At 69.6% G+C, this 200204-nt stretch carries 194 protein-coding genes, 3 tRNA genes and 1 pseudogene (1 of these 198 only partly in view); 102 read left to right on the top strand and 96 right to left on the bottom strand.

What is annotated here, in order from left to right; genetic code table 11:
- Positions 1-311: 311 nt before the first annotated feature.
- The 4 genes from ACIBX3_RS23435 to ACIBX3_RS23420 form a co-directional block, all read right to left on the bottom strand.
- The gene (locus ACIBX3_RS23435; RefSeq protein ID WP_397120228.1) at positions 312-2294 is read right to left on the bottom strand and encodes an alginate lyase family protein; all 1983 of its coding nucleotides are present in this window, start codon (positions 2292-2294) and stop codon (positions 312-314) included.
- Between the two features lie 756 nt (positions 2295-3050).
- Positions 3051-4406, bottom strand: coding sequence for a hypothetical protein (locus ACIBX3_RS23430; protein ID WP_397120226.1), 1356 nt, complete (start codon positions 4404-4406; stop codon positions 3051-3053).
- Positions 4403-5734 carry a CHAP domain-containing protein gene (locus ACIBX3_RS23425; RefSeq protein WP_397120224.1) on the bottom strand — a complete coding sequence of 444 codons (1332 nt, stop codon included), beginning with the start codon at positions 5732-5734 and terminating at the stop codon, positions 4403-4405. The genes ACIBX3_RS23430 and ACIBX3_RS23425 overlap by 4 nt, the downstream gene beginning before the upstream one ends.
- A gap of 35 nt (positions 5735-5769) precedes the next feature.
- Positions 5770-8832: a BTAD domain-containing putative transcriptional regulator gene (locus ACIBX3_RS23420; protein WP_397120222.1), complete on the bottom strand. Its 3063-nt coding sequence runs from the start codon at positions 8830-8832 to the stop codon at positions 5770-5772.
- Between the two features lie 194 nt (positions 8833-9026).
- Here ACIBX3_RS23420 and ACIBX3_RS23415 point away from each other — a divergent pair, with 194 nt between their 5' ends.
- Positions 9027-9584: a M15 family metallopeptidase gene (locus tag ACIBX3_RS23415; RefSeq protein ID WP_397120220.1), complete on the top strand. Its 558-nt coding sequence runs from the start codon at positions 9027-9029 to the stop codon at positions 9582-9584.
- Between the two features lie 558 nt (positions 9585-10142).
- Complete coding sequence (locus tag ACIBX3_RS23410) at positions 10143-10604, top strand: hypothetical protein (RefSeq protein ID WP_397120218.1); 462 nt, start codon at positions 10143-10145, stop codon at positions 10602-10604.
- A gap of 193 nt (positions 10605-10797) precedes the next feature.
- Here ACIBX3_RS23410 and ACIBX3_RS23405 read toward each other — a convergent pair whose 3' ends face one another.
- The gene (locus ACIBX3_RS23405; RefSeq protein WP_397120216.1) at positions 10798-11265 is read right to left on the bottom strand and encodes a PEP/pyruvate-binding domain-containing protein; all 468 of its coding nucleotides are present in this window, start codon (positions 11263-11265) and stop codon (positions 10798-10800) included.
- Positions 11262-11774: a hypothetical protein gene (locus ACIBX3_RS23400; RefSeq protein ID WP_397120214.1), complete on the bottom strand. Its 513-nt coding sequence runs from the start codon at positions 11772-11774 to the stop codon at positions 11262-11264. The genes ACIBX3_RS23405 and ACIBX3_RS23400 overlap by 4 nt, the downstream gene beginning before the upstream one ends.
- Before the next feature lie 88 nt (positions 11775-11862).
- Here ACIBX3_RS23400 and ACIBX3_RS23395 point away from each other — a divergent pair, with 88 nt between their 5' ends.
- Both ACIBX3_RS23395 and ACIBX3_RS23390 read left to right on the top strand, forming a co-directional pair.
- The gene (locus tag ACIBX3_RS23395) at positions 11863-12201 is read left to right on the top strand and encodes a PadR family transcriptional regulator (protein WP_397120213.1); all 339 of its coding nucleotides are present in this window, start codon (positions 11863-11865) and stop codon (positions 12199-12201) included.
- Entirely contained in the window at positions 12183-12761 is a 579-nt protein-coding gene (locus ACIBX3_RS23390) for a hypothetical protein (RefSeq protein ID WP_397120211.1), read from the top strand. The genes ACIBX3_RS23395 and ACIBX3_RS23390 overlap by 19 nt, the downstream gene beginning before the upstream one ends.
- Positions 12762-12852: 91 nt before the next feature.
- Here the strand turns inward: ACIBX3_RS23390 and ACIBX3_RS23385 are convergent, their stop codons facing one another.
- The 5 genes from ACIBX3_RS23385 to ACIBX3_RS23365 all read right to left on the bottom strand — a co-directional run bounded on the left by ACIBX3_RS23385 (position 12853) and on the right by ACIBX3_RS23365 (position 18119).
- Positions 12853-13617, bottom strand: coding sequence for an MFS transporter (locus ACIBX3_RS23385; RefSeq protein WP_397120209.1), 765 nt, complete (start codon positions 13615-13617; stop codon positions 12853-12855).
- Positions 13618-14049: 432 nt separating this feature from the next.
- Positions 14050-15201, bottom strand: coding sequence for a hypothetical protein (locus ACIBX3_RS23380; RefSeq protein ID WP_397120207.1), 1152 nt, complete (start codon positions 15199-15201; stop codon positions 14050-14052).
- On the bottom strand, positions 15198-16034 hold the full coding sequence (locus ACIBX3_RS23375; protein WP_397120205.1) for a thiopeptide-type bacteriocin biosynthesis protein: 837 nt from the start codon (positions 16032-16034) through the stop codon (positions 15198-15200). The genes ACIBX3_RS23380 and ACIBX3_RS23375 overlap by 4 nt, the downstream gene beginning before the upstream one ends.
- A gap of 16 nt (positions 16035-16050) precedes the next feature.
- Positions 16051-17283 carry a lanthionine synthetase C family protein gene (locus ACIBX3_RS23370; protein WP_397120203.1) on the bottom strand — a complete coding sequence of 411 codons (1233 nt, stop codon included), beginning with the start codon at positions 17281-17283 and terminating at the stop codon, positions 16051-16053.
- Positions 17280-18119 (bottom strand): thiopeptide-type bacteriocin biosynthesis protein, encoded by an 840-nt coding sequence (locus ACIBX3_RS23365; protein ID WP_397120201.1) that lies wholly within the window; start codon positions 18117-18119, stop codon positions 17280-17282. The genes ACIBX3_RS23370 and ACIBX3_RS23365 overlap by 4 nt, the downstream gene beginning before the upstream one ends.
- Before the next feature lie 98 nt (positions 18120-18217).
- Between ACIBX3_RS23365 and ACIBX3_RS23360 the strand changes: the two genes are divergently transcribed.
- The gene (locus tag ACIBX3_RS23360) at positions 18218-18931 is read left to right on the top strand and encodes a tyrosine-type recombinase/integrase (RefSeq protein WP_397120259.1); all 714 of its coding nucleotides are present in this window, start codon (positions 18218-18220) and stop codon (positions 18929-18931) included.
- A 122-nt stretch (positions 18932-19053) separates the two neighbouring features.
- Entirely contained in the window at positions 19054-19305 is a 252-nt protein-coding gene (locus tag ACIBX3_RS23355; protein ID WP_397120199.1) for a CopG family ribbon-helix-helix protein, read from the top strand.
- Positions 19306-19399: 94 nt separating this feature from the next.
- On the opposite strand, the gene ACIBX3_RS23350 is transcribed toward ACIBX3_RS23355, so the two are convergent.
- Positions 19400-19472 (bottom strand) — tRNA-Arg (locus ACIBX3_RS23350).
- A gap of 161 nt (positions 19473-19633) precedes the next feature.
- On the opposite strand from ACIBX3_RS23350, the gene ACIBX3_RS23345 reads away from it, so the two are divergent.
- Genes ACIBX3_RS23345 through ACIBX3_RS23315 form a run of 7 tightly spaced genes read left to right on the top strand, consistent with a single transcriptional unit; the run spans position 19634 to position 24886 of the window.
- A complete protein-coding gene (locus ACIBX3_RS23345) occupies positions 19634-20815 on the top strand; it encodes a sensor histidine kinase (protein WP_397120197.1) in 1182 nt (393 codons plus the stop codon).
- Complete coding sequence (locus tag ACIBX3_RS23340) at positions 20812-21459, top strand: response regulator (protein ID WP_397120195.1); 648 nt, start codon at positions 20812-20814, stop codon at positions 21457-21459. Before ACIBX3_RS23345 ends, ACIBX3_RS23340 begins: the two co-directional genes overlap by 4 nt.
- 18 nt (positions 21460-21477) lie before the next feature.
- Positions 21478-21801 (top strand): hypothetical protein, encoded by a 324-nt coding sequence (locus ACIBX3_RS23335; protein ID WP_397120193.1) that lies wholly within the window; start codon positions 21478-21480, stop codon positions 21799-21801.
- Positions 21798-22370, top strand: coding sequence for a hypothetical protein (locus ACIBX3_RS23330; RefSeq protein WP_397120191.1), 573 nt, complete (start codon positions 21798-21800; stop codon positions 22368-22370). The genes ACIBX3_RS23335 and ACIBX3_RS23330 overlap by 4 nt, the downstream gene beginning before the upstream one ends.
- Before the next feature lies 1 nt (position 22371).
- Positions 22372-23103: a prolipoprotein diacylglyceryl transferase gene (locus tag ACIBX3_RS23325; protein ID WP_397120189.1), complete on the top strand. Its 732-nt coding sequence runs from the start codon at positions 22372-22374 to the stop codon at positions 23101-23103.
- Complete coding sequence (locus ACIBX3_RS23320; protein WP_397120187.1) at positions 23100-24617, top strand: radical SAM protein; 1518 nt, start codon at positions 23100-23102, stop codon at positions 24615-24617. The genes ACIBX3_RS23325 and ACIBX3_RS23320 overlap by 4 nt, the downstream gene beginning before the upstream one ends.
- On the top strand, positions 24614-24886 hold the full coding sequence (locus ACIBX3_RS23315) for a hypothetical protein (RefSeq protein ID WP_397120185.1): 273 nt from the start codon (positions 24614-24616) through the stop codon (positions 24884-24886). Before ACIBX3_RS23320 ends, ACIBX3_RS23315 begins: the two co-directional genes overlap by 4 nt.
- Here ACIBX3_RS23315 and ACIBX3_RS23310 read toward each other — a convergent pair.
- The 4 genes from ACIBX3_RS23310 to ACIBX3_RS23295 form a co-directional block, all read right to left on the bottom strand.
- Complete coding sequence (locus ACIBX3_RS23310; RefSeq protein WP_397120183.1) at positions 24876-25325, bottom strand: hypothetical protein; 450 nt, start codon at positions 25323-25325, stop codon at positions 24876-24878. The genes ACIBX3_RS23315 and ACIBX3_RS23310 overlap by 11 nt on opposite strands.
- Before the next feature lie 174 nt (positions 25326-25499).
- A complete protein-coding gene (locus tag ACIBX3_RS23305; protein ID WP_397120181.1) occupies positions 25500-25958 on the bottom strand; it encodes a MaoC family dehydratase in 459 nt (152 codons plus the stop codon).
- A gap of 10 nt (positions 25959-25968) precedes the next feature.
- A complete protein-coding gene (locus ACIBX3_RS23300; RefSeq protein ID WP_397120179.1) occupies positions 25969-27174 on the bottom strand; it encodes a TolB family protein in 1206 nt (401 codons plus the stop codon).
- The gene (locus ACIBX3_RS23295) at positions 27171-27656 is read right to left on the bottom strand and encodes a SigE family RNA polymerase sigma factor (RefSeq protein WP_397120177.1); all 486 of its coding nucleotides are present in this window, start codon (positions 27654-27656) and stop codon (positions 27171-27173) included. Before ACIBX3_RS23295 ends, ACIBX3_RS23300 begins: the two co-directional genes overlap by 4 nt.
- Positions 27657-27877: 221 nt before the next feature.
- On the opposite strand from ACIBX3_RS23295, the gene ACIBX3_RS23290 reads away from it, so the two are divergent.
- Positions 27878-29059, top strand: a complete 1182-nt coding sequence (locus ACIBX3_RS23290; RefSeq protein ID WP_397120175.1) for an AAA family ATPase — start codon at positions 27878-27880, stop codon at positions 29057-29059.
- Positions 29060-29165: 106 nt separating this feature from the next.
- Here the strand turns inward: ACIBX3_RS23290 and ACIBX3_RS23285 are convergent, their stop codons facing one another.
- Both ACIBX3_RS23285 and ACIBX3_RS23280 read right to left on the bottom strand, forming a co-directional pair.
- Positions 29166-29957 carry a MauE/DoxX family redox-associated membrane protein gene (locus tag ACIBX3_RS23285; RefSeq protein ID WP_397120173.1) on the bottom strand — a complete coding sequence of 264 codons (792 nt, stop codon included), beginning with the start codon at positions 29955-29957 and terminating at the stop codon, positions 29166-29168.
- Positions 29958-29962: 5 nt separating this feature from the next.
- Positions 29963-30910, bottom strand: a complete 948-nt coding sequence (locus tag ACIBX3_RS23280; protein ID WP_397120171.1) for a hypothetical protein — start codon at positions 30908-30910, stop codon at positions 29963-29965.
- A gap of 217 nt (positions 30911-31127) precedes the next feature.
- Here ACIBX3_RS23280 and ACIBX3_RS23275 point away from each other — a divergent pair, with 217 nt between their 5' ends.
- Entirely contained in the window at positions 31128-31625 is a 498-nt protein-coding gene (locus tag ACIBX3_RS23275; RefSeq protein WP_397120169.1) for a SigE family RNA polymerase sigma factor, read from the top strand.
- A gap of 18 nt (positions 31626-31643) precedes the next feature.
- Here ACIBX3_RS23275 and ACIBX3_RS23270 read toward each other — a convergent pair whose 3' ends face one another.
- Positions 31644-32222, bottom strand: coding sequence for a MarR family winged helix-turn-helix transcriptional regulator (locus tag ACIBX3_RS23270; protein WP_397120167.1), 579 nt, complete (start codon positions 32220-32222; stop codon positions 31644-31646).
- Between the two features lie 95 nt (positions 32223-32317).
- On the opposite strand from ACIBX3_RS23270, the gene ACIBX3_RS23265 reads away from it, so the two are divergent.
- Together ACIBX3_RS23265 and ACIBX3_RS23260 are read left to right on the top strand one after the other, a co-directional pair.
- Positions 32318-32881 carry a YceI family protein gene (locus tag ACIBX3_RS23265; RefSeq protein WP_397120165.1) on the top strand — a complete coding sequence of 188 codons (564 nt, stop codon included), beginning with the start codon at positions 32318-32320 and terminating at the stop codon, positions 32879-32881.
- Positions 32882-33041: 160 nt separating this feature from the next.
- Positions 33042-33130, top strand: a tRNA-Ser gene (locus ACIBX3_RS23260).
- A gap of 84 nt (positions 33131-33214) precedes the next feature.
- Here ACIBX3_RS23260 and ACIBX3_RS23255 read toward each other — a convergent pair.
- Entirely contained in the window at positions 33215-33598 is a 384-nt protein-coding gene (locus tag ACIBX3_RS23255; RefSeq protein WP_397120163.1) for a tyrosine-type recombinase/integrase, read from the bottom strand.
- A 541-nt stretch (positions 33599-34139) separates the two neighbouring features.
- On the opposite strand from ACIBX3_RS23255, the gene ACIBX3_RS23250 reads away from it, so the two are divergent.
- Both ACIBX3_RS23250 and ACIBX3_RS23245 read left to right on the top strand, forming a co-directional pair.
- Positions 34140-36377 carry a peptidase M6 gene (locus ACIBX3_RS23250; RefSeq protein ID WP_397120161.1) on the top strand — a complete coding sequence of 746 codons (2238 nt, stop codon included), beginning with the start codon at positions 34140-34142 and terminating at the stop codon, positions 36375-36377.
- Positions 36378-36578: 201 nt separating this feature from the next.
- A complete protein-coding gene (locus ACIBX3_RS23245) occupies positions 36579-37028 on the top strand; it encodes an iron chaperone (protein WP_397120159.1) in 450 nt (149 codons plus the stop codon).
- A gap of 218 nt (positions 37029-37246) precedes the next feature.
- Here the strand turns inward: ACIBX3_RS23245 and ACIBX3_RS23240 are convergent, their stop codons facing one another.
- Positions 37247-38353: a hypothetical protein gene (locus ACIBX3_RS23240; RefSeq protein ID WP_397120157.1), complete on the bottom strand. Its 1107-nt coding sequence runs from the start codon at positions 38351-38353 to the stop codon at positions 37247-37249.
- Between the two features lie 292 nt (positions 38354-38645).
- Positions 38646-39224, bottom strand: coding sequence for a hypothetical protein (locus ACIBX3_RS23235; protein ID WP_397120155.1), 579 nt, complete (start codon positions 39222-39224; stop codon positions 38646-38648).
- Positions 39225-39388: 164 nt separating this feature from the next.
- On the opposite strand from ACIBX3_RS23235, the gene ACIBX3_RS23230 reads away from it, so the two are divergent.
- Together ACIBX3_RS23230 and ACIBX3_RS23225 are read left to right on the top strand one after the other, a co-directional pair.
- Entirely contained in the window at positions 39389-40405 is a 1017-nt protein-coding gene (locus ACIBX3_RS23230) for a LacI family DNA-binding transcriptional regulator (protein WP_397120153.1), read from the top strand.
- Between the two features lie 283 nt (positions 40406-40688).
- Complete coding sequence (locus tag ACIBX3_RS23225; protein ID WP_397120151.1) at positions 40689-42401, top strand: serine/threonine-protein kinase; 1713 nt, start codon at positions 40689-40691, stop codon at positions 42399-42401.
- 300 nt (positions 42402-42701) lie between these two features.
- Here ACIBX3_RS23225 and ACIBX3_RS23220 read toward each other — a convergent pair whose 3' ends face one another.
- The 3 genes from ACIBX3_RS23220 to ACIBX3_RS23210 all read right to left on the bottom strand — a co-directional run bounded on the left by ACIBX3_RS23220 (position 42702) and on the right by ACIBX3_RS23210 (position 45975).
- Positions 42702-43784: an ABC transporter substrate-binding protein gene (locus ACIBX3_RS23220; RefSeq protein WP_397120149.1), complete on the bottom strand. Its 1083-nt coding sequence runs from the start codon at positions 43782-43784 to the stop codon at positions 42702-42704.
- A complete protein-coding gene (locus ACIBX3_RS23215) occupies positions 43781-44314 on the bottom strand; it encodes a SigE family RNA polymerase sigma factor (protein ID WP_397120147.1) in 534 nt (177 codons plus the stop codon). Before ACIBX3_RS23215 ends, ACIBX3_RS23220 begins: the two co-directional genes overlap by 4 nt.
- 302 nt (positions 44315-44616) lie before the next feature.
- Positions 44617-45975 (bottom strand): MFS transporter, encoded by a 1359-nt coding sequence (locus tag ACIBX3_RS23210; protein ID WP_397120145.1) that lies wholly within the window; start codon positions 45973-45975, stop codon positions 44617-44619.
- A gap of 350 nt (positions 45976-46325) precedes the next feature.
- On the opposite strand from ACIBX3_RS23210, the gene ACIBX3_RS23205 reads away from it, so the two are divergent.
- The 4 genes from ACIBX3_RS23205 (at position 46326) to ACIBX3_RS23190 (ending at position 50517) form a co-directional block, all read left to right on the top strand.
- Positions 46326-47183, top strand: coding sequence for a shikimate dehydrogenase (locus ACIBX3_RS23205; protein WP_397120143.1), 858 nt, complete (start codon positions 46326-46328; stop codon positions 47181-47183).
- A gap of 11 nt (positions 47184-47194) precedes the next feature.
- Positions 47195-48928, top strand: coding sequence for a bifunctional sugar phosphate isomerase/epimerase/4-hydroxyphenylpyruvate dioxygenase family protein (locus ACIBX3_RS23200; RefSeq protein ID WP_397120141.1), 1734 nt, complete (start codon positions 47195-47197; stop codon positions 48926-48928).
- Between the two features lie 10 nt (positions 48929-48938).
- On the top strand, positions 48939-49595 hold the full coding sequence (locus tag ACIBX3_RS23195) for a TetR family transcriptional regulator (protein ID WP_397120139.1): 657 nt from the start codon (positions 48939-48941) through the stop codon (positions 49593-49595).
- A gap of 160 nt (positions 49596-49755) precedes the next feature.
- Complete coding sequence (locus ACIBX3_RS23190) at positions 49756-50517, top strand: GNAT family N-acetyltransferase (protein WP_397120137.1); 762 nt, start codon at positions 49756-49758, stop codon at positions 50515-50517.
- A 75-nt stretch (positions 50518-50592) separates the two neighbouring features.
- Here the strand turns inward: ACIBX3_RS23190 and ACIBX3_RS23185 are convergent, their stop codons facing one another.
- The 3 genes from ACIBX3_RS23185 to ACIBX3_RS23175 form a co-directional block, all read right to left on the bottom strand.
- Positions 50593-50961: a VOC family protein gene (locus ACIBX3_RS23185; RefSeq protein WP_397120135.1), complete on the bottom strand. Its 369-nt coding sequence runs from the start codon at positions 50959-50961 to the stop codon at positions 50593-50595.
- Complete coding sequence (locus ACIBX3_RS23180) at positions 50961-51341, bottom strand: VOC family protein (RefSeq protein ID WP_397120133.1); 381 nt, start codon at positions 51339-51341, stop codon at positions 50961-50963. Before ACIBX3_RS23180 ends, ACIBX3_RS23185 begins: the two co-directional genes overlap by 1 nt.
- Before the next feature lie 123 nt (positions 51342-51464).
- Complete coding sequence (locus ACIBX3_RS23175) at positions 51465-52469, bottom strand: S1 family peptidase (protein ID WP_397120131.1); 1005 nt, start codon at positions 52467-52469, stop codon at positions 51465-51467.
- Positions 52470-52793: 324 nt separating this feature from the next.
- Between ACIBX3_RS23175 and ACIBX3_RS23170 the strand changes: the two genes are divergently transcribed.
- The gene (locus ACIBX3_RS23170) at positions 52794-53276 is read left to right on the top strand and encodes a hypothetical protein (protein ID WP_397120129.1); all 483 of its coding nucleotides are present in this window, start codon (positions 52794-52796) and stop codon (positions 53274-53276) included.
- Here ACIBX3_RS23170 and ACIBX3_RS23165 read toward each other — a convergent pair.
- A complete protein-coding gene (locus ACIBX3_RS23165; protein WP_397120127.1) occupies positions 53270-54424 on the bottom strand; it encodes an MFS transporter in 1155 nt (384 codons plus the stop codon). The genes ACIBX3_RS23170 and ACIBX3_RS23165 overlap by 7 nt on opposite strands.
- Positions 54425-54576: 152 nt before the next feature.
- On the opposite strand from ACIBX3_RS23165, the gene ACIBX3_RS23160 reads away from it, so the two are divergent.
- Positions 54577-55857 carry a TIGR04013 family B12-binding domain/radical SAM domain-containing protein gene (locus ACIBX3_RS23160; RefSeq protein ID WP_397120125.1) on the top strand — a complete coding sequence of 427 codons (1281 nt, stop codon included), beginning with the start codon at positions 54577-54579 and terminating at the stop codon, positions 55855-55857.
- Here ACIBX3_RS23160 and ACIBX3_RS23155 read toward each other — a convergent pair.
- Positions 55854-56087 (bottom strand): hypothetical protein, encoded by a 234-nt coding sequence (locus ACIBX3_RS23155; RefSeq protein ID WP_397120123.1) that lies wholly within the window; start codon positions 56085-56087, stop codon positions 55854-55856. The genes ACIBX3_RS23160 and ACIBX3_RS23155 overlap by 4 nt on opposite strands.
- A gap of 46 nt (positions 56088-56133) precedes the next feature.
- On the bottom strand, positions 56134-56643 hold the full coding sequence (locus tag ACIBX3_RS23150; protein ID WP_397120121.1) for a VOC family protein: 510 nt from the start codon (positions 56641-56643) through the stop codon (positions 56134-56136).
- Between the two features lie 62 nt (positions 56644-56705).
- Here ACIBX3_RS23150 and ACIBX3_RS23145 point away from each other — a divergent pair, with 62 nt between their 5' ends.
- From ACIBX3_RS23145 to ACIBX3_RS23125, 5 genes are all read left to right on the top strand, one after another.
- Complete coding sequence (locus tag ACIBX3_RS23145) at positions 56706-57170, top strand: MarR family winged helix-turn-helix transcriptional regulator (protein ID WP_397120119.1); 465 nt, start codon at positions 56706-56708, stop codon at positions 57168-57170.
- A gap of 60 nt (positions 57171-57230) precedes the next feature.
- Positions 57231-57419 carry a hypothetical protein gene (locus ACIBX3_RS23140; RefSeq protein WP_127938349.1) on the top strand — a complete coding sequence of 63 codons (189 nt, stop codon included), beginning with the start codon at positions 57231-57233 and terminating at the stop codon, positions 57417-57419.
- Positions 57420-57449: 30 nt separating this feature from the next.
- Complete coding sequence (gene xylA / locus ACIBX3_RS23135) at positions 57450-58595, top strand: xylose isomerase (protein ID WP_397120117.1); 1146 nt, start codon at positions 57450-57452, stop codon at positions 58593-58595.
- The gene (locus ACIBX3_RS23130; RefSeq protein ID WP_397120115.1) at positions 58592-60037 is read left to right on the top strand and encodes a xylulokinase; all 1446 of its coding nucleotides are present in this window, start codon (positions 58592-58594) and stop codon (positions 60035-60037) included. Before xylA (ACIBX3_RS23135) ends, ACIBX3_RS23130 begins: the two co-directional genes overlap by 4 nt.
- 93 nt (positions 60038-60130) lie before the next feature.
- Positions 60131-61015: a DUF72 domain-containing protein gene (locus ACIBX3_RS23125; protein WP_397120113.1), complete on the top strand. Its 885-nt coding sequence runs from the start codon at positions 60131-60133 to the stop codon at positions 61013-61015.
- Positions 61016-61099: 84 nt separating this feature from the next.
- Here ACIBX3_RS23125 and ACIBX3_RS23120 read toward each other — a convergent pair whose 3' ends face one another.
- Complete coding sequence (locus ACIBX3_RS23120; protein ID WP_397120111.1) at positions 61100-62404, bottom strand: hypothetical protein; 1305 nt, start codon at positions 62402-62404, stop codon at positions 61100-61102.
- A 205-nt stretch (positions 62405-62609) separates the two neighbouring features.
- On the opposite strand from ACIBX3_RS23120, the gene ACIBX3_RS23115 reads away from it, so the two are divergent.
- From ACIBX3_RS23115 to ACIBX3_RS23105, 3 genes are all read left to right on the top strand, one after another.
- Positions 62610-63287: a DUF998 domain-containing protein gene (locus tag ACIBX3_RS23115; RefSeq protein WP_397120109.1), complete on the top strand. Its 678-nt coding sequence runs from the start codon at positions 62610-62612 to the stop codon at positions 63285-63287.
- 97 nt (positions 63288-63384) lie between these two features.
- Positions 63385-65793: a nitrate- and nitrite sensing domain-containing protein gene (locus tag ACIBX3_RS23110; RefSeq protein WP_397120107.1), complete on the top strand. Its 2409-nt coding sequence runs from the start codon at positions 63385-63387 to the stop codon at positions 65791-65793.
- The gene (locus tag ACIBX3_RS23105; RefSeq protein WP_397120105.1) at positions 65790-66164 is read left to right on the top strand and encodes a DUF742 domain-containing protein; all 375 of its coding nucleotides are present in this window, start codon (positions 65790-65792) and stop codon (positions 66162-66164) included. The genes ACIBX3_RS23110 and ACIBX3_RS23105 overlap by 4 nt, the downstream gene beginning before the upstream one ends.
- Before the next feature lie 60 nt (positions 66165-66224).
- On the opposite strand, the gene ACIBX3_RS23100 is transcribed toward ACIBX3_RS23105, so the two are convergent.
- The 6 genes from ACIBX3_RS23100 to ACIBX3_RS23075 form a co-directional block, all read right to left on the bottom strand.
- Entirely contained in the window at positions 66225-66797 is a 573-nt protein-coding gene (locus tag ACIBX3_RS23100) for a GTP-binding protein (protein WP_397120103.1), read from the bottom strand.
- Complete coding sequence (locus ACIBX3_RS23095) at positions 66778-67140, bottom strand: DUF742 domain-containing protein (RefSeq protein WP_397120101.1); 363 nt, start codon at positions 67138-67140, stop codon at positions 66778-66780. Before ACIBX3_RS23095 ends, ACIBX3_RS23100 begins: the two co-directional genes overlap by 20 nt.
- Positions 67137-67544, bottom strand: a complete 408-nt coding sequence (locus ACIBX3_RS23090; protein ID WP_397120099.1) for a roadblock/LC7 domain-containing protein — start codon at positions 67542-67544, stop codon at positions 67137-67139. The genes ACIBX3_RS23095 and ACIBX3_RS23090 overlap by 4 nt, the downstream gene beginning before the upstream one ends.
- A gap of 13 nt (positions 67545-67557) precedes the next feature.
- Positions 67558-69684 (bottom strand): nitrate- and nitrite sensing domain-containing protein, encoded by a 2127-nt coding sequence (locus tag ACIBX3_RS23085; protein WP_397120097.1) that lies wholly within the window; start codon positions 69682-69684, stop codon positions 67558-67560.
- A 170-nt stretch (positions 69685-69854) separates the two neighbouring features.
- On the bottom strand, positions 69855-70745 hold the full coding sequence (locus ACIBX3_RS23080; protein ID WP_397120095.1) for a PrsW family glutamic-type intramembrane protease: 891 nt from the start codon (positions 70743-70745) through the stop codon (positions 69855-69857).
- Positions 70742-72388, bottom strand: coding sequence for an FAD-dependent oxidoreductase (locus tag ACIBX3_RS23075; RefSeq protein WP_397120093.1), 1647 nt, complete (start codon positions 72386-72388; stop codon positions 70742-70744). Before ACIBX3_RS23075 ends, ACIBX3_RS23080 begins: the two co-directional genes overlap by 4 nt.
- Positions 72389-72518: 130 nt before the next feature.
- Here ACIBX3_RS23075 and ACIBX3_RS23070 point away from each other — a divergent pair, with 130 nt between their 5' ends.
- The 3 genes from ACIBX3_RS23070 to ACIBX3_RS23060 all read left to right on the top strand — a co-directional run bounded on the left by ACIBX3_RS23070 (position 72519) and on the right by ACIBX3_RS23060 (position 75062).
- Positions 72519-72719: a hypothetical protein gene (locus tag ACIBX3_RS23070; RefSeq protein ID WP_397120091.1), complete on the top strand. Its 201-nt coding sequence runs from the start codon at positions 72519-72521 to the stop codon at positions 72717-72719.
- A 10-nt stretch (positions 72720-72729) separates the two neighbouring features.
- On the top strand, positions 72730-74229 hold the full coding sequence (locus ACIBX3_RS23065) for an SPFH domain-containing protein (protein WP_397120089.1): 1500 nt from the start codon (positions 72730-72732) through the stop codon (positions 74227-74229).
- Positions 74230-74378: 149 nt separating this feature from the next.
- Entirely contained in the window at positions 74379-75062 is a 684-nt protein-coding gene (locus ACIBX3_RS23060; protein WP_397120087.1) for a hypothetical protein, read from the top strand.
- 15 nt (positions 75063-75077) lie between these two features.
- Here the strand turns inward: ACIBX3_RS23060 and ACIBX3_RS23055 are convergent, their stop codons facing one another.
- Together ACIBX3_RS23055 and wecB are read right to left on the bottom strand one after the other, a co-directional pair.
- On the bottom strand, positions 75078-77114 hold the full coding sequence (locus ACIBX3_RS23055; RefSeq protein WP_397120085.1) for a glycosyltransferase: 2037 nt from the start codon (positions 77112-77114) through the stop codon (positions 75078-75080).
- Between the two features lie 144 nt (positions 77115-77258).
- Positions 77259-78389, bottom strand: coding sequence for a non-hydrolyzing UDP-N-acetylglucosamine 2-epimerase (gene wecB / locus ACIBX3_RS23050; RefSeq protein ID WP_397120083.1), 1131 nt, complete (start codon positions 78387-78389; stop codon positions 77259-77261).
- A gap of 56 nt (positions 78390-78445) precedes the next feature.
- Between wecB and ACIBX3_RS23045 the strand changes: the two genes are divergently transcribed.
- From ACIBX3_RS23045 to ACIBX3_RS23025, 5 genes are all read left to right on the top strand, one after another.
- Positions 78446-80119, top strand: coding sequence for a glycosyltransferase family 4 protein (locus ACIBX3_RS23045; protein WP_397120081.1), 1674 nt, complete (start codon positions 78446-78448; stop codon positions 80117-80119).
- A gap of 115 nt (positions 80120-80234) precedes the next feature.
- Entirely contained in the window at positions 80235-81497 is a 1263-nt protein-coding gene (locus tag ACIBX3_RS23040) for a nucleotide sugar dehydrogenase (protein WP_397120079.1), read from the top strand.
- Between the two features lie 19 nt (positions 81498-81516).
- Complete coding sequence (locus tag ACIBX3_RS23035; RefSeq protein ID WP_397120077.1) at positions 81517-82605, top strand: glycosyltransferase; 1089 nt, start codon at positions 81517-81519, stop codon at positions 82603-82605.
- Between the two features lie 20 nt (positions 82606-82625).
- Complete coding sequence (locus tag ACIBX3_RS23030) at positions 82626-84419, top strand: DUF4434 domain-containing protein (protein ID WP_397120075.1); 1794 nt, start codon at positions 82626-82628, stop codon at positions 84417-84419.
- 44 nt (positions 84420-84463) lie between these two features.
- On the top strand, positions 84464-85129 hold the full coding sequence (locus ACIBX3_RS23025) for an NUDIX hydrolase (RefSeq protein ID WP_397120073.1): 666 nt from the start codon (positions 84464-84466) through the stop codon (positions 85127-85129).
- A 6-nt stretch (positions 85130-85135) separates the two neighbouring features.
- Here ACIBX3_RS23025 and ACIBX3_RS23020 read toward each other — a convergent pair whose 3' ends face one another.
- Positions 85136-85795, bottom strand: coding sequence for an SDR family NAD(P)-dependent oxidoreductase (locus ACIBX3_RS23020; RefSeq protein WP_397120071.1), 660 nt, complete (start codon positions 85793-85795; stop codon positions 85136-85138).
- Here ACIBX3_RS23020 and ACIBX3_RS23015 point away from each other — a divergent pair.
- Entirely contained in the window at positions 85794-85958 is a 165-nt protein-coding gene (locus tag ACIBX3_RS23015; protein ID WP_397120069.1) for a hypothetical protein, read from the top strand. The two genes, ACIBX3_RS23020 and ACIBX3_RS23015, sit on opposite strands and share 2 nt — an antisense overlap.
- Positions 85959-85961: 3 nt before the next feature.
- Here ACIBX3_RS23015 and ACIBX3_RS23010 read toward each other — a convergent pair whose 3' ends face one another.
- Entirely contained in the window at positions 85962-86618 is a 657-nt protein-coding gene (locus ACIBX3_RS23010) for a GNAT family N-acetyltransferase (RefSeq protein ID WP_397120067.1), read from the bottom strand.
- Between the two features lie 108 nt (positions 86619-86726).
- On the opposite strand from ACIBX3_RS23010, the gene ACIBX3_RS23005 reads away from it, so the two are divergent.
- Complete coding sequence (locus tag ACIBX3_RS23005; RefSeq protein ID WP_397120065.1) at positions 86727-87638, top strand: glycerophosphodiester phosphodiesterase family protein; 912 nt, start codon at positions 86727-86729, stop codon at positions 87636-87638.
- Here ACIBX3_RS23005 and corA read toward each other — a convergent pair.
- Entirely contained in the window at positions 87635-88702 is a 1068-nt protein-coding gene (corA, locus tag ACIBX3_RS23000; protein ID WP_397120063.1) for a magnesium/cobalt transporter CorA, read from the bottom strand. The two genes, ACIBX3_RS23005 and corA, sit on opposite strands and share 4 nt — an antisense overlap.
- 400 nt (positions 88703-89102) lie before the next feature.
- Here corA and purD point away from each other — a divergent pair, with 400 nt between their 5' ends.
- From purD to ACIBX3_RS22980, 4 genes are all read left to right on the top strand, one after another.
- Entirely contained in the window at positions 89103-90317 is a 1215-nt protein-coding gene (purD, locus tag ACIBX3_RS22995) for a phosphoribosylamine--glycine ligase (protein WP_397120061.1), read from the top strand.
- On the top strand, positions 90314-91150 hold the full coding sequence (locus ACIBX3_RS22990) for a phosphoribosylaminoimidazolesuccinocarboxamide synthase (RefSeq protein ID WP_397120059.1): 837 nt from the start codon (positions 90314-90316) through the stop codon (positions 91148-91150). Before purD ends, ACIBX3_RS22990 begins: the two co-directional genes overlap by 4 nt.
- 78 nt (positions 91151-91228) lie before the next feature.
- The gene (gene murA / locus ACIBX3_RS22985; protein WP_397120057.1) at positions 91229-92494 is read left to right on the top strand and encodes a UDP-N-acetylglucosamine 1-carboxyvinyltransferase; all 1266 of its coding nucleotides are present in this window, start codon (positions 91229-91231) and stop codon (positions 92492-92494) included.
- A 201-nt stretch (positions 92495-92695) separates the two neighbouring features.
- The gene (locus ACIBX3_RS22980) at positions 92696-93985 is read left to right on the top strand and encodes a GTP cyclohydrolase IIa (protein ID WP_397120055.1); all 1290 of its coding nucleotides are present in this window, start codon (positions 92696-92698) and stop codon (positions 93983-93985) included.
- Between the two features lie 708 nt (positions 93986-94693).
- Here ACIBX3_RS22980 and ACIBX3_RS22975 read toward each other — a convergent pair.
- Complete coding sequence (locus ACIBX3_RS22975; protein WP_397120053.1) at positions 94694-95128, bottom strand: rhodanese-like domain-containing protein; 435 nt, start codon at positions 95126-95128, stop codon at positions 94694-94696.
- Positions 95129-95281: 153 nt separating this feature from the next.
- Here ACIBX3_RS22975 and ACIBX3_RS22970 point away from each other — a divergent pair, with 153 nt between their 5' ends.
- Positions 95282-96220 carry an EamA family transporter gene (locus ACIBX3_RS22970; RefSeq protein WP_397120051.1) on the top strand — a complete coding sequence of 313 codons (939 nt, stop codon included), beginning with the start codon at positions 95282-95284 and terminating at the stop codon, positions 96218-96220.
- On the opposite strand, the gene hisC is transcribed toward ACIBX3_RS22970, so the two are convergent.
- From hisC to fbaA, 4 genes are all read right to left on the bottom strand, one after another.
- A complete protein-coding gene (gene hisC, locus ACIBX3_RS22965) occupies positions 96217-97275 on the bottom strand; it encodes a histidinol-phosphate transaminase (protein WP_397120049.1) in 1059 nt (352 codons plus the stop codon). The genes ACIBX3_RS22970 and hisC overlap by 4 nt on opposite strands.
- Positions 97276-97445: 170 nt before the next feature.
- Complete coding sequence (locus tag ACIBX3_RS22960; protein WP_397120047.1) at positions 97446-98729, bottom strand: adenylosuccinate synthase; 1284 nt, start codon at positions 98727-98729, stop codon at positions 97446-97448.
- A 99-nt stretch (positions 98730-98828) separates the two neighbouring features.
- Positions 98829-99239, bottom strand: coding sequence for a DUF3151 domain-containing protein (locus tag ACIBX3_RS22955; protein WP_397120045.1), 411 nt, complete (start codon positions 99237-99239; stop codon positions 98829-98831).
- Between the two features lie 121 nt (positions 99240-99360).
- Positions 99361-100386: a class II fructose-bisphosphate aldolase gene (gene fbaA / locus ACIBX3_RS22950; RefSeq protein WP_397120043.1), complete on the bottom strand. Its 1026-nt coding sequence runs from the start codon at positions 100384-100386 to the stop codon at positions 99361-99363.
- Positions 100387-100514: 128 nt separating this feature from the next.
- Here fbaA and ACIBX3_RS22945 point away from each other — a divergent pair, with 128 nt between their 5' ends.
- Entirely contained in the window at positions 100515-101216 is a 702-nt protein-coding gene (locus ACIBX3_RS22945) for a DedA family protein (RefSeq protein WP_397120041.1), read from the top strand.
- A gap of 64 nt (positions 101217-101280) precedes the next feature.
- The gene (locus ACIBX3_RS22940) at positions 101281-101703 is read left to right on the top strand and encodes a hypothetical protein (RefSeq protein ID WP_397120039.1); all 423 of its coding nucleotides are present in this window, start codon (positions 101281-101283) and stop codon (positions 101701-101703) included.
- Here the strand turns inward: ACIBX3_RS22940 and pyrE are convergent.
- Positions 101700-102233 (bottom strand): orotate phosphoribosyltransferase, encoded by a 534-nt coding sequence (gene pyrE / locus ACIBX3_RS22935; RefSeq protein ID WP_397120037.1) that lies wholly within the window; start codon positions 102231-102233, stop codon positions 101700-101702. The two genes, ACIBX3_RS22940 and pyrE, sit on opposite strands and share 4 nt — an antisense overlap.
- Positions 102230-102886, bottom strand: coding sequence for a hypothetical protein (locus tag ACIBX3_RS22930; RefSeq protein WP_397120035.1), 657 nt, complete (start codon positions 102884-102886; stop codon positions 102230-102232). The genes pyrE and ACIBX3_RS22930 overlap by 4 nt, the downstream gene beginning before the upstream one ends.
- A gap of 125 nt (positions 102887-103011) precedes the next feature.
- On the opposite strand from ACIBX3_RS22930, the gene ACIBX3_RS22925 reads away from it, so the two are divergent.
- Both ACIBX3_RS22925 and ACIBX3_RS22920 read left to right on the top strand, forming a co-directional pair.
- Positions 103012-105336, top strand: a complete 2325-nt coding sequence (locus ACIBX3_RS22925; RefSeq protein WP_397120033.1) for a sigma-70 family RNA polymerase sigma factor — start codon at positions 103012-103014, stop codon at positions 105334-105336.
- Between the two features lie 181 nt (positions 105337-105517).
- A complete protein-coding gene (locus ACIBX3_RS22920; protein WP_397120032.1) occupies positions 105518-106765 on the top strand; it encodes an NYN domain-containing protein in 1248 nt (415 codons plus the stop codon).
- Between the two features lie 245 nt (positions 106766-107010).
- Here the strand turns inward: ACIBX3_RS22920 and ACIBX3_RS22915 are convergent, their stop codons facing one another.
- The 3 genes from ACIBX3_RS22915 to ACIBX3_RS22905 all read right to left on the bottom strand — a co-directional run bounded on the left by ACIBX3_RS22915 (position 107011) and on the right by ACIBX3_RS22905 (position 112170).
- Positions 107011-107640 (bottom strand): two-component system response regulator, encoded by a 630-nt coding sequence (locus ACIBX3_RS22915; RefSeq protein WP_397120030.1) that lies wholly within the window; start codon positions 107638-107640, stop codon positions 107011-107013.
- A 3-nt stretch (positions 107641-107643) separates the two neighbouring features.
- Entirely contained in the window at positions 107644-111822 is a 4179-nt protein-coding gene (locus ACIBX3_RS22910) for a HAMP domain-containing protein (protein WP_397120029.1), read from the bottom strand.
- A gap of 81 nt (positions 111823-111903) precedes the next feature.
- Positions 111904-112170, bottom strand: a complete 267-nt coding sequence (locus tag ACIBX3_RS22905) for a hypothetical protein (protein ID WP_397120027.1) — start codon at positions 112168-112170, stop codon at positions 111904-111906.
- Positions 112171-112284: 114 nt separating this feature from the next.
- Here ACIBX3_RS22905 and ACIBX3_RS22900 point away from each other — a divergent pair, with 114 nt between their 5' ends.
- A complete protein-coding gene (locus tag ACIBX3_RS22900) occupies positions 112285-113487 on the top strand; it encodes a PP2C family protein-serine/threonine phosphatase (protein WP_397120025.1) in 1203 nt (400 codons plus the stop codon).
- Positions 113488-113627: 140 nt separating this feature from the next.
- Here ACIBX3_RS22900 and ACIBX3_RS22895 read toward each other — a convergent pair whose 3' ends face one another.
- The 3 genes from ACIBX3_RS22895 to rho form a co-directional block, all read right to left on the bottom strand.
- A complete protein-coding gene (locus ACIBX3_RS22895; protein ID WP_397120024.1) occupies positions 113628-115394 on the bottom strand; it encodes a S9 family peptidase in 1767 nt (588 codons plus the stop codon).
- Between the two features lie 144 nt (positions 115395-115538).
- Positions 115539-116594, bottom strand: a complete 1056-nt coding sequence (locus ACIBX3_RS22890) for a putative RNA methyltransferase (RefSeq protein WP_397120022.1) — start codon at positions 116592-116594, stop codon at positions 115539-115541.
- 117 nt (positions 116595-116711) lie between these two features.
- Positions 116712-117815: a transcription termination factor Rho gene (gene rho / locus ACIBX3_RS22885; RefSeq protein ID WP_397120020.1), complete on the bottom strand. Its 1104-nt coding sequence runs from the start codon at positions 117813-117815 to the stop codon at positions 116712-116714.
- A gap of 399 nt (positions 117816-118214) precedes the next feature.
- On the opposite strand from rho, the gene ACIBX3_RS22880 reads away from it, so the two are divergent.
- The 3 genes from ACIBX3_RS22880 to ACIBX3_RS22870 all read left to right on the top strand — a co-directional run bounded on the left by ACIBX3_RS22880 (position 118215) and on the right by ACIBX3_RS22870 (position 119666).
- Positions 118215-118355: a hypothetical protein gene (locus ACIBX3_RS22880; RefSeq protein ID WP_397120018.1), complete on the top strand. Its 141-nt coding sequence runs from the start codon at positions 118215-118217 to the stop codon at positions 118353-118355.
- Positions 118356-118365: 10 nt separating this feature from the next.
- Entirely contained in the window at positions 118366-119109 is a 744-nt protein-coding gene (locus ACIBX3_RS22875) for an MBL fold metallo-hydrolase (RefSeq protein ID WP_397120016.1), read from the top strand.
- 80 nt (positions 119110-119189) lie between these two features.
- On the top strand, positions 119190-119666 hold the full coding sequence (locus ACIBX3_RS22870; RefSeq protein ID WP_397120014.1) for an NUDIX domain-containing protein: 477 nt from the start codon (positions 119190-119192) through the stop codon (positions 119664-119666).
- On the opposite strand, the gene ACIBX3_RS22865 is transcribed toward ACIBX3_RS22870, so the two are convergent.
- A complete protein-coding gene (locus tag ACIBX3_RS22865) occupies positions 119631-121532 on the bottom strand; it encodes a nitrate- and nitrite sensing domain-containing protein (RefSeq protein WP_397120012.1) in 1902 nt (633 codons plus the stop codon). The genes ACIBX3_RS22870 and ACIBX3_RS22865 overlap by 36 nt on opposite strands.
- 62 nt (positions 121533-121594) lie before the next feature.
- Here ACIBX3_RS22865 and ACIBX3_RS22860 point away from each other — a divergent pair, with 62 nt between their 5' ends.
- Positions 121595-122014: a hypothetical protein gene (locus ACIBX3_RS22860; RefSeq protein ID WP_397120010.1), complete on the top strand. Its 420-nt coding sequence runs from the start codon at positions 121595-121597 to the stop codon at positions 122012-122014.
- On the opposite strand, the gene ACIBX3_RS22855 is transcribed toward ACIBX3_RS22860, so the two are convergent.
- From ACIBX3_RS22855 to xylA (ACIBX3_RS22815), 9 genes are all read right to left on the bottom strand, one after another.
- Positions 122015-122389, bottom strand: a complete 375-nt coding sequence (locus ACIBX3_RS22855) for a hypothetical protein (protein ID WP_397120008.1) — start codon at positions 122387-122389, stop codon at positions 122015-122017.
- 174 nt (positions 122390-122563) lie between these two features.
- Positions 122564-123535 (bottom strand): ketopantoate reductase family protein, encoded by a 972-nt coding sequence (locus tag ACIBX3_RS22850; protein WP_397120006.1) that lies wholly within the window; start codon positions 123533-123535, stop codon positions 122564-122566.
- Positions 123536-123554: 19 nt separating this feature from the next.
- Positions 123555-124283, bottom strand: a complete 729-nt coding sequence (locus ACIBX3_RS22845; RefSeq protein WP_397120004.1) for a glycosyltransferase family 2 protein — start codon at positions 124281-124283, stop codon at positions 123555-123557.
- Positions 124284-124343: 60 nt separating this feature from the next.
- Complete coding sequence (locus tag ACIBX3_RS22840; RefSeq protein ID WP_397120002.1) at positions 124344-124871, bottom strand: AAA family ATPase; 528 nt, start codon at positions 124869-124871, stop codon at positions 124344-124346.
- Positions 124868-126469 (bottom strand): lysine--tRNA ligase, encoded by a 1602-nt coding sequence (gene lysS / locus ACIBX3_RS22835; protein WP_397120000.1) that lies wholly within the window; start codon positions 126467-126469, stop codon positions 124868-124870. Before lysS ends, ACIBX3_RS22840 begins: the two co-directional genes overlap by 4 nt.
- Positions 126470-126530: 61 nt before the next feature.
- On the bottom strand, positions 126531-127388 hold the full coding sequence (locus ACIBX3_RS22830; protein WP_397119998.1) for a hypothetical protein: 858 nt from the start codon (positions 127386-127388) through the stop codon (positions 126531-126533).
- Between the two features lie 85 nt (positions 127389-127473).
- Positions 127474-128574, bottom strand: a complete 1101-nt coding sequence (locus ACIBX3_RS22825; protein WP_397119996.1) for a Gfo/Idh/MocA family protein — start codon at positions 128572-128574, stop codon at positions 127474-127476.
- The gene (locus tag ACIBX3_RS22820; protein WP_397119994.1) at positions 128571-129314 is read right to left on the bottom strand and encodes a sugar phosphate isomerase/epimerase family protein; all 744 of its coding nucleotides are present in this window, start codon (positions 129312-129314) and stop codon (positions 128571-128573) included. The genes ACIBX3_RS22825 and ACIBX3_RS22820 overlap by 4 nt, the downstream gene beginning before the upstream one ends.
- Entirely contained in the window at positions 129311-130462 is a 1152-nt protein-coding gene (xylA, locus tag ACIBX3_RS22815) for a xylose isomerase (RefSeq protein ID WP_397119992.1), read from the bottom strand. Before xylA (ACIBX3_RS22815) ends, ACIBX3_RS22820 begins: the two co-directional genes overlap by 4 nt.
- 115 nt (positions 130463-130577) lie before the next feature.
- On the opposite strand from xylA (ACIBX3_RS22815), the gene ACIBX3_RS22810 reads away from it, so the two are divergent.
- Both ACIBX3_RS22810 and ACIBX3_RS22805 read left to right on the top strand, forming a co-directional pair.
- A complete protein-coding gene (locus tag ACIBX3_RS22810) occupies positions 130578-131690 on the top strand; it encodes an ROK family protein (RefSeq protein ID WP_397119990.1) in 1113 nt (370 codons plus the stop codon).
- 19 nt (positions 131691-131709) lie between these two features.
- The gene (locus ACIBX3_RS22805) at positions 131710-132147 is read left to right on the top strand and encodes a GNAT family N-acetyltransferase (protein ID WP_397119988.1); all 438 of its coding nucleotides are present in this window, start codon (positions 131710-131712) and stop codon (positions 132145-132147) included.
- Here ACIBX3_RS22805 and ACIBX3_RS22800 read toward each other — a convergent pair.
- The 3 genes and pseudogenes from ACIBX3_RS22800 to ACIBX3_RS22790 all read right to left on the bottom strand — a co-directional run bounded on the left by ACIBX3_RS22800 (position 132141) and on the right by ACIBX3_RS22790 (position 134579).
- The gene (locus tag ACIBX3_RS22800) at positions 132141-132656 is read right to left on the bottom strand and encodes a DinB family protein (RefSeq protein WP_397119986.1); all 516 of its coding nucleotides are present in this window, start codon (positions 132654-132656) and stop codon (positions 132141-132143) included. The genes ACIBX3_RS22805 and ACIBX3_RS22800 overlap by 7 nt on opposite strands.
- A gap of 77 nt (positions 132657-132733) precedes the next feature.
- A pseudogene (locus ACIBX3_RS22795) lies at positions 132734-132808 on the bottom strand (hypothetical protein); the annotation flags it as partial.
- Positions 132809-132854: 46 nt separating this feature from the next.
- Entirely contained in the window at positions 132855-134579 is a 1725-nt protein-coding gene (locus ACIBX3_RS22790) for a PQQ-dependent sugar dehydrogenase (RefSeq protein WP_397119984.1), read from the bottom strand.
- 127 nt (positions 134580-134706) lie between these two features.
- Between ACIBX3_RS22790 and ACIBX3_RS22785 the strand changes: the two genes are divergently transcribed.
- Both ACIBX3_RS22785 and ACIBX3_RS22780 read left to right on the top strand, forming a co-directional pair.
- Positions 134707-135363 (top strand): class I SAM-dependent DNA methyltransferase, encoded by a 657-nt coding sequence (locus ACIBX3_RS22785; protein ID WP_397119982.1) that lies wholly within the window; start codon positions 134707-134709, stop codon positions 135361-135363.
- Between the two features lie 82 nt (positions 135364-135445).
- Positions 135446-136189, top strand: coding sequence for an endonuclease/exonuclease/phosphatase family protein (locus ACIBX3_RS22780; RefSeq protein WP_397119980.1), 744 nt, complete (start codon positions 135446-135448; stop codon positions 136187-136189).
- A 29-nt stretch (positions 136190-136218) separates the two neighbouring features.
- Here ACIBX3_RS22780 and ACIBX3_RS22775 read toward each other — a convergent pair whose 3' ends face one another.
- Positions 136219-137247 (bottom strand): WXG100 family type VII secretion target, encoded by a 1029-nt coding sequence (locus ACIBX3_RS22775; RefSeq protein ID WP_397119978.1) that lies wholly within the window; start codon positions 137245-137247, stop codon positions 136219-136221.
- Between the two features lie 601 nt (positions 137248-137848).
- Between ACIBX3_RS22775 and ACIBX3_RS22770 the strand changes: the two genes are divergently transcribed.
- Positions 137849-138442 carry a TetR/AcrR family transcriptional regulator gene (locus tag ACIBX3_RS22770; RefSeq protein ID WP_397119976.1) on the top strand — a complete coding sequence of 198 codons (594 nt, stop codon included), beginning with the start codon at positions 137849-137851 and terminating at the stop codon, positions 138440-138442.
- A 174-nt stretch (positions 138443-138616) separates the two neighbouring features.
- Here the strand turns inward: ACIBX3_RS22770 and ACIBX3_RS22765 are convergent, their stop codons facing one another.
- Positions 138617-141424 (bottom strand): BTAD domain-containing putative transcriptional regulator, encoded by a 2808-nt coding sequence (locus tag ACIBX3_RS22765; protein ID WP_397119974.1) that lies wholly within the window; start codon positions 141422-141424, stop codon positions 138617-138619.
- 256 nt (positions 141425-141680) lie between these two features.
- On the opposite strand from ACIBX3_RS22765, the gene ACIBX3_RS22760 reads away from it, so the two are divergent.
- Both ACIBX3_RS22760 and ACIBX3_RS22755 read left to right on the top strand, forming a co-directional pair.
- Positions 141681-142244 (top strand): dihydrofolate reductase family protein, encoded by a 564-nt coding sequence (locus ACIBX3_RS22760; RefSeq protein ID WP_397119972.1) that lies wholly within the window; start codon positions 141681-141683, stop codon positions 142242-142244.
- Between the two features lie 263 nt (positions 142245-142507).
- Positions 142508-142861, top strand: coding sequence for a hypothetical protein (locus tag ACIBX3_RS22755; RefSeq protein ID WP_397119970.1), 354 nt, complete (start codon positions 142508-142510; stop codon positions 142859-142861).
- A 276-nt stretch (positions 142862-143137) separates the two neighbouring features.
- Here ACIBX3_RS22755 and ACIBX3_RS22750 read toward each other — a convergent pair whose 3' ends face one another.
- A complete protein-coding gene (locus ACIBX3_RS22750) occupies positions 143138-143515 on the bottom strand; it encodes a hypothetical protein (RefSeq protein WP_397119968.1) in 378 nt (125 codons plus the stop codon).
- 18 nt (positions 143516-143533) lie between these two features.
- Between ACIBX3_RS22750 and ACIBX3_RS22745 the strand changes: the two genes are divergently transcribed.
- Both ACIBX3_RS22745 and ACIBX3_RS22740 read left to right on the top strand, forming a co-directional pair.
- Positions 143534-143704 (top strand): hypothetical protein, encoded by a 171-nt coding sequence (locus tag ACIBX3_RS22745; RefSeq protein ID WP_397119966.1) that lies wholly within the window; start codon positions 143534-143536, stop codon positions 143702-143704.
- A 118-nt stretch (positions 143705-143822) separates the two neighbouring features.
- Positions 143823-144131 carry a putative quinol monooxygenase gene (locus ACIBX3_RS22740; protein WP_397119964.1) on the top strand — a complete coding sequence of 103 codons (309 nt, stop codon included), beginning with the start codon at positions 143823-143825 and terminating at the stop codon, positions 144129-144131.
- Positions 144132-144197: 66 nt separating this feature from the next.
- Here the strand turns inward: ACIBX3_RS22740 and ACIBX3_RS22735 are convergent, their stop codons facing one another.
- The 4 genes from ACIBX3_RS22735 to ACIBX3_RS22720 form a co-directional block, all read right to left on the bottom strand.
- Complete coding sequence (locus ACIBX3_RS22735; protein ID WP_397119962.1) at positions 144198-145991, bottom strand: PEP-utilizing enzyme; 1794 nt, start codon at positions 145989-145991, stop codon at positions 144198-144200.
- 22 nt (positions 145992-146013) lie between these two features.
- Positions 146014-146808, bottom strand: a complete 795-nt coding sequence (locus ACIBX3_RS22730) for an SDR family NAD(P)-dependent oxidoreductase (RefSeq protein WP_397119960.1) — start codon at positions 146806-146808, stop codon at positions 146014-146016.
- Between the two features lie 52 nt (positions 146809-146860).
- Positions 146861-148120 (bottom strand): aromatic ring-hydroxylating dioxygenase subunit alpha, encoded by a 1260-nt coding sequence (locus tag ACIBX3_RS22725; RefSeq protein ID WP_397119958.1) that lies wholly within the window; start codon positions 148118-148120, stop codon positions 146861-146863.
- A 209-nt stretch (positions 148121-148329) separates the two neighbouring features.
- Complete coding sequence (locus ACIBX3_RS22720) at positions 148330-148608, bottom strand: VOC family protein (protein ID WP_397119956.1); 279 nt, start codon at positions 148606-148608, stop codon at positions 148330-148332.
- 151 nt (positions 148609-148759) lie between these two features.
- Between ACIBX3_RS22720 and ACIBX3_RS22715 the strand changes: the two genes are divergently transcribed.
- Genes ACIBX3_RS22715 through ACIBX3_RS22700 form a run of 4 tightly spaced genes read left to right on the top strand, consistent with a single transcriptional unit; the run spans position 148760 to position 151722 of the window.
- Entirely contained in the window at positions 148760-150163 is a 1404-nt protein-coding gene (locus ACIBX3_RS22715; protein WP_397119954.1) for an SRPBCC family protein, read from the top strand.
- A complete protein-coding gene (locus tag ACIBX3_RS22710) occupies positions 150148-150474 on the top strand; it encodes a 2Fe-2S iron-sulfur cluster-binding protein (RefSeq protein WP_397119952.1) in 327 nt (108 codons plus the stop codon). Before ACIBX3_RS22715 ends, ACIBX3_RS22710 begins: the two co-directional genes overlap by 16 nt.
- Before the next feature lie 2 nt (positions 150475-150476).
- Positions 150477-150695 (top strand): hypothetical protein, encoded by a 219-nt coding sequence (locus ACIBX3_RS22705; RefSeq protein WP_397119950.1) that lies wholly within the window; start codon positions 150477-150479, stop codon positions 150693-150695.
- Between the two features lie 19 nt (positions 150696-150714).
- On the top strand, positions 150715-151722 hold the full coding sequence (locus ACIBX3_RS22700) for an NADP-dependent oxidoreductase (protein WP_397119948.1): 1008 nt from the start codon (positions 150715-150717) through the stop codon (positions 151720-151722).
- Here the strand turns inward: ACIBX3_RS22700 and ACIBX3_RS22695 are convergent.
- Positions 151712-152329: a histidine phosphatase family protein gene (locus ACIBX3_RS22695; RefSeq protein WP_397119946.1), complete on the bottom strand. Its 618-nt coding sequence runs from the start codon at positions 152327-152329 to the stop codon at positions 151712-151714. The two genes, ACIBX3_RS22700 and ACIBX3_RS22695, sit on opposite strands and share 11 nt — an antisense overlap.
- A 27-nt stretch (positions 152330-152356) precedes the next feature.
- The gene (locus tag ACIBX3_RS22690) at positions 152357-153907 is read right to left on the bottom strand and encodes an AMP-binding protein (RefSeq protein WP_397119944.1); all 1551 of its coding nucleotides are present in this window, start codon (positions 153905-153907) and stop codon (positions 152357-152359) included.
- Positions 153908-154019: 112 nt separating this feature from the next.
- On the opposite strand from ACIBX3_RS22690, the gene ACIBX3_RS22685 reads away from it, so the two are divergent.
- The 4 genes from ACIBX3_RS22685 to ACIBX3_RS22670 all read left to right on the top strand — a co-directional run bounded on the left by ACIBX3_RS22685 (position 154020) and on the right by ACIBX3_RS22670 (position 158562).
- A complete protein-coding gene (locus ACIBX3_RS22685) occupies positions 154020-154994 on the top strand; it encodes a TIGR03621 family F420-dependent LLM class oxidoreductase (RefSeq protein ID WP_397119942.1) in 975 nt (324 codons plus the stop codon).
- 131 nt (positions 154995-155125) lie between these two features.
- On the top strand, positions 155126-156133 hold the full coding sequence (locus ACIBX3_RS22680) for a thiamine pyrophosphate-dependent dehydrogenase E1 component subunit alpha (protein ID WP_397119940.1): 1008 nt from the start codon (positions 155126-155128) through the stop codon (positions 156131-156133).
- Between the two features lie 40 nt (positions 156134-156173).
- Entirely contained in the window at positions 156174-157166 is a 993-nt protein-coding gene (locus ACIBX3_RS22675; RefSeq protein WP_397119938.1) for an alpha-ketoacid dehydrogenase subunit beta, read from the top strand.
- A 1-nt stretch (position 157167) separates the two neighbouring features.
- Complete coding sequence (locus ACIBX3_RS22670; protein WP_397119936.1) at positions 157168-158562, top strand: 2-oxo acid dehydrogenase subunit E2; 1395 nt, start codon at positions 157168-157170, stop codon at positions 158560-158562.
- Here ACIBX3_RS22670 and ACIBX3_RS22665 read toward each other — a convergent pair.
- Positions 158556-159185, bottom strand: coding sequence for a TetR/AcrR family transcriptional regulator (locus ACIBX3_RS22665; RefSeq protein WP_397119934.1), 630 nt, complete (start codon positions 159183-159185; stop codon positions 158556-158558). The genes ACIBX3_RS22670 and ACIBX3_RS22665 overlap by 7 nt on opposite strands.
- Positions 159186-159327: 142 nt before the next feature.
- On the opposite strand from ACIBX3_RS22665, the gene ACIBX3_RS22660 reads away from it, so the two are divergent.
- On the top strand, positions 159328-159987 hold the full coding sequence (locus tag ACIBX3_RS22660) for a TetR/AcrR family transcriptional regulator (protein ID WP_397119932.1): 660 nt from the start codon (positions 159328-159330) through the stop codon (positions 159985-159987).
- Between the two features lie 10 nt (positions 159988-159997).
- Here the strand turns inward: ACIBX3_RS22660 and ACIBX3_RS22655 are convergent, their stop codons facing one another.
- From ACIBX3_RS22655 to ACIBX3_RS22645, 3 genes are read right to left on the bottom strand one after another with little or no spacing between them, the layout of a single operon-like run.
- Positions 159998-161095, bottom strand: a complete 1098-nt coding sequence (locus ACIBX3_RS22655) for an acyl-CoA dehydrogenase family protein (protein ID WP_397119930.1) — start codon at positions 161093-161095, stop codon at positions 159998-160000.
- Positions 161092-163674 (bottom strand): putative PEP-binding protein, encoded by a 2583-nt coding sequence (locus ACIBX3_RS22650; protein ID WP_397119928.1) that lies wholly within the window; start codon positions 163672-163674, stop codon positions 161092-161094. The genes ACIBX3_RS22655 and ACIBX3_RS22650 overlap by 4 nt, the downstream gene beginning before the upstream one ends.
- Positions 163671-164291: a hypothetical protein gene (locus ACIBX3_RS22645; protein WP_397119926.1), complete on the bottom strand. Its 621-nt coding sequence runs from the start codon at positions 164289-164291 to the stop codon at positions 163671-163673. The genes ACIBX3_RS22650 and ACIBX3_RS22645 overlap by 4 nt, the downstream gene beginning before the upstream one ends.
- A gap of 252 nt (positions 164292-164543) precedes the next feature.
- On the opposite strand from ACIBX3_RS22645, the gene ACIBX3_RS22640 reads away from it, so the two are divergent.
- Genes ACIBX3_RS22640 through ACIBX3_RS22620 form a run of 5 tightly spaced genes read left to right on the top strand, consistent with a single transcriptional unit; the run spans position 164544 to position 169030 of the window.
- The gene (locus ACIBX3_RS22640; RefSeq protein ID WP_397119924.1) at positions 164544-164978 is read left to right on the top strand and encodes a Zn-ribbon domain-containing OB-fold protein; all 435 of its coding nucleotides are present in this window, start codon (positions 164544-164546) and stop codon (positions 164976-164978) included.
- On the top strand, positions 164975-166129 hold the full coding sequence (locus tag ACIBX3_RS22635) for a thiolase family protein (protein WP_397119922.1): 1155 nt from the start codon (positions 164975-164977) through the stop codon (positions 166127-166129). The genes ACIBX3_RS22640 and ACIBX3_RS22635 overlap by 4 nt, the downstream gene beginning before the upstream one ends.
- A 13-nt stretch (positions 166130-166142) precedes the next feature.
- The gene (locus tag ACIBX3_RS22630) at positions 166143-167390 is read left to right on the top strand and encodes an acyl-CoA dehydrogenase family protein (protein WP_397119920.1); all 1248 of its coding nucleotides are present in this window, start codon (positions 166143-166145) and stop codon (positions 167388-167390) included.
- Between the two features lie 34 nt (positions 167391-167424).
- The gene (locus ACIBX3_RS22625; protein ID WP_397119918.1) at positions 167425-168189 is read left to right on the top strand and encodes an SDR family NAD(P)-dependent oxidoreductase; all 765 of its coding nucleotides are present in this window, start codon (positions 167425-167427) and stop codon (positions 168187-168189) included.
- 10 nt (positions 168190-168199) lie between these two features.
- Entirely contained in the window at positions 168200-169030 is an 831-nt protein-coding gene (locus tag ACIBX3_RS22620; protein ID WP_397119916.1) for a ThuA domain-containing protein, read from the top strand.
- Between the two features lie 13 nt (positions 169031-169043).
- Here the strand turns inward: ACIBX3_RS22620 and ACIBX3_RS22615 are convergent, their stop codons facing one another.
- Entirely contained in the window at positions 169044-170246 is a 1203-nt protein-coding gene (locus ACIBX3_RS22615; protein WP_397119914.1) for an acyl-CoA dehydrogenase family protein, read from the bottom strand.
- Positions 170247-170361: 115 nt separating this feature from the next.
- Between ACIBX3_RS22615 and ACIBX3_RS22610 the strand changes: the two genes are divergently transcribed.
- Positions 170362-171015, top strand: a complete 654-nt coding sequence (locus ACIBX3_RS22610; RefSeq protein ID WP_397119912.1) for a TetR/AcrR family transcriptional regulator — start codon at positions 170362-170364, stop codon at positions 171013-171015.
- Positions 171016-171912: 897 nt separating this feature from the next.
- Here ACIBX3_RS22610 and ACIBX3_RS22605 read toward each other — a convergent pair.
- Together ACIBX3_RS22605 and ACIBX3_RS22600 are read right to left on the bottom strand one after the other, a co-directional pair.
- Positions 171913-171986: transfer RNA gene (locus tag ACIBX3_RS22605), tRNA-Pro, on the bottom strand.
- A gap of 66 nt (positions 171987-172052) precedes the next feature.
- Positions 172053-172916, bottom strand: coding sequence for a metallophosphoesterase (locus ACIBX3_RS22600; RefSeq protein ID WP_397120257.1), 864 nt, complete (start codon positions 172914-172916; stop codon positions 172053-172055).
- A gap of 89 nt (positions 172917-173005) precedes the next feature.
- On the opposite strand from ACIBX3_RS22600, the gene ACIBX3_RS22595 reads away from it, so the two are divergent.
- Positions 173006-173473 (top strand): GatB/YqeY domain-containing protein, encoded by a 468-nt coding sequence (locus tag ACIBX3_RS22595; protein ID WP_397119910.1) that lies wholly within the window; start codon positions 173006-173008, stop codon positions 173471-173473.
- 95 nt (positions 173474-173568) lie between these two features.
- Here ACIBX3_RS22595 and ACIBX3_RS22590 read toward each other — a convergent pair whose 3' ends face one another.
- A complete protein-coding gene (locus ACIBX3_RS22590) occupies positions 173569-175833 on the bottom strand; it encodes a transglycosylase domain-containing protein (protein WP_397119908.1) in 2265 nt (754 codons plus the stop codon).
- Between the two features lie 242 nt (positions 175834-176075).
- Here ACIBX3_RS22590 and ACIBX3_RS22585 point away from each other — a divergent pair, with 242 nt between their 5' ends.
- Positions 176076-176372, top strand: a complete 297-nt coding sequence (locus ACIBX3_RS22585; protein WP_020542548.1) for a WhiB family transcriptional regulator — start codon at positions 176076-176078, stop codon at positions 176370-176372.
- A gap of 49 nt (positions 176373-176421) precedes the next feature.
- On the opposite strand, the gene ACIBX3_RS22580 is transcribed toward ACIBX3_RS22585, so the two are convergent.
- Positions 176422-177549: an ArsA family ATPase gene (locus ACIBX3_RS22580; RefSeq protein ID WP_397119906.1), complete on the bottom strand. Its 1128-nt coding sequence runs from the start codon at positions 177547-177549 to the stop codon at positions 176422-176424.
- The gene (locus ACIBX3_RS22575; RefSeq protein WP_397119904.1) at positions 177546-178547 is read right to left on the bottom strand and encodes an ArsA-related P-loop ATPase; all 1002 of its coding nucleotides are present in this window, start codon (positions 178545-178547) and stop codon (positions 177546-177548) included. Before ACIBX3_RS22575 ends, ACIBX3_RS22580 begins: the two co-directional genes overlap by 4 nt.
- A gap of 77 nt (positions 178548-178624) precedes the next feature.
- Between ACIBX3_RS22575 and ACIBX3_RS22570 the strand changes: the two genes are divergently transcribed.
- From ACIBX3_RS22570 to ACIBX3_RS22555, 4 genes are read left to right on the top strand one after another with little or no spacing between them, the layout of a single operon-like run.
- Complete coding sequence (locus ACIBX3_RS22570) at positions 178625-178780, top strand: DUF4177 domain-containing protein (protein WP_185069889.1); 156 nt, start codon at positions 178625-178627, stop codon at positions 178778-178780.
- Positions 178777-179235: a RidA family protein gene (locus tag ACIBX3_RS22565; protein WP_397119902.1), complete on the top strand. Its 459-nt coding sequence runs from the start codon at positions 178777-178779 to the stop codon at positions 179233-179235. The genes ACIBX3_RS22570 and ACIBX3_RS22565 overlap by 4 nt, the downstream gene beginning before the upstream one ends.
- A gap of 56 nt (positions 179236-179291) precedes the next feature.
- Positions 179292-180095 carry an NUDIX hydrolase gene (locus tag ACIBX3_RS22560; protein WP_397120255.1) on the top strand — a complete coding sequence of 268 codons (804 nt, stop codon included), beginning with the start codon at positions 179292-179294 and terminating at the stop codon, positions 180093-180095.
- Between the two features lie 55 nt (positions 180096-180150).
- The gene (locus ACIBX3_RS22555) at positions 180151-180942 is read left to right on the top strand and encodes an MBL fold metallo-hydrolase (protein ID WP_397119900.1); all 792 of its coding nucleotides are present in this window, start codon (positions 180151-180153) and stop codon (positions 180940-180942) included.
- On the opposite strand, the gene ACIBX3_RS22550 is transcribed toward ACIBX3_RS22555, so the two are convergent.
- Both ACIBX3_RS22550 and ACIBX3_RS22545 read right to left on the bottom strand, forming a co-directional pair.
- Positions 180924-181604, bottom strand: a complete 681-nt coding sequence (locus ACIBX3_RS22550; protein ID WP_397119898.1) for a Crp/Fnr family transcriptional regulator — start codon at positions 181602-181604, stop codon at positions 180924-180926. The two genes, ACIBX3_RS22555 and ACIBX3_RS22550, sit on opposite strands and share 19 nt — an antisense overlap.
- 119 nt (positions 181605-181723) lie before the next feature.
- The gene (locus tag ACIBX3_RS22545; RefSeq protein ID WP_397119896.1) at positions 181724-182215 is read right to left on the bottom strand and encodes a hypothetical protein; all 492 of its coding nucleotides are present in this window, start codon (positions 182213-182215) and stop codon (positions 181724-181726) included.
- A 124-nt stretch (positions 182216-182339) separates the two neighbouring features.
- Here ACIBX3_RS22545 and nth point away from each other — a divergent pair, with 124 nt between their 5' ends.
- Both nth and ACIBX3_RS22535 read left to right on the top strand, forming a co-directional pair.
- On the top strand, positions 182340-183062 hold the full coding sequence (gene nth / locus ACIBX3_RS22540; protein WP_397119894.1) for an endonuclease III: 723 nt from the start codon (positions 182340-182342) through the stop codon (positions 183060-183062).
- A 140-nt stretch (positions 183063-183202) separates the two neighbouring features.
- Positions 183203-183844: an NUDIX hydrolase gene (locus ACIBX3_RS22535; RefSeq protein ID WP_397119892.1), complete on the top strand. Its 642-nt coding sequence runs from the start codon at positions 183203-183205 to the stop codon at positions 183842-183844.
- On the opposite strand, the gene ACIBX3_RS22530 is transcribed toward ACIBX3_RS22535, so the two are convergent.
- Positions 183833-184396: a HEAT repeat domain-containing protein gene (locus ACIBX3_RS22530; protein WP_397119890.1), complete on the bottom strand. Its 564-nt coding sequence runs from the start codon at positions 184394-184396 to the stop codon at positions 183833-183835. The genes ACIBX3_RS22535 and ACIBX3_RS22530 overlap by 12 nt on opposite strands.
- Positions 184397-184427: 31 nt before the next feature.
- Between ACIBX3_RS22530 and ACIBX3_RS22525 the strand changes: the two genes are divergently transcribed.
- On the top strand, positions 184428-185615 hold the full coding sequence (locus ACIBX3_RS22525; RefSeq protein ID WP_397119888.1) for a MarP family serine protease: 1188 nt from the start codon (positions 184428-184430) through the stop codon (positions 185613-185615).
- Positions 185616-185621: 6 nt separating this feature from the next.
- On the opposite strand, the gene ACIBX3_RS22520 is transcribed toward ACIBX3_RS22525, so the two are convergent.
- From ACIBX3_RS22520 to acs, 4 genes are all read right to left on the bottom strand, one after another.
- Positions 185622-186065, bottom strand: coding sequence for a DUF309 domain-containing protein (locus tag ACIBX3_RS22520; RefSeq protein WP_397119886.1), 444 nt, complete (start codon positions 186063-186065; stop codon positions 185622-185624).
- Complete coding sequence (locus tag ACIBX3_RS22515; protein ID WP_397119884.1) at positions 186062-186982, bottom strand: alpha/beta fold hydrolase; 921 nt, start codon at positions 186980-186982, stop codon at positions 186062-186064. Before ACIBX3_RS22515 ends, ACIBX3_RS22520 begins: the two co-directional genes overlap by 4 nt.
- On the bottom strand, positions 186972-187412 hold the full coding sequence (locus ACIBX3_RS22510) for a phage holin family protein (RefSeq protein WP_397119882.1): 441 nt from the start codon (positions 187410-187412) through the stop codon (positions 186972-186974). The genes ACIBX3_RS22515 and ACIBX3_RS22510 overlap by 11 nt, the downstream gene beginning before the upstream one ends.
- 276 nt (positions 187413-187688) lie before the next feature.
- Complete coding sequence (gene acs, locus ACIBX3_RS22505; protein ID WP_397119880.1) at positions 187689-189662, bottom strand: acetate--CoA ligase; 1974 nt, start codon at positions 189660-189662, stop codon at positions 187689-187691.
- A gap of 287 nt (positions 189663-189949) precedes the next feature.
- Between acs and ACIBX3_RS22500 the strand changes: the two genes are divergently transcribed.
- The 10 genes from ACIBX3_RS22500 to ACIBX3_RS22455 all read left to right on the top strand — a co-directional run bounded on the left by ACIBX3_RS22500 (position 189950) and on the right by ACIBX3_RS22455 (position 199660).
- The gene (locus ACIBX3_RS22500; protein ID WP_397119878.1) at positions 189950-190729 is read left to right on the top strand and encodes an oxidoreductase; all 780 of its coding nucleotides are present in this window, start codon (positions 189950-189952) and stop codon (positions 190727-190729) included.
- Positions 190730-190884: 155 nt separating this feature from the next.
- Positions 190885-191238, top strand: a complete 354-nt coding sequence (locus ACIBX3_RS22495) for a hypothetical protein (RefSeq protein WP_397119876.1) — start codon at positions 190885-190887, stop codon at positions 191236-191238.
- A gap of 303 nt (positions 191239-191541) precedes the next feature.
- Positions 191542-192585, top strand: coding sequence for a septum site-determining protein Ssd (gene ssd / locus ACIBX3_RS22490; protein WP_397119874.1), 1044 nt, complete (start codon positions 191542-191544; stop codon positions 192583-192585).
- 40 nt (positions 192586-192625) lie between these two features.
- Positions 192626-193840 carry a TadA family conjugal transfer-associated ATPase gene (locus ACIBX3_RS22485; protein WP_397119872.1) on the top strand — a complete coding sequence of 405 codons (1215 nt, stop codon included), beginning with the start codon at positions 192626-192628 and terminating at the stop codon, positions 193838-193840.
- Positions 193841-193911: 71 nt separating this feature from the next.
- Entirely contained in the window at positions 193912-194622 is a 711-nt protein-coding gene (locus tag ACIBX3_RS22480; protein WP_397119870.1) for a type II secretion system F family protein, read from the top strand.
- 56 nt (positions 194623-194678) lie between these two features.
- A complete protein-coding gene (locus ACIBX3_RS22475; RefSeq protein WP_397119868.1) occupies positions 194679-195533 on the top strand; it encodes a type II secretion system F family protein in 855 nt (284 codons plus the stop codon).
- Between the two features lie 257 nt (positions 195534-195790).
- Entirely contained in the window at positions 195791-196075 is a 285-nt protein-coding gene (locus tag ACIBX3_RS22470; RefSeq protein WP_397119867.1) for a DUF4244 domain-containing protein, read from the top strand.
- Positions 196072-196452 (top strand): TadE family type IV pilus minor pilin, encoded by a 381-nt coding sequence (locus ACIBX3_RS22465; RefSeq protein WP_397119865.1) that lies wholly within the window; start codon positions 196072-196074, stop codon positions 196450-196452. Before ACIBX3_RS22470 ends, ACIBX3_RS22465 begins: the two co-directional genes overlap by 4 nt.
- A 165-nt stretch (positions 196453-196617) precedes the next feature.
- Complete coding sequence (locus ACIBX3_RS22460; RefSeq protein WP_397120253.1) at positions 196618-196992, top strand: Rv3654c family TadE-like protein; 375 nt, start codon at positions 196618-196620, stop codon at positions 196990-196992.
- 556 nt (positions 196993-197548) lie between these two features.
- The gene (locus tag ACIBX3_RS22455) at positions 197549-199660 is read left to right on the top strand and encodes a hypothetical protein (protein WP_397119863.1); all 2112 of its coding nucleotides are present in this window, start codon (positions 197549-197551) and stop codon (positions 199658-199660) included.
- A gap of 185 nt (positions 199661-199845) precedes the next feature.
- Here the strand turns inward: ACIBX3_RS22455 and ACIBX3_RS22450 are convergent, their stop codons facing one another.
- Positions 199846-200204: the 3' end of a DEAD/DEAH box helicase gene (locus tag ACIBX3_RS22450; protein WP_397119861.1), read on the bottom strand. 2008 nt of this gene lie beyond the right edge of the window; 359 of the gene's 2367 nt are visible here — the last part of the coding sequence; its start codon lies beyond the right edge, outside the window; the stop codon is at positions 199846-199848.

Genomic DNA, 200204 nt, shown 5'->3' with positions numbered 1-200204 from the left:
CTGAACGCCTTCGCCATCACCTTCGAAGGCCGCCTGACCCCGGCCACCCGATAGACCCAGTCAAGATTGAGATACACCGATCACTGGACAGACCCCCGTTACGCGGTCGGCGACCACACAAAGTGACCACGGATCTTCCCACACCGGCGAATACAGATCACTCGATCAACGGTCTCTGCCAGTACTGACCCCCCGGTTCGGTGCTGAGGGCGAGCTGAATCGGCCATGGTGGAGTCAGGCATAGAGGGCCGGGCCATGCTGGAGGACCTCGGAAGGTATCCGGGGTCCTCCAGCGGCTGTCGGTTGTTCGGTCAGCTGACGGTGGCGGGTTGGGCGGACAGAAGGGTTTGGGTCCAGCCTTCGGCGCCGACGGCGCTCTGGCTGCTGAGGTCGTCGCCCTGGCCGTCGTAGGGATTCTGGTCAGCGTAGCGGAAGAGCGAGCCATTACTCCCGTGGCCGTAATACACGCCCCCGCCGGGCGACAGGAGATGGTCGAAGACCTGCCAGGTGGTGTCGCGAAGCTCGTACCTCTTCCAGGAGCCAGGGCCGTCGATCCGGTAAGAGATCAGCTTGCCGCCGGCCGTCGTGCCGAGGATCCAGTTGGGGCCGGTCGCGGTCAGGGTCTTGAGGGCGAAGCCGTCGCCGATGACGGAGCCGCCGCTGATGTTGTCGATCGTGGGCTTGATCGCATTGACGGTGTAGCGGCGCAGGGTCCCGCCGGCGATACCGAACAGGTGGCCGTTGCCGTCGTAGGCGAGAAGGTCGTGAGTGAAGCCGCTGCCGAGCAAGACAGGCGGCTCGAAGATGAGGCTGTCGCGATTGGTCCGGATATCGACCCGGTAGAGCCGTCCCTCCTTATCGGTGACCAGGAGAGTATTGAAGTCCAGCGTCGCCATCGCCTTGGGAATGAAACCCAGAGTGGTCGTGGACACAAAAGCGCCACGCGTACGCTGTCCGGTAGCGGCGTCAATGGAGGTGTAGGTCAACTTCCCGTCCGGCATCGCCCCGTAAACCGAGGCGCTCTCCACGGAGGAGCGAGCGGGGTTCTGCGCGTGGGTGAGGGTCTCCCAGCCCAGGAAGTGCGACGCCCCGGCGGGCCTTTTCTGCTCGACCCACTGCTTGGCGTACGGCATATCGTAGCCGAGCCCGTGGTGCAGGGCGTTATAGCCGACCTCGAAGTGGTCCCCCAGATCGCGCTTGAGCTTCCCACCGCAGAGCCACGACGGAACCGTCCCGCCCAGTTGCAGTTTGGCGTGGAAGTCCATCGCGTACCGCAGCCGATGCTTGGCCTTGGCGTACAGGTCGAGGCCTTGGATGCGGGCGGTCTCGGCGACGTGGGAGATGGCCGCGATACCCCATCCGGTGTGCCAGAAATCGCGGCAGGTCTCCTGGGCCAGGCCGTCCACGAACGTGGTCTGCCCCTTCCAGTAGTCGATGATCTCGGCCTTGGTGTTGTACGTGCTGCCCGGCGGCGCCTTGGGCAGCGAGCCGTCCGTCTTCAGGTAGATGTAGGCAGGCAGCCTTCCGCGCCAGGTCTCGACAGCCTCATTGAAAGATTTACGATCATCAAGGTGTACGGCGATGCCGATGGCGGCATCCGTCATGATCAGTTCCCAGTTGCCGTTGCTGTCCGGCCGCCCTTTGAGCAGGGCCGGGAGGTACACGGTACGCAGTTTTCCGGCGAAGCGGGCGGCCTGGCTCCAGCTGCCGTAGGTGTGCTTGATGAGCTCGGCGGCGCGGGAGAAGTTGGCCCCCGCCCAGCCGGTCTGCAGCGGTGCGTTGTCCCCGGTGTGCTTGGTGATCACAGCTGACCAGGCGTCCATGATCTGGATCGCCTTCTTCGCATAGCGGTCGTCCTTGGTGAGGTACCACTGCAGGGCGTGCGTGTAGGCCGCCATGGCGTCCTTGCGCTCGTCGGAACATCCGTTGTCGGGAATGGAATTCCCGCCGCAGTTCACGTCGGCGCGGGGCTTGGCCGTGTAGGACAGCGAGGCGTAGGAGCTGCTTTGCAGTTTCCTCCAGGCGGCTCGCCACGGCTCCTTGTCCAGGTTGGCTCGTACGAAGTCGAGCTGAGCCCGGCTGACCAGGACGCCAGGATGTTTGAACACAGCAGCCTGCGCGGGTTGCGGGACCGCTAACGCGGCGGCCACAAGAATTGCGGCAGCAACAGGACGAGCGAGACGCACGGGATTCCTTCCAAGAGGAGCTGGCTGGACAGAGAACGGCGTAGCCAGGGCTTTACGGGTAGTCGGAGTCAGACGCTCGGAGCAGGCTTTCCAGCGGGTGGCTGGCATCCGCGGCCCCTGACACCGGGGCGCGGCCGAAGCGCCAAGGCCGACCGTGCCGATTTCAGGAGAACCGACCCGGTTCGTTCCTCACCTTGCTCGTGCGCCTCTGCGGATGCGGAGCGATGGTAGTTCAGCCTGGTATGTCGGCAGTATGTCGTCGATTTCGCGCAGCGCGTGGAGTTCGCCGCGCTGCGAACGGCTGCGGCCGCCACCGGGCTCAGGTAGCGGGCATGATCGTTGCCATTAACCCCAGTCCCCTGGATGTGTCATCAAACTGCTCATTCTCGGCGGCACCTACCACGTCGGCCGCGCCGTCGTCGAAGCCTGCGTCGGGCACCGCTGCTCCTGGCCCGCGCACGTCGTGCTCGTCGACGGCGGCCGCTAAGCGTGGCGGCGAGCTCGCAGTTCTGGAGGCGTACGGCGAGCGGGCGCTGCCGGCCCCGAGTCGGGATGATCCTCGGCTCGTATGAGGACGTCGGCCGTATCCCGTAGTGGCTGGGCGGCCTGGAGCGAGGCGGCCGTGTGCTCGCGCGCGGCCCCGACCGGATCCTCCTGGCTACCTGACCGACCAACTGATCCGGTATTGGGTCCATAAGAGCGTCCAGGCGCCGGTAGCCGACATCCGCGCCTGGATGGATCAGTGGAAAACTGCACCGAAGCCGTTCGGGTGGGCCAAGACGGCAGAGAGAATTTCAGGCCGATGACATTGGGAGGGCGGCCTGTGATGGACCCCGGTCGGCGCCGGGGCCCATCATGCGTTTCTCAGGTGACAGTTCCTGGTTGGGCGGAAAGGAGGGTTTGGGTCCAGCCTTCGGTGTCGATGGGGGTCTGGCTGCTGAGGTCGTCGTCTCTGCCGTCGTAGGGGTTGGCGTCGACGTAGCCGTGCAGGGATCCCTCGGGGCGGTGGCCGTAGTAGACGCCGCCGCCCGGTGAGAGCAGGTGGTCGAAGACTTGCCAGGTGGCGTCGCGCAGTTGGTAGCGCTGCCAGGAGCCGGCGCCGTTGATCTTGTAGGAGATCAGTTGTCCGGCGGTGGTGGTGCCGAGAATCCAGTCCGGCCCTGTCGTCGTGAGTGTCTTCAAAGCGAAGCCGCTGCCGATGAGGGTGTTGCTGGTGATGTCGGCCAGGGTTGGCTTCGTTTTGGTGAGGTTGTAGCGGCGTAGCACGCCGTCGGCGATGCCGTACAGGTGGCTCTTGCCGTCGTAGGCCAGCAGGTCGTGGGTCCAGCCGGTGCCGAGCAATATCGGTGGGTCAAACGTGACGGTGCCACGGTTGGAGATGATGTCGACCCGATACAGCTTGCCGCCGGAGTCGTCCTGGGTGATCAGCAAAGTGTTGTAGTCAAGCGTGGCCATGGCCTTGGGCTTGAACCCCAGGGGGACGGTCGAGAGCTCGGCGCCACGGGTACGCTTCGCGGTTGCCGCGTCGATCTCCGTATACGTCAGCAGCCCGCTCGGCAGCACCCCGTACACCGGAGCGGGCCCCTTCGGCCCGCTGACATAGGGCCAGATGGCGTTGACGATGAGCTGCGCGTCACCGGCCTGGACCTGGTAGCGGTCGGGATAGGCGGATCCCTGGACGCTCTGGCACACGTCGCCGATCTGCGCGGTCCGCCAGCTGTTGTTCGGGTATTCCCGGATCATCTTGTTGAGGAAGGCGTTGGTGGCCCACGTCGGGTCGAGCCGCTGGGACCTGCTTCCCCAGGTGGCGCGCTGCTGGAAAAGTCCCAGGCTGTCGTGGTCGACTTCCTCGCTGATGTTCTGGATGCTGGTCTCCACGATGATCGTGGTCACCGCGATGACGGCCGCCCGCGGCTCCAGCCCGCGGTCGTGCACGGCCTTGATCACCATGCGGGCGCAGGATACGCGGTATGCGGACATGTAGCCGCGCATCTTGTCGTCGAGGGTCTGGTTGAGCTGGGTGGCCAGGGCCGCGTCGGTCGATGTCGTGCCGCCGGGATCGCACGCGGCGAGTTGGTAGGCGGCGGTGACGTCAGACGCGTCTACCTCCGGCTGCGGATCGAGGGCCGCGGCCGAGGGGGAGGCGATGGCGCACAAGGAGATCACGGCCGTGGCCGCAACGGCAGCGTGCGACAGGAACGCGTAGAGTCGCCCGTTCACGAGCTGGTCACGGTGTTGGGCTGGGCGGACAGGAGGGTTTGGGTCCAGCCTTCGGTGTCGATGGGGGTCTGGCCGCTGAGGTCGTCGCCCTGGCCGTCGTAGGGGTTGGCGTCGAGGTAGGCGTGAAGGGATCCTTCGGGGCGGTGGCCGTAGTAGAGGCCGGCGCCGGGGGACAGCAGGTGGTCGAAGACCTGCCAGGTGGTGTCGCGCAGCTGGTAGCGGTCCCAGGAGCCTGCGCCGTTGATGTGGTAGCTGATGAGGGCGCCGCCGGCGGTGGTGCCGAGGATCCACTTCGTGCCGGTGGCGGTGAGGGTTTTCAGGGTGAAGCCCTCGCCGATGAGGGTGTTGTTGGTGATGCCGGCTGCGGTGAGGGTGTCGGTGGCGTTGAGGGTGTAGCGGCGCAGGGCGCCGTCGGCGATGCCGTATAGGTAGGTGCTATCGAAAGCCAGCAGGTCGTGGGTCCAGCCGGTGCCGAGCAGGATCGGCGGGTTGTGGACGAGGGTGTCTCCGCTGTTGGAGATCACGTTGATGCGGTAGAGCTTGCCGGTGGTGTCGGTGATGAGGACGGTGTTGAAGTCGAGGGTGGCCAGGGCTTTGGGCGTGAAGGGCAGCGGGGCGCCGTGGATGGCGCCGTGGGTGCGCTTGCCGGTAGCGGCGTCGAGGGCGGTGTAGGTGAGGCTCCCATCCGACAACACCCCATAGATCGACACCCGGCCACTCGGCCGATTCGTCGCGCCGACGGGCTCGCTGTAGCCGACGATGTCGGAACTGGAGCGGGAGCGGGAGTGGGCTCTGGTGTGGCCGCCGTCGGTGTTGCCCTCGATCGTATAGACCGTGCTGGAGTTCGCTGAGGTCACGAGGCCAACGTGGTCGATGCCGCCGCCGTCCCAGTCGAACACGATCGCGTCGCCAGGCTGGGGCGTGTAGCCGCTGCCACGGCTGTGCCACGTGCCGTACGCCTCGCCGTACTCCCTGAAGGATCGCGCCCACCCGGTGAGGATCCCCCCACTGGTCTCCGGCACGTCGGCGTAGGTGACACCAGCCTTCTTCCAGACGTACTTGGCGAAGTCGGCGCACCATTCGCTCTTCGCCCACTTGATGCCGTCGGTTGTCGGGCACCCTGAGGTGTCCTTCCAACCGCCCCGGAAGTACCCGGTGTAGAAGTTGCACTCCGAGGAGGTCTGGTAGTTGCGGCTTGAGTTGTTGAGTTCGTCCTGCGCCGCGGAGACGATGGACGAACGCGCCACCGCCAAGGCCGGCGCCGACGAGGTGGCGACCATGCCGAGAGCAAGCATGAGCACCCCTAGGAGGCCCTTGAGAATCTTCATGATCGGAGCATCGAGAGGCGCGCTGCAGGTTCGCTCTAAACCCTTTCCAGACCTGTGGGCTGAGGACGTCGGAGCGGGGGCAGGCACGCGGCGGCAGGGTGCGTGAGCTCGACGAACTCTCTGGCCTCGTGTTCGGAGAAGATTTCCAGCGCGGTGGCGAGCATCGCCTCGGCGGCGCTGTCGCCGCGCGCCGCCATGACGGCTGCCAGGTCGCGTCTGGCCCGAGCTGCCGGGAGCGCGGTGCCGAGCTTCTGCGAGATGGCGATGGACTCGATCAGATGGGCTTCTGCCAGGTCCAGCTCACCCTCAGCCAGGTGGAACTCGCCGATGGTACGCAGCACCAGAGCCTCGCCGTACCGGTCGAGATGGTTTCTGCACACTTCAAGAGCATCGACCAGCGAAGGCAGGCAGGCGGCGCCGCGGCCCTGCCGGATCTCCACCTTGGCCCACGACTGGACCGCGAAAGCGATCATCAGCTGTTCGCCGGAGGCCCGCAGCATGGCGAGGGCCTCGGTGCTGTCCCGCCCGGCCTGCGCGTAGTCGCCGAGAGCACGGTGGACCAGGCTTCTGGTCCGCACGGTCAGTGCCTCTCCGCGCCCGCTGTCCGCGCGCCGGTACGCTGCGAGAGCCTGGTCGAGCAGCGGCCACGTGGCGTCGTACTCGCCGAGCTCCAGGTGGATGGTAGCGGAGAGACGGCAGGTCGCGCCGATGCCGATGTCGTCACTCAGCAGGCGGAACAGCTCCGCCGACCTGGACAGCAGGCCCAAGCCCTCGCGCAGGCGGCACTGCTCCCGGCAGGCGCCGCCCAGACCGGCCAGGGCGACGGCCTCGCCCCTGCGGTCTCCGGCTTCGATGAAGATGGTGAGGGCCTGCGACAGGTGCTCACGCACCTGGGCGAAGTGATCGAGGCTGTAGTGGATCTGGCCCAGCCCGGCCAGCAGGGCCGCCTCGCCGAGCCGGTTGCCCGCGCGACGGGTCGCAGTCAGCGCCGCAGCGTGGCTGCTATGCCATTCGGCCAGCCGGTTGGCGGAGAAGACGCGGGAGAAGGAGAGCGCCGTGGCCAGGTCGCAGGCGGCCACGTCGAGGTCGAGACTGGCGGCACGCTCGACCGCCACGATCAAGGCCGGTGTCTCGGCTTCCAGCCATGCCTCGGGGTCGGCCATGACTCGCTTGGCGACTTGGTCGTCCACGGGATGGGCGGAGGCGTAGTGACGGCGCAGCTCGACCTCGCCGGACGGCACCCGGGAGCCGACCTCGATGATCAACTGGAGCCAGCTGCCCAGCGTACGGGTGATGGCCGCATCTCGCTCGGCAGCGGTGTCGCAGACTTCGGAGCATTCGGCGGCGAAGACCCGCAGCAGATCGTGCAGCCGGAAGCGGGGCTGACCGACCGCGTCGATCGTGACGTGATCGACGAGCTGTGCGTCGATGAGCCGTTCGACGACGTCGTCGGCGTCATCGGCGGGGATGTCCAGCAGCGGGGCGACGATCCACGAGGGGAAATCGGGGGTACCGAGCAGACCGAGCCGGCGGAACGCTGTCTGGGCCTGCTGGTCCAGTAGTCGGTAGCTGAGCCCGACGCTGGCCCGGACGGCCACGTCCCCGGCCACGAGTTCGTCCAGCCTCCGGTGCTCTACGCCCAGGCGTCCTGCCATGGTGGCCAGCGTCCAGTGCCGCCGGGTAGCCAGCCGGGCTCCGGCAGTCCGTACGGCCAGCGGAAGCAGACCGCACAGCCGGACGACCTCAGCGGCGGCGCCCGGCTCCGCGGCCAGTCGATCCTCACCGAGGATGGAACCGAGGAGCGCGAGCGCGCCTTCTGTGTCCAGTACATCCAGGTCGGTCAGGTTGGCGCCGGCGAGCCCAGCCAGCCGTCCCCGCGAGGTGATCAGGACCGCGCATCCGGTCCCGCCGGGCAGCAGCGGGCGGATCTGCTGCTCGCTGCGAGCGTCATCGAGGACCAGCAGGACCCGGCGCCGCTCGAGCAGGCTGCGGTAGAGATCGGCCCGATCTTGCGCGGACTCAGGCTGAGCGGCGTAGGGGATACCGAGTGCGCGCAGGAATCTGCTGAGCACCTCTTCTGCCGTCGCCGGGCTGTCGGTGGTGCCCCGTAGGTCGGCGAAAAGCTGGCCGTCCGGATACCGATGGCTCGCCTGGCGCGCCAGGTGCACCGCGACGGCACTCTTGCCCACTCCGCCCTTCCCGGAGATGACAAGCACCGGCGGCGCGGTGTGGTTCATGTCAAGCAGAGGCGTGAGGTCGGCGATGAGGGCTGCCCGGCCCACCAAGTCCGGTACGTCCGCCGGAAGTTGGGCGGGGATGAGCTGCCCATGTTCCACCGAGGCCGACTGGGCCAGCGGGACGAAGCCCAGCAAGGCGACATCCTCACGGAGGATCGCCTGATGCAACGCGCGCAGATCTGGACCGGGATCGATTCCGAGCTCCTCGGCCAGCGCCTTGCGGCCGTCCTCATAGGCTGCCAGCGCTTCGGAGGATCGGCCCAGCCGGTAGAGCGCCGTCATCAGGTGGCCACGCATCCGCTCGCGGGCCGGGTGCGCGGCCACCAGCGAGGCGAGCTCCACCACTACCTCGCTCTGCCGGCCCAGCTGCAGCTCGACGGCGATCCGCTCGTCAACGACGGTCAGCCGCAGTTCGGTCAACCGGGCCGCATCGGCACTGAGCGCCTCCCCAACCCCATCCAGAGCGGGACCGCGCCACACTCTTTCTGCGGCGCGCAGCGACCGCGCCGCATCCTCGTGCCTCGCCTCCGCCACAGCGCGGCGGCCGTCGTCGGCGAGCCGCTCGAACGCCTGGACATCGAGGACCCCGCGGTCGAGTCTCACGAGGTATCCGGGAGGCCGGGTCTCGATCAGATCGCCGCCCAGCGTCCGGCGCAGGGCAGACACGTAGGTCTGGACCAGTCCGCGAGCGGTGTCAGGAGCATGAGCGCCCCAGACCAGATGCACCAGCCGATCGATCGAGACCACCTGTCCTGCCCGCAGCAGCAACGCGGCCAGTAACGCGCGTGGTTTGGGACCGCCCAGCGCCACCCGATGATCACCGTTCCATACCTCGACCGGTCCGAGCAGGCGAAATTCCACTGCTACCTCGCATGAGGGCACTTGCAGAGAACTTAGAGCGAGCCGCCTCATGATCATACAAATGAAGACTCAGCGGAAGGGCCCCCACGCGAATGACAAATGAACCGATCGTGTTGATGTCTGATCATCGGGTCTCGGCCATCCCCGCGATGGAATGCGGCGAACCGCTCTTCGACCTGCGCAGGGTGCCGGCTGTGCTCGTGGACGATCGCCAAGCCGACCCGGCCGGAGCCTACGCGCACCTTCGCGTCGGCCTAGTCGACCGATTGCTGATCGCGCAGGGCAAGCTTCCCGCCGGGATCCGGTTGCTCATCGTGGAAGGCTACCGGCCGCTCGCGCTGCAGGAGCACTACTTCTCCCGGTACGCCGCTCGACTGCGTCGGGCCAATCCCATGTGGACAGAGGAATTCGTGCACATCCAGGCCAGCCGCTCCCTGGCGCCGCCGGAAGTGGCCCCGCACGTGTGCGGAGCCGCCGTCGATCTCACGCTGGCCGCCGCCGACGGCACCGAGGTAAACATGGGTACGCCGGTCAACGCCGGGCCGGAGGAAAGCGGCGGCGCGTGCTACACGCACCATCCAGAGATCTCCCCTGAAGCCTGGGCCAACCGGCGTCTGCTCGGCGACGCCATGAGCGCGGCAGGGTTCGTGAACTACCCGACCGAGTGGTGGCACTGGTCCTATGGTGACCGGTACTGGGCCCTCATGACGGGTGCGCCTGCAGCTCGTTACGGACCCTCTCGGATGAGGTGATCATCGAGGTGACCGCGCCCCATCCCTATAGAGAACGTCCGCATTTGGAGGATAAGTCGGATACGAAGACCTTGATCAGCCGCGCGCCGGCGCAAGGCTGATAACACCGGTGTGCCCGCAGTTTCCGTCGGTGTCGCGGACGCGACGGCTTTCCGCCGGGTGGTCGCGGACGGGTGAGGCAGCTGAGGTGGCAGTAGCCGGTATCCATCGACCCCTCCCTGATCGGAGAGTCACCTGCCCCACCGACAGCTGGCCATTCGACGAGTCACTATCTGGGACGGCGAGTGCTCGCCTTCGGCGCCAGGCTCATCTCCTTGGCCAGCCCCGCGAGGGACTCACCCGGATGCTCGACCTCCATGCGGTGTGAGGTCGGTGGGCTCGAAGCGGGGCACCACGTGGAGGTGGAAGTGGAGGACGCTCTGCTGGGCCTCTTGCCGCTGGCGGGATCGCGCGACATACCGAAGACATACCGGCGGTCTCTAGCGTGGCTGGGGCTGTCACCGGCCTGGTCGGCTGCCAGCGACAGTCCAGAAGTCGATCATATTGGGGATCCAACTCGTGAAGTTCAGAAGCCTGCCCAAGACGTTCGGTGCGACTGCGGTTGGCGCGCTGATCGCGGCCACTTGCATCGTTGCCAACCCGAGCGCGGCAGCCGCGGAGAGCTTTAACTATTCCGTGCCCACCAAGGCCACCAACGTGACCACGTTCAAGGAGTACGTGGCAGCCAGCGGCGCGCGGCTCCAACTCCGCAAGGGCTTGTATAACGGATCGTGGTACCGATGGGGCCGCGTATCCAACCCGACCAGCGGCCTCAACAAGGACTATGACCTGCGCTTCTGGCGGACCGACCGCAGCGGCTGCCCGGACGCCGGCACCTCCAAAGTGGACATCGACGGTACGACGTACACGGGCGCGCTGAAGGTCACGACTTCCTCCTCCCCTTACTGCATCTACGTCGCCACCTGGGGCCCGAAGGGTTCGTCGGTCGGCGGAGCGAGGATTGAATGGAACGGGAGATGACCTGATGCATCTGAGATGCCATCTCATGATCACCGACTGATCATGGGATGCCTTTCTCGTTGGGGCTGGGGATTGGGTACGGGAAGGACTGGTACTAGGGCCGCTGGTTCAAATCGTGTCAGGGGGCCCAAACGAGGCTGGTCCCAGCCGGTGACCTGAACGCCCGGGCGAGCGCGATTTCGGCTCGGGCGGGTCACTCCCGCGCGAACGACATACCGGGAACATACTCGGACCTCATAGTCTCGCGGCCGTCCCAGAAGTCACACGAGATTACGGAGAAGACCATGCGCTGGACCAGCACCGCCATACCATCACCAGTGCCTCCATCTGTGCGCCGGTAGGCGCTGACCCGCTCGGCGCGAGCCGAGGCGCGGCACCGCCGGACCGCATCCGCGACGTCGGCGGCTGCCACGTTCAGGAACGTCTCGTACAAGCCGGCGAAGGAGGCATCGGGCAGGTCCTCGGCCACCGCCGAGGACCGCACCGCGAACCGGCCGCCCCCGAGCCGGCCGATCTCCGCTTCCTCCAGGTCGCTGCCGACCGGGACGACGAACCCCTCCGGCACCGCAAAGCCGGCCCTGGCCAACACGGCCAGCGTCGCGGCCTTACCACCCACCCGAGCCGGCCCCTGCTCGGCCGCTTCGATCAGGTCGATAATCACGACGTCGCCTTCCGCTGCGTCCGTGCGGGGCGCCTGCGCCAGATCGCGCGGGCGCTCAAGGGCAGTCCCACCAGGCTCGGCAGCACCCCATGGCTCCAGCCGGGCAGCCGCTCCCACAGGGGCAGGTGCGGGCCGTTGTCCAGGTAGAAGCCGGTCAGCAGGGCGATGTAGGACGCTCCCATGCCGGCGATGTGCAGGTACGGCCGACGGCGCCGCAACGTGTAGCCGACCAGCGCGACGGCCAGGGCCAGCGTGCCGACGGCGAACAGGTGGGCGTTCTCCCGCCAGCGGATCACCGACAAGACCGCCATCGACACCCACACCACCACCAAGCCCCACAGGTAGATCCGGCCGAACCGGAGGTGCCGGGCGCGGCCCTTGCGGGCCAGAGCCGCGACGGCGCCGCACCCGACGCAGGTCAGGCCGGCCGTCACATGGACGGCCAGAGCGGCGAAGAACAACAGCCCCGCGTCCGGCACCGGGATGCCCAAGACGTCGATCTCGTCCATGGCCCGCTCCTATACGTAGCATTGCTATATGTAGGGAAGCTACTCCGATGGTTGCCGCGAGGGAAGGCCCGATATAGCGTTACTACCTATGAGGGCAGAAGCGCTCAAAGGCCACCTGGATGGCCTGCTGCTGGCCGCGCTGGAGGCCGGGCCGCTGCACGGCTACGCCGTCAAAGAAGCGCTGCGCGACTCCACCGACGGCCGCATCGACCTGCCCACCGGCACTGTCTATCCAGCGCTGCACCGCCTGGAACGCGCCGGGCTGATCGACGGCAGCTGGTCGGTGGTGAGCGGCCGACGCCGCCGTACCTATGAACTCACCACCGCAGGGCGCAAAGCGCTCGGCGGCGAACGCGACAACTGGCAGGAATTCGCGACCGCCGTCACCGCCGCCCTGAGAACACGGCCATGGCCGGCCACGAGCTGATCACCGCGCAGCTCGCCATCCTGGCTAACCGGCTTCCGGCACAGGCCGTAGAGGAACTGGCCGACGGGCTACAGCAAGCGTACGAGGCCCAGCTCGCCGAACTGCCCGACCCTGAGGCGGCCGCACACGCGGCGATCGCCGACTTCGGCGACGCTGACACCATCACCGCCGCGTTCTTCCGCGAGTCCCCGTGGCGGCAAATCGCGATGACCCTGCTGGCCACCGGCCCCTTTATGGGCGTGGTCTGGGGGCTGACCCTGCTGTCTGTGCAGGTGTGGGACTGGCCGATTCCCCCGGCCGTGCGGATCGTTTACGGCACGGCCCTGATCGCCGTCGCCCTCACCCTGCTGACGGTCACGCGGGAAAAGCGCGCCTACCGGCAGACCCGAACCGCGACGCTGGCCGCCGCAGCCAGCCTCGTCGCCCTGGACGCGGGCATGCTCGCCGCCGTGATGACCGTGCCGTCGATCGCGGTGTGGCCGCTGCTTCTGGCCGTACCGGCAAGCCTGATCCGCATCATCGCCACCCTCCGAGCCCTACCCGCCACCCTCACCCGCTGAGCGACCGCTACACCCGGGGACAACGGCGGCACGCTGATGCTGGTCCGCACATCGAGGACCCTTGCAAGACCTGTCGATACCCGCAACACCTCTACAGGACGATCCCAACACGACCTGCCGCAACACAGCGGTTTTCCGGGGAACGACGTACCCCGGCTGCCCAACACGCCGACGTCAAGGTGCTCACTACAGTCAGCACCCACAGCCAGCGGCGGCTCCGGAAAGCCGACCAGCCCTCGACCAGATCGGCCAGGAATCGCCGCCGTTCCCGTCGCGGAGAGGGCGGCAGGCGCAGAGTGAGGAACACCGCGGCGGAGGCAAGGAAGGTGGCGCCGTCCCAGGCGAGGATGACGCCGGGACTGCTGAAGGCGATCACCAGCCCGGCCAGCCCTGGCCCCAAGATGGCCACGGCGTTGTTGGCGATCTGGAGCAAGGCATTGGCCTGGACTAGCATTGGCCCCGGCGAGACGAACTGCGGGACCAGACCCTTGACGGCTGGCTGGAAGAACGCTCCGGCGGCGCCAACAATCATCTCCAGCCCGACCAGCGACCAGACCGACGCCACACCCCTCAACACCAGCACACCGGCAACGAGCTGGCACACCCCGCAGACGACCTGGCAAGCCACGATGATGGACAGGCGCGGCAGCCGATCGGCCAGCACCCCCGCAGCCGGAGTGACCGCGATGAACACCAACAGGCCGCCCATCAGTACCAACCCGAGCGCGGCAGCACCGCCCCCGGACTCGATGATGGCGAACGCCAGGCCCAGCGGCGCGACTGTGGTGCCGATCGTCGAGGAGAGCCTCGCCAGCGCGTACCGGCGATAGTCCCGATTCGTCCGCAGGAGCTCCACGGGGGCTCTTACGCGTTCACGCATCATGACTAAGGAGTGCCCCTCCTCCAGCTTCGCCGCTGCTCATCTGCTGAGTGGAACCTGCTTGATCTATATCTCTCCGTTGAGATCGAGTTGCCGGTGCTCGCCCGCTGGGGCGAGCCGCTGAAGGGATGGAAGTCGGCTCACTGAGGTATCGAAGCAGCTTCGCCACCCACGGCCAGCGCGGCGAGCTGCCAGGCGGCACCCAGCCGTAGTAGCCGCCATCAGGGGGTGTGGGGAGGGCGTTCATGGTGAGTACCTTCGCTGCCGGATGTCCCGGGGAGGGGCAGGACCGCGGCCGTGGGACAGGCGCTCCAGCATCGCCGTCCCACGGCCGCGCCGCCCGGTTCGGGCTTGTGCCGGGCGGCTGCCATGGCTGGAGCGGGGGGCCAGTCACGGCAGGAATGGTTTCTAGGTCGACGCATGCCCGTTGACAGCCGTCGTGAGGGAGCCAAGGCCGCGCTCGATCACCGTCTCGCTTGTTCTCACGGCTGCGAGGAGGTCGGACATCAGCGGGTCCGGGATGGTGCCGAATCCCAACCCGGCCTCCTGCACTGCTGCCGTGAGTTCATGCTGCTCGGCAAGGCCGAGCATCGCGCTGCCCTGCTTGTGCGCCAGGACTTCCCGCGCGGCATACCCGTCCGCCGTGGCGAGAATGTCGCTGATCAGGCAGGTGAACGCGCGGTCAGCCAAGGATCGGTCGGTGTCTGCGGCCACGTCGAGGAGGGTCAGGCCGAGGCGCGTACGGAACACCAGAAGCCCCGGCGTCCGATCGAGCTCCAGATACTGGCGTTGGACCTCGGCGAACGTGCCGCTGGCAGGCAGTCCGGCCGCGCGGCTGCACAGCAGGTCCAGGCAACCGGCCACCAGGTGTTCCCACGGTTGGTCGGGTGCACTGTCGGCGACGAGCTTGAGGGCGGTGTCGGTGTGCCCGGCGAGGCAGTGCGCGATGATGGTGGCCTGTCGGCCGTCGAGGAGCCGTTGGCCGACGCCGCGGTGCTGCTGTGCGTGGGCGACCGCCTGGTCCCATTGGCCCGCGCTGATGAGTGCCCGGATGCCCTCGGCGAGGAAGACGCCCCACAGCCATTTGCGAACCGTGTGGAGATCGTCATCAGTGCGAGTGAGGCCGTCGAACGCGAACGGGATGCGCTGGCCATCGATGTCGGCTGAGCCGCCGGTACTGACGGCGTGAAAGAGGTCGTGCAGCAGGTGGTAGCCGCGGGCGCCGTCGTGTTCGCGGATGGCCAGCCGGGCGAGGTTGACGAGCGGCTCCAGGGCGTGGCGGGCCTCGGGGGCGTCCAGTGGCCAGGCAGGCAGGTAGGCGGCGAAGTGACGCCAGCACAGGGATCGCGCCATAGCCGGGACGCCGCAGTCGCTTGCGATCAGTGCGGCCTTGTTCAACGCCTCGGCGGCAATCGTAAGGTGGCCCGCCTCCATGCCGTGGGAGACGGCGTCGCCGAGGTCGCGCAGCTCGGCGACGCGGGCCCGGAGGGGCAGGCACGCCAGCCGGGGGCGTGCGATCAGGGGGAAGCGCTGCGCGGCCTGCTGCAGCAAGGCGTTCATGCTCTCTCGCTCCTTGTTTCCTCGGCCTCGGAGGCGGTGGGGTCGCATCCGAATGCGACCTGCTTGGCGGTGTGGGACAGGACGGCCTGGACGGTGTAGGACAGGCCGAGCCGGTTCCACGCGAAGACGATGTGGTGGGCGAGGATCGCGCGTAGGCCGCGGTGCAGCAGCCCGCCGGCTGCCAGGTCAGCCAATTCGGAACCGGTGGCGGCGAACGCTGCTGCCCATTCGGCAGCGAAGGCCAGTGATGCGCCGTCGCGCATGAGCGGGCCGGCGTCCACGCTCATCAACCGCCGCAGGCCAGCCTCCAGTTGTGGCCGTCGCTCCCGAGGGATCGGTTCGGGCAGGTCGCGGTGCTCGGCTACCCGCGCCCACACGTCGCCCTGCTCGTACCAGTCCAGCCCGGCTGAGCGCATCAGGACGGTGCACAGCAGGATCGACAGTTCGCGACGGGGCTCGACGCCGGGCGAGGAGGCAAGGTAGGTGAGCAGGTGCCGGCTGTCGAGATGGAAGAGGTCGTGCGCGCACGCCATCGCCCTGGCGCCGCCGAAGGCGTACGGCTCGGGCTCGTAGATGACCTCGGTCGCGGTGTCGATGTGGCCCTGCCGGACGAGGTCATTCAGATGGCCGCGCAAGTGCGCCTGCGTCCGGTCGTTGCTGGGCACGTAGCGGACGCGCCAGCAGGGCGTCTTACGCATGAAGAACCAGGCGGTGATGAGCCGTTCGTCTTCGGCCGACGCCAGCAGCGGAGCGAGATGGGTCACGGCGGTGTGCTCGGCCTTGGCCCAGTCGGGAAAGACGACGTTGACTTGCCGCCACGGGCGGGGATCCATGCGGGTTGCCTCCAGATCAGGCCAAGAGCAGGATGGTGTCCCAGCTCGACACCACGGTGCCGGCGCCGAGGGCGTGCAGGGCGAGCGCGGCCCCTGCGACACCTTCAAGGAGCCCAACCTGCGGAGCGGAGTGGGGGATCCGCGGGACGAGCCGGGCGGCGAGTCTGGGGAGTTCGTCGCCGAGGTCGGGGGTTCGTGCGTCGGCGGCCATCCGCCATGCGGAATGGAGCAGCCCGGCCATACCGTGACACAGGCCGCACTTCGGGAGCCGATCGAGCTGCACCGGATCGCGCAGGGCGGCCAGCATCGCCTCCTCGGCGGACTCCTGCCGCCTCTCGTCTCCGAGCGCCATGCCGGCCAGTTGCTGGGCGCGGGCCGTGCCGCTGATCCCGTAGCACCACGACGGCCGGGGGCGCTGCGACGGGTCGATGCGCTGCTCGCGCGCCTGCTCGATAGTTACCATGCCTGGCCACCACGCGCCCGCGTCGTCCTGCTGCCGCCATGTGTCGGTCCAGGCGCAGATCCGTTCGATCGCCTCTTTCACGCCGGCCACGCCGACGTTGCGCAACACGGCCAAGGACAGCAAGGCCAGGGCCGAGGCGATGCCGTGGGACATGCCAAGGTTGCCGTGCCCGTGCGGATAGTCCGAGATGGGTTCGCCGTTGGGGGCGACGGTCGTCCACCATGGCGGCAGCTCGCCGCGTGCGGGCAGTGGTTCGGTCAGGCGCACCAGGTAGGACAGCACGTCGGCGGTGATCGGGTGGTCTGGATGACGGCTGAGGTGGTAGGCGCCCAGGCCGGTCAGCCCGCGGATCAGGTCGAACTCTCTCATCTCGGGCTGCTCGCCGCGGTCGATGCGCGCGTGCGCGTCGGTCAGGCGGGTGCGGGTGATCGCCGTGACCGCGTCGTCCAGGCGTTCCAGCGTGCCCCGGTAGCGGCGTGACGTGCCTGCGGCCGCGTGCGTGGTGAAGGCCAGCGCGGGAGCTCCGAAGAACAGGTTCGCGTTCGGTGCCGCCGTCAACGCGCCGGAGGCGGCCACTTCCAGCCAGGAGTGCGCCATACGGGGATCACCGCGCCCGGACCGGGCGCGCTCGATATGGAGCAGGGCGATACCCGCCGCTCCGGCCCACAGCGATTGAGGCCAGACCAGGCCGTTGCCCGGCGGTTCGGCAGCCCACGGCTGCGGGTCGGCCAGCGCCGTGGCGATCGAGTCCGCCACAGCCAGCGCGTTCGGGCGCGGTTCGTTCACGGCCTGCTCCTCCTGGGGCGTGCGGTCCAGCTCAAGGCGGCGGCGCGGGCCAAGTGCAGGCACGCCCGCTCGCTGTCCAGCGAGGGGCTGGCCATGCGGGCGTGGTGCAGGTGCAGCAGATCAGGCAGCACGACGGCCGGGGGAAGCGTGCCCGCCTCCTCCAGCGCTCGGCGGTAGGTGACCAACGTCTGCCGCCGCCGCGCCCAGCCGGAAACGATCTGCTCGCCCGCCAGGTGCGCGGCCAAGGCTTCATGATCGTCCGGGCTGGCCAGGCGTACGGCCTGGTCGTAGATGGCGCGTTCGGGCGGGGAGGCGTCGGCGCGGGTGTGCTTGATCAGCCACCGCATCGCCGTGGCGCGGTCGCCGAGGAAGGCGGCGGCGATGTCGACCAGGCTGGCGCCGGTCATGGCATGCAGGTTGGGCCCTCCCCGTGTGGTGGTCGCGGTCAACTGGACGAGGGCCGTGGCCGAGTCGGCAGCGAAGTACGCCTCGGCCGCATCCATGGCGGCCCGGCCGCCGAAGCGGGCGGTCTCCGGGAAGTAGGTGTCCCACTGCACGCGCGCCGTCAGCCCGGCCCGACACACCTGCTCGCTCCACGCAGTGACCTCGGCAGCGGCGTCGGCGAACGCGCCGTCAGGCACGGTGAGGCGGATGCGGAGATGGTGGTCGGGGTCGTGGTAGCGCAGGAACCACCACCGCGCTTCGCTGCCGACCGCGTCCGCCAGGCGTGGCAGGTAGCGGGTGACGATGGCGTCGTGCCGGTCAGGGTGGCCGTACAGCTTGAGCGACAGCCGCCCATGCTGGCCGGGCAGGTGACCGTGGTCGCGGGAGGTCACCTCGTGCGCGAGCCGGGGCGGCTCTGCGGGCCTGCGGGGCGCGGTCAGCGGGACTCAACGATGCGTGCAAGGACGAGCTGGTCTCGCGCAACGTGGCCATGCTGGTCGAGCCGCCGTCAGGAAAGAGCAGGCGCGGGACGGCGCTGACGAGCGAGGAGGCCGACAGGCTGTTCGCGGCGGCGCATAGCCACCGGTGGGGCGTGCTGTGGCTGACGATCCTCGGCCTCGGCCTGCGCCGCGGTGAGGCGCTCTCGCTGCGCTGGGAGGACATCGACCTGGACAACGCCGTGATCAAGGTCGGCCCTTCGCTGCAGCGCCTGCGGGGCGAGCTCGACCAGGAGACCGGACGCCGGCGCGGCCGGCTGGCCGTGGTCCGCGCGAAGACGGAGGGGTCGGACGCGAAGCTGGCGGTTCCCCGGGCCGTGGTCACGCTGCTGCGGCAGCACAAGGTTGACCAGGCCGCCGAGCGGCTGGCGGCGAAGGTGTGGGCGGACCCGGGGCTGGTGTTCACCACATCGGTGGGGACGCCGATCGAGCCGCGGAACGCCAACCGGGCATGGAACGCACTATGCGACGAGGTGAGCATCACGCGGCCGGACGGCAAGCGGGTGAGGATTCACGACCTCCGGCACACCGCGGCGACCTGGCTGCACGGAGAGGGCGTGGACATGAAGACCATCCAGGGAACACTCCGGCACAGCCGGCTCGCCACGACCTCGGAGATCTATACGCACCTCACCGAGGAGGTGCAGCGCCGGGCTGCGGACTCGATGGACGGGGCGCTGTCCCGGTTCGGTCGCCTCGCCCAATGACCTCAGGCGCTGCTGACCTGCGGGGATGTAGGGATGTGCAGGGATTGAGGCATTAGCTCTGTACGTATAGGCGCGTAGGTGGAACAGGTAAACCCTGCACAGCCCTACACACCCCCTCTGAAGTGCAGAAACACGGAGAGACTCCTGCACGCCAGAGCGATGTAGTCAGATGTAGTCACCCGTATTACAATGTAGTCGTGTCGAACAAGCCGACGACTGTCCGGCTGACGGATGAGCAGAAGGCAGGGCTCGACGCCATTGGCGAGCGAGAGGACCGGAGCCGATCGTGGCTCATCTCGAAGGCCGTGGACGAGTACATCGCGCGGCATCTACCAAGCGAAGAGACAACTACGGACGGAGGTGAACCTGAGTGAACGAACCGGTGCTGCTACAGCCGTTGCTACAGCACACCCCTAGAAACGACTCAGGGAGTCCCTTTAGATCAAGGAACTCCCAGGTCAAAATATGCGCGGCCGGAGGTACTCGAAACCCCAACCTTCTGATCCGTAGTCAGATGCTCTATCCATTGAGCTACGGCCGCTCGCTGCCTAAGCAAGCATAGCGGGTTCTGGGGAGTGCCTCGAACCGGTTACCGCAATCATGACCTCCCTGGGTCGGCGGGAACCAGGGGGTGGATACATCGAAGGGTGTATCCACAGGCAGGTCCCTCGCAGGAGGGAGGCAGGGTTCCGAGATGGTGGGATGGGAGGTATGAAGCGGGCGGCGTTGTGGGCCGGGGTGGCCTTTGCGGTGGGTGTGGTGCTGATCGCGGGCCGGGCCCATCTCGAGCGCGGGGTCCCTGCGTGGGTGCTCGTCGTGCCGTTGGCGATCACCTGTGCGGGGGTCGTGGTGCGGCAGCGGGCCCCCTTGCTCTCACTGGGGCTCGGGGTGGTGGCGGTGACCATCGACGGGTTCGTCGGGCCGTCCCTGGGGACCGTGCTCGTGTTCACCGACAATCTGTACGCCGCCGCGCTCTACGGACCGGCTCGGTTCGCTCGGGTGTTGCTCGGCGTCACCGCCATGTTGGCGGTCGCCGGTGGGGCCGTGGCCGGGTTCCTCGGGGACTGGCGGATGCTGGCCGTCACAGGGGTGCAGGTGGGGCTGGTCCTGGTCACGCCGGTGACGACGGCGTTGGTGCTGCGGGAGCAGCGTGATCGGGCCGTGGCCGAGCGGGTGCGGGCCGAGCAGGTGGCGCGGCTGGCGGAGCTCGATCGACAGGCGGCCATCGCGGCCGAGCGGACGCGGATGGCTCGGGAGCTGCACGACATGATCGCCAATCACTTCAGCGCAATCGCCATCCAGTCCACGGCTGCGCTCTCTCGCAAGGATCTCGATCCGGGGACGGTACGGAAGGTCATGGAGTCCGTACGGGAGAACAGTGTGAAGGGGCTGGCAGAGATGAGAGCCATGATCGGGTTGTTGCGGCAGGAAGGGGATGACACCGAAGCCACTCGGCCACGGTTGGCCGATGCGGAGACGCTGGTGGAGCGGGTCAGGCGGGCCGGGCTGGTCGCGCGGCTGAAGGTCGAGGGGGAGCCTCAGGAGGTGCCCGCCTCTGTTGATCTCGCGGGGTATCGGATTCTGCAGGAGGCGCTGACCAACGCGCTCAAGCATGGGGGCTCGCCGGTCGACGTGGTGGTCTCGTACGAGGCCCGGCGTGTGGTGATGACCGTTGAGAATGCCTTGGGCGGCAGCGGGGCGCGGTTGCCCGGGGCTGGGGCCGGGTTGATCGGTATGCGAGAGCGGGTGTCCCTGGTCGGTGGTTACCTCGAGGCCGGGCGGCACGGCCCCCGGGAGGCTCGGTGGCGGGTGCTGGCCGTGCTGCCGACTTCCGATGGTCAGAGCGCTGCGGAGTTCATGTCCGCGGCTGCTTCCGGGGAATGAGAGGTGGGACGGTGACCATCAGGGTGCTGGTGGCCGACGATCACGCGGCGGTCAGGGCCGGGATCGTGTTGATTCTCGACGGTGTGGCGGACATGGAGGTCGTCGGGGAGGCGGGTGACGGGGAGCAGGCTGTGGCCATGGCTCGGGAGCTGCGGCCCGATGTGGTGTTGATGGACGTACGAATGCCGCGCCTCGACGGCATCTCCGCCACCAGGGAGCTGGCAGGGGTCAGCGATGTGCTGATCCTGACGACGTTCGACGTCGACGAGTACGTGTTCGGCGCCCTCCGGGCGGGTGCGGTCGGTTTCCTGCTGAAGAACACGGACGCCGACTCGCTGGTCGAGGCGGTGCGGCTGGTGGCGCGAGGGGACGGGCTGATCTCGCCGGGCGTCACGCGGAAGCTGATCGCCGCCTTCGCCGAGCAGGCGCCGTCGCGCAGGGAGCCGGCGGCTGGTCCGGAGGGCCTGACACCTCGGGAGCGTGAGGTGCTGGCCTGCATCGGGCGGGGCCTGTCGAACGCCGAAATCGCCAGGGAGCTGGACATGGCGGAGGCCACGACGAAGACGCATGTCAGCCGCGTACTCAACAAGCTGGGACTGAAGAGTCGGGTCCAGGCGGCGATTTACTACTCAGAGGGCACTTAGAGCCGTAATGTGTGCGGCGTGAGCATGCCGCCGCCTCCGCCGCCCTCCCCGCCGCCTCGTCGGACGGGAGTGATCGTCGGGCTGGCGTTCGCTGGACTCTTCGGGTATTTCATCGCCAACCTAGCCATCGGCGTCATCGCGCTGAACTTCGAGTCGACGGTGGCGATCGGGGTGGCGGCCGGGGTGCTGGCGCTGCTGGGCATCGGCGCGGGGGTGGTGTTCGTGTTGCTGCGGAAGTCCTGGTCGATCGGGCTGGGGCTGGGATTGCTGATCGGGTGGTCGCTCACGTCGATCATCTCGGCCGGGTACTGCACCGGACTCAATCCGGGGCTGTACACATGAACATGCCCCCACCGGACGGGCCGCCCCCACCCCCACCCCCATCCGATGGCCCGCCCCCACCACACGGGCAGCAGCCTCCGTACGGGCAGCAGCCTCCCTACGGGCAGCAGCCTCCCTACGGGCAGCAGCCTCCGTACGGGCAGCAGCCCCCGTACGGGCAGCAGCCCCCGTACGGGCAGCAGCCCCCGTACGGGCAGCAGCCCCCGTACGGGCAGCAGCCCCCGTACGGGCCGCCCCCGTACGGGCCACCGCCCCCGCTCAACGGTGGCTCCTCAGGCGTGGTCGTCGGGCTCACGTTCGCCGGCATTGCGCTCTACAGCGTCGTCAACGGCCTCATCGGCTTCTTCATGTTCGTCGCCGCCATGGAAAACACCAGCGGCAACAACGTCTACGTGGTGGTCGGCGCGGCGGTGCTCGCCCTCCTCGGCCTCGGCGCCGGCGTCGGCCTGCTGTTCATACGCCGCCCCTGGACCAAGGGCCTGGGGCTCGGGCTCATGATCGGGTGGGCGCTGTGGTCGATCCTGACCGCCGGCTTCTGCACCGGCCTGAACCCGGGACTGTACGCCTGACATGCCCCTCCACGAGATCTTCGTCGGCCTGGGCGTCTTCGTGGCCTCCGTCGTCTTCGTACGGGAGGCGCGCAGGCGCGGCGCGCTCAACGAGCAGTCGCTGGTAGCCGTCACCGGTGCCCTGGTCGGCGGGGCGATCGGGATGCGGCTGGCCGGCTGGCTGGAGACGCTCGACCTCAAGGACCTCTGGCTGTACGGCTCCCGCAGCATCCTCGGCGGCCTCACCGGCGCGTACGTCGGCGTGCTCGTGGCCAAGAAGATCATCGGCTACAGGGAGCGCACCGGCGACCTGTTCGCCCCGGCCGTGGCGCTCGGCATGGCCGTGGGCCGGATCGGCTGCCACCTCACCGAGGCCCCGGGCCGCCCAACCGACCTGCCGTGGGGCGTGCACGCCCCGGCGACCACCCCCGAGTGCCCCGGCTGCATGGCCGGACAGGCCATGCATCCGTCGTTCATCTACGAGATCATCTTCCAGCTCGCCGCGTTCGCCGTGCTCATGTGGGCTCGCAGGCGGCTCACGCAGCCGGGCGAGCTGTTCACGCTCTACCTCGCCGGGTACGCCGCCTTCCGCTTCCTCGTCGAGTTCACCAGGGCGAACGAGACGCTCTGGCTCGGCCTGACCGGCCCTCAATGGTTCCTGACTGCTGGACTGCCGCTGCTCGCGCTCAGGCTCGCGTACGGCTGGCGGCGCGGCTACTACGATCCCCTCTTCCCGCGGAAGGTCATGACATGAGCACAGGGATGGGTCTGCGGGGCGACCGCATCCTCAGGTACGTCAACGCGTTCTGCCCGGAATGCCATGGCCGCGACCTGGAGCGGGTCGAGCGGCTGAGCGGTTACCTGGTCGAACGCGACGGCAAGGTGTGGCTGGAACGCGGCTGCCGCGAACACGGATTCATCCGTACTTTGTACGACGAAGATCCAGAAATCCTCAAATACTTGGAGGAGTGGACCGCTCCCACCAAGCAGCACATCCCGGATATGACCGGCAACTTCGCCCCGATCCCTCTCGCCTACCTCAACGGCCTCCCCGAGATGCAGACCCAGCACACCTGCATCCTTCTGGAGGACATCGCCGAGACCTGCAACCTGCGCTGCCCCACCTGCTTCGCCGACAGCTCCCCGACGCTGGCCGGCGTCGTCCCCGTCCCCGACGTCCTCGCGAACGTGGACCAGCGCCTGGAAAGGGAGAACGGCAAGCTCGACGTCCTCATGCTGAGCGGCGGCGAGCCCACCCTCCACCCCGAGCTCAAGACGCTCCTCGCCGAGCTCGTCCGGCGCCCGATCACGCGCATCCTGATCAACACCAACGGCGTCCTCGTCGCCAGGGACGACTCCCTGCTCGACCTCCTCACCGAGTACAAGGAGCGGGTGGAGGTCTACCTCCAGTACGACGGGTCGTCGGCCCACGCCTCACAACACCACCGCGGCGGCGACCTGCGTCGCCTCAAGGCCCAGGCCATAGAGCGCCTGTCGGCGCGCGAGATCTTCACCACCCTGGTCATGACCGCGGCCCTGGACGTCAACGACGGCGAGATCGGCGACGTCGTACGCCTCGCGCTCGACACCCCGTTCGTCGGCGGCGTCTCCCTGCAACCCCAGTTCGGCTCGGGCAGGTCGGGCGCCATCGACCCCATGAACAGGCTCACCCACACCGGCGTGCTCAAGCGCCTCGGCCCGCAGACCGGCGGCCTGGTGACCTGGCGCGACCTCACCGCCCTGCCCTGCTCCCACCCGCACTGCTGCTCGGTCGGTTACATGATCCGCGACGACGCACAGCAGTGGCGCTCGCTCACCGCGCTGATCGGCCACGACCGGCTCAAGGAGAACCTGGGCCTGGTCTCCAATCGCATCGCCGACTCCGAGATCCCGCGCGAGCTGCGGCTGGCCGTCCAGGAATCGCTGCTCGGCCTGCTGTCCGAGCAGTCGTCACTGTCGCACCCCCAGATCGGCGACCTGTGGCGCGACATCTGCGAGAACTGCGACCTCGGCGTCGCCACCCTCCTCACCCTCGCCTCCTCGGCGCTGCCGGGCAGGCGCAAGAAGCTGCGCAGGATGCTGGGGGAGCGGGTGGTGCGGATCACGGTCAAGCCGTTCATGGACATCTCGACCATGATCGAGGAGCGGCTCACGCAGTGCTGCGTGCACGTGGGCACCCGAGCCGAGCAGGACCAGTGCGCGCCGTTCTGCGCGGTGCAGGCCTGGCCGCAGCTCTCTCGGCAACGGCTGTCGGCGGTGGCGTCGTGACGGCGGGCGATCCGCGATCCGGCGCCGGCCCGGCGAAGGGCCAGCCGTACGATCCGCTCCGGTTGTGCGTGTACGCGACCGTCGCGCTGCTGGCCTGGCTGCTCGGGCCGTGGGCGGTGCTCGGGTTCGCGGTGCTGGGGTTCGCCGGGTACTGGAAGGCGCGGCGAGCCGGGCTGACCCGGAGCAAGTGCCTGCTCAGGGACACCCGGCTCGTGCTGGCCTACCTCGGGCTGCTCGCCGTCGTGGCGGTTGTGGCGATCATCCTGTGACGGCCGCGAGGTTCAGGAGCGTGTATTCCTTGCCACCCCCGTACGACCTGGGAATGCATCGCTTCTTCTCGCACGACTGGCGGATCTGCACGTCCTGATCCCAGTAGGGCGTCAAAGAGGGGGCGGACGAACCGTTGCCCGCCAGCACCGGCACGCCAACCGTGCCGAGGATCCGTTGGCCGAGCCCGGCCATCGTCCCCGTGGCCATGTCGTACACGACCGCGAGCGGGACCCCCGGCTTGTTCTTGTCCGGTTCGATCACGGCGGCGAGCGCGAACCGCTCACCGTGCGGCGAGTGCGGCGCGTAGATCCGCAGCTCCGGGGGCAGAGTCCTCAGCCCGGACCCATCCACGCGCTGCACGATCATCCGGCCCTTCACCTCGCCGACGCACCAGTGGGACACGCACCGCATGAACTGCGCCCCTTTGGGCAACCGCACGTCGTAGGACTGACCGGTCTCCAGGTGCGAGATCGGCCGCGTCCTCGGAATTGCCGGACAGCACGTAGCCGTACCGGAGGAGCGCGTAGCCCCGGGCTCGGACGAACTGGTCGAAGTCTTCCACGAACCCAGGGATCGACGAGAGCGCGTCAGTGTTGCACGTGAAACGTGGATTTATTGGGCGGGCACGTAAAGGCTGAGCGTCTCGGCCACGCAGGCGGGCCGCTTCTCGCCCTCGATCTCGATGGTCACCTTGAGGTTGGACAGGTAACCGGCCGGGGTGCCCTTGACGTCCATGAGCTCGGCCACGGCCCTGATCCGCGCGCCGACCGGCACGGGCCTGGGGAAGCGGACCTTGTTGAGTCCGTAATTGACCCCCATCGCGATGCCTTCGACCTTGACCATCGTGAACATGAACGAGGGCAGCAGCGACAGGGTCAGGTAGCCGTGCGCGATCGTGCCGCCGAACGGTCCCTCCTTGGCCCGCTCCACGTCCACGTGGATCCACTGGTGGTCATCGGTGGCGTCGGCGAAGGTGTTGACTTGTTCCTGGGTGACGGTGCGCCACTCGGTCGGCCCGAACGTCTCGCCGACGGCCGCTTTGAGCTCCTGAACATTCGCGAAGGTCCGCATGGTGCGAACGCTATTGCGGAGGTGGTACGGCTGCCAAGTTGAGCATCCGGAAGGTACCCCGCCCGCCTTCCCAGTAGATGATCGTGGGCTGCCCGGCGGACACGGCAGTCCACCTGCCGTCGGCGGCAGCGGCCGTCCGGCCGGTCGCGATGTCGTAGATCCCGCCGTTGCTCACCACGAACCGGTTGAGGATCGGCGCCATCGCCTGCCGCCCCCAAGAACCGCGATCGTCGAGGCGCCGCATGTTGCTGCCGTCGATTCGCTGCAGGAAAGCGCCCGTCTCGTCGTGTCCGAAGCACCAGAACGGCCCGCAGCGCAGGTCCCGCGTCCCGGGCCGTGTGACGACCTTGATCGTGGACCCGATCGTCAGATCGACGACCTTGCTCTGGCCGCGGACGCTGACGTCCGGTCCCACGGGCGCGTCGCTGGCCCACGGCCATCTCAGGAGGCGCAAGCCGCGACTGGCGGGGACCCGCTCGGAGGCGCCGCCGGAGACGGGGATGCCCCACACGTCGCCGCGGCGTTCCGACCAGAAGACCCGGTCCCCGTTGACCGCCATCGAGTCGATGTCGGCCCGGGGGCCGCTGAGCGTGGTGAGCAGCCTCGCCTTGCCGCCCGACAGCGGGGCCGTCCAGATCTCCCGCACCGACACGCCGCGCTTGGTGCCGAAGGACATCCAGGCGACGTTCTTGCCGTCGGCGGTCACGGTCGGCGGGACGGCGGTGGGCTCAATGGGGACCGTGGTCACCACGCGGGCCCGCTTGGTGGCGGTGTCGTACACCTCGATCCTGGTTCCCTCCCCAGACGACGCGAGGAGCAGCACCTCCGTAGCGCCGATGCCGGTGATCGGCTGATACATCATGCCTTCGGCGTTCGTGGTGGGCACGGTGAGGACCGCCGTGGGCCAGAGCTTCGCCGCCGGCACCGCCTTCCCGGGCTGCGGATCGAGGGTGGTCGTCTTCGTGACCTCGGGAAAGGGGGCCGTCGGGGTGGTGGTCGTGGCCACGTCGCCCTCGCCCCCGCTGGAGAAGACGCTCCGGACCCCGGCGCCCCCTACCGCCACGATCACCACGGCGGCCGCGGCCGCCAGCGTGCGCACGCGCCGCCTGGTCCGTTGGCCCCTGAGAGTTTCGACGCCGGCGAGCAGGTCGCCCTCGTCGGGAGCGCGCTCGGCCGCCGCGCGCAGCGCGCCCGTCAGCTCGTCCTCGGTCCTCATGTCCGTCCCCTTTCGAGTACCGATGGCTTGACGCGCAGTGCGTTGAGCGCATGGAAGGCTTGGCTTCGCACGGTTCCGCGGGAGATGCCGAGGATGTCGGCGATCTCCTGGTCCGACAGGTCCTCGTAGTAGCGCAGCACCAGGACGACCCGCTGCCTTCGCGGCAGCGTGGCCAGCTCCTTCCACAGCTCGCCGAAGGTGTGATCGTCGGTGTAGGAACCCTCGGGTACGTCGTCCGTCACGTGCTCCCTGCGCCGCCTGCGCCACCAGCTGACGTGCTGGCGGGCCATGATCGTGCGTACGTAGGACTCGGGATTGTCCTTGTTGCGGACCCTGCGCCAGGCGCCGCTCAGCTTGAGCAACGACTCCTGCACCAGGTCGGCCGCATCGTCGGCGTTGCCGGTGAGCACGTAGCCGTACCTGAGCAGGGCTTTGCCCCGCACGCGGACGAACTCCTCGAACTCCACAACACGGAGACGCACGGGAGGGTCCGTACTGTTGCAAAGATCTTTTACTCGAAACCATCGCATAGGTGTTCGAGTCCGCGCTACAGTCTTAGGTACCGCAATCGAACAAGGGTTCGGCCTGGTGAGAGGGGGTGTGTCCGATGACGGTGCTCGCGCCCGCCCCTGCTCGGACACGCCGTAGCACTTTCTTCCCAAATCTAAGACGGCCGCTATATCCGGCAATAAAGTCCGAGAGCGTGGACCCTGTGCGAAACCCCTACGCCCCCGGCGCCGGACAGCGTCCCCCGGAGCTCGCCGGGCGCGATCGAGAGCTGCAGCAGTTCGAGGTCGTGCTCGAGCGCGTGGCCCGTGGCCGCCCTGAGCGGAGCATGGTCGTCACCGGCCTGCGGGGCGTCGGCAAGACCGTCCTGCTCAACACGTTCAAGTCCATGGCCATGCAGCGGCTGTGGGGCACGGGCAAGATCGAGGCACGGCCCGACCAGTCGATCAGGCGGCCCGTGGCCGCCGCCCTCCACATGGCGATCCGCGAGCTGGCCCCGCGGCACCGCGCGCCCGAGCGCATCGAGGAGTTCCTCGGCGTGCTCAAGGCGTTCGCGATGCGCGATCCGGCGGCGGCCAAGGGCACTTCGCACTGGTCGCCCGGGATCGAGGTGCCCGCCAGCCGCGGGCGCGCCGACTCGGGCGATCTGGAGATCGACCTCACCGAGCTGTTCGTCGACGCCGCCGGCGTGGCCACCGACCTGGCCGTCGGCATCGCGCTGTTCATCGACGAGATGCAGGACGTGCCGGCCGCCGACGTCTCGGCGCTCTGCGCCGCCTGCCATGAGCTGTCGCAGTCAGGCGGGCCGCTGATCGTCGTGGGTGCCGGGCTGCCGCACCTGCCGAGCGTCCTGTCGGCCAGCAAGAGCTATTCCGAGCGGCTCTTCCGCTACGCGCGCATCGACAAGCTCGACCGGGACGCGGCCGATCTGGCGCTGATCCTGCCGGCGCGCGAGGAGGAGGTCGAGTTCACCCCGGAGGCACTCGACGCGCTCTACGAGGCCGCCGACGGCTATCCCTACTTCGTGCAGGCGTACGGCAAGGTCGCCTGGGATCTGGCGCCACGCAGTCCGATCACGATCGAGGACGTCAAGGTTTCGGCGCCCGAGGCCGAGGAGGAGCTCGCGGTCGGGTTCTTCGGCAGCCGCTACGAGCGGGCGACCCCGGCCGAGCGCGACTACATGCACGCCATGGCGCAGATCGGCGACGAGCCGGTCGGGACCGCCGACGTGGCCGACGCCCTCGGGCGCAAGCCGTCCAGCCTCTCGCCCGCCCGTGACAGCCTCATCAAGAAAGGGCTCATCTACAGCGCCGAACGCGGGCAGATCGCGTTCACGGTGCCGCACTTCGGAAAGTTCCTGCGCGCCCAGCCGGTCTGAGCCCGGGCGCACCTAGACCTCTATTGGGCTGTCTAGTGGGGAAGCTAGACAGCCCAATAGAGCCATACGGTCGCGCCTGTCGAGAGAAATCTAAGGCTTTCTAGCGTCAGACCGATACTGGCGTATATTCCGGCAGAGATCCGCTGTCCTCCGCGCTGACCACGGCCATCCGCACCGCCGGGCGACGTCCGCTCAGATAGACCGCGAACACCACGTCGTCCCGGTCGTGGTTGCGGAAGGCGAAGAAGCGCCAGCACAGCTCGCGCCAGCTGTCGTACGGCTCGGCCGAGGCCAGCTCGTCCTGGTGGGCCCGCCAGGTGCCGCTCGCCCGGAGCCTGGACAGGGTGACCGACTCGGCGGGGCCGCGGCGCTGCTCGCACGGGGCGCGGAACCGTACCCGATCGATCATCTCCTCGATCTCCGGCGACAGCGCGGCGATCACCGCAACCCCTGCGGCCATCAGCCACGACGGCCGCGTCATCGCCACCCATCCGGCCACCGGCGCCCACACCGACACCCCGGCCATCCCGGTCAGCACCACGGTCCGGCCGATCGAACGCAGCCCGACCGGCGCCGAGCTCACCTCGCCGAAGCACCCGCAGCCCGCGTCGGGGCGCCGCCTGCGCAGCTCCAGCAGCACGTACGTGGACAACGCGAAGAACCCGACCGTGCCCCACCGGAAGATCGGATGCGTGGTGAGCAGCAACCCGATCGCCAGCACCAGCTCGCTGGCCGCGCAGACCAGCAGCGCGGGCGCCAGCATGCGGCCGGACACCAGCACGGCGGGACCCAGCCTGGACAACGCCCCCGGCTCACCTCCGGCCCGCACCGTGCTCACCTTGGCCACCGTGCCCATGACGAGCAGCACGATCAGGATCGGCAGTTGCGATTCCAGCACGCGTGTCACCCCAATCCGATCTGAGCGTTGAAGCAGCCTTTCACCAAATCGCCGCCGAGCTCCACATAGGAGAACGGCGACAGCTCGGCGATCCGCCCGCGCGGCGAGGTGTCGCACTCGACGCAGCGGTCGCAGAACCGCCCGGCCACGCAACCGCAGGCCACCACCGGCACGTTGGCGGAGCGGCTCGAGCAGACGTTCCTGATCTGGAGGAGGGAGCCGATGGCGAGGTACGGCAGTCCCGCGCAGGACGTGCCGGTGTCGGGGCAGCCGGTGTCAGAACGTTCCAGCATGGGGTAGGCCGCGCCCCGCTCTTCCTCGTCGAACGTGTCCGACCACGTCGCGGTGCCCGAGATGCGGGACTGCAGGCCGGCGTACGCGGGCGGAGGGGGTGGCACGGCGCGGGCCGGGTACGGCGGCTGTGAGGTCGCCGGCAGCAGCGCGAGCCCGGCGCCGTCGCGCCTGATGCCGATCGCGTCGAACAGGTAGCCGGGCTCGAACTTGGGATGCCGCACCTGCAGCCGCCCCGTCGCCCGGTAGGGGATGACGATCGTCCGGTGGCCCCGGTGCGGCCCGCAGTCGAGCTCGACCGTCAGGTCCTTGCGCCCGCTGATCGACAGGATCGTCCCCGTGATGCGCGTGGTGTCCGCCCAGAGCCGCTCCACGACGCGCCCTTCGCGGCGGGTCCGCATCATGACCATGGCGCCCAGGGGCAGATCGGCGGGGGAGGCGTCGGCGCCGTGCCAGGCGGTCGCCCACGGCGCGATGACCAGCCGCTCCTCCGCGCCGTCCGGGGTCTCGATGATGACGAGATGCGGGCTGATGTCAAGGATCTCGCCGGCGACCGCGGTTATGGGTTCGCCATTGTCCGGGTCAGGACCCGGAACGCCGGACTCGCGGCCGAGCGCGGCCGCGGCGAGCACCCGGCGGCGCTCAACGCTCGGATGGCCCATCCGCCCCTCCCTCGCTCGGATACTAGGTTCACACGACTTGGGACTGCTCACGCCCGCGTGGCGCAGAGGAGAGCAAAATACGCATCCCCGGGGAAGGGAGTTGACATCCGTCGGCGGACAAACCGCCACCGACCTTGACCTTCCTTTATCGTCGGCGGGTCGAAACCTGAATTGCGGTTCAGCCCTAATAGGGCATCAGGCTGCGATTCTGGCCACGATGCAGACCACCGGATGGGAAGAAGAGTTCCGCGAGTACGTCAGAACCCGCGGTCCTGCGCTGCTGCGCGCCGCTCACCAGCTCACCGGGCATCCGCTGGACGCGGAGGACCTGCTGCAGAACGCGCTGACCAAGACGTACCTGGCGTGGGAGCGCATCGAGGACCGGCGCGCGCTGGACGGGTATGTGCGGCGGGCGATGGTGAACATCAACATCTCGCAGTGGCGGCGGCGCAAGCTGGAGGAGTATCCCTCGGACGAATTGCCCGAGATGATCGTGGTGGACGAGCCGGTCACCTGCGGGGACGTTCACGAGCAACTGGAGCAGGCGCTGGAGGAACTGCCTGAGCGGATGCGAGCGGCGATCGTGCTGCGCTATTACGAGGACATGACCGAGCCGGAGATCGCCAGGACGCTTGGGATCAGCGTCGGGACGGTGAAGAGCACGGTGTCGCGGGGGATGGCCAAGCTCCGGACCGCCTTGGGGCTGGGGAGGTAGGCCGAGACGGCCTGGGTGTCAGACCGAGGCCGCGGAGCCGGAGGCGGATGCATTGAGGGCGTCGGGGACGTCGCTGGTGTCGCGTTCGCCACACGAAACGGGGGATGCCTGGGACGCCTTGCCAGGCTCCATGGCCCCTACGGTGGCGCAGGGCCGCACCACATTCCTGATCTTGCGCAGGGTGCTCAAGAACGCCTCGAGCTCCTCGGCGTCCAGCAATCCGGTAAAGGTGTCGTCGATGTCCTGGAGATGCTGGGGCAGCACGGATTCCAGTCGCTCGCGCCCGGCGTCGGTGAGCGCGGCGTAGGAGGCTCGCCGATCGCTGGCACACGCCCGCCTCGTCACCAACCCCTCACGTTCGAGCCGGTCGACGACGCGCGTCACGCCGCTGGTGGACAGCCCGGTCTGCGCCGCGAGATCGCTCATCCGCAGCGACTGCCGGGGGGAACGGGCCAGCCTCAGTACGGTCTCGAAATCGATCTCCGACAACCTCGCCGCGGCCATCGCGGGGTGGAACCCGGCCATGAGGCCGGCATACACCTCGGCCAGCAGTCCGACGGCCGTCAGCCGGGGGTCGTCAAAGTTCTTCACGCTCATACCTTAGCCGACGATAGTTGACGTGTGGAATATTCCTCGTGTAGACATTTGTTGCCGAAGACATCCGCACCGCAACCTCTCTGAGGAGAACCCCGATGACCACCCGTACCTGGGAGTCCCTGACCCTCCCCGCCGCCGGCACCTACAACCTGGACGTCGCCCACACCACCATCGGTTTCGTGGTCAAGCACATGATGGTCAGCAAGGTCCGCGGCAGCTTCGGCAGCTTCAGTGGCTCGGTCACGATCGCCGAGAACCCCCTCGAGTCCAGCGCCGAGCTGACGATCCAGACGGAGAGCATCAGCACCGGCGTCGCCGACCGCGACGGTCACCTGCGCAGCGACGACTTCCTCGCCGTCGAGAAGTTCCCGGCGATCACCTTCAAGAGCACCCGCGTGGTCGGCCACTCCGGCGACGAGTTCACCGTCGTCGGCGACCTCACCATCCGTGACGTCACCAGGGAGGTCGAGCTCACCGTCGAGTACGGCGGCGCGGGCACGAACCCGTGGGGTGCCGCGGTGTGGGGCTTCTCGATCAGCGCCGAGATCGACCGCGAGGAGTTCGGCCTGACCTGGAACCAGGCACTGGAGACCGGCGGCGTACTGGTGGGCAAGAAGATCAAGATCGAGGTCGAGGGCGAGGCCAACCCGGCCGCCTGAGGTTATCCACAGCCCTGAAGCCCGTCCACGCTCTGGGCGGGCTTCATCCACAGTCAGTTACCCACAGGCTGTTGATAACTCTTGGTGCAGGCGGCGAGCGGAATCGCTTTGCCGCCTCGCCAGAAGGCCGGTACGCTGTGCTGAGCCGCAAGGGCTTCCAGGAGGATTCGCCTAGTCAGGTCTATGGCGCCGCACTGCTAATGCGGTTTGGTGGCAACACCATCCGGGGTTCAAATCCCCGATCCTCCGCAGGTAGAAGGCCCTCTCCCAGATCTTGGGGAGAGGGCCTTTTGATCTTCGAGGGCGCCATAGTTGCAGGCTTTGTTGCAACGGCTAGGGATTTCCCCAGAGAGCGGAGGCGAGTCGCTTCCCCGCGTCGCGCATCAGCGGTGTGGATACGTGGGTGTAGCGCTCGGTGGTGGTCACTCGGGTGTGGCCGAGAACCTGCTGAACGACCCGGATGTTCACACCCTGCTCGATGAGGAGCGTCGCGGCGGTGTGCCGAGCGTCGTGGACTCGGACGTTGCGGACGCCGGCCTGCTTGAGGATGGCCTTCCAGTGCTTCCAGTCCTCCGTCCGCTCGATGGGCGTGCCGTGCTTGGTCGCGAACACCAAGTCATGGTGCTCCCATCGGTCTCCCGCCTTGTATGCCGGTTGCGCTTGGCGTACGGCGGGACCGCGTTCGCGGCACTCGACCAGGCCCGCCGCGAGATCCATCCACAGCTCTGCTCTTCGGGAAGACCGCGGGCTCACCAGGAGCGGACGCAGCATAGGGACACGTGGGAGATCGGCCGTTGGTCCCGTCGTCTGCCTGCCTTCCATCACGTCGCCTCGCGGTGCAGGACATCACGACCTGGCCCGACACGCAGTCTTCCGAGCCGGGCGACCCGCAGCGGGCACTGCTCGACAGCGGTGCAGGACATCACGACCTGGTCCGACACGCAGTCTTCCGAGCCGGGCGACCCGCAGCGGGCACTGCTCGACAGGGGTACGGACGTGGGCACTCTGATCAAGGACGCGGTGGCGAGCAAGGACGTTGCGGCCCTGCCGTCGAGGCGTCCGGAGCGCCGCCGACATCACCCTGATGTCGGCATGCTAGATGGCACCGTCGTGCCTCCTTCCCAACGAGAACGCTTCCGGGTCGTAGCGTTCCGCCTCGGCAGGTTCGTCTAGGAAGGTGTTCTTTGTGATATTAAACTCCGGACGCCGCTCATCCAGACGATTGTCGGCCAAGACCCTGTCGGTGCTCTGTACCCTCGTGCTCGGCTTGCTGAACATGTCGCAGACCAGCCAGGCCACCACCATGGTGTGGGACCCTCCCGCGCTGCAGCCGATCGACCCGCAGCGCGTGCGGGACCAGCAGGACATGACGTGGCAGGACTACAAACCGATCCCCGGGGTGAGCTGGGCGACCAACGGCGCGATCCCGACCGACCGCGCGCTCCGGGTGGCGCTCGTCGCGGTCGACTTCCCCGACCAGCCGTTCGTCATCACCAAGCCGAAGCAGTCAGACCCGTTCGGCAACCCGCAGATCGACCCCGTCACCCGGGACAAGGTCGCGCAGTTCTACGCCGACTTCTTCAACACGCCGAGCCCGGTGAACCACTACCAGACCATCAACGGGTACTGGATGGAGCAGAGCGGCGGCAGGGTCGGCATTTCCTCGGTGACCGCCTTCGGGCCGTACCGGATGCCGAAGAACTCCTCCCAGTACGGCCTCAACGACATCGGCCAGGAACGCCAGCAGGGCTGCCCCGGGCAGACCACGGTGACCGGGAACCAAGCCGGCGTGACCACCATCGCGGTGGAGTCGACCAAGTTCCTCAAGGTCGGCGATCTCATCACGATCGCGGGCGTCTCCCCGTCCGGGCAGAGGGTCGTCACCGCCATTCCGGACGACACCCACCTCACGCTCGACGCGACGGTGACGGTCACCGACAAGGCCGGCATCAACAACTGTGCCGGGACTCGCCTGGAGACCGACGCCGACAAGCTCTGGCACGAAGACGCGGGCTGCACCCGCAACTGCGGCTATGACGTGGTCCTGCGGATCTACGCCGGCTACGACGAGACGTCGGTGTGGCAGGAGTTCGGCGAGATGAAGTTCAACTCGCCGGAGGACGTGCCGAGGGAGATATGGGGCAACCCGAACCCGGCGCTGCCCAACTCGGTTCCCAGCCGGTACGTCCCCTGGACTTCCTGGCTTGCCGGATCGCAGCTATGGGGCCAGTCGACGGTCCGGCAGGGTGAGAGCTCCGGCACGATCACGCACGAGCTGAGCCACTTCTTCTTCAGCATCGGCGACAACAACAACAATCCGTATGTGAAGCCGTACCACCGGGCGGGGTCGGGGCCGTGGGACATGATGGACCGGGGCTCGTTCAACGGCCCGGGCGGTCCGCACAACCGCTGGCGGGTTCCCGCGCAGCAGGGCGCCTCGATGGGGGCCGAGCAGACGCTGAGGAACAAGATCGGAATGGGCTTCGTCCCCTACTCCTCGGTGCTGCGCCTCAACCGTGACGGCCTCGCCGAGTCCGGCCTCGCGGTCGTGGACGTGATCGCCAGGGCGGTGAACGCCGGCCCGCTGCCGAAGGGCACCCGGGCGGGCGTCCAGGTTCTGCTGGACGGCGCCGCGCCGGTCGACCGTTCGCCTGCCTGTGACGTCAATACCGACCCGCTGTGCGACGGCGGCGGCCCCTCCGGCGGGTGGGGCAACTACACTCTCGAGACGGTTCAGCGGATCGGGTACGGCTCGTTCCAGCCGGACAACGGCGTGCTGATCGCCAAGAACAAGTCCTACGAGCCCGGAGGCGACGGCAAGGAAGGCGCGACCTGCGGCTACAACTGCTTCACGTGGGTGGTGGACGCGCATCCCGAAGACATCGACATGCTGGACTACAAACGGCCTGACGGCACCAAGGTGATGCGCACCATCGGCGACTACCGGCAGCTCAACGACGCGCTGTTCCACGCCGGAACGAACTCGGGCTCGAAGAACGAGTACGTCGACGCCGCGAACGGCCTGCACTTCTACATCGTGGACAAGTACAAGGACACCAAGGGCCTCCTGCACTACGTCATCGGCGTGCAGAACCCGGCGGGCGCCGGACCGCATCAGCGCGGCGTGGCGGTGGCCAAGGGGAGACCAGGCGGCAAGGCCCCAGCACATGCCACCAACTGCTCGTTCAGGTTGACCAACACCGGCAAGGAGGCGGCCACCGATCCGGCGCTGCACCCGCAGGACGAGCGAACGCACCTGCGCAACGACATCTACCGGCTGTCGACCTCGGCTACGGGCGCGGGCTGGGTGGCGCAGCTACCCAGCAACCTGACCACGGTCGCGTTCGGCCGGTCGGTCGACGTCCCGGTCTATGTGACCCGTACACCGCGCAGCACCCACTCCGCCACGGTCAAGCTGACCGCGACCTCGGTGAGCGATCCGGGGAAGACGACCACCTCCACCTGCACGGTGAAGACCCAGGACACCGACCACTGATCAGGTGACTCTTTCCGCAGTCTGGACCGGTCGTTCGGGAGACCGCTCCAGACTGCGTCCTGGCGGGCGGCCTCCGAGGTGGTGAGCAGGACGAGCAGCAACCGTGCAGCTCCTCAACACCATCGCATCGTCAGCGCATAGCGAATGTATTGACCCGGACGGACAGTCTTGTCTCACACCAAGACGACGAAGGAGAACACGATGGGCAGCGCCGCAACCAGCACGTATGAGGGATTCACGGCCGAGGAGCGGGCCGCGATGAAGGACCACGCCAAAGAGCTGAGGACGGCGGCACGCCGCAGTCCGGCGGACAAGGCGGCGGAGGCTGAGCGGGACGTGCTCGCGAAGATCGCCGAGATGCAGGACTCGGACCGGATCCTGGCCGAGCGTGTCCATGCCGTCATCACGGCCTGCGCCCCGGCCCTCGCGCCGAAGCTCTGGTACGGGATGCCCGCGTACGCGCTGGACGGCAAAATCGTGTGTCACTTCCAGAGCGCGGCGAAGTTCAAGACGCGCTACGCGACGCTCGGGTTCAGCGACCAGGCGAAGCTGGACGAGGGCACGATGTGGGCGGCCGCTTTCGCTCTGACCGAGGTGACGGCCGAGGTGGAGGAGCGGATCAGCGCGCTCGTGAAGCAGGCGGTGAGCTGAGGGGGGCCACAATGTGCGTTGATCATGAGCGTGTCCATACGGATCCGAGGGCACGGCGGCGCCTGAGCGCCTGCCGGACTTGGCCGGTGAGGCGGCGGCGACTCGCCGGTCGATCGACTCTTCGTCCTGCCGGGATCCGTCCTTGGCATCAGCGGATCATCCGCTACCCGATGACGCCGGAGACCCGACATGCCGCTGCGCTCTGAAGTCGTCGCAACTCATGCTTCTTCGGCGCGAGGGACGTGCGCGACTTTCTTTTCCTGAGACGAGGGCTCTCCAGGGTCATGAACGCCTTCCAGGACCACCTGGCCTTGTCTGTCAACAAACTTCGTGAACAATTCCTGCGAATAGCCAAAAATGATGGCCCACGCGACTATTTGGGCTGACGTATCGAGCGCGCTTAGCCCTGGGATGAACCATCCACGCATGAGAAGCAGGCCGAGTACAGCGGTGAGCGCCCCTGTGGGAAGCTTCAATATGGCCAGTGCCACCGGAACCGGAAAAGCGGTAGATGTGCCTTTGATCTTCCGCAGTCGAGTGGTTGCCGCAAGTCCGGCTGCCAGCAGTCCGGCAATTTCGACGACGATGTAGTCGCCCCAGCTGGCCGTTTCTCGGATTTTCTGCTCAAGCTCATTCTTTTCGATTTCTTGCTGGGTATTAGTAGGGCAGACGATGTTAAATTTTAGACCACCTAGGGAGGGGGGAGTAAAGCACAGTGGTACCGCCTCTGCGAAGATCGCTGTAACGATGATAAGTGCAAGTGCAAGTGCGAATAGGGATGCCGTCATGATTCGTACGATGCGCAGGAAGTTCAGGGCTCGTACCTTTTCCCGTATTGCGGTCTCTTGCGCTGCGGACACTACCTCGACCGTTGTGACCAAATCGTCAGTTGTCAGTTCCGAGCTCTCCCTGGCTGCTCTTTCTGCTATCTTCTCAATGCTGATTCGTCCGTCATCCGCTGTGCTGAGATGTTCTCTGATGGTCGGGAGAACGATTGGTAGATACGGTTTCAGCCTGTCTGGTGGCAGGGCTCTCAGCCAGAGAATGCGCGCCGTATTGAAGTGAATCTGTGCGGCGATCGTGCGAGATCCATGCGAGCGCCCGCGATGTGTATGGAAGTCAAGGATTTCGTCCGCCCTTTTGAGTGCTTCCTTTGCTCCTTTGATGAGTTCGTCGGAGCCAGTGTTGTATTGTGCCATGGTGTCAATGATGCATCTGAGCTCGCACACGTTGGCGCGAATCTCCTCGCACACCGCACAAGAGCTTCGATTGCGATTCCATTCGTCAAATCGAGCGTCAAAAAACTTCTTGATCGGGAATGACATGTGAATCGCTCTCCTGCTGGTGGATGTGATCTACCGGATACGGAATATCACGGTGCGGCAGCTGTGGTGCGCATGGCGCGCCATATGAGCGGATTTCTTGGAGTAATAAGGCCGCCTCCCGCGCGCTCATCGCGGGCATTTGGCGCTTTTCTGGCGTCACTCACCTGCAGAGGGTGCTGAGCAGGTCGAGGTTGTCGACGAAACAGTTTCAGGCGCCGCGCACGGCAGAGTGCCCTGTCACGGGCGGGCATGCTGGAGGGAGGCTCCAAATCGTTTCCCCGGCTGCGATGAGTCAATCCCTCCAGTGGAACCAGGCATCGAAAACGCTGTACGGCGGGCTGCCCAGGACCGTTTCCACCCGAAGCTCGGCCTCTAACGGCAAACTGAGGACCTGAGAATCGAGCAAGGCGATATCGTGCCGATCGAGAACCTGGCCGATCTGCCGATACTCCTCCGTCCATCCTGGAGGGGCGGCATCGGCGACTCGCGACAGATCCGGCAGGCCGTGACCACCGCCACCGCCAGGCCCCGAAGATCGGATGTCGGGCTCGAAGAGTGCTGCCAGTGGTGCGAGCCGGCACAGGGCCAGGGACAACCCCTCGACATGCGTCCAGCCGTTCTCGGAACGGCGCATCGATCCGTCGCGCTTGGTGATGAAGACCTCGACGTAGGACGCATATCCGGAGCCATAATGCTGGAACTCGGCATGATGGACGATCGACGTCGGCATTCGGTCGAGATCAGCGACGACCCACCGGAGGAAACCCTCCACAGAGACGGCCCCGCCGGCCCATGCTCCCGCCATGCTTGCCGGCGCATCATGCACGGCGCTGAGAAGAGCTATCGGATCGGTTGCCGGCTTCCTGTTCACTGGTTCGCTCCGTGTCTGGCTGCCGCGTACGTCTGCCCACCTGTATTGAAGCGCGCATCGGCGAGTTGGATCGCGCGCTGAACGGTCAGGATGTGATCGAAAATCGAATGCTCCCCGGCTGGTGAAACTTTAAGGTGGGATGCCGGGCGTTAGAGAGGGAATTGATGTCGATCGGTTCTGGGCGTACCACGCTGGCCTCCGTCGCCGCGTCGGCCGGCGTGTCCGTGGCCACCGTGTCGAAGGTGCTCAACGGCCGCCGCGACGTCGCGCCGGCCACCCGTTCGCTGGTGGAATCTCTCCTGCGGGAACACGGCTACGTCCCGCGCTCGTCACGCCGGGAGCGAGCGGAGGCGTCGGCCACGGTCGAGATGTGGGTGGACGAGCTGTGCGCCTACTCCACCGAGATCATCAAGGGTACGATCGAGGCCGGATCCGAGTCGGGCGTGGCGGTCGTCGTCACCAACTCGCCAACCGTGACCGGCAGCGCCACCTCCTGGGCTCGCGACCTGGTCGCCGCCGGGCGTCGAGCGATGATCACTCTCACCAGCGGGCCGACCTCGATCCAGCTCGCCGCGTTGTCCAAGGCCCGCCTCCCAGTGGTCGTCATCGACCCGCTGAACCTGCCGGAGACCTCCGCGACGAGCGTCGGCTCCACCAACTTCGCCGGCGGTCTGGCCGCCGCGAAGCATCTGCTGGGCCTCGGCCACCGTCGCATCGCCTACCTCGGCGGCCCGGCGACTTCAAGCACCAACCAAGCACGCATGCATGGCTACCGCGCCGCCATGGAAGCAGCGGGTGTGCCCGTACTTCCCGAATACGTCCGCGCTGAGGGTTTCTGCTACCCGCACGGGGTGAAAGCAGGAGCCGCCCTGCTCGACCTGCACCCCGCGCCAACGGCCATCTTCGCCGCCGGTGACGAGAGTGCCCTCGGCGCCATACAGGCCGCCAGGGCCCGTGGCCTGCGCATTCCCGAAGACCTCAGCGTCGTCGGCTTCGACGACACCGAACTCGCCACCATGACCTCGCCGCAGCTGACCACCGTACGTCAGCCGCTGCGCGAAATGGGCGCCGTTGCCCTGCGCACCTCGCTGCGCCTGGCCGCCGGAGAGAAGGTCGAATACCGCCACGTCGAGCTCGCCACTGAACTCGTCGTACGGGGGTCGACCTTGGCCGCTGTCTGACTTCACCGCGACGGGAGCATCGGCGGGAGTTCTGCACGGCGTTGAGCGTGCATGGAAACGAAGGCCTATTCAAGATCATGCAGATCCGGCTCCGGCATGCGGACCAACGGGATGGTGTCAGTGTCAGGCAGGGGGCTCGTGGAGTAGATCACCACTCACGCCATTCGTCTGTGATCTCAAATCGCTTGATTCCGCTCCCGTTGACCGGTGGATAGGCGGGGCGCCATCGGCATAATGACCATCGAACAGTCATGATCGTGGATATCCGAGAAGTGGCGGATATATGGCCTTCGAGGTACTGCAACCCGATGATCCCCTGCAGGTAGGGCCCTACCGGATTGAGGCGCGATTGGGCGCCGGCGGAATGGGCCGCGTCTATCTGGGGCGTTCGCGGACCGGGCGCGCGGTGGCGGTGAAGGTCATCCACCCGGCCGTCGCCGTCGACCAGGACTTCCTGCACCGCTTCGCCCGTGAGGTCGCCTTGGCGCGTACGGTCAGCGGCTTCTTCACGGCGGGCGTGGTCGACGCCGACCCGCTGGGCTCACCACCGTGGCTGGCGACGGCGTACGTGCCGGGACTGTCGCTGGACGCGGCCGTCGCCGAGCACGGCCCGTGGCGCGAGCCGGCGGTCCTGGCCCTGGGCGCGGGCCTGGCGGAGGCGCTGGAGTCCATCCACGCGGCCGGCGTCGTGCACCGCGACCTCAAACCCTCGAACGTGCTGCTCGCCGCCGACGGCCCCCGGGTCATCGACTTCGGCATCTCCATGGCCATCGAGGGCAGCCGGCTGACTCAGACCGGCATGGCGGTGGGCACCCCCGGCTTCATGTCCCCGGAACAGCTGACCGGCGCGCCCGTCGGGCCGCCCAGCGACATTTTCTGCCTGGGCGCCGTGCTGGCCTTCGCCGCGACGGGGACGGGCCCCTTCGGCACGGGCTCGTGGCAGGGCCTGTGGTACCGCACCGTGCACGAGGAGCCGGACCTGGCGGCCCTTTCCCCCGCGCTGCGCGCTGTGGTGGCCAGGTGCATGGCCAAGGGGCCGGAGGAACGGCCGAGCGCCACTGCCTTGCTGGACGAGCTGACGGAGAGTGTCGCCCGCGGGACCACGATCGTCGAGCTGTTCACGGAGGTGACCTGGTTACCGGAGAAGGTCGCGGAGGCCATCCCCAGCGCCGCTCCGCAGCCCGCGCAGGAGCCGCCCAAGCCCGAGCCTGAGCCGCCCGGGCCGGCACCGCCCGAGCCGGCACCGCCCGAGCCGGCACCACCCGCCGCTTCTCCGGCCCAGCCCACAGAGGTCATCGAACGCCCGGACGGCGGCGGCACACTCGCCGCTACACCGCCCGCGCCCTTCCCCCGACCCGCGGCGGCAGCCACCGACGGCCACGGACAGCGCGCTTTCTACTCTCTCGTGCTCGGCCTCCTGGTGCTCCTGATCGTCTCCGTCATCCTCGTCAACAAGTCCGCGACGCCCAACACGTCGTCGCCAACGTCTGTCGCCGCGCCGACCCCCGACAAGACCTCCGTCCACTCCGGGCGATTCACCTCGCGCATCTCGTACTGCGATCTGTTCAAGGGCCAGCAGATACTGAAGCTCACCCAGAAGAAGACCAGATTCGGCTGTAGGTGGGCGAAATCGGGCGTGAAGCTGACCGTGGAGCCCCTACTGCCCGACGGAACCCTCAAGGCTCCCTCCCCCTGGTTCCCCAGCGTGGCGGCGGCCAAGGACCGGTATCGCCGGGAACGGGAGAGCGCCCTGAACAGGTGGGCCCCGCGCTCTCATACCCTGCCCGAGGACGTGATAGCGGGCGAAGCCGCCTTCGTCTACAGCGATGGCGGCGGGTGGGATGCCCCCTCCAAGGCGACCGTGGTGTTCCGTACGAGCAACTTGGTGCTCATGGTCACCTACACCGACCCCGACGCCGGCGTTTCCGACGTCCGGAACATAGCCGTCGACGTCACCAAGGCGATCGCCTCCTCGCTCAACAAGCGCACGAATTAGCCGTACGTAAGGACCGCAACATCAAGTACAACCGCGGCTCCCTCTACATGGTGGTCGAGCAGCTCCGGAAGGCGGGGTTCATCCAGGAGCAGGAGACCGTCCGCGACACCCAGCGCCTGGAGCGCACCATCTACGGCATCACCGACGCCCGGCCGCGCCGAGGTCTGCGACTGGATGCGGGAGCTGGTCGGCCAGGTGCGGGAGGAGTACCCGCACTTCGGGGTGGCCCTCTCGCTGCTGATCGTCCTGGACCCCGAGGAGTCGGTCGAGCTGCTCGGGCAGCGGCTGGCGACGCTGGGCTCACCCGCCCTTCACAACGGCGCTCCCGAGGTCTGCCGGGCGGTCGAGGAACTTGTAGGCGTGGGCCAGGTCGGCGACCCGCTGAAGTTCTGTCAGGTCCAGCTTGGCGGGATAGGAGCCGAACGCAACGCCTGCCGCCCATGCCTTGAAGATCTTCGTGTAGAGGGGCAACGCGTCGCGTACCTGCTGAGGATCGCTCGCGATCAGGCGCTGGGCCTTGGCCAGCGCGCGCTGGAAGGCCGCCAGTGTGCGAGGGTTTGCCCGGATCCACTTGTCGGTGGCCGTCATACCCGCGGTGTACAGGTTCGCGAGCTCCTGAGTCATCGCGTCATCCACAATCCGGATGCGCTTGGTCTCGCGGCCTACGGTGACGAACGGTTCGGCCAGGAGGGCGGCGTCGACGTGCCCCTTATTCATCGCGTCGAGCATCTCGGGATCGGTCGTCTCCACCACTACGACGTCGTTCAACGTCAGCCCCGCACGCTTCAGCACGGCTGTCAGCGCCAACTGCCGGAGCCCTCCGAGGTTCGGGATCGCGACCCTCTTGCGCTTGAGATCGGTCACTGTCCGGATCTTCGACTTGGTGTTCACGGCCATCGCGAAGCTTCCCTGCGCGGCCTGGTGCAGGCTGGAGACGATCTTGAACTTCTCCATGCCCCGCTCGTTCACCCTGAAGACTGTGGCGTAGTCGGTCTGGGCCAGGTCCAGCGCGCCGCTAATGACCGAGGGCACCGCGGCCGGTTCGCCGGAGATGAATACCGGCTTCACCGTCAGCCCTTCCTCCTTGAAATAGCCCTTGGTCAGGGCCACGAACACGGGCGCGGACTCCACACTCGGCACCACGCCGACCTTGATGGTGGACTGCTCAGGCGGGCTCGACAGGCGGGCGGCGGCGCGCGGCTCCGCGGGCAGCGCCCGTACCCCGATGGTGGCGGCGAGCACGGTGACGACGACCACCACGGCGGCGGCGAGCGCCATGAAGTTGCGCCGCCTGCGCTGATGGATCTCGATCGCCCTGGCGCCCAGGTCGCGCTCCGGCATGTCGTCCGCGATTCGGCCGAGCTGCTCTCCGAGCCAGGTCATCGGCGTGCCTCCTCACTATGGGCTGAGTCGTCCAGACCGGGCAGTCTCGGGGCCAGCTCGGGCGCCACCGCACGCAGGCGGGCCAGGGCGTGGTGCGCCTGGCTCTTCACGGTGCCGACGGAGCATCCCAGCAGGTCGGCGACGTCACGCTCTGTCCGGTCCTCGTAGAAGCGCAGGACGAGCACCGCGCGCTGCTTGGGTGTCAGCCGCATGAGCGCCTGGCGCAGGACGATCCGCAGGACGGCGGAGTCCTCGGGCGAGTAGGCACGGTCGGGCGGCTCGGCGGTCGGCACCTCGCCGGAACCGCGGCGCCGCCGCCATGAGATGTACTGGTTCACCATGGTCTTGCGCGCATAAGCGTCAAGGTTGTCGATGTGGCGTAACTTCGACCACCGCCCGATCATGCGGACCAGCACACTCTGCAAGAGGTCCTCTGCGAGGTGAACCTCTCCGGTGAGCAGGTAGGCCAGGCGCATCAACGGGCGTTGGTGAGTATCCACGAACGCCTGGAAACTGGCATCGCGATCCAACGTCTCTCCTCATGTCGGTACCCTCCAGACGCTGTGGGCGTGGCGAAAGGTTGGCACTCCTGAGGAGCGGCGTACGGAAGTGACGGGCACCCCCCAACCGCCCTGCGGCCGTCGGTGTAGGGGAGCACGGCGGTGGCAAGCATGAGCACCGCGGACGGCACCCGCCTCAAGCCGATGCAGTACTACCCGATCCTCCGCAGAGGAAAGGCACTCTCCCGGATCTTGGGGAGAGGGCCTTCGCCGCGGAACGGCTGAAGATCGCTTCAGGTGCCCACGTCATGCCGGCGGGCTCGCCGGACCCGTCAGGTGTGGACGGAGGTGCGCGTCTCAGGCTGTCCCAGGTGCTCGGTAGGGATCTGGTAGGTCTCGCGGGCGGTGGCGACGGCGATCGCGCTGATGGCGCACAGGATGGCGGTGAAGATGCCGACGCCGACCCAGCCCTGCAGACCGAGCCAGCCCTCGGGGGAGACGATTCCGGCTGCGGAGGCGACGGCGAACCCGGCGATGGCGAAGCCGATCTGGGTGCCGATCGCCATGCCGGAGAGCCGGACCTTGGTGGTGAACATCTCGCCGTACAGGGAGGGCCAGATGCCGTTGGCGGCCCCGTACACGACGCCGAGGGTCAGGATTCCGGTGATGAAGATCAGCGGGTAGTTCGCGGAGTTGATCGCGGCCAGGTAGACGAAGATCATGATCGGGCTTCCGATGGCTCCGATGAGGAAGACGGGTTTGCGGCCGATCCGGTCCGACAGGATGGCCCACAGGGGCAGGGCGATCAGTGCGACGGTGTTGGCGCTCACGCTCACCCAGAGCATGACCGCCTTGTCCAGGCCGATCTCGTCCGAGGTGGCGTAGTTGAGCGCCCACACGGTGAAGATGGTGCTGACGGTGGCGATGAGCGCGGCGCAGACCACGCGCACGACGCTGGTCCAGTGGTCGCGCATGAGCAGGGCCAGAGGCATGCGCGGGACGGTGCCCGCGGCGACCTCCCGCTCGAAGGCCGGCGTTTCCTCCAGTTTGCGGCGGATGACGTATCCGACGAGGGCCACGACCACGCTGAGCAGGAACGGCACGCGCCAGCCCCAGGTGAGCATCTGCTCCTCGGGGAGGGCCGCGATCGGGATGAAGACCAGGGTGGCCAGGATCTGGCCGAACTGGGTGCCGTTGAGGGTGAAGCTTGTGTAGTAGCCGCGCCGGCCGGCCGGGGCGTGCTCCAGGGTCATCGAGTTGGCGCTGGCCTGCTCGCCGGCCGCCGACAGGCCCTGCAGGATCCGCATCAAAACCAGCAGAACGGGGGCGAGACCGCCGATCTGGTCGCGGGTGGGCAGGCAGCCGATGAGGAAGGTGGACACGCCCATCAGGATGAGCGTGAACACCATGATGTTGCGGCGGCCGAATCTGTCGCCGAAGTGGCCGAGGACGAACGCGCCGACCGGCCGGGCGGCGTAGGCGACCCCGAAGGTGGCCAGTGACTGGAGGGTCGCGGTCGAGGGGTCGGAGGCGTCGAAGAAGACCTTGGAGAAGATCAGGGCGGCAGCGCTGCCGTAGATGAAGAAGTCGTAGTACTCAAGCGCGCTCCCGATCCAGGCGGCGAGGGCCGCCTTGCCTGGCTTTCCTTCGGGGAGGGCATCCGCTGGGACGGGGGGTGTCTGATCGGCCACGTGTCGCTCCTTCGATACCCGGCGGGCCAGGTCGGTCGCCCTCAGGCACTCTGCCCGGTGGGAGACGGATAGGTTGGTTACGAACCAGATAGTTAATTCGCACGGGTGTCGTCATGCTGCAGTGAGGCCCGGCGCATGTCAATAGCGGTGGAGGGGTTTCCTTGCGGTCGGATGACAGCTATAACTAACTCACTAGTTTGTTCATTGTGGCTGTTGTGGGAAGACCTGCCCGCGGTGTGATCACGACCTGCGAGGAGCTGATCCGAATTGACGCACCAACCAGTGTCCAACGGCTCCGGCCTGGGCCTGCCCAGGTCGAGTGAGCCCCGTCTCCCTCGCAGGGAACGCGGATGACGTCCTCTTACCTCATCGGACTGATCGGGGCGGGCATCGGCCCGTCCCTCAGCCCGGCACTCCACGAACGCGAGGCCGACCACCACGGCCTGCGCTACCTCTACCGATTGATCGACATCACCGAGGCCGGTCTCGCGCCGGAGGCGGCAGGCGAACTGGTCCGTACGGCGCGGCGGCTCGGCTTCGACGGGCTCAACATCACCCATCCGTGCAAGCAGACGGTCATCCCACACCTCGACGAGCTCTCCCCCGACGCCGCCGTCCTGGGGGCGGTGAACACGGTCACGTTCGACGGCGACCGGGCCATCGGGCACAACACCGACTGGATCGGGTTCGCCGAGTCGTTCGCGCGGGGCCTGCCTGATGCGGTGACCCACCGGATCGTGCAGTTGGGAGCCGGCGGCGCGGGAGCCGCCATCGCGCACGCGCTGCTCACGCTCGGCGCCGATCGGCTGACCATCGCCGACACCGACCCGGTCAAGGCGCGCTCGCTCACGGAAGAGCTGACCGCCAGGTTCGGCTCCGGTCGCGCGGCCGTCGCGGACACGGACGGCGTGGCCTCGTCGCTCGCCGAGGCGGACGGCCTCGTGCATGCGACCCCGACCGGCATGGCCCACCATCCGGGGCTTCCGCTGCCCGCGGACCTCCTGCACCCGGGGCTGTGGGTGGCCGACATCGTCTACCGCCCGCTGGAGACCGAACTGCTTCGCGCAGCCCGGGCAGTCGGCTGCCGGACCCTGGACGGCGGCGGCATGGTGGTGCATCAGGCCGCACACGCCTTCCGCCTCTTCACGGGAGTGGAGCCGGACGCCGAGCGGATGCTCGGCCATCTGACCGAAATCATCGCTTTCTGAGGGGATCAGCTGTGCGGAAGTCCATCGCCACGGTGTCGGTGAGCGGGTCGCTGGCAGAGAAGCTCGATGCGATCGCCGCCGCCGGATTCGACGGAGTCGAGATCTTCGAGAACGACCTGATCTCGTCTCCGCTGGCACCCGAGGAGGTGCGCTCGCGGGTGGCGGATCTCGGCCTGACCATCGACCTCTACCAGCCCTTGCGTGACTTCGAGGCGGTCGGCCCCGAGGCGCTCGCGGGCAACCTGCGCCGGGCCGAGCGCAAGTTCGCCCTCATGGAACGGCTCGGCGCGCCCATGCTGCTCGTCTGCTCCAGCGTCTCGCCTGACGCCATCGACGATGACGAACTCGCCGCTGAGCACCTGCGGCTGCTCGCGTCGCGGGCCGCCGAGCACGGCATCAAGATCGCCTATGAGGCGCTGGCCTGGGGGCGGCACGTCGACGAGTACCTGCACTCCTGGCGGATCGTCCGGATGGCCGATCACCCGAACCTGGGCGTTTGCCTGGACAGCTTTCACATCCTGTCGCGAGGCTCCGATCCCGGCGGCATCGAGGCGATACCTGGAGAGAAGATCTTCTACCTGCAGCTCGCCGACGCGCCCCGCCTGGCGATGGACGTCCTGCAGTGGAGCCGTCACTACCGCTGCTTTCCAGGGCAGGGCGATTTCGACGTGGCAGGACTGGTCGAGCACACCCTGCGCGCCGGATACGGCGGCCCGCTGTCGCTGGAGGTGTTCAACGACATCTTCCGGCAGGCATCCGCAAGCCGTACCGCTCGCGACGCGATGCGTTCACTGATCCTCTTGGAGGGAGGCGTTCCTTCGACGGCGGGACCGGTCGGATTCGCCTTCGCCGAGCTGACCGTACCCTCGCCGGATCGGCTCTCCGGGCTCCTCACCGCATTGGGCTTCGCCCGTACCGGACGACACGCCACCAAGCCGGTCGAGCTGTGGGAACAGAACGGGGCCAGGATCCTGCTCAACTCGGCCCATGAGGGCACCTCCCTGGCCGCGCTCGGCCTGGAGATCCCCGACCCGGAGGGCGCCGTCGAACGCGCGGCGCGCCTGCTCGCCCCCGTTCTGCCCCGGCGCCGCGGCCCCGGCGAGGCCAAGCTCGACGCGGTGGCCGCACCCGACGGAACCGAGCTGTTCTTCTGCCGCACGGCCGAGCCCTCCTGGCGGTCCGACTTCACCCCAGAGCAGGTGCCCGGGGGTGACATCACGCACCTGGACCACGTCGCGCTCACCCAGCCACGCCACCACTTCGACGAGGCGGCCCTGTTCTACCGGGGAGTCCTCGGGCTACGCCCGCACCAGAGCGTGGAGTTCGCCGACCCGTACGGGCTGGTCCGCAGCCGGGCCATGTCAGGGCCGGACGACGCCGTCCGGATGGTGCTCAACATCGCCAGCGTGAGCGCCCGGGGCACACCCTGGCAGCACGTCGCTCTCGCCTGCCGCGACATCATGGCCACGGCCCGCCGCCTGCACGGCTTGACCCTGCCGATCCCCGGCAACTACTACGACGACCTGGAGGCCCGCTACGACCTCGGCGTCGACCGGCTCCGGACGCTGCGCGAACTCGGCCTGCTGTACGACCGGGACGACCGTGGAGAGTTCCTGCACCTGTACACCGCGACGTTCGGCAGGGTCTTCTTCGAGGTGGTCCAGCGCATCGGCGACTACGAGGGGTACGGCATGGTCAACAGCCCGGTCCGGCTCGCGGCCCAGCATGCCAGACCGTACGCATAAGATGCGGTCCATGCACCCGGCAACCCAGCCCGCAGGAGAGCGGCAGCGCGACGCCGATCGGACCAGGGCGGAGATCCTGGAGGTCGCGACGCGGGAGTTCGCGCGGCGGGGGTACGCCGGGGCCAGAGTAGATGAGATCGCCGCGCTGACCCGCACCACCAAACGGATGATCTACTACTACTTCGGCAGCAAAGAGCAGCTCTACACGGCCGTCCTCGAGGCCGCGTACACGGAGGTGCGGGCGGTCGAGCGAACCGTCGACGTCGAACATCTGGCCCCTGTCGAGGCGATACGCACCTTGGCCGAGCTGACCTTCGACCACCACGACGCGCACCGGGACTTCATCAAGCTCGTCAGCATCGAGAACATCCATCACGCCGAGCACATCCGCAAGTCCCCCGTGCTGGCCACCCTGGGCACGCCGGTGATCGGAATCATCTCCCGCATCCTGGAGGCGGGACGGGCCTCGGGCGACTTCGTCACGGAGGCGGACGCCGTCGACGTCCACATGATGATCAGTGCCTTCTGCTTCTTCCGCATCGCCAACCAGCACACCTTCGGAGTGCTGTTCGGACGCGATATCGCCGCAGAGGGTGACCGAGCCCGGCTGCGGGCCATGGTCGGCGAGATGGTGGTGGCCTACCTGCGTGGAGCGGGCGCTCGGTAAGCCCCCTCGGTCGAAAGATTCCGTCAGGCACATCGGATGGAAGACGGCGACGGCGGCGTACTCGGCCTGCTCGCACACATCGGAGCCAAATCGGTTGTCCGTGGATCGGCCGGAGCCTAGGTTGTGCTGATTGACGATTGCAGGGGGGAAGGGACCTTACTTGCTGGAAGCCGACGTACACGCCTATCTCAGGTCGGTGGCCGGGTCTGGCGCGCGGAGGGTCGGGTCGTTCACGGTCCGGTTCGATGAGCATGATGACGCGCTCCCGTTCAACTACGCCATACCCGACGACGACAGCGCGCCCACGGCCCAGGAGGTCGCCGAGCTGGTCGCGGTGTTCCGGGAGCGGGGCAGGACGCCCCGGCTGGAGTACGTGCCGGCGGCCGCGCCGAAGGTGGAGGGTGCGCTGCTGGCGGCGGGCTTCACTCAGGAAGACCGCTATCCGTTGTTGGTGTGCTCGCCGGACGACGTGGTGGACGCGCCTGTGGACGACGGCGTGCTCAAGGTCGTGCTCGTGCGTGAGGATCCCGAGCTGTGGCAGGTCGCGCGGGTGATGAACGAGGCGTTCGAGGCGCCGGAGGCCACCGAGCACGATGTCGCGCGGCTGCGGAGGATGGTGGACGGGGGCGGGCTGGTGGCTGCCGCCGTCGACACGGCGACGGGCGACGTGGCCGGCGGTGGGCAGATCGGCAGTCCGTATCGGGGGGTGGCCGAGGTGGCCGGCATCGCGGTGCGTTCCTCGTACCGGCGGCGAGGTGTCGGGGGTGCGATCACGGCGCTGCTGACCCGGGCGGGGGCGAGCGCCGGGGTCACGACGGCGTTTCTGACTCCTGCCGATGACAGGGCCGCGCAGGTGTACGCCCGCGTTGGGTATCGGAAGATGGGCGAGGCGCTCTTCATCTCGCTCCGCCAGAAGACATGACGACGAAGGTGTGTGGTCCGGCCTGTTCCGCCCGGACCACACACCGTCCTTCCCCGCGGCAGGACCCCCTCCGGGCTACTGCTGCAGGATGGAAAGGACGTTTCCCGCCGGGTCGGTGAACCAGGCGACCGGTGGGCCGGCCTCGCGGACGATGCCTTTCTCGTCCGACTTGATCTGCGGGTAGCGCTCGAAACGCACGCCGCGGGCCACCAGCTCGTCCACGGCCTTCTCGATGTCCTCCACCGGGAAGTTGAGAATCGTGAACGTGGCAGGCGTGTGGTTGTCCTTGGGATAGACGAGGATCTCTGTGCCGCCCGCTATGTGGAGGGTCAGCATGCCGTGGTCCTCCGTGACGTGCAGGCCCAGGGTCTCGCCGTAGAACTTCTTCGCCGCCGCGATGTCGTTCACCGAGAAACCGCTGAACGCTCTCGTCGTTCCGAACATCACTGCATCCCCTTCCGGTGCTCCTCGCTGAGCTGGATGATCTGGACGTAGTTGCCGTCCGGGTCGATCGCGGTGGCGAACAGGCTGCCGTCTCGGTCCTCGAGCTGCGCCAGCCAGGTCACACCCGCCTGCTCCATGCGGGTCACCACGGCACGGGCGTCCTCCACGTCGAAGTTCAGTATCACCCTGCCGGGCTCGGGGTTCTTGTCTGCCACGTCTTCCCGCGTGTCGATGAACAGGAAGCACTCGCCGAACTTGAGGATCCGGTAGCCGTTGACGGCGACGTCGTCCTCGGGGTCGAGCGTGGCGGCGTACCAGGCGCGCAGGCGCTCGGGGTCGGTGCTGGCCAGCAGCAGGCTGCCTAGGACAGGGCGCTTCATCGGCTGACTCCTCTGTCGTCGTACGTGCTCACGACAGGACAGACCCGCCGGCCGCCCGAAACTCATCGGTGAAACGGCCGCGCAGCGTGCCCGGGTCTGGTGGGCACGCTGCGCGGGTTTCGGTCAGCCTGTTCGGAGCGTGAGACCGTAAGCGCTCAAGGCCTCATTGACCGGCTGGTGGTACGTCGTGCCGCCGATGGAGCAGTTGCCGGAGCCGCCGGAGGTCATGCCCTGGGCCTGGCTGCCGGAGATGAACGAGCCGCCGGAGTCGCCCGGCTGGGCGCAGGCGCTGGTCCTGGTCAGGCCGGTGACCGTGCCCTGCGCGTAGCGGACCGTGGCGTTGTGCTGCTGGATGGTGCCGCAGCGCCAGCCGGTGGTCGAGCCGGAGCGGCAGATGGACGCGCCGACCGAGGCCTGGGTGGAGCCGCGGACGGTCACGAGCGCGCCGCCGGAGCCGCGTACGTACGGCGTGGCGTTGTTGCCGGGAGCGGCCACCCACGCGTAGTCGTTGCCCGGGAAGGACGAGCCCTGGAAGGTGCCCGTGGGGTTGGTCGTCCTGGACCCGGCCCGGCCGCAGTGCCCGGCGGTGGTGAAGCCGGGTGTGGTGCCCCTGGTGACGGCGAAGCCGACGCTGCAGCGGCTTCCGCCGATGTAGAACGGCGAGCCGCCGATGATGTCGATGAACGTCGTCGGCTGTTCGGCCGTCGCCGCCACGGTGACCAGGCTCCGATCGACGCCGGCGGCCGCGACGAGGGCTTCGGCGGCCTCCACGGTCGGCGCCTGCACGGAGACGGTGTTGGTCTTCACGTCGACGTACCACAGCGTCGCGGCGGTCCTGGCCCGGCGCGGGGCCGCGTCGAGCCGCTGCATGACCGCGTTGAGGTCGGCCAGCGTGCGCTTGGCGACGACCGGCTGCGCGCCCCGTGCCTCGATGGCGGGGGCGGCGTTGGCGTCGGTGGTGGCGACCATGAGCTTGGAGGCGTCGTCGTTCAGCCAGGCGCCGGCGAACGACCCGCCGAGCTGGGTGCTCAGTGCGGATTCGGTGGCCGCGGCGCGTTCCTCGTTGGCCAGCCGGGCGACGACTTGCGCCTCGGAGAGGCCGAGGTCGCGCTCGAGGGCGTCGATCATGGACGGGGGAGCTGGGGAGGCGGATTGAGGTGCAGGATCAGCTGCTGCGGAGCTGAGGGGGGTTGCCAGGCTGACGGCTAAGATGACGCCGCCTACCAGCGCACAGCGCTTACTCAACATGTGCACTCCTCGGGTGGGGGTGCTGTCAAGTTAACGGCTGGTACGAGCGCCGTCAGGTATCAAAGCGTCCCTATTTCGGTGTTATGGGTGGGTTTTGGTCATAGTCTCGAAGCGTACATATCCGGCCTTAATGGTGCCTGTGAGTGATTGCCGGGTAAGGTCCCGATGCTGGAGGTGTTATCTGTGCGTAATGGTGTTCGTCATATGCTCGGCGCCGGCGCAGGACTGCTGGCCACGCCGCTGATCGCAGCCGGTCTGTCGTACGGCTCCGTCGAGCGTTACAGCCTCATGCCGAAGATCGCCATCGACTGGATCGCGATGCCCATGTTCGTCGGCACCTTCGTCGTCATCGGTGTTCTGGTCGGGTCGAGGCTGTCACCGTTCGCCTCCTTGCTGCCCGGCCTCGTCTTCGCCGGGCTCGGCGGGGCGGTGCTGGTGCGCATCGGACTGGGTGGCGACCACAGGCTGGGGTGGGAGCTCGTGCCGCAGGAATACATCGAGCTTTATGCGAGCCTGCTGAACACCTGGTCGCTTCCGGTCGGATGTGTGTTGCTCGTCGCCTCGTTCTTCCCGTCCCGGTGGCGGGGCAAGGCGATGGTGCCTGACGAGCCTCCGCAGCCGGAGGAGCAGGAGACGGCGGCCCCCGCGCCGCCGCCCCTGCCCAAGCGGATCCCGTCCCGCTACTGAACGCGTGACGGAGCCGGCGGCCGGATCACCAGGAGGGCGATCAGCACGTACGGCGCCACCAGGACGGCGAACGCGGCACCGTGCGACAGGCCCGACGAGGCCGCGCCGTAGGCGGTGTAGACGACCAAGGTGACCACGTTCATGCCCAGGCCGGCCACCGACGTCACGGTCGCCCGGGCCGGACCGGTGATCCGCTCCTGGAGGCGTGCGTCGGCCACCACCCCGGCGAGCTGGAACGCTCCGAACGCCACCGCGATCAGCGCGAACCCCGCCGGATGCCCGCTCATCGCCCCCGCGGCCATGGCGAGCGCCGCGCCCCCGATCGTCAGGGCGTATGCGCGGGCCGACATCCCCTTGGCCAACCCGGCCAGCAGGCCGCCGGCCGTGACGCCGATCCAGACGACGAGGACCAGGAGCGGGACCGTGGTCGTGGCCACGCCGGTCTCGACGCCGAGAAAGGGGACGTACTCCTCCAGGGCCCCCCAGATCGCCGTCACGAAGGAGACCAAGAGCACCCCGTGGAGCACACCCCGGTCGGTGCGGGCCTCCGTGATGCCGGCCCGCAGCACCGCCAGATAGCTGCCCTCCGTGGCGGAGCCGGGTGTTCGGTGCTCGGGCAGCGTAAGGGCCAAGGCGGCGCCGAGGACGCAGGCCAGCACGCTGGCCACCCCCACGGCGAGGTATCCGCCGGCTGTGAACACGGGCATGGCGAGCCCGATCGAAGCCGCCGCCGCGACGACGCCGGCGGACTCGGCCCGGCCCATGACGGTGGCGTACCGGTGCTCCTGGCCGAGGCGTTCCAGCTCCTCATAGGCCAGGGCTTCGTAGGCGCCGGAGACGAGGGCGCCCTGCGCGCCCCACAACACGAAGCCCGCGGCGAACGCCCAGTAGGAAGGGAACAGAGTCCACAGGGCGAAGCCGGCGCCGGCCAGTAACGGACCGAGGCACAGGAGCAGGCGCCTGGACACGGCGTCGGCCCAGGCCCCGGACGGAACCTCCAGCACCATGCCCGTCACCGACCAGATGACGAACAAGGACGAGATCTCGGTTACGGACAACCCGGTGTCGAGAAACAGCAGCGAATACACCGGGTAGAGCAGGATGAATTCGCCTACGAACGCGTAGGCGTAAAGTTTCGTGACGAGCATGAGGCCTTCCAGGGGGACGAACGGGGACTCCGAGTGCTCGTCGCCTCGGAGGTCCGCGCGCCCCGCGCCGGCCTCTGGTCAGTCATCAATGTCGCCAGTGCATGGCCCGAGTCTAGCCGTCCGCCGGCTTCCCTGACCTGTCGTAGAGTCCAATGGTGGCTCAGGTCAGTGTGGTGGTCCGATACCGCAAGGCGGTGACGTACGGCGTGCACGCGCTGCTCGCCGCCCTGGAGACGGCGAAGGTCGAGCACGAGCTGCGGCTCGGCACGACCCCCGAGGAGACCGCCGGGCACATCGCCGCCACCGAGGACGACCGGGTGCTGGTGCTGTGGTCGTTCTACTCGCCGGACGCCGAGGCCATGGCCGCCGAGCTGGCGACGGTGAAGGAGCTGAGCGGCGGCCGGGGGCTGCACATCGCGGGCGGGGTGCACGCCACGGCCGAGCCGCAGCAGGTCCTCGACGCGGGCTGGGACCTGGCGGGGATCGGCGAGGGGGAGTCGACGATCATCTCGCTGGTCCGGGCGCTCCAGGAGGACGCGCCGCTCACCACCGTCCCCGGGCTGGCGATCAAGGACGCGGACGGGGTCGCGCTGCGCACCAGGCCGGCGCCGCAACTGCCGCTGGACGCGTTCCCGTCCTTCGTCGGCAGGAACGGGCCGATCGAGATCACCCGCGGGTGCCGGTACACATGCCGCTTCTGCCAGACACCCTTCATGTTCGGCGGCCAGTTCCGGCATCGGTCGGTCGCCGGCGTGCGCGAGCACGTGCGCGGCATGGTCGAGCGAGGGCTGCGTGACATCAGGTTCATCACGCCGACCTCGCTCTCGTACGGCTCCCCCGGCCCCGGCCCCGATCTCGGCGCGGTGGAGGAGCTGCTGGCCGGGGTCAAGGAGGAGCTGCCGCCGCGCGGGCGGGTGTTCTTCGGCAGCTTCCCGTCGGAGGTGCGCCCCGAGCACGTCACGCCGGAGGCGATGCGGCTGCTCAAGCGGTACGTCGCCAACGACAATCTGATCATCGGCGCCCAGTCGGGATCGGACCGGGTGCTGGCGGCCTCGGGGCGCGGGCACGACACCTCACCGGTGCGCGACGCGGTCAGGATCGCCATCGAGCACGGCTTCCGGCCCAACGTCGACTTCATCTTCGGGATGCCCGGCGAGGACGAGGCGGATCAGGCCGCCTCACTCCGGCTCGCCGCCGACCTGGCCGACCTCGGGGCGCGCATCCACACGCACACGTTCATGCCGCTGCCGGGCACGCCGTGGCGGGACGCCGAGCCGGCGTTCATCCCGCTCACGACCATGCAGGAGCTCGACCGGCTGGCGCAGCGCGGCGACGCCTACGGGCACTGGCGCAAGCAGGCCGAGCACGCCGTACGCCTGGCCGAGACCGCCAAGGCCTACCCTCGACGGGCCAGGCGCAGGCGGGCGACCTAGTCGTCGTCCTCGTCCATGGCGTGCAGGACGCGCTCGAACGCGTCGCTGACCGGCCGCAGCGCCTCGGAGAACGCGTTGACCAGCGGACCGAAGATCTCGGTCACCTCGGTCATGAGGTCGGGACTCTTGCTTTCGGGAGGCGCCCAGCGCATGGCGTCGGCGCTCAGCGTCTCCCACTCGTCGACGACGCCGTCGATGGCGTCGAGCACGTGATCAGGATCGCTTGGCATGGCCGTTCTCCGCGGCGGAAGAAGGAATCGATACTGCCACGGTACTTCAGGCGGGGATCGACACGCCCACGCCGCCTCGCGTTTCGGCGCCGAACCGCTCCTTGTCGGCCCTGAGGTCCAGCGGCCGGATGCCGGAGCGGGCGGCGAGGATCTCTTCGGTCAGCAGCGAGGCCGGCACCAGCCACGACACCTCGAACTCCAGCCCGTCGGGGTCCTTGGCGTACAGCGCCTTGGTGGTGGCGTGGTCGGACGCGCCGACCAGCGCGCCGAGCTCGCTCAGCTTGGCGGCGATCCGCTCCAGCTCGGAGAGGGTGTCGACCTCCCAGGCCAGGTGGTAGAGCCCCACGGAGGTGCGGCCGGCCGGCGACGGGGCGGCGTCCGCGCCGATCTGGAACAGGCCCAGGTCGTGGTCGTTCGTCGAGCCCGGCGCCTGGAGGAAGGCGGCGCCGGACATGCCCATCACGACCTCGAAGCCGAGGGCCTCGCGGTAGAAGGCGACGCTGCGGTTGACGTCGCGGACGTACAGGACCGCGTGGTTGAGCCGCTGGATCGGCATGGTGATCCCCTTTCAGCAGAATCCCGGCCCTAAGTATATGAGAGTTCAAGTAAGTTGAGAGCGTGACCCGATGGCTGGATGAGGACGAGCAGCGGACCTGGCGGAAGTTCCTGGCGGCGACCCAGTTGATCAACGAGGCCCTCGACCGCCAGCTCCAGCGAGACGCGAACATGCCGCACGCCTACTACGTGATCCTCGTGCGCCTGTCCGAGGCGCCGGGACGGACCATGCGGATGAGCGAGCTGGCCGCCAGGGCGCAGAGCTCCCAGAGCCGCCTCTCGCACGCCGTGGCGCGCCTGGAGGAGCGCGGCTGGGTCCGGCGGGAGCGCTGCCCGGCCGACCGTCGCGGCAACCTCGCCGTGCTCACCGACGAGGGCTTCGCGGTGCTCGCCGCCGCCGCTCACGGGCACGTCGAGGAGGTGCGGCGGACGCTGTTCGACGTGCTCGAATCCGAGCAGGTACGCGAGCTGGACGAGATCTGTTCCGCCATCATTTACGCGGCCGACGCGAACACGCTGGAGGGCTAGCGAGCGAAGTGTCGTGCGGAAGCCGTAGCGTTCTCCGCGTACCCGATCGAGGAGATGCCGATGCACGACACCGAAGAGGCGCTGTTCAGGGCGGTCCATGGCATTGCGGGCCGCTTCGCCGGCCAGCCCGTGCCCGTGGTCATGGACGCGCTGCTGCGCGACCTGCCCAAGGCTCCCGGCCTCGAGGTGGCGGAGATACGCAAGATCGCCGAGGAGATCAGCGTGGGGCGCGACCCCTCGGGGTTGTGAAGAACTGATCACAAGGGGAGCATCGGGTACATGTACGAGCCAACCCCTGATGATCGATTCACGTTCGGTCTGTGGACGGTCGGCTGGCAGGCACGCGATCCGTTCGGAGACGCGACCCGTGCTCCCCTTGATCCCGTTGAGAGCGTGCACCGGCTGGCCGAGCTGGGGGCCTATGGCGTCACCTTCCACGACGACGACCTGCTCGCCGTCGAGCCCGATCGTGACAGGGCGATCGCGGCGTTTCGGAAAGCGCTTGCCGAAACTGGGCTGAAAGTGCCCATGGCCACCACCAACCTGTTCACCCATCCCGTCTTCCGCGACGGGGCGTTCACCAGCAACGATCGTGACGTGCGGCGATACGCCCTGCGCAAGGTGATGCGCAACCTCGACCTGGCCGCCTCGCTGGGCGCCACCACTTACGTGTGCTGGGGCGGGCGCGAGGGCGCCGAGTCCGACGCGGCCAAGGATGTGCGGGCCGCGCTCGGGCGCTACAAGGAGGCCGTCGACCTGCTGTGCGGTTACGTCCGCGAGCGCGGCTACGACATCCGCTTCGCCATCGAGCCCAAGCCCAACGAGCCGCGCGGCGACATCCTGCTGCCGACGATCGGGCACGCGCTGGCGTTCATCAGCCAGCTCGAATTCCCCGACATGGTGGGACTCAACCCCGAGGTCGGCCACGAGCAGATGGCCGGGCTCAACTTCGTCCACGGCATCGCGCAGGCGCTGTGGCAGGGCAAGCTGTTCCACATCGACCTCAACGGCCAGCACGGGCCGCGCTTCGACCAGGACCTGGTGTTCGGGCACGGGGACGTGATGAGCGCGTTCTTCCTGGTGGACCTGCTGGAGCACGGCGGCTACGACGGGCCTCGGCACTTCGACTACAAGCCGCCGCGTACGGAGGACCCCTCCGACGTGTGGGTGTCGGCCGCCGCCAATATGCGGACATACCTGATTCTTCGCGAGAAGGCACGAAATTTCAGGGCTGATCCGGAGGTGCGGGAGGCGCTGCGGGCCTCCCGCGTCGAGGAGCTCGGCCTGCCCACGCTCAACCGCGGCGAGACGCTGGCCGACCTGGCGGGGGACGACTTCGATCCCGACGCGGCGGCGCGGCGCGGATACCATTTCACGCATCTCAACCAGCTTGCGCTGGAGCACTTGTTAGGAGTTCGTGGGTGACGCTGGTCGCGGGGGTCGATTCGTCGACGCAGAGTTGCAAGGTCGTCATTCGTGACGCGGAGACGGGCGCGCTGGTGCGCGAGGGCCGGGCCCGGCACCCGGACGGCACGGAGGTGCACCCGTCGCACTGGTGGACGGCGTTGCTGCAGGCCGTCGAGGAGGCCGGCGGGCTGGACGGCGTGGCGGCCATCAGCGTCGCGGGGCAGCAGCACGGCATGGTCTGCCTGGACGAGTCCGGAAATGTCGTACGCGATGCCCTGCTCTGGAACGACACCCGCTCCGCCCAGGCCGCCGCCGACCTGATCGCGGAGCTGGGCGGGGCCCAGGCGTGGGCCGAGGCCGTGGGTTCGGTGCCCGTGGCGTCGTTCACCGTGACCAAGCTGCGGTGGCTGGCCGAGCACGAGCCGGACAACGCCCGGCGTACCGCGGCGGTGTGCCTGCCGCACGACTGGCTGACGTGGCGGCTGGCGGGCGCGCTGGCGTCGGGGGTCCCGTTCTCCCCGGCCGCCTGGCAGGACGCCCCGGCGCCGCCGCTCGACCACCTCACCACCGACCGGGGGGACGCCTCGGGGACCGGCTACTGGTCACCGTCGACCGGCTCTTACCGTACGGACCTGCTGAAGGCCGCCTTCGGCTCGGTGCCGTCGCTGCCGCGGGTGCTGGGGCCGGCGGACGAGGCCGCCGGTGCGGTCGCGCCGGGTGCGGGTGTGGCCGCCGGACGGGTGCTGATCGCCCCCGGCACCGGTGACAACATGGCCGCCGCGCTCGGCGTGGGCGCTCGCTCGGGCGATGTCGTGGTGTCGCTGGGCACGTCGGGGACGGTGTTCGCGGTCGCGGAGTCGCCCAGCGCCGACCCTTCGGGCGCGGTGGCCGGCTTCGCCGACGCCACGGGGCGGTTCCTGCCGCTGGTGTGCACGCTCAACGCCGCCAGGGTGATGGACGCCGCCGCCCGCATCGTCGGGGCCGGCCTCGACGAACTGAGCGACCTCGCGCTCCAGGCGCCTCCGGGGGCGGACGGGCTGACGCTGGTGCCGTACCTGGAGGGCGAGCGCACCCCCAACCGTCCGACCGCGACCGGTTCGATCCACGGGCTGACCCTGGCCACCTCCACGCCCGCCCATCTGGCGCGGGCGGCCATCGAGGGGATGTTGTGCGGCATGGCCGACGCCCTGGACGCGCTGGGCCTGCGGCCGGAGCGGGTGCTGCTGATCGGCGGTGCCGCCCGCTCGCAGGCCGTACGCCGCATCGCTCCCACGATCTTCGGTGTCCCGATCACGGTGCCGCCGCCGGCCGAGTACGTCGCCAACGGGGCCGCGTACCAAGCGGCCACGCTCCTGACGACGCCGGACTGGCGCTCGGAGGACACGGCCACGTACGAGGGCGAGGCGATCCCGGAGATCCGCGACCGCTACGCCCGCGCCACCGCCCACATCCTGGACTGACACGCCCCTCGTCCCCGAGGAGCACTCCTTCTCCTCGGGGATCAAGGCGCCACGTCAGGTCTCGGCGGGGAGGGCCCGGGTACGTGTGAGGACATGGGCCGCATCCTGGTGGGGACCGCTTCGTGGACCGACAAGACGCTGCTGGCGTCAGGGTGGTATCCCGACGATGTCACGTCCGCCGAGGAGAGATTGCGCTACTACGCGAGCCGGTTTCCCGTGGTGGAGGTGGATTCGTCCTATTACTCGCCGCCCGCGGAAAGCACGGTCTCGTTGTGGCGTGACCGGACGCCTTCCGGGTTCACCTTCGACCTGAAGGCGTTCTCTCTGCTGACCCAGCACCCGACCAGGCCGGCGGCGTTGTACAAGGATCTGCGTGAGCGGCTCGGGGAGACGAAGACGAATCTCTACCTGCGTGACCTGGACCCGCACGTGGTCGAACAGGTGTGGGACCGGTTCCTGGCGGCGTTGGCGCCGCTGCACGGCTCGGGACGGCTGGGCGCGATCCTGTTCCAGTTTCCGCGCTGGTTTCCCATCGGCAAGCGCAACAAGCAGTACATCCTCGAGTGCAAGGCGCGCTGCGCCCCTCTGCGGATCTGCGTCGAGTTCCGCAACCACACCTGGATGAGCGAGGAGAACCGGAGCGAGACCCTGGATTTCCTCACCTCGTACGGGTTGCCGTACGTGAGTGTGGACATGCCGCAGGGGTATCCGGACTCCGTCCCGCCCGTGCTCGCCGCCACCGCCGGCCTGGCCGTGGTGCGGTTCCACGGCCATTCGGCGAAATGGACCAGCAAGGACATCCACGAGCGATTCGGCTATCTCTACCCGGAGGAGGAACTGCGGGAGTGGGCGCCCAAGCTGCGGTCCCTCGCCGAGGACGCCGACGCGACCCACGTTCTCATGAACAACTGCTACCGCGACTACGCGCAGATCAACGCCGCGCAGCTGGCTCGCCTGATCCCGCCGGATCAGCGATAGGCCACGCGGCCGCACCGTCACGTCGCCGTCGAGGGCGCCATAGCCGTCGGCCGCGTCACAACATACTGAAGTGGCGGGTTGAACTCATGAATTCTTCAGGGCGAGCACGCGGTCGCACACCTGGCGGAACACGACGAGTGCCGGGCGCGCCAGCAAGTACGCGCCGGCGGTCAGCCCGAAGATCAGGTGGATCACCTGGGCCGCGTCGAGGGCCGGCGTCTCGACGAACGGGTACCACAGCGCGCTGAACTCGGGGGTGTAGTAGCACAGCGGCGCTTCGTACCTCGGCCCCTCGACCAGGCAACCGGCCGGCGTGGCGGCACTGTCGCCGAACACCACTCCGCTCACCCCCACCCAGACCGACAGCCCGAGAGCCGCCAAGGTCAGCACATTGGGCAGGAGGCTTTCGTAGGGACGGTGCATGCGCACCGCCAGCACCAGGCAGGCGGGGAGGGAGGCGAACAGCAGATACCGCGGCCCCCAGAAATGCGCCCCGCTCCAGGCCCAGTAATTGGCATAGAGCAGGATCAGGCCCACGGTGAAGGCCATCCACATGCCGTAGAGCGCGCCCAGGTCGGCACGTGCTCGCAGGTCCTTCAGTCTTTCCCGGACCGGCAGGAAGAAGGCGGGCGCGAAGAAGACGAGTCCCTTGCCGAACGACAGGAGAAGAGACAGCAGCCCGAAGACGAGCGGATAGCTGAAGCCGGGCAGCCCCGAATACGGCATGATCGTTTGGGCGCCCTGGTTTCCGCTCTCATAGCCCGTGGCGAGCGGGCTGCCGCGCCGGATCCATGCCTCGGCCATCACGAGGGCCACGGCCGCGAAGACCGCCAGCAGGCACCAGGCCCGGCGGGTGTCCCACGCTCGTCTGATGGCCAGAAACCCCAAGCCGAGCAAGGAGGCCGGCGTGTTGGCCACGCCCGTGACGATCGCCACCCACCCGCCGCGACGCTCGGTGACCACGGCGATGGTGCCGACCGCCACCAGCACCGCGCTGAACACCTCGCCGTAGTAGAGGGTGAGGTGCTTGGCGAACATCGAGGCGAAGACCAGCAACAGCAGGAATGTACGCAGGACCTCGCGGGGCATCCTGTCGCGCAACATCCAGGCGAACGCCAGCAACCCCAGCGCGAAGACGACGCCGTTGTAGTGCCCGACCCACGCCTCCCGAGCGTTCACCAACTGGCCGGCCAGCCACAGCGGGGCGGAGAACAACGGACCGATCAGCGAATACTTGCCCTCGGGCGCCTCGCCGGTGGTCAGCAACTCGGTGAGGTTGAGGTAGCGCGCCCAGCCGTCACCCCACAGGCCGTGCGGACGAAGAACCGCGATCGCGATCAGTCCCGCCACCATCAGCCCGATTTCTAACCGGGCGATTGCCTTTCCCATTGCCCACCCACCCGTAGCCCGGTCCGGACGATCAATCCTTGATCGACAGTCCTATCGCACAGCAAGCCGGTCCGCGAAACGCAAGGAACCTGTCGAAAACATGGCGATACCCCCTGCGGACTCCGGGAAAGTCAGGGTTTGGTCAGGGGCGGCTAAGGGATCGGGCCGGATGCAGGGGAGAGGGCGGCGGCGGGAGAGTGGTGCCATGACCGCAGCAAAGAGGCTCTACCCCCTGATCGCCTGTGGCTCGATCCTGTTCGCGGTGGTGGCGGTGCTGGTCGGGCAGCTCGACCCCGACCCGTATCTGGACCCCGTGAACGTGACCATCAGCGAGTACGCCGTGTCCGACCGCGGGGGCGTCACGGAGATCGCGATGGCGGTGCTCGGGATCGGGTCGCTGGCGTTGCTGGCGGGGCTGCGCGCGGCAGGGGCGCCGGTGCGCGGGATGCCGGAGCGGTTGCTGATGGTGTGGTCGGGGGCGCTCGTGGTGGCCGCGGTCATCCCGACCACACCCATCGGTCAGGACCTCGATCTGGCGGCCCAGATCCACCGGTACGTGTCCGTGGCGGCGTTCGTGAGCCTCCCGGCCGCCGGGGCCTTGCTGGTGCCCAGGCTGGCCGCCAGCGCCGCCTGGAAGCCCGTGGCGCGGGCCGTGGAATGGGTGGCGCTGGCCGGGGGGTTCGGGCTGCTGGCGATCACGTACGTGGCCCTGCCGGGCGAGCGGGTGATGATCGGGCTTGTGGAGCGGTTGCTGCTGGGCGCCGAGGTGGCGTTGCTCGGTGTGCTGGCGGCCTGGCTGGCGTGGTTGGTGTGGCGTCAGGATGCTGGCGTGGCGTCACAGGCCGGTGGCAGGGCGCTACAGGGTGCCCAAGTTCGGGCCTAAATTTCCCGACATATCACCTATTTATCGCAAGTCGATCTTAAACCCAGGCGTTTCGATGCTATTCTCTCCCGCGATCTTCTATCCGGGAGCAGGTGTCATGGCATCGGGCAGATCCATCCGATTCAAGATCTCGACGCTGCTCGTCATCCCCTTGATCTCCCTGATCGCGCTCTGGGGCTTCGCCGCGAGCACCACGTCGGGAGAGGCGCTCAACCTGCTCAAGGTCGAGACGATCTGGACGAGCGTCATCAACAACACCGACGGCCTCGTCGGCAACCTGCAGATCGAGCGGCAGGCCTCCGCCGAGCGGATCGCGGGCAACATCACGGACGCGAATGCCCTGACGGAGGCGCGCGCCAAGGTCGATGCGAACAGGAAGAACCTGACCGCGCAGGCGCTGTCCGAGGACACGCAGTCCGCGCTCACGACGGACATGAAGAACCAGCTCCAGGCTGTGTTCGCGGCGATCGAGCGGCTCCCGGACATCAGGCGGAAGGTGGACGAGCGCCGGCTGACCCCCAGCTCCCTCGTCACGGAGTACGCCAAGATCTCCGACGAGGTGCACCTGCTCTACTCCCGGCTGACGATCAGCACCGACGTCCAGCTCTCGGCCCAGGCGAATGGCCTGATCGCCGCCGACGAGGTACGTGAGCTGCTCAGCCGCGAGCACGCCCTGATCATCGCCGCGAACGGCCGGGTGAACATGCAGGACGTCCACCTGCTGGCCGGCATCGACGGCGCCAGGACGCTCCTGTTCCCGAAGGCCCTGGCCAACCTCGACACCGAGCTGCGGGCGCCGTTCGAGAAGATCTACTACTCCCCCAGGTACGTCACCATGGAGAACCTGGTGGAGACCTACATCGGCGGCCAGCCGCTGGACATCCAGCTCTGGCGGGGCGTCGCCGACCAGGTGCAGAAGGAATACCGCCAGGCCGTCTGGGACACCGGCGACAAGCTGCTGGCCAGGATGGAGCCCGCGGGCATCGCGATCGTGGTGCGGGCGGCCGTCGCCGGCGCGCTCGGCCTGATCGCGGTGGTCTTCTCGGTGTTCATCTCGATCCGGGTCGGCCGGCGGATCACCCGCGAGCTGGCGGCGCTGCGCCGTACCGCGCTGGACCTGGCCGAGGTCAGGCTGCCCGACGTCGTGGCCAAGCTGCGCAAGGGCGAGAGCGTGGACATCGAGACCGAGGCGCCGCCCATCAGGGTGAGCCGCAACGCCACCAGCGAGATCAGCGACCTGGCGGCGGCGTTCGACAGCGTGCAGAGCACGGCCGTGGACGCGGCGGTCGAGCAGGCCAAGCTGCGCGAGGGCCTGTCCGAGGCGCTGCGCAACCTGGCCAGGCGCAGCCAGTCGCTGCTCCAGCGCCAGCTCAAGCTGCTCGACGAGATGCAGCGCCAGACGGAGGAGCCGGAGGCGCTGGAGCGCCTGTTCAGGCTTGACCACCTGACCACCCGCATGCGCCGCCACGCCGAGGGCCTGGTGCTGCTCTCGGGCGGCGCGGGGGGCCGCAGGTGGCGCGGCGCCATCCCGATGGAGGACGTGCTGAGCGGCGCGGCGGCCCAGGTGGAGGAGTACACCCGGGTACGCGTCTACCCGATGACCGAGGTCGGCGTCTCCGGCGCGGCCGTCGCCGACCTCATGCACCTGTTCGCCGAGCTGATCGAGAACGCCGCCGCCTTCTCCTCGCCCAGCAACGAGGTCTCGGTACGCGGCGAGATCGTGGGCAGGGGCTTCGCCGTCGAGATCGAGGACCGCGGCCTCGGCATGGACGAGGTCACCCGCCGGGCCATCAACGAGCGCCTGGCCAGCCCGCCGGAGTTCGACGCCGCCCAGACCGAGCGGCTCGGGTTCGCGGTGGTCGGCATGCTCGCGGCCAGGCATGGCATCAAGGTGACGCTCAAGCCGTCACCGTACGGGGGCACCACCGCCATCGTGCTCGTGCCGGGACCGCTGGTCGAGCCGATCGCGGCCCCCGCGCAGCCGGTGGAGTTCGAGCCCGTCTCCGTTTCGGTCGTCCGGCCGGAGACCACGAACGGGCACGGCGACCTGCCGCGCCGGGTCCGCGCCGGCAGGCGCGGCGCGGGACACGCGCTTCCGCAGCAGGCGCAGCCGGCGGAGGAGGAGATGGGGCTGCCGCCCGGCGACGGGCTGACGAGCCTCCCGCAGCGCGACCGGCCCACCGGCCTGCCGGAGCGCGACCGGCCCACCGGCCTCCCGCAGCGCGACCGGCCCACGAGCCTTCCCCACCGCGAGCGGACCGCGAGCCTGCCGCATCGTGAGAGGCCCGCAGACCAGCAGCACGAGCCGGACGAGCAGCAGACGGGCCTGCCCCGTCGCCAGCGGCAGGCGGGGCTGCCTCAGCGGCTCAAGCAGGCGCCGCCCCCCGCGGCGCCCGCCCCCGAGCAGCGCTCGCCGGAGGAGGCCAGGGCCCTGCTGTCCTCGCTCCAGTCCGGCTGGCAGCGCGGGCGGCAGGACAGCGACCAGGATGGGGGATCTCAGCCGTGAGCCGCGAGCAAGAGTGGGTCGACGAGGAGGCTGGGCCAGTCGTACGGCCGTACGCGGTCGCACGCGGACGCACCCGGTCCACGTCCTCGGCGCTCGACCTGCTGGCGAACGTCACCTCGACGGGGTCGCCCGTCCCCGCCAACGCCGAGCTCAGCGCGCAGCACCGGCGGGTGATCGGCTGCCTGGCCGCCCAGTCCAGGGCCGTCGCCGAGGTCGCCTCGGACGTGGGCCTGCCGGTCGGCGTGGTCAGGGTGCTGCTGGGCGACCTGCTGGAGTACGGCCTGATCTCGGTGCGCCCGCAGCGCGACAAGGGGTCCACGCCGTCGGAGAGCCTGCTCCGAGAGGTCATCAACGGCCTCAGAGCACTCTAGGCCAGGCCCGAGGAGGGGCCCTGGCCCGTGTGCCGAGGGCTCTGGATCCCGATCTGGATCCTAATTAGCCGACGTCAATGTCCTGAGGGAATGCTCGACCAAGGTGATCATCACTTCCTTGGCCGACGTGCGCCGCCGCACGTCGCAGAGCATCACCGGGACGTCGTCGTCCAGGTCGAGCGCGATGCGCACGTCTTCCACGCTGTGCTGCTGGGCGCCCTCGAAGCAGTTGACCGCCACCACGAACGGCGTACCGCGCTGCTCGAAGTAGTCCAACGACGGGAAGCAGTCGGTCAGCCGCCGGGTGTCGGCGATCACGACCGCGCCGAGCGCGCCGTGGGACAGCTCGTCCCACATGAACCAGAACCGTTCCTGCCCGGGCGTCCCGAACAGGTAGACCACCAGCCCTTCGCGAATGGTGATGCGGCCGAAGTCCATCGCCACGGTCGTGGTCGTCTTGGCCTCAACGCCGTCGAGGTCGTCGACGCCCACTCCGCGGTCGGAGAGCACCTCTTCCGTGCGCAGCGGCCTGATCTCGCTGATCGAGCCGACCAGGGTGGTCTTGCCGACGCCGAACCCTCCCGCGATGAGGATCTTCAACGCGACGGGGTCCTCAGAGAGCACGGAGTCCATTGATCACTTCCTTGAGAATGCGCTCATTCGTCCGTGTCCCTCCGGCCGAGGGCGAGGTCACGGAGATGAGACCGTGGTCACGCATGTCGCCGAGCAGTACTCGGACGACGCCGACGGGCAGGTCGAGTTCAACGGCCAGGTCGGCCACCGAGATCGGACTGCGAGCAGCCCGCAGGATGAGTTGATGCTCGGGACCGAGTTCGCCAGGCGCATCGCCGATGGCGCGCACGGTCGCGACGAGGTCGAACGCGTCCCCGGAGGAACGCGTGCGACCGCGGATGAGGGCGTAGGGCCGGACGAAGGGCCCGGCCTCCTCATCGAACCACTGCGGGCTATCGCTCATGACGCTCCAGCGCGCGGGTTGGTGGTGATGTGCTGGCCCACCCGCTTGACCAGCATCGCCATCTCGTAGGCGATGTGGCCGACGTCCACGTTCGCATCGGCGATCACGGCCAGGCAGGTGCCCTGTCCCGCCGCGGTGACGAACAGGAACGCCGACTCCATCTCCACAATGGTCTGGCGCACGTCGCCGCCGCCGAAATGGCGCCCGGTGCCGCGGGCCAGGCTCTGGAAACCGGCCGCCACCGCTGACAAGTGCTCGGCGTCCTCGCGGGACAATCCCTTGCTGTAGCCGATCGCCAGGCCGTCGGTCGACAAGATGACCGACTGGCGCACGGCGGCGACCCTGGAGGTCAGGTCGTCCAGCAACCAGTTCAGCTCACCGGTGTTGGTGGTCGGCACACTCATGCATCCCCCTTAATCATGGCCCCTCCTCAGAGGCTTCTTCTCGGGCGCGTTGGGTTCCCCGCTGGAAGGCGGAGAACAAGTCGCGTACCTCGTCGGGAGAGCGTTCGGCCTGCTTGTCCGGCTCGGCGGCCTCCTGAGGCTCAGGAGCCTCCGACGGCCCCGAAGAGGCCCCCTTGAGCCGCGACGACAGGTTGGCCTGGCGCACTCGCCTGGGCAGCCCGGCGTGCGTGCCCGAGGTGACCACGGCGAGCGCCTTCTTCCGCGTACGGCTCGGCAGCGCGGCCATCTCGTCCCCGCTGCCGTCGGCCGTCAGCGCCGTCTGCTCGGTCACCAGCGAGCGCGGCACGAGCACGATGGCGGTCGTGCCGCCGAGGGGCGAGCGCCGCAGCAGAACCTTGATCCCGTGCCGCTCGGCCAGCCTGGCCACCACGAACAGGCCGAGCCTGTCGCTGTCGGCCAGGTCGAACTGGGGCGGTTCAGCCAGGATCCGGTTGAACGCGGCGTACTCGCCGGCCGGCAGGCCCAGCCCCTTGTCCTCGATCTCGATGGCGTAGCCGTTGCTGACCTGATCGCCGCGCACCTGGACCGTGGTGTCCGGTGGCGAGTAGATGGTGGCGTTCTCGACCAGTTCGGCGACCAGGTGGGTGAGGTCGGCGGCGGCGCCCCCGTCGAACGCGCTGACCGGCATCGTCGTGACGTTGACCCGGGTGTAGTCCTCGACCTCGGCGACCGCGGCCCGCACGATGTCGATCACGGCCACGGGCTTGCGCCACGCCCGCGCCGGCGCGGAGCCGGACAGGACCATCAGGCTCTCCGCGTGCCGCCGCATGCGCGTGGTCAGGTGGTCCAGGCGGAAGAGCTCCTCCAGCCGGTCGGGGTCGTGCGTACGCCGCTGCATGCCGTCCAGCAGCGCGAGCTGGCGGTGCAGCAGGCCCTGCTTGCGCCGGGCGAGGTTGAGGAAGACCTGGCCGACCCCGCGTCGCAGCGCGGCCTGGCCGACCGCCGCCGTCACGGCGGTGCGCTGCACGGAACCGAAGGCCCTGGCCACGTCGGTGATCTCAGCGGAACCGCTCACCTTGATCGCCTTGGCCTCCTTCCGCACGTCGACGTCCTCGCCCTTGCGCAGCCGCTCGACGAGGTCGGGCAGCCGCTTCTCCGACAGCTCCACCGCGGCCGATCGCAGCCCGGCGAGCTCTCCGGCCAAACGGCGACCGAACCGTACTGAGATGATGATCGACGCGAGCACCGCGATCAAGCCGACGCCGCCGGCTATCGCGATCTTCGCGACCGTCGCCGTGGCGGCCTCGGACGTCCGCGCGGCCAGCACCTCGGACGCGTCCAGGCCGTGTTTGTCGAGTTGGGTGGCGAGTTTGTCGATCGTCTCGTTCCAGCCGGCGGCGTCGCGGGGTGGGGCGCCGGTCCTGATGATCCGCGCCTCGGCGGTGGCGAAGGTCTGGAACGGCTCGGAGGCGAAGACCTGCTCGTACGCCCGGCGCAGCGTCACGTCGAGGCCCGCGAGCCCGCGCGCGTGCAGGAACCTCCTGGAGGCCGCGTACTCGGTGAAGGCCGCCGTCTCGGGCTCGGTGAGCCGCTGGTCGGCCAGCGCCCCGATGACGAGGGCGTGCTCCCTGGCGATGTACTCCCTGGCCATGCCCATGGCCTGCAGGGAGGAAGCCTGCTGGAGGATGGCGAGGTCGGAGACGGTGACCAGGTGGTCGTAGAGCAAGAAGATCGAGTCGAGGATGCGGTTGTACTCGTTCAGCCCGGTCAGGCGGGAGCTGAGGCCGTTGTCGATGTCGGCCCTGATCGATCCCAGCCGGTCGAGCCCGCCCATGAGGGTGCCGAGCGGGACGCGCAGGTCGTCGCCGACCGCGCTGCCCGCCTCCGCGACGGCCTGCCGGAACTCGCCGACGGACCGGTCGGTGCGGGCGCGCTGGCCGCCGAGCACCTCGTTGAGCTTACGCGTGCTGAGAGCCTCCGAGGAGCGCACCCGCTCGGACTGGAGTTGCAGGCCCAGATCGGTGGAGCTGACGCCGATGGTCCGGTACAACGTATTGGCGCGGAGCAGTGACTGGGCGTCGCCCATGGTGAGGTTGAGGACGAAACCCCAGAGCGCGCTCAGAGACAGGAGGGGTAGCAACAGTAATAAGAAGATCTTGAACCGAATAGACCGGTTTCGCGAGCCCATGTCCCAACCTCGAGTCGAGGGCATTTCCACACCTTGTGTAAATACACCTCCGGAAGATCGCACAGGAGACTAGCATCGATTATGCGTCCGGCGCAGTGGGAGCAAGGTGTTCATTACCGTGATTATTGGGACAAGATCCCTCTTTCGCGGCGTCCAGCACGGACGGCGACGCCCAGCCAAGCCAGCGCGACCAGCGAGATCGCGAGGAGCCCCGCCCAGTTCACCAGGGTGTACACATGCACCTGCCACTCGGTCACGTGCGGCACCCGGCCGATCCGCAGGAGCTCGAACTGCCACGCCCGCCCGGTCAGCACGAGCGTGATCGCGATCGCGATGGCGCTCATCGAGTCCCACAGGGCGTGCAGCAGCGAGACGCCGAGGTAGGTCAGCACGACAGACCGCTTGAGCCGGCCGCCCGCCGCGAACAGCGCCCCGCCGGCGATCGCCGTCCACAGGCCGTGCCCGACGGGCGTCAGGACGCCGCGCAGCACCTCGGTCTCGACGAGCTGGGTGAGCGCCAGGCCGTCGGCGGTGAAGAGCGCGTTGAAGGCGTACCCGGCGCTCTCGAAGGCGGCGAAGCCGAAGCCGACGGTGGCGCCGAGTATGACGCCGTCCATGGTCGAGCGGGCGGTCATGCGGCGGGTGACGAACATCAGGGCGGCCAGCTTCACGCCCTCCTCGATCAGGCCGACCAGCACGTACATGAGGATCGACGGCCGGACGAGCCAGCTCTCCAGCAGTGAGGCGCCGAGCACGCCCAGTACGCCGCCCACCACGAACGCCATGAACATCAGCTCGACCGTGACGCGCGGCGTGCTCATGCCGGGCTCGGTCGCCGGACGCCGTTTCGTGCCCCGCTCATACGCCCACACCACGAACGTCACCGGCACCAGGAAGCTGCCGAACAGCACCACCGTCGGGACGAGGTTGGAGTTTCTGGTCCAGCCCGTCACGACCACCGTGGCCAGCCACAGGACGAGCCCGATCAGGAAGACGCGCGGCCAGACGATCATCGCGTCAGCTCCTCCACGGCGCGGAAGGCGGCCGTGACAGCGGCGTCGGCGCGGGGGGCGGGCACCGAGTCGGAGCCGGCGATCGCGATCCTGCCGAACCGCCGGCGCGCCACGTCCGCGGGGAACGGCCCGTCGGGGTAGAACGCGTGCCACGGCCGGCAGTACTCGGGAGCGTTGCCGTGACCCCACCGGTTGACCGTGATCGCCTCGATGTCCCCGGCCGGGTCGAAGCCGAAGGGCCCGAGCAGCCGGGTCAGCTGGTCGCGGATGGTGTGCTCCAGCCGCTCGTAGGGCGTCCTGATGAGCTCGCGCCGGCCTGCCACCGATCCCTCCACGGGCCCCAGCTCCGAGCGGCACGGCGTGGCCAGCAAGTGCACCGCGGCCGGCCGGCCGGGGCGGTCGGGGACCTCGAGCTCGGTCAGGCACCAGTACGCGCCGGTCCACCGCACCCGCCGCACACCAGCCTGCCGCCAGGCGTCCCAGCCGCGCACCCGTACGGTGGCGTGCAACAGCGGCACCCGGACCGCCGCGCGCAGCGCCTGCCGCTGGCCGGGCGGCAGATCGGGCACGAGGTACGGGACGACCGCGCTCCAGCAGGCCAGGATCACCGACCCGGCCTCGACGCTCAAGACCTGGTGGCCGTCGAAGTAGGCCACGGTCGCCGCGGCGGCCCCGTCGCGTACCGACACGACCGGGCTGGACAGCCGGAACCGTGCCCGTGCCCCGGGCCGGTCCAGGGCGTCGGGGGCCAGCCGCCGCACCATCGCCCGCACCAGCCCCTGATTCCCCTCGGGAAAGTGGTAGACGTCGGGTTCCGCGATCCCCCACTGCTTCTTCACGGTGGGCGAGTTGAACCGCGACGGCTTGTCCGCGTCGAGCCCGAGCCCCCCGAACCCCGGATAGCCGATGCCCCAGGCGTCGATCGCGCCAAGCGCCCGGGTGTCGTAGCCCCACTCCGGGCCCGGCATGCTCCGGCAGAACCGCTCGACGTCGTGGTGCGCCCCGCACACCTCCAGCAGGAAGGCGGAGTACGTCAGCCCGGCCAGCCGCTCCTGCTTGTCCTCGGCCGACAGCCCGGGGAACCAGTCGGGCGGGTCCCGGCGCAGCATGCGCAGGTCCTCCCTGGCGCGGCCGTTGACGGGCAGCCGGTCCACCCACCCGGAGGTGAGCCCGACCAGCGTGTCCGCGCCGAAGGTCTCCGCGTCGCACATCACGGCGTCGACCGGCCCGGAGTCCGCGTGCACCCGCCCGCTCTGCCGGTGGAACATCGCCCGCCGCGCCTGCCCGCCGATCTCGTCGTGGTTGTCGAGGACGAGCACGCGCGCGCCGGGCTCGCGCCGCAGCCACTCGTAGGCCGCGCTCACGCCGCTGAGCCCGCCGCCCACCACGACGAGGTCGTAACTCTCTCCGGTGGGCTCGGGCGGGTCCGCGTACTGCCAGAAGCGACCGTCCCTGAGCGCGTGCGGCACGCTGAGCGCCTCCGGGGCGCCGCCCCGGAACCCGGCCGGGCCGGACGGCGTCGAAGCCTTCTGAGCCGTCTCGGTCATCCCCGCGGACACAAGGGCGCTCACAGCGATGCCGTCGAAGAAGTCGCGACGGGAAATAGGCCGGTTCATCCCGAGGTCACGTGGGCTCAAGCTCATGGCGCGATCATCAGCAGCCGGGCCGAATGCCGCGCCGGGACGCGCAGCGCCTGGAGAACATTTTGCGCGGCCTATTACCGCGAATGCCTGTTTGGAGTACCGTCCGGAATATCACGACGGGGGGAGTCCGGTGATCGGCAGGCAGGGCAGGGTCACGGGGAAGATCGGCCCAGAGCTCGTCGGCGAGGTCATGATCCCGATCCGGGGAGGCGTCGAGGCTTTCTACGCGCATCCCAGCGTGGCCGACGAGGAGATCGCCGTCGGATCCATCGTCGTGGTCGTGGAGTACTTCCCTCCGCGCACCGTCTACGTGGCCAAAGCACTCGTCTAGGGAGGCCTCGATGTCCCCCGAGCTCTACATCGCCGTCGGCGGCATCGTCGTTGCAGTCATCGTCGTCATCCTGTTGTTCAAGGCCGTCTGGCGGGTCGCCGAGCCCAACGAAGCCTTGATCATCTCTGGTCTGGGCGCGCGCCGGCGCGGCGAGGGCCCGGACAGCCTCGGCTTCAAGATCGTCACCGGCAAGGGCACGGCGGTGCTGCCCGGGTTCCAGGCCGCCAGGCGCCTGCGGCTCGACACCAGGGCCGCCAACCTCCAGGTCTCCTGCGTCACCCAGCAGGGCATCCCCGTGCACATCCGCGGCGTGGTGATCTACAAGGTCGGGGACGACCTGATCTCGATCGCGAACGCCGCGCGCCGCTTCCTCGACCAGCAGGACTTCATGACCAGCGCGATCCACGAGCTGTTCACCGGCCACCTGCGCTCGATCATCGGCAACCTCACCATCGAGGACCTCATACTCAACCGCGAGCGCCTGACCAGCGAGACCAGGGCATCGGCCGCCGACGAGATGAGCAAGCTCGGCATGATCGTGGACTCGCTGCAGATCCAGGAGATCGAGGACGAGACCGGCTACATCATCAACCTCGGCAAGCCGCACGCCGCCAAGGTCGCCTCCACGGCCCGCATCGCGCAGGCCCAGCGCGATCAGGAGGCCACGGAGGCCGAGCAGGTCGCCGCCGCCAACATGGCCGCCGCCCGGCGCGACGCCCGGATCAAGGAGGCCTCCTACCAGGCCGAGATCGACCAGGCGCAAGCCACCGCCCGGCAGGCGGGGCCGCTCTCGGAGGCCACCGCCCGTCAGGAGGTCGTGGTCCAGGAGACCAGGGCCGCCGAGCTGGAAGCGCAGCTGGCCGAGCAGCGGCTGCAGTCGCAGGTACGCAAGCCCGCCGACGCGAAGGCGTACGAGACCGTCACGCTCTCGCAGGCCGACCGCGACGCCCGCATCGCCCAGGCCGAGGCCGAGGCCAGGGAGACCGAGTTGCGCGCGACCGCGCAGGCCTCCCAGGTCAAGAAGGCCGCCGCGGCCGAGGCGGAGTCCGTGCGGCTGCGCGGCGAGGCCGCCGGCGCGGCCACGAAGATCACCGGTGAGGCCGAGGCCGCGGCCAAGCAGGCACGCGGTCTCGCCGACGCCGCGGCGGCCAAGGCTCTGGGCCTGGCCGAGGCCGAGGCGTCCCAGGCCAAGGGCCTGGCGGAGGCGCAGGCGATCAGGGCGCGGGCCCAGGCGCTCAAGGAGAACCAGGAGGCCGTCATCGCTCAGCAGCTCGCCGAGCGCTGGCCGGAGATCGTCGAGGCGGGCGCGAAGGCGTTCGGCAACGTGGATCACATGGTGGTGCTGAACGGCGCCCAGGGCATCGAGGAAATGCTCGCCAAGGCGCTCACCCTGGGCGGCACCGGACTGGGGTTGGCCAGGGCTCTGCTCAATGGCGCAAATCCGAATGGCGCAAGCACGAATGGCAGCGAACCGGAAAACATTCTTAAAGCCGCTGAATCCCGCGAATAGCGACGTTACCCGGATGCGTGAGCTGCGGTTCCTCTAGCGTTTCGCGAGGGCTCGCCCTCGCGAAAATTCCTCTGGCATTTTGCGGTGCAGAGGGCGAAACGCGGGGCTTGTCCCTCGCGTGAATGCCGCCAGAGTGAATTGGAGAGCGCATGCTTAAGGCCATTTCTGGCATATGTCTGGGCATGATGGCCGTCGCCGGATGCTCGTCCGGCGAGGCCTCCACCCCGGCGCCCGCCGCCGCCTCGAAGCCGCCGTCGACGTCCGCCGACGCGGCCAGGCTCCGCGCCGCGCTGCTGCCCGTGCCCGAGGGCATGCACATCTCGTACGGCCCCGAGCTGGGCGCCTTCGGCTCGCTCAAGTCCACCCAGCAGGGGCTGGCCGCGGTGCGTCAGGCCAGGCTGGAGCGGCCGGAGTGCGCCGGCGCCGCCCAGCTCGACGTCGCCAAGCCGGACATCGCCAAGGCGCCCGCCGCGGTGATCGCCTTCGCCGCCGACCGCGGCTCGATCACCCAGGCCGTGGTGTCGCTTCCGTCGGCCGCCTTCCCCGCCCCCCTGCCGAAGCAGTGCGCCTCGTACTCGGCGGACGTCGGCGGCGCCAAGGTCGCCTACAAGACGCGCACCCTGCCCATGCCGGTCAAGGGCGACCAGTCGCGCGCCTACCTCACCACGGCCACGGGCGGCGAGAAGAACGACCACGCCCAGATCGGCTCGGTCATGATCAGGCGCGGGAGCCTGATCATGAGCATGCTCGTGGTCGGCCGGCAGGTGAAGCCGGACGGCCTGTACGACCTCGCCAAGCTGGCCGACCAGAACCTGTCCCGCGTCACCAGGTGAGCGGGCTCCGGGAGGTCAGATCAGGACGTGCGCGTCCGGCCTGCCCACGAAGGAGAACTGCGCGTTGCGGGTCAGCTTGATGTGATCCGCCTGCCAGGTGTGCATCGAGGCGTCGGCGCTGCGCCAGTAGACGAAGTTGAAGCGGTCCGCCGAGTAGATCTTGACGGAGTCCTCCTTCAGCCGCCGCACCAGTTCGGTGTCCTCGCCACGGGTGATGTCCGCGAACCCGTACGAGCGGAACATGTCCGCCTTGCCGAGGAACGTGCCGCCCTGGACCAGGAAGGAGTAGCGGTGCTCCAGTCCGGGCAGCCGGAGCATCGTGGTGTTGAGGCCCTCGAAGTACGCGTAGTGCGCACCCTTGCCGACCAGCTCCGCGTCCGAGTAGTCGAACGCCCTGACCAGGTCCGACAGGTAGTGGTCGCCGTACAGGTTGTCGTCGTCCATCTTGGCGATCAGGTCGCCTTCGGCGGCCGCGATGCCCAGATTCATGCAGGCGCCGAGCGACAGCGAGGCGTCGGCGGGCAGGACTGTGACGTCCGTGATGCCGGCCATGCGGGCCTTGTCCGCCACCACCACGGGGTCGATGTCGAGGCCGTGCAGCACCATGATCAGCTGGAGCGGGCGGTGGATCTGCCGGGCGACCGACGAGATCGCGTGCTCGATCTGGGAAGCGCGGTTGGTCGGCAGCACGACCGAGATCGAGCGCGTCCTGGGCGTCACCTGGTGCCCGAGGTCCTGGAGGATCTGGTCCACGCGGTGTGAGAACAGGTGCTTGTCGAACACCTCGCGCATGGCCAGGTGCCCCATCCTGGCCCGCAGCTCGGGGCTGTTGATCAGGTGCAGGACCTGGTTGTACGACTCGACCGGCTCACGCGCGATGGGAATGAGGTCGCCGAACGTCTCCTCGACGGCCCGCGACCACCCGGAGACCACGGGCGTCGAGCACGCGGACAGTTCGAAGACCCGCCGCGCGCACATGGTCGGCGAGTCGAGCACCGAGTTGACGTTGAGGAAGACCTTGTACATCCGGTACGCGGCCAGCATCTGGTCATAGGGGAGCTCGCCCACGATGTGCGGGCGGTACTTCTCCGGCCAGGCGTACTTCTCGTCCACCTCGCCGTTGCGCGCGAAGATGTGCAGTCCCAGCTCGCGCACTGGGTCGAGGACGGTCTCCATCTGCTCGCGGCGTTCGGGGTGCTTGTCGCGGAAGTACATCCCGGCGAAGACCACGTCGTGCAGCCGGCCCTGGCGCTGCTGGATCGGGTTGTGGACACGCGGCTGGGCGGCGAACTGGAGCACGTCCACCCGGTCATGTCCCAAAATTTCCCGATATTTCGGCAGCATGTCACCGTCGCAGGTGAACACGTAGTCGAACAGCTTCGCCGTGTCGATGAAGAAGTCGAAGTTCGGCGGGTCCTCCTTGTTCCAGAAGACCGTCGGGATGCCCTCCGCCTTGCACCAGGCCACCAGGTCGCGCAGCGGCTCCTTGGGGGCGTTGGTGCCGGTCATCTGGTAGCGCCAGCGGCCCTGGTTGCCGTGCCAGGCCGACTCGCAGAACAACAGGTCGGGCCGCTTCTCCGCGAAGATCTCCGGCCAGTCCTTGAGCCCGAACTCGATCTGGTCCCACTCGTAGCGGAAGGCCATCCTGGAGAAGTCGTCCAGGATCACCGCGACCTTCAGGTCCGGCCTGTTCACCGGCCCCTTCGGCCACTTCACCGTCGGCACCTCGGCCGGCGGCGGCCGGTTGCCGGCCGTCTCGATGACCTCGGTGACCGGCGTCGGGGGCTTGGGGGCCCGCTCCTTGGACCGCACCGCCTCCATGATCTTCCCCGGGCTCTTCGAGCCCAGGGCCTCACCCAGCTTGTACGTCCGCTTCGCCTGCGTGGCCTCCAGCTTCCACGTGGCGTACGCGGCCTTGGCCTCGGCGATCTCCAGCCGCCGCCGCAGCTCCCTGAGCTCCGCCTCGTACCGCTCGACGAGCTTGCGCTCCTCGGGCAGCCAGTTGACGGGCCCGAGGCGCTGGTACGCGGGGGGCTCAGGGGTTTCTGCCATGGTCATGCGCCTATCGCTTGGGGAGGAACCGACAAGAGACCTGCTCATCAGACTGCCGCCCCACTGTCGTGCCTGGTCGAGGCCGTAGCGGCAGTCCATTTAGCAGGTTTCTCATCGGACGTCATGTTACGTCGGGAGCGAAGGCTATTCGGGGCGTTTGGCCTGTGAAGCGGGCGCCAGGTTGTCACCGCGGAGCCACGCCTCGATCACCGTGGCGATGCGCGGCCCGCTCTTGCCGTCCCACAACACCGGCAGCTCCCCGGCCGGCGTGGCGGCGCCGTCGGCCAGCGCCTTCTCCGCGGCCGCCGGCAGGAGGGCGGGCGTGACCAGGCGGTTCGTGCCGTGCGTGATCGTGATCGGGCGCTCGGTGTTGGGCCGCAGCGTCAGGCAGGGGACGCCCAGCACGGTCGTCTCCTCCTGCACGCCGCCGGAGTCCGTGACGACCAGCGCGGCGCCCCGTACGAGTGAGAGGAACTCCACATAGCCCAGCGGCTCGACGACCTTGATCGTCTCCCCGTCCACCAGCCCGGCCTCGGCCAGCCGCACCTTGCCGCGCGGGTGTACCGGCACCACGATCGGGACCTGCCGCGAGACCTCCAGCACGGCGTCGACCAGCTCCTTGGCGGCCTCCGCGGTGTCCACGTTGGCGGGACGGTGCAGGGTCGCCACGGCATACCGATCGGGTATGCCCAGCCGCGCCACCACGGGCGCAGGGTCCAGCGACGGCAGCGCCGAGAACAAGCTGTCGATCATGGGATTGCCCACCAGGTGCACCTTGGCCGGCGGCACGCCCTCGGAGGCCAGATAGGCCAGGGCCTCGGGGGAGGTGGCGAAGAGCAGGTCGGCCAGCGCGTCGGTGACGACCCGGTTGACCTCCTCCGGCATGCCCCTGTCGAACGAGCGCAGCCCCGCCTCCACGTGCGCGGTGGGCACGCCCAGCTTGGCGCAGACGAGGATCGCGGCCAGCGTCGAGTTCACGTCGCCGTACACCACGACCAGGTCGGGCTCCTGCCCCTGGACGACCTCCTCCAGGCCGACGAGCAGGGCCGCGGTCTGCTTGGCGTGGGTGCCCGAGCCGACCGCCAGGTTCGCCACCGGCTCCGGCAGGCCGAGGTCGGCGAAGAAGACGTCGGACATCAACGCGTCGTAGTGCTGACCAGTGTGGATGATGCCCTGCCGCACGCCGAGTTCACCGAGTGCCCGGACCACCGGGGCCGCTTTCACGAAATTGGGACGAGCACCCAAAACGTGCAGGACCAGGGGGTTCTCCCTCATTGACCTCGCCTTTCATAGCGGAAGGGAAAAAACGCTGCCTATGGTACGGTCACCGCGTGGCATCCGACGCCAGTCGTCAAGACTCCTCAAAGGTTTCCGCGAAGTCCGCCCGTGCCGGCGTCGGTGGACTTCTCAAGGGCTTCGTCCAGCACCCGATCATCGTCTCCCGCGTCGTCGTGACGAAGGTCAGATCCGACCCCGTCCGGGTGGCCCAGGCGGCCGCCGACGCGCTCCCGCCCCGGCTGCGCCCCATCGTGGGCAGCGTGGCGTGGCCGGCCGCGCGCCGGGCCCGGCGCATGGTGCGCAAGTTCGGCATGCGCGTGGTCAAGGGGCCGTGGAACGACGCCAAGGAGCACTGGAACGCCGGCCGGGTCACCGAGGCCGCCGTCGTGCTCGAGTCCCACACCAAATACCCGTTCGTCAAGCGCAGGGCCGCCTACTACCGGGGCGAGCTGGCCGCGATCAGCCCTGACCCGATCCCGCCCGGCCCCAAGGTGGCCATACTCAACCGGGCCGACAACCGGGTCCTGCACGTGGTCACGAACGCGCTGCCGTACACGCAGGCCGGATACACCGTCCGGACCCACCGCATCGTCACCTCCCAGAAGGCCGCGGGGATCGACCCGCACGTGGTCACCAGCTGGGGCTGGCCGATGCTGCAGGGGCACGCGGACGCCGCGCCGTTCGAGGAGATCGACGGCATCCCCTACTACCGGCTGCTCCCGGACAGGCACGGCGACATGCCGTTCGAGACGCAGGGGCGCATCATCAGGGGCGCCGACCGGGTCACCAAGCTCGTGACCGAGCTGCGTCCGCAGATCCTGCACGCCGCCACCGACCACCGCAACGGCTCGATCGCGCACGCGGTGCGCGATCGGACGGGCACCCCGTTCGTCTACGAGGTACGCGGCTTCCTGGAGGAGACCTGGGCCTCCCGCGACCCGATCAGGGTCGGCAGCGAGCGGCACGTGCTCCAGCGCCAGCGCGAGGCGTTCCTGATGCGCGAGGCGGACGCCGTGGTCACGCTGGCCGAGACGATGGCCGCCGAGATCGTCGAGCGCGGCGTGCCCAGGGAGAAGATCCACCTGGCCCCCAACGCCGTGGACGACACGCTGCTGAGCGCGCACTACGACGGCGCCTCGTTCCGCAGCGCGTACGGCATCGCGGACGGCGAGATCGTCGTCGGCTCGGTGTCCAGCATCGTGGCCTATGAGGGATTCGCCACTCTGCTGCGGGCCGCCGCGCTGCTGCGCGACGCCGGCACGCCGGTGCGGGTGCTCATCGTGGGCGACGGCACCGAGCGCGACAACCTGCTGGAGCTGGTCGGCGAGCTGGGCCTGACCGACGCCATCCTGCCCGGCAGGGTAGGTCCCGAGGAGGCGCTGCAGGCGCAAGACGCCATCGACATCTTCGCCTGCCCCCGCGAGGATCTGCGCGTATGCCGACTTGTTACGCCATTGAAACCCGTCGAGGCGATGGCGCTCGGCAAGCCCGTGGTGCTCAGCGATCTGCCCGCCCTGTCCGAGCTCGTCGGCTCCGACGGCGCCGGGATGCTGGTGCAGCCGGGCGATCCCGAGGCGCTCGCCAAGGCCATCGGCGGGCTCCGGGACGACCCCGCCAAGCGCGCCGAGATGGGCGAGGCGGGCCGGGCCGAGGTGGCCGCGAAGCGCACCTGGAGTCGCGTGGCGGAGACTTATCAAGCCCTTTACCGGTCTTTGGCTGAAAGATGACCTTCAAGTTGGCTGTCTGTTGTGACGGGTTCCGTCACATTAGGCGTGAGCTAGGTGGACTTGAGATAACCTTTGCGACCATGAAGTGTTGTTTCCGGCTCCCAAAGGCACAGCTGTGACAGAAATAGACTTGGCTGTCATCGGCCTGGGCTACGTCGGCATGCCGCTCGCCAAGGAGGCGGTGGCCGCCGGCATGCGAGTCGTCGGCGTGGACGTCGACCCCGTCAAGGTCGACGCACTCAACGCCGGTCAGTCGTACATCGATGACCTGACCGACGCCGACCTCGAGCACATGCTGGCTCACGGGTTCACCGCCACGCTCGACGAGACCGTGCTGGCCCGGAGCAACACGATCGTCATCTGCGTGCCCACACCGCTGGACGAGGACCACCGCCCGGACCTGTCCGCCGTGGAGGGCGCGACCAAGACCGTCGCCCGCAATCTGAGCAGGGGCACGCTCGTCGTGCTCGAGTCCACCACCTGGCCCGGCACCACCGACGAGGTGGCCAGGCCGTTGCTGGAGGGCTCGGGGCTGGTCGCCGGCGAGGACTTCCACCTGGCCTTCTCGCCCGAGCGCATCGACCCGGGCAACCCCAAGTTCGGCCTGCGTAACACGCCCAAGGTCGTCGGCGGCTTCACCGCGACCTGCCGGGACCGGGCGACCGCGTTCTACGGTCAGTTCATCGAGCAGGTGGTGCCGGTCAGCGGCACCCGCGAGGCCGAGATGGCCAAGCTGCTGGAGAACACCTACCGGCACGTCAACATCGCCCTCGTCAACGAGATGGCGATCTTCTGCGACGAGCTCGGCATCGACCTGTGGGAGTCGATCGAGGCCGCCGCCACCAAGCCGTTCGGCTTCCAGAAGTTCCTGCCCGGGCCGGGCGTCGGCGGGCACTGCATCCCCGTCGACCCGTCGTATCTGTCGTACACCGTGCGCAAGCTCGGTTACCCGTTCAGGTTCGTGGAGCTGGCGCAGGAAATCAACGAGCGGATGCCGTCCTACGTGGTGGCCCGCGTCCAGCGGTTGCTGAACAGATATAAGAAGCCCGTGAACGGCGCCAGAGTGGTTATGCTCGGCGTCACCTACAAACCGGATATCGCCGACGAGCGGGAAACCCCGGCGCTCCCGGTGGCGCGTGCGCTGCTGGAGCTGGGTGCCGATCTCTCGTTCGCGGACCCGTACGTCAAGGAGTGGTCTGTAGACGGCACGCAGGTGCCGCGTGAGGAGGATCTGGCCGAGGCCGTGGTCAACGCAGACGTGACGCTGCTTTTGCAGCAACATGCCGCGTTCGACCTCGACATGGTCGAGGCGAAGGCCAGGCTCGTGCTCGACACCCGCGGCGTGCTCGCCGAGGGTGAACGCGTCGAGCGGCTGTAGCGACGGAGGGCTGCGCGCAGTGCACGTGCTCGTCATGACGGTGGTGCATAACCCCGAGGATGCTCGGATTCTGCATCGGCAGATCCGTGCCATCGTGGATGCCGGTCATGAGGTCACGTATGCCGCCGCCTTCACCGCCTTCGGCGTCGTCCCGCGTCCCTGGGTCACCGGGGTGGACCTGCCGAGGGCCGCGCAGCGCAAGCGGATCCCGGCGGTGTGGGCCGCCCGCAGGCTGTTCAAGCGCATGCGTGACAAGGTCGACCTCGTTCTGGTGCACGACCCCGAGCTGCTGTTCGCGGTGTGGGGCGTGCGCAACAGGCCGCCGGTGGTGTGGGACGTGCACGAGGACACGCCGGCCACGCTCTCGCTAAAGCCCTGGCTGCCCTCGCCGCTGCGGCCGCCCGTGCGGTTCCTGGCCAGGCTGATGGAGGGCACGGCCGAGCGCCACCTGCACCTGATGCTGGCCGAGACGGCGTACGCGGGCCGGTTCAAGCACGCCCACCCGATCGTGCCCAACGAGACGTGGGTGCCCGACTCCGTGACGCCTCCCGGCGACGACCGGGTGGTCTACCTCGGCTGGCTGTCCAAGGCCCGCGGGGTGATCGAGGCGGTCGAGGTGGCCAAGCTGCTGCAGCCGTACCGTGTGGCCGTGGAGCTGATCGGGTACGCCGACCCGCAGAGCCGTCCCGTCCTCAACCAGGCCGTCACCGAGGGCCTGCTGGAGTGGCGCGACTTCATGCCCAACGACGAGGCGCTCAAGCGGCTCGACGGGGCGCTGGCCGGGTTGTCGCTGCTGCACGACGAGCCGAACTACCGGCACTCGATGCCCACGAAGATCGTCGAGTACATGGCGCACGGCATCCCCGTCATCACCACTCCGTCGCCGCGGGCCGTGGAGCTCGTCGAGCGCTACGACAGCGGCGTCGTGGTGCCCTGGCAGGACCCCAAGGCCGTCGCCCAGGCTGTGCTGATGCTGCGGGACGACGTACGCGAGCGACGGGCGCAGGGCGCGCGCGGCTACGCGGCGGCCCGCGCCAACCATCACTGGCCCAACTCGGCCAAGCGGTTCGTCGCGCAGCTGGAGTCCTGGGCCGGGGTCAAGCGATAACGGGCGGCAGGTCTCTCGAGGTGCGCTGGCTCTTCCTGGTCGTGGGCGCGGCCATCCTGGCAGTCGTCGCCGCCGTGGTCATCGTCATCCAGCCCGCGTCCGACGAGCCGGCCCCCACACCCAGCAAGACGGCCGCGGCCAAACCGACTCCGACCGAGCCGACGCCGAAGACGAGCGAGTTCACCGACGACTGCGGAACCTTCGCGACCAAGGAGAAGGCCCCGTACGCCATCACCGGCTACTGGATCATGCCCAAGTCGAATCCGTGCACGTGGCGGAAACAGCTGAAGGAGATTCACGACGCCGGCGGCGACACGATCATCAGGATCGGCTACGGCCTGCAGTTCCGCACGGTCTCCCCGAGCGGCGAGATCCAGACCAGGCAGGGCGAGCTCGACTCGCTCTACAAGGCGTGCAGGGAGGACGGCCGGACCTGCCACGAAGCCGCCGAGCACGACCTGATGAAGGCCAACCCCGACAACAGGATAGGCCGCACTTACGTCTATCGGACCGACGAGTCGTTCGGCCCCGACCTCTTCCGCTGCCCGCAGATGGAGCGCAGCATCAAGGCGGGCAACCGCACCTACTTCCGGATCATCACCCAGCCGGACGGTTCGGACGACTCCACCTGCGACTTCTCCAGCAAGGGCGCCTCCTACGACCTGATCCTCGTGGCCGGCTCAGCCGAGGACAGCCTGAGCGAGCTGCTCGACCTGGGCGACCAGTTCGGCATGCGGATCTTCCCCTCGCTGCCGCTGGCCCCGCGTGATCCCAACGTGAAGATCAGAGCCAGCAAGCACCACCTCGGCACCCTCACCACGCTGACCCGGCGCATCCTGCAGGACTACGGCGCCCGCTTCGCGGAACGGGACTCGCTCGGCGGCGTCTACCAGCCGTTCGAGGTCCAGATGTCGGCCACGCTGGCCACGAACCCGACGCTGGAGGTGTACGCCGACCAGCACACGATCGTCGCGCAGGAGCTGGGCAAGCCCATCCTGATCAGTCCGTACATGGACGCGCGCAAGCGGGTCGCGTTCGGCCAGACGCCCAAGCAGGTGGCCGAGGGGTTCAAGGCGCTGGCCAAGACCGGAGTCGGCATCATCGCCCCGCAGGACAGCCGGGGCACCGGCAAGGTGGGGCTGTTCTGGCCGGACGAGCGCGACAGCGAGGTGGACGAGCGGCTGCGGCCCGCGGTCGGGGAGGCCACGTACGGGACCGCGTACCACGGGTCCACGCGCGACTACTACCGCGAGATGTCGATCGCCCGCGAGGAGATGTTACAGGCCGGCCATCAGGTGCAGCTGTGGGCCAACGTGGAGGCGTTCGAGCCGTCCGGCGACGAGCCGTGCGCCCCGCAGGGCACGCGGGGCAAGACCGACAAGAAACGCCTGGACCAGGCGGTCACCATGGCCGGACGCTACGTGCAGAAGGTCGTCTCCTACATGTGGAGCGACTTCATGACCTGCGGCAAGCCCACCCTGGAAGAGGAGATCACCTCCGACTGGCAACGCCCGATCGCGGTCGACGCCATCAGGCGATCCCGTGACATCCAGGACGGGATCGAGGTCCGCGGCTACCACCTCAAGGACGGCACGATCACCGTCCAGTGGTCCGGCGGCACGAAGGACCTGGCGGTGCCCGCGGTGGGCCGGCTCGACGAGAACCCGACGGAGGAACTGCCCGAGGGCATGTCCACGGCCTGGGTGCCCTTCGACTGGGCCCAGGTGCCGGCCGGGGAGTGGGTCAGGATCACGGTCAAGAGCCCGTCCGGGAAGAAGGCCACCGAGCCCTTGCACGTGCGCATCGCGACCTGACGGCCGTTCGCTAGGCGTACGAAGGTGCGTGTAACGTGCCGTCCATGGTCCCGAGCGTCCCGGTCAGCGTCGACCTGGTCGTCCTCACCGTCCGCAACAACGCGCTGAGCGCCCTGGTGTGGCGTCGCGACAATCCGCCGTTCCTGCGGCGCTGGTCGCTGCCCGGCGGCTTCATCCAGCTCGACGAGGATCTCCCGGCCGCCGCACACCGCATCCTCGGGGAGCGGGCCGGGCTCCCCGGCGCCCCGGTCCACCTGGAGCAGCTCCAGACGTACGGCTACCCCGACCGCGACCCCCGCCAGCGCGTCGTCAGCGTCGCCTACCTCGGCCTCGCCCCTGACCTGCCGGCCTCGGAGAAGGCCCACATGAGCTGGCGGCCGGTCGACTCCCTCGAGGTCATGGCCTTCGACCACCGCCGGATCATGCTCGACGGCGTGGAGCGGGCCCGCGCGAAGCTGGAGTACACCTCGCTGGGAGCGGCCTTCTGCCCGCCGGAGTTCACGGTGGCGGACCTGCGCCGCGTGTACGAGATCGTCTGGGGCCGCTCGCTGGATCCCCGGAACTTCCACCGGAAGGTCACCAAGGCGGAGGGCTTCCTGGTGGAGACGGGCGCCACGACGACCAGGGACGGCGGCCGCCCGGCCAAGCTCTACCGCCGCGGCCCCGCCGAGCTCCTCCACCCCCCGATGCTCCGCTCGCTCAAGGAGTGATCTCGTTCACCGCGGCGTGGGCAGCACGGACAGTTCGCTGACGTACGCGTCCGCGGGAGCAGACAGCGCCCAGACGACCATCTGGGCGAGCGTCTCCGGCCGGATGCAGCGATCCGGATCGTACGGACGGCCGAAGGTGCTTCTGACCCCGCGCAGCAGCTCGGTCGCCGTCGCGGCCGGATAGACCGTGGTGACGCGCACGCCATGGGCGGCCTCCTCCTCGCGCAGCGAGTCCGCCAGCTCGCGCAGCGCCGCCTTGCTCCCGACGAACGCCGACCACCGGGCGACCCCGGTCATCCCGGGCGAGGCGTTGACGAAGATCACATGGCCTCGGGACCGCCGCAGCGCGGGCAGCGTCAGACGCACCAGCTCGGCGGCCGACGTCACGTTCACCGCCAGCGTGCGCTCCCACGTGTCCGGGTCGCCGTCGGCGACGGCCGCGATGGGGGAGATGCCCGCACAATGGATCAGCGCGTGCACGTCGCCCAGCTCCCCCAGGGCGGCGGCGAGCGTCCCCGGCTCGGCGAGGTCCGCCTCGATCCCGTGCACGTCCAGCCGCCCGACGTCGCGCCCGACGGCGGTCACCTGATGTCCTGCCCGCACCAGCCCGCGGACCAGCGCCGTCCCGATCCCGCCCGTGGCACCGGTCACCAGCACATGTCCCATGGATCGGCTCCCCTCCTCGACGCCCGGTGAGATCATCGCACTGGCGGCGTCTACGTCGCAGACTGACGTGCGAGCGGGGTCCTTCGTCTGGCTGGACCGCAAGGCGGTGCGCAGTCCCGTACCGAGCATCAGCACCGCGGTGCTGGACCCCTCCGACGAGTGAACGCTAGTGAGAACGCGCCAGGAGCGCGGCCGTCATCGGGGTGTGCAGGGTCCAGCCCAGTGTCTCGTACAGGGCCTGGCCTTCCGCCGTGGCCACGAGGATGCCCGTCCGAGCACCCAGAGACGCGGCGCGCGCCGACAGCGTGCGCATGATGACGGTGCCGAGGCCGCGGCGGCGGTGGTCGGCAGCCGTCTCCACCTGGTCGATCACCGCGGCGGACCCGGCCAGGGCGAACTGCCCCCGGGCCGCGACCTCGCCGGCCGCCGTCAGCAGGCGGGCGGCCGTGACGCCGGCGCGGGTGGTGACGGCCAGGGTGTAGCCCGGCGGGGCCTCGGGCGGCGCGGTGCGGGCCAGCGGGGCGGTCATCATGAACTCGCGGTCCTTGACCGTCCAGGGCGCGGGGAGCAGCGGGGCGACGGCGTAGGCGGGGGCACAGAGCTTCAGCCAGGTGCCCGGGGTGGTGAGCGTGGCGGTCAGGTGGCGGAGGATCCCCGGGGTGGGGACGGCCACGACGTGGCGGGACACGTGACCGGGGAGGCCGACGTCCACGCGCAGGCCCCAGGGCTCGCGTACCGGCTTGGACGTGTTGCGGGAGATGACCCAGCCATCGACCCATGCCCGGACTGTTGCGGAGTAGGCCGTTTCGAGAACCTCCGTCATGCAGAACAGCCTATTGTCCGCCGGTCTCCGCACGACCGGGCGTAGCAGGATAAAAAGGACACGGCGTGGCACTCCCTAGTCGTGCCCCTCGGCAGGTAGGGTCCGGTTGTGCGCGTTGAGATTCATGGTCACCGAGGTGCGCGGGGCCTATGGCCGGAGAACACCCTGCCGGGTATGAGCCGCACGATGGAGCTCGGCGTTCACGCGCTCGAGCTCGACGTGGCACTCACCGCCGATCGGCGTCTCGTGCTCACGCACGATCTCACCGTCTCCGCGGTGACCAGCGCTGACACGCGGCCGCTGCGCGCCGGCGATCCGCTCTACCCGTACGTCGGCAAGCCGATCAACACGCTCACGCTGGCCCAGCTGCGCATGCTCGATGTGGGCGTGCGGTGGCCGCGGCACCTCGACGACCCCTTCGCGCTGACCCAGGCCGCCATGCCGGAGACCAGGATGCCGACGCTGGGCGCGGTGCTGGGGCTGGTGAACGCCTACGACGCGGAGGGCGTACGCCTGCACGTCGAGCTGAAGTCCGATCCCACCAGGCCCGAGCTGACGCCGGACCCGGAGATGTTCACCGAGCTCGTCGTCGACGAGCTGGACCGGCACGGCCGGCTGGGCAACGCGGCCATCCTGAGCTTCGACTGGCGGATCATCCGGCACGCCGCCGGGATCGCGCCGGGCACGCGGCGGTTCGCGCTGATCGAGCTGGACACCCTGCACTGGCACGAGGGCGGTCTGGGCCACGACATTCCCGCCGCGGCCCGCGCGGCCGGGGCCACCACGCTCTCCCCCGAACACGTCATGGTGGACGAGGCGCTGATGGCGCAGGCGGCCGCGGCGGGGCTGGACGTGGCGGTCTGGACGGTCAACGAGACCGGGCTGGCGGCCGAAATGCTGGATCTCGGGGTGGCCGGGATCGTGACCGACTATCCCGATCGTATGCGGAAGTTGTGGCGGGAGCGGGGCCTGGAGCCGCCCGAGCCCGTCGGCCCGCTCAAGCCGGTGGGAGTGGCCTAGAGCCAGCCGTTCCTGCGGAAGCCGCGGTGCAGGAGCACGCAGGCGCTGATCATGACGGCCAGCACCGCCGGGTAGCCCCAGACCTGCTTGGTCTCCGGCATGAAGTCGAAGTTCATGCCGTAGATGCCCGCGATCATCGTCGGGACGGCCAGGATGGCCACCCATGAAGAGATCTTGCGCATGTCCTCGTTGGCCAGCGCGTTCGAGCGGGCGAGTGCGGCCTGCAGGATCGAGCTGCACAGCTCGTTGGAGGACTCCACCTGCTCGCACACCCGGGACAGGTGGTCGCCGACGTCGCGGAAGTACTCACGCATCTCCGACGGGATCACGCGGCGCTGCGGCAGCGCGGACAGCGGCGCCTGGAGCGGGGTCACCGCCCGCTTCATCTCCAGCATCTCCCGCTTGAGCTGGTAGATCCGGTTGATGTCGCGGGAGCTGACGTCGGCGAACACGGTGGCCTCGACCTCTTCGAGCTCCAGCTGCATGAGGTCCGCGACCTGGAGGTACTGGTCGACGACGTGGTCGGAGATGGCGTGCAGAACGCCGGAGGGACCGCGGTTCAGAAGCTTGGGCTTGTCCTCCAGGCGCTCGCGGACCACGGTGAGCGGGCAGTGCTCGCCGTGCCGCACCGTCACCACGAAGTCCACGCCGAGGAACACCATGATCTCGCCGGTGGCGATGATCTCGCTGTTGCCGCTCAGCAGGTCGTGGTCGAGGTAGGCGACTGTCTTGAGCACCATGAACAACGAGTCGCCGTAGCGCTCGACCTTGGGGCGCTGGTGGGCCTTGACGGCGTCCTCGACGGCCAGCGGGTGCAGGCCGAACACCTCGGAGAGCCACTCCACCTCGGGGGCCTCCGGCTCGTGCAGGCCCACCCAGACGAACGCCTTGGCGCCGTCGTTGGCGCCGTTGTGCTCACGTACGAGGCCGAGGGCTTCGGCTATGCCCGTCGCCGGGACCTTCTTGCCCTGGACGTAGGCGCCGAACTCGACGATGGAGTCGACCGGTGGCACGCAGACCTCACGCGCCGGCTTGACGATTTGGTGTGCGGCGCGCCGCTGCACGGGGTGACGGTTGATGCGACGGAAAAGCGTGGACGAGCGCATGGCAGTCCCTTTCCGCCCGACCTGGCACGCTCCACGCGCGAAAGAAGGTCACCTCAATCAACGAACATGCGTGGAGGCACGATCAGGCTGCCGAATTGGAGTGGTCGGGAGTACACGGGGTGTACGTGTGGAAGCACGTACTGCTGGGATCACCAGGATTCATCCCGGACCACCTCCAATCACAAGAGACGCCGCAAAGCCGCCTCAACCTACCACAGGCGGGTGAACCTATCCGACGATACCGGCCCGAGAGCTCACCGCTGAGGTAGAACTCGACAAAGATTGTTGCCTATTCCGGCATTTGGTGTCCTGGAGACCTGCGCCTTCGCCTGGTGGCGGGCCTGCGACAATGGACCGCGTGCGCGTTCTAGTCATTGGTTCCGGAGGGCGTGAGCACGCCCTGTGTCGTTCGCTCAAACTCGATCCCCAGGTCGCCGAGCTCCATTGTGCCCCCGGCAACCCGGGCATCGAGGAGGTCTCCGCCGTCCATCCCGTCGACCCCCTCGACCCCGGGCAGGTGGCCGAGCTGGCCACGCGGCTGCGGGTCGATCTCGTGGTGGTCGGTCCCGAGGCGCCGCTCGTGGCCGGCGTGTCCGACGCCGTGCGCGAGGCGGGCATCGCCTGCTTCGGGCCCTCCAGCGAGGCGGCGATGATCGAGGGCTCCAAGGCGTTCGCCAAGGAGGTCATGAAGGCGGCCGACGTGCCGACCGCGCGGGCCAGGGCGTGCACCTCCGAGGAGGAGGCCGCGGCGGCGCTGGACGAGTTCGGGGCACCGTACGTCGTCAAGGACGACGGCCTGGCGGCCGGCAAGGGCGTGGTGGTCACCGAGGACCGCGAGCAGGCGCTCGCGCACGCGCGGGCCTGCTCGCGGGTGGTGATCGAGGAATACCTGGACGGCCCCGAGGTGTCGCTGTTCGCGTTGTGCGACGGGAGCACGGCCGTGCCGCTGCAGCCCGCGCAGGACTTCAAGCGGGCCTACGACGGCGACGCGGGGCCCAACACGGGCGGCATGGGCGCCTACACGCCGCTCCCGTGGGCGCCCGAGGGGCTCACCGAGCAGACCATGCGGGAGGTCGTGCACCCGACGATCGCGGAGCTGTCGCGGCGCGGGCTGCCGTACCAAGGGGTGCTCTACGTGGGGCTTGCCCTGACCGCGAAGGGGCCGAAGGTGGTCGAGTTCAACGCCCGCTTCGGCGACCCGGAGACGCAGGTGATCCTGGACCGGCTGGAGACGCCGCTGGGCGGGCTGCTGATGGCGGCCGCGACCGGCGAGCTGGGCCTCGACCCCGTCTTCAAGGAGGGCTCGGCCGTGACGGTGGTGATCGCGGCGGAGAACTACCCGGAGGCTCCGGTCAAGGGCGACGTGATCACGGGACTCCAGGAGACCGAGCACGCGTACGTGCTGCACGCCGGGACGAAGTGGGCCGGCGACGACATCGTCTCCAACGGCGGCCGGGTGCTGAGCGTGGTGGGCAACGGGCCCGACCAGGAGACCGCCCGCCGCAACGCCTACGACCTGGTCGAGCGGATCGGGTTGCGCGGCTCGCACTACAGGACGGACATCGCCCGATGAAGCACGTGCACTCCGGCAAGGTACGCGATCTCTACGAGACCGACGACGGCCTGCTGCTGATGGTCGCCTCCGACCGGATCTCGGCCTTCGACTACGTGCTGGAGACCCTCATCCCGGACAAGGGGGCCGTGCTCACGCAGCTGTCGCTGTGGTGGTTCGACCAGCTCAAGGACATCGTGCCCAACCACGTGGTGGCGCGGGGCGACGACGCCCGCAGCGTGCTGTGCCGGCCGCTGCGGATGGTGCAGGTCGAGTGCGTGGCCCGGGGTTACCTGGCGGGCGGCGGGCTGAGCGAATACCGCGCCGGCGGCACGGTCTCCGGCGTGCCCCTGCCGGAAGGGCTCGACGACGGCTCCCGGCTGCCGGAGCCGATCTTCACGCCCTCCACCAAGGCGCCCGTGGGACAGCATGACGAGCCGATCTCGTACGAGCAGGTCGTGGCCGAGGTCGGCGCCGAGACCGCCGAGGAGTTGCGGCGGATCACCCTGGCGGTCTACACGCGCGGCGCCGAGATCGCCCGCGAGCGCGGCATCATCCTGGCCGACACCAAGATCGAGCTGGGCTGGGACGCCGACGGCGTGCTGACGCTCGGCGACGAGGTCCTGACGCCGGACTCGTCGCGGTTCTGGCCGGCCGACCAGTGGCAGCCCGGCCGGGCCCAACCCTCTTTTGACAAGCAATTTGTACGAGATTGGCTACTGTCGTCCGAATCCGGATGGGACAAAGCCTCAGGAAACCCCCCACCTCCGCTTCCCGACCATGTGGTCGAGCTCACCAGGCAGCGATACCTAGAAGCGTATGAGCGGCTCACGGGGTCTCGCTTTAGCGGATGATTCGGCTGGGTCATGTGGTGTTAGCGACTACTGTTGGCCCGATCGAGCCTCACCGTTGATTTTCAAGGAGCCGCAGGAATGGTCCGTTACCGCGTGCGCGGTGGCAACGCACTGCGTGGAACCGCGTTCATCCAGGGCGCGAAGAACGCCGTGCTGCCCATGATCGGTGCGGCTCTGCTCGCCGCGAAGGGCCGCACCGTCCTGCGCAACGTGCCGATCATCGAGGACGTCCGCCGCGCCGTCGAGCTGGCCGAGGCCGTGGGGGCGTACGTCGAGCTGCACGAGTCCGAGCGCACGCTGGTCATCGACGCCTCCCGGGTGGACAGCCCCGTCTTGCCCGCCGAGATCGCCAGGCGCTTCCGCGGATCGGTGCTGTTCACCCCAGCGCTGCTGCACCGGCTCGGCGAGGCCATCGTGGAGGGGGTCGGCGGCTGCAATCTCGGCAGCCGCAACCTCGACTTCCACTATCTCGGCTACAAGAGGCTGGGCGCGATCGTGGACGAGGGCGAGAGCATCATCCACGTCAAGGCGTCCGGGCTGACCGGCGCGACCCTCTACCTCGACACCCCGTCCCACACCGGCACCGAGAACCTCATCATGGCCGCCGCCCTGGCCAAGGGCACGACCGTGATCGAGAACGCCGCGCTGGAGCCCGAGGTGCTCGACGTCATCGACATGCTCACCAAAATGGGCGCGCGCATCAGCGGCGGCGGCACGGGCTTCATCACGGTGGAGGGCGTGGAGGAGCTGCACGCCGTCGAGCACACGGTGATGCCCGACCGGCTGGACGCGGGCGTGTTCGCGATGGCGGCGGCGATCACGGGCGGCGAGGTGAGCCTGGTCGGCACCGGGCTCGACCTGGGCGTCGTGCGCTACAAGCTGGAGCAGATGGGCGTCGAGTTCGCCCGGCAGGGCGCGGTCCTGCACGTGCGGTGCGAGGGCCCGCTGCGGCCGATCAACATCATCACCGACACCTATCCGGGCTTCGCCACGGACCTGCAGTCCCCGATGATGACCGTCGCGGCGCTGGCCGACGGCACCAGCTACATCCACGAGCGCATCTTCGACGGCAGGTTCGCCCTGGCCGGGGAGCTCAACAAGATGGGCGCCAACGTCGAGGTCGAGGGCAACCGGGCCATCGTGCGCGGCCGCACGCCGCTGACCGGGACCCGGGTGACGGCGCACGACCTCCGCTCCGGCATCGCGCTGGTGCTCGCCGGGCTCGCCGCCGAGGGCGAGACCCAGATCGACTCGGGATACCTGATCGACCGCGGTCACGCACATCTCGCGGCGAGAATGCGTGCGCTCGGCGCGGACATTACACGAGAGATTTCCGAAAGCTAAAAACCGCGAGAAAAACCGCGTTGAGCTGCTAGGACATCTTGTCGGGCGGTCAACCTGAAGGGCTTTCCGGAAAAGTCGGGCGTGACATTACGGCCCCCGCGAGCGATCGTTCCAAAAGAGAGCACTGCAACGGACGGCAGGATGGGACGAACATTGGTCGAGAGGGCCGAAGAAACTCCCCGAGTGTCACGCCCGGGCGCTATGACACCGGACCTCACCATTGGCGTGGTCGGGCCCCACGATCTCGTGGAGCGAGTCATGCTGATGGGTCACGCCGCCGCACCGCTGCCGTGTCGCCTGGTCGCGGCCGCTTACCGCGATGAGCAGGAGGCGCCCGACAAGGTGACGCGGCTCGGTCCCGGTGTCGACGCATGTCTGTTCGCCAGCCCGGTCCCTTATGACCTGGCGAGGCGTTCCGGTGTGCTGACGATGCCCGCGACGTACGTCCAACTCGGAGGAGCAGCACTGGTGGCGGCGTTGGCCAAGGCCGCGCTCGACACCCGCATGGACCCCCAGAGGGTCAGCATTGACGTGGTCAGCAGGGCAGATGTCGAGGAGGCGTACACCGACCTCGGCATCCCCGCCACCGATGTGCACAGCCGCGACGAGCCGGGCGCCACCGGCACGATCGCGGCCTACCACGAACGCCTGGCCCGGCAGGGCGCGACCACGGGAGCCCTGACGTGCCTGCCCGCGGTGGCCGAGCGTCTGCACGCGGCGGGCGTGCCGGTCATCAGGATCCGGCCGACCTCCGCGGCGGTGCGCACGGCGCTGCACACGGCCGCGCTGCTCGGCGCGCACCACCGGCTGGAGGAGTCGCAGCTGACCGTGGTGCTGGTGGAGGTGCCGACGCTGCGGGAGCCCGTACGCCGCGCCGCGCCCCGCTACTGGCGCGACGAGCTGCGGCTTTCCCTGCACCGGTTGCTGGTCCAGGAGGCGAACCGGATCAACGCCACCGTCTGGCCGATCGACGATCACAGCTACCTGGTCACCGCGACCAGGGGGTCGATCGCGGCGGCCACGGACGGGTTCAGGGTGTTGCCGTTCGCGGCCAGGATCAGGGACGAGCTGGGGCTGGCGGTCGAGGTAGGCGTGGGGATGGGCCGGACGACGCACGACGCGGAGTCGCACGCGCGGGCCGCGCTCGCGCGTACGCAGGCCGGCAAGCAGGCACAGGGATTCGCGGTGGACCGCGAGGGGCGGGCGCTCGTCCCGGCCCCGCGGATGCCGCCGACGGGTTCGACGGCACTCAAACCGAAGGGGGTGGAGGTGCTGGCCAGGCTGGCGGCCAAGCTCGAGGGAGGCGACACGGTGGTCGACGCGGAGGGTGCGGGCAAGATGCTCGGGGTCACGCCTCGCACGGCCCGGCGGTTGTTGCGCACGCTGGTTGACGAGGGACTCGCGTGGCCGCTTCCGCCCAACCGCACCCCACAACCTGGCCGCCCGCGCCAGTTGTACCGGCTCATCGTGGAGAAGCTCGGTCCACGTTAGCCGGGGTTCTTTGATCGCACGGGTCCGCCGTCCCCTTCCCCTCTGTGGGCGGCGGGCCCGTTCTGTGGGCGGCGGGCCCGTCCCAGCCACGTCTGTAGACGGCGTACCCGTCAAACCACCATCTGTTACGGCAGGCCGACGGCACGCCACCCGCCGTACGCCGGCTGACGGAGCGGCGAGCCTGGGGCGGAGAGCGGCAGCTTGCGTGACCAGCGGAGCCCCGTGCGAGCGCGACCATTCAACGCAGTGCGGCGAGCCTGGGGCGGAGAGCGGCAGCTTGCGTGACCAGCGGAGCCCCGTGCGAGCGCGACCATGAGCAGGGCCCTCCAGGGAGACGGCCTCTGACCCTTCACCGGCGGGCCGTCGTCACGGCGCCTTGTGGGCTGGTTACGGGCTTCATGACCTGGGAGTTGACGTCTTGTGTCAGGTTTGCGAACTTATGCATTGACTCTTGAGAACTTATTGGTTGACCCGCGTAGATGCGGGTATGTTCTCCGACGCCCCCGATCGACAGGATTCGGACGGGGGCACCAACCTTTTCTGACACCCGACTACGCATCGAGTTGCGAGAGCTTTACCCCGTTTCTGCCCGCTCGTGTGGTTGGCGGGGCGCCGTGGTACAGCCTCCGGAGTTTTCGGCTCATCAGGCGGCTCAGAAGGGTGCTGCGCGAGGCTGTAGGGACACTGGGAGCGATTCCACGCGCGGGGTCAACACCCGCATGCGATTCCGCGTACCGGCGCCGTGAGGGCGTCCACGGGATGGCGGGTGACGCCGGAGGCGGTCGCGACCGGGAAGCCCTCCCTGACCCAGTACTCGAAGCCGCCGATCATCTCCTTGACCCGGTAGCCGAGCTTGGCGAACTCCAGCGCCGCCCGGGTGGCGCCGTTGCAGCCCGGTCCCCAGCAGTACGTCACGACCAGGGCGTCGCCCGGGATCAGCTCGGGCGCCCGGGCGGCGATCTCGGCGGTCGGGAGGTGCACGGCGCCGTCGACGTGGCCCTGGTCCCAGCTCTCCCGGCTGCGCGAGTCGACGACCACGAGCCCGGTGACGGCCGTGGCCAGGTCGGCGGCCACGTCCGAGACGTCGGTCTCGAAGGACAGGCGGGCGGCGAAATGGGCGATGGCGGCGGCGTTGGCGGACATGGGTTCTCCTTCCCTGCTGGTGGAAGGATCCTGCCAGCCGCCTGGCACGGCCGACAGTGGCGCGAATGCCGCCTATCGCTAATATCCCGCCACGAGTCCGAAGTCTGATACTCGCGGGCGTTTTGTCGCACCCGGCCGGTAAGGTCATGAGCCATGAGTGCAAACACCCCTGACCGTCGTGCTTCTCTCGTGGTCTGGGGCGCGTTGGCGATCGTCTACGTGGTGTGGGGCTCGACGTACCTCGGCATCAAGATCGCCATCGAGACCATGCCCCCGATGCTCAGCGGCGCGCTTCGGTTCCTCACGGCCGCGTTGCTGCTCGGCGGCTTCCTGCTGGTCAAGAAGGGCACGGCGGCGTTCAGGATGTCGCCGCGCCAGTTCGGCGGCGCCGCGCTTATCGGCGTGCTGCTGCTGACCGGCGGCAACGGCATGGTCGCGGTGGCCGAACAGCACATCTCCACCGGCCTGGCCGCGCTGCTCGTGGCCTCGGTGCCGCTGTGGCTCGTGGTGTTCAGGATCGTGGCCAGGGACCGGCCCGCGCTGCTGACGCTGGCGGGGGTGCTGGTCGGGTTCGGCGGGGTCGCGGCGCTGTCGCTCAACGGCGGCGGCGAGGCGGCCAGCACGACCGGGATCGTGGTGATCCTGCTGGCCTCGCTGTCGTGGTCGATCGGCTCGTTCCTGTCGGCGCGGATCCCGATGCCGGCCAACGTGTGGGCGGCCAGCACGGTCGAGATGCTGGTCGGCGGGGCGGGCCTGGTCGTGACCGGCCTGTCGCTCGGCGAGCGGCTGGACCTGGCCGCGGTCTCGGGGCGCTCGTGGGCGGCGCTGGTGTACCTGGTCCTGGTCGGCTCTCTGGTGGGCTTCACCGCCTACACGTGGCTGCTGGGCAACGCGCCGATCTCGCTCGTCTCGACGTACGCGTACGTCAACCCGGTCGTCGCCGTCATCCTCGGCGTGCTCGTGGTGAACGAGAACGTGACGACGCAGGTCGTGGCCGGCGGCGCGGTGATCCTGCTGGGCGTCGCCCTGGTGGTGTCCACCGAGCGACGCGCCAAAGCCAGGACGCCCGCCCCCGAAGAGGTCAAGGTCTAACGGGGGAACCTCTGGGCGGCGGCCAGGAACGCGTCGTTCGCCTCCGGGTCGCCGATGGACACGCGGGCGCCCTCCCCGGCGAACGGACGCACCGCCACTCCCTCCACCGCGCAGGCGGCGGCGAAGTCGAGGGTGCGCTCGCCGAGCCGCAGCCAGACGAAGTTGGCCTCGCTGTGGGGCACCGTCCACCCCTGGGCGATGAGCGCCTCGCTGACGCGGGTGCGCTCCTTGACCACCCGGTCCACCCGCTCCAGCAGCTCGTCCTCGGCCCGCAGCGAGGCGACGGCCGCGACCTGGGCGAGATGGTTGACGGCGAACGGGACGATCGTCTTGCGCACGGCCGCCGCCACCGGCTCATGCGCGATCATGTAGCCGACCCGCAGCCCGGCCAGCCCGAACGCCTTCGAGAACGTGCGCATGACGCACACGTTGGGCCGGTCGCGGTAGAGGGTGAGGCCGTCGGGGACGTCCTCGTCGCGTACGTACTCGCGATACGCCTCGTCCAGCACCACCAGCACGTTCTCGGGCACCCGGTCGAGGAACGCCTCCAGCTCGCGGCGCCGGATCGCCGTGCTGGTCGGGTTGTTCGGGTTGCACACGATGACCAGGCGGGTGTCGTCGGTGATCGCCTCGGCCATGGCGTCCAGGTCGTGGTCCTCGCCCGCCAGCGGCACCCGCACGGACGTCACCCCGGCCAGGTCCGACAGCAGCGGGTACGCCTCGAACGACCGCCACGCGTACACGACCTCGGCCCCCGGCTCGCCGATCGCCTCCAGCAGCTGCTGCTGCACCGTGACCGAGCCGGGACCGAGCGCGACGTGGTCGAACGGCACGTCGTGCCGCTCCGCCACGGCCTCGGTCAGCTTGATCGCCCCGGGGTCCGGGTAGCGGTTGATCTGGCGCGCCCCCTCCGCTATCGCCTCCACCACGGACGGCAGCGGGTCGTAGGGGGATTCGTTGGACGAGAGCTTGTATGACCGCCCGCCGGGCGCGGCGACGCTCTTGCCCGGCTTGTAGGGGGCCATGGTGTCCAGGATCTGGCGGAAACGAGGCATGGCCTTACCTTAAGAGGCGCGGCGGGGTGTGACATCCCTGGCCCAGGCACATATGCCCGCTGCCGCGCCGACCGATATCGCTGTCGGCGGCAAGAACATCGCCGACAGCGGTATCGATGACGCTGTCCCCCCTCCAGCGGGTGAACGGGATCGCCGCGCCCTCGACGCTGTCAGACGAGCGAGCGGATCACCACGGTCTGGTCGCGGCCCGGGCCCACGCCGATGGCGGAGATCGGGGCGCCGCTCATCTCCTCCAGCGTCCGCACGTACGCCTGCGCGTTCGGCGGCAGGTCGTCGAACGACTTGGCGCTGGTGATGTCCTCCTGCCAGCCGGGGAACTCCTCGTAGATCGGCGTGGCGTGGTGGAAGTCGGTCTGCGTCATGGGGATCTCGTCGTGCCGCACCCCGTCCACGTCGTAGGCCACGCACACCGGGATCCGCTCCAGCCCGGACAGCACGTCCAGCTTGGTGAGGAAGTAGTCGGTGATCCCGTTGACGCGGGTCGCGTACCGGGCGATGACCGCGTCGAACCAGCCGCAGCGGCGGTTGCGGCCGGTGGTGACGCCGTACTCGCCGCCGGTCTGGCGCAGCCACTCGCCCATCTGGTCGGTCAGCTCCGTCGGGAAGGGACCGGACCCGACCCGGGTCGTGTACGCCTTCAGGATGCCGATGATCTTGGTGAGGCGGTTCGGCGGGATGCCGGCCCCGGCGCACGCGCCGCCCGACGTGGGCGACGACGACGTGACGAACGGGTACGTGCCGTGGTCGATGTCGAGCAGCGTCCCCTGCCCGCCCTCCAGCAGCACGAACTTGCCCTCGTCCAGCGCCTTGGAAAGCACCAGCGAGGTGTCGGCGATGTGCGGCTTGAGCCGCTCGGCGTAGGCGAGGTACTCCTCGAGCACCGCCTCCGGCTCGATCCCGCGCCGGTTGTAGACCTTGGTCAGCACCTGGTTCTTCTCGGTCAGCGCGACCTCGATCTTCTTCGCCAGGATGCCGGGGTCGAGCAGGTCCTGCACGCGCACGCCCATGCGGGCGATCTTGTCCCCGTACGCGGGCCCGATCCCGCGCCCGGTGGTGCCGATCCTGGCCTTGCCGAGGTAGCGCTCGGTGACCTTGTCCAGCGCCTTGTGGTGGGGCATGATCAGGTGCGCGTTGGAGGAGATCAGCAGCCGCTCGGCGGAGATCCCCCGCGCGGCCAGGCCATCGATCTCGCTGAGCAGCACGCCGGGGTCGATGACCACGCCGTTGCCGATCACCGGCACGACCTCCGGGGAGAGGATCCCGGTGGGGAGTAGGTGGAGGGCATACTTCTGGTCGCCGATGACGACCGTGTGCCCCGCGTTGTTGCCACCCTGATAGCGGACGACGTAGTCGACGTCGCCACCGAGCAAGTCGGTGGCCTTGCCCTTGCCCTCATCGCCCCACTGGGCACCAACGAGAACGGCAGCCGGCATGGTTCAGTCTCCCGAGCACAAAACGAAAACCCCTGGCGCAAGCGCGACAGGGGCTCTTGCGTAGAGAGACTACCCGAACGTGCCCAAACACCCCAAGAGCTAACCCTGGGTCAGCGCGTCGTAACCATTTTCCGAGCTGTCCTTCAAGAACTGCAGGCAGCGTTCGGCCTCGTCCTTCTCGCCGATCGACTGGGCCGCCCGCGACAGCGCGTACAGGCAGCGCAGGAAGCCGCGGTTGGGCTCATGCTCCCACGGGATGGGCCCGTGACCCTTCCAGCCGCTGCGGCGGAGGTGGTCGAGCCCGCGGTGGTAGCCCGTGCGCGCGAACGCGTAGGAGGTGACGGCGTGCCCCTGGGCGAAGTACTCCTCCGCCAGCGTGGCCCACGCCGCCGGGTAGGCGGGGAAACGGGCGGCCACGTCGGAGGCCTTGACGCCGGATTCCAGCGCCTCTCTGGCCTCGGGCTGGTCCGGCAGATGAGTCGGGGGCGGCCCGGCGAGAAGGTTATCCATAGGACAAGTCATACCCGCCGGGCCGCGGTGGTGGCTACTGAGAGAAACCTGCGAATGGACCGCCGCTACGGTCTCGACCGGCTACGGCATCGGAGCGGCAGGCCGATGGGCAGGTTTCCTGTCAGGCGGAGCGCTTCGTGCCGGCGCTCTTGAGGTGCTCGCAGGCCTCGGCCACGCGGGCCGCCATCCCCGCCTCGGCGGCCTTGCCGTACGCGCGCGGGTCGTAGGTCTTCTTGTTGCCGACGTCGCCGTCCACCTTGAGCACGCCGTCGTAGTTCCTGAACATGTGGTCGGCGATCGGCCTGGTGAAGGCGTATTGCGTGTCGGTGTCGACGTTCATCTTGACGACGCCGTACGAGATGGCCTCGTGGATCTCCTCGAGCAGCGAGCCCGAACCGCCGTGGAAGACCAGGTCGAACGGCTTGTCCTGGTCGTACTTGGCGCCGACCGCGTCCTGGATCTCCTTCAGCACGCTCGGCCGCAGCTTGACGTGGCCCGGCTTGTAGACGCCGTGCACGTTGCCGAACGTGGCGGCCAGCATGTAGCGGCCCTTGTCGCCGACGCCCACGGCCTCGGCGGTGGCCAGCGCGTCCTCGGCCGTCGTGTAGAGCTTCTCGTTGATCTCGCCGACGACGCCGTCCTCCTCGCCGCCGACGACCCCGATCTCCATCTCCATGATGATCCGGGCCCGCGCGCACTTGTCCAGGAGCTCCTTGGCGATCTCCAGGTTCTCCTCCAGCGGCACGGCCGAGCCGTCCCACATGTGCGACTGGAAGAGCGGGTCGAGCCCCTTGGAGACCCGCTCCAGGGAGATGTCGATCAACGGCCGCATGAAGCCGTCGAGCTTGTCCTTCGGGCAGTGGTCGGTGTGCAGCGCGACCGTGACCGGGTATTTCGCGGCCACGATCCGGGCATACTCGGCCAGTGCCGTCGCGCCGGTGACCATGTCCTTGACGGTCGCCCCGGACAGGAACTCGGCACCACCGGTCGACACCTGAACGATGCCGTCGCTCTCCGCCTCCGCGAAGCCGCGCAGGGCGGCGTGCAACGTCTGGGACGAGGTCACGTTGATCGCCGGGTAGGCGAATCCGCCGGCCTTGGCCCGGTCGAGCATCTCAGCGTAGACCTCTGGAGTCGCAATAGGCATGATTCATCTCCCTGAGAAGTAACGGCTTCGCGCCAGGGCCCAGTATCCCGGCTCACTACCCGCTGTGGTAGAGAGAACTCGTGGGCGATGGTCACGTCGTGCATCCCCGGTCCGGGTAGGCTCTCCGCGTGGACTGGCTTTTGAATCTCCTCGACCCGACGTGGTGGCTCACGATTCTTGGCGCCTTCGCCACGGTCGGCGTCCTGGCCATCATCTTCGCCGAAACGGGTCTGCTGCTCGGGTTCTTCTTGCCCGGTGACTCACTGCTGGTGGCCGCGGGGATTTTCAGCTCTGCCTCGGTGGCCGCGGGAATGGGCATCGAGCCGCTCTCCCTCCCCGTCCTGCTGCTCGGCACCCCGCTGTGCGCGATCGCGGGCGCCCAGCTCGGGCATTTCCTGGGTGCGCGATTCGGCCGGAGGCTTTTCGACAAGCCGGATTCGCGGTTGTTCAAGCGGGAGCATGTGCTCAGGGCCGAGGAGTTCTTCGAGAAGTTCGGCCCGGCCAAGGCGGTCATTCTGGCCAGGTTCGTGCCGATCGTCCGCACGTTCATGAATCCCGTCGCGGGCGTGCTGGAGATGTCGCCCAAGCGGTTCTTCATGTGGAACATCGTCGGCGGCGTCGTCTGGACCGAGAGCCTGCTCCTGCTCGGCCATTTTCTCGGCGGGCAGGTCGACCCCAAGCAGATCGACAAGTACATCCTGCCGGGCGTCTTCCTCATCGTCCTGATCTCGCTGATTCCGATCTTCGTCGAGGTCGTCAAGAAGCGCCGGGAGTCCAAGAAGCTCCCCGCGCCCAGCGGCAAGCATCACCGCGTGGCCGATCGGCCCTGACTACCGGTAAGAGCGCCATACCACCGGTACGCTCCCACTTGTGGGACGCCACAGGTCAGATCCGATGGGCCTCGCCCGCCTGGCGCTCGCCGTACTGGCGGCGGGGGCTGTGGTGACGCTCCTGGTCATCGGCGGTCGCGCACTGATCGGCACGCTGAACACGCCGTCTCAGGCCGATCGCGAGCGCGCCTCCGCCCTGGCCACCGCCGACACCACCGCGGCCACCGACGACGCCAGTGCCCAGCCGCCGACCGTGCGCATCGAGTGCCTGGCCGAGACCTGCCCCACCGTCACGGTACGGGTGCCGGGCGGCGACGTGCTCCAGCACCGCGAGATGAGCAAGGGCGAGGAGGTCAACTACTTCGAGCCCGAGCTGGACGTGGTCCTCAGCGACGCGGGCACGGTCCGCGTCACCGAGAACGGCAAGCCCCGGGAGCAGGGCGAGCAGGGCGCGAAGCAGGCGTTCACCGTGCGGGCCCCCGGCTAGAGCCCCAGCTCCTGCGGCGTGAAGGCGGTGCGGTAGTCGAGCCCCTCGCCGGTGATCCGCTCCTTAGCGCCCCGGTCCACGATCGTGGCCACCGCCACGACCTCGGCCCCGGCCTCCCGCAGCGCCTCCACGGCGGTCAGCACCGAGGCGCCGGTCGTCGAGGTGTCCTCGAGCGCGAGCACCCGCCGCCCCTTCACCTCGGGCCCCTCGATCCTGCGCTGCAGGCCGTGCTCCTTCATCGCCTTGCGCACCACGAACGCGTCCAGCACGCGCCCGCGCGCCGCCGCCGCGTGCAGCATCGCGGCCGCTATGGGATCGGCCCCCAGCGTGAGGCCGCCCACCGCGTCGTAGTCGAGATCCTCGGTCAGGTCGAGCATCACCTTGCCGACGAGGGGGGCGGCCACGCCGTCGAGCGTGATCCGTCGCAGGTCGAGATAGAAGTCCGCCTCCATGCCCGAGGAGAGGGTGACCTTGCCGTGGACGATGGCCTTCTTCTTGATCTCGGCCAGCAGGTTGTCGCGATCTGTCATGCGTCCAAGCTTAGGCTCCTGATCAGGGCGAGGGCCTGCCCGTACGCTCTGGGCAACGGCCGCACCCACACCCGGGGGCGGCGGCCGTAGAGGATCTCGGCGTCGCGCAGCCGCGCCACCTTGTCCGCCAGCCGGTCGTCCTCCCGCGTGACCGCCCCCACCCGCACGGGCGTGAGCAGCGCGAGCGTCTCGTCCCCCGGGAAGGCCTTGCGCAGCGCCGTCGCCAGGTTGAGCACCACGGCCAGCCGTTCGGCCAGCTCCTCCGTCTTCCCGTACGGCTCCGCCACCACCAGGCACATGCCCGCGGCCGACCCCCGGTAGAGCTGCGCCAGCCGGGTACGCAGGTACGCCACCGTGACCAGCCCTGTCAGCGGATCCTCGCAGGCCAGCTCGCTCAGAGGGGTGAGGCTCTCCTCCGCCCACCCGGCCGCGAACGCGCGCAGTGCGTCGAACGGCGGCTCGCCCAGACCCGACACGGCGAAGAGCGCCGCCAGGTCGTTCATGCCCTCCGCGATGCCCACTCCGGCGGACGCTCGCGCCTCGCCCAGAGCCCGGCAGGCGTCCGCGAGGTCGCCGCTTCCGTACACGGCCCTGATCGTGCTTTCCACCTCGGGCGTCCACCAGTAATCGGCCAGAGACCAGCCCTCCGCCATGCTTCTGTCCCTCCACCGCGACGGCGTGTCGTCCTCCATGTCGGTAAAGACGGCGTCGCGGTTTAGTCATGACGGGGAATGCGGAATGATTGCGCGGGGCAACCCTGCGTAATCGTGAGGTCACTATGAGTGTCGAATTGCCGCAAAGCGATGCGGATCTGCTGCAGGCCGCCAAGGCGGGCAACGCCGCCGCCTACGGGCAGCTCTACGAGCGCCATGTCGTCGCGGCCCGTGCGCTGGCCCGGCAGCTCGTCAGGGGCACGGAGGTCGAGGACGTGGTCGCCGAGGCGTTCACGAAGATCCTCGACCTGGTGGGACGGGGCGGGGGTCCCGAGTCCGGCTTCCGCACCTACCTGCTGACCGTGGTGCGGCGCACGGTCTACGACCGTTCCAGGATCGAGAGCCGGCAGCTGACCACGGGCGAGATCGAGGACTACGACCCGGGGGTGCCCTTCGTCGACCCCGCGCTCGTCGGGCTGGAGAAGTCGCTGATCGCCAGGGCCTACCTGTCGCTGCCCGAGCGGTGGCGGGCGGTGCTCTGGCACACCGAGGTGGAGCGGAGCAAGCCGGCCGAGGTGGCGCCGCTGCTGGGGCTGTCGGCCAACGGAGTGGCGGCGCTGGCGTACCGGGCGCGGGAGGGGTTGCGGCAGGCGTACCTGCAGATGCACCTGGGCACCCGGCCGCAGCATGAGTGCCGTCCCGCGCTCGGCAAGATGGGCGCATACGTCAGAGGCGGGCTGGCCCGGCGCGACACCAAGGCCGTCGACGACCACGTGAACGGCTGCGAGGAGTGCCACGGGGTCCTGCTGGAGCTGAGCGACGTCAACCGCGGCCTGCGGGTCATGGTCGGGCCGCTGATCGCCGGGCCGATCTTCGGCGGCTACGCGGCCGGTCTGGCCAAGCCGGGGCTCGTCGGCGGCGGCGCGGTCCTGCGGGCGTTCGAGTGGTTCCGGCAGGCGGGCAAGCCCCAGCAGGCCGCGATGGCGGGCGGCATGGCCGCGGCGGTCGCCGCGGCCGCGCTCGTGCTGGGCTTGGAGGAGGAACCGGTCAAGAAGCCCGCGCCCACGCTGATCGCCCAGCCGTCCGCGACCGTGCGGCCGGCGCGGCCCGAGCCGAGGGAGGCGCCGGCGCGGGTCGTGCCCCCGGTCAAGACCGAGCGGAAACCGGTCAAGCCCCGGCTGCGCGCGACGGTCGATCCCCTCGGCGCGCTCGTCCGCGGCCGGCCGGGCATCATCGGCATCCGGCTGCGCAACTACGGGGAGGTGGCCACCGGGAACCTGGCCGTGTTCGTCGACCTGCCGGTGGGCGTGACGCTGATTCCGCCGGCCAGGCTCCACCAGGCCGCCGCCCTCCACGGGCCCGTGGGCACGGTGGACGGATGGTCCTGCCGCCCGGCCCGCGGGGGCGCCCGCTGTGTCAGAGGGCCGCTCCACGCCGGGCAGGGCACGGCGGTGTTCCTGCGGGTGCTGGTGGCCGAGAAGGCGCCCGAGGGGGTGGGGCCCGCCGTACGCGTCGAGGCGGGCTCTGTGCGGGTCAACGCGCGGGCCCAGGAGGGCGTGCGTGCGAAGGGCACGCCGGCCAGGTTCGCCACCGACGGCAAGGTGACCGTCAGGGCGATCGGCAACTCGCTGCTGACCTGCCCCGAGACGCGGACGGGCTGCACGCAGGCCCAGCTGCGGCAGGGCGACCAGCGCGACAACGACCTGTGGCCGATGACCGCGCTCGACCGTGACGACGTGCCGGACACCACCGCCTCCAGCGCGGCCCACCTGTCCGTGCCCAAGGGCAGCCAGGTGGTGTGGGCCGGGCTCTACTGGTCGGCGAGCGGCGATCGCGCCGGGTCGATCAAGCTGCGGCCGCCGGGGCGGCGGGCGTACGTGCCGGTGCGACCTTCCCACGTGGCCGTCCGCGACCTGCCCGCGGGACCCGTCTACCAGGCGTTCGCCGACGTCAGCAGATTGGCCGCGGGCGTACGCAGGAGCGGCACGTGGTGGGCGGCCGACGGGCCGCTGCGCGAGGGGGTGGCGCGGCACGCCGGATGGAGCCTGGTGCTGATCGTCACCGACCCCGCGGAGCCGTACAGCCAGGCCGTCGTGATCGACACGGCCACCGTGATCGGCGGCTCGGCCCGGCGCGTACGCATCCCGCTCGCAGGGCTGACCCCCGAGGCCGCCCCCGCCAGGCTGGAGATGGTGACGTGGGAAGGGGACGCCGACCTGGCAGGCGACAAGGTCTCGCTCGGCTCCGGCGCGCTCACCCCAGCGGGCGGCGAACGCGATCTCGCGAACGTCTTCGACGGCTCAGCCGGCGGCGTGGCGGAGATGACGTTCGGCGTGGACGTCGATACGGTCGGCGCGGAACTCGGAGTGGACCCCGGGCTGACGATCGCCACGGACAAGGACGTCGTCCTGTTCGGAGTGGCCGCGTTGAGCGTACGTGCGCGATCGTGACCGTGAACGGGACAAACTGGTACGGTCTGCCTGAAAGGTTTGGCGCCTCAGCGGGTGGCAGTCGAATCGTCGGGGATTAACCCTCGCGCGATCACTTGCTTTCATTACCCTGAGAGAGGGCCGCCTAGTCCGGTCTCTGACGGTGCAGAGCCAGCAAGGTCGGACCACCAGGAAAGGGGCGGTGTCAGTGGATCGCTGTGCGCTGTTCGTAGACGCTGGCTATCTGCTGGCCGACGGAGCGATGGCCGTGCACGGCACGCGCCATCGTGAAGCGGTTGCCTGGGACTACCCCGGGCTGCTCCAGCTGATGACCAGCCTGTCGCGCGAGCGCACCGGCCTGCCGCTGCTGCGGTGCTACTGGTACGAAGCGACGGTCGAGGGCCGCCGCACGCCGGAGCACGACGCGCTGGCCGACATCCCGGGCCTCAAGCTCAGGCTGTCGCGCATCCGGCCGGGCCGACGCGAAGGCGTCGACGCCCAGGTCCACCGCGACCTGATGACTCTCGCCCGCAACAACGCCATCTGCGACGCGGTGATCGTGAGCGGGGACGAGGACCTGGCGCAGGTCGTGTGCGACGCGCAGGACCTCGGCGTCAGGGTGAGCGTCATCCACATCGCGGCCGAAGGCGGCTGGGCCGTCTCGCGGTCGCTGCGGCAGGAGTGCGACGACCTGGTCGAGCTGGGCGGCGTCCACCTGCGGCAGTACGTCTCCCTGGTGACCGGCGTCACCGAGTCGTCCAACGGGCACCACCACCAGCAGCAGCTCAGCAACGGACAGTCCGCGCACTCGCTGCCGCCCTCCCTGCCCCAGTCGTCGCTGCCCCCGTCCACCGGCAGCCACGCCGCCGGCTCGTCCTCCTCCAACAGCCAGCCGTCGTCGAACGGGCCGGTGTCGTCGGGGCGCGGGCGTTCGTCGTCGTCCACGCCGCCCTCGCTGCCCGCGTACGGCGGCTACCAGGACGAGCAGCCGCCGTCCACGCCGCAGCGCTCGGCTCCGGCGACGGGGCCCATCCCGGCCCAGCCCCAGCCCCAGGCGCAACACCAGGCCCCGTCGCAGTCGCCCAGCACCGGTCAGTTCGCCTCGCCGGCCAGTGGGGGGACGTACCAGCCTGCGCAGCTCGGGCCGTACACCGGGCCGCAGCCCGCGCCCGTCGCGCCGCCGTCCGCCGCGACGGCGGGCGCCACCACGCTGTCCGACGCCGTCAAGGCCGCCCACCGGGAAGGGCACGACTTCGGCGATTCGGTCGCCCGGGACGCGCCGGCGTTGTGGCTGGAGGCCGTGCTGGCGCGCAAACCGCGCATGCCGTCCGATCTGGAGGCTCGCCTGCTGCAGGGCTCGTCCTTGCCGATCGACTTCCTGCTGCACGACGAGGTCCGTCACGCGCTACGGCGCGGCTTCTGGGACGCCCTCGAACGCGCTCGCCACTGACCCTTCCCGCGTCACACCCCCCGCTCAGAACCTCCGCCCGCTTCCCGGGCCCGTGCTCCCCCCGCGCGCTTCTCGGCCGACGCCTCTTTCCGGCCGCACCCTTCCGCCTCGCCGGCGGCATTCCTTCGCCCCGATCACGCCGCTCGTCGCGTGTCCGCGTCGTTCCACGCCGGCCGGCGTGCCTCAGCACCCCTGCCCGTTGGGGCGCCCTGAGGAGGCGCCCGGCCGGGCAGTGGCGGGGGCGGTCAGGACAGAGCGTCGAAGCCGGCGCGCAAATGCGTCACCCGGTCCGTGAGGTCCGACAGCGGGGAGGCCAGCGCAGGGTCCTGGGACTTGCGGACCATTTCCCGCATCCGGGCCAGCTCGTCCTCCACCGCGGTCAGCCGCCGGGACAACTCCGGCAGCACGGAGGCGTGATCGCCGGTCCCGGGCGGCAGCTCGCCGGTGAGCCGCTCGCGCAGCATGGACGCCTGCTCGGCCAGGCGTTTGTTCATGTTGTACAGCTCGCTGAACACCGACACCTTCGCCCGCAGCACCCACGGATCGAACGGTTTGGTCAGATAGTCCACCGCGCCCGCCGCGTACCCGCGGAAGGCGTAGTCCGGCGCACTGTCCACGACGGTCAGGAAGATGATCGGGATGTTCCTGGTCCGCTCCCGCCGTTTGATGTGCGCGGCCGTCTCGAACCCGTCCATGCCCGGCATCCGCACGTCGAGCAGGATGAGCGCGAACTCGGTGTTGAGCAGCGCCTTGAGCGCCTCTTCGCCCGACCGGGCGCGCACCGGCACCAGGTCGAGCGAGCTGAGGATGGCCTCAAGAGCGATGAGGTTCTCCTCCCGGTCATCGACCAGCAGGATCTTCGCACGATCCGCCATCAATCACGACCCTTCGGCTGATGTGTCGGACGTGGCGCCCCGGCCGCGGCTGAGCCAGCCGCGGAGGCGTTCGAGCAGCCGGTCCACATCGACCGGCTTGGGGACGTAGTCGGACGCGCCCGAGGCGATGCTCTTCTCCCGATCGCCCCGCATGACCTTGGCGGTCAGCGCGATGATCGGCAGGTCGGCGAACTGCGGCATGCGCCGGATGGCCGAGGTCGTGGCCCAGCCGTCCATCTCCGGCATCATGATGTCCATCAGTACGAGAGCGACGTCCTCATTGCGTTCGAGCTGCTCGATCCCCTCTCTGCCGTTCTCAGCGTAGACGACTGTGGAGCCGTGGCGCTCCAGCACGCTGGTCAGCGCGAAAACGTTGCGGATGTCGTCGTCCACGATGAGGATCTTCGTGCCGTTGAGCGGGTCGTCGCCCTGCCACTGGGTGGGCGTCTCGATCGGCGGCTCGACCAGCTCGGGCATCGGCAGGTCCAGCGGCAGCGGCGGCTCGGGCACCGTGGCGGTGGCCGACTCGTCCATCGGCGGCGTCATCAGCTGCCGGCGTGCCACGCCGCCATCGGTGGCGGCCAGCGGCCCGGTGTACGACGCCGGCAGGTAGAGCGTGAACGTGCTGCCCTTGCCCAGCTCGCTGTCCACGTGGATCTCGCCGCCCAGCAGCCTGGCGATGTCCCTGCAGATCGCCAGGCCCAGGCCGGTGCCGCCGTATTTCCTGCTCGTGGTGCCATCGGCCTGCCGGAACGCCTCGAAGATGACGTCCCGCTTGTCCGGCGCGATCCCGATGCCGGTGTCGATCACCTGGAAGGCCAGCAGATCACGAGCGTCGTGCAGGGTGTCGTCGTCGAAGTCGACCCCCGGCGGCGCTATCGAGACACGCAGCTTGACCTCGCCCCGCGGCGTGAACTTCACCGCGTTGGAGAGCAGGTTGCGCAGCACCTGCTGCAGGCGCTGCTCGTCGGCGCGCAGCTCGTTCGGCACGGCGGAGTCGACCTCCACACTGAACGCCAGGCCCTTGTCCTGCGCCAGCGGCGTGAACGCCGCCTCCAGCAGGTCGACCATCTTCGGCAGCGACACCTGGATCGGGTGGATGTCCATCCGGCCCGCCTCGACCTTCGACAGGTCGAGCATGTCGTTGATCAGCTGGAGGAGCGCCGACCCCGCGCTGTGGATCGTCCGGGCGAACTCGACCTGCTGCGAGGTCAGGTTGCCCTCCGCGTTCTCGGTGAGCAGCTTGGCCAGCACCAGCAGGCTGTTGAGCGGTGTGCGGAGCTCGTGCGACATGTTCGCGAGGAACTCGGACTTGTAGCGCGAGGAGACGGCCAGCTGCTCGGCGCGCTCCTCCAGGGTGCGCCGGGCCTGCTCGATCTGGAAGTTCTGGATCTCGATCGCGCGGTTCTGCTTGGCCAGCAGCGCCGCCTTGTCCTCCAGCTCGGCGTTGGACCTGCGCAGCTCCTCCTGCTGGCGCTGCAGCTCGTCAGAGCGCTCCTGGAGCTCCCTGGTGAGCCGCTGGGACTCGGTCAGCAGGTCCTCGGTGCGGGAGTTGGCGATGATCGTGTTCATCGTGACGCCGATGGTCTCGACGAGCTGCCGCAGGAAGTCCAGGTGCACGTCGCCGAACGGTGTGAACGAGGCCAGCTCCAGCACGCCCAGCACGCGGTTCTCGAACAGGATCGGCAGCACCACGATCTGCGCGGGCGTGGACTGGCTGAGCCCGCTCTCGATGGTGATGAACTGCGGCGGCACGTCGTCGAGCACGATGTGCCGGCCCTCGGCCGCCGCCTGGCCGACGATGCCCTGGCCGATGGCGAAGCGCTGGCGCGGCCCGCGGCCGGGGCGTACGCCGTAGCCGCCGATCAGCACCAGCTCGTGGTCGCCCTCGGGGTCGATGCCGTAGAAGGCGCCGTAGCGGGCCGACACCAGCGGCGTCAGCTCGCTCATCGTCAGCTTGGCCACCTCGAACAGGTCGCGGTGGCCCTGCATGAGCCTGGAGATGCGGGCCAGGTTGGACTTGAGCCAGTCCTGCTCCTGGTTGGCCTGGGTGGTCTCGCGGAGGTTGGCCACCATCGAGTTGATGTTGTCCTTCAGCTCCGCCAGCTCGCCCTGCGCCTCGACGGCGATCGAGCGCGTCAGGTCGCCGCGCGCCACGGCGCTGGTCACGGTGGCGATGGCGCGCACCTGGGTGGTGAGGTTGCCGGCCAGCTCGTTGACGCTCTCGGTGAGCCGCTTCCAGGTGCCCTCGACGCCCTCGACCCGCGCCTGGCCGCCGAGCTGGCCCTCCGAGCCCACCTCGCGGGCGACTCGGGTGACCTCGGAGGCGAACGACGACAGCTGGTCCACCATCCGGTTGATGGTGGTCTTCAGCGCGAGGATCTCACCCTGGGCGTCCACGTCGATCTTGCGCATGAGGTCGCCGTTGGCGACCGCCGTGGTGACCTCGGCGATGTTACGCACCTGGTAGGTGAGGTTGTTGGCCATGAAGTTGACGTTGTCGGTGAGGTCCTTCCACACACCCGACACGCCCTGCACCCGTGCCTGGCCGCCCAGTTTGCCCTCGGTGCCCACCTCGCGGGCCACGCGGGTGACCTCGTCGGCGAAGGACGACAGCTGGTCCACCATCGTGTTGAGGGTGTCCTTGAGCTGCAACATCTCGCCCTGGGCATCGACGGTGATCTTCTTCGACAGGTTGCCCTGCGCCACCGCGGACGAGACGGCCGCGATCTGCCGCACCTGCGAGGTGAGGTTGTTGGCCATCGAGTTGACGTTGTCCGTCAGGTCCTTCCAGACCCCGGACACGCCGCGCACCTGCGCCTGGCCGCCGAGCTGGCCCTCGGTGCCCACCTCGCGGGCGACTCGGGTCACCTCCGAGGCGAACGACGACAGCTGCTCGACCATCGTGTTCATGGTCGACTTGAGCTCCAGGATCTCGCCCTGGGCGTCCACGTCGATCTTGCGGGTGAGGTCGCCGTTGGCCACGGCCGTGGTCACCTGGGCGATGTTACGCACCTGGTAGGTGAGGTTGTTGGCCATGGAGTTGACGTTGTCGGTGAGGTCCTTCCAGACGCCCGACACGCCCTTCACCTCGGCGCGGCCGCCCAGTTTGCCCTCGGTGCCGACCTCGCGGGCGACTCGGGTGACCTCGTCGGCGAAGGAGGACAGCTGGTCCACCATCGTGTTGAGGGTGTCCTTGAGCTGGAGGATCTCACCCTGCGCGTCAACGGTGATCTTCTTCGACAGGTTGCCCTGGGCCACCGCCGTCGCCACCGTCGCGATGCTGCGCACCTGCGAGGTGAGGTTGTTGGCCATGAAGTTGACGTTGTCGGTGAGGTCCTTCCAGACCCCGGACACGCCGGTGACCTGCGCCTGGCCGCCGAGCTGTCCCTCGGTGCCGACCTCGCGGGCGACTCGGGTGACCTCCTCGGCGAAGCCGGAGAGCTGGTCCACCATCGTGTTGACGGTGTTCTTCAGCTCGAACATCTCGCCCACGGCGTCGACCGTCACCTTGCGGCTCAGGTCGCCCTTGGCCACCGCCGTGGTCACGACCGCGATGTCGCGCACCTGCGCGGCCACGCGCGAGGACATCGTGTTGACGGCCTCGGTCAGGTCCCGCCAGCTCCCCGACATGCCGCGCAGGTTGGCGCTGCCGCCCAGCCTGCCCTCGGTGCCGGCCTCGCGGGCCACCCTGGTGACCTCGGAGTTGAACAGCGCGAGCTGGTCGACCATGCCGTTGATGGCCTTGCCCAGGCGGCGCACCTCGCCGCGGGCAGACCGGTCGAGGTCGATGCGCCGCGACAGATCTCCCTTGGCGACCGCGTCGATCACGTCGGCCGCGCCGCTCACCGGGCTCACCAGGGCGTCGATCAGCTGGTTGACCGACTCGACGCTCTCGGCCCACGCGCCGACGCCGGGTCCGGGCGTCAGACGCTCGCCGAACCGGCCTTCCTTGACCACTTCCTTGCGGACGCGTACCAGCTCGTTGGCGAGATGCTCGCGCCGGTCGGCCACCTCGTTGAGCAGCAGCCGGACCTCGCTCATGATGCCCGGGGGCGCGTGAGGCACTCGACGCCGGAAGTCGCCGTCACGCCAAGCGAAGAGGGTCTCCAGGATGGGTACGAGATCCGATTCGGTGTACGTCCTCTCTTCTGGGCTTGGCGCGGCTTTGGCCGTGGTCATGGGGCCTCCTTCACTCGCTGCGGGCCTCGGCGAGTGATTCAAGTCTGTCACGATGAGTAGCTCGTAGTCCTGTCCTTGGATTTACCCCAAGTCAGCGAGAAGTGTGGTAGTCACGGTGGGATGACTGCTTCTCCCCATGCGCTGCTCGCCGCGACGTTCGCGCCCGGCGAGACCGCTGTGACGTCTGCGATGAGGTTCACGCGCGAAGTGATGACCGCGTGGGCCACCGGTGGCGTGCTCCATACCGCCGAGCAGGTCGCGGGAGATTTGGCCGAGCAGGTCGCCGACGAGCCGTTTGAGGTGATTTGGAAGCATTTTGGGGATGCTGTACAGGTCGAGTTCCGGCAACGAAGCGTCTCCCCGAGTGATCCAAAGGCTCCTTCCGCGAACGTCGAAGAGTGGGGAGTCACCTTTGCGGGCGATTCCCGTGTCCACTGGGCTAGGCTCACGCTACCTGGCTCCGTGGACAGGGTGGCGGCCGAATGGCTGGAAGAGAGCGCCCGAGGACCACATTGGCTGGGGTTCCTGGCTGACGCGAGTGACCTGCTCGCCGGCACTCTAGACCCCGACATGGTGCCGGCGCTCGTCGCCCAGGTCGTGGTGCCGAGGCTGGCGAGCTGGTGCGCGGTCTACACCTCCGACGGCGCCGCGGGCCCCCTCCGGCTGTCCTACCTCTGGCACGCGGACGAGGCGCGGATCGACGGGCTGCGCGAGCAGCTCGCGGACATGGACATCTCGGCCGCCGGCACCAGGGTCACCTCCACCGTGCATATGGCGGATTCGCAGATCCTCGCCGTGCCGCTCACGGCGCGCGGCCGCGGCCTCGGCATGATGTGCCTGGGCCGGCCCGACCGCTTCCCCGACGATGTCATCCAGTTCGCCGACGACATCGGCAGGCGTGCCGCGCTGGCCATGGACAACGCCAGGCTGTATGCCCAGCAGGCGGCCGCCAACCGCGCGTTGCAGCGCAGCCTGCTGCCGCCCAACGAGCCCGAGGTCCCCGGCCTCGACTACGGCGTCATCTACGAGCCCGCCGGCGAGGCCAACGAGGTCGGCGGCGACTTCTACGACCTGTTCAAGGCCGGCGACGACTCGTGGCGGTTCGCGATCGGCGACGTCTGCGGCACCGGCCCGGAGGCCGCGGCCGTGACCGGCCTCGCCCGGCACACGCTGCGGCTGCTGGCACGCGAGGGATACGGCGTGGCGGCCGTCCTCGGCCGGCTCAACCAGGCGATCCTGGAGGAAGGGGAGCGGGCCAGGTTCCTCACGCTGCTGCACGGGGACATCACGCCCGTGGACAGCGGCCTGGAGATCCGCCTGGTGTCGGCCGGCCACCCGGAGGCGCTGCGGCTCAAGCCGAACGGCAAGGTCGAGGCCGTGACCACGCCGCAGTCGCTGCTCGGGGTCTTCCACGAGGTCGTGTTCGAAGCCGACACCGTCCACCTCGAGCACGGCGACGTGCTGCTGGCCGTCACGGACGGGGTGACCGAGCGGCGCTCCGGCGGGCGCCTGCTCGACGACGACGGCGGCCTGGCCAAGCTGCTGGCCGAATGCGCCGGGCTGTCGGCCAGGGCGGTGGCCGAGCGCATCCGAAGGGGCGCGGCCGAGTTCGCCTCCGAGCCGAGCGCCGACGACCTGGCCATCGTGGTCCTGCGCGCCCGCTGACGGCCGGTCGGCCGCCGGCGGGTGTACGTTGTGGTGATCGATGACGCCTCCCCGTGACGGCCGGTTCGCGCGATGGTGACAGCGGGAGGCGCCGACAATCAAGCCCCCGAGTCAGCCAACTCTTTACAGAGTGTCAGAAGTCAGCATGAATCCACGTGCTTCCTGGCGAATTCCAGCTGCAGCGCGATCTGCGCGATCCGCTCGGACACCACCTGCGACCCGCGGGTGGCGTCGTACATGTACACCTCGTGCTCCCGCCCGTGTTCGGCGAGCTTGGCCACGTACTTCTCGACCTGCCGCAGCGGGCAGCGCGTGTCGTTCTCCCCGGCGAGGATCAGCAGCGGGCTCTTCACCTGGTCGACGTACGTGATCGGCGAACTGGCGGCGTACCGCTCGGGCTGCTCGTCGGGTGAGCCGCCGAACAACGCGCGGTGGTAGGCGCGCAGGCTCTCGGCCTCGTCCTCGTACGACGTCTGGTGGCAGGCGATCGGGACCGCCGCGATGCCGGCCGCCCACAGGTCGGGCTGGGTGCCGAGGCCGAGCAGCGTGAGATAGCCGCCCCACGCCGAGCCGGCCAGCACCAGCCGGTCCGGGTCGGCGATGCCGCGCTCGACCACGCAGGTGCGTACGGCCGCCACGTCGGCCAGCTCGATGTGCCCCACGTCGCCGTGCAGCGCGTCGCGCCAGGCCGAGCCGTAGCCGGTCGAACCGCGGTAGTTGACCCGTACCACCGCGAAACCCGCGTCCACCCAGGCCGCGACCTCGGGTGAGAAGGCGTCCCGGTCGTGGGCCGTCGGCCCGTGGTGCAGCAGGAAGACGGTGGGGAAGGGCGTGGTGCCGGTCTCCGGCTTGGAGATCAGCGCGTGGATGCGGCCACCCTCGCCCTCGACGTCGACGTCCTCCGCGGGCACGCTCGGCGGGGCGGCCGGGCCACCGGGGTTGACCACGACCTGGCCGCCGCTTGAGCGGATGACCGGCGGGTGGGAGGCGCTGGACCAGGAGTACTCGACGTGGCCGCCGGGCCGGGGCGCCGCCTCGTCGATCACGCCGTGCGGCGTGTCGATGAGGGTCAGGCCGCCGCCGGCGAGGTCGTAGCGGTGCAGATGGCTGCGGGCCCGGTCGTCGCGCCGGATCAGCAGGCCGCGGGCGTCGTCGTACCACTCGGCGTCCAGGTCGCCGGCGTCCTTCAGCCAGATCTCGCGTTGCTCGCCGGTCACCGGGTCCCAGACCAGGGGCTCGTGGCGCTGGCGGCGCTCGTGCAGGGCGAGCAGGCGGCGGTCGCCCACAACCGGGGCGAAGCGGAGCCCGACCACGCCCTTGCCCGGCCCGTCGTACAGCTCGCTGACCGTGTCGCCGTTGGCGCGGACGACGCGGAGCGCGGGGTGGCGGAAGTCGCCGTACTCACCGTGGTTGATCGCGATGAGGGAGCCGTCGAGCGACATGTCGGCCACCCACGCGGCCTCGGTGTGCCTGTAGAGGAGCCGCTGCGGCTCGCCCGCGCGTACGAGGTGGATCCGGAACGTGCCCTCGCTGGCCAGGCTGATCGCCGCGAGGCCTGTCGTGGACAGCGCGATGCCGCCGGGCTGGCCCGGCGGCAGGCCCTCGGCGACCGGCTCGTCGGTGCCGCCGGTGAACGGCTGGCGCCACCACACGCCGAACTCGTCGCCGTCCGTGTCGGCGAACCAGTAGATCCACTGGCCGGTCGGGTCGATGGCGGCGAACGCCGTGCCCTTGGGACGGTCGGTGACCTGCCGGATGGCGCCCGTCACGCGGTCCCAGGCGTAGACCTCCCACTTTCCGGTGGCGTTGGAGCGGTAGATGGAGCGGTTCGGGGCCTGACGCGCCCAGGAGGGCAGCGTCATGCGCGAGGCCCGGAACCTGGCCTGCCAGCGTTCCTCCGCCTTCATCCGCCGCGCCCCCTCCCGTTGATGCCCCGCGCCTCCCGGCTCGGGATGCCGTCCAGTATTGCGCCTGTGCCGGAGAAATACTTAGGGAATGTGGGGGAATTTCGGACTAAATGCCCCATCAGTAACACCAGTCACACATGTCCGTCAAGGAACAGGTCTTGATCGGACTGCGGGCTCGAAGATAGACAGTTGAAAGGCCGCGTGCGTCACGACTTTCTCTCGACTTTTCGCCTCACTTGTGGCGACATTTCGGGAGATATATCGCGCGATCCGCTCATCGAGGTCGGCCGGGTCGGTGTGCCACGCACTCGGGCCCATCCCGACCACCTGCGCGATGTCGCCGGGGCCCAGCTCCATGTCGAACTCGATCGAGCGCCGCCCGGTCTCCGCGAAGCCCTCCATGCTCCGCGCGACCCTGCGGTCCTTCTCCTCGTCGACGGAGAGCAGTCCCAGCTCCTCGACCAGCGGGCTCAGGTGTTTCCGCGCCGGCGTGACGACCACCACGACGCCGTCCGGCCGCAGGATCCTCCTGAATTCGGGCCCGTTCCTGGGCGCGAAAACGTCGATCACCACGTCGGCCACCCCATCCTTGATGGGAAGCGGCCGCCAGACGTCGGCCACGAATGCTCCCGCCCTCGGATGCACCCGCGCCGCCCGGCGTACAGCGTGTTTCGACACATCGAACGCCATCCCGATGCCATCGCTCACGGCATTGAGCACGGTCGCCAGGTAGTGCCCGGTTCCCGCGCCTGCGTCGACGATCACCGGCGCGGTCCTGCCCGCCGTGCGGCGACCTTCGACGTCGTCCCGGCCAGACACAGGACCGCCTGCTGGTCCCACGCCGTAACCGGCCTCCATTCCCGCCCCACGGTACGCCCTCAACTCCCCGCCGTCATTCGTTTCTGTAGAGGACTCGCGTTCTAGTGGAACGGCCTGGCTTTCGGCGTGCTTTCGTACGGTCTCGGCCACGGCGTCGGCGAGCGGGGCATAGTGTCCGGCGTCGAGAAATTCGGCCCTGGCGGCCACCATCGCCGCGCTGTCGGCCGTACCCGGGGGTCTGTTGCCGACGAGCAGGCTGACGTACCCCTGTCGGGCGACGTCGAAGGCGTGCCCGCCGGCGCACCGCAGCGCGCCTTCGCCCAGGCGCAGGTCGGCGCGGCAGACCGGGCATATGAGGTATTCGACGATGTCAGCCAGCATGCGGCCCATTCTGGTCCACGGCCACACCGGTGCCGGCACCCCTGTCGCTGACCGTTTCACGCCCTTTCGCCCGTGCTGAGAGACGGGCCCGAAGGGCCGGTGGGTGGCGGCAGAAGGTCAGGTCCTCGCCTCGAGGAGGAAGGCGGCGTTGGAAGGGGTGGAGCGGAGCTTGCCGACCAGGAGCTCGAGTCCTTGCTGCTTCTCCATCGCGGTCAGCATCCGCCGCAGCCGCCAGACCACCTGCTTCTCCTCGGCATGCAGCAGGATCTCCTCCCGCCGCGTCCCCGAGGTGTCCAGGTCCACGGCCGGGAACAGCCGCCGCTCGGCCAGCTCGCGGACGAGGTGCAGCTCCATGTTCCCCGTCCCCTTGAACTCCTCGTACAGGTTGTTGTCCATCCGCGACCCCGTGTCCACCAGCGCGGTGGCGAGGATGGTGAGGGAGCCGCCGCCCTCGACGTTGCGGGCGGCGCCGAAGAAGCGCTTGGGCGGGTAGAGAGCGCTGACGGCGATGCCGCCGGTGAGGATGCGGTCGCCGCCGGGCGCCAGGTTGTTGTACGCGCGACCCAGCCGCGTCAGCGAGTCCAGCAGCACGACCACGTCGCGTCCGCCCTCGACGAGGCGCTTGGCGCGTTCGATGGCCAGCTCCGCGATGGCGGCGTGGTCGCGGTCGGGGTGGTCGAAGGTGGAGGAGAAGACCTCGCCGTCGATGGTGGCGCGAATCTCGGTGACCTCCTCGGGCCGCTCGCCCACCAGCACGACCATGAGGTGTACCTCGGGGTGGTTGCGGGAGATCGCGGCGGCCAGCGCCTGGAGGATCATGGTCTTGCCGGCCTTGGGCGGGGCGACGATGAGGCCGCGCTGGCCCTTGCCGATGGGGGCGAACAAGTCGATGACGCGCGTGCTGAGCGACTCGGTCTCAAGGGTGAGCCGTTCGGTCGGATGGACGGGCGTCAGGTCGGCGAAGCTGGGCCGCTCGCGCCACCGCGTGGAGCCGTTGACGGACTCGACGCGGGCGAGCTTGTTCCCGGCGAACGAGGCGACGACGTGGTCGCCGGGCCGCAGGTCGAACTGCTTGATCTTGTCGGGTGGCAACCGGACGTCGCCCGGTCCGGGAAGGTGCGCGGCCCGGATGAACGCGGATTTGTCGCGTACGTCCAGGAGGCCGCTCACCTGCCGGATGGGCACGTCGGAGCGCTGTTCGGGAATGGTGTGCACAGACATGATGGGTCCCTCTGGGGGTATGCGCCGTCCCAGGAAGGTCGGCGGGTGATGAAGGAAGCCGGGCCTCGATCAAAGGTCGGGGCGGGGCTGAGATGAAGATCAGCGGAGCTGTAGCTCAACGCTGGTGGGAACATACCACACGTTCCGACCCATGAAACGCCTAGCCCTCTTGGGCTATTCCCGGGCGGTTCTCGGGTCTTCCCTCACGATCTCGCGACACGGCGCGTGACAATGTTCTTCTTAACGCCGCGCTGCGAGGAAAATTACCGCAGCCGGTGTTTCAGAGGGCACAGAAACCCCACCGCGGCCGCGGCATCGTGTCATCAAGCCACCTGCAGGATCCCTGCAACTCGGTGGGGGTTCCATAGGACCAAGAGAAACTCCTTGGGGGAGAGCACCATGAAGACCGTCAACTGCCCGCGGTGTCACCACGAGCTCGACGAGGGCCCGATCATGTACCGGTGCGCGAACTGCTGCCGCGCTGTCTACGCCGCCGACCTCGAGAACGAGTACGTCCCGCGCGAGCCGGTCGCCGCCTAGTCTGAGGCGTGTGCCGCATCAACCGATAACCGTGTCCGGCGTCGAGGTGACACCGCTCTGCGACGCCGTGGGCCCGATGGGGGCGGCGATCCGCCGCCCGCTCGCCGAGATGTTCCCCGGTTCGGGGCTCCAGGACGAGCCGTGGGTCCTGCACTTCCACTGCTATCTGCTGCGTACCGCGGCGGGCCGGCTCACGCTGGTCGACACCGGCATCGGCGGCGCCGACTCCCCGGCGTCCAGCTGGGCGCCGGTTCCCGGCACGCTGGCCGGCGAACTGGCCGCGGCGGGCGTCACGCCCGCCGAGATCGACACCGTCGTCCTCACCCACCTGCACAGCGACCATGCCAGTGGCGTGGTGACCGACGACGGCAGGCCGGCGTTCGAGAACGCGCGTCACGTGCTCCAGCAGGCCGAGCTGGACGCCGCCCAGGGCCCGTCGCTCGACCGGCTCATCGCCCCGATCAAGGGGCAGCTGCAGGTCGTCGAGGGCCAGGCCGAGATCGCGCCCGGCATCCACGTGCACCTCGCGGCCGGGCACACGCCGGGCCACCAGATCGTCCGAGCCGGCGACGTGGCCATGACCGGCGACCTCGTCCTCCATCCCGTCCAGCTCGACGACCCGGGCGTGCGCTACCTCTACGACGACGACCAGGAGGCGGCCGCCCGCACCCGCGCCGAGGTGCTCGGCGGGCTCAAGGCCGAGCGGGCGATTCTCGCCACCGCTCACTTCAGCGAGCCGTTCCTGCGTCTTTGAGCAAGGTCTTCTCATGAGACTCGCGTCGTGACCAAGGTGAAGAAGCAGGCGTCGCCGCGGGTTCTGCCATAGTTGCCTGAGTGAGCGATTTCTGGGCCACGGTCAACCGGGTGATCACAGGGGCGGCGGCGTACATCACGGACGAGCGGGGGCGGGTCCTGCTCGTCGATCCCAACTACCGCGAGCACTGGTCCTTCCCCGGCGGCATCATCGACGCGGGGGAGCATCCCGCGCAGGCGTGCGCCAGGGAGGTGGCCGAGGAGGTCGGGCTCGTGGTGGAGGTCGGCAGGCTGCTCACGGTGGCCTGGGTCGAAGGGGTGCCGAACGTGCCCTATCCGCTGGTCAACTTCATGTTCGACTGCGGGGAGGTGGCCTCCGGCACGCTCATCACGCTGCAGACGGAGGAGCTGGACGACTACGGGTTCTTCACCGTCGAGGAGGCCGGGCGGCTGCTGGCGGGCCACGCCTATCAGCGACTGCTGGCCGCCAGGGCCGCCAGGGAATCCGGCGGGATGGCGTACCTACCGCCGGCTGAGGACCGGCTGGTCGGCCAGTAGCGAGGACGGCAGGGCCGCCATCGCGGTCAGGCCGCCGTACGGCGAGGGCGTCAGGGTGACCTTGATGCCGTGCCTGGCCGCCAGCCTGCTGACCACGAAGAGGCCGAGCCGGTCGCTCTGCGCCAGGTCGAACTCCGGCACCTTCGCCAGCCGGTCGTTCAGCTCGTCCAGCTCCACGCGCGGCAGGCCGAGCCCCCGGTCCTCGACCTCGGCCATCAGACCGTGCGGCGTGGTCGAGGTCCGCACGTCCACCTTGGTCTGGGGCGGGGAGAAAAGGGTGGCGTTCTCGATCAGCTCGGCCATCAGGTGGGCCACGTCCGTGACCGCCGACCCGTGCACCGCGAGCGGCGGCGTCTGGAGCACGTCCACCCGCTCGTACTCCTCCACCTCGGCCACGGCGGCACGCAGCACGTCGAGGACCGGCACCGGGTTGCGCCAGCCGCGCCCCGGGGTGTGGCCGGACAGGATGATCAGGCTCTCGGCGTGCCGTCGCATGCGGGTCGTGAGGTGGTCGAGCTTGAACAGGTCGGACAACATGTCGGGCTCCTCGGCGGCCCGCTCCATGCTGTCGAGCTGGAGCAGCTGCCGGTGCAGCAGCGACTGGTTGCGCCTGGCCAGGTTGACGAAGACCTGGCTGACGCCGTTCCGCAACCTGGCCTGATCCACCGCGGCCTCGACGGCCGTGGACTGCACCTGGTTGAACGCCTGGATGATGTCGTCCACCTCGGCGCTGTGCGTCCTGACCTCCAGCGGCGCGACCTCGGCAGGCGTGGGGCTGGAGGTGTCCGTACGCAGCCGCTTGACCAGTCTGGGCAGCCGTACCTCGGCCAGCTCGGTGGCGACGTCGCGGAGCCCGGCCAGCTCGCGCACCAGGCGCTTGCGGAAGCGGAGCGACAGGATGATCGAGGCGACGACCGCGACGAGGCCCACGCCGCCCGCCACGCCGATCTTGATGAGCATGCCGGCGGCCACCGGGATGATCCGCTCCGTGATGCCGGTGACGGCCGCGGCCTGGTTACGCTCGACCGCCAGCCACAGGTTCTCGCCGTCGATGGTCCAGGTGGCCGCCGTCGCGGGCAGCCCGTTCGTGGCCGCCTGCCCCTTGATGGCGTCCTCGGCGCGCAGGAACTCCTTGTGGACGAGCGAGGAGGCCAGTTGCTCGTACGGCCCGCGCAGGTCGCCGTCCAGGTGCGAGAGCGCCTGCGAGTACAGCAGCCGCCGGGTGGCGACCATCCCCGTGAACGCCTCCCGTTCCCTCGGCTCCACCCGGCCCTTCCCCAGCACCACGGCGATCAACGCCCGCTCCCTGGACAGCACGTCCTTGGCCTCGCCCAGCATGGTCACGGCCTTGGCCTGCTGGTAGAGCGCCATGTCGGGCACCAGGACCATGGCGTCGTACATGCGGAAGGACGCGTCCACGATCTGGCTGTAGGCGTCGATGACGTCGAGTGGCGCGGCGGTCCTGCCGTCCACGTCGCGCCGGATCTCCGTGAGCTGGTCGAGCTTGGCGTTCAGCGCGGTGAGCTGCGCGGTCATCTCGGGCGACAGATCACGCACCGACTTGACCAGGGTGCGGAACGTGGCCACGGACCGGTCGGTCTCGCCGCGCTGCTTGGCGAGCGCGTCCGCGCCCTGGCCGCTGGCCAGGAGCTCGGCGGAGGTCAGCCGCTCCTGCTGCAGCTTGATGTTGACCTGCTCGGACGGGATGGCCAGGTTGGAGGCCACATCATTGATCGCGAGCAGGCGCACGCCGTCGCCGCCCGTCAGGCCTGCCGCGAACGCCCACAGCCCGACGAGGGACAGCAGCGGGACGAGCAGCAGGACGAGCAGCTTCACAGCGATGGGGCGGCCACGCTTGGGGGGCATGCGACCTCCGGGTGCATGATGAGATCGCCTCGCAGATTACACCCCTCTTTGGAAGGATTTCTGTGCGTCTTCCGCGTTCCCTTTCCGGCTGGACCATCGCGGTCTTCGGATTCCTCGCCTTCGCGCTCGGCCTGCTCGGGTTGATCTCGCCCGTTACGTTGCTGGTCATGCTGGGTTTCGAGGTGCTCGACGTACGGCCCGCCGGGGACTACACGCTGGTCTACATGGCCGCCTCGTCCATGGCGGCGGTGAACATGGGCGTGTACTACATGTTCGCGGCGGCGGCGGACTACACGCCGTTCTTCCGCTGGACCGTGCCGTTCCGGATGGTCACGTTCGCGGTCTTCACCACGCTGGTGGTGACGGGGGCGGCGCCGGCGAAGTTCTTCGGCGTCGGGCTCTGGGAGGGGCTCGGAGCGCTGATCACGGGATTCGCGCTCTGGCGCGAGGGCAAGCTCATGCCCTCGCGCCAGACGGCCTGATCACGGATTGTCGGGGCCGCGGGCCACGAGGCGGTCGCCGGAGGTGGAGGTGGAGGCGGAGGTGGAGGTGCGCTCGCGCTCCAGTTGCCGTTCCAGATCGCGCTTCTCGTCCTCCAGCCTGGCCGCCCGGCTGGAGGCCTCCGCCCTGGCGCTACGCAGTCTGCGGCGCTGCCTGGCCGTCCGGCGCGAACCCGAGCCCAGCATCCAGAGGCCCAGCACCAGGACGACCGCGGTGGCGGCCCCGGCGAGGAACATCTCCAGGTGGTTGAGCTCGAAGGTGTATCCGAAGAGGATGTACCTGCTGGTTTCCTCGGTGAGGACCAGGGCTACGGCGCCGACGGCGAGCAGGACCAGGAGCAATCCCAAGAGAATCATCCAACTCACCCCTTGTCGGTGTTTATTGGGCCGAGCCAGGCTCGGCGTGCTGTGACGGGTGTCCTCGTTTTGCTGCGGATCCATCCCAGCGGCGCTTCAACTGCCCAAGTGACGTCGGGGTATGCGTGATGATCGGTGGCCGTTCCGGTGTGGTGATCGAGAGCACGCTGGAGATCAGCGGGATTCGGCTGCGCAACGCTCGTCGATGAGCGCGAGCAGCGTCTCCAGCGGCATCGAGGCGGGCGGGAGCTGCTCGCGGGCGTGCCTGTTCGCCTCGCGCCGCAGCACCTCGTTGACGGGGGTGGGCACGCCGTGCAGGCGGCCGAGCAGGACGATCTCGCCGTTGAGGTAGTCGGCCTCGATGGAGCCGCTGGCCCTGGCCAGGCTCTGCCACGACGAGCCGCCGCCGCGGGCGACGCCCTCGACGGGGCGGGCGTCCACCTGGTGGCCGCGTACGCGCGCTTCTTCCTCAGGGGTGTTGTACGCGATGCCGGCCCGGTCCAGCACGGCCCTGGCCTCGGCCCTGGCCCGCTCCACCACCGTCGCCATGCCGTCCGGGTGACCGACCAGGGCTTCGACGGCGTTGCCCAGGTTGCCGATCAGCTTGCCGTGCTTCCAGCGCATCACGTCGGGGTCGGCGCGTGCCACCAGCCCGCGCTTGCCGAGGTCGGTGACGATCTGCGCGGCCAGGTCGTCCACACCCTGGGGATAACGTCCGACGTGCAGCATCCCGGAGTACGGGTGCCCGTACGCGGCCACCACGCCGGGCTCCAGATGCAGGGCGGGCAGCCACACGCACACGCCGTAGACGCGCGGGAACCGCCGCAGGACCATGCGCTCGTTGTCGACGCCGTTCTGGGCGCACACCACGGGCAGACTGTCCGGCCAGCCGGCCAGGGCGGCGATCGTGTCCTGGGACTTGGTGGCCAGGATCAGCACGTCGTCGTCACGCGGAGGCACGGGGCCGTCGGCGGCGGGGATGTCGAGGGTTTCGACCGCCTCCGGGGTGATCAGGCGGAGGCCGTCACTCTTCAGCGTCTCGTAGTGCGCGCCTCTCGCGATGAGGAGGACGTCGTGCCCGCCTTGGTGGAGGCGGGCGCCGATCGTTCCGCCGACTGCCCCTGCTCCGATCACTATGTAGCGCATTGTCCGAGGATGTCATCCCCTATTTGGCGAGCGCCACCTGAGTCTGCGGCGTCGTGGCGGGCCCGTGCGCACGCTCGCGCACGATCGTCTTGAGCACGCGCCAGCCGTCGCGCACGGCGTTGAGGTTGCTCGTGCCGTGGATGCGGCAGCGCTCGTGACTGGGGACCTCGCTGATGAGGAGGCCGGCCTGAGCGGCGCGGATGTTCATCAGCGTCTCGATCTCGAAACCGTCGCAATCGAGGTCCAGGGCCTCCAGGTGGCGCGCCCAGAAGGCGTTGTAGCCGTAGCAGAGGTCGGTGTAGCGCGTTCCAAAAAGTACGTTGGTCAGCCCGGTGAGGACCTTGTTGCCGAGTGAGCGCCACGGGCTGAGGTCGTCGGAGCCGCCGCCGGGCGTGTACCTGGAGCCCTTGGCGAAGTCGGCGCCGGCGAGCAGCGTGTCGACGAAGGCCCGGATCTCGCGGCCGTCGGTGGAGCCGTCGGCGTCGATCATCACGATGATGTCGCCCGTGGCGGCCTGGAAGCCCTCGATGAGCGCGTTGCCCTTGCCTCGTCTGGTCTGTACGACGACCCGCAGGTCGGGACGCAGTCTCCGCGCGACGGCGACGGTGTCGTCGGCCGAGTTGCCGTCGACGAGGATCACCTCGTCGATCCAGTCGGGCAGTGTGGCGAAGACATGGGGGAGGTTATCGGCCTCGTTCATCGCGGGAACGATGACACTTACGCAGGCGGCGGAGGACTGCTCGTTCATGGTGTCAAGGTCCTCCTGCACACATGCAGCACACTTGACAGTTCCTTGAATCGTCGCAGGTCATCCGGCCCTGGACTCTTCCGCCCTGGCGATGATCTCGTCCACGGTCAGGTCGGGGGTCTGCCGGGAGGTGTCCAGCCACAGCCCGAGGCGGGGGGTCTCGCGGCGCAGCGCCTCGTCCAGCCGCGCCACCGTCCAGTCCCCGTAGCCGGTCTTGGCGCGCTCCTGCTCCCGGCGCTCCACCGTCGCCGCGTCGGGGGCGAGCACGACGACGTGGAGGGGGCGGGTGCGGATCCACTTGGTGAAGAGCTCCAGGTCCGGGCCGAGCACGACGTCCTGAACGATCGCGGTGAAGCCGGCCTCGGCGTACAGGTCCGCGACGTTCGCCGCGATCCGGTAACGGAGGTGGAGCTGGCGGACCGCCTCGCCGGTCTCCTCCGGCGTCATGTCGGCGCGGCCGGAGACCACCATGCGGCGGAACGCGTCGCCGCGTACGTGGGCGGCCCGCGGCAGCCGCTCGGCCAGGGCCTGGGCCACGGTGGACTTGCCCGAGGCCGAGATGCCGGTGATCAGTACGACGCCCTTCACGCGCCTACCAGCTTTCTCACCCGGTCGGCGCCCACGGCCAGCAGGAGCGTGGGCAGCCTCGGGCCCGTGTCGCGGCCGACGAGCAGCCGGTAGAGGAGGGCGAAGAAGTCCCGCTGGGCCGCCTTGAGCTCCGGGGTGGGCGCGGCGTCGGCCGTCAGCCCGGCCTGGCGCTTCGGCACGCCGTACACGAGCGTGGTCAGCCCGTCGAGCGACCAGTCGTCGAGGCCGTCGGCCAGCAGTCGCAGCGCCTCGCGCTCGCCCGGGCCGAGCGAGTCGAGCAGCTCTTCGTCGGGCGACTCGCGCACGCGCGTGCGCTGGTCGGCGGGCAGATGAGTGTCCACCCAGCGCTGCGCCCGGTCCAGGCGCGGGCGGGCCGCGTCGAGGTCGCCGATGCCGTCGAGGTCGCGCAGGATGCGCAGGGTCTGCTCGGCGTGGCCGGTCGTGATGTCCACGATGGAGGCCAGCGTCCGGTAGGGGACGGGACGCGGGGTGACCGGCAGCGGGCCCTCGGCAGTCCTGACCGCGCGGTCGTACGCGGCCCGCTCGGCGGGCTGGCCCTGGTCCGCGTCGATCTTGCGGCTCAGGGCGTCCCACTCGTCGTAGAGCCGGTGGATCTCCTGGTCAAAGGCGATCTTGAAGGACTGGGCAGGCCGGCGACGGGCGTACAGCCAGCGCAGCACCGGCGCCTCCATGATCTCCAGCGCGTCGGCCGGGGTCGGCACGTCGCCCTTGGAGCTGCTCATCTTGGCCATGCCGGTGATGCCGACGAACGCGTACATGGGGCCGATGGGCTGCTGCCCGCCGAACACATCGGTCACGATCCTGCCGCCGACGGTCCACGCCGAGCCCGGGGAGTGATGGTCGACGCCGGACGGCTCGAAGATCACGCCCTCGTACGCCCACCGCATCGGCCAGTCGACCTTCCACACCAGCTTGCCGTGGTCGTGCTCGGCCAGGCGCACGGTCTCGCCGAAGCCGCACTCGCAGGTGTAGGCCAGCTCGGTGGTCTCGTCGTCGTACGCCGTGACCGTCGTGAGGTCGCGCCCGCACAGGTCGCAGTACGGCTTGTACGGGAAGTAGTCCTCCACCTGCTTGGCCCGGTGCCGCGACAGCACTGCGTCGATCTTCGCCCGCTCGCGCACGGCCAGCAGGATCCGCTCGCGGTAGACGCCCGAGGTGTACTGCTCGGTCTGGCTGATCTCCCGGCAGCGCACGCCCAGCTCGGCCATGGCCTCGATCATGGGAGCCTTGAAGTGCTCGGCCCAGTTGGCGTGCGTGCTGCCCGGAGGGGCGGGCACCGCGGTCAGCGGCTTGCCGATGTGCTCGGCCCACGACGGGTCGACGCCCGCGGGAACCCTGCGGAAGCGGTCGTAGTCGTCCCAGGACAGCAGGTGCACGCACTCGACGCCGCGCCGCCGGATCTCGTCGGCGACCAGGTGGGGGGTCATGATCTCGCGCAGGTTGCCCAGGTGGATCGGTCCCGACGGGCTCAGGCCCGAGGCGCAGACCACGGGTTTTCCTGGCGCGCGCCTCTCCGCCTCGGAGATCACTTCGTCCGCGAACCTGGAGACCCAGTCGGTCTCGGAACTTTCCACCATCGCGCCATTCTCGCGGCTCGGCCTGGTTCAGGCGAACCGATTGGGGTGACGCGTCCAGGGGCTATTCGCCGAGCTCGTTGTCGAGCCGGGTGCTCATGGCCGCCATGGCCGGGTGGAAATCCTTGCCGCACTCGAGGTCGTCGAGCGCCGTCTTGATCTCGCGCTTCAGTATCGCCTGCTTCTCGCCTTCGGTGAGGCCTGTCGGGAAGTTCCCCGTCCCGGTCTCCGGGTCGAAAGCGGGGATCGTCTTGTCCTCTTTGCGCGCCAGCTCGTGCAGTTCCTTGGAGAACAGCAGAAAACCCCAGTCCCGCATGGCCGTGGGCGTGGTGGCGCCGATCCGGTAGCCCTTGGTCGTCATGCAGTCGGCCATGGCCGCTGCCTGCTCGACGAGCTCCGGGTCGCCGTCGAGCGCCCGCTTCTTGCGCGTTTCGAGGTCCTTGTCGTGTCTTCGCGACCACTCCTCGGGCGACCTCACGTCCTCGCCGGTGATCTGCTTGATGGCTTGGACGTGGCACTTCTCGCCCTGGATCGCGTAGGCCTTGCGCTGGGCGGGCGAGAGGTCCTTCACGATCTTGTAGTTGGGGTTCCGCGGCTGGTCTCCCTGCGCCCCGTCGCGCGGGTGGACGAGAACGGACACGATGCCGAAGCCGTGCTCGGCGCGGTAGGCCTTCATGACCGCGTAGTCGGTGGAGGCTCGCATCTTGTCCTCCTCCGTCATGGGGGGCTCGGGAGGGGTCCACGCGACGTACTTGAAGCCCTTCTCCTTCATGCAGTCGGCTTTGGCGCCGTCTATCTCCCGGTACACGTCCCGGGCGTGGGACGGCGAGGGCGCCGGCGGCGCGGGGGTGGTGGCTGAGGTGCTCCCGCACGCGGCGGCGACGACGGACAGCGCCGCCAGAGCCAATGATCTCTTGGGCATGGCCCAGAACCATACTCCGTTGAACGGATTATGGTCAATCGGTGACACGGCGGCGCCGGCCGTGTCCGGCGCCGCCGTCAGGAGGTCACAGCGTGCCGGAGTACGGATCCCATTCGGCGGGCAGCGGCTCCGGACTGGCCAGAGTGGAGGCGATCGGGCGGAACTCCGCGTGCTCGCCCGAGTCCGCGATGGCGGCCATGAGCTCCAGCACGTGGTACGCCAGCTCGCCCGACGCCCGGTGCGGCGTCCCGGCGCGAAGTGACCTGGCCATGTCCAGGACACCGATGCCGCGCTCCGCCGTGGTGCCGGACACCGGCAGCTCCCGCCAGTCCGTGTCGTGGAGGCCTCGGACCAGCAGCGGCCCGTGGAAGGTGTTGGGGTCGGGGAGTGAAAGGGCGCCCTCGGTCCCGATGATCTCGATCATCCTGCGGTTGACGGCCGAGTCGAAGCTGAACGTGGCCGCCGCCGTGGCCGTCCCGGGGAAGTCCAGCAGGGCGTTGACGTGGGTCGGCACGTCCACCGGGAAGATCTTCCCCTCCTTGGGCCCCGAGCCGACGACGCGCTGCTCGCGGGCCCTGCGGGTGCTCGCCGCCACGCGGGCGACCGGGCCGAGCAGGGACACCAGGGCGGTCAGGTAGTAGGGGCCGAGGTCGAAGAGGGGACCGCCGCCGGGCTGGTAGAAGAACTCGGGGTTGGGATGCCAGGACTCCGGGCCGAGGCTCTGCGTGGCGGCCGTGACGGCGACCGGCTCGCCGATCAGGCCCGAACGCAGGGCGTGCAGGGCGGACTGGAGCCCGGCGCCGAGGAAGGTGTCGGGAGCGCCGCCGACCCGCAGGCCGAGGTTGGCAGCCTCGGTCATGATCTTCGCGCCCTCGTCGGTGTCCATGGCGAGGGGCTTCTCGCCGTACACGTGCTTGCCGGCGCGCAGCGACTCCAGCGCGACGGCCGCGTGCGCGGACGGGATGGTGAGGTTGACGACGATCTCGACCTCGGGCAGGTCGAGCACCGCCCCGAGGGGGCCCGAGACGGGCACGCCGTGCTGGGCCGCGACGGCGGCGGCCCGCTCGGTGTCGAGGTCCGCGATGGCGATCACGCGCACGTCGGGGAAGGCGATGAGGTTGCGGAGGTATTGGCCACTGATGTTCCCGGCGCCGGCCAGGGCGACGCCGACGGGGCCGTTGCTCAAGAGGCCTCCAAGGAGGTGAGGTAAGCGTGGCTGTCCGCGAGGGCGGCGAAGATGTCGGTCGCGCACTCGTCAAGCTCGACGACCCGCCAGGCGTCCGGGGCGGCGGCGAGGATCTCGGGGACGGGCATGACGCCCTGGCCCACCGCGGTGTGCGGCTCGCCCTTGACCACCGGCCCGTCCTTGACGTGCAGCGCCAGTGTGCGCTCCGCGAGGCGGCCGAGCAGGGCGGGCACGTCGGCGCCGCCCACCGCCGCCCAGTAGGTGTCGATCTCCAGGAACACCTCGGGGGCGAGCAGGTCGGTCAGCACTTCGAGGGCGTGCCGGCCGTCGATCCGCGGCTCGATCTCCCACCAGTGGTTGTGGTAGCCGATGCGCATGCCGTGCCCGGCGGCCTGCTCGGCGAAACCGTTGAGCAAGTCCGCCGTGCGCTGGAGGCCGTCGCGCGTGGTGAACTCCTCGTGCGCGATGCCGCCCGGAATGATCACCAGGTCGGCGCCGACCGTGGCGATCGCGTCGAAGACCTCCGCGGGCTCCCCGCTGAGCAGCGCGTACGCGTGCGTACCCGACACGCTCAGCCCCAGGTCGTCGATCACCTGGCGGAAACCCTTGGGGTCGGTCGTGGGATCGAAGGGCTCCACGGCCCGGTAGCCGATCTCCGCGATGCGCCGCAGCACGGCGTCGCGGTCGGCGGCCAGCGGCTCTCTGACGGTGTAGAGCTGGACGCTGATCGGTTCCCTCATCCACGTACCCCCATGAGGTGCTCGAGCGCGAGCTGGTTGAGACGGGTGAAGTGGAAGCCGCGCAGGGCGGCCGCCTCGACGTCGAAGTCGTCCTTGGCCAGGTCCTGCCAGGTCTCGCCGGCGGCCAGGGTGGGCTGGGCCAGCTCGTCCACGCGGGAGTTGCGCAGGGCCTCCTGCACCTCGGGGTCCTGGCGGAACTTCGCGGCCTTGTCCTTGAGGATCAGGTAGGTGCGCATGTTGGCGGCGGCCGAGTCCCACACGTCCTGCGGGTCCTCGGTCCGCAGCGGCTTGTAGTCGAAGTGGCGGGGGCCGTCGTAGCCGTGGGTCTCCAGCAGGTCGACCAGGAAGAAGGCGCTCTTGAGGTCGCCGTGGCCGAAGATCAGGTCCTGGTCGTACTTCGGGCCGTGCTGGCCGTTGAGGTCGATGTGGAAGAGCTTGCCGTGCCACAGGGCCTGGGCGATGCCGTGGACGAAGTTGAGCCCGGCCATCTGTTCGTGGCCGACCTCCGGGTTGAGGCCCACCATCTCGGGGTGCTCCAGCTCGTTGATCAGACCCAGGGCGTGGCCGATCGTCGGGAGGAGGATGTCGCCGCGGGGCTCATTCGGCTTGGGCTCGAGGGCGAAGCGGATGTCGTAGCCCTTGTCGATCACGTACTGGCAGAGGAGGTCCAGGCCCTCCTTGTAGCGGTCGAGCGCGGCCTTGACGTCCTTGGCGGCGTCGGACTCGGCGCCCTCGCGGCCGCCCCAGCACACGTACGTCTTCGCGCCGAGCGAGGCGGCCAGGTCGAGGTTGCGCATGACCTTGCGCAGGGCGTAGCGGCGGACGTCGCGGTCGTTGCTGGTGAACGCGCCGTCCTTGAAGACCGGGTGGGTGAACAGGTTCGTGGTGGCCATCGGCACCTTCATGCCGGTCTCGTCCAGGGCCTTCCTGAACGCGGCGATGGCCTTCTCCCTGTCGGGCTCGACGGCGAGCAGGTCGTCGTCGTGGAACGTGACGCCGTGCGCGCCCAGCTCCGACAGCCGGTGGACGGTCTCGACCGGGTCGAGCGCCGGCCGGGAGGCGTCGCCGAACGGGTCGCGGGCCTGCCATCCCACGGTCCACAGGCCGAAGGTGAAGCGGTCGTCTGGGGTCGGGGTGAATGCGGACATTTGCCAGCGCTCCTTTATATGGAACTTCATGCGAGTTGGGTTCTTTAGTCCATAATCTGTACATAATCCTGAGGAGGTGGACAGGGTGCCGTCAAGAGGTGTCCGGCATGATTCCATGCGCGCCCGTAACCTGGCCGTAGTACTCGATGCCATCCACCGAACAGGACCTCACACCCGGGCCGCGCTGGCCGAGATGACCGGGCTGACCAAGACCACCGTGTCCAGCCTGGTCGCCGACCTGCTGGAAGCCGGGGCGGTGACCGAGAGCGGCGCCGTGCGGGGCGGCGAGCGTGGACGTCCCGGAGTGGCGGTGAGCCTGAGCGGCCACCGGGTGGCCACGCTCGGGCTGGAGATCAACATCGACTACCTGGCCGCCTGCGTCGTCGACCTCACCCGCACCGTACGGCTGCGCGGCACCCGGCCGGCCGACAACCGCAACTCCAACCCGGCCGACATCCTGCAGCGGCTGCGCGACCTCGTGAAGGAGACCACCGCCGAGGCCGAGGAGTCCGGGCTGCGGATCATCGGCGCCGCCCTCGCCGTGCCGGGGACCGTGGAGGGCGGGGTGCTGCGCAGCGCGCCGCATCTCGGCTGGCGCGACGTTCGTGTGGCGGACCTGATCGACCTGCCGTTCGCGATCGACAACGAGGCCAACCTGGCCGCGCTGGGCGAGCTCTGGTTCGGCTCCCGCGCCTCGGACTTCCTGTACGTGTCCGGCGAGATCGGCATCGGGGCCGGGCTCGTCGTCGGCGGGACGGTGTTCCGGGGCACGTTCGGGCTGGCAGGGGAGCTCGGCCATGTGGTCGTCGTGCCCGACGGGCCCGCGTGCCGGTGCGGCGGGCGGGGCTGCCTGGAGGTGTACGCCGGCCAGGACGCGCTCCTCGGGCCCCTGGACTCGGTCGCCGCCCTGGCCGAGCGGCTGGAGTCGGGCGACCGGCGGGCGCTGGAGGCGTGCGCGCGGGCCGGGCACGCGCTGGGCGTGGCGCTCACCTCGGCGGTCCACCTGCTGGACCCCGGCAGGATCGTGCTCGGCGGGATCTTCGCGCCGCTCTTCCCCTGGCTCGAAGGGCCGGTGGCGGAAGGGCTCGGGGCCCGGCTCGGGCAGATGCGCGGCACGCCGCCCGCCCTGGTGGTGTCGGGGATCGGCGCGGACGCGGCGGTGCTGGGCGCGGCCGGGCTGATCATCCAGCGGATCATCGCCGACCCCGCCCAGTTGCTCAGCCTCTGACAGTTCGTACCATGTCGGCATGCTGATCGAGGAGCGGACGGCCGACGACGGGGAACTGGCCGAGCTGCTGGAGGCGGCGTTCGCGGAGCTGGTGGCCCGCTACGGGCTCGAGGGGCGGTCGCAGGTGCAGGCCGGGGCCAGGTTTCTCGTGGCGTCCGTGGACGGCCGGGCCGTCGGCTGCGGCGCCGTCCAACCCGTCGACGCCGTCACCGGGGAGCTCAAGCGGATGTACGTGGCCCCCGGCCACCGCGGCCGCGGGATCGCCAAGGCGCTGCTGTCGGCGCTGGAGGAGCTGGCTGCCGGAATGGGCTACCGGCGGCTGCGGCTGGCGACCGGTGTGCGGCAGCCCGAGGCCATCGCGATGTACGAGCGGTACGCGTACACGCTCACCGAGCCGTACGGCAAGTACGTGGATGCGCCGCTCACCCGTTGCTACCAGAAAACGCTGGCTCAGTAGTAACCCTTCTGGCCGTCCAGGAGCTCCCTGATGACGTCGGCGTGGCCGGCGTGCCTGGCGGTCTCCTCGACCATGTGGATCAGCATCCAGCGCAGGGTGCCGCCGGCGGAGCGGTAGTCGGGGTGCTTGCCCACGTCGTCCAGCGAATGGGCGGCGATGATCTCGTTGGACACCTGGCACTGGCGCTCGTACTCGTCGAGCAGCCGAGCCAGAGAGGCGCCCTCCACCCTCATGTCGGCGTCCTCGACAGTCTCGTCGAACGCCGGATTGCCGGCCGCATCGCGACCCAGGAACAGGACCTCGAACCAGCAGTGCTCGGTCCAGCGCACATGGGAGACCAGGCCCGCCATGGTCATGAGCGGCGAGCCGGGCAGGACGGGCCGGTGGGCGTCCTCCTCCGACAGTCCTTCGCACTTCCACTGGATGATCGCGCGCTGCATGTCGAGCCAGCCGACGAGCTGGGTGCGCTCGTCCGCGACGAGGGGAGGGCGTACACGGGGAATGGTCATACGGCCGGACGCTACTTCACCGGCCGTCGGCGTCGCACCGCGTTTTCGCGGCGCTCAGCGGTCGTGCCCGAGCCGGCTCAGGCCGCGCAGGCGGTCCCGTTGGCCGGCACGCGCAGGCGCAGCAGGTAGTCGTCGACCGCCTGCCGGGTGCAGGCCGTGCGCTGGTAGACGCCGTGCCCGGCGCCCTCGTACGTCGGCTCAGGGGCTGGTGCATTGGTAGCCGGAGGGCACCTGGCCGTTGCCGTTGGGGCGGCTGGCCTGGAAGCCGAACGTGGTGCTCTGGCCGGGCGCCAGCGTGCCGTTGTGCCCGGCGCCCCTGGCCGTGGCGGTCTGGCCGCTGACGGTCACCGTGGCGTTCCACGACCCGGTGACGGCATGGCCGCTGGGCAGCGTGAACGTGACCGTCCAGCCGTTGGCCGCGGAGGTGTCGTTGTTGGTGACGGTGACGGGCTGGATCACGTAGCCGTTCCCCCACTGCGTCTGCGTGGTCGCCGTCGCCGCGCATCCGCCGGTGGTCCCGCCCGCGGTGGTGGTGACCGTGACCGTGTCGGACACCGGGGAGAGGTTGTTCGCCGCGTCGCGGGCGCGTACCTGGTAGCGGTACGTGGTGCTCGCGGTCAGCCCCGTGTCGGTGTACGACGTGGTCGCCGAGGTGCCCACCTGCGTGAAGGCGCCGCCGGACGCGCCCGGCGCGCGCAGCACGTCGTAGCCGGTCACGCCGGTGTCGTCGGTCGAGGCCGCCCACGCCAGCGTGGTGCCGGCGGCGGTCGTGCCAGACGCGGCCAGATTGCCCGGCGCGGTCGGCGGCGTGGTGTCGTTCCCGCCCGTGGTGGCCGGCGGGACGCGGATGATGCGGTCGTCCTGGGCCACCGGCGTACCGCGGCCGTCCCGGTTGCTGGTCCCCACCCAGAGCCAGCCGTCCGGCCCGACCGCGACCGCGCGCAGCCGCCCGTAAGCACCCTGGAGTTCGGCGACCGGGGTCCCGGCCCCGCCGTTCGCGTTCAGGGGCACCGCCCAGAGCCGCTGACCGCGCAACGCCGCCGCGAAGAGCGTGTTGTTGGCGTACGCCAGCCCGCTCGGCGACGCCTGGGCGGTCGTCCAGGTGACGATCGGGTTGCGGAAGGAGGTGTTGCCACAGGTGCCCTCGCACGTGGGCCAGCCGTAGTTGCCGCCCGCGACGATCTGGTTGACCTCGTCCCAGGTGTTCTGGCCGAACTCGGTGGCGTACATCCTGCCCTGGGAGTCCCACGCGAGACCCTGCACGTTGCGGTGGCCGTAGCTGTAGACCCGGGATCCCGCGAACGGGTTGTCCGACGGGATCCCGCCGGTGGGCGTCATGCGCAGGATCTTCCCTGCCGGGCTGTTGAGGTTCTGGGCGTTGGCGGTGTTGGCGGCGTCGCCGGTGGCCACGTACAGCATGCCGTCCGGCCCGAACGCGATCCGGCCGCCGTCGTGAATGGTGGCGCTCGGCACCCCGGAGAAGATCACCGTCTGTGTCTGCGGGGCGCTCGGCTGGAACCTGACCAGCCGGTTGTCCCCGCTGGTGCTGGTGAAGTAGGCGTACACCCAGCCGTCCCGCGCCGCGATGCCGAGCAGACCGCTTTCACCCGAGGCGCTCACCCCGCTGATGGTGGCCACCTGGGTGGGCGTCTGGCCCGGACGTACCTGGAGGATCCGTCCCGTGTTCCGCTCGGAGACCAGCGCGCTGCCGTCCGGCAGGAACGTCAGACCCCACGGAACCTGCAGGCCGGTGACGGACACCTCCGCCCTGGAGAAGTCGAACCCGCCGGTCACCTGGGCGCGGGCTTCGGGAGCGCTGATGACGAGTGCGAGCAGAGCCAAGATCAGGGCCGGGATGACGCGGGCGCGCATGACGGACTCCTCGTCCGGATCGCCGTGTGCCGACCCCAGCACCGTAGGCATGGGGAGGGCCTGACCTCAATCTTCGTGATCAGCAGGACATACCTACCTGCGAAGACAGTGTCGTATGTGCTGAAACTTTCAATATCACGCAAAAACCGCGCCCCATCATGTCCTAGCATGGCGGCTCGTGATCGAACCGGACTACCTCACCGCCACCCGCACCGGCTACGACGCCGCCGTCGTCCCCTACGCCGAACTCGTTCGCGAGAAATTCTTCGCGAATCCGCTCCACCACGCGATGATCTCGGTCTTCGCCGAGCTGGTCCGGACCGGCGGCGACGGCCTGGTGGCGGACGTGGGATGCGGCCCCGGTCACATCACCGCCCATCTCCACTCCCTCGGCGTCACGGCCTTCGGCGTCGACCTGTCGCCCGAGATGATCGCGCTGGCCCGCGAGACCCATCCCGAGCTGCGCTTCGAGGTCGGGCTGATGAACGCGCTCGACGTGGAGGACGCCTCCCTGGCCGGGGTGCTCGCCAACTACTCGATCATCCACACGCCGCCCGAGCGTCTCCCGGAAACCCTCGCCGAGTTCCACCGCGTGCTCGCACCCGGTGGGCACCTGCTCCTCGCGTTCCAGGCGTACGACGGTTCCGGCGAGCTGGCGGAGGCGTTCGACCACAAGGTGTCCCTGGCCTACCGATATTCGCCGGACGGAGTGGTGGAGCTCCTGCGCGAGGCGGGGCTCACCGAGGTGGCGCGCCTGGTGATCGCCCCGGGCGAAGACCCCATGCGCGGCTTCCCCCAGGCCCACCTGCTCACCCGCCGCCCGGACGAGGGCTGACCGCCTCGGACGGGAAGAGGGGACGGGCGCGATGAGGATAAGCGCCCATTTTCTCGCTCTTGCCTCGATAGTGTTGTTGACCATGGCTGCTGAGGCGAGCATGAGGTTCGGCCCGGTCCGCGAGCTGGCCGGGCAGGTGGACGATGCGGGCACCGCCGTGAAACAGGGACGCGACGCCCTGGCGGGCGGGCCGGGCGCCGTCACGTACGTGCCGGTGCCCGGCGTGCCGGGATCCAACGCGTTCGGCAACACGTCCAAGGCGACGACGGCGGGGTCCGCGCACGCGGAGGTGCAAGCGGCCGCCGGCTCCCTCGCGGAGGTGCTCATCGGCGTGCTGGGCTCCGACGCCGACCGGCTGCGCAAGGTCGTCAAGGCGTTCAAGGAGCTCGACGACGAAATCGCCGACCGGCTCTTCGCGGGCGCCGGCCGGGGCTTCGACGTCTACAGCGCCCACGTCCACAGCCACGGACTGCACGAGTACGACGACTTCGTCCGGACCGGACAGATCGACAAACTCCACGATGCGATGAACACCGGGCCGTCGCTCCTGGGCGGCGACCTCAACGTCGTCACCAACAACGGCGACAATCCGAAGAACAACTCCTCGGGCGACGCCGTCAACGCCTTCACCCAGGAGGGCTACACGGTCTACTCGGGCGCGGTCAACGACAACGGCGACATCGTCGGCACCTCGCCGTCCGGCACCCGCATCGACCACGTGGCAGGCTCGGGCGCGTTCACCATGGACCAGCAGCCGACCCTGGCGGACGGGGCCACCTCCGACCACGACGGCCAGGTCGTCGACGTGCAGGTGCCGGACTGGTAAGACGTGCGGGTGCGCGGCTGGTGGACCGCTCACCGCGGCTTGATCTGGACCTCCGTCCTGGCGGCGGAGCGGCCCTCGCCGTCATCGATCTCGCGATCGCCCCCGCCGGGCTGGTTCGCGGGCAACGTGATCTCGCCGCCGTCGGCGTCGAGCTTGACGCGGTCGCTGCCTTCCGTGCCCGAGATGACGTCGCCTTCCCGGACGAGTACGGCGTTTCCGAACGACGCGTTCATGACGTCGCCGATGATGGGCCAATCGTCGTTGGCGTGGTACTTCTTGCTCGCCTCTTCGTACCTGACGTCCCAGTTGTCGCCCGTACGGCTTTCGAGCTCCTCCTCGAGGTCCGCGATGTCGTGCGCGAAGACCTCCTGCACCGTGGCGATGTCGGCGTTCTGGCCGGTGATCGCCTGCGCGATGTCGTCGATGTCCTCGGAGTCGGTGCCGGCCGAGTCGCCCGGGGAGTTGCCCGCGCCCTGGCCGATGTTGAGGTTGACCAGGCGTACTGTGCGGGGCTTCCACTGCTCGCTGATCAGATCGAACTGCTGACGGTAGAAATCCAGGTCCTGTCGCTTCTCCTCGAGCACCGTGTCCACGCGCGAGCGGATTTCGTTCGCCACGCTGATCGCGCCGTTGACCAGGCTCGTCTGGCCGGCGTCCTTCGGCTGGAACGTCACTCCCTGGGCGTCCGTGGTCGACGGCACCGCGTTGAGCTTCCCGCGCTCCTCGTCGAGGAGTCCCTGCTGCACCCGGAGCGTCGTGGCCGTCAGGTCGAGCACCTGCGCGACGTTGTCCGCCCACGCGCCGGCTCGCTCGACGTCGTCTGTCAGCCGCTTGCGGTAGCGGTTGAACGCGTCCGCGGTGTCCCCCGTCCAGTGCTCATTGGAGAACACGTTCCGGGCCGCGTCGTTGATCTTCCCCTCCGCGCCGCGCAACTTCGAGCCGAGGCTCCGCCAGGTGCCGGCCAGCAGCTCCAGCCGCGCCGGGTCTGCTCGCAGATCCCACACGTCGGAGGTCGCGATGGGGGCTTGGCTCGTCTCACTCTTCGGCTCGGGTGCCATGAACGTCACCTTTACATCAAGGCCTCACAAGTCGCAAGATCGTATGTTCGGGCGAGAGCGCACCCGGCCTGCGCGCTCCCCTGTGATCCGTCTCCACCTCGGGCGGATGCCTCGATGGGTGGCTCCGGTCACTGAGAGATACGCGGGACAGGGAAGGGAGGTTCATGGCAGCGCGCAAGATTTGCTCGGCTCCCGCCGGCGGCTCCTCGCCCGCCCCCGCACCGTCGCAGGCATCCTGCAGCTGCTGTTCGCGCTCGCCTTTCTGATCGTCCCGATCGGCGGCGTCTTCTACGGCGCCGACGTCCAGGCCGCGGCCGAGGCCGAGCTCGTCAGGCAGGGCCTGTCGCCCACCGCCCTGACCGAGAAGGGCGTCCGCTTCGACGAGAGCGGCAGCGCGTCTTCGACGCGATCGAAGCGAGCGGCGCCTATCCCGCTGGCACCTGGCCCTGTCCGACGGCCGCATGTTCTTCACACCGCTGGCGTCGTCGGCGATCATAGTCCTGCTCCTGCTGCCGTCCGCCCGCGCTTACTTCCGCAAGTGACCCGCCTGGCGCCATGTCAAGACGGACCGTCCCGTCTCGGGTGCGCTAAGCTGTTTCCCATGCCGAAGCAGCCCGATCCCACGCGCCGCAGCGAGAGTTCCCGGCAGGCCATCCTCGCCGCCACCCGCGAACTGCTCTCCGACGTGGATTACGCCAAGCTGTCGATCGAGGCCATCGCCGCCCGGGCCGGAGTGGGCAAGCAAACGATCTACCGCTGGTGGCCCTCCAAGGGCGCGGTCGTCTTCGACGCCTTCCTGGCGCTCAGCGAGTCCGGCACGGAGCAGGGCATCGCGCTGCCGGACACAGGCGACATCGAGGCTGATCTCAAGGTCGTCATGCGGGCGACGGTGGCCGAGTTCGCCGATCCGGTGTTCGAGGCGCCGATCCGAGCGCTCAACATCGAGATCATCAACGATCCCGGCCTCGCCGCCCAATACCACGAGAAGCTGGCCCACCCCCTCGACGAGGCCAAGAAGACCCGGCTGCGCAGTGCGCAGCGGGCCGGCCAGATCGCCGCCGACGCCGACCTCGACCTGGCGCTCGAACTGCTGTACGCGCCCCTCTACCAGCGCTGGCTGCACCGCTCGGGACCCCTCACCCCCGAATACGCCGACGCCCTCGTCGACCTCGTACTCAAAGCACTGCGCCCATGAATCGGCGATCTCCCTGTTCATCTGATCACGGTCATGCGGTCGAGCCGTCCATCAGCATGTGCCGCGCGCGACTTCGGCCCCACCCTTGAGATCTGACGCTCCTGGCCCGTTCCTCCATGGTTGCCGAACCGCCGCCGGCGGGGGGCAGGTCAGCGTGGAGCGTCGTTCGCCGAGTCAGCGACCTCGGTGGAAGGCGTCGGCGGCCGGCCTGTCGATGATCGCCAGCTGGGTGTGGATCTGCTCGGCGGCGGAGGAGCCGAGGCCGGCGAGGAGGGCGTGGGCGTGGCGCCAGTGCTCGTGGGCGGCCGTGTGGTCGCCGGCGAGGTGGTGGCAGGCGCCGAGGTGGGCGAGGGTGCTGGCCTCGGCGTACGGGTCGCTGAACTCCTGGAACAGGTTCAGGGCCTGGCGGTAGCAGGGGACGGCCTCGGCGGGGTCGCCGAGTTGGAGGTGGGTTTCGGCGAGGCATGACCACGTGTGGGCCTCGTAGGGGCGGTTGCCGAGCTTCTGGTGCAGGATCAGGGCCTGTTCGCACAGGTCGAGGGCCTGGGCGCGGTTTCCCAGGCGGCCGTGGTGCCAGCCGAGTTCGGTGAGCGCGATGGCTTGGCCGACCTGGTCGCCCAGTTGCTCGAAGAGATCGTGGGCGCGGCGGGCGGCGTCGAGCGCGTCGGCCTCCCGGCCCTGGAGGGCGTACACGATGTCGCGGTGGTAGTGCGTCCACGCCTGGCCGGCGGGGTCGTCGCGTGATCGTTCCAGGGCGGCGTCGAGGTTGCGGTGGGCGTCGTCGAAGCGGCCCAGGTCGGCCAGCGCGAAGGCCATGTTGCGATACGCGCGGGCTTCTTCCACCGGGTCGCCCAGTCGCTGGGCGGCGGCCACGGCGGCGCTCTGGGCCTCGGCCCGGTCGTGCCAGAAGCCCTGCCCGTGCAGGAAGACGAACAACGCCCGCGCCAGCAGGCAGACCTGCGAGTCGAGGCCCAGGTCGGCGGCGAGGTTCAGGACGGCGAGCAGGGCCGGGCGCTCGGCCGCGAACCAGGCCATCGCCTCGTCGCGTCCGGCGAGGCCGGTTACGCAGACGCCCGGGCCCGGCGCGGAGGGGGCGATGGTCTCGACGTCTCCCTCCATGTCCCCGCCGAGCAGCCGCTGGGCGGCGTACGCGGTATGGACGTAGTGGTCCACGATGCGGTGCAGCGCGGCGTCCCGGTCCGCGTCGCGGGCCTCGCAGAGTTCGAAGGCGTACGCGCGCAGCAGGTCATGGCAGGAGTAGCGGCCCGGGGCGTGCTCGGTGAGCAGGTTGGCGCGGGACAGCTCGGCCAGCGGCGCCCGTACGCGTGAGGCCGGGACGCCCGCCAGGCTGGCGGCGGCGTCGATCGTGCTGCCGGGACCGGGATGCAGCCCGGCGACCAGCCGGAACAGCCGCGCCGCCGCGTCGCCGAGCGTCTCGTACGACCAGGAGAAGATCGCCCGTACGTCGACGGCACGGTCCAGCGCGCCGAGGGCGTCCCGGAGGTCGCCGGCGAGCGCGCCGAGCGGATGCGTGGGATGGATCGCGGCGCGGGCGGCGACGATCGCCAGCGCCAGCGGCAGGCCGGCGCAGCGGCGGACGATCTGTTCGGCGGCGGCGGGCTCGGCGGTGATCCGGTCCTGGCCGAGCCGGCGGGCCAGCAGCCGTCCGGCCTCGTCAGGGGGCAGCAGGTCGAGGGTGAGCGGGTGCGCGCCGTACGTCATGACCAGCCCGGCGAGGTGATCCCGGCTGGTGACCACCACCAGGCAGCCGGGTGTCCCGGGCAGCAGCGGGACGATCTGCTCGGCGTCGCGGGCGTTGTCCAGCAGCACCAGCATGCGCCGCCCGGCCATCAGGCTGCGGTAGAGCCCGGCCTGCGCGGCCAGGTCGTCCGGGACGCGATGCGGCGGCACCTGCAGCGCGTCGAGGAGCTCGCGGATGGCCGCCGCCGGTCGTACGGCCTCTCCTGACGGGTCGTATCCGCGCAGGGCGACGTACAGCTGGCCGTCCGGGAAGCGGTCGGCGACCCGGTGCGCCCAGTGCACGGCGAGCGTGGTCTTCCCGACGCCGGCCGTGCCGGCGATCACCGCGATCAGCGACGACCGGGACCTCGACTCGTGGGGCGGGCCGAGCAGCGCGTCCAGCGCCGCCAGCTCGGCCTCCCGTCCGGCGAACCCGTCGACGGCGGCGGGCAACTGCCTGGGCACCGCACGTCCGCCAGGCGGAGCACCGCCGGCCGGCACCGCAGGTCCGCCGGGAGGAGTGCCGCCGGCCAGCAGGTCGGCGTGGACCTGCCGCAGCTCGGGACTGGGATCGGCGCCGAGTTCCTCGGCGAGGCGCCGCCGGATCGTCTCATACCGCTCCAGTGCCTCGGCGGGGCGGCCGGCCGATTCCAGGACCCGCAGCAGCCGAGCCCAGAGGGGCTCCCGCAGCGGGTGCCGCTCCGTCAACTCGGCCAACCCGGTCGGGTCGGGATGCGATCCACTCGCCAGGTCCAGATCGATCCGCCGCTCCAGCGCGGCAAGGTACCGCTCCTGCAGTGCCGGGGCCACGGACTGCTCCAGCCAGTCCGATCCGATCTCCTCGAAGGGAGTGCCGCGCCACAGCGCCAGCGCGGCGGCCAGCCGGGACCGCTCTGCCGCCGGATCCGGTGCCGCCGCGGCCTCGTCGAGCAGGCGGCCGAAGCGCAGCGCGTCCACGTGGTCCGGCTCGGCCGCCAGCAGGTAGCCGCCCGGCCGGGCCGCGATCAACTCGGCGGCTCCCAGGGCGCGGCGCAGCCGCTTGACGTTCGTACGGACATTGGCCCGCGGGTCGCCGCGCGGATCCGTACCCCACACCGCGCTCGCCAGCCTGCCGGTCGGGACGATACGGCCCGCCGACATCGCCAGCACGGCCAGTAACGCGCGCAGCCGCCCGGCCGGCAGCTCGACCGGCCGCCCGGCCACCGAAACACGCAGCGGCCCGAGCAGTTCGACGGTCAGCACGCGGTTCGCACCCCTTCCCTGGACCGGCGGCGAGTTTCACCGGACTGACACCACTTTGCCACCGCGGGTCCGCCAAACTGGCGATCATCCCGCACAGGCACGATCCACCGATGGGCGCATGGGCGATCTGCTCTTCATATGAGTATGCCGCTGGGCGGGTTCGCCGGCCCGCCGCTCGGATCAGCCCCATGACCATGGGGGACGACCAGCCGTTTTCCCTTGAAATCAATATGGATCCAGACCACAGGAGCTCGAAGTGTCTCTATCAGTGCTCGACATGTCGGTGTCACTCGACGGGTACATCGCCGATCCCGACGATTTCCTCGGCGGTGACGACGGTGAGCGGCTGCACAAGTGGGCCGACGCGAAGGGGGAGTCCGGCCAGCCGGCCGGGCAATTGCTGGACGAAATGAGAGCGGCCGGTGCGGTCCTCGCGGGACGGCGGACTGCCGAGCTCATGGACCACTGGGGTGGTGATCACAACGGCCTCCCGATCTTCGTGCCCAGTCACCGGCCGCCCGGCCCGGCCGCCCGTTGGGGCTATCCGTTGGTGACGTACGTGACCGATGGGATCGAAAGCGCGATGGCGCAGGCGAAGGCCGCCGCCGGGGACCGGGACGTGCAGGTGCGTGGCGCGTACACCGGGCAACGGGCGCTCGAGGCCGGGGTGCTGGACGAGGTGCGGATCCATCTGATCCCGGTGCTGCTCGGTCGTGGCCGTCGGCTGTTCGACGTCTTGCCGTCGGAGATCGAGTTGGAGATCGTCCGGGTGATCGACACGCCGGAGGCGACCCACATCCGCTACCGCGTCCGTCGCTGAGCGGGGAACGTCACCGTGCCCGAGCAGCCCTCCGCAGGCCGCGGACCAACACTGATAAATCACCTCATTTCATTTCATGAGATCTCAAGTAGGGCCACGTGAGCGTTAGGGTCAGGCAAACACCGCGAAAGCCTCGTTTGCCTGACACTCATTCCGGAAACAAAATGCACGGATGGCGCATTAGTCGCCATCCAGCAATATTTTTCAACCAGTCCGGAAAATATTGAGAACAGGGGCAATCGAAACCTTTGGGGGGAAATTCAATGCCCAAGTTCAAGACTGCTATCGCGGCTCTCGCAGTAAGCACCATTATGACCGGTGCCGCCGTCGCGCTGGCCGCCTCGGCCGCCAACGCCACGCCCAGCACCACCTACGTGGCCGGGGGCGTGCCGCCACAGCCGGTCAAGCCCGTCAAGCCCGTCGAAGTGGTGGAGCGTCCCGTCGTCAAACACCACGTCAAGCCCCAGCACCACCACGAGCGCCACAAGCAGAAGATCCGCCTCTGGATCCACAACAACAACAACCAGCACCAGAACCAGGCCGAGGACCAGGACCAGGATCAGGACCAGGACCAGGACCAGTTCAAGTTCCCGGACTTCACGTCGAATACTGACTGACACGTAGTCCCATGAAGCGCTCGCAGGAGCGCCTTGAAACGGTCGAGTGGCGATCACACGACCTCATCATGGTCGTGGTGAAAGCGGCAGAGCGCCTGTGTCCCGCAGAGGGGTCACCTATTCCGGCGATGCGATGGGCCGACGCGGAACACAGGCACTCCGATCCTCGCGCACGGCCGCAGGTTCGCCGGGATGGCGGAGTCCGCCCAGCCACTTGCCCGCATAACCCCAGTTCGGTGCGCAAGGGCATGAAATGCAGGCACTACGGGCCGCGTTCTAGGCCTCCCACGAGGCCGGCAGCCGCAGCGACTCCTCCGACACTCCGTCCGGTTCCGGATGCAGCAGGCTGAGCCGCTGCCCGCCCCCGGCCACCTCGAACGTCTCGTACCGCAATGCCAGTTCCCCGACCACGGGATGCCGGAACCGCTTGACGCCATGGGTACGTTCCTTGACCACCCGGCCGGCCCACAGGAGGCGGAAGTGCTCGCTGCGTACCGACAGCTCCCCGATCAGGGAGCTGATCCCGGCCGACTCCGCCGGCTCCTCACGGCGCAGTCCGCCCACCCGCCTGCGCGGCCAGGTCGGCAGCCCCACGTCCTGCGGCGCCGCCTCGCCCCTGCGGGCCCGCAGGAACGCGCCCAATTCCCTGTTCATGCCACCAGTCTGCCGGTGGTGTGCGCCTGTCGTGACCCCCAGCAGACCGCGCTGACCGCGGCCGACGGCAACCGCTTCCTCGCCTGCCGGGCCGAGCCCGTCGAGCCGAACGGGCGGGGCATGGTGATCCTGCCCGACCCCCGCGGGCCGCACCCGTACTGCCGTGACCTGGCCGTGCGCTTCGCCTAGGCCGGCTTCCGGACGATCGCGGGTAACTGACACCATCGACTCGGCCGCCCAGTAACTGTTGACCGTCTAAAGTAACTCGTGGTCTAATCACGGCACGCGTGCTCTGAGGAGGTGGCAAGTGGGCGAAGAGATCGTCATCGCCGGGTGGATCGACTGGGAACCTGCGCACCGGGACGAGGCTCTTGTGCACCTGCGCGAGGCCGGGCGCCACAGCCGGATGGAGCCCGGGTGCCTCGACTACGCGATGACGGCCGATCCCGATGACGAGAGGCGGATCCGGGTCTACGAGCGGTGGGCCTCCGCCGAGGCCCTCGAGGAGCACCTGGCGACACCGCACATCAAGGCGTTCCGCGAGGCCGCCGCCGGGCTCGTCCGACACGGGCGCTCGCTGCACCGACTGGTGATCCAATCAAGTGCTCTCATGTGACGTGAGGAAGGCGGTGCGCGACGCCTGAGAGGCTGCCGTCGCGCACCGCCTGCCCGGGGCCGTCGATCATCCCAGTACGGTCACCATGCCCGCATCCCCGTCGACCATGACCTCGACGCCGTCCCGGAGGCGGCGGGTGCCGTCGCCGACGGAGACCACGCACGGGATGCCCAACTCACGGGAAACAACCACGGCGTGGCTGTTGAGAGCGCCGACATCCGCGACCACCGCCCCGGCGACCAGGAACAGCGGCGTCCAGGCCGCATCCGTTATGGGCGCCACCAGCACCTCGCCCGGCTCCAGCGCGGCGCAGTCGGCCGGGTCCGTGACCACGCGGGCCCGGCCGGTGAAGATGCCTCCGCTGCCGCCGATGCCGCTGAGCTCGTCGCCCTTGACCGCGGGCGGCGGGAGGTGGGTGTCGCGACGGGGCCACGTCTCGGCGCGCGGCTCGTCCGCGATGAGGAACGGCGGTTCGAGGGCGTACAGCTCCGCGTACGCGCGCAGACGCTCCGCGATGACCGGGGCGAAGGGCCCGGGGTCGGCGAGATAGTCGTCTAGCTCGTCGGCGACGAGCATCATGACGTCCTCCGGCCGCTCGTAGAGGCCCGCCTCGACGCCGCGGCGGCCGAGTTCGCGCACGGCCAGGCGGATCTCGTTGATGGCGGTGACGCAGTTGGCCTTGGTGCGTTCGCGGGCCGTCACCCAGACGTCGACGGCGCGCATCGCCATCTCGAACGTGGCCAGCGTCCCCTCGTCGGCGGCCAGCGCCTCGCGGATCCGGTCCGCTGTCTTCCGGCGGCGCGCGGCGAGCCGGGCGTGCCGGTTCGCGGGGCTCTCAGAGTCGGGGCTGTGGCGAAGCCGGTCGACAAGGGCGAGCACCTGCACGGGCGCCACCTCCCAGGACTGGGCGTGGATGTCCCACTCGTTGGGGCCGCGGTCGCCGTGCTCGGCGAGGAACTCCTCGAACGCGTCACGGAAGCCCTTCAGCTCACCGCCGGCCTCCGGCAACGCCTCGGCGACAGCCGCGGAGCCCTGGTCGAACAGGGCCGTGAGCTCCGGCGACGCGATCACGCGGCGGGACAGGTCCCACATGCCGCTCGCCGGGGAGGCCGAGTCGACCTTGCCCAGGCCGCTGATGAGGGCGAGCAGGTCGTCGGTGCGGCCGAGCCCCGAGCAGAGCTGGCCCAGAATGCCGGGGCCGACACTGGCCGGCAATGACGACACCACGTGCCGGTAGAAGGTGGTCTCGATCTCGTCGAGCAGCGTGTACGCCCGCTTCGCCAGGTCGGCGTCCGACAGGGTGGTGAGGTCGGGACGTTCGCGGCGCAGGGCGAGCAGCCGCCGCCGGTCCTCGTCCGCCTCCGGAAAGCCGTCGGCGCCGAGCATCCGTTGCACCGAGGCCCCGGCCTTGGCCGAGCACTCCTCGTCGACGTCGTCCGGGTGGGCGACGTAGGCGGGGATGTCGGGGCGCCGGCCGACGAAGGCGCGGTCGGTCTGCTCCACCGGCACGCCCATGCGCAGGGAGAACAGCCTGATGTGGGAGAGGTTGAGGTAGAAGTAGCCGCCGAACATGCCCACGAAGGGCGGGCGCGTCGCGGGCCACTCGTCCTCGCCGTAGACGCCGACGTCGGCGAATCCGCGCCGCCAGCCACGCAGCCCGTGCTCGAACACGAGGGTCCACCCGAGAGGGCTGGCCGGGTCCGGCAGCGTCTCGCCCGCGTTGGCACGCGTGTAGTGCGGGAGCCGCTCGCTGCGCTCCCAGTCGGCGATCCACTGTCGCCCGATGCCGTTGGCCTCGCTCACCCTGGCTCCCCTCAAGGGACCGACGCCGTCCGGCGGCCCCTGCTCGCTGATGGTCATGTCATGTCCCGCTTGAGAGTGGTCACCAGGAGGAAGTGCCGCCGTCGACGTTCATGAGGGCACCCGTGATGCCGCCGCCGGCCTCGCTCACCAGCAGGGAAGCCATGGCGGCGACCTCCTCGACGGTGTTGAGCCGCTTGATCGGGGCGTCCTGCGCGTACGCGTTGAGGAACTGCTCATAGGTGATGCCGGTGCTCTGCGCCACCATGGGGCCGAGCTCGCGCATCGCGTCCGTCTCGACGGCGCCCGGGCAGATGGCGTTGCAGGTGATGCCGCTGGTGGCGTACTCGAACGCGGTCGCCTTGGTGAAGCCGTTGATGGCGTGCTTGTTCGTCACGTAGTGGGAGATCATCGCCTTGTTGGCCTGCTTCCCCTCGACGGAGGACAGGTTGATGATCCGGCCCCAGCCACGCTCCAGCATGCTGGGCAGCGCGCGCCGGGTGCCCCAGAAGTAGGCGTTGAGGTTGAAGTCGAGCGCGTGCTGCCAGGCGTCGTCGGACAGCTCGTGGACCATCGCGAACCCGCGCGAGCCGCCGGCGTTGTTCACCAGGATGTCGACGTGGCCGAAGCGCTCGATGGTCCAGTCGATGAGCCCTTCGACGTCGCCTTGCAGCGCGGAGTCACAGGGATGGAAGGCGGCCCGGTCGTCCGCGCCGAGCTCTCCGAGCTCGGCCAGGGCCTCCTTGCCCTTGCCCTCGGAGCGGCCGCTGAGCACGACCGTGGCGCCGGAGGCGAGGAACGCCGTCGCGATGCCGAATCCGATGCTGCGCGTGCTGCCGGTGACAACGGCCACGCGGCCGTCGAGGGACGTGGTCATGCTGTGCTCCTTGCGCGTCGTGCCGGGGGGTGAAGGGCAGGTGCGGGGTTCTTCATTCGCCGCGCTGGTCGCGCAGCAGGGCCACGTGCTGCCTGATGGCGCGGTGGAGGTGCTGGACGCCGGGCTCGTTCCGGCCGAACAGCAGGTCGGTGCCGTCCAGGGCGGTCAGGCCCCGGTCGACGGCGTACTGGGCGGCGTAGTCCTCGTCGCGTACGACCTCGAAGAACCAGTCGCGCGTCCGGTCGGCGGCGCGCCGCTCTTCCTCGTCCGCCGGGGGACGGCGCAGGCCGATGATCTGCTGCGTGACGGACTCCGTCCGGGTACGGCCGGGCAGGACGATCGAGATGGCGACATGCTGGCGGTAGCCGCCGGCGATGGCCATGGCGGGGAAGATGAAGTAGTTCGGCCCGACGCCCTTGGCCGGGTCGCGCAGCTCGATGGGCTTGAGCGCCTCGTCGGTGATGCCGCGCAGGGCCGCGGCGTTGCGCTGGTGGGGGCCCCAGCGGTCGAAGGCGGTCATGTTCGACAGATTGGTCTTGAACACGGTCCCGCGGTGCAGGGACGCGAAGTGGTACGTCTCGAGGTAGCCGTCGAGGGTGACCTTCCAGTTGGGCCCGGGCAGCTCCATGGTGGAGTGGTGGTGCAGGTCCGCGAGGCCGAGCCCCTCCAGCAGCGGCGTGAGATCGCCCAGCCAGGTGTCGAGGTCGAGGCTGGTGCCGGGGCGGAGCCCGACGAACACGATGCCGGCCCGCTCCTCGGCCGGCAGGGGGATGAGCGACCGCGCGCCGCGGTCCACCTCGCCGAACGTCTTCTCGCCGTAGATCCCACGCAGGCAGCCGGACAGGTCGTAGCTCCACGAGTGGTACGGGCACGTGAGGCGGGACGCCGTGCCCGTGCCGAGCTCGGTAACCGGCGAGCCGCGGTGGCGGCACGCGTTGACCATGGCGTGGACCACGCCGTCGCGATCGCGTGTGATCAGGACGGGGACGCCGATCACGTCCATCGCCTTGTACGTGCCGGGCCGCGGCAGCTCGCACGACATGGCGACCGGCAGCGGCACCTGCCGGTGCACGGCCCGCAGTTCCTCCTGCCAGAGCGTGTCGTCCAGGTAGTCGCGCACCGGCATGCGCATGATGTCCGCGGCCTGGTCGGTCGTCTTGTCCTCGTAGTGTGTGAGGAGCCGCGCCAGCAGGGCGTTGGCGTCGCGGCGCACGAGCTGGGCCCGCTCGCCACCGTCCGTGGCGGCGGCGCGCAGGTCGAGGCCGGGGACGTAGTCCGGAGTGAGCGCCGGGGCGACCTCGTCAACGGACAAGGGCGGAAGCGTCTCGAAATCTCTTGTCTGGGTCACAGAGCCCCCTTGCCTAGGGCGTCATCCGCTGCGCCCTCTGCCGGCACCGGATGACTGTGTCCCAAAGCACAGCAGACTTAATGTAGTTGGTCAATAGAAAGTACCCTGCTCGTGGTAGCCCGTTCTGCTCGCCCCAGCTGCGTTGATCAGTCGGCCGTGGTGTTTTCCGGCCTCTAGTTAGTGGTGATTGTCGACAGAAACCGCTTGGTGTTCAGGAGTCGCGGAGATCGACGATCTCCAGCACGTTGCCCTCGGGGTCGGCGCAGAAGACGAGGCGGCGCCACGACCGTCGCGCCGCCGAGGCCGGCCGGCCCGTTGATCGACGCCGGAACGGCCGACCGGCGGATCTCCCGGCAGCCGAGCGCCTCGGTGTAGAACCGTACGAGCCCGTCGAGATCCGCTACGACGATGCCCACTTCGAGCGGCCGGGCCATCACGGCCTCCTGGTCCACGCTGCCCTCCAGATGCAGAGGTAACTCAAGAACGATCTCAGTAAGTGACGCCATGTCGAGCAGCAGCTCCGCATGCCGGGCGTCATGTGATTGCGCCCGGCTTGCCTAGTAACTATAGTCAATACCTAGTTACTCGATTGCAGGGGGAACCGTGACCGTAACCCCGTCGGCAGGCTCGGCCCGCTGTCCAGGGCCCAGCGTCCAGGACTACCTCGACCGCGACAGCCGCCCGGTGCCCGAAGAGCTCCGCTACAACGCCAATGACTTCGCCGGTGACGAGGACATCGACATCGAGCGCTTCATATCCCCCGAGTGGGCCAAGCGGGAGATGGAGAAGGTCTGGCGGCGGGTCTGGCAGTTCGCCTGTCTCGAGGAGGAGATCCCGGAGGTCGGCGACCACGAGGTCTACGAGGTCGGCAACGAGTCGCTCATCGTGGTGCGCACCGCGCCCGGCGAGATCCGCGCCTTCGTCAACGTGTGCCTGCACCGCGGGCGCAAGCTGCGCACGCACGGAGGGCAAGTGCCCGAGTTCCGCTGCGCCTTCCACGGATTCACCTGGAACCTCGACGGCTCGCTGAAGAACGTGCCGTGCGCCTGGGACTTCCCGCACGTGGATCCGGAGAAGTTCTCCCTCCCCGAGGCGCGGGTGGCCACCTGGCGCGGCTTCGTCTTCGTCAACATGGATCCGTATTGCGAGCCGTTCGAGGACTACATCGGCACGTTCGACACCTACTACATCTGGCCGCTGGAACGCCGGTACAAGTCGCTGCACGTCGCCAAGGTGCTCCCGTGCAACTGGAAGATCGCCCAGGACGCGTTCATCGAGTCGTTCCACGTCATCGCCACCCACCCGCAGCTGCTGCCCTGGCTCGGCGACGCCAACTCGCAGTACGACGCCACGCTCGACCAGCCGCACTGGAACCGGATGATCAACCCCCAGGGCGTGCCGAGCCCGCACATCGCCGGCAGCGTCACCGAAGAGGAGGTCCTGGAGGCCTTCTACTACTCGCGGGCCTTCTACTCCTCGACGCAGGGTCGCGACCTGGCCATGCCCGACGGCGAGCTGCCGGAGATTCCGCCCGGCGGAACGGCCCGCCAGGTGCTCGCCGACCAGATGCGCCGGCAGCTGTCGTCGTTGTCGGGAGGCGACTACTCGCAGGTCACCGACTCCGACCTGCTCGACGCCGTCAACTACCTGCTCTTCCCCAACTTCAACCCGTGGGGCGGGGTCAAGTCGAACATCGTCTACCGCTTCCGCCCCAACGGACTCGACCCGGACTCCTGTATCGCCGAGATCATGTTCATGTCGGCGCTGCCCAAGGACGGCCCGCGGCCCAAACCGGCCGCCATCCGATGGATGGACGACGGCATGCTCTTCGCGGACCTGCCCGAGCTGGGCCTCGTCGGCCCGGTCTTCGACCAGGACTGCGAGAACCTGCCGTACGTACAGGAGGGCCTCAAGGCGAGCCGCAAGCCGGGCCTCACGCTGAGCCACTACCAGGAGAGCCGCATCCGGCACTTCAACCGCGCTCTCGACCAGTGGATGTCACGCTGAAGCCGGCGGTCCTCGTGCAGCCCTCGGGCGTCGAGCTGGCCGTCGGGGAAGAGGAGACGTTGTTCCAGGCGGCCGAGCGGGCCGGCTACCGCTGGCCGACGATCTGCGGCGGGCTGGGGACCTGCCGGACCTGCTTCGTCCAGGTGCAGGAGGGCGTCGAGCACTGCTCCCAGATGGAGGCGCTGGAGCGGGAAGGGATCCAGTCTTTGCGGCAGCCGCTCGACGGAAGCGTCCGGCTGGCGTGCCGGCTCCGGGTGACGGGGCCGGTGACGGTGACCAAGCGCGGCGTGCGCCGCCGGATCGAGGAGTGATCGTGGCCAAGCAGTTCGTGCACCCGGTGTCCAAGCACGTCTACAGCCTCACCGAGGAGGGGCTCGTCGAGGTCAGGGACCCCGAGACCGGCCGGCTGGGGCTGTTCGACGAGAACGCCCGCTGGATCTCCGGCGAACTGCGGTACGCCGACGTCCAGGCGACGGGCTGGGTGGGGCGGCTCGCCCGCGTCCGCTCGCGCAAGACCGAGACGGACCCCTAGTCCTGGTGCGAGGAGAACGATGAGCGGGACGATGCGTGCCGTCTGCCTGCTGCGCCGCCCGGCGGGCGAGCCGGCGCCGGGTGACTTCGAGCTGCGCGATCTGCCGCTCGTCCCGCTCGCTCCCGGCCAGGTGCTGGTCCGCAACCACTACATGAGCGTGGACCCGAACATGCGCGGCCGGCTGGAGCCGACCGAGAAGCACTACACGCACAACCTCACCCCCGGCGAGCCCCTCGACGGCCGGGCCCTCGGTGAGGTCGTGGAGAGCCGCGCCCCGCACGTGCCCGTGGGCGCGTTCGTCCGCCACCAGCTCGGCTGGCGCGACCTGTCGGTGGTCGACGCCGCCGCCGCCGTCCCCGTCGATCCCGCGCTCGCCCCGCTGCCGGCGTGGCTGGGGCTGCTCGGCCAGACCGGCTTCACCGCGTACGTCGGGCTGCTGCGCATCGGCGAGCTCCGCGAGGGCGACACGGTCCTCGTCTCCGCGGCGGGCGGGGCCGTCGGGTCGGCGGCCGGGCAGTTCGCCCGGCTCATGGGCGCCGGCCGGGTCATCGGCACCGCCGGCGGGCCCGCCAAGTGCCGCCGCCTGGTGGCGGAGCTCGGTTACGACGGGGCCATCGACTACCGGGCCGAGGACGTCCGTACGGGACTGGAGCGCGAGGCGCCGGGCGGGGTCGACCTGTACTTCGACAACGTGGGCGGGCGCCAGCTCGCCGACGCCCTGCACGCGCTCACCGTGGAGGGCCGCGTGGTGCTCTGCGGGATGATGTCGCAGTACGGCGAGAACGGCGCCGCGCCGTCGCTCCACCACCTGATCCAGGCCGTGCTCAAGAGGCTCACGCTGCGCGGCTTCATCGTCCGCGACCACGAGGACCTGCGCACCGAGTTCGAGCGGCGCGTGTCCGGATGGCTGGCGGCGGGACAGGTCGCCAGCGTGGAGACCGTCGTGGACGGCCTGGACCACGCCGTCGACGCGTTCCTCGCCATGCTGCGCGGCGCCAACACCGGCAAGATGCTGGTCAGACTGTAGGGGCCGCCACAGCGTCGGCGCGCCGGGCCACGAGGTGGGCGGTCTCGTTCACGGACTTGACCACCACGATGCCCGAGGCCATCCTCTCCACCCGGCAGATCGACGTGTAGCCGGGATGGAACCAGAAGACCCGCGGCATGCCGATGACCATCGCCAGGTAGGCGTTGGTGAGGCCGCCGTGCGTGAAGGCGGCGATCCGCTCTCCCGGGTGGGCGTCGAGCAGCCGCGTCATGACGCCCGCCGCCCGCGCCTGGAAGCCCGGCAGGTCGAGCTCGGGCACGAAATCGTCGAAACGGCCCTCGGCCAGCGCGATGGCCTGCGGGTGCGACGCGGGCAGCTGCTCGGGCGGCGTGTAGACCTTGACCGGCACGTCGTGGTCCCATTCCCGCAGGTCGGGTTCGACGCTCGCGCGCAGGCCGAGCCGCCCCTCGGCGGGGGCGGCGGTCTCGGCGGCCCGGCGGAACGGGCTGGTGTACAGCGCGTCGATCTCCTCGCCGGCCAGCCAGTCCGCGAGGAGCTCGGCCTGCCGAGCCCCCTCCTCCGACAACCCGGGATCGACGATGCCCGCCACGGGTAGCCCATGCCGTATCAGCAGCAGTTCGGTCATGTCCTGCCTTCCATGAAAACGCGGCACTCAGCCCGCGATCGTTCTCTCGGAGTCCCAGTAGCGGCGGCGCAGCGCGCGCTTGTCGAGCTTGTCCATCGCGTTGCGTGCCAGCTCAGGCACGAACTCGTAGGACTTGGGGCACTTGTAGGCGGCGATCTGCGAGCGGCAGAACGCGTCCAGCTCACCCGGGTCGGGCGGTGCGCCGCGCGCCACGACCAGCGCGTGCAGCGACTCGCCGAAGTCGGGGTCGGGCACGCCGATCACGGCGACCTGACCGACGCCCGCGTGCCGCAGGAGCACGGCCTCGCTCTCGGCCGGATAGAGGTTGACACCGCCGGACACCACCATGTCCGCGGCCCGGTCGGTGATGAAGAGGTAGCCGTCGGCGTCCACGTAGCCCACGTCGCCCAGCGTGAACACCCCCGGGGCCAGGTACGCCGCCCGCGTCTTCTCCGGGTCGGCGTGGTAGCGGACCCCACGCTCGTCCGGGCTCCGGAAGGCCAGCAGGCCGACCTCCCCGGCGGGCAGCGGCGTGCCGGAATCGTCCACGACGAGGGCCTCGAACGGCTGTCTGGCGCGGCCCACCGAACCAGGGCGCTCCAGCCACTCGGGGCTGGAGATGCGGGCCACCGTGCCGACCTCGCTCGCGCCGTACGACTCCACGAGGACCGGGCCGAACCAGTCGATCATCGCGCGCTTGACGGCGGGCGGGCAGGCGGAGCCGGTGTGGGCGACCTGCCGGAGGCTGGAGACGTCGTACCGCGCCCGCAACGGCTCCGGCAGGGCCAGCAGGCGCTGGAAGTGCGTGGGAACCATGAGCGAGGAGGCGGCGCGGTGCTCGGCGACGAGCCGCAGGAACGACTCCGCGTCGAAGCGCTCCATCACGATCACGGGCTCGCCCGCGATCAGGTGGCGCAGGCAGCTCAGCGGGCCGTTGTGGGAGAGCGGGCCGGCCACCAGGTGCGGGCCCGGCGGGAACGCCGCGGAGCGGGCGATGGCGTCGACGTACTCGGCCGCGGTGGCCGGCACCTGGTCGGTCCAGCGGACTTCGGTGCCTCGGGCACGGCCGGTGGTGCCCGAGGTGTAGACCAGCGGAGGGCGAGCGGGCCGCGCCTCCGCGGCCCATGTCGCGGTGCCCCGTCCCGCCGCGGAGGCCAGCCAGCCCTTCCAGGTGACCTCGCCGTCGGCGGCGTCCGTGCCGTGGACGACGACGGCGCGCAGGCGGGCTCTCCGGCCCGCCTCGCGGGTCGCCGCCGCTCCGGCGGGACCGGTGATCGCGGCCACCACCCGCGCGTCGGTGAACTGGCGGGCCATCTCGCTCCCGGTCAGCTGCCGGGTGACGGCGACGGTGCCCACTCCAGCCGCGATGCCGGCCAGGTGGGCGACGAGCGTGGGGATCGCGTTGTCGCCGACGATCGCGACCCGTTCCTCCGGTGCGGGCGCCAGCTCCAGCAGCCGCCGGGCCGCCCGGGTCACCTGATCGGCGCACTCGGTCCAGGAGAGCCGGGAGGAACCGTCGAGCAGCGCCATGCCGTCCGGTTCCGCGCGGCGGCGCAACATGATCGCCGGTATGGCCACTCCGCATCACCTCGACGGGTCGGGTTTGGTTCGAACTAACTGTAGCTAGTATCAAGAAACTGCGCCATACTCCGTCCATGCGAGATGACCCGGTCGACGAGGCGGTGCCCCGATGAGCGTGACGAACCGTCCCTTCAGGTTCTCCTGCCAGGCCTACCGGTCGACGTCCGCGCGGGAGTGGCGCGAGCTCGCCCGGAAGATCGAGGATCTCGGCTACGCGAGCCTCCAGGTGCCGGACCACTACATCGGGCCTGGGCCGGCGCTCGGTCCGACCGGCCATTCGGCGCAGGTGCTCGCGGCCGTCCCTGCGCTCGCGATGGCCGCGGAGGCGACCTCGACGCTGCACGTCGGCACCCGGGTGATGTGCACCGGCTACCGCAACCCGGTCGTGCTGGCGAAGGAGGCCGCCACGCTCCAGCTCCTCTCGGAGGGCCGGTTCCAGCTGGGGCTTGGGGCGGGCTGGCTCGCCGCGGAGTACGCCGCGATGGGCATCGCCTTCCCTCCGGCGCGGGAGCGCATCGGTCTGCTCGCGGAGACGCTCGACCTGGTACGGCAGAGCTTCGCCGGCGGCCCGGTCGACGTGCGCGGCACCTACGTCGACGTCACGGGCTTCTCCGCGGTGCCGGTGGCGGACCCGCCACCGCCGGTCATGGTCGGCGGCGGGTCCAGGAGGGTGCTCGAACTGGCCGGAGCCCGGGCCGACATCGTGAGCGTCAACTTCAGCAACGCCTCGGGCGTCCTCGGCCCGGAGGCCCTGGCGTCGTCCACCCCCGAGCGGACCAGACGCAAGATCGACTGGGTGCGGGCCGGAGCCGGTGAGCGCTTCGACGACCTGGAGATCGAGATCGGCGTCTACTTCGCCGCCGTCGACTCCGGGACGGGTGGCGGTGCCGGGCAGTTGTCGGCGCGTACGGGGCTGGACGACGAGCAGCTCTCCGCGTTCCCGCATGCCCTCGTGGGCTCGGCCGACACGATCTGCGAGGAGCTGGAGCGCCGCCGCGCGGAGTACGGGTTCTCCCACATCACGGTCGGCGAGGCGGTCGTGGACGACTTCGCGCCGGTGGTGGCGCGGCTCTCGGGCCGCTAGCGGCGGCACTTACTGCATTCGGACTTAACTTACTGCCGTCGGGCCTGGACGCGAGTAACTAGAGACAGATACAACTAAGTACGTGCACCTGGCCCTTCGGGCGCGGTGAGGCTCCAGGAAGGGGCGAGGCAGTGACACATGCGACGGTCGGCTCCGTGGCCGCGGACGACGTTCCGTTCCCGCCTGACGTGATCCGCGACCTGCACGAGCGCATGGTGCGGATCCGGCTCTTCGAGACCGAGGCGGGCAGGCTCATGGAGGCCGGCCGGCTGCCCGGTTTCCTGCACCTCTACCCCGGCCAGGAAGCCGTCGCCGCCGGAGTGATGAGCGTCCTCACCGACGCCGACCAGATCACCTCGACGCACCGCGGCCACGGTCACGCGGTCGCCAAGGGCGCCGACCTGCGCCGGATGTACGCCGAGCTGTTCGGCCGCGTGACCGGCTATTGCCGCGGTCGCGGCGGAAGCATGCACATCAACGATCTGTCCATCGGGATGCTCGGCGCCAACGGCATCGTGGGCGCGGGCATCCCGATCGCGGTGGGCGCCGCCTTCGCCGGCGTCTACCGCGGCGACGGCACCGTGGCCGTCGCCTTCTTCGGCGACGGTGCCAGCAACATCGGCAGCTTCCACGAGGCGGCCAACCTCGCCGCCGTGCTGCGCCTGCCCGTGATCCTGGTCTGCGAGAACAACGGCTACGCCGAGTTCACCCCCCAGGAGCGGCACATGCTGCTCACCGACGTCGCCGACCGCGCGAGCGCGTACGGCATGCCGAGCGCGGTGGTGGACGGCATGGACGCGCTCGCGGTCCGCGCCGCCGCCACCGAGGCCGTCGAGCGGGCCCGCGCGGGCGGCGGGCCCACCCTGCTGGAGGCCAAGACCTACCGCTACTACGACCACCAGGGCGTCAAGGGCCTGCGCATCCAGTACCGGACGCAGGAGGAGGTCGACGCCTGGAAGGCGAGAGACCCCATCACCCTGATCGAGGAGCGCGCCGCGGCGGCGCGCGTCGCGAGCCGCGAGGAGCTGGAGGCGGTGTGGGAGCGCACCCGAGCGGAGATCGCCGAAGCGATCGCCTACGCCGAGCAGAGCCCCGATCCGGATCCCGGGGACCTCCTCGCCGACGTCTACACGAGGTGACCGTGAACCCCACTCTCCCACGAGCACAGGACATCCCCAGATGAGCGCTCGCGAACTGACCTACGTCAAGGCCTTCAACGAGGGGCTGCGGCAGGTGATGCGGGCCGACGACGACGTGTTCGTCGCCGGCGAGGACGTCGCGGGCTACGGCGGCGTGTTCCACATGTTCGACGGCCTGCTGGACGAGTTCGGGCCGCGCCGGGTCGTCGACACGCCGATCTCCGAGTCGGCCCTGGTCGGGATGGGCGTGGGCGCCGCCGTGCGCGGGCTGCGCCCGGTCGTCGACCTCATGTTCATGGACTTCCTCGGCGTCTGCATGGACCAGGTCGTGAACCAGGCGGCCAAGATGAAGTTCATGTTCGGGGGCGAGCTGTCGGTGCCGCTGACCATCACCACCGCCTCCGGAGCGGGGCTCGGCGCGGCCGCCCAGCACAGCCAGAGCCTCGAAGCGTGGCTCGCCCACGTGCCGGGCCTCAAGGTCGTGATGCCGGCGACGCCGTACGACGCCAAAGGGCTCACCGTCGCGGCCGTCCGGGACGACAACCCCGTGGTCATCATGCTGAACAAGCTGCTCCTCGGCGCCAAGGGCCCGGTGCCGGAGGAGACCTACGCGGTGCCCCTCGGCACGGCCGCGACCGTCCGTCCCGGCTCCGACGTGACCGTGATCGCGCTGGGCCGCATGGTCACGGAGGCGCTGGCCGCCGCCGAGGAACTCGCCGCCGACGGGATCGATGCCGAGGTCATCGACCCCCGGACCGTCCAGCCGCTCGACAGCGAGACCCTCGTCGCCTCGGTACGGCGGACGAACCGCGTCATGGTGGTGCACGAGGCGGTCACCTTCTCCGGCATCGGCGCCGAGATCGCCGCCCAGATCCAGGACGAGGCGTTCGACTACCTGGACGCTCCCGTGCTGCGCGTGGGCGCGCCGTTCTCGCCCGTGCCGTTCAGCCCCGTGCTGGAGAAGCAGTACGTGCCGGACCGGGCGCGGATCGCCGCCGGTTGCCGCCGCCTCATCGAGCGCCGGGCGGCCTGAGATGGCCGTCGAGATCCTTCTGCCGAAGCTCGGCCTGACGATGCAGGAGGGCACGATCGAGGAGTGGGTCGCCGCGCCGGGAGCACCGGTGCGGCACGGCGACGTCCTCATGCGCCTGGCCACCGACAAGGTGGACGTGGAGGTGGAGGCCGAGGCCGAGGGCGTGTTCCACCCGGCGGTCCCCGCCGGAGCCACCCTCCCGCCGGGTGCGGTGATCGGCTGGCTGCTGGCCCCTGGCGAGCCACCACCCGGCTCAAACGGCACCGCCGCCGACCCCACAGCGTCCACCGCCGACGCGGCCGGTGCGCCTGCCGCCGGGGGCCGGTTGCTGATCTCGCCCAACGCCCGCCGGGTGGCGCGAGAGCTGCAGGTGGACCCGGCCCTGGTGCGCGGCACCGGACCGGGGGGCAGGATCGTCTCCGAGGACATCGAGGACTTCCTCGCGGCCCACATCGAGGAAGCTCCGGAAGACGTGCCGAGGGAGCCCGCCCTCAGCTCACCCTCGGCCGGGGCGGTGTCCCCGCCTGCGCTCAACGGGGCCGGGGTGACGTCCTCACCGCTGGTGCGGCGGTACGCGGAGAGCCAGGGAGTGGACCTGGCGGCCGTTCGAGGGTCTGGCACGGGCGGCCGGATCCGGCGCGCCGACATCGACGCCGCCCTCGCCCCCGGCGACGACATCGGCGACCCACCGCACGCGGACGCGGACGGGCTGGTGCCGTTCACCGGGATGCGGGGGGTCATCGCCCGGCGGATGCACGCCAGCCTCCAGGAGACCGCTCAGCTGACTCTCGGGTACGAGGTCCGCATGGACGCGGTCGTACACGTACGGGAGCAGCTCAAGCAGGAGCTGGCCGGGACGGACCTGCCGGTGCCGAGCCTCAACGACTTCGTGGTGCGGGCCGCGGCGCTGGCCCTGCGGGCGCATCCGATGCTCAACGCCACGGTCGGCGACGACGGCGTCCGGCCGCACACCGCGATCCACGTCGGGCTGGCCGTGGCCGTACCGGGCGGCCTGGTGGTCCCGGTCATCCGCGACGCGGCCGACCGCTCGCTGACCGGCCTGGCCGCCGAGACCCGTGCGCTGGCTCAGGCGGCCCGCGACGGAAAGCTCACCCTGGACCGATTGGAGGGCGGCACCTTCTCGGTGACGACGCTCGGCGTGTACGGGGTGGACTTCTTCACCCCGATTCTCAACCCCGGCAACGTCGCCATCCTCGGCGTGGGCAGGCTGCGGGACGGCGTGGAGTGGGAGGGCGAGGTGCCGCGCCGGACGCGGGTGCTGACGCTGTCGCTCACCTTCGACCACCGGGCGGTGGACGGCGCGCCGGCGGCGGAGTATGTGAAGACGGTGTCCGGACTGCTCGCGGCCCCGCTGCGGCTGCTGGCCGGTTACTGATCGCCGTCGGGGCTCGGGGTCGTGGATTCCAGCCCGGCGACCCGGTTGGCCTGGCTGATGACCTCGTCGAGGAAGTCGCGCCGCCCGAGTCCCCGGAACGTGTTGTCCTGCTCCAGCCAGGAGACGGACGCCGCTTCGAGCAGGGCGACCATCGAGGTCGCCACGACGGCCGCCTTGGCGGTGCCGATCCGGCCGCGGCGGCGGACCGCGCGCTGGAAGAGCGTGATCAGGTGGACCCGCACCTCCATGCGGAGCGTCTCGGTCTCGAGGCTGGCTCCCACCGACGAGACGAAGAAGACCGACGACCCCGCGTGGCGTTCCTCGAGCCAGGTCAGCAGGCTGACGAGCAGGTCTCCGGGTGTGCTGTCCTCCGACAGGTTCTGCGACAGCCGGCGTACCTCGGAGACGAACTCCGCGCTGAACAGCCGCATGCACTCCAGCAGGATGTCGTCCTTGGAGGGGAAGTGGTAGTAGACCGCCGCAGGGGTCATGCCGGCCTGGTCGGCGATGTCGGCCACGGTCACGACGTCGGGAGACTGCACGGCGAACAACTGCGTCGCGGCATCGACGATGGCGTGGCGGCGGGAGGGGCGATGAGCGGCGCGTCTGTGACTGGCTACCATCGGGGTTTCGGCGGACCGTCGCCTCGGCAACGGAAGATTGCCGTGCCTCCTTACACATGTATCGTTACCAATTATCCAGCGGGCATGACCTGCCCGCCATTGTGCCGGAGCCGCCGTGCGGTCACACCGGAGGTGAGATTCTTTGGCGCAGAACACCGGCGTTCCGGAGCAGGTGGGTGAGCCGCAGCGGCGGTCCGCGCACCGCCCGTCCCGGCGGCAGGAAATCGTGGACGCCGCGGTGCGGGTCTTCGGGCACAAGGGCTTCGCCGACGCCAGCATCCAGGACATCGCGGCCGAGGCCGGGGTCGCCCCCACGGCGGTCTACTACCACTACGCGGGCAAGGAAGAGCTGTTCGACCTCTCGCTGCGCCAGGTGCTCGACCAGATCAGCGCGGTGGTCGTGGGCGCCCGGCCGGACGGCGCCCCCGCCGGCATGGACTCGCTGGCCCAGGTCATCGAGGCCGTCTGGGAGTGGATCGAGAGCCATCCCGACGAGGCGCGGATGTTCTGGCTCCACACGTCGGGCGCGACGAGCCAGGCGCGGATCATCCGGCAGCAGTTCGAGCAGCGTCACGCCCAGCGGGCGTTTGACTACATGAGCACGTCGCAGCTGCCGCCGCGGACGCGCCGTTCCGCCGCCGCCCGTCACGCCGCCCACACGCTCGCCGTGCGCAGCTTCATCAGCACGCTCATCTACGTCTCCGTGCTGCGCCTGGAGGGCGGGCCGCTCGCGGGGATGCCGTCGGACGCGCTGAAGAAGGCCGTCGTCGAGGTGACTCCCCGCTTCATCATGCTCGACTGATCCGCGTGCGTCACCACGCGAGCAGGGTGGCCAGGCGCTCCTTGTGGTGCGCCGAGCCGCCGAGCAGCGCGGCGTCGGCGCGGGCCCGTCGTAGGTAGAGGTGTGCGTCGTGCTCCCAGGTGAATCCCATGCCGCCGTGGAGCTGGAGGCATTCTGCCGCGACGAAGGCGAAGGCGTCGGCGCACCACACCGCCGCGACGGCGGCTTCGGCCGGCTCGGCGACCGACCCGGCCCGGACGGCCCGCGCCACCGCCGAACGCGCGGTCTCCACCCGCAGCAACAGATCCGCGCAGGTGTGCTTGACGGCCTGGAAGCTCCCCACGGCGCGGCCGAACTGGCGGCGTTCGCGCACGTACTGGACGGTCATGTCGAGGCATGCCTGAGCCCCGCCGAGCTGCTCGGCCGCCAGGGCGACCAGCGCCACGTCGAAGGCCTGCGCGAGCACCCGCTCGCCGGTGCCGCCCGTGGTCAGCGGTTGCGCCCGGACGCCGGTGAACGTGACGGCCGCCTGCGGGCGCGACGGGTCGAGGGTCCGCATGGACCGCACGTCCACGCCTTCGGCGGCCGGCTCCACCAGTGCGAGGTCCACGCCCTCGGGCCCGGAGGCCGCGACCACCAGCCCCGTCGCGGTGGCTCCATCGAGGACGAACGGCGCCCGGCCTTCCAACCCGGCCAAGGTCCAGGCCGCCGGCGGCCTGCCGGGTCGCCACGCACCGTCGGCGTCGGCGCACACCAGCGCGTGGATCTCGCCCGCCGCCACCCGCCTCAGCGCCTTCTCGCCGGCCGCGCCGCAGCGGGCAAGCACCTGCCCGGCCAGCACCGAGGAGGACAGGAAGGGCACCGGCGCGAGAACTCGCCCCAGCTCCTCGCACACGGCGGCGATCTCCGCCAGGCCCCCTCCACCGCCCGCGGACTCGGGGAGCCCGACGCCCGCGATGCCGATCTGCCGGGCGAGCACCTCCCACAGCGCCTCGTCGTGGCCGGGTCCCGCTTCCTCCGCCAAGCGGCGCGCCGGCAGGGTGCCTCCAGCGTCGTCGCAGACCTGACGTACGGTGTCGCGGAGGTCGGCGAGGCCGGCCTCGTCGATCTCGGGCGCCTCGACGGTCATGACCGGCCTCCCCGCGACTCACCGGACTCACCGGACTCACCGGATTCTTCGGACTCTTCGGATGCGCAGGCGTGGGCGGCGGCGAGCCGGGCCACCGGCACGCGTTGCGGAGAGCAGGACACGTAGTCGAGCTTCAGCCGCTCGCACAGCGCCACCGACTCCGGATCACCACCCTGCTCGCCGCACAGGCCGAGCTTGATGCCGGGCCGGACGGCCCGCGCCCGCTCGGCCGCGATCTCCACCAGGGCGCCGACTCCGTCGGGATCGAGCGTGGCGAACGGGCTCGTCGTGCACAGGCCCAGCTCCGCGTAGGGCACGAGCACCCGGCGTTCGATGTCGTCGCGGGAGAACCCGTATGTGAGCTGCGTCAGGTCGTTGGTGCCGAACGAAAGGAACTCGGCGTGCTCGGCCAGGCGGCCCGCCAGCAGGGCAGCGCGGGGAGTCTCCACCATGCTGCCCAGCCGGTAGGGGACGGTGACGCCGGTGCGCGCCGCGATCTCGTCGGCCGCCGCGCGGACCTGCCGGGCGGCCAGCGCCAGCTCTTCCGGGAGGCTGACGAGCGGCACCATGACCTCCAGTCGCGGGCGGATGCCGTCGCGGGCCAGCTCGGCCCAGGCGGAGAAGAGCGCGTCGGCCTGGGTCGGGTACAGCCGCTCGTGCAGGACCGCCAGGCGTACGCCTCGCACGCCGAGCATCGGGTTGATCTCGCGCAGCGCGGCCGCCCGCTCTTCCTGCTCCTTGCTCCCGGCCTCGCCCGGCGCGGGCAGGAACTCGTGCATGGGCGCGTCGAGCAGCCGTACGGTGACCGGGCGGTCGCCGACGACGGCGAGCAGTTCGAGGAAGTCCTCGTGTTGTGCCTTGGCCAGCTCGGCGAGCGCCGCCTGCCGCCCGGCCTCGTCACCGGCCAGGATCACCTCGCGGATCAGGCCGAGGCGTGGGCCGAGGAACTGGTGTTCCGTACGGCACAGGCCGATGCCCTCCGCGCCGAGTTCGAACGCCTTCTCCGCGTCGGGCGCGTTGTCCGCGTTGGCGCGCACGCCGAGGCGGCGGGCGTCGTCGGCCCAGCCGAGCAACGCGGTCAGCTCGGCGGGGGGCCGGGCCGCACGCACCCCTGCCGCGCCCAGGTAGACCATGCCGGTCCGGCCGTCCAGAGAGACGACGTCGCCCTCCTCGATCACGAGGTCGCCCACGGTGGCGGTGCCCGCCGCGGAGTCGACCGTGAGTGCCGAGGCGCCGCAAACTGCGGGACGGCCGGCGCCCCGCGCCACCACCGCGGCGTGCGAGGCGAGTCCCCCGTTGGTGGTCAGCACCGCGGAGGCGGCGACGATGCCGGGCACGTCGGCGGGTGTCGTCTCGGCGATCATGAGGACGACCGGCGTGCCGCCCGCCGCGAGCTCCACGGCCCGCGCGCTCGACAGCACCACCTGGCCGCTCGCGGCTCCAGGAGAGGCGGGCAGGCCGCGGACCAGCATCCGTTCGTCGCCGGTCAGCCGCAGCTGGGGATGGAGCAGCTCCTGCACGTGTCCCGGGTCAACGCTGCGCACGGCGGCGCGCGGGCTCATCGCGCCCGCGCCGACGAGGTCGTGCGCGAGGCGGACGGTGACGTGCGCGTTGGGCCGCCGCTCGATCTGCGCGGACAGCAGTGCCGGCTCGCCGTCGCGGATCTCGTACTCCACGGTGGCCATGCCGCGGCCGTGCCGTTCGAGCGTCATGAGTGCGTGTTCGAGCAGGGCGCCGCTGCCGCCGGGGAGAGCCTCCAGCGGCTCACCCTCGTGTGGCGTCCCGGCGCTGTGCCGTACACCGCGGAAGAACCTGCCCGTGGGACGGAACCCTCCTGTCTCAGGGTCGCGGCTGCCGGCGGTGCCGTGGCCGGATCGCTCCCAGGGGCCGATGCGCAGCGCCTGGACGTGCAGCGCGAGGCCGAGATCGTCCGGCAGGAGTTGCGTGCGGCGCGCCCGGCGGGCCCGGGGTGTCGCCCAGCGGGCGAGCATCGCCGTGGCCGCGAGCGACAGCTGCTCGGCCGGGTCGGCGGGGAATGACCGCTCCCCGTGCTCGGCGATCGCGGCGAGGAGCGCCTCGGCCCGTTCGCGCCGGTCGGTGTGGTCGAGCAGGACCTCCTCCAGCTCCTCGGCCGGCACGCCCAGGGCGTGCTCGCCGAGCGAGCGCAGCGTGGTGGCCCAGGCGTCGAACAGGTCGCGGTCCCGGCCGATGGCCGCGGTGAGCTGGGGCAGGTTGGCGAGCGAGAGGCCGAGGCAGGCCACATCAGGAGGCAGCCCGGCGACCGGCACGGGTGCGCTCGCGACCAGGCGCAGCAGAATCGGCCGGTCTTCGCCGCCCACGCGGCGGCCGGTGAGCGACTCGACCAGCTCGACCGCCCGCCGGGCCACGGCCGGCTCGCACAGGCTCTCCGCCTCGGGCAGCGGGACGGTCAGGCCGGGCACGACCGGCAGTCCCAGGGCCATCAGGTCGTCCATCTGGATGCCGTGCCTGCCGAGGGACGAGGCGCCGAGGCCGCGGGCCCGGCCCTGACCGTAGGGGACGAACGCCTCCTTTGTCGCGGACGCCGCCGGGCCGCTCAACCGGCTCCCCCGACCGCGAGCCGCTCCCTGGCGGTGTCCTCGGCCCGGTCGATCCCCAGTGCCAGGATCAGCTCCTGGTGCAGGTGCATCCAGACCGTGTGGTACGAGTCGCACATCGGCGAGGTGAACCAGGCGGGGTTGCCGTCGTCCAGGCGGTCGAGCGCCGCTTGCAGCAGGACGGGGAACCGCGCGAGGCGGGGGACCGCCTTGCCGAGGCGGCGCAGGATGGGGGCGACGGCCTCGTGCACGTCGTCGAGGTCGTCGCGTACCCCCGCGTCGTACTCCAGGTCCTGGTGGTCGTTCGCGGAGCCGTCCGGGCGACGCTGCCAGGCCGTGCAGATGTCGCGCAGACGGGCGTTGATCGGGAGGAACGCCTCGTAGAGTGCGCTCACCTGCGCCTCCGTGCCGGAGCCCGCGGGCAGGCGCAGCACCTGCCGCACCGCCGCCTCGGCGCCCGGGCCGGGCAGCACGACGGAACCCTTCACCAGCGCGAGCCCGTCGTCGACGAGCGCCTTCAGCTCGGGAGTCGGCGAACCGATCCACATGCCCCGGACGACGAGGTCCACGAGTGCCTGGCTGGTCGGGTGCACGTCCGTCGCCGCCTGTGGTCTGGTCATTCCTACCTCCTGGCCGATGCACGTAGTTTACGAAGACCGTGTCAAGAAACAAGAGGTTTACACGGGAATCTGTGGCGACTCCGGCACGGTCGGCCCAGGTCGGCTCCGGATCGATCATTCCGGCCTGACCTGGACACTCGGCACGTCGACTCTTGATCTGCAAAGTGGCCGCCCGCGACGTCTCGACGACCGGGGCTCGCTGCCCTATCGTCAAGTTACTGAACTTGATGCAAAGAAACTGGGGGTGGGGTCGTGACGCCACAGGTCGTGGACCGCTCGCTCTTCGCCGAGATCTGGCCCCCCTGCCTCGCGGGCTCCCGCTGCGCGGAGTGCGGGACGACGGCCTTCCCGCACCAGGCCGGCTGCCCCCGCTGCGGCTCGGCCACGAGCACGGTTCCCCTGCCGCGCCGCGGGACGGTGTGGAGCTGGACCGTCCAGTGCTACCAGCCGAAGCCGCCCTACCGGGCGCCCGCCGAGGGCTTCTCGCCGTACGCGGTCGGCTACGTCGACCTCGGCGACGTGCTCGTGGAGTCGCGGCTCGAGGTGCCCCACGACCTGTTGCGCATCGGCCTGCCCGTCAGGCTGGCCCTCGTGCCCGCGTGGCAGGAGGAGGACGGCACCGAGACGGTCACCTACGCCTTCGTCCCCGACCTGTCCGTCCTCGGCCTGGAGGAGGCCGCCTCGTGACCGGGCGCGACGACGTGTACGTGGTCGGCGCGGGCATCCACCCCTTCGGCCGGCACGCGGGCATGAGCGGGCTCGACATGGCCGAGCACGCCACCCGCGCCGCGCTGGCGGACTGCGGCCTGAGCTGGCCCGACGTCGGCTTCGCCGCCGGCGGCAGCCGGAGCTCCGGGCGGGCCGACGCGCTGGTCGCCCGGCTCGGCCTCACCGGCGTCCCGTTCGTCACGGTGCGCAACGGTTGTGCGACCGGCGGGGTCGCCCTCGCCACCGCCGCTGCCGCGCTGCGTACCGGAGAGGCGGGCATCGCCGTCACCGTGGGCTTCGACAAGCACGAACGCGGCGCCTTCGACTCCTCCCCGGCGAACTACGGGCTGCCCGACTGGTACGGCCGGACCGGCATGATGGTGACGACCCAGTACTTCGCACTACGGACCCGGAGATACCTCCACGACCACGGGCTGAGCGAGCGGGCCCTCGCGATGGTCGCCGCCCGCGCCTACCGCAACGGCGCCGCCAACCCGCTGGCCTGGCGGCGCAAGCCGTTCAGCGAGGAGGAGGTCCTCGCGGCCGACCCCGTGAACCCGCCGCTGACCAAGTACATGTTCTGCTCCCCGGGGGAGGGCGCGGTCGCGCTCGTCCTCGCCCGCGGCGACCGCGCCGCGGACCTGTGCGAAAGCCCGGTGCGCCTCGCGTCCGTCGCCGTCCGGACCCGCAGGTTCGGCTCGTTCGAGGTCTTCTCGCCGTGGCTGCCGCCTCACCCGGGAGAAAGCTCCAGCCGCGACGCGGCGGCGGCCGCCTTCGCCGCGTCGGGGCTGGCGCCTCGCGACGTCCAGGTCGCGCAGATCCAGGACACCGACTGCGGTTCCGAGCTCATCCACCTCGCCGAGACCGGGCTGTGCGGCGACGGCGAGCAGGAGGAGCTGCTGGCGAGCGGGGCGACCGACGCCGACGGCCGCATCCCGGTGAACACCGACGGCGGATGCATCGCCGCGGGGGAGCCGGTCGGCGCCTCCGGTCTGCGGCAGGTGCACGAGGTGGTCCGCCAGCTCCAGGGCCGCGCACCGGGCACGCAGGTGCCGGGGGCTCCCCGCGTCGGCTTCACCCACGTCTACGGCGCGCCGGGCGTCAGCGCCTGCGCCGTCCTGACCCGCTGAGCGAGGAGCGTTGATGACGGATCTTCCCGACCTGGCGCAGTGGCGCCGGCAGGCCCGCGACTGGCTCGTCTCCGTGCTGCCGCGCAAGGACACGGCCCGCCGCGCCTGGGGCGAGGGCCACCCCGACTTCTCCGTGATCCGCAACCTGGCCGAGGACGAGGAGAGCACCCTGCTCGCGGCCGCGCGCGGCTACCAACGGCTGCGGTACGACGCCGGCTACCAGGCGATGACGCTGCCCGAGGAGTACGGCGGGCGCGGCCTGCCCTCCGCGTACGCGCTGGCCTTCGCCGAGGAGGAGGCCGCCTTCGAGACGCCGGCCTCGACCGAGCTGATCAGCGTGACCGTCGGCCTCGTCGGGCACGCCGTCTCGATGTTCGGCACGGACGGGCAGAGGAGCGCGTACGGCCGGGCGTTCCTCCGCACCGACCTGCTCGCCTGCCAGCTGTTCAGCGAGCCCGGCGCCGGATCGGACCTGGCCGCGCTGTCCTGCGGGGCGGTACGCGACGGCGACGGCTGGATCGTCGACGGGCAGAAGGTGTGGACCTCGGGAGCCCAGTTCGCCGACTACGGCCTGCTCCTCGCCCGGACCGACCCCGACGTGGTCAAGCAGGCCGGGATCACGGCGTTCCTGGTGCCTATGGACGCGCCCGGCATCGAGATCCGGCCGATCCGCCAGATCACCGGAGGCGCCGCCTTCAGCGAGGTCTTCTTCACCTCCGTCCGCGTGCCCGACGAGCTGAGGCTGGGCGAGCCGTCCGAAGGATGGAAGGTCGCCAACGGGACGCTGGCGTTCGAGCGCACCAACTCCGGCGCGGGCACCCGGCGCAAGGGCGGGACCTTCGAGGACGTGCTGGAGCTCGCCCGGTCGCTGGGCCGTACCGGGGATCCGATCGTGCGGCAGCGGCTCGCGGACCTCTACATCCGCACCGTGCTGCGCAGGGCGACCGCCGACCGGGTGGCGCGCAGCACCGCGGCCGGACGGCCGCCGGGGCCCGCCGCGTCACTGGGCAAGCTCATGGGCTCCGAACTGCTCACCCTCACAGGGGACGTGGCCGCCGAGATCCTCGGCGGGCGCATCGCCGCGGACACAGGGGAGTGGGGGACGTTCGCCTGGGTGGAGCACCTGCTCGGGGCGCCCGGATACCGCATCGCGGGCGGAACGGACCAGATCCAGCGCAACGTCATCGCCGAGCGGGTGCTCGGGCTGCCTCCGGAGCCGCGCGTCGACCGCGTGCCGTTCTCGCAGCTCCCCCGATCGTGAAGTGTCCTTCGGCAAGAGAAAGAGCAGGTGACTCGTGGAAACGGGACTGACAGGCCGCAAGGCGCTGGTGACCGGCGCCAGCCGCGGCATCGGCCGCGCCATCGCGGCGAGCCTCGCAGGCGAGGGGTGCGCCCTGGCGCTCTGCGCCCGCGGCGAGGAAGGGCTGCGGCAGGCGGCCAAGGAACTGAGCGAGACCGGGGCGCGCGTCTACGCCGAGCCGGTCGACGTCGCCGACGCGGGCGCGCTGGAAGGGTTCGTCCGGCGCTCCGCGCAGGAACTCGGCGGGCTCGACATCGTGGTGTCCAACGTCTCGGCCGGCGCCTCCAAGAGCCCCGAGCAGTGGGAGAACAGCTTCCGCGGCGACCTCATGGCGTTCGTCCGGCTCGTCGAGGCGGCCCTGCCGTACCTGGAGGAGTCCGACGCGGCCTCGGTCGTGGCGATCGGGACCACCAACGCCGTCGACACGGCCCGCCCGGCGTCGCCCAACGCGTATTCGGCGGTCAAGGCGGCCGTCCTCTACCACGCCTCCGCGCTGGCCCACGCGCTCGCGCCCAAGGGCATCAGGGTCAACACGGTGTCGCCGGGACCGATCGAGTTCGCCGGAGGGGCGTGGAGCCAGATCCGCGAACACCGCCCCGAGGTGTACGAGGAGGTGCTCGGCAAGCTGCCCATCGGCCGGTACGGGCGGCCCGAGGACGTGGCCGCCGCGGTGACCTTCCTCGCCAGCCCGCTGGCCGGGTTCTGCGCAGGGGTGAACCTGGTCGTGGACGGCGGCCTCGTCACCCGCGTACAGACCTGAGCACGGCGCCATGACGGGACCGGCCGGACGGCTCGACGCGGTGCTGGTGTGCGGCGGGCGCTGGCACGACTTCGACTACGCGCGGCTGGAGCTGCTGCGGCGGCTCGGCCGCTACCCCCACGTACGTACGCGGGTGTTCGAGGACTACGCCCGCCCGTCGGCCCTTGACGGCGCGGACCTCCTCGTCACCTACACCTGCGACCGCCGCCCGGCCCCGGGACTCGAGCAGTCGGCGCTCGTCGACTTCGTCGCGCGCGGCGGGCGGTGGCTGGCGCTGCACGGCACCAACTCCGCCATCGACCCGCCCGCCCCCGGGGGGCCGCGGATGTTCCGCACCCCCCGCGCGCTCGGCCCTGTGGCGGAGGTGCTCGGCAGTCAGTTCCTCGCGCATCCGCCCATCGCGCCGTACCGGGTGGAGGTGACCCGGCCTGACCACCCGATCGTGGCCGGGATCGAGCCGTTCGAGGTCACCGACGAGCTGTACGTCTGCGAGCTGCACGGGCCGCTGGAGGTGCTGCTCCACGCGCGCTGGCGAGGCCTCTGCCGTGGGTTCGAGGAGGGCGAGGTCGCCGACGACGAGCCGCGGCCGGTGCTCTACCTGCGCCCGTACGGCCGGGGCAGCGTCTGTTACTTCACCCTCGGCCACTGCCGGGGCCGGTACGACGTGCAGGACCTCGGGATCGACGACCTCGGCCGGGAGGACCGGGGGAGCTGGCTCGTGCCGGAGTTCACCACGATCCTCGACCGCTGCGTCGCCTGGGTGGTGAGCGGCGCCCTCGCCCCGGACCCCGGGCTGTCCCGTGCCCCTGATCCGGTGAGCCCGTCGGGCCGGCGCATGTGATCCGGGGCTGCGCCTAATGCGTGGTGGCGCGGTCCCTGGACGCGCGGACGGCGCGACGGGCGATGGCCCACCGGTGGGTCTCGGACGGCCCGTCGTAGATGCGGAACGCGCGCACCTCCCGCAGCAGCCGCGACAGCGGCAGGTCCGACGAGATGCCGAGCGCGCCGCACACCTGCAGGGAGCGATCGACCACCCGGTTGACCGCCTCGGCGACGAACGTCTTGGTGATGGAGGTGTGCTGGGCGGCCGATCGTCCCTGGTCGAGCTCCCAGCAGGCCCGCCACAGCAGCGCCCGGCTCGCCTCTATGTCGATCTCGGAGTCGGCCAGCATCTGCTGCACCATGCCCAGCTCGGCCAGCGGCCCGCCGAACGCCTGCCGGCTTCCGGCCCGCTCCAGCGCGAGGTCCTGGGCGCGACGGGCCACGCCGAGCCAGCGCATGCAGTGCGTCATCCGGGCCGGCCCCAGCCGCACCTGGGCGTAGTCGAAGCCCTTGTCCACCTCGCCCAGCACCTGGTCGTCGGCGACCTCGCAGCCGTCGAACAGCAGCTCGCTGTGCCCGCCGAACAGGCCCTCGTCGAGGGTCTCGATGTTCCGCACGATCTTCATGCCGGGGTTGTCCGCGTCGACGAGGAACATCGTGGCCCCGCCCGCGTCCCCGGCCACACCGCTGGTGCGGGCCATGCAGATGGCGAAGGAGGCGCCGTCGGCGCCGCTGATGAACCACTTGCGGCCGTCGATGCGCCACCCGCCCGGGATCCGGGTGGCGGAGGTGGCCAGCGCGCGCGGGTCGGAGCCGGCGCCCGGCGCGGGCTCGGTCATCGCGAAGCAGGACCGGATCTCCCCGGCGGCCAGCGGACGCAGGTAGCGCTCCTGCTGCTCCGGCGTCGCGACCACGTGCAGCAGGTGCATGTTGCCCTCGTCGGGAGCCGCGCAGTTGAGCGCGAGCGGCCCCAGCAGCGAGTAGCCGGCCTCCTCGAAGACCACGGCCTGCCCGCGCAGGTCCAGTCCGTGGCCACCCCATCGGTGCGGCACGTGCGGGGCGAACACCCCGGCCTCGCGCGCGGCCTGCTGCAGCCGCCGCCTCAGCGGCTCGGGGCCGTCGTGCACCGACCCACCGCACGCCCGCTCCTCGGGGAGCACGACAGTCCGTACGAACTCGGCGGTACGCCGGGCGAGGTCGGCGACCTCATCGGGGACGTCGAAGCTGATGGACACGACGGCTCCTCATTCCTCGGAGCTAATAAGTGTTAGCCATCAGATGCTATGAGCAGTACGTATGTCAATGTCTACCTGCGGATTCTTCGGACGAACAGCTGCTAGCCTGATCGCCATGGCAGCCCCTGGTTCCTTCGAGCGACCGCACCGGCCGGGCGAGCACGAGGCCGCGCTGCCGGACGACCGCCGCTCCGCCATCCGGCTCGCCGCGCTGCTGTTGTTCGCCACGCGGGGCTACCTCGCGACGACCATGGCCGACATCGGCGCCGCCGTCGGAGTGCGCGGACCGAGCCTGTACAAACACGTCGCGTCCAAGCAGGAGCTGCTCGCCGAGATCATGACCGGCACCATGGCGCGGCTGCTCGCCGGCTTCCAGGACGCGATCAGCAGCACCGACGACGTGCGCGAGCAACTCCGCAGGGCGGTGGAGGCGCACGTGCGCTACCACGCCCAGCACCGGTTCGAGGCGTTCGTCGGCAACCGGGAGATCGCCAATCTGGCCCAGCCCGCCCGGGACCTGGTGCTGCGCCACCGCAGCGACTACGAGCGCGGGCTCCGGCGGCTCATCGAACGCGGCGCGGCTGAAGGCGTCTTCACCGTGCGATCGGCCCAGCTCGCGTCCTACTCGATCCTCGACATGGGCATCGGCGTCGCCGCCTGGTACCGCGAGGGCGGCGAATTCTCCGTCGACCAGCTCGCCTACCAGTACGGCGACCTGGCCCTGCGGATGGTCGGTGCGGCGCCCCAGCGCCATCAGTCCCCAGCGTGACGGCGGGTACCACGGTCAAATGACGGTCGAACGATCAAGGAGGTGATCGGGAAGCATGGGCTACTCGCGGAAGCGGACCGGGAAGGACACCTACGTCATTCATCGGCATCTGATTCCCGAGTTCGGTGGGGTCCGGTGATGTCAGTGCCTCACGGCGCACCTGAATCAGCAATTATCGTATGGAATCAGGGCTGCCGGTTCGCTTCACCCATAGCTGAGATGGATTTGTCCAGCCGCAGCTCCACTCGGTCCACCACGCGCGCTGCTGTCCATGACGACCGTAATCGCTGCAGTTACTGTTGGCAGCCGCTACGTTGGGGGCCAAGAAACTGCAGCAGTACGTGTACGGGACGTCGAAAAGAGCTCCTGTACTGGAGGTTGTGGCTGCTGAGCCCGGCGCAGAGAATGCACCGAGCGTCGCTACCAGGGCGGCAATGCCCAATGCGGCGCTCTTAAGCTTCCGAGACGGGAATACGGAGGCCAATGAACACAACCCCTTTCGGCTTGATTCGACCTGTGTAAGCCGAGTATCCCTCGCACTTTAGGTGAATGACAGTATGGAATCTGCCAGAATGCACATCATCTCTGCCAAAGCTCTCAGGGCCCACTATCTGTGGTCATCTCCTCGTCGGGCAGGCGTAGCCATACCGGGCCGGGAGTGCCACAGCAAGCCGTCGTTCGCGTGAAGCTCGGCGGCGAACTGGAGATGCCTGGATCGAGTCGGGGTTCGTGTTCACAACCGAGCACGGCACACCTGCGCTTCGTTGCTGGCCGCGCTCGATGTGCGTCCGCGGGTCGCTATGCAGACCCTCGCGCGCAGTGACATTGCTGCACTTTGCTGCTGCACAAAGATCAAAAGGCCACTCCCGATCTCTCGGAAGTGGCCTTTGAGCTGGGTCGGGGTGGCGGGATTTGAACCCACGGCCTCTTCGTCCCGAACGAAGCGCGCTGCCAAGCTGCGCTACACCCCGGTGCACGCCCGGTCTTGCGCGTGCTTGGAAAAGTCTAGCCCACTCCCAAGGTGCTTGTGACCGCCTTTATCGGCGGGGCACCAGGGTGAGGAGCGAGGCCTCGGGGAAGCAGGCGAAACGGACGGGGGCGTACGGGGAGGTGCCGAGGCCGGCGGACACGTGCAGCCAGGCGTTGTCGTGGCGGCTCAGGCCCTTCACCCGGGCGCGGTCGATGCCGCAGTTCGTCACCAGGGCGCCGTAGAACGGGATGCAGAGCTGGCCGCCGTGCGTGTGGCCGGCCAGCAGGAACTGGTAGCCGTCGGCGGCGAAGAGGCTCATGTTGCGGGGCTCCGGCGAGTGCATGACGCCCAGGCGGAGGTCGGCGTCCTCAGGGGCGGGGCCGGCCACCAGGTCGTAGCGGTCTCGGGAGATGTGGGAGTCGTGGATGCCCGCCACCGCCACGTCCAGGTCGCCCACCTTGATGCGGGCCGTGGTGTTGTTCATGTCGAGCCAGCCCTCGGCGGCCATGCCCGCGCCCAGCTCCTCCCACGGCAGCGTGGGGACGTGCTGGCGGCGCTCGTTCCTGGAGGTGCGCCAGAGGTAGCGGGCCGGGTTCTTCGGCTGCGGGGCGTACAGGTCGTTGGAGCCGTAGACGAACAGGCCCGGGCGGGACAGCAGGGGCTCCAGGGCGTGCAGGAGCGAGGGCACGGCCTCCGGGTGCGCGATCGAGTCGCCGGTGTTGACGACCAGGTCCGGCTTCAGCGCGCCCAGCGAGCGGACCCAGTTGATCAGCATCGTGCGACGCGGCGTCAGGTGCAGGTCCGACAGGTGGAGGATGCGCACGGGACGCTGGCCGCGCTCGAGCACGGGTACGTCGAAGCGGCGCAGCCTGAACCAGTTGCGCTCCACCACGGAGGCATAACCAAGCCCGGCCAGGCCGAGACCGAGCATGGACAGGGGCACTGCGACGGCTTTCCTCACCCCCTCATGATGCCCGACATCCGGCGCGAGGTGTTCGCGCAGACGGCAAGATGGACCGCATGAGCGCATTGAAGGACAAGCTGAAGGCCGATTTGACGGCCTCGCTGAAGAGCCGGGACGAGGTACGTCTCCGGACGATTCGCATGGCACTGGCCGCGGTGAACGTCGAGGAGGTCTCCGGCAAGGCGGCCAGGGAGCTGAGCGACGACGAGATCATCAAAGTTCTGACCAAGGAGGCCAAGAAGCGGCGGGAGGCGGCCGAGGCGTTCGGCAACGCGGGGCGTGCCGAGCAGGCCCAGGCGGAGCTGGACGAGCAGCGGGTGCTGGAGGAGTACCTACCGGCGCAGCTGTCCGACGAGGAACTGGTGGGGCTCGTGGACGCCGCCATCGCCGAGATCGGCGCGTCCGGGCCGCAGGCGATGGGGCAGGTCATGAAGGTCGTCAACCCGAAGGTCGCGGGGAGGGCCGAGGGGGGCCGGGTGGCTGCCACGGTGCGCGCCCGCCTCGCCGCCGCCTCGGGTTCCTAACCGACAGGTGCCCGATCACTCTTGCCGTGGGCGAATGGTCCTGTGCGTCGCCGGGCCGGTGCCTCCTCCGCTCCCTTCCGGGGGCGGAGGAGGACTCAGCCGCCGGGAATGATGGGCCCGCCGTCGCCGTCGCCGCGGCCGAAGCCGTCCTCCGGCCGGCCCCGGTCCCCATCCGGCGGCCCGTCGCCGTTGCCGGGCGGGTCGAAGATGTCGAACGGGTCCCTGTCCCCGCCCGGCCCCTCCTCGTTCTTCTTCTTCTTGGGCTTGGGCGCGCAGTGCTCGGTGCACCCGCCGAACCGCGACCGGTCCACCTGCGTGAAGTCGACCGGCTCGACGCCTTTCAGCGCGCCGAGCATGGCGTCCTTCCAGATCCGCCCCGAGATGGACGCGCCGTACACGTAGCCGTAATGCCGCCCGCCGATCGTGATGTTGATCAGCTTGTGGCCGGAGGCGCCGCGCGGGTCGCCCAGGCTGACCGCCGAGGCCAGGTTCGGCGTGTAGCCGGCGAACCAGGCCGACATGTAGTTGTCGGTGGTGCCGGTCTTGCCGGCCGCGTCCCGCCCGATGCCGCCGACCTCCTGCATCGTGCCCTTGGTGAAGACGCCGGACAGGATGCCGTTGACGGCGTCGGCGACCTCCTCCTCCAGGACCTGCGAGCACTTGGGCTTGTACTGCTTGGCGCGGCCGTTCCTGTCCTTGATCTCGGTGATGGCCAGCGGCTTGCAGTATTTGCCGCGCGCCCCGAACACCGCGTACGAGCTGGCGATCGTGATCGGGTCGACCTCGTTGACCCCCAGCGTGAACGTCTCCACCTCGGACAACTTCTGCCCGTCGGCTCGCTTGACCCCGAGTTTCTTGGCCATCTTGACCACGCTGCAGAGCCCGACCCTCTCCTGCAGCTTGAGGAAGAACGTGTTCACCGAGCCCCAGGTGCCGCTCTCCAGGGTCTTGAAGCCGCCGCCCCCTTCGCTGGAGTTGCGCACCTCATGCCTCGGGTCCCCGACGTTCTGGCTCTTGCAGTTCTTGAACGAGCTGTAGCCGCCGGCCCGGTAGCCGGCGGGGGCGGGGAAGCCGTCGCCGTACTTCAGGCCCTCCTCGAGGGCCGTGGCCAGCGTGTAGACCTTCGCGGTCGAGCCCTGCTGGAAACCGGTGCCGCCACCGTGCGCCGCGTCGGCCACGATGTTGTAGCTCATCTCGTTCTTCTTCTTGCTCCCGCCGAACTTCCGTGAGGCGGCCATGGCCTTGATCTCGCCGGTGCCGGGAACGACCATGGCCTGCGCGGCCACGGGCTTGTCCTTGGTGGTGACGTACTTCTTGATCGCCTTCTCGGCGGCCGCCTGCATCTTGGGGTCGATCGTGGTCTTGATCGTCAGACCGCCCCGCTGGAGCAGCTTGCGGCGCTCGTCCGAATTCTTGCCGAACTCGTCGTTGTTGAGGATTTCGTACTGGACGTAGAGGCAGAAGTACGGGTATTTGCTGGCCTCGCAGCCGCCGGGGAACTTGACGTCCTTGTATCCCAGCTTCTTCGCCTTGGCCTCGGCGGCCTCCTGTGGCGTGATCTTCTGGAGCTGGGCCATCCGGTCGAGCACGATGTTGCGCCGCTGCAGCAGCCGCTCCCGGGACTCGGGGCCGACGTTGGGATCGGTCCTGGCGGGGTTCTGCACGGCGCCGGCCAGCGTGGCGGCCTCGACGAGGGTCAGCTTGGAGGCGGGTTTGTCGAAGAAGCGCTTGGCCGCCGCCTGGATGCCGTGGGCGCCCGCGCCGAAGTAGGCGATGTTCAGATATTTCTCGAGAATCTGGTCCTTGGCGTATTTCCGCTCGATCGCCATCGCGTAGCGCAGCTCGGCCAGCTTGCGGGAGACCGTCGGGGCGATGGCCGCCGCCTGATCCTCCGCCGTCTCAGCCTTGTTGACCAGCACCTGCTTGACGTACTGCTGAGTGATCGACGAGCCGCCTTGCGTCACACCGCCGGTCGTGAAGTTTTTGATGAGGGCTCTGGTCGTTCCCTCTACATCGATCGGTCCGTGTTGGTAGAAACGGAAGTCCTCGATCGCGATCAATGCCGTGCGCATGATCGGGGCGACCTGATCGAGCCGGACGGACTGGCGGTTCTCGTAGTAGAAGCGCCCGATTTCCTTGCCGTCGGCGTCCTGCAGGATCGTGCGCTCGGGAAGAGGGGGTTCGTCGAGTTCTTCGGGCTTGAGGTCGAGAGCCTCGACCGCGCTCTTCGCCGACACTCCAGCCCCGCCGACCGCGGGCAGGGCCACTGCAGCCGCGAGCACTCCCGCGGCCGTCCCTGCGATGATCAGACGCAGTAGGGCCAGGATGGGGTTGGAGCGATCTTTGCGCTGCGCTTGCACGCTACCAAGAGTACGTCGAAAGACCGACCTTATCGGTAGCCGGACCCCATTTCGCCTTGACTGGAGGGGGTAACTAGTCATTCCCGGTCAAGACTGCCGCGAGAATTTGGTCCTCTGGGGTCTGTCGGCCCGAACGGGTAGTTGCGTACGTTCTCCTCTGCGGCAACTGAATACGGAGGCTCGGCGCCCGCGCCCGTCGGCCCCAAATGACGACTGACCACCTAAGGGGAGTGGGGTCGAAAATGTGGATCACGGATTGGACCTCCCGTGCCGCCTGTAAGGGTGCGGATCCGGATGCCCTGTTCGTGCAGGGCGCCGCGCAGAACAGGGCGAAGCTCATCTGCCGGGGTTGCCCGGTCCGTACTGAATGCCTCGCCGATGCGCTGGACAATCGCATCGAGTTCGGGGTGTGGGGCGGTATGACCGAACGGGAACGTCGCGCGCTGCTTCGACGGCGCCCTGACGTGGACTCGTGGCGAGAGCTGCTCGAGTCGGCGAAGGAAGAGTACGAACGGACTAATGAGCTGATCGCGGGCTGATCCAGGCCTGGCGAGCCGAGTACGGCCGGCACGTCCGTCGGCCGTACTTCTATGAGCTCGCCAGCAGCTCCCCGATCTGCCGCAACCCGGCCAGATCGTGAACGTCCTCGGACATGGCGCGGACCTGCGCCACGGGCACCGTGGGGTGGGCCGAGACGAAGTGTTCCCGCTCGCGATTCTCGCGGGCGGTGAGTTGCATCCTGCCGGCGTGCAGCCGCAGCACGGCGGCGGTCAGCTCATGTTCGCCCTTGGACTCCAGGTCCTCGGCCGCGGCGGCGCTACGAGCCGCTGAGAGCGCGACGGCGGGGGACATGTGCACGCGATTGACCACCAGGCCGGCGAGTGGCATGCGTTCTTCGGCGAGCCGCTCGACGAAGTACGAGGCCTCGCGCATCGCGTCGCGCTCGGGCGCGGCCACCACGACGAAGGCCGTGCCGGGGGCCTGCAGCAGCCGGTACGTCATCTCGGCCCGCTGCCGGAACCCGCCGAACACGGCGTCGAGCGCGGACACGAACGTCTGCAGATCCTTGATCACCTGTGCGCCGAGCAGCTTGGTCATGGCCCCGGCCATGAGCCCGAACCCGGCGTTGAGCAGCCGGAACGCGCTGCGCCCTCCAGCCTTGGCCGGAGCGGTCAGCAGCCGGATGAACCGGCCGTCCAGGAAGCGCCCGAGCCGCTCGGGAGCGTCGAGGAAGTCCAGGGCGGACCGCGACGGCGGCGTGTCCACGATGATCAGGTCCCACTCGTCGGAGCGGCGGAGCTGGCCCAGCTTCTCCATGGCCATGTATTCCTGCGTGCCGGAGAAGCTGGAGGAGAGGGACTGGTAGAAGGGGTTCGACAGGATCTGCCGGGCCCGCTCGGGGTCGGCGTGCGCCTCGATGATCTCGTCGAACGTGCGCTTCATGTCGAGCATCATGGCGAACAACTGCCCGCCGTCCGGACCGTCCTGGACGAGGCGCGGGGTGTTGTCCAGCTCGCTGAGCCCCATTGACTGGGCCAGTCGCCGCGCGGGGTCCACGGTCAGCACGACCGCGCACCTGCCGCGCTCGGCCGCGCGCAGCCCGAGCGCCGCGGCGGTCGTGGTCTTGCCCACGCCGCCGGCGCCGCAGCAGACGATGATCCGGGTGTGGGGGTCGTCGAGTATCGCGTCGACGTCCAGCCTGGTGGGCTTCTTCACGCTGCTCCCTGGGTGCGGATGCTCTCTGCCAGCTCGTACAGTCCGGCCAGGTCAACGCCGTCGGCCAGCAGCGGCAGCTCGTAGCTGGGCAGCCCGGCCTCGGCCAGCGACCCGCGCTCGGCCCGCTCCAGCTCCGTGCGGCGCGCGTGCTCGGTCACCTCGCCGGCGAGCGCCTCGGCCAGCGCCGTGGCCTCCGCGCCGTCGGCGACCCCGGCCGCCTTGAGCCCGAGGACGAGCTCTCCGGCGTCGAATCGGCCCTTGACAGCCGTGTCAAGAGCGGCTTGGGGGAGCAGCGATTCGCGGACCATGTTGACGAAAACGCCCCCTGTCGGAAGCCCTACCGAGCGCAGCTCCGCGATGCCGTCGAGCGTCTCCTGGACCGGCATCTCCTCCAGCAGCGTCACGAAGTGCACCGCCGTCTCAGGAGATTTCACGACACCGCTGACCAGCTCGGAGTGGTTCTTGATCGGCCCCACCTTGGCCAGCCCGGCGACCTCCTGGGTCACGTTCAGGAAGCGCGTGATGCGCCCGGTGGGCGGCGCGTCCAGAACCACCGCGTCGTAGACGCGGCGGCCGTTCTTGGCCCGCCTGCGCACCGCCTCGGTGGTCTTGCCGGTGACCAGCACGTCGCGGAAGCCGGGGGCCACGGTGGTGGCGAAGTCGACGATGCCCATCTTGGTCAGGGCCCGGCCGGCGCGGCGCATCCCGTAGAACATCTCCATGTACTCGAGCATGGCCTCTTCGGGGTCGATCGCCAGGGCGTACACGTCACCGCCTGACGGCGCCACGGCGATCCTGCGCTCCTCGTACGGCAGCGGCGGCAGATCGAAGATCTGCGCGATGCCCTGCCTGCCCTCCACCTCGACCAGTAACACCTTGCGGCCGCCCGAGGCCAGGGCAAGAGCGAGCGCGGCGGCCACGGTCGTCTTGCCGGTGCCGCCCTTTCCGGTGACGACGTGCAGTCGCACGCCGGCCCAATCGGTGTCCGGAGAATCCACTATTCGAGGCTACCGAACGGTCACTTGACGCAAGCCGGTGCCCACCGTTTGAGATTGCTCACACTAATGTTGCCCCCATGAAGAAATGGGAGTACCTCACCGCCCCCTTGCTCATCCACAACACCAAGATGATCCTTGACAACTTCGGCTCCGACGGCTGGGAGCTGGTCCAGATCGTTCAGGGCGCCACCCCCGAGCAGCTGGTCGCCTACTTCAAGCGGGAGAAGCAGTGACCCCCGAGGAGCGGCTGGCGGAGCTCGGCCTGACGCTGCCCGAGGTGCCGAAGCCGGTGGCGGCGTACGTGCCCGCCGTGCGTACGGGCAACCTCGTCTACACCTCCGGCCAGGTGCCGCTGGTCGAGGGCAAGCTGGCGGGGACCGGCAAGCTGGGCGCCGACCTGACCACCGAGGAGGGCGCCGGGCTGGCCCGCATCTGCGCGCTCAACGCCCTGGCCGCGCTCAAGTCCGAGGTCGGCGACCTGCTGCGGGTCGTGCGGATCGTGAAGGTCGTCGTGTTCGTGGCCAGCGACCCGGCGTTCACCGATCAGCCGAAGGTCGGCAACGGCGCCAGCGAGCTGCTCGCCGAGGTGCTGGGCGAGGCGGGCAAGCACGCGCGCAGCGCGGTGGGCGTGGCCTCGCTGCCGCTCGACGCGCCCGTGGAGGTGGAGCTGATCGCCGAGGTCGCCTGAGCGGGGATATGTCACCATGACCGAGTGATGTTCTAGAAGGAGGTCATGTGACCGGATTGCCGCTTCCAGCCGAGCTCGCCGCGCGGGCCAGGGACGTTCTCGCCGGACGGGTCGAGCCGGTGGCCCCGCGGGACGCCGCCACGGTGGTGATCCTGCGGGACGGAGCTCGAGGGCCCGAGGTCTACCTGCTGCGGCGGAAGTCCACCATGGCCTTCGCGGCGGGCGCGTACGTCTTCCCCGGCGGGTCGGTGGACGCCCGTGACACCGACCAGGCCGTGGCCTGGGCCGGGCCGTCCCCCGCGGAGTGGGGCACGGCGTTCAAGGCGAGCGAGCGGCTCGCGCGCGGCCTGGTGTGCGCGGCCGTACGCGAGACGTTCGAGGAGACCGGCGTGCTGCTGGCCGGACCGGGACCCGGCTCCGTGGTGGCGGACACGACGGGCGACGACTGGGAGGCCGACCGGCTGGCGCTGATCGACCGGAGCCTGGCCTTCGCCGACTTCCTCGCCAGGCGCGGTCTGGTGCTCCGCTCCGACCTGCTCAAGCCCTGGGCGCACTGGATCACGCCGGAGATCGAGCCGCGGCGCTTCGACACGCGCTTCTTCGCCGCCGTGCTCCCGGACGGCCAGCGCACCAGAGACGTCGGCGGGGAGGCCGACCAGGTCGTGTGGACACCCCCCGCCGACGCCGTAGAGCTGGCGCACCAGGGGGAGATCTTCCTGATGCCGCCCACCTACAACACGCTGACCGAACTGTCGGCGCTCGGCTCCGTGACGGACATCCTCGCAGCTCACCGGGAAATCGAGACCGTCATGCCGAGGGCTGTGGAGATCGAGGGCGAGATGCGGTTGGTGATGACATGAGCGAGCGCGGCGAACACAGCCGGTCGGCGGTCATGGGGCCGGCGAAGGAGGCGGCATGAGCGGTCTGCACATTCCGATCGGCACGCCCGACGGATCCCGTACCGAGCACGCCGAGAACCTGCTCGCCCCCAACCCCTCGATCATGACGCTCGACGGCACCAACACGTGGGTGATCGGCGCGGGCGAGGAGGTGGTCGTCGTCGACCCGGGGCCGGACGACGACCGTCACCTGTGCCGCGTACGCGACCACCTCGCCGATCGCCGCGTCACCCAGATCCTGCTGACTCACGGCCACATCGACCACAGCGGCGGCGCGAAGGGCTTCGCCGCGATGGTGAACGCCCCCGTACGCGCCCTGGACCCGCGCCACAGGCTCGGCGACGAGGGCTTGGAGGACGGTGACGTGGTGCGGGTGGCCGGCCTGGAGATCCACGTGTACGGCACGCCCGGCCACTCCTTCGACTCGCTGTGCTTCTGGCTGCCGCAGGACCACGCCATGCTGACCGGCGACACGGTGCTCGGCAGGGGCACCACGATCGTCGCCGGCGACGGCGGCCTGGCCGACTACCTCCGCAGCCTCGACCGGCTCAGGGCGGCGGCGGAGAGCCTGGAGGCGCGGGCGCTGCTCCCGGGGCACGGCCCGGTGCTGCCCGACCCGATCGGCGCGCTGGACGGCTACATCGCGCACCGGCGTCAGCGGCTGGACCAGATCAGGGCGGCGCAGGCGCAGGGCGCGCGCACGCCGCGCGAGATCGTCCGCATCGTGTACGCGGACGTCGACAAGTCACTCTGGGCGGCCGCCGAGATCTCGGTGAAAGCCCAGCTGGACTATCTGGAGCGGTTGTAGAGCCGGTCCATGTCGAGGATGACCACGGCCTTGGCCTCGATCCGCAGCCAGCCGCGCTGAGCGAAGTCGGCCAGCGCCTTGTTGACCGTCTCACGCGAGGCGCCGACGAGCTGGGCCAGCTCCTCCTGGGTGAGGTCGTGGTGCACCCGCAGGCCGTCCTCGGTCTTGGTGCCGAACCGCTCGGCCAGGTCGAGCAACTGTTTGGCCACGCGTCCCGGCACGTCGGTGAAGACCAGGTCGGCCAGCACGTCGTTGGTGCGGCGCAGGCGCTGCGCGAGCGCGCGCAGCAGGTGCAGAGCCACCTCGGGACGGCCGGTCAGCCAGGGGCGCAGGTCGTCGTGGCCGAGCCCGGCCAGGCGGACCTCGGTCAGCGCCGTCGCCGTGGCCGTGCGCGGCCTCGGATCGAACAGCGACAACTCGCCGAACATCTCGCTCGGACCCAGCACGCTCAGCAGGTTTTCCCTGCCGTCCGGCGAGGTGCGGGAGAGTTTGATCTTGCCCTCCAGCACGACGTAGAGCCGGTCGCCGGTCTCGTTCTCGTGGAAGAGCGTCTGCCCCTTGGAGAGCTGGACCTCAGTGATACTCGTACGCAGCGCGGCTGCGCTCTCGCGGTCCAGCGCGGCGAACAGGGGGGCCTTGCCCAGCACATCGTCGGTGTTCACTCTGCCTCCTCTGCTGCCATTGTGACTCACCCCACTCAAGGCGGCACACACAGGTTATGGGAATGGCCGAGTGGTTTGGGCAGACGTACCCCTTTTATCGGCAGTTCAGGCGTCCAGAGCTAATGTGCCTGGCAGGACAGCAGGTCGTCGACCGAGGCGACGGCGGCCGCCACGGACTGGCCGAGCAGGGCACGCAGCACTTGAACGGCCGTGGGACGGGCCGCGGCGTCCGGGTGGCGGCACTGCTCGACGGCCGCTCGCAGTACGGGAGTCAGGACGGCGGGATCCCCGCGCCGCGATCCGGTCGCCGCGAACACCACCAGATCAGCCCAATCCCGCATGTCCTCCGCCATGGCCCGGTCGTCCTGCACCGTCGCCGCGCCCTCCCAGCCGATGAGCACCTGGCCGCGGGTGCCGAGCGCCACGGTCCGCGGCCCGAGCCGAAGCCCCGCCGTGCCGCGCGTGTGCAGCCGGGTCATGGGCGCCACGCAGGCCCAGGCCAGGCGATGCAGCGCCGCTCCGCTCAGGGGTCCGTTCCGCCGGACGAAGTCGGCGAGCGCCGCTCCCCTGGCCTGGTCGTCCCGAGTTCGCCGGGTACGTGGCATGTGCATGTTTTCCTCCTGCGTGGTCGCCCGCTTGTACGCGCTCGGCCCGGCCGGAGGTTCAACGGGTTTCCAGGACGGTATGGACGCAGGACAGGGCCCGGGCACGCACAAGGCGTTCTACTCTTGCGGCATGGCGACGAACGCGGCGGGGCGCAAGCCGGAGACCCAGCTGGGGCTGGTGCGGCGGGCGCGCAAGATGAATCGCGTCCTCGCGGAGACCTACCCGGACGCCCACTGCGAGCTGGACTTCACCAACCCGCTCGAGCTGCTGGTCGCGACCATCCTCTCCGCGCAGTGCACGGATAAGCGGGTCAACATGGTTACCCCCATACTCTTCGCGAAATATCCGACGGTCGAGGACTACGCCGCTGCCGACCGGCCCGAGATGGAGGAGATCATCCGCTCGACGGGGTTCTTCCGCGCGAAGACCAACAGCATCATCGGCATGGCCCAGGCGGTGTGCGAGCGTCACGGCGGCGAGGTGCCGGGCAAGCTGAACGACCTCGTCAAGCTGCCCGGGGTGGGCCGCAAGACCGCCAACGTGGTGCTGGGCAACGCGTTCGGCGTGCCGGGGCTCACCGTCGACACCCACTTCCAGCGGCTGGTGCGCCGGTTCGGCTGGACCGAGGAGACCGACCCGGTCAAGATCGAGCACATCGTGGGCGCGCTGCTGCCCAAGCGCGAATGGACGATCTTCTCGCACCGGGTGATCTGGCACGGCCGCCGCATCTGCCACGCCCGGCGCCCGGCCTGCGGGGTCTGCCCGCTGGCCGCCCTCTGCCCGTCGTACGGCACCGGCCCCACCGCGACCGCCGAGGCCCAGAAGCTGGTCAGGCCCGGCCCCTTCTCCTGAACCCCGGGGAAGTGACGGACGCCCCGGCCCTGACACCTGCCCAGGGGGCCTCTCCGAAGTGAGGCGGTGTCCGGGTGTGCGGCGAGACACAAGACGACGCCCCGGGGAAGTGACAGGAGTCCCGCTGTGTTGGAGGATGCGTGACCCAAGTGCCCGACTGGCTCGACACACTGGCGGCGCAAGCGCAGCGGACCCGAGTCCCCCGATACATGCGTCCACCCGACGGGCGCGGACGGGCCGCGGCGGTGCTGATGCTGTTCGGCGAGGGGCCGCACGGCCCCGACGTCCTGCTGATCCAGCGCAGCACCCGAGGCCGCAGGCACGCGGGCCAGCCCGCATTCCCCGGCGGCGGCGTGGACCCCGAAGACGGCGGCCCGGTCGCGGCGGCGCTGCGCGAGGCCGAGGAGGAGACCGGGCTCGACCCGTGCGGGGTGCACGTGCTCTGCATGCTGCCCGAGCTCTACCTCAGCCACAGCGACAACCGCGTCACACCGGTGGTCGCCTGGTGGCGCGAGCCGTCGGCCGTGCACGCGGCCTCGCCGGACGAGGTCGCGTCGGTGGAGCGGGTGCCGATCGCCGAGCTGGTCGATCCCGGCAACCGGATCATGCTGCGGCACCCCAGCGGCATGGCGGGACCGGCGTTCCGGGTGCGGGGGATGCTGGTGTGGGGGTTCACGGCGATGGTGCTCGACTCGGTGCTGCGCGAAGGCGGGCTCGACCAGCCGTGGGATCCCTCGCAGGTGGAGGACCTGCCGCCCGAGGTGCTCAACCTAGCGCGCTGACCGCAGCGCCACGCCCAGCGAGGCCCAGCCGGCCACGTCGGCGTCGCTGTCGTCGGCCAGCATGCGCAACGCGTCCAGGCCCGTCGGGTCCGGCGGGTCGCCGAGCACGTGGTGCAGCGCGTACGCGGCGCCGTACCTGACTCTGGCGTCGTCGTGGCCGGCCAGCTCGATCACCGACGGCAGCGACCGAGGGTCGCCCAGGTGGCCGAAGGCGATCAGCACCGAGTAGAGCACCATGGCGTCGTCCTCGCTGGCGGCCAGGTAGCGCAGCACCGGCAGCGTACGGTCCACGAACGGCCGCAGCATCCCCATGATGTCCACCCCGAGCAGTCGCTCGGCCACGGTGTCGGCGGCGCACAGCCGGCGCGCCTCGATGAAGGACTCCAGGTCGCCGCGCTGGCGCAGCACGGAGATCACGTGCCAGCGCAGCGGGCCGTCAGGATCGCGGTCGCGCAGAGCTGCCTCGATGAGATCGCGCACTGTTCCCTCGGCCGGCGGCATACCGCCCAAGGTAGCCAGCAGGGTGACGCCGTCCTGGCCGAAGACGTGCACACTTGACCCTATCGCTGGTTACCTTTGAAGCGTGCGCGGTGATCTGCTTGACCTCATCTTGATCGGGCTCATGGTGGCCTTCGGCATCTCGGGTTACCGCCAGGGGTTCATCATCGGGGCGATGAGCCTCGTGGGGTTCGCCGGGGGCGCCGTGCTCGGCATCTTCATCGCGCCACCCATCGCCAAGGCCGTCGTGGACGGCGACACACCGCAGGCGCTGCTCGCCATCGTGATCGTCTTCCTGTCCGCGACCATCGGGCAGTTCGCGTCCTCGACCATCGGCGCCGTCGTACGCAGCCACGTCACCTGGGAGCCCGCCAAGCTGGCCGACGCGGTCGGCGGCACGTTCGCCAGCGCGCTGTCCGTGCTGATCTTCGCCTGGCTGATCGGGTCGTTGATCGTCTCCACGACCTTCACCCCGCTCGTCGACCAGGTCAAGAACTCCGCGCTGCTCACCACGGTCGACGACGCGATTCCTCAGGCGGCCCGCAACTGGCAGCAGCCGTTCAAGAAGTTCATCGACCGCTCGGAGTTCCCGCCGGTCTTCGACGCCATCGGCGCGGGCACGATCGTCGACGTGCCGCCGCCGGACCAGAGCGTCCTGCAGGGCGACCTGGGCCGGGCCCGCCGCGCGATCGTCAAGGTGCAGGGCAACGCCGAGAGCTGCAACAAGCACATCGAGGGCACCGGCTTCGTCTACGCCCCCGGCCGGATCATGACCAACGCGCACGTGGTCGCGGGCGTCACCAGGGACCTGCAGGTCATCGACCACAACAACGTCCGGCACGCGGCCGCCGTCGTGCGCTACAACCCGCGCCGCGACATCGCCGTGCTGTACGTGCCGGGGCTCGACCTGCCACAGCTGACCTTCGACGGCGAGGGCAGCCGCGGCGACAACGCGATCATCGCCGGCTTCCCCAAGGGCAAGGGCTTCACCGCCGAGGCGGCCAGGATCGGCGGGCGGCTCAACGCCGAGGGCCCCGACATCTACCGGGACCGCACCGTCACCCGCAAGGTGTACGCGATCCGCGGCATCGTGCTCCCCGGCAACTCCGGCGGCCCGCTGCTCACGACGGACGGCCGCGTCTACGGTGTGATCTTCGCCGCGGCGATCAACGAGCAGGAGACCGGTTATGTGCTGACGGCCGAGGAGGTCGCCCCCGACGCCTCCGCCGGCCGCAACGACACCACGCCGGCCAGCACGCAGGAGTGCGACTGACCGCGTTCAGCGGGGGAGCTTGTCCAGGATCACGGCGATCGCCTGGTGCGGGTCGCTGTCGGAGTTCAGGTTCGATGCGGCCTTGCCGACGGCGTCGTACGCGCCGCCGTACGCCTGCGCCTTGGCCGCGCCGCGGCTGAAGAGCGTCACCGCGCCGCGCCCGTTGCCGCGTTGCAGGTGTGTCAGCCCCACGCAGATCTGCGCCAGCCCCTGCCACAGCTCGCGCTCCTCCTCGGGGGCGCATTTCCAGCGGCCCTCGAACACCTCGTGCGCGTTGAACGGCAGCCCCTCGCTCAGGAACCGGCGGCCGTCGGCGAGCGCCTGCTCGGTGGTTGGCGCGTAGTCGTCGGGAACCCTCGGCATGCCGGGCTCGCCGTGGGGGAGCGGCCTGCCGTACGCGTCACGCGGCCTGGCGCTGCGCGGCCGGCCCTCGGGGTCGCGGTCTCTCATCTGTCGGGCTCCGGGTCTGCCAGCCAGCCGAGCAGCTCGGTGTCGAACACGTCGGGGATCTCCTCGTGCGGGAAGTGGCCGGCTCCTTCGAACAGCCGCCACCGGTACGGGGCCGCCACGTAGCGGCTCGAACCCTGGGCCGTACGCGGCAGGACCCGAGGGTCGAGCGCGCCGTGCAGGTGCAACGTGGGAGCCTCGACCTCGGTACGCATGGCGCGGGCGTAGCGGCGGCCGTCGGGACGCAGCTGGGAGCGGCCGAACCAGCGGTGATACTCCAGCGCGCAGTGTGCCACGGCCGGGATCGCGAACGCCTCCCGGTAGACCCGCGCGTCCTCGGCCTCCGGCCAGCCCGGGCGTGACCACTCCTCGAGGTACCGGCCGACCAGCGCCGCCTCGCGCCGCCTGAGCCGGAACTCGGGCAGTAGCGGCACCTGGTATCCCAGCGCCCCGCCACTGGCCTTGAGCTGGCCGAACGGGTCGGTCAGCAGCGCGTTGCGCAGCCGCAGCGGATGCGGCGCGGACACGACGACCAGCCGGCGTACGCATTTGGGGTCGCGCACGGCCATCGTCCAGGCCAGCAGCCCGCCCCAGTCGTGCCCGACCACGATCGCCCCGGTCTCGCCCAGCGCGCGGATCAGCCCGGCCGCGTCGGCGGCCAGCGTGGGCAGGTCGTAGCCGCGCGGCGGCTTGTCGCTGCCTCCGTAGCCGCGAAGATCGGCCGCGACCGCCCGGTATCCCGCCTTCGGCAGCGACGCGAGCTGGTGCCGCCACGTCCACCAGAACTGCGGGAACCCGTGCAGCAGCAGGACCAGCGGCCCCTCACCGGCCTCGACGACGTGGAAGCGGGTGCCGCCCGCGTGTACCGCGCGATGCTTCCACGGCCCCTGGATCTGGACGGCGGACTCGTCAGCTGCCATCGCGGGTCACCGGCTCGCGTTCCGGACGTGGCGCGGGAAGCGGCGGCTCCTCCGGCGTGGCGATCTCCTTGAGCCCCTTGATCGACCTGGCGGTGCGCTTCATCCCGGCCAGGCCCTTGAGCCGGCGCGTCCCGATGAACACCAGCAGACCCGCGACCACCAGATAGAACAGCGTCACGGTGAGGAAGGACAGCCACATGGGCCACCACTCGGCCAGGACGAAGCCGATCGTGAACGAGGCGAGGATCAGGCACAGATGCGCCATGAACGCGGCCGCGGCGAACAGCCCCCCTGCCGTGCCCACCCGCTTGGCGTCGAACCTGAACTCGGCCTTGGCCAGCTCGATCTCCGAGCGGACCAGGGACGAGATGTGGGCGCTCGCCTGGGCGACCAGGGCGCCCAGGGATTCTTCCTCGGGAGTCTGCGGCATGAACGTCTCCTATCGAGGCCCGGTGGCCGTGTCAAACATCATCCAGCGCATTGCGACGGTTGCGTACCCGTGCGTGGAGCAACGCCGCCGCCAGGATCCCGGCCGGCAACGACACCGCGGCCGAACCCGCCGGGGAACTTCCCGAGTACGAGCCCCGCTTCCACTCCCAGAACTACCCGATCGGAGAAGATAGCGCCCAGGCCGGATCCGTCCGGCTTCACCCCCTGCGAAAGCGAGGCGCATGTCCCGCCGCGGGGACATGCGCCTCCTGACACGTCAGTCCTCGGACTTGGCCGAGGGCAGTTTCTCGGCGATCAGGTTCATCACCGTGCTGTCGGCCAGGGTGGTGACGTCGCCGATGCTGCGGTTCTCCGCCACGTCGCGCAACAGGCGACGCATGATCTTGCCGGAGCGGGTCTTGGGCAGCTCGGGCACGACCAGGATCTGGCGCGGCTTGGCGATCGGGCCGAGCGCCTTGGCCACGTGGTTGCGCAGCTCGACGCCGATGTCGTCGCCCTCCTCCGCGCTGCCGCGCAGGATCACGAACGACACGATGGCCTGGCCGGTCACCGGGTCGGTCGCGCCCACCACTGCCGCCTCCGCCACCTTCGGGTGGCTGACCAGCGCGCTCTCCACCTCGGTGGTGGAGATGTTGTGGCCGGAGACCAGCATGACGTCGTCCACGCGGCCGAGCAGCCACAGGTCGCCGTCCTCGTCCTTCTTGGCGCCGTCGCCGGGGAAGTACATCCCCTCGAAGCGGCTCCAGTAGGTGTCGATGTAGCGCTGGTCGTCGCCCCAGATCGTGCGGAGCATCGACGGCCACGGCTCCTTGACCACGAGGAAGCCGCCGCCCCCGTCGGGCACGCTGTTGCCCTGGTCGTCGACCACGTCCGCGGTGATGCCGGGGAGCGGGCGCATCGCGGCGCCCGGCTTGCCCGCGGTCACGCCGGGCAGCGGGCTGATCATGATGGCACCGGTCTCCGTCTGCCACCAGGTGTCGACGACCGGGCAGCGGTTGCCGCCGATGTGCTCGCGGTACCAGACGTACGCCTCCGGGTTGATCGGCTCACCGACGGAGCCCAGGATGCGCAGGCTGGACATGTCGTGCTTGGCGGGGATGTCGTCGCCCCACTTCATGAACGTCCGGATCGCCGTGGGGGCGGTGTAGAGGATCGTGATCTTGTACTTCTGCACGATCTCCCAGAACCGGCCGCGATGCGGCGTGTCCGGGGTGCCCTCGTAGATGACGCTGGTGGCGCCGTTGGCGAGGGGGCCGTACACGATGTAGGAGTGGCCGGTCACCCAGCCGATGTCGGCCGTGCACCAGTAGATGTCGGTCTCCGGCTTGAGGTCGAAGACCGCGTGGTGGGTCCAGGCCGTCTGGGTGAGGTAGCCGCCGGTCGTGTGCAGGATGCCCTTGGGCTTACCGGTGGTGCCGCTGGTGTAGAGGATGTACAGCGGGTCCTCGGCGTCGTGGGGCTCCGGCGTGTGCTGGTCGCTCTGCCGGTCCACGAGGTCGTGCCACCAGACGTCCTTGCCGTTCGCGGCGACGTCCTGACCGGTGCGCCGGACGACGAGGACGTGCTCGACCTGCGGGCACTCGGCGACGGCCTCGTCCACGATGGGCTTGAGCGCGCTCGGCTTGCCCCTGCGGTAGCCGCCGTCGGCCGTGATCACCAGCTTGGCGTCGGCGTCGTCGATGCGGCTCTTCAGCGCGCTCGCGGAGAACCCGCCGAACACCACCGAGTGCACGGCGCCGATGCGGGCGCAGGCCAGCATCGCGATCGGCAGCTCGGGGATCATCGGCATGTAGATCGCGACGCGGTCGCCCTTGCTGACACCCAGCTCCTGGAGGGCGTTGGCGGCCTTGCTGACCTCGGTCTTCAGATCGTTGTAGGTGAGGGCGCGGGTGTCGCCGTCCGGCTCGCCCTCCCAGTAATAGGCGACCTTGTCGCCGCGGCCCTCCTCGACGTGGCGGTCGACGCAGTTGTAGGCGACGTTGAGCTCGCCGCCGATGAACCACTTGGCGAAGGGGGCGTTCCACTCAAGGGTCCTGTCCCACCGTTTGGCCCAGGTCAGCCGCTCGGCCGCACGCTCCCAGAAGGAGAGACGGTCAGCGGCGGCCTCGTCATATGCGGCGGCGGTCACGTTCGCGGCCGTCGCCAGGTCAGCCGGAGGTGCGAACCGGCGGTTCTCCTGCAGCAGGTTGGACAGCGCCTGGGTTTCGGTGCCAGGGGTCTCCGGGGCCACCTCGTGCTCCTTCTATGGCCTGGTTGGATAGGTCGTGTCCCACTTCACCAGCTCACGGCCTTCACACACAAGAGGTCTAGACAGGTATGTACCGAGCCGGCGGAGATAGCGGTCTTCATATCAGGCCGCATAACAAATGCTGCGGAAACGTTGTCATCTTGAAATCGGGAGAATATGCGGCTGAGTCGGCTCGGGAATATGGGTCCCCTGGATGGCGGCTTCTTTGACGGTGGTCCGGATGGCCGACTTTCACGTGCGCGTCGCCTTCGCGGGTAAGGTCGGGTGCCGTGAGTGACCCATTGGCCGTCATCGCGCGGTTCCCCGGCGTACCGGATGCGGTGGAGGAGGCTCGTCAGGCCGTCGACAGGCTCTACCGCCATCGCGTGTTGCGCCGGGCGAGCCCCGCGGTGTCCACGGAGTCGTCCCTGCGCGGCGCCCGCGCTTCGGCCGCCATCGAGGGCGTCGACGTGCCGCTGGACGCCCTGCGCAGGGACGAGGTCCACGACCCGCTGGTCCAGGGAGCGCTGCGCGCCTCGGCGGAGATGGGCCGGCTGGGCTCCACCTGGCGCAAGGCGCCCAGGCAGGTGCTGGCCCGCCTGCACACAGTCGCGGCGGCCGGCCTCGCGCCGCAGGCCGCGCTGGGGCGTCCCCGTACTGAGGACGAGGCCCCGGACCCGCTGGACCTGGGTCCGGCGCCGGACGCCAAGGAGGCCGCGGTCCGCATGGACGGCCTGATGGACCTGCTCGAGCGTCCGACGAAGGCCCCCGCGATCGTGCTGGCCGCCGTGGTGCACGCGGAGCTGGCCGTGCTGCGGCCGTTCGGGACGGCCGACGGGGTGGTCGCGCGCTCGGCCGAGCGGTTGACCCTGGTCGAGTACGGGTTGGACCCGAAGTCGCTGGTGGCCGTGGAGGTGGGGCACCTCGAACTGCCGTACGGCGACGGGCTGCGGGCGTACCTGGGCGGGACGCCCGAGGGCGTCGCCCAGTGGGTACAACAATGTGCCGCTGCGGTAAGCCTCGGCGTACGCGAGACGACCGCCATCTGCGAGGCCATGCAAAGGGGCTGAGCGACCTGCCGACATAGCTGACGGCGCCTCAGTCAAGAGACGCCGTCCGCCGGCGCACCACGCCGGGTTACCAAGCGTGCACCTGTATTCGTCGGAGCGGGTCAAGCCCGCCACGACGCGCCTCCCGCGGCTGGTCGCGCGTGGGTGCCCGGCTGATGCGCCCGGACAAGAGGTCCGTATCACCTTTCTATGACGGATTCGCCCTGATGGGAACCCCTTGGAGCAAGACCTTTACCCGATCATGGAACGGCAGGCCGGGGGCTGTGGGCGGTGCGGGGAGTGCCGGCTCCGGCCGCCTCACCGCGACGATCACTCTGCGTGATCATCTTTATGTGATCGTTATCAGTCGGCGAAAAAAACTTGGCGAAAATGCGAGATTGCTGCTCGACGAAACTCGATCCGATCGGGCAGCATACGTTGGTATCGCCGGAAACTGCAGCGACCTTCCATGGGACAGGTTTGCAAGTCCCTTGCCAGGCTCCGGTGAAGTGATGAAAGCTTTCTTCTGAAACGGGACCGGCTCTACCCCCCCGGAGCCGGACCGATCAGGCGACCCCCGCTCTCCCCCCCGGCGGGGGTCGCCCCTTTTCCGCCCGGCGCTTGCATTCCGGCACACGCTCGGTTCCTGTGTGGGACCCACCCAGCGCCCGGCTCGCCGCCGGAGCGTCGGACAGCCGGACACGGACGGGCGACGTTATCCACAGGTGTTGACAACCCGGCGGCGTCTGTCCCCAGAACCCCGTTCGCCTCCACACCGCGACCACCATCACCGCGAACCTGGACCTCCCCATCGAACGAAACGGGAGGCCGCGATGCACCGTCCCCTGGTCATCACCGAGGACCACGCCCTGCTCGACGACCTGGTCCGCATAGCCGCCGCGGCCGGCGCGCAGCTCGACGTGGCCCATGTCCCGGCCCACGCCCGCCCCTACTGGAACCTCGCCCCGCTCGTAGCCGTGGGCGCCGACCAGGCGGAGGCCGTGGCCGCGACCTCACCACCCGCCCGCGACCAGGTCGTCCTCGTCACGCGGGAGCCGGAGGACCCGGACACCTGGCGAAAATGCGTGGCGGTGGGAGCCCAAGCCGTCGTGGGCCTCCCCGGCGACGAACGCCACCTGGTGGAGCGGTTCGCGGACGCCATGGAGCCGGAGCCTCGCTCGGGCGCGGTGGTCGGCGTGATCGGCGGGAGCGGGGGAGTGGGCGCGAGCGTGCTCTCGGCCTGCCTGGCCCTGCACGCCTCCGGCAGCGGCCGGCTCCGCACGCTGCTCGTGGACGCCGATCCGCTGGGCGGCGGCATCGACGCGCTGCTGGGCCACGAGGAGGCGCCGGGCGCACGGTGGGGAGACCTGGTGGCCAGGGAGGGCCGGATCGGCTGCGGCGCCCTGCAGGCGGCATTGCCGTCGTTCGGCGACCTCGCGGTCCTGTCCTTCCACCGGGGCGAGGTGGCGGAGATTCCCGCCCAGGCCATGCGATCGGTGCTGGAGGCCGGGCGGCGGGGCTTCGACCTGGTCGTCGTGGACCTCCCGCGCCACCTCGACCCCGCCGCCGTCGAGGCGCTCACGAGAGCGAAGGCCGCCCTGCTGGTGGCGGCGGCCGACGTGCGCGGGATCCTCTCCGCCGTCCAAGTCCTGGGTGAGGCCCGCAAGCACACCTCGGACCTCCGCGCCCTCCTCCGGCCGGGCGTCGTGGACGACGACACGGCGACCGCCGCACTGGGCATACCGTGCGCCGGCACCCTCCCCGACCAGCCACGGCTCACCGCCACACTCAACCGTGGCGAGCTGCCGAAACTGGGCCCGCGTACGGTGCTGGGCGGCCTGTGCGCATCCCTTCTACGCGACGTCCTACCGCCGTGACCAGGCTCCTGCCCCACCCGAAAGGAGGTGAGCAACCCCTATGACCCCGGCAACCACCCCTCCGGCGCGCTCTTCGGATCCGGCGGCCGCCGTGTCCCCCGAACTGGTGGAGGCCGTCCGCGTACGCCTGGCGCGCACCGGCGCCGAACCCAGCGCCGCCCAGGTGGCCGTCGCACTCAGAGCCGAGAAGGCCGTGTACGGCGACGCGGAGATCCTCGCCGTCGCCCGGGCCCTGTGCGCGGACCTGATCGGCGCGGGGCCCCTCGAGCCGCTGCTGGCCCGGCCCGACGTGACGGACGTCCTGGTCAACGGCCCACGCGAGGTGTGGATCGACGACGGCAGCGGCCTGCGCCGCACCTCGGTGACCTTCGCCGACGACGCGGCCGTCCGCAGGCTGGCCCAGCGCCTGGCGGCCGCCGCGGGCAGACGCCTGGACGACGCCTCTCCGTACGTCGACGCCAGGCTCGCGGGAGGCGTGCGCCTGCACGCCGTGCTCTCGCCCGTCGCGCCCGGTGGCACCTGCGTGTCGCTCCGCCTGCCGCCGCGCCGCACGTTCACGCTGGACGACCTCGTGTCAGCGGGCACGATCACCCCGTCCGCCATCCCGATCCTGACCGCCATGGTGGCCGCCAGGCTGGCCTTCCTGGTGACCGGCGGCACCGGCACCGGCAAGACCACGCTTCTGTCCGCCCTGCTCTCCCTGGCCGACCCGGGCGAACGCCTCCTCCTGGTAGAGGACTCGGCCGAGCTCCGCCCTCTCCACCCGCACGTCGTGCGCCTGGAGACCCGCCCGGCGAACTTGGAGGGCGCGGGCGGCGTGGGGCTGCGCGACCTGGTACGGCAGGCACTGCGCATGCGCCCGGACCGTCTTGTGGTCGGGGAGGTGCGCGGCGCCGAGGTGGTGGATTTGCTGGCCGCACTCAACACCGGTCATGAGGGCGGCTGCGGCACGCTGCACGCGAACACCGCGGCCGACGTACCACCTCGCTTGGAGGCTCTGGGCTGCGCGGCCGGTTTGAGCAGGGAGGCCGTACACAGCCAGTTGTCCGCCGCCCTGGACGCCGTCATCCACCTGACCCGCGACCGCCCGCACGGCCGCCGGCGCATTGCCGAAATCTGCCTGCTGACCAGGGCCTCGACAGGCTTCGTCGAGTCGATCCCCGCCTTGACCTTCGACACGACCGGCAACCACAGAACCGGCCCCGGCTACGACGCCTTCGTACAAGCCGTACAGCAGAACTCCCGCACCCCCTAGGAGACGAACAACCACGCCCGTCGGCCCGGCCCGGCGACGTTGACGACGACAACAACGGAGGCAAGGCACCCATGGTCACCGCCGCCCTGCTCGCCGCGCTGTCCACAGCCTGCGCCGTGTGGCTGTGGACAGCCCCCACTACTGCCACGACCCGCCTGGCCAAACTGAGCTCAAGCCGTCAGAAGCCCCAGTGGCGCTCCCTGCGCAAGCTCCTCACCCGTCCATCCCCCGCCCGCCGAGCCGAAGCCTGGCGACTGGCGTCAATCGAGCTCTGCCAGGCCCTGTCGGCAGAGCTCTCCGCAGGCCGCACTCCCGGAGAGGCGCTGACCAGGGCCATAAGGGCAGTGGACTTCCCCGACCCCGAGGCCCTGCGCCCGGTCCTGGCCGCGGCGAGAGACGGTGGCGACGTGTCCACCGCGCTGGCCGTCTCGGCCCCACCACAAGGAGGCGAGGGTCTACGGCATCTCGCAGCGTGCTGGGCCGTGAGCGTCACCGTGGGCGCGGGCCTGGCCGCCTTGGTCGAACGCGTGGCCGGCACGTTACGCACGTCCCAGGCCCACCGCCAGGACGTGGCAGCCCAACTGGCGGGACCACGGACGACGGCCAGGATGCTCGCCGTACTCCCCGCCCTCGGCCTCCTGATGGCCGCCGCCCTGAACATGCACCCGCTGGACTTCTTGTTCGGCAGTGTTCCGGGCCTCGCCTGCCTGGTCACGGGAGCGGCCCTCGATGCCTGCGGCCTGTGGTGGACCCACCGAATGGCCACCCGGGCCCAGGGCTGACCTCCCTCCACGGGACGGACCCACTACCCGACTCCACCGACCTGATCGGATAGCCGATGTTCCTCCTGCTGTCGGCCATCTGCGCCGGCATGGCGACGTGGCTGTGGCTCTCACCAGGAACACCGCAGGAACGTCTGACCCGGCTCCGCCCTCCTCGAGAGGACCATCGCGGCCATCCTCATCCTGCGCCGGGCCCTTCGCCCTTCCAGAACCTCCACGACCGCCCCGATGCGGCCGCGCCAAGCCCGGACGTCGATCACGAAGACTCCCACCCCACCTGGCTGGACTCCACCAATGACCAGGGACGCCCGATCGCCCGCAAAACGGTCGTCACTGCCATATGCGCAGGGCTGGCGACCGCCGCACTGATCGGCGGCATCGCCGGAATCCTGGCCGGTCTCCTCGTCGTCCCCGCCGCAGCGATCTACCTCCACAGAAAGGAACCCACGGGGACTCGGCACGAGCGCGAACAGATCACCACCGACCTGCCATTCGCCGCCGACCTGATGACCGCCTGCCTGCTCGCCGGACGTCCGGTCAGCGCCGCCACCGAGATCGCCGCAAACGCGATCGGCGGTCCACTCGGCCGGCGACTGACCTGGGTGAGCACCCAACTACGCCTGGGCGCCGACCCGGAGCCCACCTGGGCCCTCCTCGCCAAGGACCCTGCCTTGGGCCGGCTCTCCCGAGCCATGACCCGAGCAGCTCAGAGCGGCGCCCCCGTAGCGGACGTCCTGACCCGCCTCGCCGACGACGCCCGCGAGGCCACCAGAGCCGCCGCCGTCGCCTCGGCCAGGCGCGTCGGTGTGAAGGCGGTGGCGCCCTTGGGCCTGTGCTTCCTGCCGGCGTTCGTCCTCCTCGGCATCATCCCGGTGATCGCCGGCCTCGCCTCCACAATCGTCATCCCGTGACATCCACCTACTTGATTGGTTATCCACAGAACGCCGCTCGGCCCATCGCGCCTCGCCCGATCTCGGCGAACCTGAGACCCCCGCCGGGCAAGACCCGGCTCCGCCGAGCACCTGGAGGCACGATGCATGGCCCCGTCACCACGCCAGACAACATCAACGCCATCCCAGAAGCCGCCATCGCCATGACACCTAACAACGCAGTCCGCAAGGTGAATCCCAGCGACCCGCACGCCACAACATCCCGCACCCCAGCTCGCATGGCCGCACAGAGCCCGGCCAGCCCCCACACCCACCTGAGCGAGGCATCGACGACCACTCCCAGCGACCGCGCCACCTCCGGGAGCCCGCGGCGGCGGTTCAGCAGGTGGCCGCACTACGCGGCCGTCAACAGGGAGCGAGGCATGTCCACCGCCGAGTACGCCGTAGGAACCATCGCGGCCTGTGCCTTCGCCGCACTCCTCTTCAAGGTGGTCAGCAGCCCAGAGGTCCAGGAAATGCTGACGTCCCTCATCGACCGAGCACTCAAAACGAACAGCGAATGACCCTCCGCTTCGAGCGGACCTCCGCGGACGGCAGGCGATCGGCATCGCGTGGCTCGGTGACGGCCGAGACCGCCGCGATGCTGCCCGCGCTCATGGTCGTCCTGGCCGCCGCGCTATGGGCGATCCAAGCTGTGGGAGCCCAATTGGAGTGCGTGGCCGCGGCCCGGGCTGCCGCCCGGGCCGCGGCCAGGGGCGAGCCTCTGGACCAGGTCCGCGACGTTGCTCGTTCAGCCACGCACCCGGACGCCGACGTAGACGTGACCCGCGACGTAGAGATCACAAGAGTGCAGATCACAGTGCAAGTACGACCGGCATGGGGATCGTCGCTGCCGGCAGTCCGCGTGTCCGCCGCAGCCGTCGCGGATACCGAACCATGACGAGCACCTGGCCTGGCAAGGCCATGGAGCCGCGCCACTCGGCCTGCGTCAGCTCAGGAAGGCAGATCCATGAGGGATTGCCTCTCGTCTCGGCTCAGCGCCGTCAGGCCGGCTCCATGGCCCCCATGACAACTCACCAAGACATCCCGCGGCCGGGAGGCAGCGATCAATTCCAGACAACGAGGCTCAGCCACACTATGGGGCGTCGCCCTCATGGGACTCCTGATGGCCGTCGCCACGGTGTTCGCCATGGTGGGCGCCGTGCGCGTGGCCCGCCATCGCGCCGACAACGCCGCCGACCTGAGCGCCCTGGCCGCCGCCAGGATGGCGCTGTCCGATCCGGAAGGCGCCTGCGCCAAGGCCTCGGCACTGGCCGTCCAGAACGGCGTGCAACTGACCCGATGCGAGATCAACCACGAGGTGGCCGATGTATGGACGGCGTTACCGATTGCGCTACCCGTGGTCGGCACGCGCACCGTGATGGGCAGATCACGAGCAGGTCCGGCAGAAGCGACTCCGCCCGGGATCGGCGATCACTAGATGACGAGTTCCTGGAACGGCGGTGGAGGGCTCTGCGCCGGGATGGCGGCGCGAGGCCCTGCGCTGGGGCGGCGCCGCGAGGCCCTGCGCTGAGGAGCGGTGCCAGGCCCTGCGCTGGGAAGGCGGTGCCAGGACTCCGTGTCCGGAGGGGTAGATCGACCTGGTCTCCGGACGACACCGCTGGGGCTTTCCCGCCATTGACATGGAGATCACACGCTCTGCCCGGTGAGCGATGAGAGAGACGAAGTGAAGTGGCGGGACGAAGTGCTTGGGGTTGCTGGGGTCAGGTCGCGATCGAGTCACGACTTCTTGGACATGGTGTCCAAGAGCTGGATATCTCGCGTAACGTTCCGCTTACCCTCAGTCCATGCCGTTTGCGACACGGAGTCTGGGAGAGCCGGGACGAAGTCGCTAGGGTGCTGGTCCGGGGGCGGCCGGTGACCGTATCGCCGGGCGGACTGCACTTCCGGTCGTCGCTCGGACGCCCCCATCCGGGCGGCTGGGCGGCGCGAGGCTCTCGATGGAGGGAAGCGTCGTGACGGTAGTTGGCGGAGTGGTGACCGCGGGGCTCGTCGCGGTGGGATCCATTGTGCTCGGCGGCTCCGCTCAGGCGGCCGCGGTGACGCAGGCCGACTCCTCCGGGCAGATCACCGCGCCCTCCGACGGCCAGGTCGTCTCGAGCCCGTCCGTCACGGTTTCCGCGCGTACGGGGCTGATGCAGTTGAGCATGGGCCTGTACGTCGAAGGGCCGTCGACGCCCACGCAGAAAGTGGCCGAAGGCGGAGCCAACCAGACGATCTCCGGTACGTTCGACGCCGGAAACGCCCCGAACGGCACCTTCACCGTGACGCTCAAGGGTGGGATCACCGGGACCCAGTACGCGAACAGCACGTTCAAGCTGCGGCGGCCCGCCGAGACGCCGGGCAATGTGAACGCGAGCCTCCAGGGCGCCAAGAAGGTCCTCGTCAGCTGGAGCAAAGGCTCCGAGCCCGACCTGCAGTCGTACGAGGTGTCCAACACCCAGTCCGGCGTCGTGGGGCGGTTGCCCGCGGACAGCGTGTGCGACGGTTCCTCGTGCAGGGCGACGATTGCCGTGCCGGCCAAGGCGGCGGGGCAGAAGGTGGGATTCACGGTCAAGGCGTTCCGGGGTGACGGCGACGGCGGGTCGATGGGATCGGAGCAATCGGGCGCCGCCTACGTCACGGTTCCCGCCCCGGCCGCCGCGCGGCCGAAGAAGGAAACGGCCAAGACACGGGAGACACCGAAGGAGACCAGGAACGTCGATCCGCTGCCGACCTTGCCCGCCAAGAAGCAGATCCAGCCCACGAGCAAGCCGGCCACCGACAAGCCGACGACCTCCAAGCTGCCCGCCATCCCCGATACCGACTCCGACGGCAACCTCCCCATCCCGACCGCCGACGATCGGGGCGAGACGGGCGGCCTGACCCCGGAAGGCACCGAGAACGGTACGGACACCGCTCCCGTCCAGGCCGGTGGCGTGAAGGCCCAGTCGAACGAGTCGCCGATCGGGAACATTGGACAATACGGGCTCTATGTCGCGGGAGGCCTGCTCCTGTTGCTGCTCGGCGCCCATGCCGGTGCCTGGGCTCGGCGGCGCGCGCTCGCCGCTGAGGGAGGACCGCGTCCCTCGGCCTCCAACGCCGCAACTGCCGCTTCTGCCGTGGTTGCGGGTTCGGAAGCGGACGGGGCGGCGGTCGGTGCGGTGCGAGGTGATGACGACAGTGCCCCGGTGACCGCCACACCGCCTCGGCGTCGCCCGGCTGTGATCCTTGCCGTGGCCAAGACACGCGTTCCGGATCAGGCACACGCTGCGAAGCCGTCCTCAGCCGATCGTCCGGGTGGTCAGGGATTGTCTTCGCTCGACCGGCCCGGCGGTCAGGGATTGTCTTCGCTCGACCGGCCTGGTGGTCAGGAGCCGGCTCTGGCTGGGCGTCCGCGTGGTCAGGAACCGGCCTTGGCCGAGGATCCGGACGTTCGGGGGCCGGTCTCGGTCAGCGGTGCGGATGCCGGGGGGCCATCTCCGGCCCACGATCTGGAGATGCGGAGGGCGACCTCGGCCGGCGGTCCTGGAGATGGGGGCGCGGACGGTCGTTTGGACGATGAGGAACCGGGCTCGGCCGGTCGCTCGCGTGCTCCCGGAGCGGCCGCCGTCGATGGGCCGGGCGAGACGTCCGCCGCCGACAGGCGGCGTGCACACGGACGGTCCGCCGCGGAAGCTTCGCGGCTCCAGGCTTTTTCTCCGCCGATTCTGCTCGACCACGCGCACAACGGGACGCCTGCCGCTGCGCTGCCCTTAGGCGCGGGTGAGGTGCGCCCCACCGACGGCAGGGCCGGAGAGCCGGGCGGCGTCAAGGAAGGGCATGTGGTTCGCCAGGAGCCGGTTCGGATCGCACTTCCCAGCTCGGCCGTGACGGATGTGCCCGAGTCGTCCGCCTCGGTCGCCCGGCCCGCCATACGGATCGAGGACCGCTGGGACGACTACTTGCCACCGTCGCCCAGGTCCATGGAGGACAGCGGATTCTGGGAGCGCCCCCAGCCGGGGGCCGCCGATTTCTGGGCCGCGGACGACGCGGATGTCGACGGTTACGAAGACGATGACGACAAACGTGCCTACGCGGGACGTCGGAACAAGGGCGGCCATAGTTAGCAAAACAGGCCGGACCATGTCGGTTCGTGTTGGCTGGAGTCGATCGTGAAGGCGCTCGAATACCTGCTGGGACGCCCGGGGTTTGGTGATGGCGTGGGCTCCACCTGCTCATCAGGCGTGACGGCGGCTGCCGAGTTGTAGGCGGCGTGGCTGGGCGGTATGCGGCAGTGTTTGTGCGGGATGGGCTACTCGGCGGCGAGCAGGGTGTTCAAGAGGCGGATGGCGCCGCGTTTGTCCAGGGGCTCGTTGCCGTTACCGCATTTGGGGGATTGGATGCACGACGGGCAGCCGCGGTCGCATTCGCAGGAGGCGATGGCCTCGCGTGTGGCCGTCAGCCAGTCCGTCGCCCGGGCGTAGCCGCGTTCGGCGAAACCGGCGCCGCCCTCGTGGCCGTCGTACACGAACACCGTCAGCAGGGCGGTGTCAGCGTGCAGTTCCGTGGAGACGCCGCCGATGTCCCAGCGGTCACAGGTGGCGAACAGGGGCAGCAGGCCGATCGAGGCGTGTTCGGCGGCGTGGGCGGCCCCGCCCAGGTCGATGCCGT

The organism is Nonomuraea sp. NPDC049480 (assembly GCF_044465905.1).
GTDB lineage: Bacteria > Actinomycetota > Actinomycetes > Streptosporangiales > Streptosporangiaceae > Nonomuraea.
This window is presented reverse-complemented; position numbering and strand designations above follow the sequence as displayed.

Coding starts and splice junctions, on each gene's coding strand:
- ACIBX3_RS23435 (WP_397120228.1), bottom strand. CDS start 2,294: ATGCCAGCCACCCGCTGGAAAGCCTGCTCCGAGCGTCTGACTCCGACT.
- ACIBX3_RS23425 (WP_397120224.1), bottom strand. CDS start 5,734: ATGAAGATTCTCAAGGGCCTCCTAGGGGTGCTCATGCTTGCTCTCGGC.
- ACIBX3_RS23400 (WP_397120214.1), bottom strand. CDS start 11,774: ATGGACGAGATCGACGTCTTGGGCATCCCGGTGCCGGACGCGGGGCTG.
- ACIBX3_RS23395 (WP_397120213.1), top strand. CDS start 11,863: ATGAGGGCAGAAGCGCTCAAAGGCCACCTGGATGGCCTGCTGCTGGCC.
- ACIBX3_RS23390 (WP_397120211.1), top strand. CDS start 12,183: ATGGCCGGCCACGAGCTGATCACCGCGCAGCTCGCCATCCTGGCTAAC.
- ACIBX3_RS23380 (WP_397120207.1), bottom strand. CDS start 15,201: ATGAACGCCTTGCTGCAGCAGGCCGCGCAGCGCTTCCCCCTGATCGCA.
- ACIBX3_RS23375 (WP_397120205.1), bottom strand. CDS start 16,034: ATGGATCCCCGCCCGTGGCGGCAAGTCAACGTCGTCTTTCCCGACTGG.
- ACIBX3_RS23360 (WP_397120259.1), top strand. CDS start 18,218: ATGCTGGTCGAGCCGCCGTCAGGAAAGAGCAGGCGCGGGACGGCGCTG.
- ACIBX3_RS23345 (WP_397120197.1), top strand. CDS start 19,634: ATGGGAGGTATGAAGCGGGCGGCGTTGTGGGCCGGGGTGGCCTTTGCG.
- ACIBX3_RS23340 (WP_397120195.1), top strand. CDS start 20,812: ATGAGAGGTGGGACGGTGACCATCAGGGTGCTGGTGGCCGACGATCAC.
- ACIBX3_RS23330 (WP_397120191.1), top strand. CDS start 21,798: ATGAACATGCCCCCACCGGACGGGCCGCCCCCACCCCCACCCCCATCC.
- ACIBX3_RS23325 (WP_397120189.1), top strand. CDS start 22,372: ATGCCCCTCCACGAGATCTTCGTCGGCCTGGGCGTCTTCGTGGCCTCC.
- ACIBX3_RS23320 (WP_397120187.1), top strand. CDS start 23,100: ATGAGCACAGGGATGGGTCTGCGGGGCGACCGCATCCTCAGGTACGTC.
- ACIBX3_RS23305 (WP_397120181.1), bottom strand. CDS start 25,958: ATGCGGACCTTCGCGAATGTTCAGGAGCTCAAAGCGGCCGTCGGCGAG.
- ACIBX3_RS23300 (WP_397120179.1), bottom strand. CDS start 27,174: ATGAGGACCGAGGACGAGCTGACGGGCGCGCTGCGCGCGGCGGCCGAG.
- ACIBX3_RS23280 (WP_397120171.1), bottom strand. CDS start 30,910: ATGGGCCATCCGAGCGTTGAGCGCCGCCGGGTGCTCGCCGCGGCCGCG.
- ACIBX3_RS23275 (WP_397120169.1), top strand. CDS start 31,128: ATGCAGACCACCGGATGGGAAGAAGAGTTCCGCGAGTACGTCAGAACC.
- ACIBX3_RS23270 (WP_397120167.1), bottom strand. CDS start 32,222: ATGAGCGTGAAGAACTTTGACGACCCCCGGCTGACGGCCGTCGGACTG.
- ACIBX3_RS23265 (WP_397120165.1), top strand. CDS start 32,318: ATGACCACCCGTACCTGGGAGTCCCTGACCCTCCCCGCCGCCGGCACC.
- ACIBX3_RS23255 (WP_397120163.1), bottom strand. CDS start 33,598: ATGGATCTCGCGGCGGGCCTGGTCGAGTGCCGCGAACGCGGTCCCGCC.
- ACIBX3_RS23245 (WP_397120159.1), top strand. CDS start 36,579: ATGGGCAGCGCCGCAACCAGCACGTATGAGGGATTCACGGCCGAGGAG.
- ACIBX3_RS23240 (WP_397120157.1), bottom strand. CDS start 38,353: ATGTCATTCCCGATCAAGAAGTTTTTTGACGCTCGATTTGACGAATGG.
- ACIBX3_RS23230 (WP_397120153.1), top strand. CDS start 39,389: ATGTCGATCGGTTCTGGGCGTACCACGCTGGCCTCCGTCGCCGCGTCG.
- ACIBX3_RS23225 (WP_397120151.1), top strand. CDS start 40,689: ATGGCCTTCGAGGTACTGCAACCCGATGATCCCCTGCAGGTAGGGCCC.
- ACIBX3_RS23220 (WP_397120149.1), bottom strand. CDS start 43,784: ATGACCTGGCTCGGAGAGCAGCTCGGCCGAATCGCGGACGACATGCCG.
- ACIBX3_RS23205 (WP_397120143.1), top strand. CDS start 46,326: ATGACGTCCTCTTACCTCATCGGACTGATCGGGGCGGGCATCGGCCCG.
- ACIBX3_RS23195 (WP_397120139.1), top strand. CDS start 48,939: ATGCACCCGGCAACCCAGCCCGCAGGAGAGCGGCAGCGCGACGCCGAT.
- ACIBX3_RS23185 (WP_397120135.1), bottom strand. CDS start 50,961: ATGTTCGGAACGACGAGAGCGTTCAGCGGTTTCTCGGTGAACGACATC.
- ACIBX3_RS23180 (WP_397120133.1), bottom strand. CDS start 51,341: ATGAAGCGCCCTGTCCTAGGCAGCCTGCTGCTGGCCAGCACCGACCCC.
- ACIBX3_RS23175 (WP_397120131.1), bottom strand. CDS start 52,469: ATGATCGACGCCCTCGAGCGCGACCTCGGCCTCTCCGAGGCGCAAGTC.
- ACIBX3_RS23170 (WP_397120129.1), top strand. CDS start 52,794: ATGCTCGGCGCCGGCGCAGGACTGCTGGCCACGCCGCTGATCGCAGCC.
- ACIBX3_RS23165 (WP_397120127.1), bottom strand. CDS start 54,424: ATGCTCGTCACGAAACTTTACGCCTACGCGTTCGTAGGCGAATTCATC.
- ACIBX3_RS23160 (WP_397120125.1), top strand. CDS start 54,577: ATGGTGGCTCAGGTCAGTGTGGTGGTCCGATACCGCAAGGCGGTGACG.
- ACIBX3_RS23155 (WP_397120123.1), bottom strand. CDS start 56,087: ATGCCAAGCGATCCTGATCACGTGCTCGACGCCATCGACGGCGTCGTC.
- ACIBX3_RS23150 (WP_397120121.1), bottom strand. CDS start 56,643: ATGCCGATCCAGCGGCTCAACCACGCGGTCCTGTACGTCCGCGACGTC.
- ACIBX3_RS23140 (WP_127938349.1), top strand. CDS start 57,231: ATGCACGACACCGAAGAGGCGCTGTTCAGGGCGGTCCATGGCATTGCG.
- xylA (WP_397120117.1), top strand. CDS start 57,450: ATGTACGAGCCAACCCCTGATGATCGATTCACGTTCGGTCTGTGGACG.
- ACIBX3_RS23125 (WP_397120113.1), top strand. CDS start 60,131: ATGGGCCGCATCCTGGTGGGGACCGCTTCGTGGACCGACAAGACGCTG.
- ACIBX3_RS23120 (WP_397120111.1), bottom strand. CDS start 62,404: ATGGGAAAGGCAATCGCCCGGTTAGAAATCGGGCTGATGGTGGCGGGA.
- ACIBX3_RS23115 (WP_397120109.1), top strand. CDS start 62,610: ATGACCGCAGCAAAGAGGCTCTACCCCCTGATCGCCTGTGGCTCGATC.
- ACIBX3_RS23110 (WP_397120107.1), top strand. CDS start 63,385: ATGGCATCGGGCAGATCCATCCGATTCAAGATCTCGACGCTGCTCGTC.
- ACIBX3_RS23100 (WP_397120103.1), bottom strand. CDS start 66,797: ATGGACTCCGTGCTCTCTGAGGACCCCGTCGCGTTGAAGATCCTCATC.
- ACIBX3_RS23095 (WP_397120101.1), bottom strand. CDS start 67,140: ATGAGCGATAGCCCGCAGTGGTTCGATGAGGAGGCCGGGCCCTTCGTC.
- ACIBX3_RS23090 (WP_397120099.1), bottom strand. CDS start 67,544: ATGAGTGTGCCGACCACCAACACCGGTGAGCTGAACTGGTTGCTGGAC.
- ACIBX3_RS23080 (WP_397120095.1), bottom strand. CDS start 70,745: ATGATCGTCTGGCCGCGCGTCTTCCTGATCGGGCTCGTCCTGTGGCTG.
- ACIBX3_RS23075 (WP_397120093.1), bottom strand. CDS start 72,388: ATGAGCTTGAGCCCACGTGACCTCGGGATGAACCGGCCTATTTCCCGT.
- ACIBX3_RS23065 (WP_397120089.1), top strand. CDS start 72,730: ATGTCCCCCGAGCTCTACATCGCCGTCGGCGGCATCGTCGTTGCAGTC.
- ACIBX3_RS23060 (WP_397120087.1), top strand. CDS start 74,379: ATGCTTAAGGCCATTTCTGGCATATGTCTGGGCATGATGGCCGTCGCC.
- ACIBX3_RS23055 (WP_397120085.1), bottom strand. CDS start 77,114: ATGGCAGAAACCCCTGAGCCCCCCGCGTACCAGCGCCTCGGGCCCGTC.
- wecB (WP_397120083.1), bottom strand. CDS start 78,389: ATGAGGGAGAACCCCCTGGTCCTGCACGTTTTGGGTGCTCGTCCCAAT.
- ACIBX3_RS23025 (WP_397120073.1), top strand. CDS start 84,464: ATGGTCCCGAGCGTCCCGGTCAGCGTCGACCTGGTCGTCCTCACCGTC.
- ACIBX3_RS23015 (WP_397120069.1), top strand. CDS start 85,794: ATGGATCGGCTCCCCTCCTCGACGCCCGGTGAGATCATCGCACTGGCG.
- ACIBX3_RS23020 (WP_397120071.1), bottom strand. CDS start 85,795: ATGGGACATGTGCTGGTGACCGGTGCCACGGGCGGGATCGGGACGGCG.
- ACIBX3_RS23010 (WP_397120067.1), bottom strand. CDS start 86,618: ATGACGGAGGTTCTCGAAACGGCCTACTCCGCAACAGTCCGGGCATGG.
- ACIBX3_RS22990 (WP_397120059.1), top strand. CDS start 90,314: ATGAAGCACGTGCACTCCGGCAAGGTACGCGATCTCTACGAGACCGAC.
- murA (WP_397120057.1), top strand. CDS start 91,229: ATGGTCCGTTACCGCGTGCGCGGTGGCAACGCACTGCGTGGAACCGCG.
- ACIBX3_RS22980 (WP_397120055.1), top strand. CDS start 92,696: ATGACACCGGACCTCACCATTGGCGTGGTCGGGCCCCACGATCTCGTG.
- ACIBX3_RS22975 (WP_397120053.1), bottom strand. CDS start 95,128: ATGTCCGCCAACGCCGCCGCCATCGCCCATTTCGCCGCCCGCCTGTCC.
- ACIBX3_RS22970 (WP_397120051.1), top strand. CDS start 95,282: ATGAGTGCAAACACCCCTGACCGTCGTGCTTCTCTCGTGGTCTGGGGC.
- hisC (WP_397120049.1), bottom strand. CDS start 97,275: ATGCCTCGTTTCCGCCAGATCCTGGACACCATGGCCCCCTACAAGCCG.
- ACIBX3_RS22960 (WP_397120047.1), bottom strand. CDS start 98,729: ATGCCGGCTGCCGTTCTCGTTGGTGCCCAGTGGGGCGATGAGGGCAAG.
- ACIBX3_RS22955 (WP_397120045.1), bottom strand. CDS start 99,239: ATGGATAACCTTCTCGCCGGGCCGCCCCCGACTCATCTGCCGGACCAG.
- fbaA (WP_397120043.1), bottom strand. CDS start 100,386: ATGCCTATTGCGACTCCAGAGGTCTACGCTGAGATGCTCGACCGGGCC.
- ACIBX3_RS22940 (WP_397120039.1), top strand. CDS start 101,281: ATGGGCCTCGCCCGCCTGGCGCTCGCCGTACTGGCGGCGGGGGCTGTG.
- pyrE (WP_397120037.1), bottom strand. CDS start 102,233: ATGACAGATCGCGACAACCTGCTGGCCGAGATCAAGAAGAAGGCCATC.
- ACIBX3_RS22930 (WP_397120035.1), bottom strand. CDS start 102,886: ATGGCGGAGGGCTGGTCTCTGGCCGATTACTGGTGGACGCCCGAGGTG.
- ACIBX3_RS22925 (WP_397120033.1), top strand. CDS start 103,012: ATGAGTGTCGAATTGCCGCAAAGCGATGCGGATCTGCTGCAGGCCGCC.
- ACIBX3_RS22915 (WP_397120030.1), bottom strand. CDS start 107,640: ATGGCGGATCGTGCGAAGATCCTGCTGGTCGATGACCGGGAGGAGAAC.
- ACIBX3_RS22910 (WP_397120029.1), bottom strand. CDS start 111,822: ATGACCACGGCCAAAGCCGCGCCAAGCCCAGAAGAGAGGACGTACACC.
- ACIBX3_RS22895 (WP_397120024.1), bottom strand. CDS start 115,394: ATGAAGGCGGAGGAACGCTGGCAGGCCAGGTTCCGGGCCTCGCGCATG.
- ACIBX3_RS22890 (WP_397120022.1), bottom strand. CDS start 116,594: ATGCTGGCTGACATCGTCGAATACCTCATATGCCCGGTCTGCCGCGCC.
- rho (WP_397120020.1), bottom strand. CDS start 117,815: ATGTCTGTGCACACCATTCCCGAACAGCGCTCCGACGTGCCCATCCGG.
- ACIBX3_RS22880 (WP_397120018.1), top strand. CDS start 118,215: ATGAAGACCGTCAACTGCCCGCGGTGTCACCACGAGCTCGACGAGGGC.
- ACIBX3_RS22865 (WP_397120012.1), bottom strand. CDS start 121,532: ATGCCCCCCAAGCGTGGCCGCCCCATCGCTGTGAAGCTGCTCGTCCTG.
- ACIBX3_RS22855 (WP_397120008.1), bottom strand. CDS start 122,389: ATGATTCTCTTGGGATTGCTCCTGGTCCTGCTCGCCGTCGGCGCCGTA.
- ACIBX3_RS22850 (WP_397120006.1), bottom strand. CDS start 123,535: ATGCGCTACATAGTGATCGGAGCAGGGGCAGTCGGCGGAACGATCGGC.
- ACIBX3_RS22845 (WP_397120004.1), bottom strand. CDS start 124,283: ATGAACGAGCAGTCCTCCGCCGCCTGCGTAAGTGTCATCGTTCCCGCG.
- lysS (WP_397120000.1), bottom strand. CDS start 126,469: ATGGTGGAAAGTTCCGAGACCGACTGGGTCTCCAGGTTCGCGGACGAA.
- ACIBX3_RS22830 (WP_397119998.1), bottom strand. CDS start 127,388: ATGCCCAAGAGATCATTGGCTCTGGCGGCGCTGTCCGTCGTCGCCGCC.
- ACIBX3_RS22820 (WP_397119994.1), bottom strand. CDS start 129,314: ATGAGGGAACCGATCAGCGTCCAGCTCTACACCGTCAGAGAGCCGCTG.
- xylA (WP_397119992.1), bottom strand. CDS start 130,462: ATGTCCGCATTCACCCCGACCCCAGACGACCGCTTCACCTTCGGCCTG.
- ACIBX3_RS22810 (WP_397119990.1), top strand. CDS start 130,578: ATGCGCGCCCGTAACCTGGCCGTAGTACTCGATGCCATCCACCGAACA.
- ACIBX3_RS22805 (WP_397119988.1), top strand. CDS start 131,710: ATGCTGATCGAGGAGCGGACGGCCGACGACGGGGAACTGGCCGAGCTG.
- ACIBX3_RS22800 (WP_397119986.1), bottom strand. CDS start 132,656: ATGACCATTCCCCGTGTACGCCCTCCCCTCGTCGCGGACGAGCGCACC.
- ACIBX3_RS22790 (WP_397119984.1), bottom strand. CDS start 134,579: ATGCCTACGGTGCTGGGGTCGGCACACGGCGATCCGGACGAGGAGTCC.
- ACIBX3_RS22780 (WP_397119980.1), top strand. CDS start 135,446: ATGGCTGCTGAGGCGAGCATGAGGTTCGGCCCGGTCCGCGAGCTGGCC.
- ACIBX3_RS22775 (WP_397119978.1), bottom strand. CDS start 137,247: ATGGCACCCGAGCCGAAGAGTGAGACGAGCCAAGCCCCCATCGCGACC.
- ACIBX3_RS22770 (WP_397119976.1), top strand. CDS start 137,849: ATGCCGAAGCAGCCCGATCCCACGCGCCGCAGCGAGAGTTCCCGGCAG.
- ACIBX3_RS22755 (WP_397119970.1), top strand. CDS start 142,508: ATGCCCAAGTTCAAGACTGCTATCGCGGCTCTCGCAGTAAGCACCATT.
- ACIBX3_RS22750 (WP_397119968.1), bottom strand. CDS start 143,515: ATGAACAGGGAATTGGGCGCGTTCCTGCGGGCCCGCAGGGGCGAGGCG.
- ACIBX3_RS22735 (WP_397119962.1), bottom strand. CDS start 145,991: ATGACCATCAGCGAGCAGGGGCCGCCGGACGGCGTCGGTCCCTTGAGG.
- ACIBX3_RS22730 (WP_397119960.1), bottom strand. CDS start 146,808: ATGACCACGTCCCTCGACGGCCGCGTGGCCGTTGTCACCGGCAGCACG.
- ACIBX3_RS22700 (WP_397119948.1), top strand. CDS start 150,715: ATGAGCGGGACGATGCGTGCCGTCTGCCTGCTGCGCCGCCCGGCGGGC.
- ACIBX3_RS22695 (WP_397119946.1), bottom strand. CDS start 152,329: ATGACCGAACTGCTGCTGATACGGCATGGGCTACCCGTGGCGGGCATC.
- ACIBX3_RS22685 (WP_397119942.1), top strand. CDS start 154,020: ATGAGCGTGACGAACCGTCCCTTCAGGTTCTCCTGCCAGGCCTACCGG.
- ACIBX3_RS22675 (WP_397119938.1), top strand. CDS start 156,174: ATGAGCGCTCGCGAACTGACCTACGTCAAGGCCTTCAACGAGGGGCTG.
- ACIBX3_RS22670 (WP_397119936.1), top strand. CDS start 157,168: ATGGCCGTCGAGATCCTTCTGCCGAAGCTCGGCCTGACGATGCAGGAG.
- ACIBX3_RS22665 (WP_397119934.1), bottom strand. CDS start 159,185: ATGGTAGCCAGTCACAGACGCGCCGCTCATCGCCCCTCCCGCCGCCAC.
- ACIBX3_RS22655 (WP_397119930.1), bottom strand. CDS start 161,095: ATGACCGTCGAGGCGCCCGAGATCGACGAGGCCGGCCTCGCCGACCTC.
- ACIBX3_RS22645 (WP_397119926.1), bottom strand. CDS start 164,291: ATGACCAGACCACAGGCGGCGACGGACGTGCACCCGACCAGCCAGGCA.
- ACIBX3_RS22630 (WP_397119920.1), top strand. CDS start 166,143: ATGACGGATCTTCCCGACCTGGCGCAGTGGCGCCGGCAGGCCCGCGAC.
- ACIBX3_RS22620 (WP_397119916.1), top strand. CDS start 168,200: ATGACGGGACCGGCCGGACGGCTCGACGCGGTGCTGGTGTGCGGCGGG.
- ACIBX3_RS22610 (WP_397119912.1), top strand. CDS start 170,362: ATGGCAGCCCCTGGTTCCTTCGAGCGACCGCACCGGCCGGGCGAGCAC.
- ACIBX3_RS22600 (WP_397120257.1), bottom strand. CDS start 172,916: ATGCTCGGTCTCGGCCTGGCCGGGCTTGGTTATGCCTCCGTGGTGGAG.
- ACIBX3_RS22595 (WP_397119910.1), top strand. CDS start 173,006: ATGAGCGCATTGAAGGACAAGCTGAAGGCCGATTTGACGGCCTCGCTG.
- ACIBX3_RS22585 (WP_020542548.1), top strand. CDS start 176,076: ATGTGGATCACGGATTGGACCTCCCGTGCCGCCTGTAAGGGTGCGGAT.
- ACIBX3_RS22570 (WP_185069889.1), top strand. CDS start 178,625: ATGAAGAAATGGGAGTACCTCACCGCCCCCTTGCTCATCCACAACACC.
- ACIBX3_RS22555 (WP_397119900.1), top strand. CDS start 180,151: ATGAGCGGTCTGCACATTCCGATCGGCACGCCCGACGGATCCCGTACC.
- ACIBX3_RS22545 (WP_397119896.1), bottom strand. CDS start 182,215: ATGCACATGCCACGTACCCGGCGAACTCGGGACGACCAGGCCAGGGGA.
- nth (WP_397119894.1), top strand. CDS start 182,340: ATGGCGACGAACGCGGCGGGGCGCAAGCCGGAGACCCAGCTGGGGCTG.
- ACIBX3_RS22520 (WP_397119886.1), bottom strand. CDS start 186,065: ATGAGAGACCGCGACCCCGAGGGCCGGCCGCGCAGCGCCAGGCCGCGT.
- ACIBX3_RS22515 (WP_397119884.1), bottom strand. CDS start 186,982: ATGGCAGCTGACGAGTCCGCCGTCCAGATCCAGGGGCCGTGGAAGCAT.
- ACIBX3_RS22510 (WP_397119882.1), bottom strand. CDS start 187,412: ATGCCGCAGACTCCCGAGGAAGAATCCCTGGGCGCCCTGGTCGCCCAG.
- ACIBX3_RS22495 (WP_397119876.1), top strand. CDS start 190,885: ATGCGCCCGGACAAGAGGTCCGTATCACCTTTCTATGACGGATTCGCC.
- ssd (WP_397119874.1), top strand. CDS start 191,542: ATGCACCGTCCCCTGGTCATCACCGAGGACCACGCCCTGCTCGACGAC.
- ACIBX3_RS22485 (WP_397119872.1), top strand. CDS start 192,626: ATGACCCCGGCAACCACCCCTCCGGCGCGCTCTTCGGATCCGGCGGCC.
- ACIBX3_RS22480 (WP_397119870.1), top strand. CDS start 193,912: ATGGTCACCGCCGCCCTGCTCGCCGCGCTGTCCACAGCCTGCGCCGTG.
- ACIBX3_RS22475 (WP_397119868.1), top strand. CDS start 194,679: ATGTTCCTCCTGCTGTCGGCCATCTGCGCCGGCATGGCGACGTGGCTG.
- ACIBX3_RS22470 (WP_397119867.1), top strand. CDS start 195,791: ATGGCCGCACAGAGCCCGGCCAGCCCCCACACCCACCTGAGCGAGGCA.
- ACIBX3_RS22465 (WP_397119865.1), top strand. CDS start 196,072: ATGACCCTCCGCTTCGAGCGGACCTCCGCGGACGGCAGGCGATCGGCA.